Below are 230,686 nucleotides of genomic sequence, written 5' to 3'. Positions count from 1 at the left end.
CACCGTCACGGCCCGCATCATGGTCGAGCCCGAAGGCGTGGAGGACCCGATCGTCGATGAGTTGCGCGACTCGCCCGTACCCGGTCCCGAGTGGCTGCCCGGTCCGGCGCTCGGTTCCTTCCTGGCCGCCGCGACCGTGCTGCGCGCCGACGCCTTCCGGGCCGCGGGCGGCTTCCACCCCCGGCTGTGGCTGGGCGGCGAGGAGGAGCTGCTCGCCGTCGACATGGCCGCCCAGGGGTGGTGGCTGACGTACGCCGATCACCTGACGATCCACCATCAGCCGTCCCGGATGAGGGACGCGACGCTGCGCCGGGCGCACGGCATCCGCAACACACTGTGGTTCACCTGGCTGCGCCGCCCGGCCGGTCCCGCGTTGCGCCGCACTGTGCACCTGGCCCGTACGGTGCCCCGCGACACCGTGTCGCTGCGTGCCTTCGCACAGGCTGCGGCCGCGTGGCCGTGGGTACTGCGCGAGCGGCGGGTGCTGCCGGCGCAGGTCGAGACACGGATGCGGGTGCTGGAAAAGGCGCAGCGGCGCTCGTCCGCCCGCCGCTACGTGGGCTGACGTCCGAGGAGCACGGACACCCCGACGGGGTCGGACCCCCAGAAGCCCGGCAGCGTGCCGATGGAACGCACCGGGTGGAGTCGACGGTGTCCCGGCCAGCGGTCACAACGCTCGTGATCCATGCAGCTAGAGGCTGGTCAGAAGATCTGCGGGCCAAGGTTCTTGATCATGGTGTTGGTCCAGCGCGTCTACCGGAAGGTCTGCGGGCGGCAGTACCCGGCAAGGGTGAGAAGCCAGTCGTCCCGGGTGGCTCGGGCGGCCTGGGCGAGCATCTCCCAGTACAGCGAGTTCTCGGTGGCTCAGGGTGTCGTCCGCCATGTCCGCCCGCTCGAAGAAGTCGCCCGCCCCGCGCGTCACCATGGCTCGCAGCAACAGTTTGGTCAGGCCAGCCGCACTGTCGCGCCCACGTTGAGATCGATGACCTACTGGTCCTCGGCCAGGTCGGTGTCCGTCAAGGCTCCGCCCCACACCCGCGTTGAGGGCCGCCGCGTCGACCGTCAGACCGTCGAGCGCGTCCAGCAGCCGAAACCGTCCCTCGCCGGTCCGCAAGCCGGCGCACACGGCGAGCATCTCATGTCAGGACACCGTCACTCTGCCGGTCGGCGGTTCCGAGAGGGGCCGGCACCCGCGGGCGAGTCTCACGGCGCCGGGCAGTGTGGCTGCCACACGCAGGTATTTGGCAGACACCGGTTGCGCGGAAGACTCTGCGGGCCAGCGATCGACGCGCCACAACACACAGCACGGCTCCACGGCTGTGGGCGAATCGCCGGGTACGCAGCAGGACACTGACAGCCGTGGCGGTGACCAAGGGCGTTTGCACATCGATGATCACGGTGCGGGCGGCCGACCGCGAGATCTCCCCGCAGAGGTGCCCGTGGGCGACGTCCTCCGTGTTGAAATCGATGGCGTCGTCGATCTGAATCACGATCTGGTCTTCGGTGAGGCGGTGGCACGGAAACAGCAACACGGACTCCTCGAATGCATGCCTGGCTAGCGGGCTGCCGCTTCCTGACGCCGTATCCGTCGTACCCCTGCCCCAGCGGCTGATGCCAAAGATCGGCGTGGTCTTGCCCACCCGACCCCGCAGACTGGACGCGGGCACGGATTGCGGATCCGACGTACCCCTGCCCTGCCGGTGGGGAACGGCCCGACAGCGCGCGGGAGGAAGCGAGAGAGCCTTATTCGCGCATTGCCGTGCGTCCCGGGGGCAGTCCTCTGCCTGTGGGATCCGTGGGGCTGTCCGGTGGCACCTTCGTACTGGCGGGCTGCAACTCGGCTGGATTTCGGCAGATCAGTCGCCTGCGGTCACGCTGGTGCTGCTGGCCTTCGTCTTCCCGGTGCAGGCGCTGGCGAGCGTGCTGGGGTTCCTGTGCCGTGGCGCCGTCGCGGCACCAGGCAGGGGTGTACTGGGTGGCGGTGGATGCGATCATGGCGAGCGGTCCGCCGGGGGCGACCAACGATGCCGCCGGGTTGCTGCTCCTGCTGGCCGGGCTCGCGCTGGGCAGCTTACGGATGTCGCTGGACTCTGCGCCGCGTTCCGCGGGCGGCCCTTTCCGCCGGGCCGCCCCGCAGCGGACGGCTTGCGCGGCGCGGTGCCGATCGACTTCGGTCGGCCTGCTGAAGGGTACGTCCGTCGTGGTGAGGCGGCAGGTCGGACCGCGCGAGCCGGGTGCGATCGGAAGGGGTGGGGTACTCGGCGTCCCGACCGTCCCACCGGGTGGCACCCGCTCCCCGCGGACACCCGCCCCGCGTCTGTCTGGAGCCATGATGTCCCAGCCCCGCCAGCAGCAGATCCCGCCCGGCCGAACCAGTCAGATGGCACCCCGGCCCGACCACGGCGAGGACAGTTACCGAGGGTCCGGGCGGCTCGCCGGCAAGGTCGCCCTGATCACCGGCGCAGACAGCGGGATCGGGCGGGCGGTGGCCATCGCCTACGCCCGGGAAGGCGCGGACCTGCTGCTCTCCTACCTGGACGAGCACGACGACGCCGAGGAGACGGCCCGATGGGTACGGAGCGCCGGCCGCTCGTGTCTGCTGCTCCCCGGGGACCTGGCCGAGCCCGCCCACTGCCGGACGGTCATCGACACCGCCGTACGGGAGTTCGGCCGGGTCGACGTGCTGGTCAGCAATGCCGCCCACCAGATGACGCACGACTCGATCACGGACATCCCCGATGAGGAGTGGGACCGCACGCTGGCGATCAACCTCAGTGCCTTCTTCCACCTGACCAAGGCGGCTGTCCCCCACATGCGGCCTGGGTCGGCGATCATCGCGAGCACCTCGGTCAACTCCGACAGCCCGCCGCCGCAACTGCTGGCCTACGACGTCACCAAGGCCGGTATCGCCAATATGGTCGGTGCCCTGGCCCAGATGCTGGCCGCCAAGGGGATCCGGGCCAACAGCGTCGCCCCGGGACCCATCTGGACACCGCTCATCCCCGCGACCATGCCACCGGAACAGGTCGAGAGCTTCGGCTCCCAGGTACCGCTCGGCCGACCGGGCCAGCCGGCCGAACTGGCACCGGTGTACGTCATGCTCGCCTCCGACGAGGCGAGCTACGTCTCCGGGGCCCGGGTCGCCGTCACCGGCGGACAGCCGATCCTGTGAACGCCACAGAGACATCTTTGTATCCGCTGCGGTTGACCGTCACGGCGAAACCCCTGGTCTTCGGCGGCCATGCGATCGCCCGGCGGCTGGGCAAGACCGGCCTGCCCGACTGGGGCGTCGCGGAGACCTGGGAATGCAGCGACGTCACGGGCCACCGCAGTGTGGTGATCAACGGCCCGCTGGCCGGCGGGACGCTGCACCAGGTGCTCGGCGACCATCCCCAAGCGCTCATGGGCGCCGGATGGTCCGGCGCGTCCTTCCCCCTGCTGACAAAGTTCATCGACGCCACCGGCACCCTGCCCGTGCACCTGCACGCCGACGACGAGGCGGCCCGACGCCTGGAGGGAGAGCCCAACGGCAAGACCGAAGCCTGGCACATCCTGGACGCCGCGCCCGGAGCGACCGCCCTGTGCGGGGCCAAGGAAGGGGTGACGGCCGACCGGCTGCGGGCCGCTCTGGAAGCGCAGGAGTTCGAGGCGGTGCTGCGCCGCCTGCCGGTGCGCGCGGGACAGACCCTGTACGTGCCCGGCGGCACCCTGCATAGCTTCGGACCGGACACCCTCGTGTACGAGATCGAGCAGACGTCCGACATCCAACAGCACGCGATGCGCTGGAAGATGGAGGACGGCTCCCCAGTGGGCGACGAGGAGTTTCGATCCAACCTTGACATGCTGATGCTCGAGGCCGACCTGGAGATCCGTCCGGACTTCACTTCCGGGCTGAGCGTCGCCGTCGGGGACGCGGTGGAGCGGGTGTTCCTGTGCGCGGGTCCGTACTTCGCGCTCGAACGCTGGCGTGCCGGGACCGCGGAGCCGATGCGGCACTCCTTCGCCACCGCGCAGATCCTGACGAACGTCGGTGCTCCGGTGCGGGTACAAGCGGGTGGGTGGAACGAGGTGCTCGGCCGGGCGGAGACACTTGTGCTGCCCGCGGCGTGCGGTGAGGTGGAGGTCACCGGCCCTGCCGACGTACTCCTCGGCTATCTGCCCGACCTTGACCGTGACGTACGCGGGCCCTTGCTCGCCGCAGGCTACCCGCCGCCGCTGCTCCGACGCTTCATCGCGTCGTGAGCCTGACACTCCCTGGCCGACTGCGTGATGCCGGTCGGCGTCTGCGGGCATCGCAAATCGGCTCCCAGGTGTTCCGGGGCTGTCCCGGGGCCGTCCCGTCACAGTCGCGTGCGGCGCAAAGTCACCGACACGAGCTTTCGATCCAGAGGCCGGTCCTGTTCGGCGTTCGCGACGCGGATCAGAAGTCGGCGGGCAGGGTGTCGGGGAGTATGCGGGCGAGGTCGTACGCGACGGGGTTCAGGTCGGCGGCGATCAGTAACAGGCGCAGGGGTTGAGACCGCAGGCCCGTCACGGTCCTGCGGCGGGGCAGCGAGGCGTCTACGGAGTGGTCGAAGAGGACGCGGAGACCGGCGGCGCTCATGAAGGGGGTGTCGCGCAGGTCGAACAGGACGTCACCGACGTCCGGCGCGAGCGCGGTCAGGGCTGCCTGTAGCGAGGGCAGGGTGTCGGCGTCGATCTCACCATGCGGGGTGATCCGGGCGTAGGTGCCGTCGGTGACGGTGGTGATGTCCATGCTGGGCACGCTCCTTTCCGGCGGTTGATGAGCCCGACGGCGCGGCGCCCCGGCGGGGGGAACGGGAGACGAAGACCGGGGGCCGAATACCCGAAGTGGCCAACGCCCGGCTTCCCGGAGAACGGGCCGCGCGCAGGGGCGATCTGGCCCAGTCTCATGTCCGTCCACCGTCCCATACTCCGGGCCGGGTCCGCGATCCTTGATGGCAACTTCCGGGCAAAGGCTCGGCGCGGCACGATGCCCTTCCGACGCACCTCTCGCGCGGACCAGGGGACCAACGGCTCAGCTTGGGTACCCGAGGGTTCCGTGCAAGGCGCACGGTCGCAGGGACGTGGAGGTGCTCACTGTGCGAACAGGTTCGTTGAGGCTGCTGGGCGCGGCGAGGTGCGCCTACGGGCTGGTGACGGCCCGCCGCCCGGGGCTGCTGGCCCGCCCTTCGAAACTGGCGGATCCGCACGGCGACGTCGGACCGCACACCGGACGGGGCGACGAACTCGGCCAAGCCATCGGCGGCGTCTCGCCACGCAAGGGGGCACGACCATGACGCGGTCCGGCACTGGCCACGGCGACCGCCGTACGCATCGCCTCGGACGTGGGCCGATGCCGTTCTCCTCGGCACCACGCTGCCCGGTCGGCCGCCCGGGAAGGGACGAAGCCTTGAGGGTAGTCCGGAGAGGCGCACGGCCTCCCCGCTGGGCGGCGTCCTGCTGGGCTTCCCCCCTGTCACTCGGCTTCGTTCTGCTTCGAACGCTCACCTTCCGGTCCCCGACCGCGCTCGGTCCGCGGCCCCCGGCTCTGCCAGTCGGGGTTGCTCTGCAGGTTCTCGTTGGCGGCTTCGTTGGCGTCCTGGTCGCTGACTCCGGAGCCTTCCGCGTCCTTGCGCAACCTCGCACGCCGCGTGTCGTACTTCTTGCTTCCGGGCTCGGGCATGGCCATCACCTCCTGGCCTGGACGAGTCCCACGGCTGCCCCGACGGCAAACACCTCCGGCACCGGCCGAAAGGGCGACTGCCCGTTGCGCCATCTGGTCGTCCCAGGTCGCTGACGGCTCCGTACCGGCCTGGAATGTGAACGAAAACCCCCTTCACGATTGCGAGCCACTGGTGATCGTCAAAAGGTTGCACGAGTCCGGGATCCGCGCGGAGCACGCCTACGCCGCCGGCTTTGCCTCCATCGGTCTGTCGGTCCTGTCCTGGTGCGCCTCGCACAGTGTGGAGAAGAAGGGTGAGGAACGGGCCGACCGTTGGGGCATCTTCGTCGGCGAGTGGGCACCCACCTTCTTCGGTCTGGGCCTCGCCCTGGCCACGTACGAGAAGTAGGCGTACGCGGGCGGCCGCCCGTCGTCCGGGCTGAACCCGGCAGAAGTCAGGCCAGAACTTCTCGCGGTCACCGTCCGGTGGGGCCGTGAGCTGCCACGCCGAGCGCCACCTCGGCCCAACCCGCTTCCTTCACACCGTCGAAGATCCGGCAGGCGCCGACCGCGCGTCCTCGGTATCGTCTCAGCGAGCGATCAGCGGAGCGGGGTCGAGAAGTCCTTCGACGACCAGCGAGAGCAACTCGGGCTGCGCTCAGGGGCAGCTTCGTCACGTTCGTGGCCGAACTGGGCGGCCTGCTCCCGCAGCGCCTCGGCAGCCGTCCGGCAGCGGCACCAACCCGACGTGGGCGTAGGGGACGCGGGCGTACTCGGCCCGCAACCCGTCCACTGCTCCGAACGACACCGTGCCCACCCGCGCTCCGCCGGGAGTGGCGTTGTCGCACAGGACTGATTGCGCTGCGGATGCCGAGGGAGGCGAGAGCCGGGCCCACCGGCACCGCTCGGCTCCCCGTCACGAAGTCGCACGGCCGGTCCCTGTCAGCGAGACGGCAGGCTGGGCCCCTTCCACCCGCAGCAGCAGCTCCGGATGGCGCCGCTTCAGCAGCGTCATCAACGGCAGTGACCGTGCGAAGGACAGCGGTCCGGTTGGAGAGAGCGGGTACTCACGCACGGTCACCAACGTCCCGCCGCCCCACGGTTCGAGCTCCAGGTCCACGCCCAGAGTCCCGAGCAGCCCGGCCCGCACCTCAAGGTGCAGGACGTCAGGGGCCACCGCGGTCCGGACGATGGTCAGCGCCGCTTGCCGGAGAGACCCGGCGCACACCTCGTGCCGGGCGACACTGCCGGGCCGGGGCCAGCCCCCGCTCAGACGTACCGGTGCGGCCCCCATCACGGTCGTGAGGTAGCCGTGGGCATCCTCAAGCGCGGCCCAGATCGTCTCCGGGGTGCTGTCGACCTTGTAGTGCTGAGTGCAGCTGGTCACGTCGCATCTCCTGTCATGGTCGGCCGCGTCGTCGGACCCCCGCCCCCGGGCACGACACCGTGGTCGGCACGCACGGGCTTCGGGGTTTCCTCCTCCTGCGCTTCGAAACCGCGTCATGGAGACGGTGACGTCATCCTGACCCGAACAACTCATCCAACGACGCGGCGACCCTTCGGCGCCACGAATTGCCCGTGACACGGTGAAGCGACGGCGGCCGTGCCCCCTGGGGCCGCTCCGGATCGGCCCAGTCCGGCGGTGTGTCCCCGTCGACCATGAACTCCAGCAGCGTCGGTCCCGATCCGCCGAGCGCCCTGTCCCAGGCGGCGGCCACCTCGCCCGGCCGTCGGCAGCGGACGGCGGGCAGGCCGACCAGCTCGGCGAACCCGGTGAACGACACCGCGGGGACCTCACCGGTCGCCGGTATGCGCGGGTCCCGTTCCCCGCTCCGACGCTCCCAGGTCAGGCGGCTGGAGTCCTCGTTGTTGAGGACGCACAGCACGGTGGGCGGCGAGCCGGCCAGGCGCTCAAGGTGCCGGCGGATCGTGATCAGCTCGTTCATACCGCCCGCTTGCAGGGCTCCGTCGCCGACGAGGGCGATCACCGGGCGGTCGGGGAAGGCCAGGCGCGCGGCGAGCGCGTAGGGCACGGCGGCGCCGGGTGTCCGGAGCCCGGCCGACAGGGTGCTGCACATGCCCTCGCGCAGTTCCAGGTGCCGGGTCCACCAGTCCAGTGCGGTGCCGCAGTCGCTGATGACAACGGCGCGTTCGGGGAGGCGTGCGGAGAGTTCGGCGACGACGGAACGGGGGTTCACGGCCATCCCGTAGAAGCGGTGCGCCTTGGCCCGGCCCGTTTCCCGCCAGTTGCCGACTGCCTGTTCGACGTCGGTGCGCCAGGCGCGGTCCTCGGTGTCGCGCAGGAGGGGATCGAGATCGTCCAGGATGCGGGGCACGTCGCCCGCGAGGCCCGCGGTGAGGGAAGGCAGGCCGTCGACGGGGCAGGCGTCCACGTTCCGGTCAACGCTCACCACGCACGGGGGTTCGTGCGGGCGGATCAGGCCCGTCTCGAGATCGTGAGCCCCGACCAGCAGGAGGGTGTCGCAGCCGTCGAGCAGGGCGTGTGCGGGCTCGCCCCCGAAGGGGGCCGCCACCCCGGCGACTCCCGGCACGTCGTCCGGAACGATGTCCCGGCCCAGCGGCGTTCTGGCGATCCCGGCGCCGAGCCGGTCGGCCAGCCGTACGATCTGCCGGGCGGCTCCGGAACCGTCCGGCCCGACGACGACCGCGACCCGTCGGCCCGCGTTCAGTACCTCGGCCGCGCGCTCGACCTCGGCCCGCTCGGGCGACCGTACGAACGGGCTGAAGTGCACCGGTGTTTTCGCCGTCCGCCCGGTGTCGCGCGCGCCGGCCGGCGCCGCCGCCTCCAGGACGGCCCGGGTCAGGACGAGCGCCGCCGCTCCCCGGCCGGTGAGGGCGGCACGCACGGCACGGTCGAGGGCGTCGGCGACCAACGCGGGGTCGGAGACGGACTCGGTGTACTCACAGACCTGGGCGATCGTGTCGGACGGAGATACGGCCCGTCGCCGCCCGGGCGCGGGGCCCGTCGTCTCACCGATGAGGGCGAGCACCGGCTGCCGGTCGAGCGCGGCGTCGTAGAGACCGCTCACGAGCCGCAGGACACCGGAGCCCGACGAGGCGACGCAGCAGCCGACTCGGCCGGTGAGTTTGGCATCGGCACAGGCCATGAGTGCGGCCGACTCCTCGTGCCGGGCCTGGACGAACTCCGGGGCGTGCGCGCCACCGCTCAACGCTCCCACCAGCGGGTCCACGCCGTGGCCGGGAAGCCCGTAGACGCGGTCCACTCCCCACGCCCGGAGGGTGGCCGCCACGTACTCCGAGACACTGCTCACCCGCGCCTCCCGCGCCCTGGACCGACCGTCGCGGCCTCGGGTAGCCCGGCGCCGGGCCACGCAAACGCCGGGTGCCGCGCGGCGTCCCTCCGTCGCCGTTTGGCCGCGCGGTGGCCGGGCACTCGTGCCAGGCTTTCGGAGAGCGTGGGGTTCGGGCGGGAACGGCGGGCAGTCGGCAGGGTCTGGCGGCAGGAGGGCTACACACCGTGGCGGTGTCTCAGGAGGACGGGTCGCCGGCGCGCGGCGAGCGGCTGGTGACCGTGCTCGACAAGCGCCTCCCGGTCGCCACCGCGGGCAAGGAGTTCCTGCGCAAGGCGTTCCCGGACCACTGGTCGTTCCTGCTGGGCGAGATCGCCCTGTACTGCCTGGTGGTGCTCGTCCTCACCGGCGTCTTCCTGACCTTCTTCTTCCATCCCGGTATGACCGAGCAGCCGTACACCGGTTCGTACGTGCCGTTGCAGGGTGTGCAGACGTCCGAGGCGTACGCCTCCGTGCTGCACATCAGCTTCGACGTGCGCGGCGGTCTGCTGCTGCGTCAGGTCCACCACTGGGCGGCGCTGGTGTTCGTCGCCGCGATCGGCGTCCATCTGCTGCGGATCTTCTTCACGGGGGCGTTCCGGCGTCCTCGTGAGGTGAACTGGACGATCGGTGTGACGCTGTTCCTGCTGGCCCTGCTGGAGGGCTTCGCCGGGTACTCGCTCCCCGACGACCTGCTGTCGGGCACCGGGCTGCGCACGGCCCAGGGCATCATGATGTCCATCCCGGTGGTCGGAACGTATCTGGCGTTCTTCGTGTTCGGCGGCGAGTTCCCGGGGCACGACATCATCGAGCGCCTGTACGTCGCCCACATCCTGCTGCTGCCCGGCCTGCTGCTGGCCCTGGTGGTGGTGCACCTGGCGTTCGTGATCTACCACAAGCACACCCAGTGGGCCGGCCCCGGGCGGACCAACCGCAATGTGGTCGGCAAGCCTTTCTTCCCGCAGTACACCGCCAAGTCCGTCGGCCTGTTCTTCACCGTGGCCGGCGTCCTCACCCTGATGGCGGCCCTGATGCAGATCAACCCTGTGTGGGAGTTCGGGCCCTACCGGGCCGACCAGGTCTCCATCGACGCCCAGCCCGACTGGTACGTCGGTTTCCTGGAGGGCGCGTTGCGCCTGATGCCCGGCGTGGAGACGGACATCGCCGGACACACCGTCGTCTGGGACGTGTTCCTGCCGGCCGTGGTGCTGCCCACGGCACTCTTCGTCGTCCTGTACGGCTACCCGTGGTTCGAGCGGTGGATCACCGGCCCGGGACCCGAGCAGCACCTGTGCGACCGGCCGCGCGACCAGCCCACCCGCACCGCGCTGGGCGTCGCCGCCGTGTCCGCCTACGCGGTGCTGCTCATGGCGGGCGGTCAGGACGTGCTCACCCACGTGTTCAAGGTGCCGCTGGAAGTCCTGACCTACGGTTTCCGCACCGCCTTGTTCGTGGTGCCGTTCGTGGCCTATCACGCCACCAGGCGGGCCTGTCTGGGCCTGCAGGCGGCCGACCGGCGCCGCCTGCTGGAAGGGCGCGCGGCAGCGGAGGTCCGCCGGTCCGCGGACGGCGGCTACCGGCAGGCACGGACGCTGCTGCCCGCGGCGGACATGTACCGCATCGTCGTGCGGGATGAGCCGCGGCCCCGGGCGCACGGCACCGAGGCGTGGCGCTGGTTCCGCAAGCACCGCCTGCGCAACGCGCTGAGCCGCTGGTACTTCGGCGACCGGGTCGAGTTGCCCGTGACCGAGGGACAGCGGCGGCACATCGACGTCGTGCGGGCCGCGCCGGGTGAGACCGGCGGGTCCGACGACACCTGAACGAGAGGGCCCGAACATGACGGACGACACCGAGCCCCCGGCCACCGGACCGGACGCACATCTGCTGTCCGGCCCGCAACCGCAGGTGGCGGGGGCCGCCGGTCATCCCGATGCCCCGCCCCGGATGGGCTTCTTCACCGACACCTCGGTGTGCATCGGCTGCAAGGCGTGCGAGGTGGCGTGCAAGGAGTGGAACGCGATCCCGGAGGACGGCCTGGAACTGACCGGCATGTCCTACGACAACACCCAGGGGCTCGGCGCGGACACCTGGCGGCACGTGGCCTTCATCGAACAGCGCAAGCCACTGGGCGGGCAGGAACCCGGCCTCGGCCACGAGGCTGTCGACGTGTTCGCCGCCGCCGGCGCCCTGGGCACCTCGTCGTCCTCCCCCGGCCCGGGGGCGACTGCTCCGGCTCCCGGTGACGGCCCACCCGCCGGAGCGCCCGCCGGGGAGATCTCCCCCCTGGCCCCGGAAGGGCGCACGGAACTGCGCTGGCTGATGTCCTCCGACGTGTGCAAGCACTGCACGCACGCCGCCTGTCTGGACGTCTGTCCGACGGGATCACTGTTCCGCACCGAGTTCGGCACGGTCGTCGTCCAGGAGGACATCTGCAACGGCTGCGGCTACTGCGTGCCGGCCTGCCCGTACGGCGTCATCGACCAGCGGCCCGACGACGGCCGGGTGTGGAAGTGCACCCTGTGCTACGACCGGCTCGGCGTCGGCATGGAGCCCGCCTGCGCCAAAGCCTGCCCGACCGACTCCATCCAGTTCGGCCCACTGGACGAACTGCGCGAGCGGGCCCAGGGACGAGTCGCGCAACTCCACGCCGCCGGGATCACCGACGCCCGCCTCTACGGCGAGGACCCGGACGACGGCGTCGGCGGCGACGGCGCCTTCTTCCTGCTGCTGGACGAACCGGAGGTGTACGGCCTGCCACCGGACCCCGTCGTCACCACCCGTGACCTGCCCGCCATGTGGCGGCACGCGGCGGCGGCCGCCGTCTCGCTCGCCGCGCTCGTCGCCGTCAGCTTCGCCAGGAGGCCCCGATGAGCGAGTCCGACGTCACCCAGGACGGCGTACGAGGCGCCCGCCCGGGACGCGAGGCCCTCACCGGTGCCCGTGCCGGGCGCCGTCGGCGCCGGCGCGGCGGACGGGGCGAGCGGGCGATGGTGCCCGACGCCGAGTTCTCGTCGTACTACGGCAAACCGATCCTGAACAAGCCGACGTGGAAGGCCCTGGACATCGCGGGCTACCTCTACCTCGGCGGACTCGCGGGCGCCTCCTCGCTGCTGGCCGCCGGCGCGCACGCCACCGCCAGGCCCGCGCTCGCCCGGACGGCCAAGCTCGGCGCGGCGGGCGCCGTCTCCCTCTCGCTGGCCGCCCTGGTGCACGACCTCGGCCGGCCCGCCCGCTTCCTGCACATGCTCCGCGTCTTCAAGCCGACCTCCCCGATGAGCGTGGGTTCCTGGCTGCTGGCCGGTTACGCGCCGCTCACCCTGGCCGCTGCCGCCGCCGACGTGGCCGGCCGGTACCGCCTGGTGGGCGCCGCCGCCACGGCGTCCGCCGCCGTGCTCGGCCCGGCGGTCGCCACCTACACCGCCGTACTGATCGCCGACACGGCCGTGCCGTCCTGGCACGAGGGGCACCGCGAGCTGCCGTACGTCTTCGCGGGGTCCGGGGCCACCGCCGCCGCCGGCCTGGCCCTGGTCTGCGCCCCGATCCGGCAGACGGGTCCCGCGCGCCGCACGGCCGCTCTCGGGGCGGCACTCGAACTGGGTTGTTTCCAGCTGATGAAGCGCCGCATGGGGCTGGCCGCCGAGCCGTTCGAGCAGGGCCGGGCCCGCGCACTGCTTCGGACGGCCGAGACGCTCACCTCCGTGGGCGCCGCGCTGGGCGCGTGTCTGGGCGGGCGCAACCGGGCGGTGGCCGCGCTGGCGGGCTCGGCTCTGCTCGCCGGTTCCGCCGCCCTGCGGTTCGGTGTCTTCCACGGCGGGGTCGCCTCTGCCGAGGACCCCAAGTACACGGTGCTGCCACAGCGGGAACGGCTGCGGGATGCCGACGACACTCCTCCAGCGTCCCCCTGACTCAGCCCGCGCCCAACTGCCGGGCCAGCTCGGCCACTGAGTCGGCGCACAGGTCGGCGGGGCGCCGTGCCGAGGGGTACGGCACGGGGATGCGCCGCAGCCACGCCGTGCGCAGGCCGGTCCGTGCCGCCCCGTCGATGTCCCAGGGGTGGACGGCCACCAGCATGGCCGCGTCGGCCCGGACCCCGGCCGTGCGCAGGGCGTACGCGTAGGCGGCCGGTGCCGGCTTCCAGCGCCCGCCGGCCCCTTCGACGTCGAGGTGCGTCTCGAAGCACTCCGCCAGTCCGGCCCGCCGCAAAACGGCACGGCTGGTCTCCGCAGACCCGTTCGTGAGCGTGACCAGGCGGTACCCGGCCGCGTGCAGAGCCCGTACGCCGTCGGGCACGTCCGGGTGGACGGGGAGTTCCGGCAGGGCGTCCAGGACGTAGGCCGCCGCTGCCTCGTGGTCGCCCGAGCCGGCCTTCTCCTGGGCGAGGTGAATGAGCAAGACATCCCGCGCCACGGTGGCAAAGTCGGCCCGGCCGCCCGCCAGGGTCAGCGCGATGCCGTCCCGCAGGACACCGGCGAACCACTCGGGCAGCAGCCGGCCGGGCAGGCCGACGTCCGTGAAGCGAGCCGCGAGCGGGGACATGTCGGTGAGGGTCTCGTTGACGTCGAAGACCAGGACCTCCGGACGGACACCGTCAGACACGGCCCTCACCTCCCGGGACCCCGGGCGTCGACGCCAGCCGTTCCTCCCGGTTCACCCACGTCCAGGTCAGCACCGCCGCCGCGAGGCTCAGCGGCAGCATGCCGACGATCATGGCGATGCCCTCCGCCGAGTGGCCGGCGGCGATCACGCCGAGGGCGGGCAAGTCGAGCAACGGAGCGGCGAGGAACAGGTACAGGCAGCGCCCGGTGTCCCCCAGCCGGTGCCGGGTGCGGGCGACCACCGGCACCCAGAACAACACCCCCGCCACGAGCAGCACGGCCTCCGCCAGGAACGGGGACACGGCGGGTGTCAGCCCGGTCGTCTCCCCCAGCATCACCCAGGCGTGCAGCAGGACCAGCAGCGGCAGGGCGAGCCCCGGAGGCAGACTCATCCGCTCCCACACCGGGGAGTCACGGGTCACTCCCACCACCCCCGGCACCAGCGCCGTCAGGGTGAAGCCCGACCAGGCCATCGCGGCCACGGACAGCAGGTGCGTGCCGTGTCCCGAGTGGTCCATGTCCTTGTCACTCCTCCCGGGCAGACGTCCCGCGCACCGCCAGGGCCACCGCGACGGCCAGCAGCGGCACCGCCAGGGCCAGCAGCCACAGCCCGTAGACGAAGGCCAGGGCGATCAGCACGCAGCCCAGCGCGGCGGGCAGCGCGGCACCGGCCCCGCGGTCGGGCACCCGGTAGCGGACGTGCTGGTCGGGGCCTAGCCGGGAGGACAGCAGCACCAGCAGGGCGGCCAGTTCGAGTCCGGCTACGGAGCCGCCCCACAGCCAGTACGTCATCGAGCTTTCGCCATAGATGACCAGCACGGCCAGCAGTACGGCGTTCAGGCCGCCCCAGCCGGCCACGACCCAGAACGGCAGGTGCCGCTTCACGGTCGGCTCCCCTGCCCGGCGGCTTCCTTTTCGCGCCGCTGCCGCAGGTCGAGAAGCGGGGCGAAGCTCGCAATGGGCGGCACCGGGTGCTCGGGCGTGAAGTTGTTGCGGGGCGGCGGGGACGAGGTTGCCCATTCCAGGGTGTGCGCCTGCCACGGGTCGTCGGGGGCCGGTTCGGCGCGGCGGTGCGCGCGTTGCCGCAGGGTCCACAGGAGGTTGACGAGGAAGACGGTCATGGCGGCGGCGAGGAAGGCCGCGCCGATGCTGGACACCAGGTTGAGCAGGCCGAACCCCTCGAAACCCGCGTAGGTCCACACGCGGCGCGGCATCCCCTCGTAGCCGAGGCCGAACATCGGCAGGAAGGTCAGGTTGGTGCCGATGACGAGCAGCCAGAAGTGCAGTCGGCCGCCGCGCTCGCTCAGCATCACGCCGGTCACCTTCGGGAACCAGAAGTAGACCGCGGCGAACAGGCCGAACGCGCTGCCGGCGAACAGCACATAGTGCAGGTGGGCGACGATGAAGTAGCTGTCGGTGACGTGGTAGTCGATGACGGGGGTGCCGACCATGATGCCGGTGAGCCCGCCGATCAGGAACTGCGGGATGAAGGCGAGCGCGAACAGCATCGGTGTGGTGAAGCGCAGCCGGCCGCCGACGAGGGTGCCGAGCATGCCGAAGTACTCGATCCCGGCGGGCACGAGCAGCAGGATGGAGGTCAGCGAGTAGTAGTCGTTGGCGGCCTGGCCGGTGGCGAACATGTGGTGGCCCCACACGCTCATCGACAGCGCGGCGAAGACCAGCAGCGACAGCACGGTGCCCCGGTAGCCGAAGAAGCGGCGCCCGGAGAAGACCGCCAGCACCTCGGCCACGGCGGCCAGGAACGGGAAGAACATCACGTACACCACGGGGTGGCCGTAGAACCAGAACAGGTGCTGGTAGCCGATGTTCCAGACGTTGGAGTCGAACAGGGCCGGGTCGGCGCGGCCCACGGCGAGCAGGGCCAGCGCGGCGAGCAGGGCGGGGAACGCGCCGATCACCATCAGGCAGGTGACGATCATCGACCAGGAGAACACCGGCAGCCGCAGCATCGTCATCCCGTGCGTGCGCTTGCGCAGCACCGTCCAGAGCACGGTCCAGCCCATGATGATGACGCCGGTGGTGGCTACGAAGACCCCCGCGATCCACAGGTCCGATCCGATGCTGGGCGAGTGGACGCTGTCGGCCATCGGCGGGTAGGAGAACCAGCCGTCGGCGTGGGCGCCGTTGGGGGTGGCGAAGCCGGCCAGCATGACGATGGCGCCGAAGACGTAGAGCCAGTACCCGAGCAGGGTGAGGCGGGGCATGGTGATGCCGGGGGCGCCGATCTGCAGCGGCACCAGGTACACCCCCATGCCGATCGCGAAGGGGGTCATCACCATGTAGATCATGCCGGAGCCGTGCATGGTGAACAGCTGGTTGTAGGTGTCCACGCCCACCAGCTCCTGTTCGGGCCGGGCGAGCTGGGCGCGCATGATCAGCGCCAGGATGCCGACGAGGACGAACAGGACCAGGGAGGTGCCGATGGTGAGCAGCCCGATCCGCTTGTGGTCGGTGCTCGACACCCAGCCCAGCCAGCCACCGGGTGCCACCGGCCGTCCGGTGCCGGTCTCCTCGGTGGCGGGCGGCGCCTGCGTCATGCCGCCACCCCTTGACTGCCGCCGCTGTCGAGCCACCGGTCGTACTCCTCGGGTGACACCGCCTTGATCCAGAAGTGCATCGTGTAATGCAGGTGCCCGCAGAATTCGGCGCACTTGCCCATCCAGCGGCCCTCACGGTCCATGGTGAGGGTGAAGGTGTTCACGTGGTCGGGGAAGGCGTCCATCTTGTAGCGCAGTTCGGGGACCCACAGCGAGTGGATGACGTCCTTGGAGGTCAGCCGGAGCTGCACGGGCCGGCCGGTGGGCACCACCAGGGTCGGCAGGTCGCCGCGCCGGCAGGTGCCGGTGACGCTGCGCCGCTCGGGCGCCTGCGGGTAGGCGAACGTCCAGCACCACTGGAAGCCGGTGACGTCCACCCGGACCGGGGGCCGGTCGGCCGGCTGGTGCTCGCGGTGGTTCTGCCAGGCGGTCCAGGCCACCAGGAACACGGCGAACGCGCCCAGCACGCCGACGTAGTACGCCTCGAACCGCGGGTGCTCCGAGCGCCCGGAGGCATCCACCCGCCGGCCCGCCCGGCGCCGGATCAGCGCCCATCCGAAGACGGCGCACACGACGAGGAAGACCACTCCCGCGACGATCGACTCCAGTCCGAAGACTTCGCCGAACACCTGCCGCTGTGTCACCGCACCGCCCCTCCCGCTTCGTCATCTCCCGTCCGGACCGAGCCAGGCGGACATTACGGACCCGCCGGACGGTCCGCGAGCGGACACACCGCAGGGCGGCGTGTGCCCCGACAGCGGCTTCTGACACCCAGGTTTGAGGAGCGTTCCTTGGCGTACCCCGTCCGGCAGGCCGGTCGAGCGTGCCACAGGAGAGGCAGGCGACCATGACGCACTGGTTCGGCGGAAGCCCCGCCCGGGCCCGGACCGCATCCGTCCTGCCCGCCGCTCTGGTGTGCGGCACGCTCCTCGCCACCGCGTCGGCGTGTGCCGGGCCGCCGCCGGAGCGCCGGCCGGAGGTGCTGCCCGAAGTCGAGGTCCCCTATGACCGGGCCGTGAGGACAGCGCTTGCCGAGGTGCCCGGCAGCGAAGTGGTCTCCGTGCAGCTGCGGCGGGCGCCGGATCAGGGGCCGCAGTGGCTGGTCCGGGTCGCCGCCGAGGACGGGTCGGTGCGGTTGCTCCGGGTCGCGGCCACGGACGGAAGGGTTCTGACCCGTTCCATCCCGGCGGAACAGTCCACTGACGGGCAGGCGCGGACGGCCGCCCTGGTCGCCGCCGCGCGCGTACTGCCGGAAGAGGCGGTCGGCAAGGTGAAACGGCCGGAGTTCGGCAAGGTGAGCGCCATAGCGCTGGAAGACGGTCCGGACGACTCGCCCGTATGGTCGGTCACCCTGGATGTCATCGCGCCGGTCCGCACCCGCTGGTACAAGATCGACGCCGTGACGTCCGACGTACTGGACGCCCGTACCGGTGCCCCGGGCGGTCACCGCTGACCGACCCGGCGAGAGCCACCCGAACGCCGTATGGAGGGTCTTGTGTGGGAGCGCGGAGACCGGTCGCGGGCTGTGGCCCCCTCCCCACTCGAACTCTGTGACCTGTGCGGGAGCACCTTCCCGGCCGAGGAGACCGCACGCTGCTGGGTACCGGACTCCTCCGCCGTGCGTGCCGGCCGGGAGTGGTTCGACGGGCTGCGCCTGCTCACCGCTTGCGGTGCGGATCACCTCGCCGAACTGCGGGACCGCTATCGCAGGCGTCCGTTCGTCCAGGAGGAACTCTGGGCGGCCAAGATCGACCAGGTTCTGTCGACCGGCGCTGCGACGACGACGCTGGAACAGCTCGCCTGCCGCACCGGCCTGCACCTGCCGGAGATCCGTCGTGCCGTCGCCTGGCGCAACAACCGTCATCGGCACGTGGCGGAGGACTCGTGACGACCCGGCGGCGTTCACCGGTACGAGTGTCTTCGCCCCGGTGACGGCACGGGGTCGGCAGCTCTGGGCGACCTGACTGGTTGAGTGACCGGCGACAACCGGCCGCCCGCTCACCGCCCCGCCGAGGACCGCCATGACACAGACCGCCGAAGCCCCACCCACCGATTCCTCTCCGGAGCGCTTCGACGCCGTGGTGCGCGACGTGGTCGAACCCCTCGCCGACGAGGTGGACCGCACCGGCGCCTTCCCCCGGGCCAGTGTGCGTGCCCTCGGCGACGCCGGGCTGCTGGGCCTGCTCAGCTCCCCCGCGTACGGCGGGGCGGGCGGGGACGTGCGCCGCGCCGCCGCGGTCGTCGGCTCCCTGGCGGGAGTCTGCGGCTCCACGGCCATGGTGCTGCTGATGCACTACGCGGCCGTCACCGTCATCGAGGCCCATGGCGACGAAGAGGTCAGGCACGCTGTCGCGGAAGGCCACCACCTGAGCACGCTGGCCTTTTCCGAACGCGGCTCGCGCAGCCACTTCTGGGCCCCGGTCGGTACCGCCGTGCCGGACGGCCCGGCGACGGTCCGGCTGGACGCCCGCAAGTCGTGGGTCACCTCGGCGGACGAGGCGGACAGTTACGTCTGGTCCAGTGGGCCGCTGCGCGCGGGCGCCGGCCCGATGACGCTGTGGCTGGTGCCCGGCGACGCCCCGGGCCTGACGGCGGGCGGTAGCTATGACGGCTTCGGGCTGCGGGGCAACGCGTCGAGCCCGGTCTCGGGCGACGGCGTCCGCGTCCCCCGCCGGGCCATGCTCGGCACGGACGGCCAGGGCCTGGCCACCGCCCTGGACCGGGTACTGCCCTGTTTCCTGGTGCTCAGTGCCGCGTTCTCCCTGGGCGTGGCCGACACCCTGCTGGACCTGGCCGCGCGTCACCTGCGGGAGACTCGGCTGGAGCACTTGGGTGAATCGCTCGCCCAGCAGCCGGTGCCGCGCGGTGAGTACGCCGCGCTGCGGCTGCGGGCCGACGCGGCCCGGGCCCACCTGGACGACACGCTCGGCGCGCTGGAGTCCGGGCGGCCGGACGCCACCTTGCGGGTGCTCCAGGTCAAGGCGCTGGCCGCGGAGACGGCGGCCGGGACGGCGGACGGGGTGATGCGGCTGTGCGGCGGGTCGGCGTTCCGCCGGGAGCTGGGGGTGGAGCGCAGGTTCCGGGACGCACTGGCGGCCCGGGTGATGGCACCGACCACCGGGGCCCTGTACGACTTCTGCGGTCGGGCGGAGCTGGGCCTGCCCATGTTCGAGGAGACGGAGTGACCGAGATCGTGCTGGGGGCCGTCGCCTACGACCCGAAGGTCGTGACCATCTGGTCCGGCTTCCGCAGCTGGCTGCGCGCGCGGGGCGTGCCGTTCGACTTCGTGCTCTACGCCCACTACGAGCGGCAGGCCGAGGACCTGGTCGGCGGACGGATCGACGTGGCCTGGCACTCGCCGCTCGCGTGGCTGCGCACCCGCAGGCTGGCCGCCGCCACCGGCCGCGAGGTGCGACCACTCGTCATGCGCGACACCGACCGCGACTTGGCCTCGGTCATCGCCGTCCGGGCCGACGGGCCGGTGCGCACCGTGACCGACCTGAAGGGCGAGGCGGTCGCCGTCGGAGCCGTCGACTCCCCGCAGGCGACGCTGCTCCCCCTCCAGCACCTGCGGGACCAAGGGTTCGTCGCGGGCGTGGACTTCGAGGTGCGGCGGCACGACACCGGGGTGGGGCTGCACGGCGACCACATCGGCGGCGAACGCGACGCGGCCCGCGCCCTCGTGGCGGGGGAGGTGGCGGCGGCCTGCATGACCGACGCCAACCATCTGCTGTTCTGCCAGGAGGGCACCCTGCCCGCGGGCGGCACCCGGCTGCTGACCCGGACCGAGCCCTATGACCACTGCGTCCTGGCCGCCGGCCCCTCGCTCGACCAGGAGCGGGCCGACGGCCTCACCCGGTTGTTGCTGTCGATGTCCTACGCGGACCCGGCAGTGCGCCATCTACTCGAACTGGAGGGCCTCACCCGGTGGGTGCCGGGACGGGACACCGGGTTCCGGCAGCTCAACGCCGCCGTCGACGCCACGGGCTTCTACGACGCGCGAGGGCAGGTCACGGCCGCCGAGTACCGGCCGTGACCGGCGGCCCGCCCGTGCTCGACCTGGGGCGGCTCGGTTTCGAGCAGGGTGCCCACCTCCTGCTCGGCCGGGCCCTCGACGGGGTGCCGCCCGGCGGCGAGGTGGCCGTGGCGGGCAGCGATCCCGCCCTCGTCACCCACCTGGCCGCCTGGTGTCGCCGGGAGGGTCACGAGACGTCCGTCGCGGCACCCGGTGATCTGCCGGTGCGTGCCGTGGTCCGGCGGGGCGGTGCCGGGCGGACACGGTGGGCGGGGGCGTGCCGCGCCGGCGAACCGCCCTGGAGGGGAGCGGTCGCGCACGCCCCGCCGCACTGGGGACTGGCCGCCCGGGGCGCCCTGGTCGAGGAGGGCGGCCCCGAGGTGCCGTTCGCGGTAACCGGGCGCGACCTGGTCTGGACCGACCTGGCGCCGCGGCTGTACCGCCAGGCGGCCGCCGCGCAGTGGGACCCGGAACGGGCCGTGCCCTGGGACACGCCGTTCACCCTGCCGGACGAGGTCGAAGCGGCCGTCGTACAGGTGATGACGTACTTGGTCGAGAACGAGCAGGCCGCCCTGGTGGTGCCCGCCCGGCTGCTCGTCCAGGTCCATCCGCACTTCCGGGAGGTCCTCCAACTGCTTGCCGTACAAGCCGCCGACGAGGCCCGGCACGTGGAGGTCTTCACGCGGCGGGCCCTGCTGCGCGGGCACCCCATGGGCACGTCGTCAGCGGGCGGCCGGGCCTCCCTGACGACGCTGCTCACCGAGCCCGACTTCTCGATCGCCTCCTTCCTGCTGTCAGTGCTCGGTGAGGGAAGTTTCCTCAATCTGCTGTCGTTCCTGGAACGGCACGCGCCCGACCCGGTCACACGCCGGATCAGCCGGCTGGTCCGGCAGGACGAGGCCCGGCACGTGGCCTTCGGCGTCGGCCACCTGGAGCATCGCGCGTCGGTGGACCCACGGCTGCGGGGGCGGCTGCGCGCCGCCGTGGAGCGCCGGTACGACGTCCTCGCCGACACCGCGGGCCTGAACCAGGACGTCTTCGACTCCCTGGTGCTGCTGGCGGCCGGCTCCTGGGCCCCCGAGGCGATCGCGCACGGCTGGCGGTCGGTACGGCGGCTCCAGGAGGACATGGACGAGGGCCGCCGCCGGCGGCTGGCCCGCCTGGGCTTCCCCGATGACGAGGCGGTGGCGCTCTCCGCGTTGCACACCCGGAACTTCATGTGAGGTGATTGACCGGAGCCGAACGGGGCACCCCTGACGGCACACCGGCACGTCAGGAAGGGCAGGGGCGATGGGCGTACGTACGTGGATCGGCTCCTGGCCGGTCTACCGCCAGCTCGCGGGCACCGACCCCCTGGGCCGCGGGGCCGCCGCCAAGAGCGCGGCCAGCGCGCGTCTCACCCCGCGCGTCGCCTCCGCCGACCGGGTCGTCAAGTCGATCTGCCCGTACTGCGCCGTGGGCTGCGGACAGAACGTGTACGTCGAGGACGACCGCGTCACCCAGATCGAGGGCGACCCCGACTCCCCCGTCTCCCGCGGCCGCCTCTGCCCCAAGGGCTCGGCCAGTCTCCAGCTGACCACGGGCGGCGCCCGCGAACACCACGTCCTGTACCGCCGCCCGCACGGCACCGACTGGGAGCGCCTGGACCTGGACACGGCGATGGACATGATCGCCGACCGGGTGATCGCAGCCCGGCGCTCCGGCTGGCAGTGGGAGGTCGACGAGACCCGCACCCGGCGCACCCTCGGCATCGCCAGCCTCGGCGGGGCCACGCTGGACAACGAGGAGAACTACCTGATCAAGAAGCTGTTCACCGCGATGGGCGCGGTGCAGATCGAGAATCAGGCGCGGGTTTGACACTCCTCCACCGTTCCCAGTCTGGGAACCTCGTTCGGCCGCGGCGGCGCGACCACCTTCCAGCAGGACCTGCAGCACTCCGACTGCATCGTCATCCAGGGCTCCAACATGGCCGAGTGCCACCCGGTCGGGTTCCAGTGGGTGATGGAGGCCAAGGCGCGCGGTGCGAAGGTGATCCACGTCGACCCGCGGTTCACCCGCACCAGCGCCCTGGCCGACGTCCATGTGCCGCTGCGCGCGGGCTCGGACATCGCCTTCCTCGGCGGGATCATCAACCACGTGCTGCGCACGGAGAGCTACTTCCGTGACTACGTGGTCGCCTACACCAACGGGCCGGTGATCCTGCGGGAGGACTTCCGCGACACCGAGGACCTCGACGGCGTCTTCTCCGGTCTCGACCCCGACACCCGCAGTTACGACAACGGCAGCTGGCAGTACGAGGGCACGGACGTACAGGCGGCTTCGGGCGAGCGCGACCAGGAGTACGACAAGCGGACCAAGGGCGGTTCCACCGTCACGGAGGCGGCCCGCGGCGAGGCGCACGGCTCCGGCGGCGCCGACATCGGCGAGGGCGAGCCCGAACGGGACGAGACCCTGACCCACCCGCGCTGCGTCTTCCAGGTCCTCAAACGGCACTACGCCCGTTACACTCCGGAAGTGGTCGAGCAGATCTGCGGCGTGCCGCAGGACCTGTTCCGCCAGGTGTGCGAGCTGGTGACGCGGAACTCGGGGCGCGACCGCACGACGGCGTTCGCCTACGCGGTGGGCTGGACCCAGCACACGGTGGGCGTGCAGTACATCCGCGCCGCCTCCGTCCTGCAGAGCCTGCTCGGCAACATCGGCCGGCCCGGCGGCGGCATCCTCGCGCTGCGCGGCCACGCCTCCATCCAGGGCTCCACGGACATCCCAACGCTGTTCAACCTGCTGCCGGGCTACATCCCGATGCCGCACGCCCACCAGCAGCAGGACCTCGACACCTTCGTCGAGGCGGAGGCGGCCCGCAAGGGCTACTGGGGCAACATGCGCTCCTATCTGGTCAGTCTCCTCAAGGCGTACTGGGGTGAGGCAGCCACCGAGAACAACGACTTCTGCTTCGACTACCTGCCGCGGCTGACCGGCTCGCACTCCACCTACGAGACGGTCATGGCCCAGCTGGAGGGCGTCTGCAAGGGCTACTTCCTGATGGGCGAGAACCCCGCGGTCGGTTCCGCCAACGCCAAGATGCAGCGCCTGGGCATGGCCGAACTGGACTGGCTGGTCGTGCGGGACTTCTCCCTCATCGAGTCGGCCACCTGGTGGAAGGACGGTCCGGAGATCGAGACAGGCGAGCTGCGCACCGAGGACATCGGCACGGAGGTGTTCTTCCTGCCGGCCGCCGCGCACACCGAGAAGGACGGCAGCTTCACCAACACCCAGCGCCTGCTGCAGTGGCACCACCAGGCCGTCGAACCCCCCGGCGAGGCCCGCAGCGACCTCTGGTTCACCTTCCACCTCGGCCGGATCATCCGGGAGAAACTCGCCGCCTCCACCGACGAGGCGGACCGCCCCCTGCTGGACCTCACCTGGGACTACCCCACCAAGGGCGAGCACGCCGATCCCGACGCCGAGGCCGTCCTCGCCGAGATCAACGGCCACGACGCCGACGGCAACCCGTTGTCCTCGTACGAGCAGCTCAGCGACGACGGTTCGACTTCCTGCGGCTGCTGGATCTACTGCGGGGTCAACGCGGACGGCGTCAACCAGGCGGCCCGCCGAAAGCCCGGCGAGCAGCAGAACTGGGTCGCGAACGAATGGGGCTGGGCCTGGCCCGCCAACCGCCGCATCCTGTACAACCGCGCCTCGGCCGACCCCGACGGCAAGCCGTGGAGCGAGCGCAAGGCGCTGGTGTGGTGGGACGCGGACGAGGGCTCCTGGACCGGCCACGACATCCCGGACTTCAAGGCCGACAAGGCCCCCGACCACCAGCCGCCGCCGGACGCGACCGGCCCCGAGGCGCTCACCGGCACGGACCCGTTCATCATGCAGGCGGACGGCAAGGCGTGGCTGTACGTGCCGTCCGGCATCACCGACGGCCCGCTGCCCACCCATTACGAACCGCAGGACTCGCCCTTTCCGAACCTGCTCTACCGCCAGCAACGCAACCCCGTACGCCAGTTGATGCCACCGCACCGGGACAACCGCTACCAGCCCAGCGGCACCGAACCCGGCTCGGGCGTCTTCCCGTACGTGGCCACCACCTACCGGCTCACCGAGCACCACACCGCCGGCGGCATGTCCCGCTGGCAGCCCTACCTGGCCGAGCTCCAGCCGGAGTTCTTCTGCGAGGTCTCCCCAGAGCTGGCCGCCGAACGCGGCCTCGCGCACACCGGCTGGGCGACGATCGTCAGCGCCCGCGGTGTGGTCGAGGCCCGGGTGCTGGTCACCGACCGCATGGCGCCCCTGACCGTACAGGGCCGGCGGCTGCACCAGGTCGGCCTGCCCTACCACTGGGGTCCCAACGGCTACACCACCGGCGACGCCGCCAACGAGCTGCTGCACATGTCCCTGGACCCCAACACCCACATCCAGGAGACCAAGGCGTTCGCCGTCGACATCCGGCCGGGCCGCCGCCCCCGCGGACCCGCCGCGCCCGCCCTGGTGCGCGCCTACCGGATCAGGGCCGGCATCGACGAGGACACCGGCACCGAGCCATGATTCTTACGCTCACCTGAGGACGACGGAGTGCGCGCCCTTCGGCACCAGTTCCCCGATCACCGGGGCTCCCGGCACCTCACCGGCCACCAGCAGTCCGCCGGAGGTCTGCGCGTCGGCCAGCAGCAGCCGGGTGTCGGCACCGGTCTGGCCGAAGTCGGTGAACGGGGCCACCCACTCCAGGTTGCGCCGGGTGCCGCCGCTGACGTACCCGTCCCGTACGGACTCCCGGGCCCCGTCGAGGTAGGGCACGGCAGCGGTGTCGACGACGGCGGTGACCCCGGAGGCCCGGGCGAGCTTGTGCAGGTGGCCGAGGAGGCCGAAGCCGGTGATGTCGGTGGCGCAACGGGCCCCGGCGTCCAGGGCGGCCGCCGACGCGTCCCGGTTCAGCGCCGTCATGGTGGCCACGGCCTGCTCGAACCGCTCGCCGGTCGCCTTGTGCCGGTTGTTGAGGACGCCCAGACCGAGGGGTTTGGTCAGGGACAGCGGCAGGCCGGCGCGGCCGGTGTCGTTGCGCAGCAGCCGCTCCGGGTCCGCGACGCCAGTGACGGCCATGCCGTACTTGGGTTCCGGGTCGTCGACGCTGTGGCCGCCGCCCACGTGGCAGCCGGCCTCGGTGGCGATGTCCAGGCCGCCGCGCAGCACCTCGCGGGCGAGGTCGAACGGCAGCACGTCGCGGGGCCAGGCCAGCAGATTGACGGCGACGAGCGGTGTGCCGCCCATCGCGTAGACGTCCGACAGGGCGTTGGCCGCGGCGATGCGACCCCAGTCGTAGGGGTCGTCGACGACGGGAGTGAAGAAGTCGGCCGTGCAGACCAGGGCCTGGGTCCGGGTGCCACCGGGCGCGGGCAGGGTGACCACGGCGGCGTCGTCACCTGTGGCCAGCCCGACGAGGAGGGGACTGTCGGCCGCGACGGCCCCGGGCCGGGTGAGGCCGCCGAGTACCTCCTCCAGTTCGCCCGGCGGGATCTTGCAGGCGCAGCCGCCGCCATGCGCGAACTGGGTGAGCCGTAGGGGGGCCTCGTGGGTGGCCCGGGTGGAGTGGGTGGTCGTCATGCCTGGCCTTCCGATGGCGCATCGATCCTTGTCAGCGTGTGTGCTCTCGGCTCTGCGGTAGCCTGAGCGGGCGGTGGAGGCGTGTGGGTGCCTGGTGGCCCTCCCGGTCTTCAAAACCGAGGTGCCCGAGGATCTCGGGCAGGCGGGTTCGATTCCCGTCCGCCTCCGCTCCCCGCGGCCTCCCGGCAGCGTCGGCGCTGGTCGTCCACGCGCTCGGTGTGTCCCCGCCGGTCCAGCAGTTCCAGCAGGGGCACGGCCACCCGCCGGGTGGTGTCGAGGGCTCGACGCGCCTCACTCAGCGCGAACGGCTGCGGCAGGGACCGCAGAACGGCGGCGGCACGGGTGTCCGCGTCCGGCAGCAGCACGACGCCCTCGGCCACCCGGAGTAACGCGCCGGCCGCGACGGTGGCCGCCAACGCCTGGCGGGTCAGCCCCAGTTCGGCCAGTCGGCCCGCCTCGGGAGCACGAAACGGCGACCGGCGCAGGTCCTCCGTGAGGGCCTCGACGGCTCGCTGGACCGGCGGCGGCAACGAAGGCCGCGCCTCGTCGGGGCCGTACAGGCGCCCTTGCCGGTGGTGCAGTACGACCGGGCCGGGCGTGTCGACGAGGGCTTGAACCAGGGCCCGGTCCGGCAGGCCGAGCAAGCGCCGGGCTGCCTCGGTGGGCAGCCCGGGATCCAGGGGGTGCCGCTCCGCGTGCCGCGCCACCTCCCCCGTCAGGCGGTCGCGCAGTGCGGCCCAGTGCTCCGGGTCGGCCAGCCAGTCGCCGGCGACGGGCGGGCCAGGCGCGGCGATTCCCATGGCCTCCAGGTCGGCCCGGCGGACGAGCCGCCGCCGTCGCAGCTCCGCAGCACCGTCCGGCCGGCCGGTCATACCCGTCAGCTCAACCGCCCTGGCGCGGGCCGCGCCGCGCCGGGTCAGGCGTGGCGGTGCCACGTCCAGCACGGTCGCACCGCACGCCACGCGCCGTCCGCCCGGTTCCCGCAGGACGGCCCGATCGCCGACCCGCAGCGGGAGCCCGCGGGTCAGGGTCAGCCGGGCGGTGTCCTCGCCCAGCGGCCGGACGGTCACCGGCACCGCGGCGGTCCCCAGGTGCAGGGTGACCGACCGCGGCAGCTCGGCCACCGGCGTTCCGTGCACCCGGACGTCCGTCACAGTGGCCGGCCGCCAGCGTCCGGGGGTGAGCAACACCGTGCCCCGGCCGAGTACGGCGTCGCCGTGGACGTTGACGGCCACCCGGGCCACGCCGCTGACCGACCGCCGTTCCTCGTGCAGGCACTGCAGTCCGCGTACCCGCAGCACGCTCTCGCCGTCACCGGTGACGAGCCGGTCGCCGACGCACAGGGTGCCCGCGGCCAGGGTGCCGGTGACGACCGTGCCGTGACCGCGCACGGTGAAGGCGCGGTCCAGCCACAGCCGTACGTCGGCGTCGGCCGGCGGATCAGGCAGCACGGCGGCGAGCCGGGCCAGTTCGCCGCGCAGTCCGGCCAGGCCGGCACCCGTCACCGAACTGACCGCGACGGACGGCACCGTGCCGATGGAGGTCGCGCGCAGCCGCTCGGCGGCGTCCGCCCGCACCGGTTCGGGGTCGGCGAGATCGCTGCGGGTCACGGCGAGCACGGCATGCCGGACACCGAGCGCGTCCAGGATCTCCAGGTGCTCCTGGGACTGCTGCTGCCAGCCCTGGTCGGCAGCGACCACGAACAGCACACCGGGCACCGGTCCGACACCCGCCAGCATGGTGGCGACGAACCGCTCATGGCCCGGCACATCCACGAAGGCGAGGTGCTCGCCGCCGCCACCGGGCGAGGAGTCCGGCTCCAACCGGGTCCAGACGAACCCGAGGTCGAGCGTCAGGCCGCGACGCTGCTCCTCCTCGTAACGGTCGGGCTCCATGCCCGTCAGCGCCCGAACCAGAGCGGACTTGCCGTGGTCGACGTGCCCCGCGGTGGCCAGTACCCGCATCTCCCTCATCCCGTCTGTGCCGTCTGCGCCGTGGCGGCGCGCACGGCCCCGGCCAGCCGCTGGTCGTCCTCGGCGGGCACCGCCGCCAGGTCCAGCAGGCACCGCCCGCCCTCCAGCCGTCCGGCCACCGGGACGTCTCCGCCACGCAGCACGGCGGCGTACGGCTCGGGCAGGGACAGCGAGGCGCTCACAAGCGTCACACCAGGCGCGCCGCCACCACCCACGGTGGCCTGGCTCTCGGCCACCTGGGCGTCGACGCCGTCCGCCCGCAGCGTAGTCGCTAGCCGTTCCGCACGGGCGGACAACTCCCCGGCATCGGTGTCCAGGGCCCGCGCGGTCGGCGTCGGCGGACCGGTCAGCGTGGCCTCCAGCGCGGCCAGGGTCAGCTTGTCGACCCGCAGCGCACGGGCGAGCGGATGCCGGGCCAGGGAGCGGACCAGGTCATCCCGGCCAAGGAGGAGTCCGCACTGAGGGCCGCCCAGCAGCTTGTCGCCGCTGGCGGTGACGAGCGCCGCCCCGGCCTCCAGCTGGGTGCGGGCGTCCGGTTCCTCGGGCAGCCGGGGGTGCGGGGCGAGGAGACCTGACCCGATGTCGGCGATCACCGGGACACCGAGCGGCGCCAGCTCGGCGACCTCGGCGGCGCGGGTGAACCCGGTGATGCGGAAGTTGGAGGGGTGCACCTTTAAGATAAACGCCGTCTCGGGGCCGACGGCGCGGGCGTAGTCGTCCGCGGTGGTGCGGTTGGTGGTGCCGACCTCGCGCAGCCGGGCCCCGGTGGACACCAGCAGGTCCGGCAGCCGGAAGCCGTCCCCGATCTCCACCATCTCCCCGCGGCTGACCAGAATCTCCTTGCCCGCGGCCAGTGCGGTCGCGGCGAGGACCAGCGCGGCGGCTCCGTTGTTGACGACGTGCACCGCGCCGGCGGACGGCACCCGGGCGTGCAGCGCGGCCAGCGCGGTACGGCCGCGGCGGGCCCGCAGGCCGGTCGTCAGGTCGAGTTCGACGTCGGTGGGTCCAGCGGCGTCCTGTACCGCCCGCCGGGCGGCGTCGGACAGCGGCGCCCGGCCGAGATTGGTGTGGAGCAGCACCCCGGTCGCGTTGATCACCGGCCGCAGACCGCTCACCGTGCGCGGCAGCAGGGCGACCGCCGCGTCGGCCACCTTTTCCGGCTCCACGGCACCCTCCCGCGCCCGCTGTTGCGCCCGGCGGACCGCCGACTTGACCCATTCCGGCCCGAGCCGGTCCGCCGCGTCCCGCAGCCGGGGGTCACGCAACAGCGCGTCGGTGCGTGGAATCCGTCGGCGTGCGTCCGGCCCGGCACTCGTCTCTTCACCTGCCGCGCCCACACTGCCGGGGCCCCCTGCACCGCTCCCGGCCGTTCGCTCGGCCATACCCCGGTCTCCCACTCGTTTCCCTCCGCTCCGCCCGGCTGCTCGCTGTCCGGGAACACGCATCGTTCCTCCACTGCCCCCGACGGCTTCCGGGACACGCCGGGTGGCGGCAAGGGGGCGTACGAGACTTCTCCGGCAGCGCGAGGAAACCGGTGTCCTGTGTCGTCACACGTACAAAGTGATGTATGCGCGGCTGCGAGACACGCAGGTACGTATGCCAGGCGGATGGTCAGGTCCTGAACCGTTGACTCGCACAGCCCGGTCACCAAGTGGGAACTTGCCCGGAGCCTGGACGACTTACGGCCCTCGCCACGGCGTCAGCGCCGTGGATACCGCGGCTGCCCCAGTCAAACGGGCGGTCTCGACCAGCAATACGCCCGGCCCGCGAGACAACTGCCCGGTCACCGCACTTAGCACCGACATGGCCACGCCCCCCGGTGGCGACGGTATGGAACTGGGCGCCGCGTGCCTCGCAGATTCGCTGGTGTGGGTCACCCGTCTCATGATGGGCGGCCGCCCCTGCCTACGCGTGTGCGAAAGCTACCTACGTGCACAGGGCCGACCCGGCGGTGTCGCCGTCGCGCTCGCCCGGAGCCGGTTCCCAGCCGCCCCTGTAACGCGGGGCGCGGAAAACCGGTCTGACCAGGTCGAACACCGCGCGGGCTGCGTATCGTTCGAGGCACCGGCTGCTCTCTTCGGGTCTTGCCCACCTGGGTGCGGCGTTCGTAGTACGCCTGGGTGCGCGGGCCGTGGCGCAGCCGGGTGAAGACGATGCGGTGCAAGGCCGCGTTTGCTTGGCAGTCGCCGCCGTAGTCGAGCCGACGCGTGTGCCGCCGACCGAAGGAGTACTTGATGGGGCTAACTGCGCAAAGGGCAGCAAAGGACGCCTCGGTGTTCAGGTGCTCGGAATTGTCTCCCATGGTGATCAGGAGAGGGACAGCTCTGTCCGGACCGATACCCACTGGTTCGAGCAGCTGCGGGGCATGATGCTCGACGAGCCGGGCCAGGCGTTGGTTGAGCTCATTGATCTGCGCCGTGAGCTGTTCGATGCGTTCGGCGAGCATGCGCAGCGTCATGTGGGTGGCCTGGGTAACCGCGTCCGCGTCGTTCCCGCCGTCGTTCGGGGCGAGGCGCACGCAGGTGCGGGCGGACGAAGACGACTCCGACGCCGAGCGCGGAGTCGGAGCCGTAAACGACGCGGGCCCCGTTGTGGGGCGAGCGGAACCCCGCGCGTGCTGCCCAGCGCACCAGGCTTCTGGCCATTACACCGCCGAACGAGCGAAGCATCACAGCACCGTCCCCCGCCTCATGTGTGTCAGCCGCCAACAGCAGACGCCGAGTTGCGCTGCGCCCCCGGGCCCGCGTTGATCAGTGGGTGGCTGGCCCTGCCCCGCCGTACGGCAATAAGCAGCTGTCGTACGGGAGTCGATGCGCCCAGCAGAGAGACTCAGCGTGGTGCGGTTCGGCGCAAAGACGGAGACGTTGTCCGGGCTGATGTCGAGATTGCGCAAGGCCCAGGTGCTGTCGCTGGTGTACTTCACCGTCGACGAGTGGAAGCGGGATTCCGCAGCTGTACGCGGAAGAGTCAGCAGGTGGCCCTGGGCTGGCGCGTCATTGGTAGTGCGGAGCAGTTCCCTGAGCGAAGACGCTGAAGGCATTTCGAACCGGTTCGCACCGGTCGGCAGGCGGACTTGGGCCCCGTGCCGCGCGACCAAGCCCGGCAGAATAGCGCCACCCGAGGTTACTGGCGGTCGTGTCGCGTCGGCGATGGCCTCAGGGGTGCGGGGGTTTCTCCGGAGGTTCGTCTCGGTCGAGTGGGCCCCAGCGCCCGGGCTGTTCGGTAATGATGCGGGAGGCTTCCACGATCACCTGGTCGGCGATCCAGCCGAGGGGTTCGATCTCCGTCACCAGTGGCTCGTTGTCCGGTCCGCGTGCCGCCTCCGTGCCGTGCAGGACCCAGGGGCGGGTGCGGGCGTCTTTCACGCGCGGCAGGTGGCAGTAGTCGTACAGTCGGCGGGCGACCCAGATGCGTACGGGGCGCTCGCCCCACCAGTCCTCAAGGTCCAGCGGGCTGGCCGACAGGCCCGGCAGTTCGATGCCCGTCAGATCGTCCGTACTGCTCGCCTCCGGCAGGTCGCGCTCCGGCCCGCGGGACCAGCGCACGTAGAGGCCGCGACGGTGGGTGATGAGCCGGGTGAGCTCATCGAGGCTGCTGAACGTCGGCAGGTCGACGGTCTTGGTCATGATCCTGGTGGGACGATGCCGGGGGCAGTCACGTAGCCAGAAGGGAGTCGTCTTCGGCACGTGCTCCGGGCAGCTGGTGGCGGGCGGCAACGAGGGCGGTGTCGACATCGCGGGTCCCGGTCGACACGCACAGCGTGTAAGCGACGTCTTCCATACGCCGGCGCGCCTCCTCGGTGCCGTCTTCGGCATGCAGGGCACGCAGCGTCTCGTACCGCTCGATGAGGTTCTTCAGCACGACGGGGTGTGCCAAGAGCATCGGGAGCCTCCCTTGTCACCTTCGCTCACGTGGGTCATACACCGATCCGTGTGCCCCGCCCCCCGGCCGCCATTCCGGTGCGTTCCCGCACCGGCGGCCAGAGGTCAGTAGGGGCCAGTGTCCTGCTCAGTCGGTGGACAGGGCCTGGAGCAGGTCGCCGACCTTGGGGTCGGGCAGGGAGCGGGCGACGTCGGCCTGGGCAACCATGCCGACCAGGCCGTGACCGTCGATCACCGGCAGGCGGCGCACCTTGTGTTCCGTCATGGTGCGCAGGATCTCCTCCACGTCGTCGTCGGCGCCGATGGTCACGGCCTCGCCCTGGGCCAGGTCGCCGGCCGGGCAGGTCGCGGGGTCCTTGCCCGCGCCCAGCACCTTCACGACGACGTCCCGGTCGGTCAGCATGCCCTTGAGCTTGTTGTCCGTGCCGCAGATGGGCGGGGCGCCGACGCCGAGGTCCTTCATCTTGCGGGCCGCGTCCAGCACCGTCTCCTCGGCACCGATGCACTCGGCCCCGCCCGTCATGATGTCCCGTGCCTTCGTCATTACATTCACTCCCTGTGTCGTCGGCCGTCCCTGAGCACCGTGTCAGCGGACGGTTGCGTTGGGTGGCTGCGGGCGGGGTTCCCCGCGGTCGCCCGCCGTAACGCTTGCCTTGGCGCTGACCTCACCGCCGCTGAAACGGCACGCCGACCCGGCGTGAGCGGTCAGCCGCCTCCCGGCACCGGGATGTGTGATCACCGGTTGTGACATGCTCCGGTCGGCTGGATGCTGGTACGAAACCGGGGCAGGCGTAAGAAATCATCTGCCCGCTGCACACACCGGTGAGCGCCATGACCTCTTCCACGCATCCCAGTCCACAGTCGCTGCCGACAACGACCGATGAGCTGGTGCAGGAGCTGCAGCGGGTGCGGGCGGAGAACAGACAGCTCAAGCAGGCCCTCGCCTCCCACGCCCTGGTCGACCGAGCCATCGGCGTCCTGACCGTCCTGGGCCAGATCAGCCCCAGTGGCGGGTTCACGGTCCTACGGGAAATCTCCCAGCACACCAACGTCAGACTCTCCGTCGTGGCTGAGTACCTCCTCAAGCACGCGCAGGGTGCGGCTCTGCCTGCCGTTCTGCTCGGAGAGCTGCACGCGGCCCTGGCCCGCCACGCCGGCCCACGCCCCGGTCCCTGATGCAGGTGGCCGGCTGCGACCCGTACGAGGGGCGATGTCAGGCGGCAGCGCTTCCGAGGCCGGGTGCGTCCAGGAGGGCTACGCCGACGATGATGCGTTTGCCGACCGGCTCGCGCCGCGCCTCGAAACTCTGGGCGACGGTCATGACGATCTCCAGACCGTGCTGTCCCACCCGGCCGGCATCCGCGGCGCGGGCCACCGGCAGTACCGGGTCGGAGTCCCACACCGAGACCTCCACCGTTTCCCCCGTGATGCGCAGGGTCATCAGTATCGGGCCCGGTGCGTACTTGCGGGCATTGGTGACCAGTTCGCTGACCACCAACTGCGTGAGGTCCGTGACCCGCTGCGACACCGGCAGATCGTGCTCGGCCTGTGCCTCGATGAGGAAGGCCGCGGCCTTGTGACGGGCTTGGGCGATGCACGGTCCGTCGCCGGCCAGTGCCACGGCGAAATGGGCCGATCGACCGTCCAGCGCGGTCTCGTCTTCCTGCAGCGAATGTGGTCCAGCCACGACTGCCCTCATTTGCTCCCCCGTTCACACTTCTCGCCCCATACCCGGTTTGCCGCAAGCCATGCCACACGAGTCCTGTCGCCTACGCCACACCTCGAAGCGGCTTCGGTCGCGCCGGGTGACGCCTTGGCAGGGTTTGGGTGGGCCAGGGTCACTGGCATGGCGGAGGGGAAGAAGACGGGTACTGAAGTCGCCCATAAGACTGGCCGGTTGTCGGTCGTGGCCACGGCCACCGACGGCATCCACGTGGTGTCAATCACCCGCCGCTAATCTACGGTCAGGCGTCGTCCAAACAGTAGTCGAAGCCCTGGAGGACAGCGTCAAGCTCAGCAGCGGCGCCACACAGCGAACACAGCCGCAGCAGCGCGGGCTGTTCGGCTGTTCGGCTGCGGCCAGAGTACGGTCCAGCGCCAGCACCGACGCCGCGGCCGGTGCCTCTGTGTACTCCACGGCGTGCATGACACCGCCGCGGCCGCTGGCCTTCGCCAGCACTCAACCGCTGAGCCGCCGTGGCCGCAGGAGTCGTTGTCTTGGGCCATGCGCTCGCGCTCCCACAGCACTCAGTAGTGCCCATGCAGTGGCCTGGTTGGCGCTGACGACGGGTTTGCCGAGCCGTTCTTCGAGGTGAGGGAGGGCCTCGTAGGTGGGCAGAGCGGTGCAGCTGATGAACAAAGCATCGGCTTCACGGTGGTCTCCGGTGACGACGGCGTCCACTACCTCCTGTTCGTTCACGGTGTAGACGTCCTCGATCGCGTCGCAACCCAACGGTGTGAGAGCCACAACGGCGAAGCCGGATTCCTCGAGGTACGCGACCAGCAGGCGGTCGACCGGCTTTTGGTAGGGGTGCACGACGGCGAGACGACGAGCGCCGACGGCACGGAGAGCGCCCATGACCGCGCCGCTGGTCGTCAGCGCCTGCCGCGCCCCGTGTTTCCTCATCGCTTCGCGCAACGCCCGCTCACCGACCATGCCGCCGGCGAAACTGCAAGCGGTACACAGATACGCCACGGCCTCCGCTCCGCGTTCAACGAGCTCATTGACCGGCTCTGCCAGCAGGCCCGGCCTCCCAAGGCGGGAGACGAGCTCCAGATTGTCCCGGTAGGGAACCTCTTCCGTGAAGGTCAGCGTGAACGCCACGCTCGGCGGGATCCAGCGGCGCAGCTCCGCCTGGCGTAAGAAGTCGTAAGAGGCGACCACACCGACATGCCGCCTCGTCGCAGCAGCGACATTTCGGGGACCCATACCACCGAGACTAACGCGACGGCTTCGCCCGGTTATGCCGCCCGACCCGAGGCACAGTGACGAGCAGCTTGCTCATTCAGTGACAGCTCACGTGCTGCGTTGCTGTAGAACAGCAGCGCAAGCGTCACCGATGGTGACAATCACCGTGCCACGGGACAGCACTAAGCCGTCAGGGGCGAGACGCGTTCGCGTTTCTGCTGGGACTGGTGAAGGAAGAGTCAGAGCCTTGTTGTGCTCCGCCACAGCACTGGCCCACGCGCATCCTCATTGTCCGGGACCGAGACAGGGCAGTGAAGGCGCGTGCGACAGTGTTTCCGCCTTGCCTGGCGCTTCAGTAACGAGAACTGCGGACGAACCGGCGATCAGTTCGCAGCTGAGCTACGCGCACCCGCCGCCCGGCGGGTCCGCTCCCAGTCCGCCTACTGTGCCTGGGCGCGCGGCCATCGACGGTCTTGACAGGCAGCCATCACTTCAAGCGGTGGTGTGTGGATCACGGTGTGCGACGCTTGGGCGTGCGGCCTCGACCCACCGTGAGGGCGCTGGAGGAGGACAGCATGGACTGGCGTGGATTCGCGCAGCAGATGGCATCGCTGGCGAGGGACCTGCTGGCGCAGGAGACCGTTGAGGCCACGCTGGAGCGGATCACCGCATCAGCTGTCGAACTGGTGGAGGGCTGTGACGAGTCCGGGATCCTCGTGCTGAGCGGAGAGAAGGTGCATTCCCTCGCTCCGACGGGCCGGCTGGTCGTCGACAGCGACCGGCTGCAGGAACTCCTGGGAGAGGGGCCGTGCTTCGACGCCGCCCGGACCAAGACAGGCGAGCGGGTCTACCGCATCACGGACTTCACCCGCGAGCAGCCCCGCTGGCCCTCTTTCGCCGCCCGGGCCCGTGATTTGGGCGTGGGGAGCATGATGGGGTTCCTGCTCTACGCCGAGGACGAAGAACTCGGCGCCCTGGACCTGTGCTTCCGCGCGCCTGGCGCCTTCGCCGAGAACAGCGAGACCGCAGGCTGACTGCTCGCCTCCCACGCCGCGGTTGCCCTGGCCGGCGCCCGCACCCATGCCCAGATGGACCAGGCGATCGCCACCCGCCACACCGTCGGCGAAGCCATGGGCATCGTCATGGGCAGTCGCCACCTCACGGAGGAGCAGGCTTTCGACGTGCTGCGCCGCTACTCCCAGGAGCACATCAAACTGCGCGAAGTCGCCCGCCGAGTCTGCGAGAAGGGCAGCGTGTGACGAAGCCGCGGAGGCGGCTTGCCCGGCCCGTGACTGGACCGCGGGAGTCTGAGCGGGGCCGGCTCCCCAGGGGACGCCGCCGCCCCCGCCTGCGGAAGGCCGTCCCCTGTACGCCGACGTCAATGCCCGTGATCAGCAGCCGCACTGCTGTGACACGCGATCAGCGGACGGCACTCAGCCAACGGACGCTGACAGACCGGTCGGTTCCGTCGCAGTCTGCGTGCGCGTCGAGGAGGTGTACTGCCGAAAGGGAAAATCCTCCTCGAGGGCGGTCAGCAGGACGCCCTCACGCAGAGCCCAGGGACAGAGCACCACCTGATCGATCTCCAGGCAGCGCATGGTGGTGTGGGCGACGATCGCTCCGGCCAGGGACTGGCGTGCACGTGCGGCTGAAATTCCTGGCAGGGCTGCCCGCTCACGTGCGGGCAGCCGGGCCAGTGTGCCAAGGGCGGCTTTCAGGTCCCGGCGCACCAGCCGACCAGGCTTCTTGGGGGCCTTGCGGCCGTTCTGGGCCGCGCACAGGCGTCCAAGTTGGTGGAACGTGCGGGACGTGGCCACGGCGGTCCGTGGGTTCTCCCACTGGATACGGGCGGCGGCATCCCGCAGTTCGTGTCGGATACGCCGCCGCACCTGCCGCAAAGCCGTGGCGTCGGGAACATCGTCTTCGGCCAGGTGCTCCCGGGTGAGCCGACCGGCCCCGAGCGGCAGCGAGACCGCGAAATCGGGCGTGGTGCCGCGGCCGGAAGCGATCTCGAGCGACCCCCCGCCGATGTCGAAGAGCACCATCGCGCCCGCCTGCCAGCCCATCCACTGCCGGGCAGCCAGGAAGGAAAGCTCTGCCTCCATCTGCCCGGACATGACGAACAGGTCCATACCCGTACGGGCCTGCACCTCTGCCAGGACCTCTTCCCGGTTGGGTGCCGCCCGGACGGCGGAGGTGGCGAACACGAAGGGGTCACTCACGCCCCAGTCTGCCGCCTCCTTCCCGACCTGGCCGACGGCCTCGACCAGACGATCGATGGCGCCACGGCCGAGTCGGCCGTCGGCTGCGGCCCGCTCTGCCAGCCGCAACCGCCGCTTGCTGGTGTACACGGGGAGCGGCAACTCACCGTCCCGTTCCGCGATGACCAGCCGCACCGTGTTCGAACCCACGTCCACAACCCCGAGTCGCATGGACGAGGAGTACCCAACAGCCGGGTGCCACGCCTACGAGTCGACGCTTCCCCCGGGTCGTTCTCACACCGAGCGCGAACGGCAGCGGCGTCCTGGGAGCCAGGGTCACGTGAATGCGTGCAGATAAGGGGCGCGCAGTGGCACCGGGCGGCCGCTCACACCGCGGCTCCCTGGCTCCCGGGGCCATGCCATGCGCAGCACAGGACGGTGGCGTCGTCGTCCAGCACGCCGTCGTGGTAGTCGAGGACCGAGTGGACCAGCCGGCGCAGGGTTTCGGGGAGCGAGACCTCGTCCGCGTGGTGACGTACTAGGAAGTCGACGAAGCGGTCGAGTCCGAACATCCGTCCAGTGGCGTCGCGGGCTTCGGTGATGCCGTCGGTGTGGAGCAGCAGCCGGTCACCGGGTTCCAACTGCTCCCGGCAGACGGTAGGGGTCAAGCCGAGATCGGTTCCCAGAGGATGCGTGGGCGAGCACTTCAGGATGGTGGTCCAGCGGCCGCCCCGGATCAGCACCGGTGGCGGATGACCGTAGTTCACCCAGCTCAGATGTCCGGTGCCGAGATGGAGGTCGGCGATGACACCGGTGGCGTAGCGGTCGCGGTGGAACTGCTCCATGAGCGCCGTTTCGATGGCGGTGCCGGTCTCGGCGAGGCCGGCGCCCCGACGGCGGTGGCTGCGGCAAGTGGCGACGGCCAGGTTCGCCGTCAGACCGGCGGTGGTGTCGTGTCCCATGGCGTCGAACAGAGTCAAATGTACGGTTTGTCCGGCCAGTGCGTAGTCGAAGGCGTCGCCGGCCGTCTCGTAGGCCGGTTCCATGGCCGCGGCGATCGTCGCCCTTCCGTTCGAGAACACCTGGGGCGGCATCAGGGTCCACTGCATCTCGGCCGAGGGGCTCATGGGGCGGGTGCGGGTCAGCCGGGCGTACGAGTCGCTGTAAGCACGCTTGGACACCAGCAGCAGGCCCAGTAGGGAGGCCAGATCCTCCCTCGCTTTCCCGTCCGCTCCCCCGGCCGGCACGGCATCCACCCGCAGGACGCCCAGACGCTCGGTGCCGTCCAGCACTGGCACCCAGTGCCTGCCTCGGCCGTCGGACACGGCACCGCCCAGACCCTGCTGGAACGCCCTGCCCGCGAGGGTGGCGTCGATCCGCAGTTCCTCGCCCCCGTACCCGGCGTCGACGCCCCGGCCGGTCAGTTCACGCAGCACCCCTTGCTGCAGGTCGGCCAGGAAGATGGCGACCCGTCCCAGGCCCGCCCGGGCAGCGTGGGCGGCCACGAGGGTGGGCAGGTCCTCCAACGCCGACAGGTGGCTGGCCCGGGTGAGGGCGGTCAGTACGCGGGGTGGGTCCTCGTACGCTGCCACGGTGGTTTCCCCTCGCGAGGGGACTGCCCGCGTCCGTCCGTCCCTCGCCGGGAGGGGCCTGGCCTGCTGGTGGCCGATGAAGACGGGAAGCCCGGAACACACTGTCGCCGTCAGCCTACTGCAGCCGGCAGCACGTACCTGGCGAGGACAGGTGACACCCGTTCCCGAGGTCGGCCTCGAAAACTGGGTCCGCCGCCATGGGCGCCTTCGCCTCCGGGCGGGTTTCCCCACCACCGTTCGGTGTTACGCGTCAAGGGCCGGGCCCATTCGCGCTCCCACTGCCACCGCACTCACTGGAGACTCCCATGAACACTGCTGTCCGGGACATGCTCGCCGCTCACCCCGCCGACCTGGGCGGTGTGGACCGTGACAAGCTCGCCCACTGCATCGAGGAGTGCGTCGCCTGCGCTCAGGCGTGCACGGCCTGCGCGGACGCCTGCCTGTCGGAAGAGATGGTCGCCGAACTGACCAAGTGCATCAGGACCGACGCCGACTGCGCCGACATCTGCGCCGCCACGGCAGCCGTCCTCTCCCGCCACACCGGTTACGACGCCAACGTCACCCGGGCCGTCCTCACGGCGTGCGCCACCGTCTGCAAAGCCTGCGGTGACGAGTGCGCGAGCCACGCCGAGCAGCACGAGCACTGCCGCGTCTGCGCCGAGGCGTGCCGCCGCTGCGAGGAAGCGTGCAACGACCTGCTCGCCTCCCTCGGCTGACGCCCGCGCACCCGAGGCGGGCCCCACGAGGGCAACGTTTCCCGCGTAGCCAGACGGTTACCCATGGGCTGTGTCGTGCCCGCGGGCGTCCAGACGCCGGGGACCGCCGTTCACTATCGGGATCGGAAACGGAGTTTTCATGGCCAGCACGAAGGTCTCCGATTACATTCTCCAGCGACTGCGCGAGTGGGACGTCGACCACGTCTTCTCATATGCGGGCGACGGCATCAACGGGCTGCTGGCCGCCTGGGGACGCGCGGACAACAAACCCAAGTTCGTCCAGGCCCGGCACGAGGAGATGGCTGCCTTTCAGGCCGTCGGTTACGCGAAGTTCTCCGGCAAGGTCGGCGTATGCGCGGCGACGTCCGGTCCCGGCGCGATCCACCTGCTGAACGGGCTCTATGACGCCAAGCTCGATCATGTTCCCGTCGTGGCGCTGGTCGGGCAGACCAACCGCAGTGCGATGGGCGGCTCCTACCAGCAGGAGGTGGATCTGGCCAGCCTGTACAAGGACGTCGCCTCGGACTTCTGCGAGACGGCCATGGTCCCCGAGCAGTTGCCGAACCTGATCGACCGGGCCTTCCGTACCGCGTACGCCAAGCGCACCGTCACAGCGATCATCCTTCCCGGCGACGTGCAAGAGCTGGACTACAGCCCGCCCACGCACTCCTTCAAGATGGTGCCCTCCAGCCTCGGAATGGGACGGTACGCGCCGGTCCCCGCCGAAGAGGACCTCCAGCGGGCCGCCGACGTGCTCAACTCCGGCGAGAAGGTCGCCGTCCTGATCGGGCAGGGCGCCCGTGGCGCCCGCGCCGAGGTGGAACGGCTGGCCGACGTGTTGGGCGCCGGCGTGGCCAAGGCACTGCTCGGCAAGGACGCCCTGCCCGACGACCTGCCCTACGTCACCGGCTCCATCGGCCTGCTGGGCACCCGCCCCTCCTACGAGCTGATGCAGGAGTGCGACACCCTGCTGATGATCGGCTCCAGCTTCCCGTACACGCAATTCATGCCGGAGCTGGACCAGGCCCGGGCCGTGCAGATCGACATCGACCCGCACATGATCGGCCTGCGCTACCCGAACGAGGTCAACCTCGTCGGCGACGCCCGCGAGACCCTCCAACGGCTACTGCCCCGCCTGCACCGCAAGGAAGACCGCTCCTGGCGGGAGAAGATCGAGAAGAACGTCGCCCGTTGGTGGGAGGTCATGCAGCGCCGCGCCGCCGTCAGCGCCGACCCGGTCAACCCCGAGTACGTCGTCCACGCCCTGGACGGCAAGCTACCCGATGACGCGATCCTGTCCGCCGACTCCGGCTCGGCCGCCAACTGGTACGCCCGTCACCTGCGGCTGCGCGGCCGGATGCGCGGCTCCCTGTCCGGCACCCTGGCCACCATGGGCCCCGGCGTGCCCTACGCCATCGGCGCCAAGTTCGCCCACCCCGACCGGCCCGCCATCGCCCTGGTCGGCGACGGCGCGATGCAGATGAACGGCATGATGGAGATGGTCACCGCCGCGAAGTACTACCGCGAGTGGTCGGATCCGCGGCTGATCGTGGCCGTGCTGAACAACGGCGACCTCAACCAGGTCACCTGGGAAATGCGCGCCATGTCCGGCGCCCCGCAGTTCGAGGAGTCCCAGCACATTCCCGACCTGCCGTACGCGGACATCGCACGGTCGTTCGGTCTGGACGGGGTCCGGGTGGAGAAACCCAAGCACGTCGAGTCCGCCTGGGATCAGGCCCTCGCCGCGGACCGGCCCTTCGTCATCGACTTCCGCACCGACCCGGCCGTCCCGCCGATCCCGCCGCACGCCGAGCTGGACCAGATCGAGGCCGCAGCCGCAGCGATCCTCAAGGGTGACAGCGACCGCGGCTCCATGGTGAAGCAGGGACTCAAGGCCAAGGTCCAAGAGATGCTGCCCGGCAGCCGCCACCGCGACGACCGCCCCGGCGCCGGACCGCACGACAGCACCGAAGAGAACAAGTGACCCAGGCGGCATCACCAGGCCAGGTTCTCCGCGGCAGCCCGGCCGTGGACGACCTGGCCGTCTCCGTCTACCGGATCCCCACGGATCTGCCGGGCGGTGACGCAACGCTGACCTGGGAGGCCACCACCCTGGTGCTGGTCGAGGCCCTCGCGGCGGGCGTGACGGGCCTGGGCTTCACCTACGGATCGCCCGCCACCGCACCCGTCATCGAGCACGAACTGGCGGACCTCGTCGTCGGGCACGACGCCTTCGACGCCCCCGCCGCCAACGACCGGATGGGCCGGGCCCTGCGCAACGCCGGCAGGCCCGGCATCGCCGCCGGCGCCGTCTCCGCCGTCGACACGGCGCTGTGGGACCTCAAGGCCCGCCTCCTGGACCTGCCGCTCCTGCGTCTGCTGGGCGCTGCCCGCACCGAGGTAGCGGTGTACGGCAGCGGCGGCCTCACCACGTACAACGACGACCAGCTCGTCGAGCAACTGCGCGGCTGGACCGATCAGGGCATCGACCGGGTGAAGATCAAGGTCGCCGAGTCCTGGGGCCGCCAGGAGGCCCGCGACCTGCACCGCACCGCGCTTGCCCGCCGTACCGTGGGCAAGACCGCCGAACTGTACGTCGACGCGAACGGCGGCTACACCCGCAAGCAGGCCATACGTATGGCAGCGGCCATGTCCGGCCTCGGCGTCACCTGGCTGGAGGAGCCCGTCTCCTCCGACGACCTGACCGGCCTGCGCGAGGTACGCGACGCCGTCACCGCTGACGTCGCCGCGGGTGAATACGGCTACGACCTCCCGTACTTCGCCCGAATGGCGGCCTCGGGCGCCGTCGACTGCCTCCAGGCCGACGTCACCCGCTGCGGCGGCATCACCATCTGGCTACGCGCTGCCGCCGTGGCCGAAGGGCTCGGGCTGCACATCTCGGGTCACTGCGCCCCGCACCTGCACGCCCACGTCGCCGCAGCCGTGCCCAACACCCGTCACCTGGAGTGGTTCCACGATCATGTCCGCATCGAGAACATGCTGTTCCACGGCACGCTCGACCCGCGAGGCGGCACCGTTGCCCCCGGCGCCTCCGGCGAACCGGGTCACGGGCTTGCATTGAACCGGAAGACCGCCGACCGCTACCGCACCGCATGATCCGGCCCGCCACGACCGACCACGCGTCCACGGCCTCAGCCGACAGCCCGTGGACTCTGCGCGACTACGCCCTGATCGCCGACGGAGAGCGCGGGGCGCTCAACCGCTTCCGGCACAGGGACAAGCCGCTGGGCCACGCGGAGGGTGGGTTCCTGCTGTGCGGCTTCACGATGGCGCTGGCCGCCCACGCGCAGGGCCTGCACCCCGAAGCGGCGAGGTGGTCCGAGCACACCCGCTCGGCCTGCGGGCACACCGGGCTGTTCGCCGAGGAGTACGACGTGGCACAGCGCCAGCTACGGGGCAATCTGCCGCAAGGGTTCGTCCATGCGCTGCTGTTGGCGTGCTCGGCACGGTTCGGCGACGCTACGGAGGCGGTGCCGTCGGCCGATTGGTGACGGTTCGCACAGCGCGACTCGGCGCGGACTGCTGCGTGCCCGTACCCGAGGGGGCTGTCCACCACTGCGGGGGTCGAGAACCGTGTTGCTGTCTCATTCACTCGAGCACGGAGTGCTCGTCATCACGGTGCACCAGGCTCCTGTCATCGCCGACCGTGCCGAGCTTGTGGGCCGACTCGAAGGTCTCGTTCACGCTCGCCAACCCGCGCCCGTCCTGATCGTCCTGGAAGAGTGCGCCGCGGACGGCCCCACGACCAGCGTCGTCCTCCGCGTCCACCGAACATGCCGGGACCTGGGCATACTGCTGTCCGTGGCCAGCACCAGCGCGCCCGTCCGGCGGCTGCTCGAGGCCCATGCTGACACGGCTGGCACTCATCTTGTCATTCACGCCCGCGCCGATACCGCTGTTACCGCAGCCGCCCGGTGTGGATAACTCTCGGCATCGCAGCCGCCGATCTGACGTTGTTCGCCGTCACGATCTGGTCCTCACGCAAGGTGGCCGTCGTCGGCCTCCCCACGCGGTCTGCCTGGGACCTCGGAGGCGCCGGGCCCTGGGAGCGACGTACGCGCGAGTCGGCGCCGTCGGCGATGGGGGCGGTACGCAAGGCCGTCCGGCGGTCGACCCGGCAAGTCTCCGGACGCGCCCCTGTCGAACCAACCGCGCCGAGACCGGGCGCTTGCTGCCTGTACCGTACGACCGCTTGTAGCAGCATCAGCAGTGCCATGCACACGCACCGCGTCCCCGGCAGGGTCGCACGCGGGACGGGCGACTGACCGGCGAACCACGCGGGTACCCAGGTGTCCGATCACGTCGCCGATGGGACCGAACGGACCAAGAACATGGAAGAGCACGCGCACCCGACTGGTTGGATCGAGGCGCTGGGCTGGTTCAGCCTGAGCGTGGCCTTCGCCTGTGCGCTGGTCATCCTGGCGGACCTCTTCCTCTTGGGCCGCCGTCAGCACATGTGGATCATGAATCTGGTGTATCCCGTGACGGCCCTCTACTGGGGGCCGGTCGCCTTGTGGTTCTACTTCGTCCACGGTCGCCGCACCTCCGAGCGAGCGGTCGAGGAACACGGCGTGCCCGACTCCGGCAAGCTGCCGGACTGGAACGTCCAGTCCAAGGCGATCAGCCATTGCGGAGCCGGCTGCACCCTGGGCGACATCGGCGCCGAGTGGCTGGTCTTCGCGGCCTCTCTCACCCTGGCCGGCAAGGCCCTGTACGCGGACTTCGCTCTGGACTTCGCCTTCGCCTGGATACTGGGCGTCCTCTTCCAGTACTTCACCATCGTGCCCATGCGGGGCATCGGCAGGCTCAAGGGCATCTGGGCCGCCGTGAAGGCCGACACCCTCTCCATCATCGCTTTTCAGGTCGGCCTCTTCCTCGGCATGTGGCTCTACCAGGAAGTTCTCTTCTCCCCCGGCCTCCCCAAGACCACAGCCGCCTACTGGATGATGATGCAGCTCTCCATGATCCTCGGCTTCTTCACGGCCTGGCCCGTCAACGCCTGGCTGGTCCGGGTCGGCTGGAAAGAGAGAATGTGATCAGGCCGAAGGGAGCGCCACTCGGTGCAGTGCTCCGTCACCTCGCCGACTGCGTCCACGCTGTCGGGCTGCCACTGGGCGTCGGCACCCGGGGCGGACGGGAGTTGAGGCGGTTCCGGGCGGTTCTTCGGCGGGTCATGAGGTGCGGCGGCGTGGGCGAGCGCGGCGCAGGGTGTCACGTCGGGTGGGTGGTGAACAGCCGTGCACATGTCTCGTCGTCGTCTCCCGTCAGCAGCAGGATCTCGTCGTCCCTGCGCAACCGCGTGGAGCCGCTCACGGCAAGCAGGCGCCCCTCGCGGACGACGAGGCTGATCCAGGTGTCCTCGCCGAGGTCGAGTTCCTCGATGGCGGCGCCGTCTGCCGGGGAGCCCTCCGCGACCACGTGGCGGACCACCCCCTCGGGGCGGTCACGCAAGCGCACTCCCAAAGCCCACGGCTCCAGTTCCACCGACCGCATCGGCACCCGGCACCACCTCGCCACGGTGGGCACCAGCGATCCCTGGACCACGACGGAGAAGACGACCACGACGAAGACGATGTCGTACAGGCGATCGGCGTCCGCGACCTGTGAGCTGACGACGTAGCTGCCGAGCAGCACCGGAACGGCGCCCTTGAGCCCGGTGAAGGCGAGAAACGCCCTCTCCCCCAGGCTCATCCGCATGCGCCACAGCAGAACGGCCATGACGACCGGACGCACGACCAGGGCGAGCAGCACCGCCAGGATCAGTCCGTCCTGCCACGCGCCTTCGGCGGTGAACGTCCACAGCGGTACGGTCAGCCCCAGCACGGCGAAGGCGACGACCTCGCCCAGACTGCCCAGCGCGGTGTGGAAGCGTTCGATCTCTCTCTTGTAGGGAGCCCGGACGTCGCCGAGCAGGATTCCGGCGACGAAGACGGCCAGGAACCCGGAGCCGTGGGCCACCGTCGCCAGTCCGTAGACCGCGAACGCCCCCGCGAGCGTGCGCAGCGGGTAGAGGCCCTCGGCCGGCAGGGCTACCCTGCGCATCAGCCACTTGAGCGCCCATCCGCCGGCGGCGCCGAGCACCGCGCCGACCACCATCTCCTGGACGAAGAGCACGGCCGTGTGTCCGGCCGTGCCGAGGGCACCGCCCGAGCTGCCCAGCAGACCCGCCATGAGCGCGATGCCCACCGGGTCGTTGGCGCCGGACTCGCCGGGCAGCAGCACTCCGGCGCGGCCCGTGATGCGGCGGCGTCCGAGCACCGAGAAGACGACGGCCGGGTCCGTGGGCGCGAGAGCCGTGCCCAGCAGGAGGGCGGGACGCCAGTCCAGGCCGAGCAGTGTGTGCGCCGCGACAGCCAGCAGGCCGGCGGTGGCGAAGGTGCCCAGTACACCGATCACGAGGATGGCTCGGGCCTCCGGCCGGAAGCGCCGCCAGCCGAGGTCCATTCCGCCCTGGAAGAGCAGCACCACCAGGGCGACGGTGACCACATCCTGCACCGTGGCGGTCGACAGCTCCCGCAGCCCGGGGAAGACGTCCACGGCGACGGCGGCCACCACCAGGAAGAACGCGGGAGCGGGAACACGGGTCCGCTCACTCAACCGGTTCGACGCGACCGCTGCCGTGCCGGCCAGTGCCACCACGAGAATCGCCAGTCCGAACGACCAGGTTCCCTCCACCTAGCGCACACCCTTCTTGGAACTGGTACGGGACACCCGGACACGTCGGGCGCCGACGGCGGCCGCGAGCAGGGCGGCGCCCGCCCCGGCCAGCGGCAGCAGTGCCCGTCGCCCTGGAGGTGCGGGCCGGTCCGCCACGGCTTCCCTCCCGCGCAGGCCAGCCGCGAGGATTTCAGCGATGTGCAGCGGGGTGCGTCCGGTGCCGGCCTGGTCGACCTGAGTACGGCAGCTGAAGCCGTCGGCGAGCACCAGGGTGGAGTCGTCGGCCTGCCGTACCGCGGGCAGCAACCCGGCCTCGGCGCAGGCCATGGACACGTCGTAATGGCCCTTCTCGAACCCGAAGTTGCCGGCCAGTCCGCAGCATCCGGCGTCGAGGACGTCGGCGTCGACCCCGGCCCGCTCGAGGATCTCGCGGTCGGCGTCGAAGCCCATGACGGCGTACTGGTGGCAGTGACGCTGGACGACCGCCCGGGCGTCGACCCGGGGCGGCCGCCAGTCGTCGGCACGCTCCACCAGGAGTTCGGCGAGCGTCCTGGTCTGGGCGCGCAGCCGCTCCACGTCCGGGTCCTTCGGCAGCAGTTCCACGGCGTCGGCGCGAAAGACGGCGGTGCAGCTCGGTTCCAGACCGACGACGGGGGTGCCCCGGCGCAGATCCTCGCGGAGCACATCGAGGGTGTGTCCCAGAACGCGCTGGGCAACGCCCAACTGTCCCGTAGAGATCCAGGTCAGCCCGCAGCAGACCGCGTGCTCGGGCACCTTGACCCGGAAGCCTGCCGCTTCCAGTACCTCGACGGCGGCGCGGCCGACGGCGGGGTGGAAGTGGTCGGTGAAGGTGTCGGGCCAGACCACGGCCTCTCCCCGCTGTCCGTCACCACGCGGCCCACCCCGCTCACGCCACCAGTCGGTGAAGCGCTGTTCGGCGAAGACCGGCACATCCCGCTCCGGCGCCACTCCGCCCAGCGCCTTCGCCGCACGTGCCAGCCAGGGAACGGATGCCAGGGCGTTGACGGTGCGGGGGGCGAGCGAGACGGCTCGTGCGACGGCGGGTAGCCAACCCATCGAGTAGTGGGCGAGCGGCCGCAACCGGCCCTTGTAGTGGTGGTGCAGGAACTCGGCCTTGTAGGTGGCCATGTCGACGTTGACCGGGCAGTCCGTCTTGCATCCCTTGCAGGCCAGGCAGAGATCGAGTGCGTCGTGCACCTCGTCGGAGCGCCAGCCGTCCGTCACCGGGGAGTCGTCGTCGTTGTTGACCATCTCGAACAGCAGGCGGGCACGGCCACGGGTGGAGTGCTCCTCCTCGCGGGTGGCCCGGTAGCTGGGGCACATCACCCCGCCTTCCGAAGATCGGCACTTACCCACTCCGACGCAGCGGGCGGCGGCCCGGCTGAACTTGCCGTCGTCGTGCGGGAAGGAGAAGGCGGTTTCCGGTTCCCAGGGCAGGTAGCCGGCTCCCAGCCGCAGGTTCTGGTCGAGGCGGTAGGGAACGACGATCTTGCCCGGGTTCATGCGGTTCTCCGGGTCGAACAGGCCCTTGAGCCGCTCGAAGCCCTCGATCAGCTCCGGCCCGAACATCTTCGTCAGCAGTTCGCCCCGGGACTGGCCGTCCCCGTGCTCGCCGGACAGCGATCCACCGTAGGAGACGACGAGATCGGCGGCGCGTTCCACGAACGCCCGCATCCGGGCGATCCCCTGCTCCGATTCCAGGTCGAAGGGGATGCGGGTGTGGACGCAGCCATGACCGAAGTGGCCGTAGACCGAGGGGTGCCCGTAGTCGAACTCCTCGTAGAGGCGTTTGAGATCACGCAGGTAGTCACCGAGGCGGTGCACGGGGACGGCCGAGTCCTCCCAGCCCTCCCAGGTGTCCGGCTTGCCGGGGACGTGCGCGGTCGCACCGAGCCCGGACTCGCGCACCTTCCACAGCTGTCCGATGTGCCGCGGGTCGTCGTACCAGGTGTGGTCGACGTCGTCGGGCTTGGCGTCGATGAGCGCCTTGGCCCGCTTCTCCACCTCCTCGCGGGTGTCGCCGTTGAGCTGCACCATCAAGTAGGCCCGTCCGTCGGGCAGTTCCTTCAGAGCGTCGGGGTTGAGGTGCTTCTCCTGCTGGAAGTGGATCAACTGGTGGTCCACGCCCTCCAGCGCCGCCGGCTCGTGCCGGAGGACTGCCGGTACGTGGTCGGCGGCCTGGCAGATGTCCTCGTAACCGAGCACGACCAGCGCGCTGTGCTTCGGTACCGGAACGAGCTCGAGTTCCGCGTGCAGGACGGTGACGAGAGTGGACTCGGAGCCGGTGAGCAGTCCGGCGACGTCGAAACCGTGCTCGGGCAGGAGCGAGTCCAGGTTGTAGCCAGAGACCCGGCGCGGGATATCGGGGTATCGATCGCGGACGAGGCCGGCGTACCGGTCGCGCAGGGCGGCCATCCCGCGGTACAGCTCGGCCGTGCGCCCGCCGGACTCCGTGAGCCGTCGCAGTTCGCCGTCGTCCGTCCGGCCCACCCACATGCGTACGCCGTCGTAAGTGAGGACTTCGAGGCGGTACAGGTTGTCGACGACCTTGCCGTACGCCTGGGCCGTCGACCCGCACGAGTTGTTGCCGATCATTCCGCCGATCGTGCAGTTGGGATGGGTGGCGGGCTTGGGGCCGTACATCAGGCCGTAGTCGGCCAGCTGTCGGTTCAGGTCGTCCAGCACGATGCCCGGCTCGACGACGCAGCGACGGTTCTGCACGTCGACGGACAGCAGCCGGTTGCAGTACTTGGTCCAGTCCAGGACCACGGCGGTGTTGCAGCACTCGCCAGCGAGGCTCGTGCCGCCGCCCCGCGACAGCAGCGGCGCGCCGTGCTCACGGCATACCTGCACCGCCTCCCGGGCCGCCTCGACCGTCCGGGGGACGACCACGCCGATGGGTACCTGCCGGTAGTTGGAGGCGTCGGTCGAGTACGTCGCCCGCGTGCCCGCGTCGAAACGCACCTCCCCGTCGACGCGGGACCGCAGGTCCCGCTCCAGGGCACCCGCATCGGGTTGCTCCTGCGGACGTAGGACGACAGGAAGAGGCAGATCAACCGGGTCCATGAACAACCTCCACTGGTGACGAGGGGTGCGTCGGTATCAACCGGCCGACGCCGGGAGCAGTCGGCCCGTCCACCGGGGGACGGGATCGCGCGGTCTCGGTCCCTGCCGCGTCCCACCCTGCCCGAGCCGGGTGCCGGCAGTGTGTCGGCCGGTGGTATGCGCACCTCGGCGTCGACGCATCCGTCGTGGCCCACGAGGGCGTCCCTCTCCTTCGCCGACCGCGTGCCCGACCGTGTATTCAGGGCCTCGCGCACACAAACCGGGAGGCCCGTTCGGCGGCACGGCACGCGTCGCCGTCAGCGCCCCGACAGGGCGTCCCTGATCCGGTCGACCATGCCCGTGCCGGGGGCCAGCAGCTTGTTGGCCGGCGGCTTGTCCGGGGCGGACGGGTGCGGTCGGGTCGGAGCGGTCTTCTTGGCCTGTCGGACCTTCTCGCCCAGCTTCACCAGCTCGTCCTCGGTGGCCGCCGACCGCAGGCGGGGAAAGAGGTTGTCCTCCTCGTCCCGGACGTGCGACCGGATCTCCGCCATCAGTTCGCCGATGAGCCGGTCGAACTCCGCGTCACCCGCGTCGACTCCTTCGAGGGCCTTCATCGTCCGCTCGGCCTCGGCGTGGTCCTCGATCTCCTTGTCCGCGATCGTGTCGCCGTCCGGCAGGAACTCGCGCACGGCCGGATAGAGGTACGCCTCTTCGGCGACCGAGTGCCGCACCAGCTCGATCACGGCTTGGTCGGCGTACTTTTTCCTCTGCCCGTCCCCCGGAGGCAGGTCCTCGATCTTGCCGAACAGTTCTTCGACCTCCCGGTGGTCGGTGGTCAGTTCCGCGGTGACATCCCCGCCGTGTCCCATGGGCGTTCCCTTCCTTCGCAATACCGTCCGCAATGCCTCGCCCGTGTATCCCAGTCCCCGCGCGCGCAAACCGGTGAAGCGTCCGGCGCACCGGGCCCGTCACGCGGGCTGTGCGAACTGCACTGCGATCGAACGGCGCCCCCGGGGTACGCCTGTTCCCCGACCGGGTCCGCGAAGCGTCGAGGGGTGTTGTGTGTGCTGCTGTCCCGAAGCAGAGCACGGCTGAGGCAGAGGATCGCACGCACGGGCAGCCGGATACTCGACGCTGTATCTCGACCGGCGCCTGCCTCTGGTGGACCCCGCCCGCGCGACGCTGCGCAAGGCGTTTCCCGACCACTCCTCGGCGAACTGGCATTTCACATGGCTCGGCGGCGCAGGAGCGCGTACCCCGCACCGGCCAGTCCCGCGGCGGCCACCGCCTTGCCCATGTGATGACGGCTCGCCCACACCTGCGGGTCGAAGGTGTGGGCCTGGTCGTCGAACACGCCGTGGGCTCCGTAGTCCGTATTCTCGTCCGCCGGTGCGAAGAGGTTGCCGTCCCCTGAGGCTGCGGGTGGGCGTCGGTCTGCTGGGAGTCGAAACCCGTCGCGCCAGGTAGTGGTCGAGCAGTCCGGGTACGACGGCGTTGGCCAGCAGCGTCAGCGCCGTGGACGTCCCGACCCAGTACTCGCGTCGCCGGGGGTGGTCCGCGGCGCGCAGCACGGCGCGTGCGGCCAGCTCCGGCTGGTAGATGGGCGGCACCGGCTGGCGTGGCGCGGCAGGTGCGTGCGTAACCAGGTGAACTGCGGGGTGTTGACGGCCGGCATCTGCACCATGGTGACGCGTACCGCCGACCTGTCGTGCAGCAGTTCGCAGCGCACCGACTCGGTGAAGCCCTGGATTGTGCTTGGCACCGCAGTACGCGCTCCGCAACAGAATGCCGCGGTAGGCGAGCGCGGAGCCGACCTGCACCGGCGGCCGTACACTCGGGCCCCTTGACACCGAGGCTCCCGTTCACGACCTGTTGCCGAGTTCGTTCCTCCGGGTCTCGAACTCCTTGTGCTCGGTGGGGCAGGACGGGATCTTGTCTCCCTGTGTCACATGCCTTTTCGCTGCGGTGCGCGCAGTAGAAGTCCCCTGTCTTCTACGCCTTCTCGCCGGCGTCGGCGGTCATGACCGGTCACCTCGGCTGCCCTGGTCCGTCGCCCTGGGCCCCTGCGTACCTGCCGTGGTGGCGGCTCCGGTACCGGCCGCTTCGCCCAAGCCCGGAACGACCGAGCCGTCGCCCGCCACGCCGAGGGTCACCTTGGTCCAGCCCGCCTCCCTCCGGTCGAAGGTGCGGTAGGCGTCGATCGCGTCCTCGGTGCCGACCCAGCGGGTGATCAGCGGAGTGGGGTCGAGCCGGCCGGCGGCGACCATGGACACCAGCTCGGGCACGTATCGGCGGTGGTTGCAGTTGCCCATCTTCAGGGTGAGGTTCTTCATGAACGCCTCGCCGTACGGATAGTGCTGCACCTGCGGCGGGTAGACGCCGACGGTGCCGATCGTGCCGGCCTTCGCCGACATCTGCACGGCCCAGCGGGCGGCCAGGGTCGGGGCGTCACCGGGCACCCACGCGCTGCCGTCCGGATTCTGTTCGGGAGCCGCCTCCTGGCGTTCGTGCGCGAACTGCTCGCCCTGCTCGCGCAGCGCTTCGGCCGCCGGACCGTGGGCGGGCCGCTGGGCATCCACGCCCACGGCCTCGATCACACGGTCCACGCCGATGCCGCCGGTCAGCTCCAAGACGGCCTCGACCGGATCCTCGGTGTTGAAGTCGACCGTTTCGGCATGCTGGTCGCGCGCCAGGTCCAGCCGATCCGCCAGGCCGTCGACGACGATGATGCGCCCGGCTCCCTGGAGGCGGGCACAGGCGATGGCCGCCTGACCGACCGGCCCGGCACCCACGATCGCCACGGTGTCGCCGTCTCCGACCTCCGCCAGCCTCGCCCCGAACCACGCCGTGGGGTAGATGTCGGAGACCAGGATGGCCTGCGCGTCATCCACGGTGTCCGGCAGCGGGACCAGCCCGACGTGCGCGAACGGGATACGGGCATACTCAGCCTGGAGACCGTCCAGTCCCCCGGCGGCTTCCGGGCCACCGAAGAACACCGTGCCCGCCCTCCGGCCACCCGGGTTGGCGTTGTCACATTGCGCGTAGTAGCCGGCCCGGCAGTAGCTGCACGTCCCGCACGCCACGGTGGACGGCACCACGACACGGTCACCGGGACGGAGGTTGCGCACCCCGGAACCGACCTCCTCCACGACGCCGACGGCCTCGTGGCCGAGGATGCGCCCCTCCTGCATCCCGGGCATCGTGCCACGGATGAAGTGCAGGTCGGTGCCGCAGATGGCGGACGTCGTGATCCGCACGATCGCGTCGTACGGGTCCTTGATCTTCGGTTCCGGCACGTCATCGAGGCGTATGTCCCCCAGCGCGTGCCACACGACAGCCTTCATGTGTCTCCTCCGTCGATTTCGTATCACCGTCACCAGGCGACGCGACAGGCGTGCTCCTTATGACCGTTTTTGGGTGTCCTGTCAGAGGTTCTTGAAACCGCGGCGCCCCGCCGATGACGGCGAGACCTGCTGACGTACAGCCGTACCGATTCGACTCGTCGAAGCCGGTGACGGGGGAGCTGGACGTCGTCCTGACAGCCGAGGAATGGCAGGCGAGTTCACGACGAAAGACGAGGGTACCGACCGGGTGGTATGCAAGGGGCCTGTCATCGCTTAGCCTCGTACCACCCGTCCCGGGCGGGCGGGAAGCATCCCACGACGACCGACAGGGGCAGCCCGTGGCTGTCGATCCCGACAAGGCGGTTCTCAACGCCTTCGCTACGCACGGCCCGGATGGGCCGTTCGTGATGCTGAACCTTCTGCGGTTCACGCCGGACGGCCGGCGGTCCTACGAGGAATACTCACGCCGAGCGGCCGTCTTCCTGAGTAGATACGGAGGGGAACTGCTCTACGCAGGCGACGGTGATACGCCCCTCATGGCCGGGGAAGGCCAGACCTGGGACGCGGTGCTTCTGGTCCGTTATCCCAGCCGGGAGGCGTTCAGCAGCATGGTCACCGACCCCGATTACCAGCAGATCACCGCGCTACGGACTCGCGCGCTGTCCGAGGCCGTACTCCAACCGACCGCACCCTGGGCATCTCGGCTCGGCCCGCGACCGTCCTGAAGCGGGCCGAGCGGGTCCGCTCGAACCACCACACCGCCCCCACCATGTAGGGGCGTCTGTTCGCGCCCAGGACGTGGCTCGTGAGGGTGCCGATGTGCCAGCAGGACGGGGCCTTGCGGACGCAGGAGCAGCTGCGCGCCATTCGCGCCGCAGGTGCGGACGTGGCGGCCACGCTGAAACCACCGCTGTACCGAACCGTTGACGAGCAAGGGACGAGAAGGCTCTACACAGCCCGCTACCGGCCCGCCGAAGGCCATGTGACGTACTACTGGCCCGGTGAGTCCTGGCAACAGCCCTTCGGCGACTTCGCCCCCGGATCCCGCACCGCGGCCCTGAGCCGGGCCGACTGAGAGGCTTTCCGGACTGCCCCTTGTGCACCCCTGTACGTGGGCACTTCCCTGCGACACACGATCGCCGAGGCAACACCGGGTCCGTGGGCGCCAGTAGGACCTACCGTCAGCGACATCGCGATCTCGCGCGGTTCACAGACCGCCAGTTCATCCACCGGCGACAAACTGATCGATCCGACCGTTCCCGCTCCCGCACTCACACGACCCGGTCACGCTGAGAGGGACACACGCCCGATGAACGGGTGCGATGGCAAATCAAGCACCCGAGGGTGTTCCAGCACACGGACCGCACGAGGCAGCGACCGCACCATGCGCACCAGCGCGTGCGGTCTCACGGCGGAGCCGCACCGGAGTGCTCCGGTGCGGCTTCGCCGTCTGACGGAACCGTGCAGAGATTCCGTCAGGACGGGCCTCGGTGGCGCCTCGCCTTATCACCCTCGTATCACACAGCGATCACCAACTAGCCAGACTCTTCCAGATTAGGAGTCTCTGACCTGCGGTTTCGTGCTCGCGCCGGACTGGCGTAGACATCCCTGGACGGTCTCTACAACCTGTGCCATGTGGTGCCACTGCAACCCGGCCCGGAAGCAATCCTGGCAGGCTTCGTTGTTGTCTCAGGCCGCGTCCCACAGGCCGGCGTCCAAAACCCGCGCCGCCTTGGTGACGCTGCCCGGCATCAAGTGCCGGTAGGTGCGGTACGTCTCCTCGATCGACTTGTGCCCCATCCACTCCGCCACGTCGGTGATCGGGATGCCACTACCCAACGCGTTGGAGGCGAAGTAGTGCCGGAAGCCATACATCCCCATCCCGTCCATCACGGGCAGCCTCTCGAAGAGTGCGCGGACGCGCCGACGTTCCATCGGCTCCGTGTAATACCCGCTCGGCCCCCGCAGCAGATACCCCTCCTTCGTCGCGCCGTGTTTCGCCTCATGGCGTTCGATCGCCTCCCGTACCGAGCGGGGCAGCGGCACCTCCCGGAACTCCCCCGCCTTGCGATGCTTCAGCTTCGCCGGCCGGTGCGTATTGGAATGGATCTGCTCGTGCACCCGGTACACGTCGTGCGCGACCACGTTGTTGATGTTCACGGCCCGGGCTTCGCCGTTTCGTAGTCCGCAGCCCGCCATCATCACGATCTCCAGAGCAAGGCCGTCACCCGCGACAGCCAGAGCCTGCTTCAGATAGGCCAGGTCCGGGATGACCACCCTCTCGCGGACGTACTCCGGTTCCTGCACTCCCTTGACCGGGTCATCCGCCATCGCGCCCTTGTCGTAGGCGTCCCGCAGAATCGCCTTGAGCGTGCGCAGGATGTTGACCTGATTACCCCGGCCGACGCCGTCGGCCTCCAACTCGTCCAGGAAACGCTCCACCACGATGGGAGTTACGGATATCAGCTTCCGTGACCCCAGGCGCGGAACGATATGGACGTTGATGGAGCTGCTGACGTGCTCGCCCGTGGAGTATGCGGTCATTCGGCGCTGGCGGGGCAGCCACTGCTTCGCGTATTCCGCGACCGTCTTCTGCCCCAGCTCCCGGCGCGCTTCCGCGACAGACGGCGCCGTGCGCTTCTTCTCCGCATAGATCTGCGTGAGGCGCTCGATCGCGTCGTCCTGCGTGCCGAACCCGCCCTCCTCGACCTGCTTCCCCAGACCGTTGCGGAAACGGATCGTGTACGGGTGCGGGCACCTGGTCGGCCTGGCACAGCCGCAGTCCTTGAAGAACGACCCCATACCGCGGGCAAGTTGACGAGCCACGTGACGCACCTTCCGAGCGGGAGCCGGGCATCTGCGCCCAGGCACCGCGCCGTGGCGGTCACCAGGTCAGCAAGCCAGGACGCCCTCGCACCCGATGCTGACCATTTGCTGACCTGAGCGGCCCCGCTACGCTTCTGACCTGCGCAAACGCCCAGATGCTAGATCTTGGACTTGAACAGAGTACGCAGCACTTTGGACTCCTCTGAGACGGCTCCCTGCCCGCTTCTTGCAGGTCAAGGGCGGTCTCGACTGTACACCGGCACGCGCCGAACGATGTTTGTGAGGAACATCGCCCTGTCAGGCGACACCGTCCCTCACCTGGGCTTTCGTGCCGTCACGGACGCCTGTTCAGGCAATCCTCCCGGAATGCCCGGCAACTCATGCTGACCAAACGCTGACTTACCTGATGGACCATCAGGCATGCGGAGCCCCCTCCGCAGCCGCCTCGCTGCCTGCCCGAGGCCCCTCGGCAATGTCGAACTCGCGAGCCGGAGGCGCGGTACGAACCGACCCGGCCGGCGACGCACGGAACGCTTTGGCCCTGAGAGCGGAAGCGGGTACGGACCGGGCTGCCGACGTTGCTGCAAGCGCCGGCCGAAGCAGCAGGACTGAGCGCTCGGGACGCGAACGTCTATTCAATGATCCGCAGAACCCATCATCAAGCGGCCAGTGCGTGAAGCGCTGACGCAGAGCAGAGGATCTCCCTCGGGGGGCACCATGGAACCGGACGACAGCTGACACCCGCACAAGCTGGCTCTCGAGGAAAACCACAAGCCAGGGATCGTTTGTCGCGCTGAAGCGCGAGAATCGTCGCCTGGTTCGCTTGTTCTTCCGCAACCCTGTTTCCGACCGCGAGAATGCAGGGCGCCTGGGCAGTCAAGCGGCCGAGGCTTAGAACTCCTATCGCAATGACTTCGGGCGTCGCCAGCAGATGAGTGCGCATCCGAGGGTGATGAAGGCTTCGTGGATGTCGTCGCGGATCTCCCAACGGATCCGCAGACGGCGGAACCAGCGCAGGTGAGCGAATGCGCGTTCTACCCAGCGTTGGGCACCGAGTCCGGAGTCGCGCTCGGTACCGCCACGGGGCGATCAGCGGCTTCACACCGAGGCCCCAGACCAGACGGCGGCACTTGTCATGGCCATAGCCACGGTCGGCCAGCACCATGTCCAGGCGGCGCCGCGGCTAGCCACGCTTGCCCCGCACCGGAGGAGGATGGATCAGCTGGGTGACGTCGTTGCGGTTGCCGCCGATCAAGGTCGCGGCGAGCGGATGCCAGTGGCTTCGGTGATCAGATGATGCTTGCTGCCCGTCCTACCCCGATCGACGGGGCTTCGTCCTGCCACAAATCCCCTCTTAATGCCCGAATATGGGAGCCGTCGGCCGCCGCTTGGGAGAAGTCCAGGGCGTTCCTGCCGCGGGGTTCGGCGAGCAGGACCTCGTGCAGCCGGGGCCACACAACCGACCTCGGTCCACTCGGCGCCGGCAGGTCATGCCCGAGCGGAAGCCGAGTTCCTGCGGCAGGTGTTCCCAGGCGATCCCCGTATGCAGAACGAACAGGATGCCCTGGAACACCAGCCGGTCGGGATACCGCTTGCGTCCTGGACGTCGGGCCCGACGCTCGACCTTCGGCAGCTGCGGCTCGATCACCACCCACAGTTCGTCATCGACATCCCACGTCTTCCGCCGAGAACCCCGCACCCAGATCAACGGCCCCGGATGTTCTCCTCCGCCTCGGGCTCCCCGTCGAGCCAGACGGCGAGAGCGTCCACCTCGCTGACCGCTGCGCCGAGCGGCAGGATGGGGCTGTCCGTGGGTGGAGCCCACCGGCAGTTCACACAGAGCCGCCCGGCGCCTCTGACCGAAATCACGTGCATACGGTTGGGTCCATCGATCTAGCCAGCCTTACTGATCGTTTCAGAATGTCGTCCTGCGGAGACACTGGCGGTCCATGGAACAATCCCTTCAGCCACGGGCTCAGGGGGGTGACGCCGTATGGAACGGGTTGGGGCTGCGCGAGAACTCGTGCTCGGTTACGTCCGTGCTCTGAACGCGATTGACGAGGCCATGAGGGTGGCGATCCCCTCGCTTGAGCGACTGGCAGATGTCCTTGGCCTGGCCCGTTCGCGCCGGATCAGCCGGAGTGAGCACATCGGTACCTACTCCTACACGGTTCATGGGGCGGGATGTCGATTCGTCAGTGGCAACGGCACTGAGGTCGATGTGGACTTCGAAGCCGACGGGAGCGAAGTCTTCGATCTCTGGCGGCTGCGCTGGTACGGGCTGAGCCTGCCAGATCCTCTTGACGTCACGGATGAGGACCTGCGGTCCGCAGTGCGGTCGCTGCAACCGCTTCTGGCCGAGGTGCGGCCGGGGTGGTTCAGCGTAGCTGGCTGATCGCTTCAGGATGAGGTCCGAAGGCGGCGGAGGCATATGAGGCTGCAGGCCAGTTCGAGCAGGCTTTGATGGAGATCGGCGCGGCGTTCGTAGCGGGTGCGGAGCCGTTTGAACTGGTGCAGCCAGGCGAAGGCGCGCTCGACGACCCAGCGCACCTTGCCCAGTCCGGAACCGTGGGCGACGCCGCGTCGGGCGATCAACGGCTTGATGCCCCGCTTCCACAGCAGGCGGCGGTACTTGTCGAAGTCGTAGCCCCGATCCGCATGCAGACGTCGGGGCTTGCGGCGGGGGCGTCCCCGGGCTCCCCGAATCGGCGGGACCGCGTCGAGCAGGGGCAGGAGCTGGGTGATGTCGTGCCGGTTGCCGCCGGTGAGCGTGACGGCGAGTGGGGTTCCGTGCCGGTCGACGATCAGGTGGTGCTTGGAGCCGGGGCGGGCGCGGTCGACGGGTGAGGGGCCGACGTGGTCCCCCCTAATCCAGTGAGTAAGCAGACGGCCCGGGACCATGCAACAACCCGGACAGCTGCTCGCACTGGACAGCGAATGCCTGGATCCCCCCTGGTCGTCAAGGCCTCCTCAAAGAGCGGCATCGCTGTCCGTTGCGGGGCTCGCGGTGACGACGCGGGCGCCGGGCTGATGCCTCCGTTTCCCCCGGCCCTTGAGGCCTCTGTCAAGAGCGGCGCAGCCCGGCGCCTCCGTGGTCACCGCGAAACTCCCGGGGGCTGCTCGGACGTTGATCGTCACGGCGCGAGCCCGCTCCAGGGTCGACCTCTTGTTCATCCGCGAGCCCGCGAGCTCTGCAGAAAGATCGAGTCCCTGGGGTGCGCTGGTGTCGCGAACGGCTACTGAGATGGCGGACCGACGAGTCCTTGGATTAGGGCGCCGCGTGACCCGCATGTGCTCGTGACCTGCATAAACGGACGGATCTGGGAGGATCACTTGACTGTGTTCTGCGGTAATCGACTGGGCGGAGCGCCACCACGATATTGCCCTCGTCGACGAAGCCGGCACTCTGCTCGCCAAAGCCCGTATCACCGACGACGCGGCCGGCTACCACAAACTTCTGGCCCTCCTGGCCGAGCACGGTGACAGCCCAGAAGATCCGATACCGGTGGCCATCGAAACCAGCCACGGCCTCCTGGTCGCGAGCCTGCGCACCGGCAGCCGTCGGGTGTTCGCGATCAACCCGCTCGCCGCCGCCCGCTACCGCGACCGCCACGGCGTCAGCCGCAAAAAATCCGACCCGGGCGACGCCCTGGTCCTAGCGAACATCCTGCGCACCGACATGCACGCCCACCGGCGCCTGCCGGCCGACTCCGAACTCGCCCAAGCCATCACGGTCCTGGCCCGAGCACAGCAGGACGCCGTCTGGACCCGGCAGCAGGTCGCCAACCAGGTTCGCTCGCTCCTGCGCGAGTACTACCCTGCCGCCCTGCTGGCCTTCCAGGGCAAGCAAGGCGGCCTGACCAGGGCTGACGCCCGTGTCGTCCTCACCTTGGCCCCGACCCCGGCCAAGGCCGCGAAACTCACCCTCGCTCAGTTGCGGGCCGCCCTCAAACGCAGTGGCCGCCTCCGCGGCTGCGACACAGAAGCCGAGCGGCTGCGGGACATCTTCCGCGCCGAGTACGCCCACCAGCTGCCCGGTGTCGAGGCCGCCTTCGGCCACCCCAGCTCTTGGCCCTGCTCAAGCAGCTGGACGCCACCTGCGAGGCCGCGGACGATCTCGCGGAGGCGGCCACAGCCGCCTTTCACCAGCACGCCGACAGCGAGATCCTCCTCAGCTTCCCCGGCCTGGGACCGATGCTCGGCGCCCGCGTGTTCGCCGAGCTGGGCGATGACCGGGGACGATTCACCGACGCCCGGGCTCTGAAGTCGTACGCCGGATCCGCGCCTATCACCCGGGCCTCCGGGAAGAAGCGCTTCGTCGGCCGCCGCTTCGTCAAGAACAACCGCCTCATCAACGCCGGCTTCCTCTGGGCCTTCGCCGCCCTTACCGCCTCGCCAGGAGCGAACGCGCACTACCGGCGCCGACGCGAGCGCGGAGACTGGCATGCTGCCGCACAAAGGCACTTGCTGAACCGTCTTCTCGGTCAGCTCCACCACTGTCTCCAAGCCCGGCAGCCCTTCGACGAACGGCGCGCCTTCGCGCCACTCCTTCCAGCTCAACTGGAGGGTATGACAGAGGTTCGCAAGCCGAGCCACTGATCGGCGTCCCAGGCCCGGAACCGTTCCGCTTCGGTGAACCCCAGCTTCGCCGCGAGACGCATCGAACGGACGTTGGCGGTCTGGGTGGCGAGTACCACCGGCTCACCAGGAAGGACGTCTTCGAGCCAGCCCAGAGCCGCAGCGCACGCTTCGGCCGCATACCCAAATCCCCACGCCTGCGGCAGGAACAGGTAACCGAGATCGACCTTCCCCACGGCAGAGGGGCAAACATGCTCCGTTACTCTCCTGAGCAGGACCTGGCCAATCATCGCCCCGTCGAGATCGACGACGAAACTCCCGGGCCACCGCTCGGGCACCTCGGGCATCTCGCCCTCAAGCTCGTCACGCGACCGGGGGCCGCCGAGGTATGTGTGCACCTCCGGCGAGGCGTGCAGCTCGACGAACGCCGCACGGTCCCTGGCCTCGGGCTCACGCAGCACGAGCCTCTCGGTCTTGATCGGTGCAGGCGGCCACGCAACGGGTCCGAGATCATTCATGTCGGCCAGCCAATCAGCGGCCTCGATAGCGATCAAGACCCGCGGTCCCTCTTGACTTCCTATCCCCCTGAGATGTCTTTGAGGGCCCGGACGTGCGATCCGTCCACAGAACAGTCGTCCAGGTCCAGCAGTTCGGCGCGGCGCAGCTCGGTCAGCAGGGCGGCGTGCAGGCGGGGCCAGACGCCGGCCTCGGTCCAGTCCCGCAGCCGGCGCCAGGCCGTCACGCCGGAACAGCCCACGGTCTCCGCCGGGACGTCCCGCCAGGCGACACCGGTCCGCAGCACGAACAGGACGCCGGCGAGTGCTGTTCGGTCAGGAACACGCAACCGCCCCGGATGCCGGTGGCGCCGCTCGGGAGCGGGCGGCAGCAACGGGGCCACCCGCTCCCACAGGTCGTCAGGAACAAGATCAGCACGCACCTCGGACACCCTGCCGACCAAGATTGCCGAGCACAAGACCCGCAGCTCAACTCATTCTGAAACGATCAGTTAGACGCCGACACTGGGTAGACCGTCTGGCGGCGGAGATAGAGTCGACGCTCCGGGTGAAACAGATCGAGGAGTGACCTGTGGACGAGAACTCGTCAGCACGCTCGGACGCGGGTGGCAGCGCCGGAGCTGGCGGCTTTGACTTCCAGGACCGCGTCGCTGCATGGTTCGCCGTCGCCATCCTCGCCAGCGAAGCTGCAGCACCGGTGCAGGGCCTGTGGACTGGCGCGGTTGAGCAGGTCGCGTGCGAGACCGGCGAGCCTGTCGACGACTGCAGGGTACACACCACCGATGGCATCACCCTGGCCCTCCAAGCCAAACGATCAATCACCTTGGGCACCACGAAGACCAGCGAACTAGCTAAGACTGTAAGACAGTTCGTGGCGCAGTACCTGCTACCTGAGCACGATGATGACCGCCTTGTCCTCGCGACAACTTCAGAGGCTTCCGGGGCAGTCAGGAACGACCTTGAACAGGCTCTCCAGCGGCTGAGGAACAGCGCGGTCGGCTCCGACATCGCCGCTCTCCGGCTCAACGCAAAACAGGTGTCCGCGTACAAGGCGTTCACTGCTCATGCGGCAAGGGAGTGGGAACAGCAGCGCGACACAGCGCCTTCTGCTTCTGAGCTGGAAGGCTTCCTGAGGCAGTGCTACGTATGGATTCTCGATGTGGAGGTGGGCGGCGCAGCTGAAGTAGGAGCTCTCGACCGGCTTCGCAGATCTGTGATCGCCGAGGCCGGGCAGGCAACCGCTGCATGGAATGTCCTACTCAGCACCTGCAGGCAGTTGGCCATCAACCACGGGGCGGCGGGATTGGAGCAGCTGCAGGAGTCACTCATCGTGAGTGGGGTAGCTCTCGCAACACTGCTGAACTTCAGGGCGGACGTGGTCCGGCTGACGCACATCACCGACGAGAGCATTGAGCAGCTAAGCAGCGGGCTTACCACGGTCCCCGCACCACAAGGAGCCGTATCAATCAACCGCAGTTCGGCCTCGGGGCTGGCCGAACGGTCCTTGGCGGAGTCCTTCCTCGTTGTGGGAGGCCCCGGCACGGGCAAGACTGTCATCCTCCACGAGATTGCGTCGACGGCGCGTGATGCTCAGCACCCCGTGCTCTTCCTCCAGGTGGGCAGCCTTGCAGCGACCAGCGCTGGAAACCTGCAGTACGAGTTGGGACTCCGACACCCGCTCCTGGATGTCCTGGCCCAGTGGTCCCCAGGTGAGGTTGGGCTGCTTGTCATCGACGCTCTAGACGCGGCGCGGACCGATGCATCCTCCGGGCTCTGGAGGTCGATCATCAAGGACGTGGGCCGTCGGCTGCCGCACTGGCGGGTCGTTGCTTCGATCCGCACCTGGGACTTGTCCCACTCTCCTCAGCTGCGCACGGTGTTCCCTGTAGATCCAGCTGAAGTTGATGATTTGGACGACGAGGAAGTCGCACAGGTCAGCAGCATCTTTCCTGAACTCGGAGACTTGATCGACAACTCCGATGACCACCAGCGGCACCTTCTTCGGAACCCGTTCAATCTACGGCTGGCCGCCGAGCTGCTCCAGGACTGTGTATCTCCTGCCGGGCTCGCTGGCGTTGGCAGCCGACTCGATCTCTTGAGCCGCTACTGGCAGAGCCGAATCAGCGAGGGCCAGGATGGGAGCGCCCGTGAGGCCCTGCTCGCAAAGCTGTGCGCAAACGCGGTGCGCGAACGCCGCTTGGCTGTGCCCGCCCAACAGATCCTGTCCGGAGACGCATCTGCAGCCACCGTCCTCCAATCGCTGCTGTCTCGGTCAGTCCTCACCTCTGCGCCCAGCATCGCGGGCGGACCCGGTCGGGGACCCTTGCAGTTCGCGCACCATGTGCTCTTCGACTACGCGGTCGCGCTGGTGCACTTCGAAGCATTCAGTGGAGGCCTGCCCGAGTGCCTACAGGAAGACCCAGATCTCCTCCTGTTCGCCCGTCCCAGCATCGACATGTACCTGGACATGGCCTGGAACCAGGGGCCGACAGTTTTCTGTGAGCTGGTCCTGAAGCTCGCCGATCCGAGAATGAGCCCAATGGCCATGACCGCCGCCGCCGAGGTCATGGCCCGCAATACGCGAAGTACTGCGGACCTCGAGCCCCTGCTCAAAGCCACGTCGAATGCCATCCCCGCGGCGCAGCGCCTCCTGCAGGCAGCGGCCATCGCCGTCTCCATCAGAATCGCCGACCCGTCGCTTCCTGGCGCAGGGGTATGGGCGGCCATCTCCGAACGACTCTCGCACCATCCCGCGGCGACCCTGCAGGCTCTGGGAGACCTGGTCCGAAAACTTGCTCCGCAGTACCAAGCCCTGGTGCCCAAGCATCAGCGGGCATGCGGCCTCGCCACACGCCGGCTGATGGAGTACCTGTGGAGCCAGCCACCCGTATCCGGGGCACGACTGGCGATCACCGCTGTCATCCAGACCGCAGCAAGCGACCCCACAGCATCGGAGGCTCTGCTTCGCCGGGCCATCGACCCGAAGCAACTCTCCGAACGCGGCTACCACGACCTATTCGCCCTGACGGACAGCATCGAGCGACTGATCGATCAGGTGCCCGGAATTGTCGAGGACCTGTACGTGGCGGTGCTGAACCACAAGGAGACGTCATCCGAAGCCACGCGTATGGGCTCTGGAGCTGTCCTCACCCTGCAATCCACCCGACAACAGGACTTCGACTCGTCCAAGTACAGCCTGGTCCAAAGCTTCCCGGACGTATTGCGGTGGAACATCACGGTCGCCCTGTCGATCCTCAGCAGGCTCAGCCTCACGGATCGCCCAAACGCCCCGACCGTGACGGTTCGACTCGCCTGCAACCCTGTCGAGATCATCGTCGATGACTCACGGCGGTGGGACTTCCCGTTCAGTCCCGCAGGACGGGATCTTCCGGAACTACTCGATACTTTTCAGAGGTACGCTTCCGGGGCGAACGAGGATCACTCTCAAGCCATCGTCGGAGCCGCAGCGTCCGCGCCGCACGCTGCCAGTGTGTGGCGGCGCATCCTGCTGGCAGCAGCCGACAACGCCGATCTACGGAGGGCGCTTTTCGAGCAGCCCACCACCATGGCAACGCACCTGACCGTCCCTGACCTCTTCGGCGCCGCGGCGACTCTCATCCGAGGAATCCATCCAGACCTCGATCCGGAGCAGTCAGCCGCTCTCATGGACGCCGTCCAAGCCCTGAAGCCCACGGACGTCGACTCAGATGACCCCGAAGCGGCCACAGCGGCCCGGCGCTACCACGCGTTCGTTGACTCCCTGTCCACGAACCATTCTGGTACAGCGGCTGACCGGTCACTCGAGCAGGGTGACTGTGGTGGCTGGGTTGCCACAGACCCAAGCCCATGGGAGCCGATTTCCTCGGGGTCCAGTGCAGACGAGGCCCCCTCAACCGTGGCTGCCCTGGGCCTCATCACGGTGCTACGCGAGTTCACCGACCGCCATCTCAACGGCGTCCCTGAGGTATCAGAGATCACGTCCAGTCTCCCCGAAGTCACCGAGCTGTGGGGCATGCTTGGTGATCTCCCAGACACTGTCCGCGACGAATCGGAAGACCTCCTGGCGCGAGCCGCGGAAATCTGGACACGCAACACACACACCCCGGGCGACATGCTGAGGCAGGCCCAGGACATGCTGCTGGCCTTCGCTGTAAATCGACGACCCGAACCCACCACGGAAAACGCCCACTTCGACACCCTCATCCCCCAAGGCCCCCGCAGCGACTCCGCACGCGGCCTGCTCCAGCTCAGCCGCCTGCCAGAGCAGTACGGCCCCCCGCTCACATCAGCCCTTCAGGAACTTGCCGCAGATCCCGTTGGTTGGATCAGACTCACCGTCGCCCGGGCGGCCAGCTATCTCCACCACACTGACCCAACCCTCGCCTGGGAGCTCCTAAACCGCTTGGCCGACCAGGACGACGACGAGGCCGTACTCGGCGCGACAGTCGATGCGGCTTGCCGCTCCATGGGCAACTGGAGCCGCGGAATGGAGTTGCTCACCCGCGTAACGGCACGCATCGCCCCAACGGCCAATCGGAATTCTGCGGCAGCCACGTGTGCAACAACCGCCGGGCTCCTGTGGGTCCACCACGCCATCCCCGAGGCCGGCAGAGCTGTCACGCACATGGCAGAACAGTGGCCGGGCGCAGAACCATGGCTGACGTGCGTCCATAACCTGCGCGGGGCGCTCATCGACAGCGATCCCGCAGTCAGGACAAGGGCACTGGACCTGTATCTTCAGCTGGCTGAGCCAGCCATGACCAGGATCACATCTCTCCTCGAGCGAACCCAAGCACTGACGGACGCCGAGCAGCAAGACCTGCGGGCACAGCTCCTCCTGGCCGACACCATCGCGCTCCAGATCTACGCGGCCACCAAGCCAGGTGACTCCGGTGATGACCAGCCCACAGAGGAGCAGGTCAGACTCCTCGACGAAGCCACGCCACTGATGCACCTGCTCATGGCGGTCCCTACCGCAAAGGTCACCCACCATCTCGTCCAGGTCTACGAGCACGTCCTGGATCAACGCCCACAGCAGGGCCTCACCGGCGTGCGGGACATCCTCACCCCGACAGGAACCCAAAGCGGCTACACGGCAGACAGCCTCGCTGTCAGCACGTGCGTCAAGCTTGCGGAACGCATCCTCGCCGACCACCGAGACATTCTGAGGACCCCTCAAAACCTGACTGCCCTACGCGAAATCTGCGACATCTTCATCGAGGCTGGCTGGCCCCAAGCCCACCGACTCGTCTTCGGCATCGAACAAGCGTTCCGCTGATTCAGTCGCCATAGCTGCACTCACCGCCATACCGAGACGGCCGCTACTTGGGCTTGGTCCGGCCGCAGTTTGGGTTGCATTCACACCCATCCGGATCCGTTCAAAGCCCGGCTGGCGAGCTGCTCCCTCGCAGGTCAGGACGAGTAGCAGGACGCAGAGGGACTCCCACAGACGGCGACCCGACTGGGTTTGCCATCGAACGCCTCGCTTGGGCGACGAGGGACAACTGGGGTGGCGGGCCCTAAAGGGAAAGGGGTGGCCACCAAGGGGCCCCGGGATGAATACTGGTCTGTTTCCCATCTTGAGGAGAACCACTTGCAGATCCAGACGCTTGAGGAGTTGCGCGCCGCAGACGATCTGTCGTTGGCGTTCAACCCCTACGGGCTCGGCGGCCGAATGAGACCGGAGGACGCCGCAGAGTTTCAGCAGCAGCAGATCGCCGACTGCGACCTTGCAGAAGGTGTCGCGGCGGAGACTCGCGACTCCTTCGAGCGGCTGCGCACCGTCTTCGCCTACGGCGTGCTGTGCTACGACGTGTACACCGTGGTCGGCGACCAGGCGCTCCTCATCTACGAGCAGGCGTTGCGCGACCGCTTCATGGAGTGGTCCGCCGGCACCGTGACCTTCCGTCTTACTCCGGCCCCCGACGTCTCCTACACCGTCACGTCGTACGACGACGTCAAGAAGCGGGCGGACAGGATGACGCGGCAACGCGCGAGGCTGGTCGTCGCCGACCAGGCCATCGAGTTCAACGGGATGCTGCACGGGCTCCGGCTGTGGGCGCGTACGGCGGGTCTGCTCCGGGGGCGGCGCAGCCGTGCGGTCGAAGACGCGCTGGCCAAGCTGCGCAACTACGTTGCCCACCCGTCCGGCCACCATGTCGACACCCCTGGCGGGGCGGCCCGGACGGTGCGTGACCTGGCGGAGCTGATCAATCAGCTGTGGGGGCAGGCCACTCCCGATGGGCGCCTGTACCCGGCGCCTCTGCGTCGGGAGATCGTCGTGCTGAGCTGGAACGGTTCGGGGCGAACACGGATGGAGCCCGCCAGCGCCCTCACTGTCCCCGACCCCGTGGAAGATCAGGAGAGCGACGACGAGTACCAGCACGTCGTCGTGCGAGCCATCCCGTTCATCCCAGGCAGTCGCTGGAACGATGCTTACTGGGCGGAGTTCGACTCCCGCTACGAGACCACGCGTTTCCCCACGGAGTACCTGTGGGGGCCAGGCACGCGCGAGGAGGCCCGAGCCTGGCTGGAGCAGGAGCGCCCCGACGGGGACAGCGTCGACTTCACCGACCGGGTATTTCTCGTCCAGGACCACGGGCGCCTTCTGCCGCCGATGCGGCCGGCGGTAGCGGCCGGGCTGCCCGACGACGAGCGCGCCGGGGTCTGGCATGCCGTGCGCGCTGACTTTCCCGATGACGCCTTCGCGCACGTACGAGGCTCCGGAGATCGCAGCGCCGGTCACACCCGCCGCCCCGGAGACTGCCCTGCCTGCTCCGCTGAGTTCCTAGGCTCCGGCACCTACGACGAGGCCCACCGAGCTGCTGCAGTCGCTCTCGGACCGATCCGGGCAGTACACCTGCCCTCTGTACGACTCCCCTCGTCGACCTTCCGGCCCAACCGACCGTGAGCGGCACACCACGAGGAGAAGGGTGGCCGCCAACAACACCAGTCCACCGGACGTGGTCGGGACTGCGTCACGACCACAGAAGGCGTGCCTGGCACAATTGGTGCAAGGCATGACGATGTGCCAATCGTCGGCGCTCCTTCACGCCGTGTGGCCGTGTTTCTCCGCGTCGTCATTCTTGGAGAGTCGAAGTCTGACGAGGAGGCAACTCGGCTGGCCCTGAGCACCTGGGGACGGGTCGAAAGCGCTTCGTACCGCCCACGAAAGGAACCATTGCCTCCCACGAATCCCTCACCGTACGAGTCGAGTTCGACAAAGCACGCCACCGTACCGAAACCTCGTCTGGACCATCGCATTTACGACGGCTTCGGAGAGCACCTCTGGCACCACCCTCACCATCAACACCCCCGTGCCCCTCACCCGGGCGAGGTCCAGCACCTCGACGCCCCGCCCCTCACCACCGTGAGCCACCCGAACGACGTCCTACACGACGCTACCCGGGACGTGGTCACCGCCCCGCCCGCACCACCTGGGCAGCATCAGACCGGACCATCGTCTTCGAGTCCACCCCGCACACCGCAGCCGACTGAGGGACGTTGTACGGCGGAGAAGACCTCGACCGAGCGCCCTGGACAATCGGCCCCTTCGCCAGCGCGGACGGAGACCTCGTCTCCGAACTCACCTCCACCGCCACAACCCTCGTCGCCGCACCCACACCCGCCTCCGCAGCACGCACCGCTCGCCATACCGCGACCGCGACCGCCGCGACGGTGACCTGGGGCACTCCTGCGCACCGGTTGGACACTGCCCGCCACACTTGATGCCCCAGCCAACGACAGTCAGCCATGACGGTTGGCGCACCGATCGGTCAGACTGTCCTGGCCATCGTTCAAGTCAGATGACTCAGTTGGATGCTCTCGGGATCGCCACCCAGGTTCCATGCGACGACGTCCAAGACGCGCAGCACGCTCACGCCGTCCGGAGCACATCCCATCAGCGTCTTCCACGTATCCGGCTGCTCGTCTAGGTCGCGCGCCATGGCATCGCCGAGAAGTCGGAGGAACTGTGCCCAGGTGCGCTGGGGAGACTTCTTGATCGGGTACCGAGCACCGGGCCCGCAGTAGCAGGCATAGACCTGGGTGTCGTAGAGCGGCAAGAGCAGTGGACGCTTGCGGTGCATGATCTTCATCAGAATCGTACCGCCCGCCCCACGGAGCTGGGCTGGACCGTCGAGCAGGCCGCCGATGCGGTGCAACGGCTCCGTGTGCGCGCCGGAGGCGACCGCATCTTGCAGCGTGAGCTTTGGTGGGATCGCCGCGAGCACTGCCTCCAGGTCTGGGCGCACAGCTTGGAGGTTCAGGACGGCATGTAGCTTCGGCGTGACGTTCAGCAACACCGGTGCCAGCAGGTCCCCGTCGTTGAGTTCGTTTGGCCCGCTTCCGGTGTCCATCCGATCGTAGACGGGGAACGCATACGGTCTGCCCTTCACCGCGACAGCAGCCGCCCGGTTCGCCTCAGCGTCGAAGTACTGCCATATCCACTGCGTGGCTTGGTCCAGCGCCACGCTTCGGCCGCCGACACGCACGGTCTGCCCGCTCATGTCCCCCCTCCCCGTGCTGAGCATACGGCAGAGTGCGGCAGCGACTTGTGCAAGGAAAATGGTCGCCGCGATACTCCGCTACTGGGCGTTGCCGTACCAGTCCTCGCCGAACCCGTATCGAATGTTCTCGTGGCCGCACGAAGGACACCTGATGTACGCGTGCGAATTGCTGCCGTTTTCGTAGGGAAGATACGACGTGCCGCTCGACAACGACGACTGACACACCTCGCAGCTGCTGCCACCATGCTCACGGTTGCCCCCATAACCGTTGAGGTTGCCGCCTTCGATGCGGTACACGACGCCGTCAGTGCACGTCGGGCACTCGTAGCCTTGACCGTACGTGCCACCGCTCTTCAACGTGCTGCCGCACGATGGACAACGACGGATCCGAGCTACCGCCAATGCCGCTCAACAACTTGTCAAAGATCGCCATCATTACCCAACCCTCTCCCCGCGGAGAATACGCACAGAAATGTGGCGATGCCATGAGCCACGCGGTGAAGCGCCAGGTCGGTGGAACGGCTTTGGGTTTGGGTGTGGTCCTGCGTGGGTTCAGCTCCGCCCGCCAGGACGGGGCGGACGAACTGGAGCGGACGATCAACGCCCTGACAGACCAGGTCGCCGCCAGCGACCCGGAGCAGTTGCGGGACGAGATCCGCCAACTTGCGGGACAGCGCAAGGAGGTACGTGAACGGATTACCACGCTCACCGAGGAGGTGATCTCACTGCGGGAGGCAGAGGTGTACCGGCACCCGGAGATCGCCCCCGGGTACGGCGGTGTCCTCGCCGCCATCGTGCAGCGCGTCCGCAACAACGCCGAGCACCACTCCTGGATCGGCCTGTCCCGGAGGGCGGACCGACACCCTCCTCCCCTCCGCTGTCACCCGCTCAGGTGGCCGAACTGCTGAGCCTGCTTGCGCGAGGGCGCCGCGGAACCCCGGGCCGGAGGCACTCCGAACGACGGGGGCACGGAAAACGTGCGTGCAAGCGGGTGGAGTTCCGCTGGTGGGCACGCTGCTTACGCGCCTCCGGACGGTAAAAGACTAGAGCGCTGGCTGGTTCCCCCGGTGCTGTCGGGAGTCCGGATCTGGCTTCCACAGCTTACTCACACGAAACCGTCGAGTGCGATGGAAAGCGACGGGAACGCCCTCGACCGACTGGAGTCCGAAGCGGGTTGTGCCCCTCCCCTGCAGCTACGTCACGCCATGGCGGTCGCGCTCTCTGGCAGACAGGTACTCACGGATGAGCCGACCGAGCACGTCCCCCTCATGGACGCGCTCGTTGAACACAGCTCGCTTGAAGGCAGCACGCTCCTCAGGTTCCAGGAAAGCCACCAAATGCTTTGCCTTGGGATGCTAGTAACCGCAGCAGATCAGGCGCGTACAGACGGTCCGCGAAGTCCTCATTTTCGGCGTCCGCCAAGGATAGTGAGGATAGCCTCGCAGCTCGGCCTTGCAGCGATCGAGGATCTCGAACAGCTCGGCCTTGTTCCGGTGCTTCTCACGGCCGTAGTGCAGCTGGAACCACTCGCGCCGGTCCATGTCGGCTATCTCTCGCTGCACACGCTCCACACGTCTTGTGATGCCGGCGTACACCCTGGGAGGCATACCTCGAGTTCCGAAGCCTGCCTCCGGATACCTGTGATGGAGATCCATGTCGGCCACCCATCGCCGTGCGGTACGGCCCTTCTTCCAGCGATTGCAGTCTTCGCAGGCTGGAACGAAGTCCCACCAGACGTCTGCTCCGATATCAATGATGGGCTTCTCGTGGTCAATCGTGGTGGCCGCAGAACGACCGCAGTAGACACACAAGCTCCGATGCGCCGTCAGGACCATGAGCCACTGCCAGGTCTTCTGCTTGCCTCGCTCGCCGCGACGGATCTCGTCCATCACACCCCCTCCGTTGCTGCAGGCTGATCAGCGGCGATCGTAGGAGGCGGCACTGACAATCGGAGGGGCGAGCCGGACGTCGCGGTGGACGTCCCCGCTCCCCCGGCCTCGAGGCGGCAGCGGGCAACTTTTCAGATCCAACCTCGGCACCGCCCCGACTCGATACCGTGTCGCTCCAGTCGGCTGGAGGGGGCTCAGATGAAGTACGGAGATGCGGACTACATGGCTGCCCGGGACGCCATGGTAGTGATACTGAAGGGGTGGGCCCGAGAGGGCCGGACCGACACCTACAAGGCGCTGAGCGAGGCCGTGGCACCGGAGCACCGGGTGCACTACCACGGCCGGATGATGTCGCTTCTGCTGGCAGACGTCTGCCGCCGGGACAGCACCGGTCCCGAGCCGATGCTGTCAGCGCTGGTAGTCAATGGATCCAGCCGGAAGCCTTCCGACCAATTCTTCGAGCTGGCCGTTACCGAGTTCCACCGTCGGGACCCGGACTGGACCTGGGAGTGGGAGCGGGATGCAGTGTTTAACCGTTACCGCAGCCCGGTTTCGCCGTGAGTCCACTGCGGGGTATCGCTCGGCCGCCATGCACATCCGTCGTGCAGGGCAGCCACCCACCGTGGACGACTCCCGGTTGGAACCTGCTGGCTACACCGCATCCTCTGGTTGCAACGGCGGTAGAGGGGATGGACACGATGACCACCTCTCAGGCGTTCTCGTCATGGATCCGTGCGCCCAGGTCCTCCGCCCACTCCAGCGCCCACGCCTTGAGTTCTTCGATCTGCCGGGGGGTGAGCCCGTACGCGGTGTAGTCCTCGTCCTCGTACCAGTCAGCGCCGATGAGCCGGTCCCGGAGGTCTTCGAGGCTGAACTCGTCGTGGGCGCGACGGCGGCCCAGGGATTCGAGGTCGGCGGTGGAGCGGTGGCGGGAGGCAGCCTGGACGTCAATGAGGTCGCGGACGGTGCCGCGGTCGGCGAGGGCACGGACCTTGGTGCCGATCACGTCGTCGAGGGAAAGAACGGGGCCGTAGGGGGTCTGGGCGGGCGGGGCCCAGAACGCCTCCTTGAGGACGTCGACCTCGCACTCCTCGCCGGTGTCCGGATCGGTGACGAGGAACCGGCCGCTGAGCGGATCGGTCTGGACGTGAGTGGTCCGCCATCCGCGCGCGCTGAGGCCTGCTGTGAGTGAGGCGACGATCTCCTGCATCGGAGCGGGGTTCTCGGTGGCGACGTCGAGGTCACGGCTGAAGCGTTCGACCAGGCCGTGGGCCTGCACGGCGTATCCGCCGGTGAGGACCAGAGGGTAGGGGGAGCCGAGGTCGAGAATGTCGGCGAGGAGACGCTCGTGGAGCGGAGTGAGCTTCACGCGACGGTCGTGTCGGCCGGAGCGGTGCGGAACAGCTCGGGGAAGGCGTCCTCCCAGGCCTCGCGGATGTAGGGACTGATCAAGCGCCGCAGCACGGGCCACTGCTCGGCGAGCAGCCGGTGGTGCAGGAGGGCCACCAGGTCCCCACTCTGTCCTTCGGCGAGGACGGTCCGGTAGAGCGTCATGCGGGACTTCGGACGGTCCAGGCTGTAGCTCGTCCGCCCGGACCAGACGATGTGGAGCGGCAGGTCCACGTCGCCCTCGACGGGGCCTGCCAGCTCCTGCAAGCGCTCGGGCAGTCGGCTGCGGTAGCGGTCCCGCAGCACCTCGGCGCGGGGGGCGGTGATCGTCGCGTCCATGCATCCAGTATCGCTGCTGAGAGGCGGCGGCATGGCGGATACGGGGGTCCCCCGTCGTACGTACGGGTCGGGCGGCCGCCCGCCCTTCACGCGGACATCCGACCCAGTGGGCGCTCAGCGCAACATCGCCTACCCGCGCCGGCCCCCAGGTGGCGCGGCAACCGGCGGCCCTGCAGACCCGGAACCAGCCCCGATCGTGGGCGCGGGCGATCATGACGCAGCAGGTCACGCGGAGGGCCGCCGCGGTGGGACCGGCTGCGGCCTGGTGGGAGCCAGAGACCTGTCGAGGTCACCCGTCAGCGAGCTGGGACGCTCCCGCGCCCGATGCTGACCGTTTGCTGACCTGAGCGGGGCAATCAAGCCTCTGACCTGCGAAAACACCCAAACGCTAGATCTTGGACTTGAACAGAGTACGCAGCACCTTGGACTCCTAGAAGACGGCTCCCCGCCAGCTTTCCGCAGGTCAGGGGCGTAGGTCACTGTACACCAACACTCCAAACGCTCGAAGATGCCGAGAGGAACATCGATCTCTCTTGGGCAAGAAGGTTCCCCACCTGCGGTTCCGCGTAGAATCCGGCTGTTGCGCCTTCGCCGTCCAAGGACCCGCTCGAGCACCTGCCTCGCAGTATGCGAGGACATCATGCTTGAGCACGGAGCCATCCTCTGCATCGACCTGGAAGTCGTTCAACGAACCCGGCAGCCTGAGGCTTCATCCGGCCCCAAAGCATTAGGCGGTCGTGTGGGCCCGCCACGGGCTGCCCCACCGTCGCCTGTGGAGCGCTGGATCCGGGCAGCCTCGTGGTTCAAACCAAACCAGGCTCCCGACTGTGACCGATCGACCGCGGTCGCTACCACCTGGTGGGCAGTTGCGTTCCGGCCGCCTGCCCAGACTGCTGCTCCAAGCCGCAAGGCAACGACAAGGAGAAGGCAGTGGAAGAACCCGAGCCGCAGAACGTCCCGCTGCACGTTTCGACAACAACCGGCGCACCTGCGAGTGATGACAGGGTGTTCGTCGGGGTGCAGCGCGCGGATACGAAAGCAACAGCACTGAGTGGAGTAACCGGTGCCCTGCTTTCAGGATCCATGCACCGGATCGTAGAAGGGCGCCCGGCCACAGCGCGCAAGAACCGGCGAGCTGGCGAGGTTCAGGCCGTGTTCGGCGGGTCTGCGGGTCAGCCAAGGGCGTCCCGTCGCGCCGTGCCCCACTCCCACATGCTGCGCACCACTGGTTCCAGCGCCCGGCCCTGGTTGGTCAGAATGTAGCGGACGCGGGGAGGCCAGCCCGGGATGCGGTGACGCTCGATGACGCCCGCACCGGTCAACTGGGCCAGCCGGTCCGAGAGGACCTTGTCCGAGAGAGTGGGCAGGGCGGCGGACAGTTCGGAGTATGTGGCCTGACCGCGGCGTAGGAACTCGCGCACTACCAGCGGCGTCCACCGACCACTCAACGCGGCGAGGGTGATGTCAACAGGGCATCGCGGTTCGTGTCCCGGCGGAACCAGGGCGCTGTCAGGACAGTCCGCCAGCGGGCCGTCCTGATCACCTGCCGGTGCGTGTCCAACGGTTTGGTGAGTCACGGAGTCCCCTCCTAATGTCCGTCGAGAACACCCCGCCAGCTTGCCTCCAGGGGGCCTTGTGCGCATCCACCACCTCAACTGCGGTTCTCTTCGCAAGATTCCACCACTCGGCGAAGAACTTCCAGCCGGCGCTGTGAACCGCGAACGGGCCGTTGCCTGCCACTGCCTGCTCATCGAGACGGACTCGGACGGGCTGGTCCTGGTCGACACCGGCCTCGGCACCGCCGACCTACGGCACCCTGACCGGTCGCTGGGTGCGGACTGGGTCGCCTACGCCCAGCCCGAGCTGAATCCCGAGGAGAGCGCCCTGCGCCAAGTCGTCCGCCTCGGGTATGCGCCCCAGGACGTGCGGCACATCGTGCTCACCCACCTGCATCGCGACCACACGGGAGGACTGCCGGACTTCCCGCACGCACAGGTGCATGTCCACCCCGACGAATACCGGGCCGTCACCGACCCCACGGCAGCGCACCACCGGCACAGCCTCGAGCGCTTCGTGCCGGCGCACCGGGCGCACAATCCGCTGCTGACACCCGCAACCATGGCGGACCGCACAGAGTGGTTCGGCTTCCCCGGCGTGATGCGACCGCAAGGGCTGGCATGCGAGTTGCTGCTGGTGCCGCTGCCTGGCCACTCGGCGGGACACTCGGGTGTCGCCGTGCGCGACGGCCACGGACGGTGGCTGCTGCATGCGGGCGACGCGTACATGTATCACGGCGAGCTCGAGCACACGCCGCCCCTCTCTCATCCCGTCCTTGACCCGGTCCAGCAGGGAGCACAGACCGACATCACAGCTCGCGACGCGACCCGCGACCGACTGCGCTCCCTCCGACGCAACCACGCGGATGAGATCACGGTCTTCAGCGCACACGACCCATGGGAGCTGGCCTACTTCACCGCCTCCAGTAGTTAGCCGCCGTTGCGTCATCGCGTTCGTCTTCGAGTCGACCGTGCTGACGGACGGTCTACTCCGCAGACTGTCGCTCACGACCAGCGTGAGCGTCCCGGAACACTGTCACATCAGCCCTTTGACCTGAGCTTTCAAGTTGGCGGCGGCTCATTGGACTGCAGGACCCACGAGACCGGCCCGGTGCGTTCAAGGACACCGGCGAGGGGGCCATCTTCGTCATGCCGGCCAAGGACATCGCACGGCTGGTCGACCCGCTGCTGAAACACCTGCACACAGCACTCGTCCGGTACGACCATGAACGGATCGCCAGCGCACCGGCGATCCGAGTGCGTGCCGCTGTGCACGTCGGACCGCTCTCGCGATCTGGAGGTGACGGCCGGTGAGCACAGCGCCAGACTGACCCTGGCCTGGGCTGACGTGGCACGGCATCGGCTAGTGGTCCAAGATCTAGCATCTAGGCGTTTGTGCAGGTCAGAGGCGTAGTGGTGCCGCTCGGGTCAGCAAATGGTCAGCATCGGGTGCTTCAGGCGTGCCGCACTCTCACCTCATGTTCGATGCCCTGGTGAACATGGCACGAAACGCGGAGGATCTCCCCATTTGCCTGCTCCCTGCCTGCTTCTGCAGGTCAAGGGCGCTGTCCGGAGAGTACATCGATTGGCGAGTCTGGTCAGCTGCCGCCAGCTGTTGAAGGACTCACACCGTGCCCTGGGGAAGGGTGACCGCGACGTGGGTTTGGCTTCGGACCGGATGAGCGGGAAGGGGGGCGGGGCTGGGAGTGGGTCTCGTAGCCGGGCGCGAGGCGGCGGTGGTGCATCAGCCGGCCGAAGGCAGCCCACGGGCGAGCGTCCTCCCGCGTCGCACGCCGTCGAGTGGTTGACGTTGCCCGGGGTAACGACAACGGTGAGAGGTCACGTCGGGCCACACCCGCCGGGGCCGGACGCGTGCGGCCGGATTTCGTCGTGAACAGATGTCCCGTCGCCGGTATCCGGGGTGAAGCGAGGACGGGGTGGGGACTGTTCAGGGTGATGGCCAGTTCACCGAGGACGCCTACGCCCCACCGTCGATGTCCCGCCAACGCCGACGTGCTCCGCATACGGACAGGCAGCGTCTCATGACGTTCACCGGTACCCCGTACGAGGTGCGCGACGCCGTCTCCTATTGGGAACCTGTCTGGCAGCGGGGCCGGCGCTACCGCGGCATCGACGCCGCCGAGGCCGAGGCGATGCACCGGCACCTCGGCGCCGGCCGCGACCGGCCCGCGCTCGACATCGGGTGCGGTGAGGGCGCGCTCACCGCGCATCTGACCCGCCTCGGTTACCGCGCCACCGGCATCGACTGCGCGCCGACCGCTGTGGCCGTCGCCCGCGCGCGGTATCCGGGACTCGACCTGCGTGTTCTGGACTTCGACAGCGCCGACTCCAGTCGGCTGCCCTCTTCCGCCTTCGCCGTCGTCGCGTGCCGCCTCGTCTACCGCTGGGCCGCCGACAAACCCGACTTTCTGTCCCGGGTACGCCGTCTCCTCGTGCCCGGCGGCGTCTTCTGGGTGGTCACCTCCGTACACAGCGCGGGGCAGGGGCCACCCCGGCCCTGGGAGGCCATCGCCGCCGACGTGGAACTGCTCACCGCCCAGTGGTCCAGGGTCCGCGTCTGCGAGCTCGACCCCTCCTTTCGCTGCTACGCCCTGCACCCCTGATCGCGCCCATGTGCTCACCACCGCAAGAGGAGGAGCCTGTGACGACCGACCCCAGGTACGACCAGTGCTGGACCGTCTACGGCCAACGCCAGTTGGACCGCGGGTACTCGCCGCCCGTGCCCAGCCGCATCGACTGGGGGTTCTGGCCTGGCATCGGCCCCGGGGCGGAGGTACTCGGGGACCTCCGGGGCAAGCGGGTCCTGGACGTGGGGTCCGGGCCCGGTCATCACGCCGTTCATCTGGCCCGCACGTACGGCGCAGTCGTGGACGGCGTCGACCTGTCCCCCACCCAGCACCGCCGCGCGATGAACGATCACGGCACGGAGCCCGGAGTCCGTTTCCTGTGCGCGGACGTTGCCGACCATCTGCGGCGTGCGGAACCGTACGACGCCGCCTACGGGCTGCGTACGTTCGCGTGCGTCGATCCCCGCCGTCTGCTGCCGGCGCTGCGGTACGGGCTCGTCGAGGGCGCGCCCCTCGTCTTCTCGGCCCTCCACACCGACGGCGACGCGCAGGGCCCCTCCGACGAGGTGACGGCACGCCCGGGATTCGTCCGGCTGCGCGACGAGGAGCCGATTCCGACGCGGATGTGGGCCCTGACGCCCGGGCTGTGGGAGACCCTGCTGACCGAGCACGGCTTCACCGTGGAGGGGTACGAACTCCTCACCGCACCGGACGGCGACAATCCTGCGGTGCTCCAGTTGGTCCGGGCCCGGCGCACGGTCCGGCTCGACACCTGACCCGGGCCCCGGCGCCGCCGCACGGCCGGCGTCCTACGACTGTGGGGTTTCGCGGTACGGACGGCTGCTGGAGGAGAAGCCGCCCGTCGGGCTGGGCCACCGTCCCGATCTGCGGGCGCGACGCCTGCGGCGAGGACAGGCGAAGGTCATGCGCTGTCTCCTCGATGCCGTTCGCGGTGGCGAGCGAGCCCTCGCGGCTCGGGTGATGGCTCCGTCGATTCCACGGAGTACGGCACGAATCCGGCTGCACGGGCGTTACCAGCACGAGGGCCTGGTGGGCGAGAGGGCGCTCTCGGCGGCGGCCGCCGCGACCTCCTTGTAGAGCGAAGGCGTGAGAACCGGCGCGACGGGGCAGGTCGATCAGGATCCGCGGCGGTGGTGTTCGGGCCGGGCAGGAGCCGGTGCGCGAGTCTCTGGTGTCCGCGGGGCGGTGTTGGTGGCGATGCGCGAGTGCGCGCCGGTCGTGGACCTCAGAACGGCGCGTCGGAGAGAGAGGGTTGACACTCATGCTGCCCATGACGGTGTTCCGCACCGCGGACCTGCCACGCGGCGAACGGTTCGACGCCTGGCGGGACTGCATGGACCGCACCATCGCACCGATGGAGATCGTCTGCGACCGGCCCGCCGACTTCACGGCCAGTCAGCACCTGCTGCGGCTCGGCCCGCTGGTCGCGTGGCAAACCGCGTTCCGGCCGTGCCACAACCGGCGAAGAGCCGTGGACATCCGCAGGTCGGATCCGGAGCTGTACCACCTCACGCTGGTCCTGCCCGGCAGCGTTCCCCTCAGCACCGAGCAGGCCGGCAACAGCGGCAAGCACCATGCCCACGATCTCTACGTGATCGACACCTCCCTACCGTGCGAGGTCGGGTCGCCGTTCGGCGACTCCCCGTTGGTGGCCATCGGACTGGAGATACCCAAGGCACTGATTCCCCTGTCCCCCGCCCTCCGCCGCCCCATCGACCGGCTGCTCGGGCGCCGCCTGTCCGGCCGGCGCGGCTTCGGGCTGCTGGTCGCGCAGACGCTGACCCAGCTCTTCGGTGAGGAGGGCGGCTACCGCCCGTCGGACAGCCGTCGGCTCGCCACGCTGCTCGTCGACCTGGTGACCGGGATGCTGGCGCACGAGTCCGAAAGCTCGGCCGGGCTTGCGGACGAGAGTCGCGGGCGTGCCCTGGTGCTGCACGTCCGCGAGCACATCCGGCGGAATCTGCACGACCCCGGGCTCTCCCCGGCCACCGTCGCCGCCGCCCACCACCTCTCCACCCGCCAGCTCCACCGGCTCTTCGAGACCGAGGAGGAGACGGTGGCGGGTCTGATCCGCGCAGGCCGCCTCGACGCCGCCCGACGGGACCTCACCGACCCCGCACACCGCGCGGTTCCCGCCGGCCGCGTCGCCCTGCGCTGGGGCTTCACGTCAGCGGCCCACTTCAGCAGGGCCTTCCGCGACGCCCACGGCGTCCCGCCGGGCGAGTACCGGCGGCGCGCTCTCGAGGTGGCGGAATGAGCTCGCCCGGCTCGGCGGGCCCGGGCGAGCTCATCCGTCAGCGGTCGGGCGTCAGGCCCGTCCCTGGCTGGACTGGATCAGGTCCGTGCCGTTGCCGTCGAACAACTTGACGGAGACGTAGGTGTTTTCGGGGATGTCCAGGTCGACGGTGCGGACATCGATCGTCTTCGCGGTGCCGGGCGCCTTGTACACCGCCGACCCTCCGCCCGACCACGTCACCTGGGCGTAGAGAGCGTCACCGTCGTTCTTCGTGTCGTAGATCCACAGCTTCTCGTCCAGGGGGTGGAACTCGGCCTTGCCCACGATGTTGGAGGCGGTCCCCACCGTCGCCAGTATCTTGACGCCCACACCATTGGCGTCCTTCTGGAAGTAGGTCCCGTCGATCAGATCGCCGTGCGTGCACGGGCAGTTGTCCGTCGCCTGCCGGGTGACATAGGTCCTCGGATCGGGGTCGTACGCCTGCGCGGGGGCCGCGGCGACGCTGGTGAGCAACGCTCCGGCCGCGAGCGTCGCTCCGGATGTGAGCGCTGTGACCCTGCTTCGAATGCGCATGCTGGTGCACTCCTGGTGTCGGTGTCATCGGCGTGTCGGTGACGTCGGTGCGCTCGGCACGATCCGTGGCGTGCGCGAAAGACGCCCGTGATCGGATGCCGAGCCCCGACAGCTCGACGATGGCACGGCAGCGAGCCGCCCGGCGCGGGAGCGGGCTCCCTGGCGCGGACGATCAACAGACGCCCGGCTTCCTGGCACTGATCGTCAACGGAGGGCAACGGGAACGTGTCGTCCATGAGTAGGGCGGCGAACACGTTCCCGCGTTCACGATCCGCGGGCGACGTGAAACCCGGTCCAACCGGTGGCGGCAACCACCTCCCGCGCGATGTCGACTACGAGCCGCCCGTCCGTCGCCACTCGTACGGTGTCCGCGAGGGACCGCTGGTCGAGGAGCCGTGCCTTGCGGACGCTTCCGGCCAGCTCCTGCTCCAGTTCTGAGCCGAGCTCTCGTCCCACCAGCCGCTCGCGGGCGGTGGCATCGGAGGCGGTGAGCAGGACTCGTGTGATCCCCACCCCTGCCCCCATGGCACGCTCGAACATGCCCGTCGCCTCCGGCAGCACGCTCATGGTGTTCGTATAGATCAGGCGTCGGTAGCCGCGCTGGGCGAAGTTCGCCCACACTGCGGTCAGATTGCTCTCGGTGATCTCCGTGCGGTGAGGGTCTCCCTCCGGAGCCGGATGCACCTGGCCCATGAAGTCGCCATCGATGATCGCGTGAGCGACCGCAGCGGAGCGCAGCAGCGCCGAAACCTCCCAGCCCACCGTCGTCTTGCCGACACCGGCTCGTCCTCCGACGAGCAGTACTTCCGCGTGATCCATGGGGGCAGCGTGCCAGCGGCGGCCATCTCACGCGATCCGATATCGATGCGCGGTCATCGGGTCGGCGAGCCCGCCCCGCCGACCCGTCCGTCAGTCCTTGCCGATGACGATCACCTCGTCCTCGTGCGCCCACCGGCGTCGCTCGTCCTTGGGTGGATTGATCCGCACGCCGCCGGAGCTCGTCCGAGAAAGGTCGTGGCTTCGGTAACCGATGGCGCATTCGTCCCGACGACGTGCCGCGGCCACCACCGTGGCGAAGGACGTCTCGCCTTCCGGCAGCACGTAGTCAGTGGCCGGCCGCAGGCGGACCCCCGTGCCGTCGGCGGAGAACAGTTCCTCGAACACCGCTGCCAGATGCCGGTTCTGGGAGATCTGGGTCATGAGGAGGCCGATGAGCTTGCCGCTGATGATCACGTCGGCTCCGGGGCTGATGGGGGCCAGCGCCCGGTTCCGGTCGTCGATCAGTTCGGTGACCACCGGCAGTTCACGCCCGGTGGATTCCTCCAGTTGACGCAGGAGCAGGAGGGTGACAAGCGTGCGGTTGTCGGGTTCGTCCGGCGGCTGACCCGGGACGGGGTCACGGCCGAGCACGATCACGCTGTCGTAGGAGTGAACGTCCAGGCGTCGCAGGGTCTCGGGACGGGTGACGTCCCCGTGCCGCAGTGTCAGGCTCAGGCCGGCCCCGCCGCACTCGTCGGCCTCGCCCACCTGCCGGATCGTCGCCTCCCCGTGTTCCGCCACCACGTCGACGACTGATCCGGGCCGAGCTCGGCGGCGCAGCTGGTCCACCATGAGCGGTGCTCGGCGATTCCAGCCCAGCAGGAGGACCCGCTCCGCTCGCGCGGGCGTCGCGGGGCCGGATGTCATCGCCGTCTCCTCGGCCAACTCCTCGCAGCCGTCCAGCCAGACCGTGTCGTCGTCACGGGAGATGACGACGAGCAGGTCGTCCGGAGCGATGGGCGTCCGCGGCGGCGGATTCAGCATGGGGGTGCCTCCTCGCACCAGTCCGACGACGCTCGACGTCGAGTAGGACAGCAGCGCGTCGCCGAACGGGCGGCCGGTCAGGGCCGGCTCGGAGATCAGGTAGAACTCGTCGCCGGCGAAGTCGAGCAGTTCCTGGTGGACGAGGGAGATCCCGGGGCGGCGGGCAGCCTGGACGATCAGCCGGGCGGTGACGGTGTCGCTCTCCAGGACGACGCCGCCCGGTCCGGCGGCGAGCCGTGCGGCCAGGCGGTACCGGTCGTCGCGGAGGGCGGCGACGACGGGCGGACGGGTTCCCTCCCCGGCCAGGGCTGCCCTGAGTGCCAGCAGTGTCTTGACCACCTCGGCGTCGGCGTCCGGCTCGTCGTGGGGCAGGATCAGCACGACACCGGCGGTGGCCGGGCTGGTCAGAGGGAGCACGGCCGGGTCGGTGGTGGGGCCGCTGCGGCAGATCAGCCGCGTACGGCCGAAAGAGCCCACCTTCGTGCTCAGTGCCTCTTCCATGACGGTCTTGTCCCGGTCGGCCAGCACCACCACCGCCGCACGCCGCTGGTTGGCGTTGGCGGCCACCAGCTCGCTCACCACTGTGAAGACCTGTTCCGACCATCCCAGGATCACGGCGTGCCCCTGTTCGAGCACGGTGGAACGGCCCCGCCGCAGCGCGGTGAGCCGCTCCGTGAGCGCCGTCGTGATCAGGCCGACGAGCGTCGAGACGTACAGCAGGGTGACCAGTGCGAGCAACACCGACGTCATCGCCCGCAGCGGCGTGCCCGTCGCACCGCCCAGCCGCATCGTCTCCCCGGTGAGGTGCCATACCTGCGCCAACCGGTCCCGCAGGGACGCCGGCGCGTCGGGGTCGGTCCACACCATCACCGCACTGGCCGGCACGACGACGGCCAGGCACAGTACTGCCATCCAGCCGACGAGAGCCGCGGCGCCGCGGGCCAGCGTGCTGTCGAACCAGTAACGGGCTCTGTCTCCGAACAGCGTGTGCCGCTGCGCCACCCTTCCCCCTCCATCGCCTCGCACTCTCGCGAGGGCGCGTCGGCGCCGCGTACGCGATGCGCCGCGCAGGCCCGCCGGGGAGCGCGGATGTGGATACGCAAGTCGCAGTCTGGAGGACCGATCACAGCGGCAGACGGAGATCCCCGCGCGTTCATCCCTTCGGGTTCATCGAGCCGTTCCTCTCCTGTCCGACGGCGTGACGTGGGGACGGCGGGCGGCCGCTGTAGGCCCGGGCCACCCAGCTCTGCAGGTGCGGGGCCTGCGCCAGGAGGTTCCGGTAGACGCGGACGGCGTGGTGGTGCAGCGCCTCGGCCACCGCCGGCTCGACGGCCTCCTGGCGCCAGACGAGCAGGTGGCGCTGCCAGAGGGGGTCCCCGGCCAGCGGTTTGACCAGAACGCCGTCGACGGGGCGGATGGTCGGCTGCACGACGGCCACCCCGAGACCCATGGCGATCATCGTCTGCAGTTGTTCGAGGATGTGGAACTCGTGCGTGCTCGCGGGGGTGAAGCCCGCGGCGTCGCACGCGTCGAAGAAGGCGGCGGGCCAACCCACTCCGTCGTCGGAGGAGACGAACCAGGTGTCCTCGGACAGTTCCTCCAGCGGGACCTCCACGCGGTGTGCCAGGGGATGGCCGGAGTGCACGGCCACGAAGACCGGAACGGTGTTGATGGCGCGGTGCGCCAAGGCGTCGGAGTGCCGCAGGGGCAGGCCGGGATAGTCCATGCCGAGTGCCGCGTCGAGTTCACCGGCCTCCAGGAGCCTGAGGAGCTCGCCGGTGGCGTACACGCTGCAGATGGAGACCGTGAGGTCCGGGCACCCTTCGCGCAGGTTGCCCAGCAGGTCGGGCAGTACGGGGGTGTTGGTGACTCCCAGCCGGAGGGTGCGGCCTCCGGCTCCCGGCGAGCCGTTGCCGTGCCGTCGGCCGAGCGCCTCGGCACGGGACAGCACGTCCCGGGCCTGGCTGACGACCTCGACGCCGTACGCGGTCAGTTCGACGCCCGTGTTGCTGCGCACGAACAGCCCTTCGCCGAGCAGTCGCTCGATGCGGCGCAGCTGGGTACTCAGCGCGGGCTGTGTGAAGCCGAGTACGGCAGCGGCCCGTCCGACACTGCCGGAGTCCGCGATCGCGCACAGGACCCTCAGATGACGCAGCTCAAGTTCCACAGCACACCTCGACGCTCGGGAAGCCGGACCATTATGCGACGTAAGGACGGATGGACGGACGGATGCGGCTGCCTCGCCTCCGGGTCCGTGCGCTGCGGGCCGGTGTCCGAGGGGCTGTGGGGCGGGCGGGTCGGCGGGGCGGCGTTATGCCTCGTCCGACCGTTCTCTTATGGCCGGGCCCGTTGTCCCGGCGGATCCGGTCGTGGAAATCTCCACCTTGCGCGCTCACTCCCCCGGGGCGCGGACCTCGTCACCGGTCACCGCCCGCCGCGCCCGCCGACGGCGGTTCGGGGACATCATCTTCCGAGGAGACGCACCATGCCCTCCCCTCAGCTCCGCTTCACCCTCGAGGCAACCGCGGCCGCGGTTCGCGGCGCCCGCCACCGCGTCTCGGCGGCCGTGGTCTCGCTGGGGGTGCCCGTGGACGAGGACCTGCTCTTCCGTGTGGAAGTGGTGGCCTCGGAACTGCTCACCAACGGACTGCGGCACGCCGGCGGCCCCTTGACCGTCGAGGTGTCGTGGGAGGGGGGTCTGCTCGTCGTCGCGGTGCTCGACGGCAGCCCGGTCCTGCCGGGCCGCCGCGAGGCGGACGGCGACTGTGAAGGGGGCCGTGGTCTCGCCCTCGTCGACGGGCTCTGCCTGCTGCACGGCGTCGAGCGCACCGCCGACGGCAAGCGCTGCTGGGCCGTCGTACCGGTTCCGGCGGCGGTCGGACGGGGTCCCGAGGTGATGTTCGAGGGCGGTCGCGACGGCGGTGATCCGGAGCTCTCCGGGCTCTGGTCGATCACTCCCGGCGGAGTCGAACTGCTGATGAGGCTGCTTCCGGCGACGTACGCGCTGGAGCCGTGACGCGCCTCGCCCGGACGGTGCCCCGGCGCCGTCGGCATTCACGTACACACACATCGAGGTGATTCAGCGATGGAACAGCACAACGGCTCGCCCGGGCCGGGCGGTCGCGACGGTGGGGCTCACTCCCCGGCACTCGATCCCTTCCTCGGCGGATGGGCGGACACGGACACTGACACGGACATGAGACCGCCGCCGCTGTCGGGGGCGGCGTGGGCGGCCAAGCGGCGCTCGGCCGTGTCCGAGCGGTTCCCCGGCGAGCGGATCGTCGTGCCGTCGGGCGGGCTGAAGGTCCGCAGCAACGACTTCGACTACGCCTTTCGCCCCCACTCGGCGTTCATCCATCTCACCGGTGAGCAGGGCACGCAGGCGGTCCCGGACAGCGTGCTCGTCTTCGAGCCGACCGGCAGCGGGCACGCGGTCACACTGTTCACGCGGCCGCGATCGCCACGTGACGGCGGGCCCCACGGCGCGGAGTTCCACAGCGACCGGCGGTACGGCGAGTTCTGGGTGGGACGGCGCCGGACGCTGGCCGGGACGGCGGACGCCCTCGGTGTCGAGGTCGCCGCCCGCGAGGGCCTGGAGCGGGCCCTCGCGCACCGTGTCCCGACCCGGGTGGTGCGCGGGCAGGACGCGCTGGTCGACACACTGGTGCCGCGCAGCGGCCCGGCGGAGGCGGAACTGGCAGGTTTCCTGGCCGAATTGCGGCTGGTCAAGGACGAGTGGGAGATCGGGCAGCTCCGTGCCGCCGTGGGCAGTACGGTCGCCGGGTTCCACGACGTCGTGAGTGATCTGCCGTACGCCACCCGTCTGGCGCGGGGTGAGCGCTGGATCGAGGGCACCTTCAACCGGCGCGCCCGGCTGGCCGGTCACGGCCTGGGTTTCGAGACCATCGCGGCGGCCGGGGCGCACGCCTGCGTTCTGCACTGGATGCGCAACGACGGTCCGGTGCGGGACGGCGATCTGCTGCTGCTCGACGCCGGGGTCGAGGCCGACTCCTTCCACACGGGCGACGTCACCCGGACGCTGCCGGTCGGCGGCCGCTTCACCGATGCCCAACGTCGCGTGTACGACCTCGTGTTCGCGGCCCAGTCGGCCGGCATCGCCACGCTGCGGCCCGGCGCCCGGTACGGAGACTTCCACGAGGCCGCGATGCGCGTCATCGCCGAAGGGCTCGACGGCTGGGGTCTGCGACCGCCCGGCGGTACGGCGTCGACCCCGGTGTCCGAGCGGTACCGCCGGTACACGGTGTGCGGCACGGGCCATATGCTCGGCCTGGACTGCCACGACTGCGCCGGCGCCCGCGACGAGACGTACCGGGGCGGGACGTTGGAGGCCGGTCACGTTCTCACCGTCGAACCCGGTCTGTACTTCCAGCCCGACGATCTGACGGTGCCCGAGGAGTTGCGCGGTATCGGCGTGCGGATCGAGGACGACTTCGCCGTCACGGCCGACGGGGTGGTGTGTCTGTCGTCGGGTCTGCCGCGCGGCGCCGACGAGGTGGAGGGGTGGGTGGCGTCGTCCCGGTGAGCGCGGGAGCAGGCAGGTGGTCTCGGGGTCCGAGCCCAGGGCCGAGTCCGAACAACGTGACATTGTATGGTGGGAGGTGATCGGACCGAGGGCTCGGAGGAGCGCAGATGCCTCATCTCACATCACAGACGATCTCGGTCCAGACACACCTTCGCGACCAGGTGGCCGACGCGCTCCGGGCCGCGCTCATCGCCGGTGAACTGCGCCCCGGTGTCGTCTACTCCGCCCCCGCCCTGGCGGCCGAGCTGGGTGTCTCCGCCACTCCGGTCCGGGAGGCCATGCTCGATCTGGCCCGGGAGGGTCTGGTCGAGGCGGTCCGCAACAAGGGGTTCCGCATCACCGAGATGACGGACCAGGACCTCGACGAGTTCACGGAGATCCGTACGCTCATCGAGGTTCCCATCGTGGGCCGGGTCGCCGGGACGGCGTCCGCGGAGCAGTTGGAGGCGCTGCGCCCGCTCGCGCGCGAGATCGTGACGGCGGCTCGGAAGCAGGACATCCTCAAGTACCTGGAAGCCGATCACCGGTTCCACCTCGAACTGCTGTCACTCGCCGGGAACCAGCATCTCGTCGAGGTGGTGGCCGACCTGCGCAAGCGGTCACGGCTGTACGGGCTCGGCCACCTCAACGAGTCCGGGCACCTGGTGGCCTCCGCGCAGGAGCACGTCGAGCTCCTCGACCTGATGGTGGCCGGCCGGGTGCGGGAGGCCGAGGACTGCATGCGCCGCCACCTCGCGCACATCCGCACTCTGTGGGCGGGCGGATCGGCGGACGGATCGGCCACCGGATCGGCGGACGGATCGACCGGCGCCGAGCGCGGCGGCCGGTCGCCCGGGACCGGCGAGCGATAGGCCGCGCACCTCCCCGGGCGACGAACGGGCGGCCGCCCGTCCATGCCGGTCGCACGGCACCAACCCGACCGTCACCGGCTACCGGTGACGGTCCCGTCGTATCCGACAGGGCAGCGGCGATGTCGCGGCAACTGCCGACGTAGTAAGGCCAGTTCGCGCCGAGCGCCCTGACCTGGCAGCTCGCCCTTCGCCAGGTTCTCCGTTGCCCGCTCGTCCACCACGCGGCAACCGCTCGTTCGGTCGAACGGCTTCCCTGAGTCATGTCACCTGTGCAATGGTACATGTCACAGGTCAGTCGTGGGCATGCCAAGCGAGCACTTTGCCGGCGTTCCGTTCAGCCGAAGGCACGGCCCTCTCCCCCGACTCGAGACCAGTCAGTTCATCCCATCGATCACGCCATCGTGTGACCCGATCCCCTCATGGGAGGCAACAGTGAGAACATCCCTCGTCCGGCGAGGTCTGGGTGCGGTACTGCCCCTGACCCTCGCCTGGGCACTGGGTGCGAGTCTGCTCGCCCACCCGGCCGACGCCCGAGCCGGCACCTCCGCGCCTACCGCGTATGCCCCGTCCCCGGGCGAGCGGCGCTCCGATCCCGCGCCCGCGGCGCAGACCGCCACCGCTGACGGCGCGCACGTCGGCGAGGGGCGCCTGAAGGCGTCCCACATACCCCCGTTGGCGGCGAGCAAGGAGGCGCTCAAGCAGCCCTACGGCAGGGCGGCGACGCCACCGCCCCGGCCCTCCGCGTCGAAGGACGCCGCCACCGACCGCGGCCGGAGCGCGACGAAGTCCGCCGCCTGCGACACGTCCGACTTCACCAGCCGTACCGGCGGCGAACTGGTGCGGCAGATCAAGGCGTCCACGACCGACTGCGTCAACGCCCTGTTCAACCTGACCGGCGACGACGCCCACGGCGCTTTCCGCGAGGCCCAGATGGTCTCCGTCGCGAGCGCGGTGCGCGACGGTTCGGCGTCCTACCCCGGTGACGCCGGCACCGGCATGCCCCAGCTCGTGCTGTACCTGCGGGCCGGTTACTACGTCCAGTACTACGACCCGGACGCCGTCGGCGCCTACGGCGACACCCTGCGGACCGCGATCCGCTCAGGTCTGGACGCGTTCTTCGCCAGCGCCCACTCGCACGACGTCACGGACGCCAACGGCGAGACCCTCGCCGAAGCCGTCACCCTCATCGACAGCGCCGAGGAGAACGCCCGCTACATCCCCGTGCTGAAGCGGCTGCTGGCGGACTACGACTCGTCGTGGAACGCCTCCTGGTGGATGCTCAACGCGGTCAACAACGTGTACACCGTCACGTTCCGCGGTCATCAGGTACCCGCGTTCGTCGCCGCGGTGGAGTCCGACCCCGGCCTGATCGACGCGCTGTACGGCTTCGCCTCCCGCCACCTCGCGCTGCTCGGGACCGACCAGTCCTACCTCACGTCGAACGCCGGACGTGAACTCGGCCGGTTCCTCCAGCACCCGGCCCTGCTCTCCAAGGTGCGCCCGCTCGCGGCCGGTCTGCTGAACTCGTCTTCGATCAAGGGCACCACCGCCCCGCTCTGGGTCGGCGTCGCCGAGATGACCGACTACTACGACCGGGCCAACTGCGCCGACTACGGCACCTGCGACCTGCGGGGCCAACTGGCCAGAGCCGTACTGCCGGTGACGTACGCCTGCGGTTCCGGCATCACCATCAAGGCGCAGCAGATGACGTCGGCCGAGCTGTCGTCCAGCTGTGGCAGCATGCGCGAGCAGGACGCCTACTTCCACAGCGTCGCCAGGGACAGCGGCCCGGTCGCGGACGACCGCAACGACACCATCGAGGTCGTCGTCTTCGACTCCAGCACCGACTACCAGACCTACGCCGGCGCTCTGTACGGCATCGACACCAACAACGGCGGGATGTACCTCGAAGGCGACCCGGCGGCCGCCGGCAACCAGCCCCGCTTCATCGCCTACGAGGCCGAGTGGGTGCGTCCGGAGTTCCAGATCTGGAACCTGAACCACGAGTACACCCACTACCTCGACGGCCGGTTCGACATGTACGGCGACTTCGACACCAACGTCAGCACCCCGACCATCTGGTGGATCGAAGGCTTCGCCGAGTACGTCTCCTACTCCTACCGCGGTGTCGCCTACGACGAGGCGATGGCCGAGGCGGGCCGCGGCACCTACGCCCTGAGCACCCTGTTCGACACCACCTACAGTCACGACACGGCCCGTGTGTACCGCTGGGGCTACCTCGCCGTCCGGTACATGCTGGAGAAGCACCCCGCCGACATGCGGACGGTGCTCGGCCACTACCGCACCGGCGACTGGAACGCCGCGCGCACCTACCTGACCCGCACCATCGGAAGCCGCTACGACGCCGACTGGTCGGCGTGGCTGGCCGACTGCGCGGCAGGTGACTGCGGCGGGGGCACCAACCCGCCCGGCAACAAGGCCCCGACCGCGGCGTTCGACGCGACGGTGCGGGGCATGACGGCCACGTTCGCCGACCGTTCCACCGACTCCGACGGCACCGTCGTCTCCCGGTCGTGGGACTTCGGCGACGGCACCACCTCCACCGCCACCAGCCCCGCCAAGACGTACGGGACGGCGGGAACGTACAGCGTCCGGCTCACCGTCACCGACGACAAGGGCGCGACCGGCGCGGTCACCAAGTCCGTCACGGTGGGCTCCGACGGCGGCGCCGTGACCGAGTGCACCGATCAGGACGCCAGGGTCCTGGACCGCGACTGCCGGCGGAGCGACCGGTCCGCCGGCGCCGGTGACAACGACTACCTGTACCTCTATCTGCCGTCCGGCGTGGACCGGTTGACGATCACCACGTCCGGCGGCACCGGTGACGCCGACCTGTACTACGACGGCACCGGCTGGGCCACGAGCACGAGCCACACGGCCCGCGCGACCGGCAGCGGCAACACCCACACGCTGACCGTCACCGATCCGCCGGCCGGCTACAACTACATCACCCTGTACGGGGCGCGGGACTTCTCCGGGGTCACCGTGACCACCCGGTACTGACCGATCCGCTCCCGTGCGCCGCAGGACGGCGCACGGGAGTGCGCGGGAGTGCACCGGAACGCCGGGGAGCACGCGGAAACACGCGGAAACACGCGGGAGCGCTCAGAGAGTGAAACCGGCCTGGTACGGGTCCGACGGGTCGAGCAGGTACTGCGCGGTGCCGGTGATCCAGGCGCGTCCGGTGACGGACGGCAGGACGGCCGGCCGGTCCCCGACCGTCGTCTCGCCGAGAAGGCGGCCGGTGAACCGGGAGCCGATGAACGACTCGTTGACGAAGTCCCGGCCGACCGGCAGCCGGCCGCGGGCGTGCAGTTGCGCCATCCGGGCGCTGGTGCCCGTGCCGCACGGCGACCGGTCGAACCATCCCGGATGGATCGCCATGGCGTGCCGCGAGTGCTCCGCGGTCGATCCGGGGGCTTCCAGATAGACATGGTGGCAGACGTCGATGGCGGGATTCTCGGGGTGGGTGACCGGGTTCCGCGCGTTGATCGCGTCCATGACGGCCAGGCTGGCGTCGAGCATCCGCGGCTTCTGCGCCCGTTCGAAGGGGATCCCGAGATCCTCCAGCCGGACGAAGGCGTAGAAGTTGCCGCCGTAGGCGATGTCGTAACGCACCGGGCCGTAGCCCTCGACGTCGACGACCTGGTCGAGCGCGTGGCAGTACGACGCCACGTTCTCCAGGGTCACCGATTCGGCGTGGCCGTCGCGCACCCGGACATGGGCCGTGACCAGCCCCGCGGGGGTGTCGAGACGGACCAGGGTTTCCGGCTCGACGGCCTCGACCATGCCCGTCTCGACGAGGACCGTCGCGACGCCGATGGTGCCGTGTCCGCACATCGGCAGGCAGCCGGACACCTCGATGAACAGGACCCCGTAGTCCGCGTCCGGACGGGTCGGTGGCTGCAGGATCGCCCCGGACATCGACGCGTGTCCACGCGGTTCGCACATGAGCAGGGTGCGCAGGTGGTCGCGTTCGGCGATGAAACGCTGTCGCCGTTCGAACATGGTCGCGCCGGGGAGGACACCGACGCCGCCGGTGATCACCCGGGTGGGCATGCCCTCGGTGTGGGAGTCGACGGCGTGGTAGCAGACGGCCGAGCGCATCGTCAGTCGGTCCCGGCGTCGATGAGGGCCTGGGTGGCGGCGCGCACGACGGCCTCGGTCTCAGGGCTGAGCGGCTGCCGGGGTGGGCGGCAGCCACCGCCACGCCGGCCGGTCATGTCCTGGCCGAGCTTGATGGCCTGGACGAACTCGGTCTTGCTGTCCCAGCGCAGGATGGGATGCAGTCGGCGGTAGAGCGGCAGGGCCGTCCCCAGGTCGCCGGCGACCGCCGCCTCGTACAGGGCGAGGCAGGCTCGGGGGAAGACCTGCGGATAGCCGGCGACCCAGCCCTTGGCGCCGGCGACGGCGACCTCCAGCACGGTGTCGTCGGTGCCGATCAGGAGGTCGAGGCCGGGCGCCAGCTCGGCGATCTCGTAGCAGCGCCGGACGTCCCCGGAGAACTCCTTGACTCCGACGATGAACCCTTCGGCGTGCAGTTTGGCCAGCAGCTCCGGGCGCAGGTCGACCTTGGTGTCGATGGGGTTGTTGTACGCGGTGACGGGGAGGCCGGCCGAGGCCACCAGCTCGTAATGCTCCAGGACGGCGCGGTCGTCGGCACGGTAGGCGTTGGGCGGCAGGCACATGACGGCCTGGCAGCCGGCGTCCCTGGCGAACTCGGCGTGCCGCCTGGCCTCGACGCCGCCGTACGCGCCGACGCCCGGCATGACGGTGAAGCCCTCGGGGGCGCTCGCCACGGCCGTCTCGACGACGCGGTCGCGCTCCTCGTACGTCAGCGTCTGGTACTCCCCCAGCGACCCGTTCGGCGCGACGCCGTGCAGCCCCTGCTCGGCGAGGTGGGCGACGCTGTCCGCGTAGGCGCCGTAGTCGACCTGGAGACCGGTGGTGAACGGCAGACTCGTCGCGACGACGACACCGTGCCAGGGCTTGCGGTTACCACTCATGGGCTGCTCCTTCTTGGTTCTCACTGGTCTTTCCGTTGTGTTCTCGCTGGTCTTTCCGTTGTGTTCTCGCTGGTCTTTCCGTGGTTTCGCTTGGTCCTTGTGCGTTCTCGCTGGTCCTTGTGCGTTCTCATTGGCGTGCGTCCAGGTCCGCGAGCGCGCCGAGGGTGACCGGTGTCGCGATGAGCCGTTCCGCGGGTGCGTAGGCTCGGTCCGTTGCCGCGAGGCAGTGCACGGCGGGCCCGCAGATCCTGCCCTGGCACCACCCCATGCCGGCCCGGGTCAGCTGTTTGACCTGCCGGTGGTCGTGGGCCCCGCCCTCGGCGCAGGCGGCGCGGACCGCGCCCGCGGTCACCTCCTCGCACCGGCACACGACGGTTTCGTCGGTCAGCCACGCGGGCCATGCCGCCGGAAGGGGGTGGGCGAGGGCCATCGCCCGGGCGAAGGCGCGGTGCCTGGCCACCGTGGCGCGCACCGCGGCCAGGCGCCTGCCGCGCGGTACGGCAGCTGCCGCGCCGTCGGCGAGGACCGACGCGGCGGCGAGGCGGCCCTCGGCGAGGGCGAGGGGTGCTCCGCCGACGCCGCAGACCTCGCCCGCCGCGTAGAGGCCGGGGACGGTGGTGCGCTGCCCGTCGTCCACGGTGACGACCGCGTTGCCGTCGGCGGCGTCGGTGAGGGCGCAGCCGAGGGGGGTCAGCAGGTCGAGTTGGGGTGCGAAGCCCCAGCCGACGCCCACGGCGTCGACGTCGACGCGTCGCCGCGTGCCGGGACGCGGGGCGCCGTCGGGGGTGAGCGAGGCGATGCGGACCGAGGTCACCCGGTCGGTTCCCTCGGCGCCGACGATGGCCGTGCGCGGGCGGATCCGGATGCCGTGGCGGGCGAGGGCGGCACCGTAGCGCGCTCCTTCGGCCCACTTGGCGGGGTTGCGCAGCAGCGGGCCGGGGTGCCGCAGCCACGCCAGTGGGTGGGCGGCCTCGCACACGGCGACGACCTCGACTCCGCGGGCGGCGAGGCCGGCGGCGACCGGCAGCAGGAACGGACCGGTGCCGCCGAGCGCCACGCGGCGGCCCGCCGTGACCCCACCGCCCTTGAGCAGGGCCTGGAGGCCGCCGATGGTGAGCACACCGGGCAGATCCCAGCCGGGGAAGGGCAGTTGACGGTCGTAGGCCCCCGTCGCCACGAGCAGCCGGGGTGCGCGCAGGGTGACGGCGGACTCCTCGGGGGCCTGGCGCCGGTCGACGGCGTGCACCGTGAAGGCGTCGTCGTCCCGGGTCACGGACCAGACGTGGTGTGCCGGACGGAGTTCGAGCCGGCCCCGGTCCCGCCCCGTCGACAGCGCCTCGGTCAGGCTGCGGTAGGTGCGCAGCCCGTGGTGGAGGTCGTCGGTCGGGATGGCCGCCCGGGTGTGCTCCGGCGGGTGCCGCCAGTACTGGCCGCCGGCGCTGGTGCCCGAGTCGACGAGCACGACGCGCAGTCCACCGGCCAGAGCGGTGGCCGTCGCGGCCATGCCGGCCGGTCCGGCGCCCACGACGAGAAGGTCCGCCGGTCCAGTCATCGCTCTCCTCCCGCGTCCGCCGGTCCAGTCGTCGCTGCTCCCGGGTCCGCCGGTCGAGTCATCGCCGGCCTCCGCGTCGTCCGGTCCGGTCATCGCCGTCCTCCCGGGTCATGACGGTCATGTCCGCGCGTGCCGGTACCAGGCAGGCGCGCTGTCCCGCGGTGCCGTCGATGGTCACGAGGCAGTCGAAGCAGACGCCGATCCCGCAGAAGACACCGCGTGGGCGGCCTTCGACGCGGGTGGTGCGCCAGGCGACGCGGCCCGCGGCCACGAGGGCGGCGGCGACGGTCTGTCCTTCGACGAACGGCAGTGGTTCGCCGTCGACGGTGATCCGGCTCACTGGAGGTCACCTCCGGTGGTGAGGAAACGATCGGGCAGGAGTCCGGTGTGCGCCGCCGGATCGGCTCCGCGCCAGGGACGGCCGAGCAGGTGGGCCGTCACGAGGGCGCCGGTGCCGGGGGCGAGGCCGATACCCGCGCCCTCGTGTCCGCAGGCGTGGACGACTCCCGGGGCCCTCGGGTCCGGTCCGACGACCGGCAGGTGGTCCGGGCAGTACGGGCGGAAGCCGCGGTAGGCGCGGATCAGGTGAGTGTCCCGCAGGAAGGGGAAGAGGGCGCACGCCTGTGCGGCGAGCCGGGCGATCACGGCGGGGTTCATGGCCGTGTCGAAACCGACGCGTTCCCGGCTGGCGCCGATGAGGATCGTGCCGCCGCGGGTGCCCTCGACAACGCAGGAGGTCTCCAGTCCGGCGTCACCGGAGGCGACGTTGGCCACATAGTCGGCCGAGTAGACCTTGTGCCGGACCATGGGTGGCAGCGGTTCGGTCACGAGGACGAAGCCGCGCCGCGGGAGCACCTCGACGGGCGCGCCGAGCCGGCGGCCGACCTCGCCGCCCCAGGTGCCGGCGGCGTTGACGACGGCTTCGGCGCTCAGCGTGTCGCCGGTGGCCGTCCGGACGCCGGCGATCTCGCCGTTTCGGCCGGTGACGGCGCCGACGACCTCTCCCGTGCGGAAGCGGGCTCCGCGTTCCTCGGCGGCGCGCAGCAGGGCGGCGGCTGCCAGGACGGGCTGCACCTGGGCGTCCTGGGGGTAGTGGACGCCGCCGGGGATCGCGGGGGCGAGGTGGGGTTCGAGGTCGTGGACGCGGTCGACCGGTTCGACGCGGACGCCGGCTACGGCCTGCCGGGCGGCGAACTCGCCGAGCGTCGCGAGGGCTTCGGGGGTGCTCGCCACCACCAGGCCGCCCTTGGTCTCCAGTTCGAAGGTGTCCGGTCCGAGTTCCTCGCCCGCCTCGTCCCACAGCGTGCGGCTCAGGCGGGCCAGCTCGAGTTCGGGTCCCGGTTCCTTGTCGGACAGGAGGACGTTGCCCTCCCCCCTGCTCGTCGTGCCGGCGCCGACGGGTCCGCGGTCGACGACCGTGACGTCCAGGCCCGCCGAGGCGGCGTGGAAGGCACACGCGGCGCCGACGACGCCCGCGCCCACGACGACGACCTTCGAAGTCATCGATCTCGCCCCCTCAGTGCAATGTCACATGACATCGCTCAGGTTATACATCTGTTCGGCCGCACACAATGACGCCCTCGATCGGACTGGTCGCCGGACGCGAGAGGGCCGGCGCTCCGGATGTTCCGGTACCGTCGGTGTCATGTCTGCAGCTTCGTGCGCGGCTTGTGCCGCGGTGACGAGGGCGCTCCGCTAGCGGCGGGGCGTTCGTCTCACTCTCGTTGAACGTGTCGTCGCTTCGTGGTCGAACCGGAGCGGCACGTTCGTGCTGCTCGGAACCTCTTCTGAGCAACGGAGCATTTTCGGTGTCTTCAGGCATCCTCTTCGCGCGCCGGGACGCGTCTTCCCCGGTGCGTGCGTGGCTGGCGCTGTGCTGCATGGCCATGCTGCAGTTCTTCATCGCGGTCGACGTCACCGTCGTCAATGTCGCCCTGCCCTCGATCGGCGCCGACTTCGGCGTCGACGGTCACGCGCTGACCTGGGTCGTGGTCGGGTACACGATCACCGGCGGCGGGCTGCTGATGCTCGGTGGCCGGCTGGGTGACGTACTCGGCAGGCGCCGCGTCCTGCTGCTCGGCACAGCTCTCTTCGGTGCCGCTTCTCTGCTGGCCGGGCTCGCACCCTCCTTCGCCCTGCTGGTGACGGCGAGGCTGCTGCAGGGCGTCGGTGAGGCGATCGCGCTTCCCGCCGCGATGGCGGTGATCGTGCTCATGTTCCCCGACGGGCCGAGCAGGTCGCGGGCGTTGAGCGTGTGGGCGGCCGTCGCGAGCTGTGGCCTCGTTCTCGGGTTCGTGGTCTCCGGGTTCATCACCGAGTTGCTCGGCTGGCGGTGGATCTTCCTGGTGTCCGTGCCCTTCATCCTGGTGGTGCTCGTGGCAGCGGTCTTCCTCGTGCCGGGCGAACGGCCTTCCGGGTCGTCGGCGTTGGATCTTCCCGGTTCGTTCCTGCTGGTCGCGGCTCCGCTGCTGTTCGCCCTCGGGGTCGTCGAGGCGGGCGAGGGGGACAGCACGGCGCCGTGGCTGCCTCCGGTGGCGCTGGTGGGCGCGGTAGTGGCCGGGGCCCTGTTCGTCGGAGTCGAGCGGCGTGCACGTGATCCGCTGGTGCCGCTGCGGTTCTTCCGCAACCGTCCACGTGTCCTGGCCAACCTGGCCACCGCTCTGGTGAGCGCGGCACTGTCGACCTCGTTCCTGCTGTTCACCTACTACCTTCAGGACCGGTTGGGTGCCGGTCCGCTCCGGGCCGGGCTGACCATGCTGCCTCTGGCCGTGTCCCTGATCGGGGCCTCCGTGCTGGTCCCGCGGTTGCTCGGACGGTGGGGCGCCCGGGCCTGCGTCCTTGGGGGAATCGGTTTCACCGGGCTGGCGATGGCCGCCATCGCCCTGGTCTCCCGCTTCGACGCCGCCGGTCCGGCGATGATCCCGGCCATGGTGTTCATCGCGGCCGGGATGGGGCTCGGGATCGTCGGGCTTCAGTACGTCGCGGTGACCGGGGTGACCGAGGACGATGCCGGCATCGCCTCCGGCGTGCAGCGCGCCGCCGACCAACTGGGCGGGGCCACCGGGGTCACGGTCTACGTCGGCCTCGGGTTCGCTCCGGCCATGGGAGGCGTCGACCCCTACCTCGCCAGTAGCGTCCTGGCCGTCGTCGGGCTCGCCGTGGCCGGTCTCGTCACCTGGCGGATCTCCATGCCCGCCGCGCCGGCGGAGGAAGCGCTCGGCTGACCTCGGACAGGGCCGCGCCACGGCCTTGCGAGCGGGTCGGCGCTCGAAAGGCCGTGGCGCGAGGTGGGCCGGCCCCGCCGCAGGAGGCGGGGACGGCCACGGGACGACGCTGAGGCGGGGTCAGTCGCGCCAGGTGTCGTTCAGAGTGATCTTGGTGGACGTGGTGGTCGCGGTACGGTTGGCGCCGCTCTCCCAGGTCACGTTCCCTGACTGGTCCTTGCGGATGTACTTGTACTCGAAGGACGTGCCTTCGGGGAGTTCCACGTCCAGTTTCCACACCGGGTAGGCGGCCGGGTCGAGCTTGAGGGCGCTGCCCGGGTTCCAGTTGCCCAGTTCGGGCCTGTTGCCGGTCACGTAGATGTTCTGGCCCAGGTTGGTGGTGGCGTCGACGGCGAAGGACACGCCGGAGGTCACCGGGTCGGGATCGGGGTCGGATCCGCCGTCGCAGGTGCGGGCACCGACATGCAGGGCCAGGGCCGTGTTGGCACCGAGGGTGGCGGTGAACCGGCCGGATCCGTCGACGGTGACGCCCTTGCCGGACTGGACGTCGCAGTAGTCGCCGGCGGGCAGCGACGTCTGGAACGTACGGCTCAGCGAGGAGCCCTCGTGGTTGATGGCGACGTACGCCTTGCTGCCGCGGCCGAAGGCGATCTGGTCGCCCCCGTTGTCCCACCAGTCGGTCACCGACTGGCCGCGGGCGGAGTTGCGGAAGCCGACCATGGAGGAGATCTCGCGCCAGGCGTGCTGGCACTTCCAGCCGTCGCTGTAGCAGGCGTTCACCTGGCCGCCGCTCGGCGGGCCCGCGTCGCGGTCGGAGAACTCGTAACCGGAGTGCACGTCGGGGTTGCCGTACGGCCAGGCCAGCATGAAGACGTGGGCCAGTGTGTAGTTGGCGCCGTCCTTGTAGCTGAGGGTCTCGCCGTTGCGCTCGGTGTCGTGGTTGGCGACGAAGACGTTGGACTTGTCCGAGGCCATGTAGCCCCAGCCCTCGCCGAAGTTCTTCAGGTACGCGAGGTTCTCGCCGTTGAAGACGCGCTTGAGGTCGCGTCCGTAGCGGAACTCCTGGACGTCGCCGCTGCCGAGGTACTCGGTCGGGGAGACCGCCTCGCCGGCGCCGTAGATGGCCTCGTGCTTCCAGTACACGTTCGGGTCGCTGAGCCGGGACTTGATGTCGGCCAGGTCGCCGGCGGCCATGTGTTTGGCCGCGTCGATCCGGAAGCCGTCGACGCCCAGGGACAGCAGGTCGTTGAGGTAGCCGGCGATCCTGCCCCGTACGTAGTCCTCACCGGTGTCCAGGTCCGCGAGCCCGACCAGCTCGCAGTCCTGGACGTTGGAGCGGTTGCGGTAGTCGTTGATCTCCGAGGTGCAGCTGTCGAAGTCGGGCGCCGAGTAGATGCCCGGGTAGTTGTACTTCGTGTACGACGAGCCGCCGGTTCCGGTGCCGTTGCCGGCCGACATGTGGTTGATGACCGAGTCGGCGATGACCTTCACACCCGCCGCGTGACACGTGTCGACCATGCTCTTGAACTGTCCGCGGTCCCCGAGGCGGCCCGCGATCTTGTAGCTGACCGGCTGGTAGGAGGTCCACCACTGTCCGCCCTGGATGTGCTCCTGCGGCGGGGAGACCTGGACGAAGCCGTAGCCGGCCGGGCCGAGGGTGTCGGTGCACGCCTTGGCGACGGAGTTGAACTTCCACTCGAACATCACCGCGGTGACGTCCTTGTCGCCGGGCGGGGAAGCCTGCGCCGGCGCCGCGGTCGTGAGGAGGCCGCCGGCCACGCCGGCGGTGAGGGCGAGCGCTGCCGCGGTGCTTCTTCGCGCTCTGCTGGTGCTCCCGTACATGGAGTCTCCCGGGTGAGGATGCGGGGTCGCGTCGGGTGCCGACCGACGACTGACTGGGGAGTCGGCACATCCTTGCAATACGTTGCTGCAAGATGACTGCAAGGTGTTGCGGTCGTGACCGTAAGGGCGCCGTTCAACTACCGTCAACCCCTTGGACACACCCGATCGAGCACCTGATGAATCGCCAGTCCGTCTGCGACATAGGCCCGTTGAGTGACGGTCCGGCGAGGAAAGTCGCAGTACAACCTCTTCACGACACCGCCGTGCGAGGACAACTCCTCCCTGCGGTAAGAGTTTTCTGCAATTTTCCGGAGGCACCCCCGTACGACCGCGGCTCGACCGTGCCGCGGTCCGAGGGACTCACGCCGGATCGGGCAGGTCCGACAAGGCGAGTTCGGCCGGGTCGATCACGACCGTGATCTCGGTGATCCGGCCGTTGACGACGGTGAACGCGAGGAGAGAGAGCGGGGTGCCGTCCTCACACCAGGAAAGGATCCCGGGGAGGCCGTTGACCAGCACCGTCCGACCCCGCGCGGCGGTACTGGCGGACAGCCGCGCGCCGGCCGCTACCTTGGTGGCGCCGAGGGTGACGACTACGCCGGACGGGGTGTCGACGGTCAGCTTCACCTCGGGGTCGAGTACCCGCAGCAACTCCTCGAAGTCGCCGCGGCGAGCCGCCGCCTGGAAGGCATGGACCACCTCTCGCTGCTCCCGTACGGGACCGGTCGGCCGCTCGATCGCCCGCACCTTCCTGCGGGCGCGGCTGGCGAGCATCTTGGCGGCGGCGGTGGACTTGCCGAGGATGTGGCCGATCTCGTCGAACGGCACCGCGAACAGGTCGTGCAGCACGAACGCCAGCCGCTCGCTCGGCCCGAGCGACTCCAGGACGACGAGCAGCGCGAGCCCGACCGAGTCACCGAGCACCGCGTCGTCCTCGGGAACGGCACCGTCATCGATCGTCACCACCAGCTCGGACAGGTGGTCGCCATAGGACGCCTCCGGGCGGGCCTGACGCGAACGCAGGACATCCAGGCTGATCCGGCCGACCACCGTGGTCAGCCAGCCGGCGAGGTTGTGGATGGTCGCCACGTCCTGGCGGGAGAGGCGCAGCCAGGCCTCCTGGACCACCTCCTCGGCGTCGGCGTGCGACCCGAGCACGCGGTGGGCGACCGCGCGCAGCCGGTCGCGCTGGGCCTCGAACGCCTCGGCCATCAGGTTCGCCGGGCTGGTGTCGGACATGGGGTCACCTTTCCCGGTTCCGCTCCGTCATGGGTGATGACGGGCCCGAAGGGGCGCGGGTAACCGATGAAGGAGCCACACCGATGGAAGCACGCGTGAACGGCCCGGCGAATCCGGACATGATCACAGCGATCCAGTACCTCTACAAGGCGATTCACGCCGGCGGCGCCGACCGGCGCCTGCTGTCGCTGATCCACCTGCGTACCAGCCAGATCAACGGGTGCAGCCCGTGCGTCTTCGCCTCGACCGAGTCGGCGCGGAAGGCCGGGGAGACGGACGAGCGGCTGCACAACGTGGTCGCGTGGCGCGACACACCCTTCTACACCGAGGCAGAGCGGGCGGCCCTCGCCCTGACCGAGGCCGCCACCCGGCTCCAGGACGGCGCACCGGGCGTGACCGACGAGATCTGGGACACCGCCGCCGGCCACTTCAGCGAGGAACAACTGGGCGCGATCACCTTGGAGATCGCACTGACCAACTTCTTCAACCGGATCAATCGCACGATCCGCGAACAGGCCGGCAAGACCTGGTGAGCGGGGCGGCGCGGCCTCCCCGGAAGGCCAGGCAGCCCCGACCCACAGGTTTTTGACTACGCCTCGATCAGGCGGCGGGCCCGGAGCGGAGCCTTGATCGACGGGCAGTACGGTGTCGCTGGTGAAGTTCAGCCATCCGTTCCGTACTCCTCGCGGCGGGCACCCGTCCTCGCCGTGGTCCCGGGGGCGGGCCGTCGCCGTCGCCGCGGTGCTGACGTCCGCCCTGATGGTGTTCCACGGTGTGGTTCCCAACGGGTTGGGCGGGCTGGGCAGTCTGCTGGAGTCGTTCCTGCCGTGGCTCGGCGTGGTGGTCGTGGTGCTGCTCGTCCTGGCGCTGGTGCGCCGTTCGGCGCTCGCGCTGGTGGCTCTGCTTCTGCCGGTCGCGGCCTGGACGTACCTCTTCGGCGGTCTGCTCCTGCCCGCGCCGGAGCCCGGCGCCGACGACCTGGTCGTGGTGCAGCACAACGTCAGCGACGAGAACAGCGACCCCGCGGGCACGGCCCGCGCCCTGGCGGATGCCGGGCCCGACCTCATCGCCCTCCAGGAGCTGGTGTCCCCGGCGCTCGCGGTGTACGAGGAGGCTCTCGCACCGGACTACCCGTACCGGACGGTGCGGGGCACCGTCGGACTCTGGTCGAAGCATCCGCTGACCGACGCCGGGCCGCTCGACATCAAGCCCCGGGGCATAGAGGAGGGGTGGAACCGCGGGCTGCGGGCCGTGGCGCACACTCCGCACGGTGCGGCCGCCGTCTACGTCGCGCACCTGCCCTCGGTCCGTGTCCGGGCGAGCGGCCTCGCGTCGTCCTGGCGTGACGAGAGCGCCGGCCTGCTGGGCGACGCCGTCGCGGCCGAGGAGCTGAACAGGGTGATCCTGTTGGGTGACCTCAACGGCACGGTCGACGACCGCGCGCTGGATCCGCTGACCGATCGCCTGGAAGTGGCCGAGCGGGGCGTCGCCCTCAGCTTCCCCACCGCCTTTCCGCTGGCCCGGATCGACCAGGTCATGGCCCGCGACGCGCGCGTCCGCCACATCCGCACCCTGCCCGCCACCGGCAGCGATCACCTGCCGGTGGCCGCCCGGATCGCGCTGGACTGAGGGGGCGCATGCCTCACAGCCGGACGCAACGGTCTCCACAGGACCGGCCAGCAAGCCGCTTGCGGGGTTTGCGTTAGCCTTTCGTGTGTGACACGACGACTTGCTCAGGTGGCGAAGAAGGTCGGGGTCAGCGAGGCCACGGTCAGCCGGGTCCTCAATGGCAAGCCCGGTGTTTCCGAGGCGACCCGGCAGTCCGTGCTGAGCGCGTTGGACGTCCTGGGGTACGAGCGGCCGACGCAGCTGCGGGGTGAGCGCGCGCGGTTGGTGGGGCTGGTGCTGCCGGAGTTGCAGAACCCGATCTTTCCGGCGTTCGCCGAGGTCATCGGTGGTGCGCTGGCCCAGCAGGGGCTGACGCCGGTGCTGTGCACGCAGACCAAGGGCGGCGTCTCCGAGGCCGACTACGTCGAGTTGCTGCTGCAGCAGCAGGTGTCGGGCGTGGTCTTCGCCGGCGGTGGCCTGTTCGCCCAGGCCGACGCCCCGCACGATCACTACCGGCTGCTCGCGGAACGCAACATCCCCGTGGTGCTCATCAACGCCTCCATCGCGGACCTCGACTTTCCCTGCATCGCGTGCGACGACGCGGTGGCCGTGGAGCAGTCCTGGCGGCACCTGGTCTCCCTCGGGCACGAGCGCATCGGCCTGGTGCTCGGCCCCAGCGATCACATCCCCTCCCGCAGGAAACTGGCCGCCGCCCGGCAAGCGGCCGAGGCCATGAACGCGGAGCTTCCCGAGGAGTTCGTCGAGCGGGCCATGTTCTCCCTCGAAGGCGGCCAGGCTGCCGCCTCCCGCCTCCTGGAACGCGGAGTCACCGGCATCATCTGCGCCAGCGACCCCCTCGCCCTCGGCGCCGTCCGCGCCGCCCGCCGACGCGGACTCCACGTCCCCCACGACATCTCCGTCGTCGGCTACGACGACTCCGCCTTCATGACCTGCACCGAACCCCCGCTCACCACCGTCCGCCAACCCATCGAAGCCATGGGACGCGCCGCCGTCGACCTCCTCTGCGCCCAGATCCAGGGCACCGAAGTACCCCACGGAGAGCTGCTCTTCGAACCCGAACTCGTCGTCCGCGGCTCCACGGCACAGGCATCCGCCAAGTAGGCGGACAGGCTGAACAGCAGGACTCTTCCCCGGCTCCGATCCGCAAGCCTCTTGCGGGAAATGGCAGTGGCTTGCGGCTACCCGACGTAGCCCGTGAAAGCCCCTGATCCGGGTCTCACCCGAGGCTTCCCCGGGCTTCACTGAGAGCACTCCACCCCGCTCGGTGCCGATATCGCGCTGCCTTCTCTGTGGACGACTCGACAGTTCTCTGCAACTCTCTGAGCGCTCAACGTAAATGGCGGAGAAATTCGAGTGTCCGTCTGATGAGCGCATCCGACTGAGCCGTGCCTCGTGTCCATGCGGAGCGAGGCGGAGATCGGGGACAGAACAGATGAGAATCCGGAACCGGAGATCACGTGCTCTGTGCACCGTGGTCGCGACCAGTCTCCTGGCGCTGGGAGGACCGTTGCTGTCGGCCTCGGCAGCCGGTGGGCCCAACATCGCCGTGGGGGACGCCACGGCGGCGAGCAGCTCGCACGGCGAGTACGGCGCCGCCAACATCACCGACGGCGACCAGGGTTCGTACTGGCAGAGCGGCGGCGGCAGCCTGCCCCAGTGGGTACAGACCGACCTCGGTGCCATCGAGCGGATCGACGAGGTCGTCCTGAGACTGCCCGCCGGCTGGGAGAGACGCGACCAGACGCTCTCGGTCCAGGGCAGCGCCGACGGCACGAGCTTCAGCACGCTGAAGAGTTCCGCCACCTATGCCTTCAGCCCGGGGTCGGGCAACACGGTCACCGTGAGCTTCCCCGCCACTCGGACGCGGTTCGTCCGGATCGATGTCACGGCGAACACCGGGTGGCAGGCGGCCCAGCTCTCCGAGCTCGAAGTACACGCGGCCGGGGAGACGTCCACGAACCTCGCCGCCGGCCGCCGGCTGACGGCAAGCAGTTCCACGGGCGCCTACACACCGGGGAACGGAAACGACGGCAACAAGGCCACCTACTGGGAGAGTTCCAGCAACGACCTGCCGCAGTGGCTCCAGGCCGACCTCGGCACCTCCCGTCGGATCGACCGCATCGTGCTGCGCCTGCCGGACGGCTGGCCGGCCCGCAGCCAGACCCTGAAGATACAGAGCAGCGACAACGGCTCGGACTTCACCGACCTGACCGCTGCAAAGGCGCACACCTTCGACGCGGCGGGCGGCCAGTCGGCCACGATCGCCTTCGACGCGACCACCACGCGGTACGTGCGCGTCCTGGTGACGGCCAACACCGGTCAGCCGGCCGCCCAGGTCTCCGAGCTGGAGGTCTACGGCCCGGCGACCGGCGACACACAGGCCCCGACCGCGCCCGCGGACCTCGCCCTCACCGAACCGGCGACCGGTCAGGTCAGACTGACCTGGAACAGGGCCACGGACGACACGGCCGTCACCGGCTACGACGTCTACGCCAACGGCGACCTGCTGACCACGGTCGCGGGGGACGTCACCACCTACACCGACACCCGCCCGGCCGACGCGACGGTCACCTACCACGTGCGTGCCAAGGACGCGGCCGGCAACCAGTCGGGCAACAGCAACTCGGTCACCCGCCGCGCCGACACCGGTGACACGCAGGCGCCCACCGCGCCCGCGAACCTCGCCCTCACCGAACCGGCCGCCGGTCGGATCAAGCTGACCTGGGACGCCTCGACGGACGACAGGGGCGTCAGCGGCTACGACGTCTACGCCGACAACAAGCTCCGCGAGAGCGTCGCCGGTGACGTGACCACCTACACCGACACCCAGCCGGTGTCCGCGAACGTGACCTACCACGTGCGGGCGAAGGACGCGGCCGGCAACCAGTCCGGCAACAGCAACTCGGTCACCCGCACCGGCAGCGGCGGAGGGTCGAACCTGGCCGTCGGCAAGCCGATCAGCGCCTCGTCCACCATCCACACCTACGTCGCCCGGAACGCCAACGACAACAGCACGTCGACCTACTGGGAGGGGGCGGCGGGCAGCTACCCGAACACGCTCACCCTCGAGCTGGGCGCCGACGCGGACGTCGACAGCGTCGTCCTCAAGCTCAACCCGGACAACAGCTGGTCCAAGCGCACCCAGAACATCCAGGTGCTCGGACGGGAGCAGGACGCGTCCGGCTTCACCGGCCTGGTGGCCGCGAAGGACTACGTCTTCGACCCGGCCGGCGGCGACAACAGCGTGACCATCCCCGTCGACGACCGGATCGCCGACGTCCAGCTCAGGTTCACGTCCAACACCGGGGCGACGGCCGGGCAGATCGCCGAGTTCCAGGTCATCGGCGCTCCCGCGCCCAACCCGGACCTGGAGGTGACCGAGCTGACCACCTCGCCCGCCTCGCCCGTCGAGTCGGACGACATCACGGTCTCCGCCACCGTCCGCAACAGCGGCCCGGCAAACGCCCCGGCCGGCACGGTCGCCCTGCGGCTGGGCGACACCGAGGTCGCCACCGCCGAGGTCGGCGCCCTGGAGACAGGCGCGCAGAGCACGGTCAGCGCGTCCATCGGGGCACGCGAGGCCGGCTCCTACGAACTGAGCGCGGTCGCCGACGAGGCGAACGAGATCACCGAGCAGAACGAGACCAACAACACCTACACGCGGCCCGAACCGCTGGTGGTCAAACCGGTCCAGAGCTCCGACCTGGTCGCCGCGACGGTCACCACCTCGCCCTCCAGCCCGGCCGCCGGTGACGACGTGGCCTTCAAGGTCGCGCTGAGGAACCAGGGCACCCAGGACTCGGCGGGCGGCAGCCACGCGGTGACGCTCGCCCTGGTCGACTCCAAGGGCACCACGGTCAAGACGCTGACCGGTACGCACTCCGGTGTCATCGCCGCCGGCGCCACGGCCCCCGCCGTGAGCCTCGGCACCTGGAAGGCGGCCAACGGCTCGTACACCCTGAAGGTCACGGTCGCCGACGACGCGAACGAGCTGCCGGTCAAGCGGGAGAACAACACCTCCACGCAGCCGCTGTTCGTCGGGCGCGGCGCCGACATGCCGTACGACATGTACGAGGCGGAGGACGGCACGGTCGGCGGCGGCGCCAAGGTCGTCGGGCCCAACCGGACCATCGGCGACATCGCGGGCGAGGCGTCCGGCCGCAAGGCCGTGCACCTCGACGCGACCGGTGAGTACGTGGAGTTCACCACGAAGGCGGAGACCAACACCCTGGTGACCCGCTTCTCGATCCCGGACGCGCCGGGTGGCGGCGGCATCAACTCGACGATCAACGTGTACGTCGACGGCGTCATGAAGAAGGCGCTCCCGCTCACCTCGAAGTACGCCTGGCTGTACGGCAACGAGGCCGGGCCCGGCAACTCCCCCGGCGCGGGCTCGCCCCGTCACATCTACGACGAGGCGCACATCATGCTGGGCGAGACCGTACCGGCGGGCAGCAGGATCCGGCTCCAGAAGGACGCCGCGAACAGCACCGACTACGCGATCGACTTCGTCAACCTGGAGCAGGTCGCCCCGGTGGCCAACCCGGATCCGGCGGCGTACGCGGTGCCCACCGGGTTCACGCACCAGGATGTACAGAACGCGCTCGACCGGGTGCGCATGGACGCCTCCGGCAGGCTCGTCGGTGTGTACCTGCCGCCCGGGGACTACCAGACGTCGAGCAAGTTCCAGGTGTACGGCAAGGCGGTCGAGGTGGTGGGAGCCGGTCCGTGGTTCACCCGGTTCCACGCGCCCACGACGCAGGACAACACCGACGTCGGCTTCCGGGCCGATGCCACGGCGAAGGGCTCGTCGTTCGCGAACTTCGCCTACTTCGGCAACTACACCAGCCGCATCGACGGGCCGGGCAAGGTGTTCGACTTCTCCAACGTGTCGGACATCGTGATCGACAACATCTGGAACGAGCACATGGTGTGCCTCTACTGGGGCGCCAACACGGACCGGGTCACGATCAAGAACTCCCGGATCCGCAACATGTTCGCCGACGGCGTCAACATGACCAACGGCTCGACCGACAACCTCGTGTCCAACAACGACGCCCGGGCGACCGGTGACGACAGCTTCGCGCTGTTCTCGGCGATCGACGCGGGCGGCGCGGACATGAAGAACAACCTGTACGAGAACCTCACGACGACGCTGACCTGGCGCGCCGCGGGTCTCGCCGTCTACGGCGGCTACAACAACACCTTCCGCAACATCCATATCGCGGACACGCTGGTCTACTCGGGCATCACCATCAGCTCGCTGGACTTCGGTTACCCGATGAACGGCTTCGGGACGGATCCGACGACTTTCGAGAACATCTCGATCGTCCGGGCCGGCGGCCACTTCTGGGGCGGGCAGACCTTCCCGGGCATCTGGGTGTTCTCGGCGTCCAAGGTGTTCCAGGGCATCCGGGTCGACAACGTCGACATCGTCGACCCGACGTACAGCGGCATCATGTTCCAGACGAACTACGTGGGTGGGCAGCCGCAGTTCCCGATCAAGGACACCGTCTTCACCGATGTCACCATCTCGGGTGCGCGCAAGAGCGGTGACGCGTTCGACGCCAAGTCCGGCTTCGGCCTCTGGGCCAATGAGATGCCTGAGGCGGGGCAGGGGCCGGCGGTCGGTGAGGTCGTCTTCAACGGGCTGAAGCTCAGCGACAACGCCGTGGACATACGCAACACGACGTCCACCTTCAAGATCATCAGGAACCCGTAGGCCGACGTCGGCACGGCGACTGACCTGTCGGGCAGAGCGAAGACTGGCGCAAGCCTCTTGCGAAGGCTTGCGCTAGTCTTGCGCATGTGACGCGACGACTTGCTCAGGTAGCGAAGAAGGTTGGGGTCAGCGAGGCCACGGTCAGCCGGGTGCTCAATGACAAACCGGGGGTCTCGGAGGCGACCCGGCAGTCGGTGCTGAGCGCCTTGGACGTTCTCGGCTACGAGCGGCCGACGCAGCTGCGGGGTGAGCGCGCGCGGTTGGTGGGGCTGGTGCTGCCGGAGTTGCAGAACCCGATCTTTCCGGCGTTCGCCGAGGTCATCGGTGGTGCGCTGGCCCAGCAGGGGCTGACGCCGGTGCTGTGCACGCAGACCAAGGGCGGCGTCTCCGAGGCCGACTACGTCGAGTTGCTGCTGCAGCAGCAGGTGTCGGGCGTGGTCTTCGCCGGCGGTGGCCTGTTCGCCCAGGCCGACGCCCCGCACGATCACTACCGGCTGCTCGCGGAACGCAACATCCCCGTGGTGCTCATCAACGCCTCCATCGCGGACCTCGACTTTCCCTGCATCGCGTGCGACGACGCGGTGGCCGTGGAGCAGTCCTGGCGGCACCTGGTCTCCCTCGGGCACGAGCGCATCGGCCTGGTGCTCGGCCCCAGCGATCACATCCCCTCCCGCAGGAAACTGGCCGCCGCCCGGCAAGCGGCCGAGGCCATGAACGCGGAGCTTCCCGAGGAGTTCGTCGAGCGGGCCATGTTCTCCCTCGAAGGCGGCCAGGCTGCCGCCTCCCGCCTCCTGGAACGCGGAGTCACCGGCATCATCTGCGCCAGCGACCCCCTCGCCCTCGGCGCCGTCCGCGCCGCCCGCCGACGCGGACTCCACGTCCCCCACGACATCTCCGTCGTCGGCTACGACGACTCCGCCTTCATGACCTGCACCGAACCCCCGCTCACCACCGTCCGCCAACCCATCGAAGCCATGGGACGCGCCGCCGTCGACCTCCTCTGCGCCCAGATCCAGGGCACCGAAGTACCCCACCGGGAGCTGCTCTTCGAACCCGAACTCGTCGTCCGCGGCTCCACGGCACAGGCATCCGCCGAGTAATCGCGCCTCAACGCCTTCGGCGATCTGTCCAACAATTACAAAATCAGCGCGAGATATTGCGCGCTCTTGTTCACGGTGGTTGAGTGAGCGGCGCCCCACAACGCATCGGCGGTGGGGCGCCTTCCACGTTCATGCCCGAAGGGGACCACCCATGAGAAGTGCTCGGCTCCGCCGTACCCGTCGTGCCGGCGCCATCACGCTCGTCTCCGCTCTCACCCTGACCGCTCTGGCCGCCTGCGGCACGAGCAGCAGTGACGACGGCGGCGGTTCCGAAGGCAGCAGCGGGTCCTCCGACCCGGCTGCTCCGCTGGACCCGAAGACGAAGGTGACCATCACCATCGACTGCATGCCCGCGGCCGCCAAGGCGGCGGAGCTGAAGGAGTGGAAGGAGGACGTCAAGGAGTTCAACAAGACGTACCCCAACGTCACCATCGAGGGCCGCTCCACCCCGGGCCAGTGCCTGGAGCCGCCGCGGTTCACCGCGATGCTCAAGGCCAAGTCGCAGCCCGACGTCTTCTACACGTACTTCACCGACCTGCCCCAGGTACTGGACAACGACGGCGCCGAGGACATCACCGCGTATGTCAACGACAAGACCGTGCCGCTCCTGAAGGACATCGACCCGAACGTCCTCGGCTCGCTCAAGCACGAGAACAAGCTCTACGGCCTGCCCACGAGCAACTACACGATGGGCCTGCTGATCAACCGCAAGCTCTTCGAGAAGGCAGGACTCGACCCGGACACCCCGCCGCGCACCTGGGACGAGGTCCGCACCGCCGCCAAGAAGATCGCCGACCTGGGCGACGGCATCGCCGGCTTCGGCGAGTACAGCGCGGGCAACACCGGCGGCTGGCACTTCACCGCCCAGATGTTCAGCCTCGGCGGGGAGGTCGTCGACGCGAGCGGCAAGAAGGCGGCGTTCAACGACGAGCTGGGCAAGCAGGTCGCCGAGAACCTCCACGCCATGCGCTGGGAGGACGAGAGCATGGGCAAGACCCAGCTGCTCAAGTGGGGCGACCTGCAGAAGCAGATCGCCACCGACAAGCTCGGCATGTTCCTCGCCGCGCCCGACGACATCACGTACATGGTGCAGCAACTCGGAGCCGACTACGAGAACTTCGGCATGGGGCCGATCCCGGACGCGAAGAACACCCTGGCCGGCGGCAACAACTACATGATCAAGAAGGGGATCTCCCCCGACAAGATCAAGGCCGGCGTCGCCTGGCTGAACTTCCAGAACCTCACCGTCGGCGAGGGACAGTTCAACTGGGCCCGCAAGAAGAAGGACGACCTGCCGGTCGGTCTCCCGCAGCCCAACTTCTGGCTGAACGAGTCGAAGAAGAAGGACGACGCGGCCCGGGTCGAGCACGCCACCATGCCGGTCGAGAACTTCAAGACGTATCTGGACAACCCGGTCCCGGGCAAGGCCGAGCCGCCGAAGGCGCAGGAGGTCTACAAGGTCCTGGACAACGTGATGTCCGGCATCCTCACCAACGAGGACGCCGACATCGACAAGCTGCTCTCCACCGCGGAGCAGCAGGTCAACCAGGTTCTGGCCACGCAGTGACCGGCTCCCTCGGGGGGCGGGCCGTACCGCTCCCCGGGGCCCACGAGATCAGTACCGAGGAGCGACGATGTCGGCCCCCAGCCTGACCCCGAGCAAGGCGGCGAGATCCCGCCACTCCCAGCCGCCGCCGGCCGGCCCGCCCTCGCCCGGCGGGTCCTTCGGCAGGAACCTCAGACGCAATCTCACCGCGCACGGCTTCCTGATCGGGGCGGTCCTCTGCTTCGCCTTCTTCTCCTGGTACCCCATGGTCCGGGAGTTCTTCCTCGCCTTCCAGAAGACGGACCAGGGCGAGGTCTCCTGGGTCGGCCTGGACAACCTGCGCACGGTCTTCAACGACCCGGCCTTCTGGCAGGCGTGGCGCAACACCCTGCTGTTCACCGTGCTGGCCCTGGTCTTCGGCTTCGCCGTGCCGTTCGTCGTCGCGATCGTCATCAACGAACTCCGGCACGGCAAGGGGTACTTGCGGCTGCTGGTCTATCTGCCGGTGATGCTGCCCCCGGTCGCCGCCGTGCTGCTCTTCAAGTACCTGTACGACCCCGGCTACGGCCTGCTCAACGAACTGTTCACCTCCGTCGGGCTGCCCGAGCAGCAGTGGCTGCAGGATCCCGACCTCTCCATGCTCTCCGTGGTCCTCGCGTCGACCTGGATGAACATGGGCGGCGCGGCGCTGATCTACCTCGCCGCGCTCCAGGGCATACCCGGTGAGCTGTACGAGGCGGCGGAGCTCGACGGTGCCGGGCTGCTGCGGAAGATCTGGCACGTGACGATTCCGCAGACCCGTCTCATCCTCTCCCTGATGCTGCTCATGCAGATCATCGCCACGATGCAGGTCTTCGTCGAACCCTTCCTGCTCACCGGCGGCGCCGGCCCCGAGGGCTCCACCACCACCGTCGTCTACCTCATCTACCAGTACGCCTTCAACTTCAACGACTACGGCGCCGCGGCGGCCCTCGGCCTGCTGCTCCTCGTGCTCCTCGCCGGATTCTCGGCGGCGTACGTGAAGCTCAGCCGCGCCGAGGACGAGTAGAGAGCCCGGGGGAAACCACAGATGTCCACACGCACGCTCATCTCACCGGCGCAACTCGCCAGGCCCCGCGGCAAGGTCCTCTACTGGGTGACGTTCGGCGGTGTCGTCGCTCTCTTCACCGTGGTCTTCCTCGGCCCGATGTACTGGATGATCTCCAGTGGCTTCAAGGACACCCAGGAAGTCGTACGGACACCTCCGACACTGGTGCCCGAGTCCTTCGAACCCGACAACTACTCGCAGGCCTGGAACGTCATGGACCTGGCCGGCCTGCTGGGGAACACGCTGTTCTACGCGTTCGGCGCGCTGGCCTTCCAACTGGTCCTCGACGTGGCCGCGGCGTACTCCCTGTCCAAACTCCGCCCCGTCTTCGGCAAGGCCATCCTGGGCATGATGCTGGCGACGCTGATGATCCCGGCGACGGTGCTGGTCGTGCCGCAGTACCTGACGGTGCTCGACGTGCCGCTCTTCGAACGCAACCTGCTCAACACACCGTGGGCGATCTGGCTGCCCTCGGTGACCAACGCCTTCAACATCTTCCTGCTGAAGCGGTTCTTCGACTCGATCCCGAGGGAGCTGCTCGACGCCGCGTCCATGGACGGCGCCTCGCCGATGCGCACCCTGTGGTCGATCGTGCTGCCCATCTCGCGGCCGATCCTCGGTGTGGTGTCCATCTTCGCGATCGTGGGCGTCTGGAAGGACTTCCTCTGGCCCATGCTGACACTGCCCGACCCGGCCAAGCAGACACTGAACGTCGGCATCTACTCCCTGTCCAACGGAGTGCCCGTCAACGTGCTGATCGCCGCGCTCACCATGGCCTCGCTGCCGACCCTGATCATCTTCCTGATCTTCCAGCGCAACATCATGGGCGGACTCACCGCCGGCGGACTCAAGGGCTGAGGCACTCCGCCCGTCTCCCTCCCCGCCCGACCGGCTCGTCCCCGTCAGCCTTCGCCGCCGGCCCGTCCGACGCCCCGCCCTGTCCGGGCCGGCGGCGAAGATCCAACCTGCCCGAAAGGACCGTCACGTGGCAGACCCCACCGCGCACCGCACCGAGAACTGGTGGCGCGACGCCGTCATCTACCAGGTGTACCCCCGCAGTTTCGCCGACGGCGACGGCGACGGCACCGGTGACCTCGCGGGCGTCCGGGCGAGACTGCCGTACCTCGCCGAACTCGGTGTCGACGCCGTCTGGTTCACCCCCTGGTACGTCTCACCGCTCGTCGACGGCGGCTACGACGTGGCCGACTACCGCACGATCGACCCGGCCTTCGGCACCCTCGGCGAGGCCGAGAAGCTGATCGCCGAGGCGCGGGAGCTGGGCATCCGCACCATCGTCGACATCGTCCCCAACCACGTATCGGACCAGCACGCCTGGTTCCGGGCGGCGCTGGCCGCCGGCCCGGGCAGCGCGGAGCGGGAGCGCTTCCACTTCCGTACCGGGCGCGGGGAGAACGGCGAACTGCCGCCCAACAACTGGCCCTCCCAGTTCTCCGGCCGCACCTGGACCCGCGTCCCGGACGGCGAGTGGTACCTCCACCTCTTCACGCCGGAACAGCCCGACCTCAACTGGGCCCACCCCGAGGTGCGCCAGGAACACGAGGACGTACTGCGCTTCTGGTTCGAACGAGGTGTCGCGGGCGTACGCATCGACTCCGCCGCCCTGCTCGCGAAGGACCCCGCGCTCGCGGACTTCGAGGAGGGCGTCGACCCGCACCCCTACATCGACCAGGACGAACTGCACGACATCTACCGCTCCTGGCGGGCCGTCGCCGACGAGTACGGGGGCGTCTTCGTGGGTGAGGTGTGGCTGCCCGACGCGGAGCGCTTCGCCCGCTACCTGCGGCCCGACGAGCTGCACACCGCTTTCAACTTCAACTTCCTGTCCTGCCCCTGGGACGCGGACCGGCTGCGCCGCGCCATCGACGACACCCTGGCCGAGCACGCCCCGGTCGGCGCCCCCGCCACCTGGGTGCTCTGCAACCACGACGTGACCCGCACCGTGACCCGGTACGGCCGTGCGGACACCGGCTTCGACTTCGCGAAGAAGACCTTCGGCACCCCGACCGACCTCGCCCTCGGGGCCCGGCGCGCCCGCGCCGCCGCACTGCTGACGCTGGCCCTGCCCGGGTCGGTCTACCTGTACCAGGGGGAGGAACTCGGTCTGCCCGAGGCGGACGTACCGCTCGACCGGATCCAGGATCCGATGCACTTCCGTTCCGGGGGCACCGATCCGGGCCGGGACGGCTGCCGCGTACCGCTGCCGTGGTCGGCCGACGCCCCGTACTGCGGCTTCGGCTCCGAGGCGGAGCCCTGGCTGCCGCAGCCGGCCGGCTGGTCGGCGTACGCGGCGGACCGCCAGAGCACCGACCCGGAGTCGATGCTCGCGCTCTACCGCCGGGCACTGCGCCTGCGGCGCTCCGCCGACGGTTTCGGCGACGGCCCGCTCGGCTGGCTGCCGGCTCCGGACGGCGTCCTCGCGTTCCAGCGCGGGGGCGGCCTGATCTGTGTCGTCAACCTGTCTCCCGGACCGGTCGGGCTGCCCGCACACAGCACGCTTCTGCTCCGCAGCGGGCCGCTCGACGCCGACGGCCGGCTCCCGGGGGACACGGCGGTGTGGCTGCGCGCCTGACGCGCCCCCGGCGGTGCCCCGGCCGGGGCCCGCCGGGGACCCGCCGCCGGGGACCGCCGGGGGTCCATCGCCGGGGCACCGGCGTCGCCGGTCGCCCCGAGGCAGGGCAGAATCGGGGCAGGAGGCTGTGGGAGGAGGCGACGCGTGCGGGAACGACCGTGGCTGCGCGGGCTCCGCCGGCCTCCCGAGACCGTCGTGGGCGGCCACCGGGCGCTGAAAGCGGCCCTGCGGCCGGTGACCGAGGCGGTGCGCGCCCGGCGTCGGCTGGCATGGCTGAACGAGGCCGGTATGCGCATCGGGACCACCCTGGACCTGCGGCGCACGGCCGAGGAGCTGGCCGGCTTCGCCGTGCCCGAACTGGCCGACGGGTGCGCGGTGGACCTGCTGGAGTCGGTGCTCCGGTTCCAGCAGGGCGATCACTTCGAGGGGGCGGCGGGCACCCCCGAGCTCCGGGCCATGGCGGTCTCTGAGGTCCCGGGGCTGAACCTCGCGCCGGACCCGGTGGGCGAGGTGTCGGTGTACACCGCCGACCGGCTGGTGCGCACGTGCCTGACCACCCGGAAGCCGGTGCTGGTCACCCGTATGGAGCCGTCCGACTTCCACGCCGTCGCGCCCACTCCCGAGGCCGCCGATCTCATGCGGCGCGCGGGTGTGCACTCCTACCTCGCGGTACCGCTGATCGCCCGCGGGGTGCTGCTGGGCCTGGCCGACCTCGTCCGGGCCGGCAGCCGGACACCGTTCACGCGTGCCGACGTGGCGCTGGTCATGGAGCTGGCGTCCAGGGCCGCCGTGTACATCGACAACGCCCGGCTCTACGGGCGGGAGCGCGAGCACGTGGTCACGCTTCAGCGGGCCCTGCTTCCCCGGTCCAGCCCGAGCACACCCGGGCTCGAGGTGTCCTCGTGCTACGACCCGGCCGGTGATCCGGCCGCCGTGGGCGGCGACTGGTTCGACGTGGTCGCGCTGCCCAGCGGCCGTACCGCGCTGATGGTGGGCGACGTGATGGGGCGCGGCCTGGCCGCCGCCGCGACCATGGGCCGGCTGCGCACGGTGGCCCGGACGCTGATGGCCCTCGACATCGCGCCCGAGCGGCTGCTGGCCCGGCTGGACCTGGCCGCCCGCGACCTGGAGGAGGACCAGGTCGCCACCTGTCTGTGCGCGGTCTACGACCCGTGCGGCAGCACCTTCCGCATCGCCAGCGCCGGTCACCCGCCACCGCTGCTGACCGGGCCCGACGGCACCGCGTCGTTCCTGGACGTGCCCGCCGGGGCGCCGCTGGGGACCGGGGTGATCCCGTACGACCCGGTCGACTGCCCGATGCCCGAGCGGGGGCGGCTGACGCTGTACACGGACGGCCTGATCAGGTCGCGCACCGCCGGCCTCGCTTCCCAGATGGAGCGGCTGCGCGAGGCAGTCGGCGCGGGTGTGCCCGACGACGGCACGGTGTGCCGGGCGGTCACCGAGCGGGTCGGCGGCGACCGGTCCGACGACGCGATCGTCCTGATCGCCGCCGCCCGTCCGCTCGCTCCGGAGGGTGATGTGTACGTGCGGACCCTGCCGCCGGACGGCAAGGCCGCCGGGCAGGCCCGTACGGCGGTGCGCGAGCAACTGGTGCGGTGGGGCCTGGAGGATCTCGTCGACTCGACGGAGCTGGTGGTCAGCGAGCTGGTCGGCAATGCCCTGCGGTACGGGAACGCCCCTGGTGAGCTGAGGCTGCTGCGGCACGAGCGGCGGTTGTCGGTGGAGGTCTCCGACTCCGGGCCGGATCTGCCGCAGATCCAGCGCGCGGACGTGAGCGACGAGAGCGGGCGCGGTCTCCAGCTGATCAACATGATGTGCCGGAGCTGGGGCTCGTGCCGCACGCCCGAGGGGAAGGTCGTGTGGGCCGAGCAGGATCTGCCCGCGCGGGGCGGGCCGGCCGGCCCGAGGTAGCGCCCGCGCCGTCCCGCCCCGCACCGTCCCCCTCCCTCTCTCCCCGCACCCCTACGCCGCCGTCTCGGCCTTCTCCAGCGTCCCCGCCGTCTCCGTCTTCTCCGCCCTTTCCGGTGTCCGCCGCCCGAACTGGGTGCGGTGCAGTTGGGCGTAGCGGCCGCCGGCCGTCAGGAGTTCGTCGTGGGTGCCGCGTTCCACGATGCGGCCCGCCTCGACCACCAGGATCTGGTCGGCCGCCCGGACCGTGGACAGCCGGTGCGCGATCACGACGGCCGTCCTGCCCTCCAGGGCCTCGGTGAGAGCCTCCTGGACGGCCGCCTCGGAGGTGTTGTCGAGGTGGGCGGTGGCCTCGTCGAGGATGACGACGCGCTGGCGGGCCAGCAGCAGCCGGGCGATGGTCATGCGCTGGCGTTCCCCGCCCGAGAGCCGGTAGCCGCGCTCGCCGACCACGGTGTCGAGACCGTCGGGCAGGGAGCGTACGAGGTCGGTCAGGCGGGCGCGGCGCAGCGCGTCCCGCAGCTCGGTGTCGGTGGCTTCGGGGCGGGCCAGCAGCAGGTTGGCCCGGACGGTGTCGTGGAAGAGGTGGCCGTCCTGCGTGACCATGCCGACGGTGTCGCGCAGTGAACGGGCGCCCAGGTCGCGGACGTCGACGCCGCCGACGCGCACGGTGCCGCCGTCGGCGTCGTACAGGCGCGGCAGCAGCCCCGCGATGGTCGACTTGCCGGCGCCGGAGGAGCCGACGAGGGCGATCGTCTGGCCGGGTTCGGCGCGGAAGGAGAGGCCGTGCAGGACCTCCTCGCCGCCCCGGGTGTCCAGGGAGGCGACCTCTTCGAGGGAGGCCAGGGAGACCTTGTCGGCGGACGGGTAGCCGAAGCGGACGTCGTCGAACTCGACGGCGACCGGGCCGTCGGGGACCGGGCGGGCGTCGGGCTTCTCTTCGATGAGCGGGGTGAGATCCAGTACCTCGAAGACCCGCTCGAAGCTGACCAGGGCGCTCATGACCTCCACGCGGGCCCCGGCGAGCGCGGTGAGCGGCGCGTACAGCCGGGTCAGGAGCAGCGCGAGCGCCACGACGGCGCCCGGGTCAAGGGTGCCGCGCAGGGCGAACCAGCCGCCGAGGCCGTAGACGAGGGCCAGGGCGAGGGCGGAGACCAGGGTGAGGGCGGTGATGAACGCGGCCTGGGCGGTGGCGGTGCGCACCCCGATGTCCGCGACGCGGCGGGCGCGGTCGGCGAACTCGGCCGACTCGTCCTCCGGGCGGCCGAACAGCTTGATCAGCGTGGCGCCGGGGGCCGAGAAGCGCTCGGTCATACGGGTGCCCATGGCGGCGTTGAGGGTGGCGGCCTCGCGCTGCATGAGGGCCATGCGGCGGCCCATCCGCCGGGCGGGGAGCACGAACACCGGGAGCAGCGCCAGTGCGAGGAGGGTGATCTGCCAGGAGAGGGTGAGCATGACGGCGAGGGTGAGCAGCAGCGTGACCAGATTGCTGACCACGCCGGACAGGGTGTTGCTGAAGGCGCGCTGGGCGCCGATGACGTCGTTGTTGAGACGGGAGACCAGCGCTCCCGTACGAGTACGTGTGAAGAACGCGACCGGCATGCGCTGCACATGATCGAACACAGCCGTGCGCAGATCGAGGATGAGTCCCTCGCCGAGCCTCGCCGAGAGTCTGCGGGAGAGGATGCCGAGCACCGCCTCGGCGACCGCGATGAGTGCGATGAGGAGGGCGAGGCGTACGACGGTGCCCTCGTCGTCGCCGGACACGATCACGTCCACGACGCGGCCGGCCAGTACGGGTGTGGCGACGGCGAGCAGTGCCGTCGCCACCCCGAGCAGGACGAACCGGGTGATGCTGCGGCGGTGCGGGCGGGCGAAGGCGCCGATGCGGCTCAGCGTGGCGCGGGCGAGGGGTCGGCGCTCCCGCTCGGCGTTCATGACGCTGTGCAGCTGGGTCCAGGCTGTGGTCTCCATGCTCATGCGAGTGACGGTAGAACCTCGATCAAACTTGAGGTCAAGGACCGGTCGTCCGCCATCCGTAAGCACTCGTCCGCGCGTCGGCCATCCGTAGTTGGCGCCGCAGGGGGAATCTCTTGTGGTGTGACAGCGGTAGAACTCCCCGAGCCGACCGTCTCCGGCCGCGGCCCCGGCCGCCTCCCCGTCCGCCGCGACGGCCGTGTCCGGCTGCTCCGGCGGGTCTTCTGCGTGCTTCCGCCGTTGTTGGTCACGGTGGTCGCGGTGCGGCACCGGTCCGTGCTCGCCGAGGGCTTCGGCCATCTCGCCACGGCCCGGTGGCCCTGGTTGCTGGCCGCGGCCTGCGCGACCTGTCTGACCTGGGTCGCCGCGGCCTGCACCCGGCAGGGCGCCGTGGTGGAACGGCTGCCCCGGCGGCGGCTGCTCGCCGCCCAGTTCGCGGCGGGCGCGGCCAACCACCTGCTGCCGACGGGGCTGGGCGCGAGCGCGGTCAACCTGCGGTTCATGGCGGTGTGCGGGCTGCCGCTCGCCCGCTCCTCGGCCGCCCTCGCCCTGTATCTGCTGGCGGAGAGCGTCGGACGCGTCGCCCTGCTGGGTGTCCTGCTGATCGTGTTCCCGGGCGCGTTGCGGCTCGGCACGCTGCTGCCCGAGGGGGCCGCGGGGCCGCTGCTGATCGTCGTGGGCGCGGTGCCGGTGGTGGCGGCGGGCGTGCTCGCGCTGGTGCCGCGGCTGCGTGCGGCGGTGGTCTCCTTCCTGCGGACGGCGCTCGGCGAGGCGCGTTCGGTGCACACCCGCCCGGCGCGGGCGCTGGCACTGTGGGGCGGCGCGTTCACCTTCCCCGCGCTCCAGGCGGCGGCGCTGGTCCTGGTGGGGCGGTCGCTGGGGTTGCCGGTGCCGGCCGCGCACATGGCGGTGGCGTATCTGGCGGCGACGGTCGCGGTGGCGCTGGTGCCCACGCCGGGCGGTATCGGTTCGGTGGAGGCGGCGCTGGTCGTGGCGCTGGTGGCGGCGGGCGGCCCGGCCGCCGTGGCCACGGCGGTGGTGCTCGCGTTCCGGCTGATGACCGTGTGGCTGCCGCTGCTGCCGGGGGCTCTGACGCTGGCCGCGCTGGTACGGATGAGGGTGATCTGAGGCCGAAACGCCTCGCCTCGCTCCTCCGCGCTCCTGTGCGCGGTACCGACCACTGCCCGGGATACGGCAGGATGAACGGTCGCGCCGGTCGAACTGCCTTGCGGGCCGGGGCGATCGCGCATTCCCAGTCCAGCAGGTATCGAGCAGGTGACGACGTGACGAGACTTCACATCCGGCCGTCGGCGAGGGACTTCGCCGCGGCCGTGCCCCCTGGAGGTGGCCGGTGACGGACGACCCGACCATGGACCACCTGGTTCCCGCCGGTATCGCGCTGGCGGCGGGCCTCCTGGGGGCGTTCCTGCTGCGCATGCTGCTGCGCTGGCTGGCGGGGCACGCCGGGCGCACCCGCTGGAGCGGCGACGACGTCATCGTGGCAGCGCTGCGCACCGTGGCGCCCTGGGCGGCGGTCGCGGGCGGCGTGGCGGGTGCGGCGGCGGCGCTGCCGCTGACGCGGGCGGTGCAGCACGGCGTCAACCAGGTGCTGACGATGCTGCTGATCTTCGTGGTGACGGTGTCGGCGGCCCGGGTGGTCGCCGGCCTGGTGCGCACGGTGACACTGTCCCGCTCCGGGGTCGCCGGGTCGGCCACCATCTTCGTCAACATCACCCGCATCCTGGTGCTGTCCATCGGCTTCCTGGTGATGCTGCAGTCGGTGGGCGTCTCCATAGCGCCGCTGCTCACCGCCCTGGGCGTCGGCGGTCTGGCGGTCGCGCTGGCCCTGCAGGACACACTGGCCAACCTCTTCGCGGGCGTCCACATCCTGGCCTCGAAGACCGTGCAGCCGGGTGACTACATCCAGCTCAGCAGCGGCGAGGACGGCTACGTCGAGGACATCAACTGGCGGCAGACCACCGTCCGCGACCTGTCCAACAACCTGGTCGTGATCCCGAACGGCCAGCTCGCGAAGTCGAACATGACCAACTTCATGCGGCCCGAGCAGCAGCTGACCATCATGGTCCAGGTCGGCGTGTCCTACGACAGTGACCTGGAGCACGTGGAGCGGGTGACGACCGAGGTGGTCGCCGAGGTGATGACCGAGATCACCGGCGCGGTGCCGGAACACGAGCCCGCGGTGCGTTTCCACACGTTCGGCGACTCGCGGATCGGCTTCACGGTGATCCTGGGCGTCGGAGAGTTCAGCGACCAGTACCGGATCAAGCACGAGTTCATCAAGCGCCTCCACCGGCGCTACCGCGAGGAGGACATCCGTATTCCGGCGCCCGCCCGGACGGTCGCGCTGCAGCAGGGGGCCGTGGTGTTCCCGCAGCAGCGGGCGGGCGAGGACGTCGTCCCGCTCGCCTGATCCCCACCGACCCGCCCGTCTTTTCACCCGGCCGTTCGCCTCTCCCGGCTCGGCCCATCCCTCCATTCGCTCGCTTGTTCGACATGGGTCGTGCGGCCGGTTGTCCGGAATCTCCGCACGGCCCCTGTCGAGCCCGGGGCGATCACGAGATATCTTGATGTCGAGCAATGTTGCAGACGTGGAGCGGAGCACCCGGTGACTGACTCGACCATCATCTATACACACACTGACGAGGCCCCGGCCCTGGCGACGTATTCGTTCCTGCCGGTGGTCCGGGCATACGCCTCGCAGGCGGGTGTCGCGGTCGAGACCCGCGACATCTCGCTGGCCGGCCGCATCATCGCCCTGTTCCCGGAGTACCTGACCGAGGACCAGCGCATCCCGGACGCCCTCGCTGAGCTCGGCGAGCTGGCCAAGACCCCCGCGGCCAACATCATCAAGCTGCCGAACATCTCGGCGTCCATCCCCCAGCTCAAGGCCGCGATCGCCGAGCTCCAGGGCCAGGGCTACGCGCTGCCGGCCTACCCGGACGACCCGAAGACCGACGAGGAGCGCGACATCCGCGCCCGCTACGACAAGGTCAAGGGCTCCGCGGTCAACCCGGTCCTGCGCGAGGGCAACTCCGACCGCCGCGCCCCGGCCTCGGTGAAGAACTACGCCAAGAACCACCCCCACCGCATGGGCGCCTGGACCGCCGAGTCCAAGACCAACGTCGCGACCATGGGCGAGAACGACTTCCGCTCCACCGAGAAGTCCGCGGTGATCGCCGAGGACGGCACGCTGCGGATCGAGCTGGTCGGCGACGACGGCACCACCACGGTGCTGCGCGAGTCCGTCCCCGTGAAGAAGGACGAGGTCCTCGACGCCTCCGTGCTGCGCGTCGCCGCGCTGCGCGAGTTCCTCACGACCCAGATCGCCCGCGCCAAGTCCGAGGGCATCCTGTACTCCGTGCACCTGAAGGCCACGATGATGAAGGTCTCCGACCCGATCATCTTCGGCCACGTGGTCCGCGCCTTCTTCCCGAAGACCTTCGCCCAGTACGGCGAGGCGCTCGCCAAGGCCGGCCTCACCCCGAACGACGGCCTGGGCGGCATCTACAAGGGCCTGGAGTCCCTGCCCGAGGGCGCCGAGATCAAGGCCTCCTTCGACGCCGAGCTCGCCGAGGGCCCTCAGCTGGCGATGGTCGACTCCGACAAGGGCATCAGCAACCTGCACGTGCCCTCCGACGTCATCATCGACGCCTCCATGCCGGCCATGATCCGCACCTCCGGCCACATGTGGGGCCCGGACGGCGGCGAGCACGACGCCCTCGCCGTGATCCCGGACTCCTCCTACGCCGGCGTGTACCAGGCCGTCATCGAGGACTGCCGCGCCAACGGCGCCTACGACCCGTCCACGATGGGCTCGGTCCCGAACGTCGGCCTCATGGCGCAGAAGGCCGAGGAGTACGGCAGCCACGACAAGACCTTCGAGATCCCGAGCACGGGTACGGTCCGCCTGGTCGACCAGAACGGCACCGCCGTCCTGGAGCAGACGGTCTCGGCCGGTGACATCTTCCGCGCCTGCCAGACCAAGGACGCCCCGATCCGCGACTGGGTGAAGCTGGCCGTCACCCGCGCCCGCGCCACCGGCGACCCGGCCGTCTTCTGGCTGGACGAGGGCCGCGCCCACGACGCCAACCTGATCGCCAAGGTCAAGGCGTACCTGCCGGAGCACGACATCGAGGGCCTGGACATCCGGATCCTCGACCCGGTGGAGGCGACCAAGCTGTCGGTGGAGCGCATCCGCCGCGGTGAGAACACCATCTCCGTCACCGGCAACGTGCTGCGCGACTACCTGACCGACCTCTTCCCGATCCTGGAGCTGGGCACCAGCGCCAAGATGCTGTCGGTCGTCCCGCTGATGGCGGGCGGCGGCCTCTTCGAGACCGGCGCCGGCGGTTCCGCGCCCAAGCACGTGCAGCAGCTGGTCAAGGAGGACTACCTGCGCTGGGACTCCCTCGGCGAGTTCTTCGCCCTGGTGCCGTCCCTGGAGCAGTACGCCGAGGTCACCGGCAACACCCGCGCCAAGGTCCTCGCCGACGCCCTGGACCGCGCCACGGCGACCTTCCTCAACGAGGACAAGTCCCCGACCCGGCGCGTCGGCGGCATCGACAACCGCGGCAGCCACTTCTACCTGTCCCTGTACTGGGCGCAGGAGCTGGCCAAGCAGACCGACGACGCCGACCTGGCGAAGGTTTTCGCCCCGTTCGCCGAGTCGCTGTCCGCGAGCGAGCAGCGCATCGTCGACGAGCTGAACGCCGTCCAGGGCAAGCCGGCCGAGATCGGCGGCTACTACCAGCCCGACCCGGCCAAGGCCGCCGAGGTCATGCGCCCGTCGGCCACGTGGAACGAGGCTCTGGCGTCCCTCGCCTGATCCTCGCCCCACCTCAGGGCCCGCGGCACCCCGTCTCCGTTCCCCAGGAGGCGGGGTGCCGTCCGTCTCGTCCCTTCGTCTTCGTGGAGCAAGCCCCGTGTCCGACGCCCCCGCGTCCTTCGAGTTCGTCCCCGGCGACCCCGCGTCGCCCGTGATCCTCCACGTGCCGCACTCCTCACGGCGGATACCGGCCGACGTCCGCCCCGGCATCGTCCTGGACGACGCGGCGCTGGAACGGGAGCTGGACCACATCACCGACTCGCACACGGCCCGGATCGCCGAGGCGGCGGCCGGGCTGGCGGGCCTCACGCCCTGGCGCTTCGTCAACCGGACGTCGCGGCTGGTCGTCGACCCGGAGCGGTTCCCGGACGAGCGGGAGGAGATGACGGCCGTCGGAATGGGCGCCGTGTACACGCGCACGTCGCACCGCGAGGTCCTGCGGCCCGACGGCACCGACCCTCAGCCGCTGATCGAGCGGTACTTCCGGCCGTACGCGCGGGCGATGACCGAGGCGGTCGCCGGCCGGCTCGCCGCCACCGGACGCGCCGTGATCATCGACGTGCACTCCTACCCCACCGAACCGCTCCCCTACGAGCTGCACGGCGAGGGCCCACGCCCGCCGGTCTGCCTGGGCACCGACGAGTTCCACACGCCGCCCGAGCTGCTCGCCGCCGCCGGGGAGGCGTTCGCCCCGTGCGGGGAGACGGGTCTGGACAGCCCGTTCAGCGGGACGTACGTGCCGCTGGACTTCTACGGGAAGCGGCGTGAGGTCGGTGCGCTGATGGTGGAGATCCGCCGGGACACCTACATGACCGAGCCGGGCGGTCCGGCCGGACCCGGCCTGTCGCGCCTCGCCGGGTCACTGGCGGCGCTCGTCGACGCCGTGTCGGGCTGACTTCCGGTCCGCCCGGCTGGAGCATTCCCGCGCGACAGCCGCCCCGGGGCGCGGTGAGGGTGGGGGCATGACGCAGGAGACCACCACGCTGACCGGCCAGTCCCCGCCCCCGGTACGGGACTGGCCCGCCCTCGATCTGGACGGTCCTCGGTTCGATCCGGTCCTCGCCGATCTGATGCGCGAGGGACCCCTGACCCGCGTCCGGCTGCCGCACGGCGAGGGCTGGGCGTGGCTGGCCACCCGGTACGACGACGTGAAGGCGATCACCAACGATCCGCGGTTCGGGCGGGCGGAGGTGACGAAGCGGCAGATCACGCGGCTCGCCCCGCACTTCAAGCCACGCCCCGGCTCGCTCGCCTTCGCCGACCAGCCCGACCACAACCGGCTGCGGCGCGCGGTCGCGGGGGCCTTCACCGTGGGCGCCGCGAAGAAGCTGCGGCCCCGGGCGCGGGAGATCCTCGACGGCCTGGTGGACGAGGTCGTCCGGGACGGGCCACCGGCGGATCTGGTCGAGCGGGTCCTGGAGCCGTTCCCGATCGCCGTCGTCAGCGAGGTGATGGGGGTGCCGGCCGCCGACCGGGAGCGTGTACACGCGTGGACGCGGCAGATCATCTCCACCTCGGGCGGCGCCGAGGCCGCCGAGCGGGCGAAGCAGGGCCTGTACGGGTGGATCACGGAGACCGTCCGGGCCCGCGCCGGCGGCACCGGCGACGACGTGTACTCGATGCTCGGCGCCGCCGTGGGCCGCGGCGAGGTGGACGAGACGGAGGCCGTGGGCCTGGCCGGGCCGCTGCAGATCGGCGGCGAGGCCGTCACCCACAACGTGGGGCAGATGCTGTACCTGCTGCTGACCCGCCCCGAGCTGATGGCCCGGATGCGGGAGCGTCCCGAGGCGCGGGGCAGGGCCCTGGACGAGCTGCTGCGCTGGATCTCGCACCGCACCTCGGTGGGTCTCGCCCGCATCGCCCTGGAGGACGTCGACGTGCACGGGGTGCGCGTCAGTGCCGGCGACCCCGTGTACGTGTCCTACCTCGCCGCCAACCGGGACCCGGACGTCTTCCCCGACCCCGACCGGATCGACTTCGACCGCGATCCCAACCCGCACCTGGCCTTCGGCAACGGGCACCACTTCTGCACGGGTGCCGTCCTCGCCCGGACGCAGACCGAGCTGCTCGTCGACACGCTGCTGGAGCGGCTGCCGGGGCTGCGGCTCGCGGTCCCCGCCGACCAGGTGCCCTGGCGCCGCAAGACCATGATCCGCGGACCGCGCACCCTGCCCTGCGTCTGGTCCGGGTCCGGGGCCTGACAGGCGGCGGGCTCAGGCGCGCAGCCACTCCGTCACGACCACCTCCCGGCCGGTCCGCAGCCGCAGCGCGAACGGGCCGGTGGGCGGGGCCTCGCCGGTGAACCGGCCCAGGTCGTCCGCCGCCAGCCGGGCATGGGCCAGCGGCCCGCTCAGCACCTCGATCCGGGCCGGGCCCGGCGGCAGCACCTGACCGATCAGGCCGTCGGAGGTCACCTCGACGTCGACGGTCACGTCGTCCGCGCGGAAGGTCAGCATCCGCGGCGGGTCCGTCTCTCCTCTGACCGGGATGGCGTCGACCAGCGAGTCGAAGGTCAGCTCGGCGACGCGGGCGTCCAGGTCGTGCAGCGCGAAGGCGTCGACGGCGACCTGCCGCAGCCCCGTCGGGACCGGGTCGAGGATCGCCGCGGCCTGCCGGAGCTCCTCCTCCAGGAGGCCGGTGGCGAGTTCGTCGTCCGTGAAGGCCTGATCGGACCGTTCGTCCCCGAAGTCGTCGTGCGTGTCGCTCATATCGTCCCCCGTGCCTCTAGACGGGCGCGCAGCCGGCGCAGACAGCGCTGGCGCATCGGCCCGATGCTGCCCACCGCGATTCCCAGCGCGGCGGACACCTCCTGGTAACTGGGCGGCGGCGAGGAGATCAGTACCCGCAGCAACTGGCGGCACCGCTCGCCCATCTGCTCGAACTCCTGCCACAGCCGGCGCACGCGCTCGGTCTGCGCGGCGGCTTCCTCGGAGTCGAGCACCGACTCCTCGGGCGTACGCTCCTCGCTCGGCCGGTCGAGGAGCTGCGGGTCGTCGGTCGGTGTCCACCGTTTCGACGCCTTGAGCAGCTTCAGACACTCGTGCCGTGCCGTGCTCGCCAGCCAGGAGCCGGTCTTCTCCGGTTCGCGGATCCGCCCCAGGTGCTGGGCGAACCGGAACCAGGCGGTCTGGTACACCTCGTGCGCGTCGGCGTCGGACAGCCCGTGGGCCCGTACGACGGACCACACCAGCGGGCCCAGCCCGTCCACCAGTGACTTCCAGGCGGCCGCGTCCCCGTCGGCGGCCAACTGGACGAGCACCCCGACATCTGCACGGTCCACGGTCCCACCCCTCGTGTACGACACGCCATCGTACGCCGTGGACTGGGTGGTTCCGCCCGCCATCGGGCCGCTCACGCCCCACCGGACGGGGGGTCGAGGGTGACGGGGCGCCAGGTGGGCGGCAGCAGCGCGGGCACGTGCGCCCCGCGCACTTCCGCGTACTCGGTGTTGGCCGCGAGCAGTTGCTTGCGGGCCGCGCGCGGGTCGCGCTCCTTGTGCTCCGTCATGTGGGAGGCGACCAGGCCCGCGACCACGGGGGTGGCGAAGGAGGTGCCGCTCCACTGCGCGTGCCCCTCGAACATCACCTGGTCCGGCTTGGCGGGGGCCTCGCCGGGCTCGCTGAGCACCCCGTTGTGCCGGGGGTACTGGCAGGTGCAGGCGTAGGCGAAGCCGTATCGGCAGGCGTCGTAGGTGGAGTGCTGGTAGACGTACGGCACGGGTGCTCCGAAGCCGGTGAGGGCGCTGGTGAGGCGCTCGCCGGGGGCGTAGGCCTTGACCCAGCCGCCGTGGTTGCTGAAGCAGGCGCCGAACTCGCCGTCGCCGCGCAGCGCGCCGACCGACAGGACCGATTTCTCCCAGCCGGGCAGATCCGCGTAGGCGGCGGGCCAGAAGGGCGTGGCGCTGGCGTTGTTGCCGGCGGCGGCGACCAGCAGGGTGCGCTGTTCGCGCAGTTCCTCCATGAAGGCGTGGACGCCGAGCAGGCCGTCGGTGCGGCCGTTGGAGGTGCCGGCGGAGAGGCTGAGGACCTCGGGCCAGCCGCCCCGGTCGACGGCCTCGAAGAGCTTCTCGCCCAGCTCGGACTCCAGGATGGCGCCCGCGTCGTTGAGGGTGCCCAGGACGGTGACGTCGGTGTTGGGGGCGACGGCGGCGACGAGTCCGGCGATGAAGGTGCCGTGGCCGACGTACTGCTGGAGGACGCCGTCGTCGTCGCACTCCCTGGTCTGGGCGTCGCCGTCGGTGTGGGCCAGCAGGGGGTAGGACCGGTAGTCGTGCATGAGGCCGGTGTCGACGACGAGGACGCCGACGGCGGTCCCGGCGTCGTACGGCGTCCCGGCGGCGGCCGGGTTCGGCGGTTCGCTGATCGGTACGGGGACGGGTTCGTCGCCGGGGCAGGCGTTGACCGCGATGGAGACCACGTGGTTGCGGCTGATCAGGCGGCGGCCGGCGCGTCCCTCCATCGTCCTGAGGGAGCGCATGGCGTGGGCGACGGTGGGGTCGCCGCCGCGGTCGCCCTCGCCGGGGTCGGCGACCTGGATGCGGGTGATGCCGGTGCGGTTGGACTCGGGGCTCGCCCGGCGTACGTGGTCCGGGGTGAGGTCGGCCATCGCGGTGAAGTGGTCGCGCACGGTGTCCTCCACGAGGCGGGCCTCCTCGCCGTCGCGGGCGAGGACGATGCCCTTCTCGTAGAAGAACTCGGCCGAGTCGTCCGGTCCCATCGCCAGCGGGACGCCCGGCATCGAGCGCTGGATCTGGTCGAACTGCTCGCGGAATCTCTGTGGTGCCATGGCATTTCCTCCACTGGGGCGGCGATGGTGGCGACGGTCGCGCCGACAGTCTCGGCCACGGTCGTCAATCAGAGTCCGGGGGTGGCCGATTGATACAGACTCGAACCTGTGTGGCGCGGTTGCGGAGCACTACCATCCGTGGGGTGACAGCGGGAAACGATTCGGTTCTCCAACTGCTGCCGATGGTGTTCGCCGCCCCGGGCGAGGCGCTGGCGCGGGCGGAGGAGCTGCTCAGGGCCGACCCCTCACCGCTGCACGCCTCGATCGCCCATCAGGTCATCGGCATCTGGCAGCGGGACTTCGGCGACACCCGGCGGGCCCTGGCCCATCTGCGGCGGGCCCGCGACCTCGCGGCCCGCGCGGACTCCGCCGAGCGGGAGGCGGACGTACTGGCCACGCTCGGGGTGGCGCTGGTGCACTCCGGCCGCACCCGGGAGGGCCTCGCGGCGTTCGAGCGGGGGGTGGCGCGCGGCACCGGGCACACCCGGGCGCGGGTGCTGTACCGGCGGGCGTACGTGTGGTGGGTGCTGGGCCGGCACGGCGAGGCGCTGGAGGACGTACGGCGGGCGATCCAGGTGCTGCGGCAGGTGGACGACGTGATCTGGACGGCGCGGGCGCTGACCCTGCGGGCCACCGTGCATCTGGCGCTGGGCGCGGTGGAGCGGGCGGACGCCGACTTCACCGCGGCGGAGGCGCTGTGGGACACCACGGGCCAGGAGCACGACAAGGCCGACGCGGTGGAGAGCCGGGGGCTCGCGGCGTTCCGGTCCGGTGACGTGCCCGCGGCGCTGCGGCTGCTGGACGAGGCGGAGGAGCGGTACGCCGAGCTGGGCACGCCGACGTTCATGCTCACCATCCGGCGCTGCGAGGTGCTGATGGCGGCGGGGCTCGCTCCGGAGGCGCTGACCGAGGCGGACGCGGCGATCGCCGCGCTGGACGGGATCGGCGGGCAGTCCACCCGCAAGGCGGAGCTGCTGCTGGTCGCGGCGCGGGCGGCGCGGCTGGCGGGCGATCCGCAGACCGCGCTCGCGCGCGCGGCGGTCGCGGTACGGCTGTTCGCCGGGCAGCGGCGCACCTGGTACGAGACGCACGCCCGGCTGGTGCTGATCGAGGCGCGGGTCGCGACGGGGCGCGGGTCGGGTCGGCTGGTCGCGGACGCGGCCGCGGTGGCGGAGCGGCTGGCGGCCTTCGGCGCACCGGCCGCGCCGGAGGCGTCGCTGCTCGCGGGCCGGATCGCGCTGGGGCTCGGCTGGACGGCGGACGCGGAACGGCATCTGGCGGTCGCCGCGCGCAGTCGGCACGGCGGGCCGCCGCTCGCGCGGATGACGGGCTGGGCGGCGCAGGCGCTGCGCGCGCGGGCGGCCGGTTCGGCGCGGGGCGTGCTGGAGGCCTGCCGGCGGGGTCTGGACGTCCTCGACGACCACCGGATGACGCTGGGGGCCTCGGAGCTGCGGGCACGGGCGACCGCGCAGGGCGCGGAGCTGGCGGCGCTGGCGCAGCGGGCGAGTCTGGTCTCGGGCGGGCCGCGACGGCTGCTGGTGTGGAGCGAGCGCTGGCGGGCGACCGTGCTGTCCGCGCCGCCGACCCGGCCGCCGGCCGACCCCGCGCTGCTGAGCGGCATGACGGCGTTCCGCGAGATCGCCGCGCGCGCGGAGGCGGCCCGGACGGACGGTGGCCGGCCCGTCCCCGCGCTGGAGCGCGAACAGCGGCGCCTGGAGCGGGAGATCCGCTCCCGCACCCTGCACATGCGGGGCGAGGCGCCCGGCGACGGCGACCGGTTCGACGTCGGACATCTGCTGCGGCGGCTGGGCGACGACGTGCGGCTGGTGGAGCTGGCCGTGCTCGACGGACGTGTGCACGTACTGCTGTGCGGGCAGGGCCGGGTACGGCGGTTCGAGGCGGGGCTGCTGGCCGAGGCGGAACGGGAGGCCGAGCACGTGCAGGCCGGGCTGCGGCGGCTGGCGCACCCCGGCGCGGAGGCCCGGCTGCCCCTGGTGGAGGCGGCGGGCGCGCGCCTCCAGGAACTTCTGCTGGGTCCCGCCGCGGAACACCTCGGCGCCGGCCCGGTCGTCGTGGTCCCGCCGGGCCGACTCCACCGGGTGCCGTGGGCTCTGCTGCCCGCCCTGCGTGAACGGGTCCTGAGCGTGTCGCCGTCTGCGAGCAGCTGGCTGCGCGCCAAGGAGACCACTCCCCCGCCCGGCGGCCGCCAGGTCCTGGTACGGGGGCCGGGGCTGGCCAGCGGCGGGGCCGAGGTGCCGGAACTCGCCGACCGGTACGGGGTGGCGTCGCGGACGCCGGGCGCCGAGGACGGTGCCGAGGAGGCGTGGGTGCCGTCGCCCCGGGACGGGCGCGAGGCCCCGACCGCGCCGGAAGGCCCCGGGGACGGCATGCCACCGGCCGATGACCGGTACGCGGATCCGTCGCAGTCGGCCGATGACCGGCACGCGGGCCCGACGTCGTCGGCCGATGACCGGCACGCGGACCCGACGCAGTCGGCGGCCGGCGGGGCGCCCGGTCCGCGTGCCGTCGGCCGTCGGCCGTCGCGGGACGACGCGGCGGCGGCGCTTTCACCCACCGGCCGGAGCGGCGCCACGGCCCACCCGGCGGGCGGTGACACGCGGGCACCGGCACCGCGGCGGCCCGACGACTCGACCGGGGCCTGTGCCGGGGAGGGCGCCGCGGCGACGCCGGACACGGCACGCGGGTCACGGTCCGCCCACCCGGAGGGAGGCGCCGGGGTGCGCGGCGGCGCCACCGTGCTGGAGGGTGACGCCGCGCGGGTGCCGCGGGTGTTGCGGGAGCTGGACGGGGCCGCGTTGGCGCACATCGCCGCGCACGGGACGTTCCGCGCGGACAGCCCCTTGTTCTCGTCGCTGCGGATGGCGGACGGGCCGCTCATCGTGCACGACTTCGAGCGCCTGGACCGCAGCCCGTACCGGATCATCCTGTCCTGCTGCGACACCGCCCGGTTCGCGTCGGTCGGCGCGGACGAGCTGCTCGGGCTGGTCACCGCGCTGCTGCCGCTGGGCACGGCCGGGGTGGTGGCGTGCAGCGCGCCGGTCAACGACGCGGCGGTGGTGCCGCTGATGCTGGCGCTGCACAAGGGTCTGGACGCGGGGCTGTCCCTGGCGGAGGCGCTGCGCGACGCGCGGGCCGCGCTGCCGGACGACGCCGTGCACCAGGCCACGGGGTGGGCGTTCTCCGCGTTCGGGGCGGCCTGAGGACCGCCCGGGCGCCTCGGCGTCAGGCGGGTTGCGGCTCGGGCAGCTCCATCAGCCAGGGCAGGGCGCCCCGGTCTCCGGCGCCGAGGCGGGTGTAGGCGCCGTAGAGGTGGTTGCCGACCGTGCGGACGGAGAGGGTGAGTCTCTCCGCGATCTGCCGGTTGCTCAGGCCGGCGGCGGCGAGCGTGACGATCTGCCGCTGGCGGGCGGTGAGTTCGCCGAGCGCCAGGCCGGACAGCGCGGGGGTGCGGGCGCCCTGGCAGCGTCGGGCGAGGGCGACGGCCCGGGTGCGGGCGGTGCGGGCCGCGCCCGGGTCGCGGTGGGCGCGTACGGCCTGGGCGTGCGCCTCGGCCGCGAAGAGCAGGAACCCGCGGCGCTCCAGTTCCCCGGCCACCCGGTCCAGCGCCGGCCCGTCGCCCCGCGCGAGGGCGTCGGCGTGCGCGGCGAAGACGCCGGTGAGCAGGCCGGCCGCCCACTCGGGGGCGCCGAGCCGGACGGCGTCGTACGGGTCCCCGGCGCCGGCGGCCGCACGGACCGCCTCGTCGAGGTCGCCGCGCGCGGCGGCCGCCCAGGCCGCGGCCGCCCCGCGGCTCTCCGCCGTCGCGTCGCCCGTCTGGGCCGCGGCCAGGGCGAGTTCCTCATGGCAGGACGCGTCGTCCGGGCCGGCGCGCAGGCCCTCGCGGGCCCAGGCAGCGGCCTCGTACAGCCGGCCGCGCAGGCGTGCGAACCGGGCGCGCAGCGCCGCGTAGCCCGCCGGCAGCGGCGCGCCCTCGGCCGCCAGCCACTCCCCCACGGGCGTGTCCAACGCCCGTACGTCGGCCCGCTCGACGCGCCGGGCCAGTGCCTCCTCCTCCGCGGCCAGGGCGGGGCCGCACTGGTCCGGGGTGCGGGCCAGGCGCCGGGCCCGCAGCCGGCCGGCGGCGGCGCGCAGCACCGGGCCGTGCAGCGGATGGGCGAGACGGGTGGCGCCGTGGTCGTCGACGGTGACCAGGCCCTCGGCCTCCAGTCGCTCCAGGGTCCATACGTCGAAGGTGTCCAGGTCGAGGGGGAGCGGCTCGGCGAAGGCGAGGCGTTCGAGCGTCTCGCGCTCCTCGATGCGGGGGCGGTCCAGGACATGGGCGGTCCGCTCCCGTACGGTCGCGGTGATCGGCACCGGCCCTCGCCACGCCCGCCGGCCCGTGTCCGGGACCGGTACGAGCAGCCCTCGCTCGCTCACGGCGGTCAACAGCTCGCGCAGCAGCCGCAGATCGCCTTGGCACAGGCGGTGCAGCCGGTCGACGGTGAGGGGCTCCAGGGCGGTGTCCGCACCGGCCATGAGCAGCTCGGCGGTCTCCTCGCGGGGCAGCGGCTCCAGGGCGAGGCGCGGCAGCAGCTCGCCGGACCACAGCCGGGCCACCGCGCCCGGCGCGGGGACGCCCTCCGCGGCGACGACCAGGAGCCGGGTGCGGCCGTGCACGGCGAGCTGGTGCACGAGGGCGGCGGAGGCGTCGTCGAGCAGGTGCGCGTCGTCGACCAGCAACAGCCGTACGCCGGACAGGAGGTGCACCGCCCGGTGGAGGGTGACGCTCTCGGGCAGCAGGTGGGCGAAGGCGGCGAAGGGGATCTGCCGGGTCTCCGGCGTCCCGGCCGCCCTGGCGCAGTCGGTGCCGCGGACGGCCTCCGTCACGAGCCTGGTCTTGCCGCAGCCGGCCGGGCCCGTCACCACGATGCCGCCGCGTCCGGCGGTCACGGACCGGCGCACCAGCTCCAGTTCGTCGCCCCGCCCGGTGAACGGCCAGGGTGTCCGAAGTGTCCTCACGTCCCGCAGAGAAGTCGTCACGGGAACAGGAGTCGGCATACTCATCCCTGATACAGGTCGACTTGAGTACCCCCCGACTCAGGCGCCCGGACCGGGCCGGACGGCAGTCTGGGGCCATGACCGCACGCTACTGCTCGCTCGCGCAGCAGCCTCCCCCCGCGTTCGCGCCGGGGCTGGCCGCCGAGCGCCTCGCCGCGCTCGTCGGCGGGCAGCGGATGTGGGTCAACGGCACCGTGCTGCACTACTGCTTCCTGGGCGGCGACACCGACTCCTCCGTCGTTCCCATGCCGGGCACGGGCCGGCCGCGACGGGTGTCGTGGGTGGGTACCGAAGAGCAGCGGGACGTGGTGCGCGACTGCTTCCGGGAATGGCAGGACCTCGGGATCGGGCTGGTCCTCACCGAGGTCGGCGACCGCTCGGAGGCGGAGCTGCGCATCGGCTTCCAGCCCGGCGACGGGTCCTGGTCGGCGGTGGGCAAGGACGCGCTCCGGGTCGGTCTGAACGACCGTACGATGAACTTCGGCTGGGACCTGACCGCGGCCGGGGAGCGCGCGACGGCCCTGCACCAGATCGGGCACGCGCTCGGCATGCTGCACGAGCACCAGAGCCCGTTCGCGGGCATCCTCTGGGACGACGAGGCCGTCTACGCCGAACTGGCGGGCCCCCCGAACCACTGGAGCCGGGAGCGGACCTTCCACAACATCCTGCGCAAGCTCGACACCGACGAGGTCAACGGCCCGGTCTGGGACCCACAGTCGATCATGGAATACGCCTTCCCGTCGGGGCTGATACTGGAGCCCGAGCACTACCGCTCGGGCCTGCGTCCGCCCGGCACCCTGTCCGCCGCCGACAAGGAGTTCGCGCTGCGCTGGTACCCGCCCGTCGGCCGGCCGGGGCCGCTGGTGCCGTTCCGCTCGGTGCCGCTCGGGCTCGGACCGGGCGAGCAGGCCGACTTCCGGGTGGACCCGCCGGAGACCCGGGAGTACTCCGTGGGCACTTTCGGTGACAGCGACGCCGTCGTCGTGATCTTCGAGGAGCGGGACGGTGTGCCCCGCTACCTCGCCGGTCTGGACGACGGGGGAACACCCCGCAACGCCACGATCAGGGCCCGTTTCGTCAAGGGCCGCCGCTATGTCGTCCGGGTGCGTCTGCACTCCTCCTGGGGTGTGGGCGAGACGGCGGTCATGTGCTGGTGACCGCCGGCTGAACGCACCGACGACCGGCCACAGTCCGGCGCCGGGGGTAGACGGCCGGGGACGCCACCTTTTGGGGGAAGGGTGTCGTCTCCGGCCACGCGGCGCCCGCCGCACGGGGGTCGACGGGCGCCGCCGCCGACCGGCGTACGCGCGAAGGCGGCTCCGTTTCGCGGAGCCGCCTTCGTGTGCGTGGGGCCGCCTTCGTGTGCGTGGGGCCGCCTTCGTGAGCGTGGGGCCGCCTTCGTGGGCGTGCGTTGGGCCGGTGGTTCGGCTCGCGTCGGCCCGCTCCCCCGGTGCCGAACGGGTCGCGGGCAGGGCGCGCCACGGGAGGCGGGCGGTCATGACGCGGGCGTGAGCCGGGTGTTAGCCGGGGCTGGGAGCGTGGCGGGCCGGGGAGAGACCCGGCGTCGGCCGGGGAAGCCCAGCCAGTCCCAGCGAAAGGGGAGTCGTATGACCGTAGTGACCGCGTCGGCCGGGTCGGATGCCGCGGAGGCGGTGCGAGCCGCGCTCACGTTCGAACGGACCGTGCCGCGCAGCCTCGTCCACCGGCACGCCCTGTCCGAGGTGTTCCTCACGGACAGCGCGCGCGTGGATGACCATCGCTTCGTCGCGGCCGCCCAACTTCCGCCGTCCCACGCGTACTACACCGACCACACGACGCCGCTGCCGCTCGACCCGCTGCTGTTGCTGGAGTGCTGCCGACAGGCGGAGACCCACGCGGTGCACACCCACTTCGGCGCTCCGCCCGGTACGAAGTTCGTCCTGCGGGAGTGGTCGATGACGCTGTCGGACGACGCCTCGGCCCCGCCGGCGGGCGGCCCGGTGCCGGTGACCATCGACGCCACGACGCAGGACGCCCAGTGGGTCGCCGGGACCCTGCGCGGACTCGCGTACCGCATGCGGGTGTCGGCATCGGGGCGCCCCCTGTGCGAACTGACCATGCGGGTGAAGTACGTGGCCGACACGGTCTACGCGAAGCTGCGCGGCCGCGCGACAGGGACGACGCCGACCTCGGAGGCGTACCGCGACGTGGAGACCGCGAGGCTGGTGGAACCGGGCCGCGTGGGACGCGCGCGCCCCGAGAACGTGGTGCTGCTCGACCCGGTACCCGCCGAGGACTCGGTGGCGGCCCGGTTGCGTGTCGCCGGTGGCCACCCGAGCCTGTTCGACCACCCGCAGGACCATGTGCCGGGCATGGTGCTGATGGAGGCGGGGCGGCAGGCGGCCCTGCTGTCGGCCGGGACGTTCACCGGCGAGGGCCCCGGGAAGTGGGCCCCCTCGGGGTTGCGCGCCTCGTTCGGTGCCTACGCGGAACTCGACGCGCCGCTGACCGTGCGGGCCCGGCGGCCGGCGTGGCGGGCGGCGGACGGATGCGCGTCCGTCCTGGTCGGTTTCGAGCAGGACGGCCGGAACGTGGCGGAGGCGGCCTTCTCGCTGAAGCGGGCCGGGGCCGACGGCGGGAAGTGACGGCGGCCCCGTCGGACGGACGGCGCCGCGATACGGCTTCGCACACCCGGGCGGGGGCTGGCGGGCCGCCGGTCCCCGCCCGGTGCCGGTCCAGCGGTGGCCGCCCCGCCCGCCGCGGGGGCGACCGAGTGACGATCACCGTGCCGGTCCGGGCCGGCACGGTGATCGTCACACCAGGCCGGTCTCCAGCGTCGGCGGCACGAGCGTGCACACGGTGACCGCCCGCTCCGCGGGTGCGGGCGCGGGCGGCACGGTCTCGGGCTGGGAGCGGCGGCCTGCAGGCCGCCGCCGGGGAGGACGGTGGTCATCCCTTGCCGGTGGCCGTCGGATCCAGGTCCTGGTCGCGGACCAGGGTGAAGATGGCGACCGCGCCGGCGAAGGCCACGCAGGCGAGGACGACGTACACCACGCTCCAGCCGTGCTCCAGGCCCTGCGCGGCCCGGTCCACCAGGTCCTCACCGCCGCTGTCGCGCACCGAGGACAGCCGTCCCTGCACCACGTCGTCGGCCATCGCGCCGCTGTCCTCGGCACCGGCGGTGGACAGCCGCTGCCGGGTGGCGGTGAGCAGCAGGCCCCCCACGCAGGCCACGCCGATCGTCTCGCCCGCGACACGGAGTGTGTTGAACATCCCGGACGCCATGCCTGCGCGTTCCGGCGCCACGACACTGACCGCCGCGTTGTCCATGACGCCGAAGGCGAGGCCGATGCCGATGCCCGCGAGGAGCAGCGCCGCGTACAGGCCGGTGCGTGAGGAGACCGGGTCGGTGAGGGTCATCAGCAGCAGCGCCACGGCGAGCACGGCGGGGCCGACGGCAAGCAGCGTGCGCACCGACAGCCACTTCACCAGCGCGCCGGAGAACAGCGGCAGCACGAACACCGGCAGGGTCAGCGGCAGCAGCATCGCGCCGGACGTCATGGAACCGGCGCCGCCCGCACCCTGGAAGTACGGCGGCAGGTAGACCAGCAGCGCGGCGAAGGCGAAGACGATGCTGACGGGCTGCCAGATGATGGCGACGAAGGTGGGACGGCGCAGCAGGCTCAGATCGAACATGGGCTCGGTGCTGCGCAGTTCGACGGCGACGAACGCGGCGAGGAAGAGCGCGGCTCCCGCGAAGGCGCCGAGTGTCTCGGGTCCGGTCCAGCCGCGCGAGGGCCCTTGTACGAAGGCGAGGGCGAGCAGCAGCAGGGCGAGGGTGAAGGTGACCACGCCCGGCTTGTCGATGCGCCGGGCGGCGGGGTTGCGGGACTCGGGCAGGGGCCGGGCCAGGACGAGGACCACCGCGCCGAGGACCACGTTGACGAGGAAGACGGCGTGCCAGGAGGCCACGCCGACGAGCAGGCCGGACACGAAGGGGCCCATCGCCAGGCCGAATCCGATCGAGGCGCCGAAGATTCCGAACGCCTTGGCCCGCGCGGCCCCGCTGAAGGTGTGCGCGAGCAGTGTCGAGCCGCTGGTGAGGACCGCCGCCGCGCCCATGCCCTGGACGAACCGGGCGGCGTCGACGAGCAGGATGGTGGGCGCCGTGCCGGCCACCAGGGACGCCAGCGCGAAGACGGTGGTGCCGGTCAGGAACATGCGGCGCCGCCCGTACAGGTCGGCGGCCGACCCGGCGGCCAGCATGAACGCGGTGAAGGCGACGTTGTACGCGTTGAGGACCCACTGGGTGGAGGCGGCCGAGGCGTCCAGTGCGCCGGACATGTCGGCGAGTGCGACCCCGGGGCCGGTCACGGAGATGGGCAGCATGACGGCCGCCAGTGCGATGGCCACCAGAATCCGGGTGGGACTCATCTCGGGCCGGTGGCCGCCCGTGGCGGTGACCGGCCCGGCTCGGGTGGCGGCCCGTTCGGCGGCCGCCTCTGCTTCGGCAGGTGTGTGGGACATCGGAAGGCTTCCTGTCTGGTGCCTGTGAGCGGGGGGCGGGCGGGCGCCGTCAGGCCGGCAGCGCCGCCCGGTCGGACCTCAGGACATCGCCGAGCTGGGCGAAGGAGGTCACCTGCGCGTCGATGTGGGAGCCGAACGGCGCCACGTCGTCGTCCGTGAAGACGTCCCCCCGCATCAGTACGGTGCGCAGCCCGGCGATCTTGGCGGCGCGCAGGGCCAGCGGGGAGTCGTCCACGAGGAGCCAGCGCCGGGGGTCCGTCTCGGCCTCGGCGGCGAGCAGCGAGGTGTAGGTGTCGGGATCGGCCTTGGAGGCGTGGTCGAGGGCGACGAAGTCCCGCGCTCCGAAGAGCCCGTCGAGCAGGGCGCGGCGCGCGGTCGCGTGGTCCATCGTGGAGAAGACCCGCAGCCGCACCCCGTGGGCGCGCTGTTCTGCGCAGAACTCCTCGACGCCGTCACCGAGGGTGAGCCGGGTGCCGCCGACGGCGGTGAGCGAGCGCAGCGCCGCGATCTCGGCCGCCAGATGCTGTTCGATGCCGAGTCCGGCGAACAGCACGCGCAGGCTGTCCCGCTGCGGGAAGGTGCTGATGGCCTTGAACTGGGCGGCGGTGGCGCCGTAGGGGAAGTCGGTGTGGCGGTTGATGCCTTCGTGCAGTGCCCGTAGCAGCAGGCTGGAGGCGTTGAGGCTCAGCACTCCGTCGAAGTCCAGCAGCACGGTCTGCGCGCGGGTGTCGCGGTCCACGGTGTGGCTCCTTGGGGAGGAAGGGGAAGGGGTACCGGCCCGACGCGGGGGAGGGCCGGGCCGGTAGCTCGGGGGCGCGGGCTCAGTCGCGCCAGACCGTGTGCGCGGCGGCCTCGGTGTCGAGTGTGCGCAGCAGGTCCTCGTCGATGGCGTGCAGCGAGTCGACGATGTGGCGGGTACCGGCCTCGCGCATCAGCTGCGGCTGGAAGCTGTGCTCGAAGGAGCTGGGGTGCCCGATGAAGGGGACGTCGAGCGCCCGGGCGACCTCGGCCACCCGGGCCACGTCGTCGATGAAGAGCACCTGGTCGTGCTCCAGGCCGAAGACGTCGGTGGTGATCTCGCGCAGCCCGGGGCGGAAGTCGTTGGTGCAGACGTAGCGGGGCTCGTCGAAGAGGCCGGCGTGCTCGCCCAGGTAGCGGTCGAAGTGGGTGGAGTCCAGGCCGCCGTAGCTCACCGTCTTCAGGCCCAGGGCGCGCAGCCGCCGCAGCAGTTCGACGGCGCCGTCGAGGAGCTGGACGGGGTGGTCCCGGACGTACTCCTCGCGCTCCTTGAAGTAGACGTCGATGGCCTCCTGCGCGGTCCACGGCATCCGGGCCGCGTTGGCCATGCCCTGGCCGCCGACCAGCTGGGGCTGGGAGAAGATGCTGCGCTCGACCTCGGCGGTGTACTCGCCACCGCGGCTGACGATGAAGTTGTGAATGACGGGGCTGAAGGTGTCGTTGAGCAGGACGCCGTCGATGTTGACGGCGGCGAGCTTGAGCTGCCGGAGCTTGTCTGCCACGGGAGGGTGTCCGTTTCTCAAGTGTCGTCAGGGGGTGGTGGGTTCGGGGTGCGGCGGTCGTCAGTGGCCCACGGTGGCCATGCCCGCCGGGTCGTAGCGCTCGCCGGACACGGCGTCGGGCTGTACGGCGGCCGACACCGCGGCCAGTTGGTCGTCGGTGAGTACGACGTCCGCGGCGGCGAGGTTCTCGCGCAGGTAGGTCTCGCGGCGGGTGCCGGGGATCGGCACGATGTCGTCGCCGCGGGACAGCAGCCAGGCCAGCGCGAGCTGGACGGGCGTGCAGTCCGCGTCGCAGGCGATCTCGCGCAGCCGTTCGACCATGCGGACGTTGCGTTCCAGGTGTTCCTGCTGGAACCGCGGGTGCGAGTGCCGGAAGTCGGAGGGGTCGAGGTCCTCGGGCCGGGTGATGGCGCCCGTCAGGAAGCCCCGGCCGATCGGTGAGTAGGCGACGAGGGCGGCCCCGAGTTCCCGCGCGGCGGGCAGGACGTCGTGCTCGACCTCGCGGGTCCACAGCGAGTACTCGGTCTGCACGGCCGCGATCGGGTGGACGGCGTGCGCCCTGCGCAGGGTTTCCGCGCTGACCTCGGACAGCCCCAGATGCCGGACCTTGCCGGCCTCGACCAGTTCCGCCATGGCGCCGACGGTCTCCTCGATGGGGATGTCGGGGCTGCGGCGGTGGAGGTAGTAGAGGTCGACGTGGTCGACACCGAGCCGCTGGAGCGAGGCGTCGATGGCCTGCCGGCAGTACTCGGGGCCGGAGTCGACCTGGCGGCCCTGCCGCGGGTCGCCGCCGTCGCGCCGGATTCCGAACTTGGTGGCGAGGACCACCTGGTCCCGGCGGCCGGCCACGGCCCGTCCGACGAGCCGCTCGTTGTGGCCCTTGCCGTACATGTCGGCGGTGTCGAGGAGGGTGACCCCCAGGTCCAGGGCCGCCTCGAGCGTCCGCAGGCTCTGCGCCTCGTCCGTCGGTCCGTAGAACTCGGACATGCCCATGCAGCCCAGCCCGATGGCCGGGACCGAGGGGCCCTCCGTTCCGATCCTGCGTTGCCGCACTGGTTTCGTCTCCTCGTTCAGGTCGTACACGTCGCACGTCTCGTACACGTCGTACTCGTTCGGGAATCAGGCGGCCGACGCGTGCCGTACGCGCACCGCACTCCTCGGGTGCCGGCGGTCCGCCGTCCGGGGCCGGGCGCCTCCACCATGCTGGCAACCCCTTCTCCCGCACGGCTCACATGCCGCTCACGTCGGACGTGAGCGGCGTATGGGCCCGTGGTGAGCCGGAGCGGAGCCGCTGTTGCCACAGTGAACTCGCCGGCCCATCCCGGGACTTCGGGACGGCGGGCCGGCGGACCGCACGGCAGCGAGAAGGAGTGCGCAGTGAGCGCAGTGATGGCTATGGCAGGCGACGGCACCGGGGCGGCCGGTGATGCCCGGCTCCGGCCGGGACGCGGTGACGGAGGGGCCGGATGAGCGGGACCGGCCGCGCGGCGGTGGTGGCCGGGCTGGGTGCCTGGGTGCCTCCGACCGTGGTCGGCAACGACGCGCTCGCCCGGGAGCTGGACACTTCGGACGAGTGGATCCGCAGTCGTACCGGGATCGCGCGCCGGCATGTGGTCGACCCCGGTACGGCCACCGGTGATCTCGCCGTCGAGGCGGGCCGGCGGGCGCTGAAGTCCGCCGGGACGGACGTCGCCGACGCGGTGGTGCTCGCCACCAGCACCCCCGACCGGCCCTGTCCGGCGACCGCCCCCGAGGTGGCGAGCCGGCTGGGACTGACCGGCGTGTGCGCCTTCGACATCGCCGCGGTGTGCACCGGCTTCGTCTACGCCCTCGGCGTGTCCGCCGGGCTGGTGGCGTCCGGGGTCGCGCGCAGTGTGCTGGTCATCGGCGCGGACACGTTCTCCACCATCCTCAACCCGGCCGACCGCACCACGCGGGCCATCTTCGGCGACGGCGCCGGCGCCGTGCTGCTGCGCGCCGGCGACCCGGACGAGCCGGGCGCGCTGCGGGGGCTGCGCCTGGGCAGCGACGGCAGCCGCAGCGACCTCATCCAGGTCGCCGCGGGCGGCTCCCGGCAACGGTCCACCGGCCTGCCCGCCGAGGAGGCGGCCACCTACTTCACCATGGAGGGCCGTCCCGTCTTCGCCGAGGCCGTACGGCACATGGCGGCGTCGGTGGAGGCGACGGCCGCGGCACTGGGCGGGACGCCCGCCGACGTCGACCGGATCGTCCTGCACCAGGCCAACGCCCGGATCCTCGCGGCGGTCGCGGAGCGCACCGGGGTGCCGCTCGAACGTTTCCCGTCCAACATCGAGCGGGTCGGCAACACCGTCGCCGCGTCCGTCCCACTCGTCCTCGCCGACGCGGTCGCCGACGGCGACCTGCGTGCCGGCCGGCGGGTGGTGCTGGGCGGTTTCGGCGGCGGGCTGACCTGGGGATCGGTGGGCCTCGTCTGGCCGGATATCGCCCCGGCCTGACGCCGTCGCCCCGTGCGGCGGCTCGTCTGCCGCCTCCCCTCCCCCGCTCCTCTCGCCCTCGCCCTCGCCCCCGTTCCGGGGACGACGACGTTCCGGCTCCACCCATGACACGTTCCGGCTCCACCCATGACGCGTTCCGGCTCAACCCATGACACGGCGCGACTCCACCCATGGCACGGCCCGGTTCTGCCCACGACACGGCGATCCGTCCCACGCGGCCGGACGCCCTCCCACCCTCAGGAGCACACACCATGCAGGACATCCAGGAACACACCACCGCGCAGCCCGCCGCCGAGCGCGTCTCCGCGCTCCTGTCCGGTCACTTCAAGGTCAAGCCCGAGGCGATCACCCCGGGTGTGACCCTGGGCGCACTGTCCTTCGACTCACTCGTCCTGATCGAGCTGGGACTCGTCCTGGACAAGGAGTTCGACGTCCGGATCGAGGACGGCGAACTCACCGAGGAGCACACGATCGACGACGTCGTCGACCTGCTCACCGCCAAGGGAGGGTCCCTCTGATGGCGGGCGGCACCGACGCCATAGCCGTCACCGGCCTGGGCCTGGTGACCCCGGCCGGGATCGGCGTCGAGGAGAACTGGGAGCGGGTGCTCACCGGCCGCTCCTGTGCCACCCGGGACGACACGCTCGGCGGTCTGTCGGCCGACTTCTCCTGCCGGGTGCCCGGCTTCGACGCGCAGGAGTCGCTGGGCGGCTTCGCCTCCTGGCAGTTGGAACGGTTCGTGCAGCTGGCGCTCGTCGCCTCCCGCATGGCCGTGCGGGACGCCGGCCTGGACCCGGAGCGCTGGGACGGCACCCGTGTCGGCGTGGTGCTCGGCAACTCGCTGGGCGGTGCGGCCACCTTGGAGGAGCAGTACCGCACGCTGTCCGAGGACGGTCCGGCACGGGTCTCTCCGCTGCTGGTGACCAAGTACATGCCGAACATGCTCGCCGGGTACGTGGCGATCGACTGCGGAGCCCGCGGTCCCAGCCTGGTCACCGCCACCGCCTGCGCGTCCGGTGCCACGGCCGTCGGCACGGCCCGGGACCTGCTGCGCTCGGGGTCCTGCGACATCGTGCTGGCCGGTGCCGCCGAATCGGCGCTGACCCCGACGGTGATGGCCGGGCTGTGCCGGATGGGTGCCCTGTCCAAGTCCGGGGAAGCACCCGAACACGCGGGCAAGCCGTTCGACGCGGAACGCGACGGGTTCGTGGCCGCCGAGGCGGCGGGCGTCCTCGTACTGGAGCGGGCCGCCGACGCGCGGGCCCGCGGCGCCCGGATCCGCTCGCTGGTCAGCGGGTACGCGGCGTCCTCGGACGCACACCACGCGACGGCCCCCGCGCCCGACGGCGAGGGCATCGAACGGGCCCTGCGGGCGGCGCTCGCGGACGCCGGGGCGGCCCCCTCCGAGGTGCGGCACGTCAACGCGCACGGCACCGCCACGCCGATGAACGACCTCGTCGAGGGCACCATGCTCGGGCGGGTCGTGGGCCGCGCGGCGGCGGTGACCTCCACCAAGGGCGTCACCGGTCACGCCCTGGCCGCGGCCGGCGCGATCGAGGCCGCGTACACGGTGCTGGCGGTGCAGCACGGCGTGGTCCCGCCCACGGCCAACCTCAAGAACCCCGACCCCGCCCTCGAGCTCGACCTGGTCGCCGGCGAGCCCCGCAGGGCCCGGGTGGACGTGGCGGTGAGCACGTCGCTCGGCTTCGGCGGTCACAACGCCGCGCTGGTCTTCACCGCGGCGTGAACCCCTGCCGGGTGGCCGCTCCGCCCCGTCACGTAGGCGGGTCGGGGCGGGGCGGCCACCCGGGCTGGCGCACGACCTCACAGATACCCCTCTTCCCAGCTGACTTATTTCCGACAACCCGACAAACCGACAAGGAGTACGACGATGAACCGCTCGGTATTCGTCACCGGCGGCAACCGCGGCATCGGTCACGCCGTCGCCCGGGCCTTCGCCGACGACGGTGACAGGGTCGCCGTCAGCCACCGGACGGGCAACCCGCCGGACGGCGTGCTCGGCGTCAAGGCCGATGTCACCGAACCGGGCGCGCTGGACCGCGCGTTGCGGGAGGCGGAGGAGGCGCACGGCCCCGTGGAGGTGCTGGTGGCCAACGCCGGTATCACCCGGGACCGGCCGATGCTGCGGATGTCGGACGAGGATTTCGACGAGGTGCTGCGCACCAACCTCACCGGGGCGTTCGCCGCGGTACGGGCCGCGGTGCGCGGCATGCTGCCCGCCCGGCGCGGGCGGATCGTCCTCGTCTCCTCGGTCCTGGGCTTCCTCGGTGCCCCCGGGCAGACCAACTACGCCGCCTCCAAGGCGGCCCTGCCGGGCCTCGCGCGCTCTCTGGCGTGGGAGCTCGGGGACCGCGGGATCACGGTGAACGTGGTCGCGCCGGGCATCATCGCCACCGACATGACCGCGGCCCTGTCGGACCGGCGGATGAGCGACGTGATGCGGATGACCCCGTTCGGCCGGCCCGGCACGGTGGACGACGTGGTCGCCGCGGTCCGCTTCCTGGCCGGCGAGGAGGCCGGATACATCACCGGCGCGGTCCTCCCCGTCAGTGGAGGCCTGGGCATGGGCCTGTGACCCGTACGACGCGCACCACCCGCCCGCACCCGCGGACCACCGCGCCCTCCGACGCCGCCTCAAAGGCCTCGGAGACCTTTGAGGCCTCCGAGGCCTCGGACGGAACGGCCCCCGGCACGCCGGCCCACGACCCGCGGCGCTGGACGGAGGTGCTGCGTCCCGCGGCGCGGCCCGGCCCGCGCGTCGTCGTCTTCCCGCACGCGGGAGGCGGTGCCCGCCGTTACCGGGAGGTGCTGGCACCGCTCCCGGCGGAGGTCGAGGTCGTCGGCGTGACCCTGCCCGGGCGGGAGCGGCGCGCGGGTCTGGCGCCGCACACGACACCGGCCCGGGCCGTCGCGGGGATCGGGGCGGAACTGCGGACACCGGCCGCGGGACGCACCGTCTTCTACGGCCACAGCCTGGGCGCGCTGCTGGCCCTGCTCACCGCGCACCGGGCCGGGGTGCGCTGCGACGCGTTGGTGGTGTCCTGCTCACTGCCCGGCAGCCGCGCCTTCCCGCGGCCCGGCCTGCTGGGCACCGGCGCGGGCCTGACGGCCGTACTGACGCGGCACGGGCTGGCCGCCGACGCCCTGGAGGACGCCTCCCTGCCCCCGGCGCGCCAGGCCCTCGCCCATGATCTGGCACTGGCCCGGGAGGCCCTGCTCGCGGTGGACGGTGTCCGTGTCGACGTACCGCTGACCGCGCTGGCGGGCGACCAGGATCCGCTCGTCCCGCTCGCCGCGCTGCCGCTGTGGGCCCGTCTGACCACGGGTCCGTTCCGGTCACGGCGGGCCGAGGGCGGTCACTTCCTGCCGTTCACGGCCTGTGGCCGGATGGTCCTGCTGGAGGAACTCGTCGCGTCCCTCCAGCCGTCCGGTCACGGCGCGGATCTCTCCCTCACGCTCTGACCGGCTCCGGGACGAGGCTGGCCCACCCCGGCCGGGCGGCCGGGGCCTCGTCGCTGGCCAGGATCCGCTTCTGCAGGCCCCGCAGCCGGTGCGAGGGCTCCAGGCCCACGCCGTCGGCGAGCGCGACACGGGCCTGCTGATAGGCCGTCAGCGCGTCGTTGCGGCGGCCCGAGAGGTACAGCGCGAGCATCAAGTACTCGTGCAGCACCTCGTCGTAGGGATCGAGGGCGACCAGCGCGTGGAGTTCGCCGACGACCTCGGCGTACCGGTGCAGCCGCAGGTCCAGACCGAGGCGCTGGGCCAGCACCGCCTTGCGGTCCTCCTCCAGGCGCCGCACATGGGCCCGCAGCACCGGGCCCGCCGGTACGTCGGCGAGCGGGGCGTCGCGCCACAGGTTCAGCGCGGCGTTCAGCAGGGCGGAGGCCTCGGTCAGGTCCCCGCGCGCCTCCGCGGCACCGGCCTCGGCGACGAGCCGCTGGTGGCAGACCACGTCGAACTGCTCGCCCGGCACCTCCAGCCGGTAGCCGGTGGGCTCGGTGATCAGGGTCTGTCTGGCGACCCGGCCCGCGTCGCCCTGCTGGGCGCATCCGATGCCCTTGCGGATCCACATGACGCAGTTCTGGATCCCGGTGGAGGCGCTCCGCGGCGCGTCGAGGTCCCACAGCTCGCGCTCGATGGTGGCGCGCTGCACGACCCGCCCGCTGTTGAGGACGAGCATCGCCATCAGCTTCTTGGCCTTCACCGCGGTCGGGACCACCGAGGTGCCGTTCACCGTCACCCGGAGCGGTCCGAGCACTCTGGCGATCATGGTCATTCCTCCTTCACCGGTGACCGGACGTCACAGCCATTCATGTGTACCAGTTCATTCCTGTACTAGAGACCACCTTTGTCGCAACACTAGCGTGAACTTTGAGGCACGACATGCCCACAGCGAGCCACACCGCTCCGAAAATGGCCGGATTGTCCACCCTCTACCCATGCGGTCACACATCCGTGGCCGTGCCGACTTCTTCTCGACATCGGGGGGTGAGGGTCATTGTTAGTCTCCGGTATATCTTTGGACGCCGTGACAACAACAACGACGCCGTGACAACAACAAACAAGGGGGGCTATCCGCATGAGCGGTGCAGCACAGGTGGCGGTCATCGGGACGGGATGCCGGTTCCCGGGAGCGAACGGGGTGGAGGAGTTCTGGCGGCTCCTGGTGGACAACACCGACGCCGTCGGGCCCGTCCCCGGGGACCGGTTCGACATCGGAGCGCACTACGCGCCCCAGCCCGGCGTACCGGGCCGCACGGTCTCCCGGCACGGCGGATTCCTCGACGACCTGTACGGCTTCGACGCCGCGTTCTTCGGCATCGCCCCCCGCGAGGCGCTCGCCATGGACCCGCAACAGCGGCTCCTGCTGCACGTCGTGTGGGAAGCGCTCGAAGAGGCGGGCGTACGGCCGTCGTCCCTGGCCGGCACCGCCACCGGGGTGTTCGTGGGGCAGGCGACCGCCGACTACGGCGACCAGGCCGGCGACCGGCCCATGGACGTGCACGGCATGGCGGGCGCCCGGCTGCGCGCGGTCACCGCGGGACGGGTGTCGTTCGCCCTGGACCTGCGCGGCCCCAGCCTGGTGGTGGACACCGCCTGCTCGTCGTCGCTGGTGGCGGTGCATCTGGCCCGGCAGAGCCTGCTCTCGGGCGAGAGCGATCTGGCCGTCGCCGCCGGGGTGAACGCGATCCTGTCGCCCGCCGACGCCGTCACCTACTCCCAGGGCGGCATGCTCGCCCCCGACGGCCGCTGCAAGTTCGCCGACGCCTCCGGTGACGGGTTCGTCCGCAGCGAGGGCGTCGGCGCCGTGCTGCTCAAGCGGCTGGACGACGCCCTGCGGGACGGCGACCCGGTGCTGGCCGTGCTGCGCGGCAGTTCGGTCACCAACGACGGCGCCGGCAGCGGACTGCTGCTCCAGCCCGCCGTGGCGGGCCAGACCCACATGATCCGCGCGGCCTGCCGCAGCGCCGGCATCACCCCCGGCCAGGTCGACTACCTGGAGGCCCACGGCACCGGCACCCGGGTCGGCGACGAGGTGGAACTGCGCACTCTGGCCGACGTGCTGCGCGAGGACCCGACGGCCGACCGCGCGCTGCGCGTCGGCTCGGTGAAGACCAACATCGGCCACGCCGAGGCCGCCGCCGGCATCGCGGGCCTGATCAAGACCGTGCTGATCGCCCGGCACGGCCTGATCCCGGCCTCCCTGCACCAGCGTTCCCCCCATCCGGTGCTCACCGAGCCGGACGTACGGCTGGAAGCCGTCACCCGCAACACCCCACTGGAGCCGGCCGGCCCGGCCGCCGTCCTCGGTGTCTCCTCCTTCGGCCTGTCGGGCACCAACGCCCAGGTCATCGTCGGAAGTCACCCGCAAGCGGTGTCCGCACCGACGCCCTCCGCGGATCATCCGGAGGGCGAACAGGTCGCTGAAGCACCGGAGTTGCTGGTGCTCAGCGCACGCTCCGCCGCCTCCCTGCGCCGCCTGGCTCAGCGGTACGCCGCCCATCTGGAACGGGGCGGACGGGGGCGGGCCCACCGGCTCTCCGTACTCTGCCGGGCCGCCGCGACCCGGCGCGACAGCCATCCCCACCGCCTGTGGGCCGTCGCCACCACCCACGACGCGATGGCCGGCGCGCTGCGCGCCCTGGCCCGCGGCGAGGAGACCGCGGACGGCGGTCTCGGCGAGGCCCCCTTCCACGGAGGCCGCCGGATCGCCTTCGTGTTCCCCGGCCAGGGCGCGCAGTGGCGCGGCATGGGCCGCCGGCTGCTCGAACACGACGCGGACTTCCGTCGCGCCATGACGGAGTGCGACGCCGCCGTCCGCGCCGAACTGGGCTGGTCGGTGATCGAGACCCTGACCGGCGAAGACGCCGCGCGGGAGGCGGAGCCGTGGGAGGAGGTGGCCGTGGCGCAGCCGCTGCTGTGGGCCGTCCAGGTCTCCCTGGCCGCGGCGCTGCGCGCCAGGGGTGCCGAGCCCGGCCTGTGCCTCGGGCACAGCATGGGCGAGGTGGCCGCCGCCCGTACGGCGGGCGCGCTCTCGGTGCGGGACGCGGCGGCGGTGATCTGCCGGCGCAGCCGCCTGATGACCCGGCTGGCCGGCCGCGGGGCGATGCTCGTCGTCGAACTCGGCCCGGACGCGGCCGCCGCTGCCGCCGCCGCGGCCTCCCACGCCGGTGCCGTCTGCGTCGCCGCGCGCAACGCGCCCCGCTCCACCGTGCTCGCCGGCGACACCGAGGCGTTGCGGAGCATCGCCGCCCGGCTGGAGGAGGACGGTGTCTTCTGCCGCCTGGTGAAGGTCGACGTGGCGTCCCACTCTCCGGTGATGGACGAGCTGCGGGAGGACCTGCTCACCGCCCTCGCCGGCATCACCCCGCGCCACGGCGAGGTGGACATGCTGTCCACCGTCCGGTGCGCACCCGTCGACGGCGCCGAGCTGGACGCCGCCTACTGGGCGGACAACCTGCGCGAACCGGTCCGTTTCATGGACGCCGTGCGCGGGGCCGCCGAGGCGGAGGAGACCGTCTTCGTCGAGATCAGCCCCCATCCCCTGCTCACCCAGGCCGTGGCCGCCACCCTGGAGGAACGGGGCGAGGCGCCGTCCGCCGTGGTGACGCTCAAGCGACGGCAGCCCGAGCCGGAGAACCTGCTGCGCGCGCTGGGCCGGATCTTCGCCTGCGGAGGCCGGGTCGACTGGGACCGCTGCTTCCGGACCGGCGACCAGGGCCCGGAGCCCTTCGTGCCGCTGCCGACGTACGCCTGGGACCTGGAAGAGTTCCGCCGTGAGGCGGCCACCGCGCCGGCGGACCGCCACAGCCAGGAGTTCGCGCTGCGCGACCTGGGGCTGCCCGCCCTGGGCGGTGGCGTACGCGGCCGGGGCCCGGCCGCGGTGCCCCCCGTGGTGTATCTGGAGGCGGTGCGCCGGGCCGCCCTGGATGTCACCGGCGGCCGGGGCGAGGTACTGAGCGACATCGAGTTCGGCAGCCGGCCCCTGGAGCTCGGGCGGGCGGGGGACGCCACCGTGCGCGTCGACCTGACCGCCCTGCCCGGCCAGGACGCGTTCGCCTTCACCGTCACCGCCGGGCTGACCGACGGCGGGGACGACGGGGACGACGGGGCCAGGGAGGGCGACGTCCTGCTGAGCGGACGGCTGCGGACCGCGCGGACCGCGCCGGACGGTGAACCGGAGCGGGACCGGCGCCCTGGGTCCGGGCTCCTCGACGACGCGCTGACCCGGTGCGGGGAGTACGTACCGGCCGACGAGTTCTACCGCCGTACCCGGGCGCGCGGCCTGGAGGTCGACGATCCGCTCCGCACGGCCGCCCAGGCGTGGCTCGGTGACGGCGAGTGCGTCGCCCGGATGCGGGGTGCGTCCGGCACCGCCCCCGCCGCGGCCCTGGAGGCGGCGCTGGTGACGATGGCGGCCACCTGGCCCCGGCCGGCGGCCGGCGGTCCGCCCGGCGCCTTCCTGCCGGTGTCGTTCGGCCGGGTGCACGTCGCCGATCCCGGCGCCCTGGCCACGGACCACTGGTCCCTGGCCCGCTGGGTCCCCGGCCCAGAAGCCGGTGAGGCCCGCTGCGACGTCCGGCTGGTCGCGCCGGACGGGCACCTGATAGCGGAGTTCCTCGGCACCGGACTCCGCCCTCTTCCGTCGTACGGCACGGTGGCGACCTCGTCCGGGACCGGCGGTGCCGTCCCGGGCGTCACCGCGCACGCCGCCTCGCCCCGACCCGCGGCCACCGGCACCGTGCGGCCGTACCGGGGCGTACGACCGCACGAGCCGGCCCGTCCGCTCCGCGCCCGGCACGGCCAGACCGGCACGACGGCTCCGGCACCCTCGCAGGCGCCGGAGCGGGCGGTACGGGAGGCCGACGTGCTGCGGCACACCGCGACCGTCCTCGGCATCTCGGTCTCGCGGCTGGATCCGCGCCGTCCGCTGCGCAGTCTGGGGCTGGACTCCCTGCTGGCCACCGAGCTGAGGGTGCGGCTGAACCGTTCGCTCGGCGTGGACGTCACCGCGCAGCGCCTGCTCGGCCCCGAGCCGGTCGGCGAGATCACCGCGTCACTGGCCGACTCCCACGCCGAGACCGCCGATACGGCTGGGGCCGCCGAGACCGCCGCGAGCGCGGCGCTCGTCGGGGCCCCGGGCCGCTGAGCGTGCGGGGAGCCGGGGCGGCCCGCGGGCCATGAAACAGGCCTGCGATGCATTCATGTACTGTGGTATAAATTTCGAGGCCGGGGGATCTCACAGAGGCGTGAGAAGCGAGGATCACATGAGCGCTGAGCCGGCACCCCTCGGGCGTCGCGAACGCAGCAAGCTGCGGATAAAGGATCGTATCTACACCTCCGCACTGACCCTGTTCGCCGAACAGGGCTACGACCGCACCACCGTCGACCAGATCGCGGAGCGCGCGGACGTCGCGCGCGGGACCTTCTTCAACTACTTCCAGCGGAAGGAAGACCTGGTCACGGCCTGGGCACAAGCGCGCCAGCGCCGTCTGGAGGCGTGCATTGAGGAGTCCATGGTCACCCGTGAGGACGGCGTCACGGTGCACCTCGAGCGCTGCATGCTGGCACTCGCCGAGTTCAACGAGACGGAGCGGGAGGTCACGTCCGCCATGCTCCAGGCCTGGGTGAAGGCGGGGCGCCCGCTGATCGAGGAACCCTACGCCGGGCGCGTGTTCGCCACCATCATCGAGGCGGGCCGCGAACGGGGGGAGATCGCCGTCGACATCGACCCCCTGCGGGTCGGCAACATCCTGCGCGACTCCTACCTGGGCCTGCTCTACCGCTGGTCGCAGAGCCCGGAGCCGCGGGTACCGCTCCACATCGAACTGCGCGAGGTCCTGCGCATCGTGCTCAACGGGATCCTGTCCTACGCCCGGCCGGTCACGTACGCCCCGGGGATGGACCTCAAGGCCTGACCCGGCCTGCCCCGCCTCCTGCCGGACCGGCGCCGTCTCCCCACGAAGGAGCCGGCGCCGTCGCCGTTGCGCGCTCGGCCACACCAGGCCCGCAGGGACGATCAAGGGCCGGTTCCGGATGTCTCCGCATCCGGCCCTGATCTTCGACTCTCACGAGTCGGGACGACAGGAGGTGAACCTGCGACACCTTGACCCCCGGGAGCAGGGGTCACGGGCACTTTTCCGAGAGCCGGCAGTTGCCCGCTATACGTCATGGGTCCGGCCCATGGACCAGTACCCGCCCCACTAAGTTCACCGTATGAAACCCGAGATCCTCGACATGATGAACCGGTTCCGCGAGAAGGCGCTCGCGGGCGGCGTCCCGTCCGCCGAGGTGGAGAGGTGGCTCGAGGCCGCCCGCCCCTGCGCCACCCTGGCGTCCACCGTGGACGGGCCGGTGGTGGGCCACTTCGGCGGGCCCAACCTGCTCCCCGCCGACGCTCCGCAACTCCCGGCAGGGATGAAGCTGATCGCGATACTGGACCTCGCCGCGCTGCCCGACGACGCGACGACTCTCGTACTGCCCCCCGACGGCCGGCTCCTCTTCTTCGCCCAGCTTCATCCCGATGACCTCGACGCCTCCGGCCGAGCGATGTACGTCCCCGCCGGTACGCCCCTCGAAGAACGCCCTGGGGACGACGGCTATGACCGCGCGGAGCTACGGCTGAGGTACGACCTCTCCCTGCCGGACAACGAGGTGCTCATCGACCCCGTCGAGCACCCGCACGCCAAGGATCTGCGCCAGGCCTGGGCAGACGTGCTGTACGAGGACAGGCACCGTCGCGACGAGACTCACCTGCAGATCGACGGGTACTCCAGGGACTCCTACGGCGAGGACGACCCCATCACCGCGTCCGCCGCCATGGCGGCACAGAGGGCGGGGAAGCCGGAGGGCAGGCGGGCTAGCCCATGGGCAGGGCCTCGTCCCGACGACTGGGCGCTTCTCGCTCAATGGTACGGCGGCGTCTTGGACTTCGGTGATCTCCACATCGGCGGTGACGTCTTCTGGACGATCGCGAGGAAGGACGTGAAGGCGGGGCGCTTCGACCAGGTGACCGTCCTGGGGTGCTTCGCGGGCCCGTGAGTTGATGTCCGCTTCCGACTGACGCTTGTGGCAAGCGTCCGTCCCCAAGCGGTCCCCAAGAATGATCAAGGGGCCATTTCAGATCTCCTCCGAAATGACCCCTGACCTGCGACTTCGTAAAGTCGGGACGACAGGATTTGAACCTGCGACCCCTTGACCCCCAGTCAAGTGCGCTACCAAGCTGCGCCACGTCCCGGTGCGCGTCCCACGTCTTGTGCGTCTCGTGTGATCGCGCAGGTCGACCTTACCTCATCCGCGGAGTGGGTCGGAGCCGCCGGCCCTCTCCTCCCGCGACGACCGGCGACGTACGGGAGGCGTGCTCCACAGCGCCGGTCCGTCCCGGTGATCACATCGCGAGACGGCTTTGCGTCTCCCCGCGCACCAGGCGTTTCCTCGCACGGTGCGAACCGAACGACCCGAACACCTCGGCAACGACAACAACGTCGGCGACGACGCCACCGGCGCCACCGGCGACCGCTCCGCGCGGCGCGCCGTCACCGTCTTCCCGCTCCTCGTCCTCGCGGCCGGCGCCCTCGGCCTGCTGCTCCCCGGGAGTTTCACCGGGTGGAGCGAGTCGGTGCCGTACCTCCTGGGTGTCGTGATGTTCTGCATGGGCATCACCATGACCCCGGAGGACTTCCGCGGGGTCGCCAAGCGTCCCTGGGCGGTGGCCCTCGGCCTGGTCGCGCACTACGTCATCATGCCGGGACTCGGCTGGGCCGTCGCCCACCTGCTCGACCTGCCGCCGCAGCTCGCCGCCGGTGTGATCCTCGTCGGCTGCGCGCCCAGCGGTACGGCGTCCAACGTGGTGACGTACCTGGCCCGGGGCGACGTGGCCCTGTCGGTTTCCGTCGCGACCGTCTCGACCCTCGTCGCCCCGCTGGTCACCCCGCCCCTGACACTGCTGCTGGCCGGCGAGTACCTCCCGGTGGACGCCGGGTCCATGGTCACCGACATCCTCAAGACGGTGCTGTTGCCGGTCTTCGCGGGCCTGGCCGTACGGCTGCTGGCGGGACGGTACGTGGAGCGGGCGCTGCCGGCGCTGCCCTGGCTGTCCGCGGTGACGATCTCGGTGATCGTGGCGGTGGTGGTGGCGGGCAGCGCCGACGCCATCAAGTCGGCCGCGGGGCTGGTGTTCGTCGCCGTGGTGCTGCACAACGGCCTCGGACTGGCGCTCGGTTACGGCGCTGGACGCCTCGGCCGGCTCGGTGAACCGGCGAGCCGTGCCATGGCCTTCGAGGTCGGCATGCAGAACTCCGGCCTCGCCGCCTCCCTGGCCACCGCCCACTTCAGCCCGCTGGCGGCCCTGCCGGCGGCGGTCTTCTCCGTCTGGCACAACGTCTCCGGTGCCGTGGCCGCGGCGTGGCTGTCGCGCCGGGAACGGTGACCCGAGGTCGGCCGAACGGCCTCTGCGCCGCGGGCCCTGCCTGGGCGCGCCTGACACCTGTCAGGTCCGGACCGGCTCACGCACCATGAACACGTCCACGGAGTCCTCGGTCTCGACGGTGAAGCCGTACCGCTCGTAAAGCCGTCGGGCCGCACTGCCCCGCAGCACGTTCAGGCGGACCAGGTCACCGCTGCGGTCGCAGCGCCCGAGCAACGTGCGGAGCACGGCCGAACCGATGCCCGCGCCCTGGAGACGCGGGGCGAGGTAGAAGTGCTCCAGCCACCGGACGTCCCCGGCCGGTCGCAGCGCCACGCAGCCGGCGAACGCGCCCTCCACCTCGATCACCCAGGTGTGCGTCCGGTCGAAGCCGTCCCGCAGCCGCTGCCGCACCCGCCGCTCGTCGTACCGGCCGAGCCGCTCCAGGTCCGCCCGCAGCACCACCGCCCGCAACTCGGCGACGGCTTCCACGTCCGACGTCGACGCCGGTCGAAGTCCCCACTCCACCATGATCGCCACACTACCGGCCGGGGCCCCGCCGGTGCCGGGCGGATACCGGTCGGCAGCAGGCCGCGCCTCCACCAGCCGCTGCGCCGGTGCCGTCTCGCCGCGCAGGATCGCCTGCCGCAGCTGCCCGAGCGCAAGCTGCTCGGCCTGCTCCCCGGTGTCCGGACGGGCTCGGTTCGGCATGGTCGCCCTCCCTGAGCGAGTGCCTGTTGCTTCGCCGACGGCCCTCTCCCTCCGGCATTTGTCCTGTCAAAAGGTTGACATGATGCGGGCGCTCCGCCCAGGGTGGGCGGGACAGAGCAGAGACCGGTCCGGAGAGGGGCTCTCATGGTGGACGCGCTGGGTGTCGCCGTCGTCGGTTTCGGCTGGATGGGCCGGGTGCACACCCAGGCGTACGCCCGGGTCCGGCACCACTACCCGCGGCTGCCCCTGCGCCCGGAGCTCGTGACGGTCGCCGAGGAGGTGCCGGGGCGGGCCGAGGAGGCCGCCGCTCAGTTCGGGTTCGCGTCGACGACCCGGGACTGGCGCGACGTGGCCGCCGACCCTCGGGTGGGGGCGGTCAGCATCACCGCCCCCAACTTCCTGCACCGTGAGATCGCCGTCGCGATGGCCGAGGCCGGCAAGCACATCTGGATCGAGAAGCCGGTCGGTCTGAGCGCCGAGGACGCCCGGACGGTCGCGGACGCCGTCGCCAAGGCCGGTGTCCAGGGCGCGGTCGGCTTCAACTACCGCAACGCGCCCGCCGTCGAGGCCGCCCGCGAGCTGATCGCGTCCGGCGGGATCGGCACCGTCACACATGTCCGCATCCGTCTCTTCAGCGACTACGCCGCCCATCCCGAGTCCGCGCTGACCTGGCGCTACGAGCGGGAGCGCGGCGGCAGCGGGGTGCTCGGCGACCTGGCCTCGCACGGCGCCGACCTGGCCCGCTTCCTGCTCGGCGACATCGCGTCGCTGACCGCCGACACGGCGGTCTTCCTGCCCGAGCGGGCCCGCCCGGCCGCCGCCACGGCCGGTCACTCCCGGGCCGCGGGCGGCGAGCCGGGCCAGGTCGAGAACGAGGACTACGTCAGCTGCCTGCTGCGCTTCGCCTCGGGCGCCCGCGGAGTCATGGAGGCCTGCCGGGTCTCGGTCGGCGAACAGAACAACTACGGCTTCGAGGTGCACGGCACCAGAGGCGCGGTCTTCTGGGACTTCCGCCGCATGAACGAACTGGGCGTCAGCCGCGGCACGGAGTACCAGGACCAGCCGGTCAGCACCGTCTACGTCGGCCCCGGGCACGGCGAGTTCGCCGCCTTCCAGCCGGGTGCCGCGAACGCCATGGGCTACGACGACCTCAAGGTGGTGGAGGCCCACCGCTTCCTGCTCTCGATCGCGGAGGGCACCCCGCACGGCGCCACCCTGCCGGACGCGGTGCACAGCGCGGCCGTACTGGACGCGATGGCACGCTCGGCCGAGCGCGGCGCGTGGGTCGAGGTCCGACCCGAGGGGTGAGGGCGGACCGTCGGGCGGAACATCCGGCGGGCCACCACCCGCACGTCGGCGGAGCACCACCGCACCATCACCCACCCCGGTCGGCGCGCTCGCGGCGCGACCCCCGTCCTCCGCCACCCCGCCCCGGTCAGCAGTCGCGGCAACCACGCACAAGGAGCGAAGAGAACCATGCGTATCGGAATCCTCGGCCTCGGCCGCATCGGCGCCTTCCACGCCGAGACCCTCTCCGGACTCGACGCCGTCGACTCGCTCGTCGTCGCCGACCCGTTGGCGGACGCCGCGAGGGCCGCCGCCGAGCGGTTCGGCGCCGAGGTGGCGGACTCGCCCGAGGCGGTACTCGCCGCCGGGGTGGACGGGGTTGTCGTCGCGGCGGCGACCGACGCCCACCCGGACCTGATCCTGGCCGCCGTCGAGGCCGGGATCCCCGTCTTCTGCGAGAAGCCCGTCGCGCGCACCATGGCGGAGGGCGTCGAGGTGCTCAAGGCGGTCGCGGGCCATGACGTGCCGGTCCAGATCGGCTACAACCGCCGCTTCGACACCGGGTTCGTCGCCGCGCGGGCGGCCGTGCAGCGGGGCGAGTTGGGCATGCTGCACACCGTGCGGTCGACCACCCTGGACCCGGCGCCGCCGCCGGCCGCGTACGTCGCCGCCTCCGGAGGCATCTTCCGCGACTGCTCGGTGCACGACTTCGACATCATCCGCTGGGTGACCGGCCGCGAGGTGACCGAGGTGTACGCCGTCGGCGGCAACCGAGGCGCCGACTTCATCAAGGACGCGGGCGACGCGGACACCACCGGCGCGGTCCTCACGCTGGACGACGGCACGATCGCGGTGGTCTCCAACAGCCGTCACAACGCGCGTGGTTACGACGTCCGCATGGAGATCCACGGTTTCGCCGACTCCATCGCCGTGGGCCTGGAGGACAAGCTGCCGCTGCGCTCGGTCGAGCCCGGCGTGACCTTCCCGGCCGGCACTCCGCACGATTTCTTCATGGACCGTTTCGCCGCCGCCTACCGCGCCGAACTCACCGCGTTCACCGAGGTCGTCGCCGGCACCCGCCCCTCCCCCTGCACGATCGAGGACGCGCTGGAGGCGGGCTGGACCGCCGAGGCGTGCACGCTGTCGCTGCGCGAGCACCGGCCTGTGACGCTCGCGGAGGTACGGCGCGGCTGAGCCGGGCGCGCGGGCCGGGGGACGTGCGGGCCGGGGGTCGGCGGGAGCCGGTCAGCTCGCCGGCTCGCTGATGTCCACCATCCAGGAGACGCCGAACCGGTCCGTGCACATGCCGAAGACGTCACCCCACATCTGCTTCTCCAGCGGCACGGCGACGGAGCCGCCGTCGGACAGCTTCTCCCAGTAGCCGCGCAGCTCGGTCTCGTCGTCGCCGCTGAGGCTCACCGAGAAGGTGTTCCCCGGACTGTGGGTCATCCCGGGCGGGGTGTCGGCGCCCATCAGGGTGAAGCCGTCAGGTGTCTCCAGCATGCCGTGCATGATCTTGTCGGCATGAGGGCTGTCGGAGTCTCCGAAGGCTCCGAAGGTGCTCAGCTCCAGGGTGCCGCCGAACACCTGCTCGTAGAACTCCATGGCCTGCCGGGCATCGCCGTCGAAGCTGAGGTAGGGATTGAGACGTGAGGTCATGACTGCCTCCCGTAACGGGACGAAGTGCCAGTGCTGTGCACGCTAGCGCGCACCGCCGACAACGGCCCGCCGAGCGGCGCGCCGGCGGGACCCGCCCCCCGGCGCGGTCGGTCTCAGGCGCCGCAGGAGCGCAGGAACCCGCGGGTGCGGACGGCGATGGGCAGGGGCTTGTCGGGCTCGCAGGGGTACATGTCCTGCTCGACGATGGCGAACAGGTCCACGCCCAGCTTCTGGGCCGCCGTGAGCACCGGGCCCAGCTCGGGTACGCCGGTGGGCGGTTCGCACATCACCCCGCGCCGCACGGCCGGCCCGAACGGCACCCCGCCCGCGCGTACCTCGGCGAGGATCTCCGGGTCGACCTGCTTGAGGTGCAGGTAGCCGATGCGCTCGCCGTACGTCTCGATCAGCTTGACGCTGTCGCCGCCGCAGTAGGCGTAGTGGCCGGTGTCCAGGCAGAGGCTGACCAGGTCGGAGTCGGTGGAGTCGAGGAAGCGCTCGACGTGCTCCTCGGTGTCGATGTGGGTGTCGGCGTGCGGGTGGACGACGATGTCGAGGCCGTAGGTCTCCCGTACCTCGTGGCCGAGGCGTTCCATGCCCTTGGTCAGGTGCGCCCACTGCTCGCCGGTCAGCTCCGGCGGCTCCAGGATCTCGGCGGTCTTGTCGTCGCGCCAGAAGGACGGGATGACGACGAGGTGCTTCGCGTCCATGGCCCGGGTCAGGGCGGCGACCCGGCTGACCTGCTCCCAGGTGGCGTCCCATTCCGAGGGGCCGCGGTGCAGGCCGCAGAAGATGGTGCCCGCGGAGACCTTGAGGCCGCGCCGGGCCACCTCGTCGGTGAGCCGGGCCGGGTCGGTGGGGAGGTAGCCGTAGGGGCCCAGCTCGATCCACTCGTAGCCGGCCTCGGTGACCTCGTCCAGGAAGCGTTCCCAGGGCACCTGCCGGGGGTCGTCGGGGAACCAGACGCCCCAGGAGTCGGGAGCCGAGCCGACGCGGATGCGGTCCAGGGCAGAGGGCATGTCAGGCCTTCCCTTCGACGGTGCCGGAAGCAGCGGTGTCGGACACGGAGGTGTCCGGCGCGGCCATGTCGGGCGCGGCCGTGTCCGGCGTGGCGGTGTCGGGCAGCGCGGCGTCGGGCTCGGCGGTGTCGGGCGCGGGGGCCTCCGGTCCCGGCTCCGGCTGCGGTTCCGGCTCCGGGAGCGCCTCCACGTCGACCCCGCCGACCTGCGCCAGTTCGTGCTTGAGGGCGGCGAGTTCGGCGCCGCCCGCCATGTGGTTGGTGAGTTCCTCGAGGGTGATGCCGGCACGGGCGGCGCTGAGTTCGAGGGTACCCAGGCGCAGCACGCTGAAGTGGTCGCCGACCAGGTAGGCGTGGTGGGGGTTGTGGGTGATGAAGATGACGCCGAGGCCGCGTTCGCGGGCCGCGGCGATGTACTTGAGGACCACGCCGGACTGTTTGACGCCGAGGGCGGCGGTGGGCTCGTCGAGGATGAGGACGCGGGCGCCGAAGTAGACGGCGCGGGCGATGGCGACACACTGGCGCTGGCCGCCGGAAAGGGTGCCGATGGGCTGTTCGAGGTCGTCCAGGACGATGCCCATGTTGCGCAGTTCCTCGTCGGCGGTCCGCTTCATGCGGGCGATGTCGAGGCGGCGGACGGGCCAGGGGCCCTTGGTCATCTCGGAGCCGAGGAAGAAGTTGCGCCACACCGGCATCAGCGGGATCGTGGCGAGATCCTGGTAGACGGTGGCGATGCCCCGGGCGAGGGCATCGCGCGGGGTGGTGAAACGCACGGCCTCGCCGTCGACGAGGAAGTCGCCCTCGGTGTGCTGGTGCAGCCCGGAGATGATCTTGATGAGGGTGGACTTGCCGGCGCCGTTGTCGCCGAGCACGCAGGTCACCTTGCCGGGCTGGACGGCGAGGTCGACGCCGTGCAGGGCGCGGATGTTGCCGTAGGCCTTGCCCGCGCCGCGCAGTTCGACGATCGGCCGGTCGGTCCGGGGCGCGGTGTCCGCGAGGACGGCCCCGTGGGTGGCGGGGGCGCCGGGGGTCTTGCTGGTCATTTCCGATCACCTCCGGGTCGCCGCGCGGCGGACCCACAGATTGATGAGGACGGCGCCGAGGAGCATCACGCCGAGGAAGGCCTTGAACCAGTCGGGGTTCCAGCCGGCGAAGACGATGCCCTGGTTCACCATGCCGAACATGAAGGCGCCGAAGACCGGGCCGATGGCGGAGCCGTAGCCGCCGGTGAGCAGACAGCCGCCGATCACCGCCGCGGCGATGTAGATCAGCTCCTGTCCTACGCCCTCGCCGGACTGCACGGTGTTGAAGGAGAAGAGCTGGTGCATGCCGACGAACCAGGCCCCGAAGCCGACCAGCATGAACAGCGTGATCTTGGTGAAGGTGACGGGGACGCCGACCGCGCGGGCGGACTCCCGGCTGCCGCCGACCGCGAAGACCCAGTTGCCGTACTTGGTGCGCAGCAGCACCCAGGTGGCCAGGGCGGCGAAGACGAGCCACCACACCACGGTGATCTTCACCTGGACGCCGCCGACGTCGAAGGACGAGGCGAAGAGCGCCTTGGCCTGCTCGAAGCCGTCCATGTCACTGATGTCGTCGGTGGCGACGTTGCCGGTGACGAGTTTGGTGACGGCGAGGTTGACGCCCTGGAGGATCAGGAAGGTGCCGAGCGTCACGAGGAAGCTCGGCAGGCCGGTCTTCATCAGCACCCAGCCGTTGAACGCGCCGACGGCGAGGGAGACGACGAGGGCGACGACCACTCCCATCCAGACGTTCATGGTCAGCTGGTAGCTGACCATGGCGGCGGTGAGCGCGGAGGTGACCACGGCGACACCGGCCGACAGGTCGAACTCGCCGCCGATCATCAGCAGGGCCACCGGCAGCGCCATGATGCCGATGGTGGACGACTGGTACAGGACCGTCGCCATGGAGCCGCCGTCGCGGACCGTGGGGGCTGCGATCAGGAAGAAGACGAACACGGCGACGGCGCCGAGGAAGACTCCGACCTCGGGCCGGGCGAGCAGCCGCAGCGCCATGGAGCGCTGCCGGGTCCGTCCGTCGGTCCGCCCCGGGCCGGGGGCCGGCGGTGTGGTCACCGCCGGCTCGGCCTGTCGGATCGTGCTCATCACCGGGTGCCCTTCGAGGCGAACTCGGCGACGGCCTTCACGTTGGACTTGTCGACGAAGGCCGGGCCGGTCAGCACCGGCTGCTCACCGCCGCCGCTGTAGTTGCCGTTGTTCTCGTAGAGCCACAGGCCGTCGACCGCGAGGTAGCCCTGGAGGTAGGGCTGCTGGTCGACGGCGAACTCGATGTCGCCCTTCTCGATGGCGCCGGTCAGTTCCTTGTTGAGGTCGAAGGTGGCGACCTTGGCCTTGCTGCCGCCCTCGGCCACCGACTGCACGGCCGTCATGGCGAACGGGGCGCCGAGGGTGACGAGATGGTCGATGTCGCCGTCCTGCTTGAGCTTGGCGGTGATGGTCGACTTCACCGAGGGCATGTCGGTGCCGTTGACGTAGAGGTTCTCGATCGAGCCCTCGAAGGTCTTCTTCACGCCGTCGCAGCGCTGGGTGAGGCCGACGTTGCCCTGTTCGTGGATCACACAGACGGCGTTCTTGGCGCCGTCCTCGTTCAGCCGCTTGCCGAGCGCCTCGCCGGCCACGGTCTCGTCCTGGCCGAAGAACTCCATCAGGCCGAGCTTCTTCCAGTCCGCGAGGCCGGAGTTGAGCCCGACCACGGGTATGCCGGCCTTCTCGGCCTTGCCGAGGACGCTTCTGAGGGCGTCCGGCTTGGCGAGGGTGACGGCGATGCCGTCGACCTTCTGGTCGATCGCGTTCTGCACCAGGTTGGCCTGGTTGCCCGCGTTCGGGTCGGCGGAGTAGACGAGCTTGATGTTGTCCTTGGCGGCGGCGGCCTCCGCTCCCTTGCGGACGATGTCCCAGAAGGTGTCGCCGGCCGCCTGGTGGGTGACCAGGGCGACGGTCATGCGAGGGGTGTTCGCCTTGCCCGCGGAGGCGCCCGAGTCACCCTTCTCGTCGGCCTCCTTCCCGCCCGAGCTGCTCGAGCAGCCGGCGAGGGTCAGGGCCGCGGCGGCGGCGGCCAAAGCCACGGCGGGGGCGAATCCGCGGGAGCGGGCGTGCGAAGAGCGGTCCATCTTTTCCTGCACCTCACTGTGCGACTGTGCGACGGGAAGCCGTGTGCCAGACCGGAGAAGAACGGCTGTTGCTGCGCTGGGTCCGGATACAAGTCCTTGAGACGCCCGCTGTCAATACTTTGTCAAGACATCATTTCACTCACAGGTCCGAATGTAAGTACAAAGTATTGACACGGTCGCCTCGGAGTCATACACCTGGGAGGCGGCAGGCCCCCCGCCCAGCCCGAGGAGCGTCGCACATGGCCGAGTCAGTCCCGCGTTTCGATCTGATCACGATGGGCCGCATCGGAGTCGATCTCTATCCCTTGCAGACGGGCGTACCCCTGGCGGAGGTTGAGACCTTCGGCAAGTTCCTCGGCGGTTCGGCCGCCAACGTGGCGGTGGCCGCCGCCCGTCTCGGCCGTGCCACGGCCGTCGTCACCCGCACGGGCGACGACCCGTTCGGCGGCTATCTGCACCGGGCTTTGAAAGAGTTCGGCGTCGACGACCGCTGGGTCACCCCGGTCGCCGCCTACCCGACCCCCGTGACGTTCTGCGAGATCTTCCCGCCGGACGACTTCCCGCTGTACTTCTACCGCCGTCCCAAGGCCCCCGACCTGGAGATCCACCTGGAGGAGCTGGACCTCGACGCGATCCGCGCGGCCACCGTCTTCTGGATCACCGGCACCGGACTGAGTGAGGAGCCGAGCCGTACGGCGACCCTGGCCGCTCTGGCACACCGCGCCAAGGCCGGCACCACGGTCTTCGACCTGGACTGGCGCCCGATGTTCTGGACCGACCCCGACCAGGCCCGCCCCTACTACGCCGAGGCGCTCCGGCACGCGACCGTCGCGGTCGGCAACCTCGACGAGTGTGAGATCGCCACGGGCGTACGCGAGCCGCGTGCCTGCGCCGAGGCACTGCTGGCGGCCGGTGTCGAACTGGCCGTCGTCAAGCAGGGCCCGAAGGGCGTCCTCGCCGTGCACCGCGACGGCCGGAGCGCCGAGGTTCCGCCGGTGGCGGTCGAGGTGGTCAACGGCCTCGGCGCGGGCGACGCGTTCGGCGGCTCGCTCTGCCACGGTCTGCTCTCCGGCTGGGACCTGGAGCGGACCATGCGGTACGCCAACGCCGCCGGCGCCCTCGTCGCCTCCCGTCTCGCCTGCTCCTCCGCGATGCCCACCGAGGCCGAGGTCGACGACCTCCTCGCGCGAGCCACTCCCTGAACGGAGCAACGCCTTGTCCCTCAGCATCCCCGACCTCACCACGGTCAGAGCCCGGCACCCGGAGGCCATCGCCGAGGCGGCGGCCCGCCGGGTACGCCGCCCGCTGGTCGGCGGCTCCGGCCGCCTGATGATCGTGGCCGCCGACCATCCGGCGCGCGGCGCCCTCGGCGTCGGCGACCGCGGGCTCGCCATGGCCAACCGGGCCGACCTGCTGGAACGCCTGTGCACCGCGCTGTCCCGGCCCGGCGTCGACGGAGTACTCGCCACCGCCGACGTGCTGGAGGACCTGCTGCTGCTCGGAGTGCTGGAGAACAAGGTCGTCATGGGCTCGATGAACCGCGGCGGCCTCGCGGGCGCCTCCTTCGAGATGGACGACCGCTTCACCGGCCACCGCGCCGAGGACATCGCCCGCCTGCGCTTCGACGCGGGCAAGCTGCTGCTGCGCATCGACTACGACGACCCCGGTTCGCTGGCCACGCTGGAGGCGAGCGCCCGTGCGGTCGACGCCATGGCCGCACACGAACTGCCGCTGTTCGTCGAGCCGTTCATATCCCGCCGGATCGCGGGCCGGGTCCGCAACGATCTGTCCGCCGAGGCCGTCACCCGCTCCGTCGCCATCGCCTCGGGCCTGGGCGGCACCTCCGCCTACACCTGGCTGAAACTGCCCGTCACGCACGACCCGGACGACATGGGCGAGGTCCTGGAGACCTCCACGCTGCCGGCCGTCCTGCTCGGCGGTGACATAGGCGGCTCACCGGCGGACCAGGCCGCCGCGTACGAGCGCTGGCGCAAGGCGCTCAGGCTGCCCACCGTGCAGGGCATGGTCGTCGGCCGCTCGCTGCTCTACCCGGCCGAGGGCAGCGTGGAACAGGCGGTGGACACGGCGGTCGGACTGCTGTGACCCACGAGGAGGCCCACGAAGAGACTCACCAGGACAGGGACGAGGAGAGGGACGAGGAGATGACGTATCACCTTCCGGCGGGCAAGGCCGCGAACGGCGCCCTGGCCGTCGACGTGACACCCGAGAAGGCCGGCTGGGGCCACTCCAGCCTGCGTGTGCTCCACCTGCCCCCCGGCGGCGGCCACACCTTCGACAGCGGCGACAGCGAGTGGATCGTCCTCCCGCTCAGCGGCGGCTGCACCGTCGCCACCGCGGACGACTTCGGTCAGAACACCTTCGAACTCGACGGCCGCGACAGCGTGTTCAGCGGCGTCAGCGACTTCGCGTACGTACCGCGCGACTCCCGTACGACGGTGACCTCGGCCGGCGGCGGCCGGTTCGCCCTCACCGGCGCCCGCTGCACCCGCCGCCTGCCCGCCCGCTACGGCCCGGCGTCCTCGGTGCCGGTGGAGCTGCGGGGCACCGGGAACTGCTCACGGCAGGTCAACAACTTCGGGGCGGCGGCCCCCGCCGGAGGCGGTGATGGACAGGGCTTCGAGTGCGACAAGCTCATCGCGGTCGAGGTGATCACCCCGGGTGGGAACTGGTCCTCCTTCCCGCCGCACAAACACGACGAGCACCGCCCCGGAAAGGAGTCGGTGCTGGAGGAGATCTACTACTTCGAGTTCGCCGGCCACGAAGGCGTCCCCGGCCTCGGCTACCAGCGGGTCTCCCCCTCCGGGCAGGGGCGGGGCACGGACGTACTGGCCGAGGTGCGCGACGGGGACGTCGTGTTGATCCCCGACGGCTGGCACGGACCGTCGATGGCCGTCCCCGGCCACCACATGTACTACCTCAACGTCATGGCCGGCCCGGGAACCGAACGCGCCTGGCTGATCCGCGACCACCCCGACCACGCCTGGATCCGCGACACCTGGCCGGACCGGCCCGTCGACCCCCGGCTCCCCCTCTACACCGCACCGGAGAGGTCCGCATGAGCGCCGTCACCCGCCGACTGACCACCGCCCAGGCCCTGGTGCGCTTCCTGGCCGCCCAGTACACCGAACGCGACGGCGTACGGCGCCGGCTGATCGCCGGCACCTGGGGCATCTTCGGCCACGGCAACGTGGCCGGCCTCGGCCAGGCACTCGTCGAGTACGCCACCGTGCCCAGTGGAGGGGCATCCCCCGCTCCCCCCGTCATGCCGTACCACCAGGGCCGCAGCGAACAGGCCATGGTGCACGCGGCCGTGGGTCACGCCCGCCAGCTGAACCGCCTGTCCGCGCAGGCGGTGACGACGTCCATCGGCCCCGGCGCCACCAATCTGGTCACCGGCGCCGCACTCGCCACCGTCAACCGCCTGCCGGTCCTTCTCCTGCCCGGCGACTACTTCGCCTCGCACGCCGCCGACCCCCTGCTCCAGCAGCTGGAACACCCGGTCGAGGCCGACGTCTCCGTCAACGACACCCTGCGCCCCGTGTCCCGGTACTTCGACCGCGTCACCCGCCCCGAGGCCCTCGTCGCCTCCGCGCTCCAGGCGATGCGCGTGCTGACCGACCCGGCCGAGACCGGCGCGGTCACCCTCGCGCTCCCCCAGGACGTGCAGGCGGAGGCGTACGACTGGCCGCGGGAATTCTTCGCCGACCGCGTCTGGCGGGTGCGCCGTCCGGCCCCCGACCCGGAGGAGCTCGCCGAGGCGGTGCGGGCGATCCGCGCCGCCGATCGCCCCCTGATCGTCGCGGGCGGCGGCGTCCACCACAGCGAGGCCGAGGACGCGCTGAAGGCGCTGGTGGACGCCACCGGCATCCCCGTCGCCTCCACCCAGGCCGGCAAGGGCGCCCTGCGCCACGACCACCCGGCCGACCTGGGCGGCATCGGCCACACCGGCACAGCCGTCAGCGACGACCTCGCCCGCACCGCCGACCTGGTGATCGGGGTCGGCACCCGCTACACGGACTTCACCACCGCCTCCGGAACCCTCTTCCAGCGCCCGGAGGTCCGCTTCCTCAACCTCAACATCACCGCCTTCGACGCCCACAAGCTCGCCGCCCGCACCCTGGTCTGCGACGCGCGGGCGGGTCTCACGGCACTGGCGGAGGCGCTTTCCGGTCATCGGGTGGACACGTCGTACGAGACCGAGTACGGCGCCGGCAAGGCCCGGTGGGACGAGACGGTGCGGGCGGCGTTCCGCGCCGACGACGACGGTGCCGTGCCGACCCAGACGCAGGTGCTGGGCGCGCTGGACGCGGTCGTCGGCGACGAGGACGTGGTGATCAACGCGGCCGGCTCGCTCCCCGGCGACCTGCACAAGCTGTGGCGCGCCCGCTCCCCGCGCCAGTACCACCTGGAGTACGGCTACTCCTGCATGGGCTACGAGATCCCGGCCGCGCTCGGCGTCCAGCAGGCCGCGCCCGGCACCCCGGTGTGGGCCCTGGTCGGCGACGGCACCTACCTGATGAACCCGACGGAGATCGTCACCGCCGTCCAGGAGAACCTGCCGGTCAAACTGGTCCTGGTGCAGAACCACGGCTACGCCTCCATCGGCGGCCTGTCCGAGTCGGTGGGCGCCGAGCGCTTCGGCACGGCGTACCGCCACCGGGCCGCCGACGGCACCTTCACGGGTGCCCCGCTCCCCCTCGACCTCGCCGCCAACGCGGCCAGCCTCGGCATGGACGTACTGCGCGCCAAGACGGTGCGCGAGCTGCGCGAAGCCCTGCGGGCGGCCCGCTCGTCGGACCGTCCGACGTGCGTCTACGTGGAGACCGACCCGACGCCGACCGCTCCCCCCGCCGAGGCCTGGTGGGACGTGCCGGTGGCCGAGGTGTCCGACCGCGAGCCCGCCACCCACGCCCGCGCGGAGTACGAGCGGGCGGTCGCCGATCGCCGCCGCCATCTCTGAGGTGCCGTCACCTACGCGAGGGAGGTACGTCCATGGCGAGAACCGGCGACCCGGCACGTGCGGTGACGGTCCCCGCGCTCAGCACCCTGGACTTCGCCCTGGACCGGGGCAGTCCGGTGCCGCTGTACTACCAGCTCGCCCGGCAGTTGGAGGCGGCGATAGAAGGAGGTGTCCTCGCCCCGGGAAACCTGCTGGGCAACGAGGTGGACCTCTCCGTCCGCCTCGGCCTGTCCCGCCCGACCGTCCGCCAGGCCATCCAGTCCCTGGTCGACAAGGGGCTGCTGGTCCGGCGGCGCGGAGTCGGCACGCAGGTCGTGCACAGCCAGGTCAGGCGCCCCCTGGAGCTGAGCAGCCTCTACGACGACCTGGAGGCGGCCGGACAGGGACCCAGCACGCGGGTGGTGCGCAACGAGGGCGTCCCCGCCCCCGCCGACGTGGCGGAGGCCCTCGGCGTCGTGGAGGGGGGCGAGGTCACCGTCCTGGAGCGGCTGCGGCTCACCCACGGCCAGCCGGTCGCGCTGCTGTGCAACTACCTGCCGGCGGCCCTGCTGGACCTCGACGACGCCCGGCTGGAGTCGACCGGCCTGTACCGCGTGATGCGCGCGTCCGGCATCACCCTGCACAGCGCCCGCCAGACCGTGGGCGCCCGCACGGCCACCCGCGAGGAGGCGGGCCGCCTGGACGAGGAGGAGGGCGCCGCACTGCTGACCATGCGGCGCACGGCGTACGACGACACCGGGCGGCCGGTCGAGTACGGGACGCACCTGTACCGCGCGTCCCGGTACGCGTTCGACTTCCAGCTGCTGGTCAGGTCGTGACGCCGTCAGTGGACCCCGTCCAGCCGGGCCCGCTGCTCCGGCGTGAGGTCCAGGTCCACGGCGGCCAGGTTCTCCTCCAGCTGCGCCACCGACGAAGCGCCGGCCAGCGGGACGATCGGGAGCTCGCCGCCGATCTGCCAGGCGAGGACGACCTGGCCCACGGTCGCGCCGGTCTCCCGGGCGACGTCGCGGAGCACGGCGAGCCGGGCCGGGGTGCCCGGGTGGTCGTAGTCCGGGGGCAGCGGCTTGTCCTCACGGACGTAGGCGCCGGCGAGGAGGGGTGAGTAGGCGACCAGGGTCAGGGCGGGCTCCGCCCGCAGGTAGCCGAGCAGTTCCGGGCCGGCGTGCCCGAGGCTGCCGTCCGGGGAGAATTCGCTGGGTACGTCGAACCGGGGCCGCAGGTGGCTGTGCTGGTACTGGAGCACCTCGTAGCCGGGCAGCCCGGCCGCGGCGGCCAGCGCGCGGGCCCGTTCGACCCGCCACATCGCCTGGTTGCTGACGCCCAGCAGTCCGACCGTGCCCTCGGTGACCAACTCCCCGAAGCCTTCGACGGTCTCGCGCTGCGGCACGGTGTGGTCGTCGATGTGCGCGTACAGCAGGTCGAGCCTGTCGACGCCGAGCCGGTCCCGGCTGCGCTCGGCGGCCTCGCGGATCACCTTGGCCGACAGCCCCTCGGGGTTGTCGGTGTAGCTGGTGCCCGGGGCCAGCGGGCGTGCGCCGAGCTTGGTGGCGATGACGATCTCGCTGCCGATGCCGCGGCTGCGCCGCCAGCGGCCAAGGAGTTCCTCACTCTGGCCGCCCTGGCCGCCGTCCGTCCAGAAGGCGTAGTTGTCGGACGTGTCGATGAAGTTCCCGCCGGCCTCCACGTAGCGGTCGAGGACGGCGAAGGAGGTCTTCTCGTCGGTGAGCGAACCGAACAGCATCGCGCCGAGCGCGAGCACGCTCACCTCGCGGCGGTGGGCCGGATCGGTGCCGATGGTGCGGTACTTCATGATGTTCCTCCCCTTCGTGCCCGGTCGTCCGGGCCACGAAGGGAGTCTTCAGTTTGAAGTGCGCTTCAAGTCAAGCGCCTCGGGTGCTCCCCCGGACGTCTTCCCCGCGGGGGCGGGCGAAGGGGCCCTCCAACGCCGCCCACTGGAGCAGCATGATGGTCTTCGCGTCCGCGATCCCGCCGGTGCGGACCATCTCCAGCGCGCGACGGAAGGGCAGTTCGAGGGTCTCGATGTCCTCGCCCTCCTCGTCCAGGCCGCCGCCCTCGTGGGTGCGGGTGGCGGGGCCGTAGGCGGCGGCGTAGAAGCTGACGCGTTCGGTGACCGAGCCGGGGCTCATGTACACGTCGAAGACGTGCTGGACCTCGCCGACGGTGTGCCCGGTCTCCTCGACGACCTCGCGCCGCACGGCGACCTCGGGGTGCTCGTCCTCGTCGTCGAGCAGCCCGCCGGGCGTCTCGACCAGCATGCCGTCGGGGTGGCCGTTGACGTAGACGGGGAGGCGGAACTGTCGGGTGAGCAGTACGGTTTCGCGCTCCGCGTCGTAGAGCAGCACGGTGGCGCCGTTGCCGCGGTCGTGGGTCTCGCGCTCCTGGGTGCTCCAGGTGCCGTCGGCGCGCTGGATGTCGAAGGTCGTGGTGCGTTCGACGTACCAGTGGCTGGAGAGGAGCCGTACGTCCCGGACCTTGACCCGGGGGTTACCGGTCAGGTCCCGGCCCGTCCGGTCGAGTCCGGTGCGGCCCCGGCGGTCCGGGGTGTCGATGCCGGCGGTCATCGGGAAGCGCCCGGGCGAGGGCCCCTCGGGGGCGCGGGGTGGGGCAAGTTGGTCATGCCCGCTTCTATCACTCCGTCCGGCTCCGGGCGAAGTCGAGGGGGCCTTCGCCCGGGCGGCCGTCGCCCCGGGGGCGCGCGACGCCGACTGAGGGTTGCCCGGCGGCGGTGACCCCGGGCTCCCCGATGCGGCTCATCCGCGCACTACGGCGCCCTCTTCCGCGACGTCCGGCTCGACGGCGTCCGCCTCCGGGACGTCCGGCTCCACGGCGTCCGGCTCCGCGGCGTCCGCTTCGGCCGCGTCCAGCTCGGCCGTGCGGGCGAGGAGTTCGTCGCGCCCGAGGGCGTCGGCGCGCGTCGACGGCACCGTGCAGGCATGGGCGCCGGCGATGGTCCCGTACCGCGCGCAGCGCAGCGGGTCCGCGCCCTCCAGCCAGCCGAGCAGGAAGCCGGCGGCGAACGCGTCGCCCGCACCGTTGGAGTCCACTACGGGAGCGGGAGGAGTCACAGCGGGTACGTGACTGAGGTGGCCGTCGACGAGCAGGTACGCGCCCTCGGCTCCGGCGGTGGCCACGACGATCCGGGCCCGGCCGCGCGCGGCGATGTCCCGCATGGTGTGCTCCGGGTCGGCCAGGGCGGTGGTGGACAGGAAGACCAGGTCCGCGGCGAGCGCGAACGGCTCGTGGTACGGGTTGGCGCCGTCCCAGTCGTGCAGGTCCGTCGAGACGGTGACCCCCGAATCGCGCAGCACCGGCAGGGCGTGGGCGCACGGGTGGGTGATCACCACGTGGGCGTGCCGGCTCGCGGCGGCGAGGGCGCGCACGGTGTCCTCGGGCAGCCGGTCGCTCTCCTGGCTGCGGGTGTCGTCGTACAGGGACAGGCGCCGCCCGTCCGGACCGACCAGGTTGACCGCGCGTTTGGTGCCCGCCGCGGAGTGCACCTCGGTGAACGGGATGCCCCGGTCCCGGTACAGGGCGCGCACGAGGTCGCCCTCCGGGTCGGTGCCGAGGACGTCGATGTGGTGGGTGCGCAGCCCCAGGGCGCTCACGCCGAGCGCGACGAAGTCCCCGCTCTGGCCGGCGCGGGTCACGATGCCGGGCTGGATCATGTAGCTGTCGGCGTAGGGGAGCGGCAGTTCGGGGACGTGGACGATGGTGTCCACGCCCGCGCCGCCCAGGACGAGGACGTCGGTCTCGGTGGTCATGGGGGTCGGCTCGTTCCTCTCGCTCGGAGGTGCCGAGTCAAGCAGCTGCCCTCGACGCCTGCAATGACTTGCGAAGATTTCCGCAAGGTATTGCAGACCTCGAACCGACCCCAGAAATGGAAAAGAGGCTGTATCGACCTTTCGATACAGCCTCTGACCTGCTACTCAGCAAGTCGGGACGACAGGATTTGAACCTGCGACCCCTTGACCCCCAGTCAAGTGCGCTACCAAGCTGCGCCACGTCCCGTTGTGCTCGCACGCGGCGAACCGCGCGATCACGCGAGAAGTACTTTACCCCACCCCTCGGACCGCGCCCAAGCAGGTACGGGCGAGGGACAATCGGACCATGGACAGCCCTGCCGACAGCCCCAAGGACAGCACCGCCTCGAACCGGCCCGTGGACGCGCGGGACCGCGACGACGAGGGGCGGGCCCGTAACGCCCGGCCGCGGGACGGGCTCGGCCGCCCGCTGCCGTACGGCGCGGCCGGCGTCCCCCGCCAGCCCGAGGGCGTCGTACGGGCCCCCGAGGAGACGGTCGCCGAGGCGCAACGGCTGCTGGACGCGGGGCAGCCCTTCCACGCGCACGAGGTGTTCGAGGACGCCTGGAAGTCGGGTCCCGAGGAGGAGCGGGAGCTGTGGCGGGGGCTGGCCCAACTGGCCGTGGGGCTCACGCATGCCGCCCGCGGCAACGCCACCGGCGGGGCGAGGCTGCTGCGGCGCGGGGCCGGGGCGGTGGCGGAATGGACGGCTCCGGCGTCCGGGCGGGGGCGGCCGTACGGGATGGATCTGAGCGGGGTCGCCGGATGGGCCCGGGAGCTGGCGCAGGACGTGGAGGGCGGCGCGCCCGTGGACGCGGCCGTGCGGGCGCCCCGGCTGCGGGGCTGAGGGGCGACCGGCCGCGAGGCTGAGACGCGCCCGGTCACGGGGCTGAGACCCGGCGGCCGCGGGCTGGGGAGAGCCCGGCCGGTGCGTTGTCAGTGGCGTACGGCAGACTCGTGGCGTGCGGAAGATTCATGTGATCGGTATCGGCGCGGGCGACCCCGACCAGCTCACCCTGCAGGCGGTGCGGGCGCTGCGGAGCACGGACGTGTTCTTCGTCCTGGACAAGGGCGAGGTGAAGGCCGACCTGGTGCGGCTGCGCCGGGACATGCTGGAGGCGCACATACCGGAGGGGACGTACCGGATCGTCGAGGCGCGCGACCCCGAGCGGGACCGGAGCGCGGGCCGCACGGCGTACTCCCCCGCCGTCGGGGACTGGCGCAGTGCCCGTGCCGGCATCTACGAGCGGATGATCGCCGAGGAGCTGGGCGAGGACGAGAGCGGTGCCTTCCTGGTGTGGGGCGACCCCGCCCTGTACGACAGCACGCTGGGCATCCTGGAGGAGATCCTGGAGCGCGGCGCGGTGGCGTTCGCGTACGACGTCGTGCCCGGCATCAGCAGCGTCTCCTCCCTGGTCGCCCGGCACCGGACCGGGCTGAACCGGGTGGCGCGGCCGGTGCAGATCACCACCGGGCGGCGGCTCGCGGAGGGCTTCCCCCAGGGCGTGGACGACGTCGTGGTGATGCTCGACGCCCACCAGGTCTTCCGGCAGTACGCGGACCAGGACATCGACATCTACTGGGGCGCCTACATAGGCACCCCGGACGAGATCCTCGCCTCCGGCCCGATCGCCGAGGCCGCGCCCCGCATCGAGCGGCTGCGCGCCGAGGCGCGCGAGCGCAAGGGCTGGATCATGGACACGTATCTGCTGCGGCGCAACCCCGGCGACGGCTAGGGCCTGTCCGGCTGCCCACCCGGGCGGACCGCCCCGCATGCGTGGCCGGTGCACCGGTGTGATCGTGACCGTGTGACAGTCGCCGAGGAAACGCCACGGAACGCCGCCGACCAGCCCCCCGTGCTGGACAGGCGCCGGCGCAACGTCGTCTTCGTCACGATCATGCTCGGCATGCTGCTGGCGGCCCTGGACCAGACGATCGTCGGCACCGCGCTGCCCACGATCGTGTCGGACCTGGGTGGCGGCGAGCACATGTCGTGGGTGGTGACCTCGTACCTGCTCGCGGAGACCGTCGCGACGGTGCTGGTCGGCAAGTTCGGCGACATGTTCGGCCGCAAGGTGGTCTTCCAGGTCTCGGCGATCATCTTCATCACGGGCTCGTTCCTGTGCGGGCTGGCCACGACCATGCCGCTGCTGATCATCTGGCGGGCGATGCAGGGCATCGGCGCGGGCGGTCTGATGGTCACGTCGATGGCGCTGATCGCGGACGTCATCCCGCTGCGGGAGCGCGGCAAGTACCAGGGCGCCATCGGCGCGGTGTTCGGGGTGGCGACGGTCGTCGGGCCGCTGCTGGGCGGGCTGTTCACCGACCACCTGTCCTGGCGCTGGGCCTTTTACGTCAACGTGCCCATCGCGATCGTCGTCGTCATCGCCGCCGCCCGCACCATCCCGGTGGTGAAGTCGGCCGCCCGGCCCGTCATCGACTACCTGGGCATCACGCTGGTCGCGGTCGGCGCGAGCGCGCTGATCCTGGCGACGAGCTGGGGCGGCAACCAGTACGCGTGGGGCTCGGCCGTGATCATCGGCCTGTTCGCGGGCGGGCTGATCGCGCTCGGGCTGTTCTGCTGGGCGGAGACCCGGGCGGCCGAACCGATGCTGCCCATGCGGCTGTTCTCCAACCCGGTGTTCACGGTCTGCTCGGTCCTCAGCTTCATCGTCGGTTTCGCGATGCTCGGCGCGCTGACGTATCTGCCGACCTATCTGCAGTACGTCGACGGCGACTCGGCCACCGTCTCGGGCGTCCGTACGCTGCCGATGGTGGCCGGGCTGCTGATCGCCTCGGTCTTCAGCGGAAGCGTGGTCAGCAGGACGGGGCGGTACCGGCTGTTCCCGATCGCGGGCACCCTGGTCATGGGCGTCGGCCTGTACCTGATGTCGCTCATGGACGCCTCCACGGGCGCCTGGCTGGAGTCGCTGTACATGTTCGTGCTGGGCTCGGGCATCGGCCTGTCCATGCAGGTGCTGATCATCGCCGTGCAGAACACCGTCGACTACGCCGACCTCGGTACCGCGACCTCCGGTGTCACCTTCTTCCGCACGCTGGGCAGCTCCTTCGGCACCGCCGTCTTCGGCACCATCTACGCCAACGCGCTCGGCCCCAACCTGCGGGACGGCGTCTCGGCCGCCGCGGGAACCGGCACCGCCGATCCGGCCGTGATCAGCGGGGCGGCGACCAGTCCGGAGGGCGTGCACCGGCTGCCACCGGACGCGTCGGCGCCGATCGTCGGCGCGTACGCGGACACCATCCAGACCGTGTTCCTGTGGACGGTGCCGGTCGCCGTGCTCGGCTTCCTCGTCGCCCTGTTCCTCAAGCAGGTCCAACTGCGCGACAGCGCCCGCGCGGGCTCCACCGACATGGGCGAGGGCTTCGCCTCACCGAAGGACGCCGACAGCAGACGGGCGCTGGAGGCCACCGTTGGCAAGATCATCGGTAGTACGGAGCTGGACACCGCGCGCCGGATCATCGTGGACAGCGACACCCGGCTCGATGTCGCCGGTGCCTGGGCCGTCATGCAGGTCGAGCTGTTCACGCGATTGGTCGGGCACGCCGGCCTCGGCCTGATCGCCGCCCGCCGCAGGGTGCCGCCGGAGGTGCTGCTGCCGGTCTTCGACCGCATGGTCGAGGAGGGTTTCCTGACGCGCGACGGCTCCCTGCTCTCCCACACGGAGGCGGGCGCCCGCGAGGCGCTGGTCATCGGCCGGGCCTGGGCCGCATGGCTGGAGGACCGGGTGGAGCGGGACATCGGCCGCCCCTCGGACACGGACTTGCGCGCCGCGGTCGACTCGATCGCCAAACGCCTGCTGGTCGAGGACCTGAGCAGCGGCCTGCCGGACCGCGTGCGGCAGCCGGTCACGGCCCGCTGAGGCCGAGCCGCTCCAGTCGGCCCAGCCGCTCCAGCACCGCCGGCACGCCGGACACCACGTCCGCGCCCCGCGGCGGCGGGGGCCGGCGGACGACCACCACCGGCAGGGCGAGCTCCCGGGCCGCGGTGAGTTTGGCCGCGGTGGCCGCTCCCCCGCTGTCCTTGGTCACCAGTACGTCGATGCTGTGGTCGCGCAGGAGGGCCGTCTCGTCGGCCACCGTGAACGGGCCTCGGGCCAGCAGGACACGGGTGTCCGGCGGGAGAGGCGGCTCGGGAGGCTCCACCGAGCGGGCGACGAAGTGGTGGCCGGACAGGTGCGCGAAGGCCGCCAGACCCAGGCGGCCGGTGGTCAGGAACACGCGGCGGCCGAGGCCCGGGAGCCGGTCGGCCGCCTCGCTGAGGGAGCCGGCCGGATGCCAGTGGTCGCCGGGGCCGGCCTGCCAGCCGGGGCGGCGCAGGATCACCGCGGGGGTGCCGGTGGCCGCAGCGGCGTCGACCGCGTTCGCCGTGATCGTCTCGGCGAAGGGGTGGGTCGCGTCGACGAGGGCGTCCACGTGCCGCTCGCGCAGCCAGGCGGCCAGCCCTTCCGGTCCACCGAAGCCACCGGTCCGCACCTCCCCGGCGAGGGAGCCCGGCCGGGTGACGCGTCCCGCGAGGGAGGTGGTGACCCGGACGCCGGGACGCGCCGCCAGGTCGGCGGCCAGCAGGCGGGCCTCGGTGGTACCGCCGAGGATCAGCACGTGCGGGGACGGACGGGACGGAGACGGACGGGACGGGGACGGAGGGAACCGGGTCGGGCGGGACATGCCGTCGAGGCTACGCACCGTCAGGGCAGGAGGAGCTGGAGGCCCCCGATCACCGTCGCCGCGATCACCAACCGCTCGAACAGGCGTTGGTTGATCCGGTCAACAGCCCATTTGCCGATGAACGCACCGGGCACGACGAAGACCACGAGTGCGGCGTCAAGGAGCAGCGAGCGGCCGTCGATCAGGCCCAGGCCCGCGCTGAAGGGCAGCTTGGAGACGTTGACGATCAGGAAGAAGAAGGCCGACGTGCCCAGGAAGCCGAGCTTCTTGAAGCCCGCGGAGAGCAGGTACATCGACATCACCGGGCCGCCCGCGTTGGCGACCATCGTGGTGAAGCCGCCGAGGACCCCGTACGAGCGGGCCTTCACGCGGCCGCGCCGCGAGGTGATCCCGTCCGGCTGCCCGTTCCGCCGCTCGGCCGGCCGCCCCTCCCGCCGTCCGGTCACCGCGTCGGCCTGCCGTCGGCGCCACACCGTCACCCCGGCCATGAGCAGCAGGATCGCGCCGATCGAGGTCCGTACGACCGCGTCGTTCGCCCACACCAGGAAGACCGTGCCCGCGACCACGCCGACCCCCACCGCCGGGAACAGCCGCCACAGCGTGGGCCAGTGCGCGTGGCGCCGGTAGGTGAGGACGGCCAGGATGTCACCGGCGATCAGTACCGGCAGCAGGATGCCGGTGGAGGCGCGGGCGGGCAGGACCGCCGCGAAGATCGCGAGGCTGACCGTGTTGGCCCCGCTCACGGCGGTCTTGGAGAAGCCGACGAGGAAGGCGGCGAAGGCGAGCGCGGCGAATTCCCAGCCGGTGAGGTGCCAGAGCGTCATGGTGTCCATTGCGGCCACCGATGCTATGCGCAGCCGACCGGCGCCGTAAGCACCGTCTCGCCAAGTGGCCCCTTAGCCCGGCCCGCCTCAGCCCGCCTCAGCCCGCCTCAGCCCGCCTCAGCCCGCCTCAGCCCGCCTCAGCCCGCCGCGTACCGTACCCGCAGCTCCCGCTTCAGCACCTTCATGCTCGGGCCCAGCGGCAGCGCGTCCGCGAACTCCACGCGGCGCGGGTACTTGTACTTGCCCAGGTGCTGCTTGGACCACTCGGTGACCTCGGCGGCGCCCGGCGTCGAGTCCGGAGCGGGGACGACGACGGCGCACACCTCCTCGCCGTGCAGTTCGTCCGGGAGGCCGATCACGGCGACCTGCGCGATGCCGGGGTGGCGCATCAGCACCTCCTCGACCTCCCGCGGATAGACGTTGTAGCCGCCGCGGATGATGATGTCCTTCTTCCGGTCGACGATGCTGAGGAACCCCTCGTCGTCCTTGGTGCCGAGGTCCCCGGTGCGGAACCAGCCGTCGACGAGCGCCTCGGCGGTGGCCTCGGGGCGGCCGAGGTAGCCGGAGAAGACGTTGTGGCCGCGCACGACGACCTCGCCCAGCTCCCCGGGCGGCAGCAGTTCGATGCCGTCCTCGACCTCCGCGCGGGCGATCTCCACGTCCACGCCCCACAGGGGGTGGCCGATCGTGCCGGGCTTCGCGCCGAACACCGGCTGGTTCACGGCCGCCGCCGGGGAGGTCTCGGAGAGCCCGTATCCCTCGTAGACCGTCGCGCCGAAGGCCTCCTCGAAGCGCTCCAGCACGGCGACGGGCAGCGAGGCCCCACCGGAGACGCACACCCGCAGGCCGGGCAGGGCGCCGGCGCCGGCCGCCGCGGCGGCGAGGGCGACGAACATGGTGGGCACCCCGTGGAAGGTGTTGACCTTCTCCTTCACCATCAGCTCGATCGCGCTCGCCGCGTCGAAGCGCGGCAGCAGGACGAGGGTCGCGCCGGCGCGCCAGGTGGAGTTCAGGGAGACGGTCTGGCCGAAGGCGTGGAACAGCGGCAGGGCGCCGAGCGCGACGTCGTCGGGACGGATGTCGTTGGCGTCGAAGGCGTTGACGGTCGCGTTCATCACCAGGTTGAAGTGGCTGAGCACGGCGCCCTTCGGCACGCCGGTGGTGCCGCTGGTGTAGAAGACGACGGCCGGATCGTCCGCGTCGCGGGTGACGTACGAGGGCAGCGGCTCGGCGTCGGCGGCCAGCTTGTCGAGCTCGTCGCCGAGGGTGATGACCCGTACGCCCGTCTCCCGCGCGGCGGCCGCCCCGGTCTCCGCCTGGGCCGGGTGGCACAGCAGCAGGGTGGCGCCGCTGTCGCGCAGGACGTGCTCGACCTCCGCCGGTGACAGCAGCAGGTGGACCGGTACGACGACGCCACCGGTCGCGGCGATCGCGTAGTAGGCCATGGGGAAGTCGGCGGTGTTCGGCGCCATCAGCGCGACCCGGTCCCCCGGCCGGACGCCCAGGCCGGTGAGGGCGCCGGCCTGGGCCCTGGCCCGCTGCCACACCTCGGCGAAGGTCAGCCGCAGGTCGCCCTCGACCAGTGCCTCCTTGTCCGGGCGGCGCCGGGCGTTCTCGGCGAGGATGGCGGCGACGGAGAGGGTTGCCATGGGTGTTGCTCCGTTTCCTTGCTGCGGCTTGGCAAAGGGGTGGGGTGGCGTGCGGTCAGTGCCGTTCGACGAGCACCGCGCTGCCCTGCCCCACACCGACGCACATCGTGGCGAGCCCGCGGGCCGCGCCCGTGCGGCGCATGCGGTGGAGCAGGGTGGTGAGGATGCGGGCGCCGGAGCAGCCGAGCGGGTGGCCCAGCGCGATGGCGCCGCCGCTGGGGTTGACCAGGTCGGGGTCGATGCCCAGCTGGTCCACACAGGCGAGGGCCTGGGCGGCGAACGCCTCGTTGAACTCGGCCTCCGCGAGGTCGTCGACGCTCCATCCGGCGCGGGCGAGGACCTTGCGGGTGGCGGGGACCGGGCCGATGCCCATCACGTCCGGGTGGACGCCGGCCGAGCCGCCGGCGACGTAGCGGCCGAGGGACTCCAGGCCCAGGTCGTTCAGGGCCTCCTCGCTGACCAGGAGGAGTCCGGCGGCGCCGTCGTTCATCGGGGAGGCGTTGCCCGCGGTGACCGTGCCGCCGGGGCGGAAGACCGGCTTGAGACGGCCCAGCTTCTCGACCGAGGTGTCCTCGCGGACACACTCGTCGGTGTCGACGACCACACCGTCGGGGCGTTCGACGGGGAGCAGCTCGTCGTCGAAGTGGCCGCTTCTGCGGGCCTCGGCGGCGAGGCGGTGGCTGCGCAGGGCGAACTCGTCCTGGCGTTCGCGCGGTACGCCGTACCGCTCGGCGACTTCCTCCGCCGTCTCGCCCATGGCGAGCAGGCCGTGCAGGTCCTTCATCGCCGGGTTGACCAGGCGCCAGCCGAGCCGGGTGTCGGCGGTCTCGATGCGGTGCGGCAGGGCCTCGTCGGGGCGGGGCAGCACGAAGGGGGCGCGGCTCATCGACTCCGAGCCGCCCGCGAGCACGATGTCGGCCTCGCCGGCGGCGATGGTGCGGGCGGCGGTGGTGACGGCCTCCAGGCCGGAGGCGCACAGCCGGTTCACCGTGGCGCCGGGTACGGACTCGGGCAGGCCGGCGAGCAGGGCGGCCATGCGGGCGACGTTGCGGTTGTCCTCGCCGGCCTGGTTGGCGGCGCCCCAGTACACGTCGTCGACGCGGGCGGGGTCGAGCGCGGGCACGTCGGCGATCAGGCCCCGGATCACGGCGGCGGCGAGGTCGTCGGGCCGCACGGTGGACAGGGCGCCGCGCAGCTTGCCGATCGGGGTGCGGCGGGCGGCCGCGAAGTGGACGGGACGCACGAGGGGACTCCTGACCGTCACTCGGTCGCCGGACGGCGAGCGAACGCTTAATTAGCACTGCTAGTTTTGGACTATAGACCTCCGGGCGGCTCCCTGGGAAGATCCTCCGGTGACCTTCGCCGACGCAGCTGGAGGAGACATGACCGAGGCCCGCGAACACGTCCTGGCCGGAACCCGGGGACGGCTCACCGCCCGCGAGTGGCCCGCCGAGAAGCCCGCCGGGCGGCCCGCGTACGTCGCACTGCTGGTACACGGCTACGGCGAGCACATAGGCCGTTACGAAGAGGTGGCCGGCGTCCTGGTGGAGCACGGCGCGGCCGTCTACGGCGTCGACCACGCCGGGCACGGGCGGTCGGACGGCGAACGGGTGCTGATCGAGGACTTCGAGGACGTGGTCACCGACGTGCACACCGTGGCCGAGCTGGCCCGGACCGCCCACCCGGGCCTGCCCGTCGTCATGATCGGGCACTCCATGGGCGGCCTGATCGCCTCCCGCTACGCCCAGCGCCACCCCGGCGAACTGACCGCGCTGGTGCTGTCCGGGCCGGTCATCGGCGACTGGGAGCTGCCGCGCACACTGCTCGCCCTCCAGGAGATCCCCGACACCCCGATCAGCCCGTCCTCGCTCTCCCGGGACCCGGCGGTCGGTGCGGCGTACGCGGCGGACCCGCTGGTGTGGCACGGTCCGATGAAGCGGCCGACGGCCCAGGCGTTCGTACGGACCCTGGACACCGTGGCCGAGGAAGGCGACGTCGGCCGGCTCCCCCTGCTGTGGGCGCACGGCGACGACGACCGGCTGGTACCGCTGTCCGGCAGCCGTCCCGGCGTCGACCGGCTCAGCGGCGGCGACCTGACCGAGCGGATCTACCCGGGCGCCCGGCACGAGATCTTCAACGAGACCAACCGGGCGGAGGTGTTCGCCGACGTCACACGCTTCCTGGACGGAGTGCTCGCGCGCTGAGCGGCCGAGGTCCCTGACCCCAGGGTGTACTCGCGTTCGCCGGGCCCCCAGGCCGGCGTTTGCCCCGACGCTCCCTTGGGCACCCGCGCCTCCATGGAGTGGTTGCGCCGCGCCGCCTGCGTGGATGAGGACCCCGAGCTGTTCTTCCCGGTGGGCACGGCCGGGCCGGCCCTTCGGGACACCGAGGCCGCAAGACGCGTCTGCGCCCGGTGCCCGGTGCGTGCCCCGGGCCTGGCGTTCGCCCTTGACCTGGGGCAGACGTCGGGCGTGTGGGGAGGCACCTGCGAGGAGGAGCGCGTCGCCCTGCTCCGTACGACCGCGCAGTACGCACATACGCACGACGAAAAGAGGGGCACCTCATGGCCGACGCCCTCGAACTCGACGCGCTGTGGGAGGACTTCCACCGCGTCGTGAACATGACCTCCGCGGAACTCGCGGACTGGCTGCGGGTACGCGACTCCGGTGAGCTGACCGAGCCGCTGCCGGACGACGCCGGCTCGCCGCTCGGTCAGCACGTCCTGGCGATCCTGCAGAAGCGGCGCACCGACCTGACGGAGGACGACCTCCGGGCGATGCGCAAGGTGGTGGACACCGTGACGTCGCAGACCGACCTGGAGAACGAGCCCCAGTCCGACGACACCCGGCTCAGGCACCGGCTCATGACGGTCGGTCACGACCCGCTGAAGCCATAGCCGTGAGCCGTGACCAGCGGCGCGTCGTACGAGAACTCGTCGGCGCGCACGGGCGGACGTACGCCGAGGAAGCGGGCATCCGGCTGAAGGACACCCCGCAGCCGCTGTACCGACTGCTCGTCCTCGCCCATCTGCTCAGCGCCCGCATCCGCGGCTCGGTCGCCGTGGCCACCGCCCGTGCCCTGTACGAGGCCGGGCTGCGCGACCCGCGCCGCATGGCCGACGCCGACTGGCAGGAACGGGTGGACGCGCTGGGCCGGGGCGGCTACCGGCGCTACGACGAGCGCACCGCCACCCAGCTCGGTGACGCCGCCGAACTGCTGACCGGGCGGTGGGGCGGGGACCTGCGCCGGCTGCGGAAGGAGGCGGACGGCGAGGTGCCCGAAGTGCGGCGGCTGCTCCAGGAGTTCCCCGGCGTGGGTCCGACCGGCGCGGACATCTTCCTGCGCGAGGCCCAGTGCGTCTGGCCCGAGGCAGCCCCCTACCTGGACCGCAAGGCCCTCCAGGGCGCGGAGCGGCTCGGCCTGCCGGGCGCCCCGGACCGGCTCCTCGACCTCGCCGGGTCGACGGAACCGGCCGTCCTCGCGGCGGCGCTGGTGCGGGCGTCGGTGGACAAGGAGGTCGCGCGGGACACCCTCGACCGCGCCGGGTGAGCCTTCCCGGCGCCGGCTGCCGGTCACCCGAACAGCCATGAGCGCTGGTGCGTCCGCGGGGGCGGTGATGCGCTGAGGACACCGTGTCACGTCCCAGGAGGCATCCGCGATGAGCCGTCGTCCGTCCCACCCCGCCCGTCTGTTGGCCTCCGCCCTGGCGGCGGGCGCGCTGCTGACCACAGCGGCCTGCTCGGACGGGGGCGGCGGGTCGGGGGCGGCCTCGGACACCGCCGCACAGGCCCGGGCCGCCGAGGAGGGCGCGGCGAAGAAGGCACCCACGGGCTCCCCCACGGGCTCCCCCACCGGCTCCTCCACGGGTTCTCCCACCGGCTCGCCCAGCGCCTCCGCCTCCGCCCTCACCGAGTCCGGCGCGAAGGCCGCCCTGCTCACCGAGGCAGACCTGGAGGACGGCTGGAACCAGGTCCGGGACGCGGACAAGTGGCGCGACCGGCTGCTCGTCGGCGAGGTCGACGTGTCCGACTTCCTCACCGCGAAGACCGACGCCGCCGACTGCCAGAAACTGCTGGACTCGCTCTACCGCGACGACCTGCTGGGCGAGCCATCGGGCCCGTCGGCGCTCACCGGTTTCGAGCAGGGAGACTCCCGCCTGCTGGAGCAGGTCGCCGGCTACGACCGCGCCGGGCTGGACGACCGCCTGAAGTGGCTGGACTCCCTGCCGCAGAAGTGCGACGAGTTCACCGCCACCGACGACAACGGCGAGAAGCGCACGGTCCAGGTGACCGAGTCCTCGGTACCCGACGTGGGCGACGCCCGTGAGGGCCTGCACGTGACCGTGCGGGGCACCGCCGCCGACAACCCGGCCACGCTCACCCTGGACATCGCCGCCGTACGCGTCGGCACGTCCGCCCTCACCGTCACCGGCGGCGGCCTGGACGGCGACGAGATCTCGTCCGTGGAACAGGGTGCGCGACAGGGAACCGAGCGGCTGAAGACCGTCCTGAACGGCGGCACCCCCTCTCCGCAGCCCACCAACCTGGACTGACCTTCCGCCGGGAGGGCCCCGGCAGCACGCCCCGTGGCGCGTCACCCGGCGCGGCGCGGGGCATCGTCGTGGACGCACCTCGGGCGAAACCCGGACACCGTGATCACCGGACGGCACAATGGTGCGCGACGGACATCGCTCGGTCCGCCGGCTGTTCGCCTGCCCGGCGGACTGGTGCGCGAAGGCCGAGCGGCGTGGGACCGGTCACACTCCCGGAGCGCCGCCCGGGGAGCAGGAACGGCTGAAAGTATGATCAAGCGATGTCTGACATGACCGAAACCACGCCCGGCTGGCTGTCGACCGACGACCTCGAGATGGCACGCGCCCGCATGCCGATCCTGTACGTCGAGGCCGTGCCCGTGCGCGTCGACGACAGTGGCGAAGTCACCAGCGTCGGCCTGCTCCTGCGCATCGGGCCCGACGGAACGGTCAGCCGGACGCTGGTCTCCGGCCGGGTGCTGCACCACGAGCGGGTCCGGGACGCCCTGCTGCGTCATCTGGAGAAGGACCTCGGCCCGGTGGCGCTGCCCCGGGTGCCGACCTCGCTCCAGCCGTTCACGGTGGCCGAGTACTTCCCGACGCACGGCGTCACGCCGTACCACGATCCCCGTCAGCACGCGGTCTCCCTCGCCTACGTCGTCCCGGTGGCCGGCGACTGCCGGCCACGGCAGGACGCGCTCGACCTGGTCTGGTTCAGCCCCCAGGAGGCGCTGTCCGAGGCGGTCCGCAGCGAGATGCCGGGCGGGCACGGGGTGTTGCTGAAGCAGGCGCTGGCACATGTGGGCTGCGTGCTCTGAACGCTCCCCGGAGCTACTCCCCCTGCCGCTCCCCGTCGCTCAACTGCGGGTCCAGGTCGTCCCGGAGCAGGCCCCGGGACCCCGTCTGGCCGGTGCGGTAGGCGGAGCGTGCCACCAGGTGGGAGGCGACCGGGCTGGTGAGGAACTGGAAGAAGACGATGAGCGCCAGCGTGCCCAGGTCGATGCCGTGGCGCAGCCGCAGCGCCACCCCGACGAGGACGAGAAGGATCCCGAGGGTCTGCGGTTTGGTCGCGGCGTGACTCCGGGAGAGCACGTCGGGCAGGCGCAGCATCCCGATCACACCGAGCAGGCACTGCAGGCAGCCGAGGAAGAGCAGGACCGTCCCGGTCAGGTCGGCGGCCTCGACCCAGACACTCATCTGTGGTCCTCCTTGCCGCCCGCCCGCACCGGGGGCCGGTCGCGTACGGCGATGAACCGGGCGATGCCCACCGAGCCGGAGAAGCCGAGGAAGGCGAGCACCAGCATCACGGGGAAGTAGAAGGAGTCGCCGTCGTGGGCGGCCTTGACCGCGATGCCGGCGATGATGAGCGCCGCCGCCACGTCCAGGGCGACAGCGCGGTCCAGCATCGAGGGGCCGTACCAGACGCGGTACAGCAGCAGGGCGCCGGCGACGAGGATCATCACGAGCGAGGCGACCAGCATGGCCTCTTCGACGGCGTGCAGGGTGGTCACGGTGAGGCGTCCCCTTCCGGTACGGGCCGGGCGACGTGGGCGATGTCCTCGGCGGTGCCGAAGGCGCGGGCGACGAGTTCCTCCATGCGCCACACCGACCGCTGGGCGCTCTCGATCTCCCCGGGGTCGTCGGCGTCGAGGACGTGCAGGAACACGGTGGCCGTCGACCGGCGCACCTCGATCACCGAGCCGCCGGGAACGTTGGAGACGGCGACGGCGGTGGCCGTGAGCATGAGATCGCTGCGCACCCGCAGCGGTACGGCGACGACCGCGGCGTGGTACGGGCCCTTGGCGAAGATCTGCCGGGTGACCTCGACACTGGAGGAGTACATGTCGTACAGCAGATGGGCCGCGAGCCGCAGGATGCCCAGCGGGCGCAGCCGCAGACCGAGGTCGACGGCGGGCAGCGGGAAGGCGAGACACAGACCCACCGCGACGATGACGCCGTTGACGAGGTTGGCCCAGGACGGGGTGCCCCACAGCAGCATCCAGATGACCGTGAGCCAGGCGATGAGCGGCAGGTCGAGGATGCGTCGGCCCCCGCCGACGCGGAAGGACCAACTGTAGGGGGAACGGTCGCGGAAGAGGTTGCTCATCGGCCGAGCACCGCCTCGATGTAGGGGGTACGGGCGAGGAGTTCGGCGGCGGCGGCCTCGGTGAAGGTGGTGAGGGGGCCGCCGAGCACGGTGTAGAGCAGGCCGAGGGAGACGGCGGCGCCGGTCGCCACCAGCATCGGCCAGGGCAGTCGTCTGGTGGTGGTGATGGCCTGCCCCAGGAAGCCGGCGGAGACCACGGCCCCCGCGGGTACCGGCAGGCCGCCCCCGGAGCCGGTCGCCTTCTCGTCCTCGTCGTCCTCGTCGTCGCCCGGCTCGTCCTCGGCGGACTCCAGCACCCTGCCCTCGTCCTCGGCCCCGGGCGGGGCGTCGCGCCAGAACGCGAGGTTCCAGACCTTCGCCATGACGTAGAGGGTGAGCAGGCTGGTGGCGGCGGACCCGGCGACCAGCGCCCAGGCCCAGCCGCCGCCGTTGTCGACGCCCGCCCGCATCAGTCCGAGCTTGCCGATGAACCCGGAGAGCGGCGGGATGCCGGCGAGGTTCATGGCGGGTACGAAGAACAGCACGGCGAGCAGCGGCGCGGCCTTCGCCAGGCCGCCGAGGCGGGTGAGTTCCGTGGTGCCGTCGCGCCGCTCGATGAGCCCGGCGACGAGGAAGAGGGTGGTCTGCACGGTGATGTGGTGGGCCACGTACACGATCGCCCCGCTGATCGAGCCGCGTCCGGCGAGCGCGATACCGAAGACCATGTAGCCGATGTGGCTGATGAGGGTGAAGGAGAGCACCCTCTTGAGGTCGGTCTGGGCGACGGCGCCGAGGATGCCGACGACCATGGAGGCGAGCGCGGCGAGCATCAGCAGGTCGCCGAGGCGGTGGCCGGGGAAGAGCAGGGTCTGGGTGCGCAGCATCGAGTAGATGCCGACCTTGGTCAGCAGGCCGGCGAAGACCGCGGTGACCGGCGCGGGCGCGGTCGGGTAGGAGTCGGGCAGCCAGGCCGCGAGCGGGAACACCGCCGCCTTGATCGCGAAGACCGTCAGCAGCATGGCCTCCAGCAGGGTGCGCGCCCCGAGCGGGATCTCCTGCAGCCGCCCCGCGAGCTGGGCGAAGTTGACGGTCCCCGCCACCGAGTAGGTCATGGCGATGGCGACGAGGAAGAGCACCGAGGAGAACAGCGAGATGATCACGTACGTCGAACCGGCCCGGATGCGGGTCGCGGTGCCGCCGATGGTGAGCAGGACGAAGCTGGCGACGAGCATGATCTCGAAGCCGACGTAGAGGTTGACGAGGTCTCCGGCCAGGAAGGTGCAGGAGACGCCCGCCACGAGGATGAGGTAGGCGGGGTGGAAGACGCCGACCGGCGCCTGGTCGTCGCGGTCGGCCATGCCCTGGCCCAGCGAGTACAGGTGGACGAGCAGGGTGACGGCGCTGGACACGGTGAGCATCAGGCCCGCGAGCCGGTCGGCGACGAGGGTGATGCCGATCGGCGGCGCGAAGTCGCCGAGGTGCACGCTGAGCGGGCCGTGGCGGTCGGCGGCCACCATGAGGAGCACGGAGAGCACGAGGACCGCGCCGAGCACGGCGAGGCTGATGAAGCGCTGGAACCGCTGGAGCCGGGGGCCGATGGCCAGCTTCAGACCCGTGACGCACAGGGGCAGCAGGACGGGGAGCGGGACGAGCGCGTTCACCGGAAACCTCCAAGGAGGCCCCGGTCTTCAGTCCCGGGTGGAATCGGCGATGTGCCTGCAGGGCGGACCTCCGGCCTCGGGACCGGGTAAGCTGCGAGTCGTGCGTTGCGAGAACCAAGCGCGTACACCGTGCTGATCGAGAACCAAGACAGCACACGCACCTCCAACTTCGTGGTTCCAAACCGGGCTGGTTTCAACCCGGCTGGTGTTGATCGTGGAAGACCTGCCTGGTCGCTGACCCGGGAGGCAGCGTGAGCCAGGAATCTCCCTGCGTCAGTTGGGAGAGGATTCAACTGGTTCCTTCCGTGCCGGCGCCCTCGGGGTCGTCGGGCTGGTCGGGCGGCGGGTGGCCAGAGTCCTCGCCGGGGTGGGAGTCGGGCTCGCGGCCGGTCTCCTCGGGGTCGTTGGACGGCCCGGCCACGCGGGCCGGTGCCGGGCCGGGCCGGCCGGCCGCGTCGGTGGAGCCCAGCTCCCGTCCCTCCCGGTAGTCCTCGGGGTCGGCGCCGAGGATGTCGTTCCAGATGTTCCCGGAGACGTCGTTGGCGCGGGCCTGGTAGGCGCGTTCCTCGCGGACCCGGCGGCGCAGCCGTTTGCGTGCGGCGCGGTAGCGGGCGCGCTGCTCGGGGGTGGTGCCCTGATCGGCGCGCAGCTCCCGGTAGTGGTCCCGTAGTTCGCCGCGCCGGTCGAGGAACTCGGCGCGCAGGGCCACCAGCCGGTCCTCGGTGTCGTCGCTGATCTCGTCGGAGCCGGTGACCTGGTGGCTGCGGTAGGCCATGGCGAGCAGGAACGCGGTGGTGGCGAGGGTGATGACGATCGCGGTGAGGGCGATGGCCTGGGGCAGCGGGTCGGTGACCCGGTTGCGGATGACGTGCGGGTAGAGCAGCGGCGCGGCGCCCGCGCTGCCCGTCGAGGCGAGGACCAGCAGGTTGACGCCGTTGCCGAGGACGACCGCGCCGAGCAGGATCCGGGTCAGGGACCGGGTCAGCAGCAGGGTGGCTCCGACGGCGGTGAGGACGGCGGCGGCGACCAGGAGGGCGAGGCTCACGGTCATGCGGGGCCCGCCTGAGAGCGTGCGGCGCCCTGGGCGGCGGCCCGTTCGATCTGCCGGTCGATGCGGGCACCGAGGGCCCGCACGATGTCCAGGACCACGCCGAGCACGAGCAGGTAGACCCCGCAGTCGAAGAGGACGGCGGTGGACAGGTGGGCGTCGCCCCAGATCGGCAGGTGGCCGTGCCAGGTCCAGCCGTGCAGCACGGTGCCCTCGGCGAGGCCTCCGAGCGCGACCCCGGTGGACAGGAACAGGCCGAGGCCGGTGAACAGGCCCGGCTTCGCGGGCACGGCGTCGGCGAGTTCGTGCCGCCCGCCCGCGAGATAGCGGGCGATGAAGGCGACGCCGGCGGTCAGGCCCGCGACGAAGCCGCCGCCCGGCAGGTTCTCCGCGCACATCAGCAGGTAGACGGAGAGGACGAGGATGGGGTGGAAGATGAGGCTCGCCACCACTTCCAGGACGAGGGAGCGGCGCTCGGGGGCGAGGGTCGAGCTGGCCGCGAGCCAGGTCCGCTCCGGCGCCCCCTCGTCGCCGCTGGGCAGGCCCGCCGATTCGTACGGGCTCGCCCGCCAGGCGGTGCGCAGGCCCGCCTGCGGATGGTCCCCGGGCAGCGGCAGTACGGGCTGTTCGGCGGCGTCGGTGCGGCGGTGCAGGTAGATGAGGCTGGTGACGCCGATCGCGGCGGCGGCGAGCACCGCGGACTCCCCCATCGTGTCCCAGGCCCGCAGGTCGACGAGGATCGTCGCGACCACATCCTTCAGACCGTGGTGCGCGGTCTCCTCCACCATCGCCGACCCGGCGCTGTCGGCCCGGCGGTGTCCCGCCATGATCCAGACGACGACGGCGACCGCGGCGCCGCCCGCGAGCGCCACCGGCATCCGCAGGACGCGTCGCCGGCGGCTGTAGTTCTCCTCGAAGTACACCGGCATCCGGCGCAGCACGAGCACGAAGACGATCATCGAGACGGTCTCCACGCAGAACTGGGTCAGGGCGAGGTCGGGGGCGCCCTGCGCGACGAAGAGCAGCGCGGTGCCGTACCCGGTGAGGCCGGCGAGGACGACGGCCTTCATCCGGCGCCGCACCCCCAGGCACAGCAGGGCGGCGGCGCAGGTCAGCAGCGCGACACCGGCCTGGGCCGGGTGGTCCCACAGCCGCGGGGCGGGTACCGAGACCCAGGGTTCGTCCGCGAGCAGGACGGCGATCTGACCGGCCAGGACCACGCTCATGGTCGTCACGAGATACACCGACAGCGAGCCGCGCTGCACGAATCCGGTGCACTGCAGGGCGGTGCGCTCCAGGGCGAGCAGCAACCGCCCGAAGACCCGGTCGGCGGAGCGCCAGGCGAGGGTGTGTCCGGCCCGCGAGACGGGGCCCGCGGCGAGGAACAGCAGGACCCCGCCCGCCCAGGCCGCGCAGGACAGTCCGAGGGCGAGGCCCGCCCCGTGCCACAGCGCCAGGTGGTACGGGTGGGCGGGTACGGGGAACTGCCCGGCGTAGGTGCCCAGAAGCCCCTGGAGCCAGGACACGCCGGGTCCGAGCACCAGGCAGGCCAGGGCCAGCACGGCGGGCGGCGCGAGGAAGGCCGGCGGGACGGCGTGCGCGTCGGTGTCGGGGACGCCGGACTTGCGGGCGAAGGCGCCCCACAGGTAGCGCAGCGTGTAGGCGGTGGTCAGGGCCGAGCCGACGACGGTCGCGGCGAGCGCCCAGCGGTCGGCGGTGTCGCCGTCCAGGAGGGCCTGGAAGGCGGCCTCCTTGGCGGTGAAGCCGAGCAGCGGCGGTACGGCTGCCATGGACAGTCCGGCGATCACGGCGACCGCGCACACGGCGGGCAGTCGGCGCCCTAGCCCGGAGAGTCTGCGCAGGTCACGGGTGCCGGTGGCGTGGTCGATGATCCCGGTGACCAGGAAGAGCGGGGCCTTGAAGAGGGCGTGACCGAGGATCATGGCGGTGGCGGCGAGGCCGGTGTCGTGACGGCCCGCGCCGGTGAGGACGGTGAGGAAGCCGAGCTGGCTGATGGTGCCGTGGGCGAGGACGAGTTTGAGGTCGTGCAGGCGCAGCGCCCGCCAGCCGCCCAGCAGCATCGTCGCGGAGCCCAGGACGAGCAGGAGCGGTCGCCAGGGGGTGACCTCCGCGAAGGCGGGGGCGAGCCGGGCGATGAGGTAGACGCCGGCCTTGACCATCGCGGCGGCGTGCAGATAGGCGCTGACCGGTGTGGGGGCGGCCATGGCGTTGGGCAGCCACAGGCTGAACGGCCAGATCGCTGACTTGGAGAGGGCGCCGACGAGGATCAGCACGATCGCCGTGGACAGCGCCGCCGACGCGGGCGGCGGGTCGGCGAGGATCGCCGAGATCCGGTAGGTGCCCGCCTGGTGACCCAGAATCAGGAAGCCGACGAGCATGGTCAGTCCGCCGAGCGTGGTGACCGTCAGGGCCTGCAGGGCGCTGCGCCGGTTCCGTTTGTGGTCGCTGGTCTGGCCGATCAGCAGGTAGGAGAAGACGGTCGTCAGTTCCCAGAAGATGTAGAGCAGGATCAGGTCGTCGGCGAGGACCAGGCCGAGCATCGCCCCGGCGAAGGCCAGGAGGCTCCCGGCGAATCTGCCCAGCTGCCTCGACCGGTCGTCGAAGTACGAGGCGCAGTAGACCAGGACGAGGGTGCCCACTCCCGCGGCGAGCAGCACCATGAGTTCGGCGAGGGCGTCCAGCCGCAGCGCCCAGTCCACGTGGTAGGCGGGCAGCCAGGCCCACTCGAAGGTGTCGGCGCCGCCCGCTGCCGTCGTGCTCCACCGGGTGGCCGCCCATGCGGTCGCCGCCGCGGGCGGCAGGGCCAGTACGAGGAAGGCACGGGTGCCCCACCACCTCACCAACGGCGCGGCGAACAGCGCGAGCGCGAAGTGACCGAGGATGAGTGCGGTCATGCGGGTCCGCGCGAGGGCACGGGGACGGGAGGAGGACAGGGCACCCGACAGTGATATATCGGGCATACCGCCTGAGCAGCCAGGCACGCCGCAGCGTCCGCGACGCCACCGGACCGGCCCCGGGTCCACCCGGCTTCCGTGGCCCACTGGTCGAGGGGGCGGTCCCGGACCGCTCCGGAACCGCCCTCGGTCCGCGGCTGTCCTCGGTCGGGACAGTCGGGACAGTCCGGGCAGTCGGGACGGCAGGCTTCGCACCCGCGAGATCCCGGTCGGCGTCCGGGACGCCGGCAGGGATCACCGCGTCGCCGCTCCCGCCGTCGAGTCAAGGTGCACGCCGAGTCGCAGAAACGCCTGGACGAGCGGGACGACCGGCACGGCGGGAGAGACCACCTGGGAGCCGAAGTGGACGACGACCAGGTCGAGCCCGGGTGACACGAACAACCGCTGACCGTGGATGCCGCTGGCCATGTAGGAGCCGTGGGCGTCGTTGGGGATCCACCACAGGTCGTGGTACGACAACGTGGCCGAAGAGGTCGGGGGTGCGGCCGGAAGGCGCACGCGGCGCGGGTAGCCGTCGGGGACGCCGCCGACGATATCCGTGACCACCTCCTCGGGCACCACCTGCCGGTCCCCGACCGCGCCCCGGCAGCGCAGCATCTCCCCGAGGCGGGCGACATCGCGCGCCGTGGCGCTGAAGCCGCCGCTCGCCGCCTCGACACCGTCGCCGTCGAGTACGTAGTAGGCGTCCTCCTCGGCTCCGATCCTGGACCACAGCAGCTCCCCGAGGAGAGCCGATGTGCTCACGCCGGTGATCCGGCGCAGGACTTCGGCGAGGGCCTCGACGTTTCCGTTCTCGTAAACGAACCCACTCCCGGGCGCGCCGACGGCGCGGGCGGTCAGGAGGTGCTCCCGGATGGTGGTGGGGCCGCTGTAGCCGAAGGGGCGCAGTCTCGGGGCGATCACGGCGAAGTACCGCTGCGCCTCGATGGACTTGTCGAAGGGCCGGCCCGCGTAGGAGACCTGGGTGCCCATGTGCAGCAGGTCGTCGATCCGCGCGTCGCCGAAGGCCGTCCCCGCGAGCTCGGGCACGTAGAACGACGTCCGGGCGGCCCGGTCCAGAAGTCCCTGGTGCGCCAGTACGGCCGCCATGAGGCCGATGTAGGACTTCGCCGCCGAGGCGTTGAAGTGCGGGGTGTGCCGTTCGGCGCCGTGCGGGTACCGCTCGTACACCAGGGAACCACGATGCAGCACGAGGAGGGCGTCCGTCTGCGCGGCGGCGAACAGGTCCGGCAGGGTGGCCGTGGCGCCGCCGTCCAGCTCCAGGGGGAGGGCATCGAGCTCGGACGTGCCGGCTTCGGGGTTCTCGACGCCCCCGAGGACGGCGGCACCACCCGGTAGGTCCCGGTGGCGGTCGGGGCCCCGCCAGACACGGCGGCTCGGTGAGAGCTCTCGGCCGGAGGACGTGAAGCGGCGGATCCAGGCCGGGTCCGTGTAGCCGCGCGTCCACGTCAGGTCGCCCAGCTGGGTTGCCTCGGTCATGCGTCGCTCCGCTCTTCTCTGCCTTATCGAACAGTATCGCCGTTACCGTACAGAGTGTTCATCTACGGGGACAGGGGTCGCTCTCCGCTCGCAGCATTCGTTGACGCGCGGGCAACGGCGGGCTAGTTTACAAATACTTCGATTGTTAACAGACAGCCTGTATGGCAATCCTTTGTACGGCTGCCACGCATCGGGGCGCGGGCGACGTGTGCCCAGGGCGCACACTCCCCCCGCCGCTTGCGCACCCTTTCCTCCCGAGCCGCAGGAGTGTGCCCCCATGGCCGAACCGTCCTCGTCCGCCCCGCCGCTCGGTGCCGTGGGCGGTTCCCCCGGCACCGAGGACGAGGGATCGCCGCCGCGACCGGCGTTCGACCGGCGACACGCGTGGCTGATCGCCGCGATGATCGTGACGTTCATGCTCATCAACTACGCGGACAAGTCGGTGCTGGGGCTCGCGGCCGTCCCGATCATGGACGAGCTCGGGATCAGCAACAGCACCTACGGGATGATCTCCAGCTCGTTCTCGCTGCTGTTCAGCCTCTCGGGGCTGGCTGTCGGCTTCGTCTCGGCCCGCGTCTCCAGCCGGGTTCTGCTCTTCACCATGGCCGCCCTGTGGGCGGTGGCCCAACTGCCGGTGCTGCTCGTGGCATCGGTGCCCGCGCTGGTGGCCGGGCGGGTACTGCTCGGGGCGGCCGAGGGACCGGCGGCGTCGATGTCGATGCACGCACTGTACAAATGGTTCCCCGCGGACCGGCGGGGCCTGCCGTCGGCGCTGCAGATCAGCGGTGCCGCCCTCGGCATGCTGATCGCCGCGCCGGTCGTCACCTGGCTCATCACCAGCTTCGGCTGGCGCTCGGCGTTCGTGGTCCTCGCGGTCACGAGCGCGGTGTGGAGCCTTCTGTGGTGGTGGGTGGGTCATGACGGCCCGTACGGCGGGGAGTCCACGGGCCGGGCGGGCAGGCACCGGCCCGCCGGCGACCCCTCCCCCGGCGTCACGCCCGCGTCCGCGCCGCCGCAGCGGCTGCCGTACCGGCGCCTGTTGCTCAACGGCACGGTGCTCGGGTCCATCACCGCCGCCTTCGGCGCCTCCTGGGCACTGGCGCTCAGCCATGCCTGGCTGCCCGCCTATCTGCGCACCCAGCTCGACATGTCACCGGGCGGGGCCGCCACGGTCATCAGCGCGATATCGGCTTTCAGCCTCGTACTGCTGCTGTCGGTGCCCGTGCTGGTGGACACCCTCCGGCGGCGGGGCCGATCGAGCCGGTGGTCGACGGGCGCCCCGCAGGGTGCCGCGGTCGCCGTCGCCGCACTGGCCATGGCGACCTTCCCGTTCGTCGACGGGAGGGGCGCCCATCTCGTCCTGCTCGCCGTGGCGTTCGGCGGTCACGCCATCGTCTTCCCGCTGCACTACATGACCGCGTCGGCCGTGGTGCCCACGATCCAGCGCGGTGCCGTGTTCGGCGTCGTCGCCGCCGCCGGGACCCTGCCGGGGCTGGTCTCCCCGTACCTGACCGGACACCTGCTGGACTCCGCCGCCACGCGGAGCGCCGGCTACACGCACGCCTATCTGCTGTCCGCCGCCGTCATGCTGGTCTGCGCCGTCGTCGCCCTGGTCACCATCCGGCCGGAACGGGACGCCCGGCGGCTGGGGCTGGGCTGACCCGCTCCGCGGGAGCGTCCGCCGCCGGTGCCCGAGCCCGTCCCCGGGGCCCGGTCACCGGGGCGCGGCGCGGAGCCGTCCGCCTCAGGCCGACGCCTCGAAGCCGCTGGCCCAGTACCTGCCCCGCAGGGCCAGGTCGAGGAGCATCCGCACGACCTCCTCGGCGGGCAGCGACGGTGTCTCCTGCTCCACCCACCAGCGCAGCACGGCGATCTGCTCGCCCACCCACACACGAGCCAGCAGCTCGGGGTCGATGCGCGGCTGCACCGCGTTGCGTTCCGCCCGGGCGCGGAACTCCTCGGCCGTGGCCCGCGCGACGGCGTCCATGAACATCCGCAGTGGCTTGCCGTCGCCCTCGCCCCGCAGGACGATCCGGTACAGGTCGCGTTCCTCGCGGGCGTGCCGCAGCATCTCCAGGACCGGCTTGCCGGTGAAACCGACCGCGCTGTCGGCGACGGTGGGCTCCAACCGCTCGGCGAGACCGGCCAGCAGGTCGGCCGTCACACGGGCGAACAGAGCCTCCTTGTCGCGGAAGTGGGCGTAGAACGTGGCGCGGGCCACGTCCGCCCGTTCGGTGATGTCCTCGACGGTCAGCGCCGTGAAGCCGCGCTCCAGCACCAGCTCCACCAGAGCCGCCCCCAGGGAGCGGCGTGACCGCCTCGTCCGTCTGTCCTCGGCCACGAAGCCACCTCTCCTCGGGTCATCACGCGTCGGCGCGTCCAGTGTAGGAGACCCTTGACACCTCACAACTTACTGAACAAGCTGTTCGCAAATGAATTGATCGTCCAACTACTGCTTTCTGGAGTAGGGCTTCATGAACCTCGGCACCTATCTGTCGCGCAGCGCCCGCTACTGGCCCCAGGCTCCGGCGCTGGTGTGCGGTGACCGGTCCTGGACCTTCGCCGAGCTGGAGAACTCGGCGAACCGTCTCGCCTCCGCCCTGGCCGCCCGGGGTCTGCGCCCCGGCGACGCGGTGGCCTCCGTGGCCTGGAACCGCGGGGAACTGGTGGAGATCGAATTCGCCCTGTACAAGGCCGGGTTGACGCGCGCCCCGATCAACGCCCGTCTGGGGCGGGGCGAGATCGAGCACCTCCTGCGCTATGCCCCCGTGCGCGCCCTGGTCTTCGACGCGGCGCACCGCGAGGACGCCCTCGCCGCGATCGCCGCGGCCGGCACCGGCTGCCTGCCCGTCCCGCTCGACGACACCCCGGCTGGGACCGAGTCGCCCGATGCGTCCGCCGTCACCTACGCGACCCTGCTGACCGAGGGCGACGCCGCTCCCTTCCTCGTCGAGCAGAGCGAGAACGATCCCTGTGTCCTGAACTTCACCTCCGGCTCCACCGGAGCGCTGAAAGCAGCGGTGCAGACCGTCGGGAATCGCCTCGCCAACATGCGCAAGCAGCTGATGTCCGACGAGTCGCGCCCTCGCCCCGGCACCCGCTACCTCGCCTGTGGCCCCATCACCCACGCGACCGGCATGGGCCTGCTGGCCGGCGTGTTCGGCGGCTCCACGACGTACGTCCTGCCCACCTGGAGCCCGCGGAGCTTCCTGGAGACGGTCGAGAGGGAACGCGTCACGGCCACCTTCCTCGTCCCGGCCATGGTGAACATGGTGCTCGCCCATCCGGACGCGGCGCGCCACGACCTCTCCTCGCTGACCAGCGTACGGATCGGCGGCGCGCCCATCTCGCCACAGCGTCTGCGCGAGGCGGTGGACTTCTTCGGGCCCGTCGTCGCCCAGGGGTACGGGCTCGGCGAGACCACCAGCGTGGTCGCGGGCCTGAGTGCCGAGGAGGTCGCCCGCGCCGTGAAGGAGGACCCGGAGCTGCTCCAGTCGTGCGGGCGCGCCGCCTACGACACCGAGGTGCGCGTGGTCGACGAGAAAGGCCGTGAACCCGGCCCGCGCGAGGTGGGCGAGGTCATCGTGCGGGGCCCGGACTGCGTGCGCGAGTACTGGCGGGAGCCCGAACTGTCGGCGGAGACCTTCCGCGACGGGTGGGTGCACACCGGCGACCTCGCCTGGATGCGGGAGGACGGCTACCTGTTCCTCGTCGACCGCAAGAAGGACATGATCATCTCCGGCGGCTTCAACATCTACTGCACCGAGGTCGAGGCCGCCCTCTACGAGCACCCCGCCGTCCAGGAGGCCTGTGTGGTGGGGGTGCCCGACGAGACGTGGGGCGAGGCGGTCAGGGCCGTAGTCGTACCGGGTCCCGGGGACACCGGCGTCACCGCCGACGAGCTGATCGCCTTCTGCGCCGAGCGCCTGGACCGCTTCAAGAAGCCCCGCGCCGTCGACTTCGTGACCGCACTGCCCCACAACCGCAACGGCAAGCTCGACCGCAAAGCCGTGCGCGAGCCGTACTGGGCGCACGCCGCCCGTCGCGTCAACTGACTCCGCCTCGCCCGTTCCCTCAGGAGCATCCGTGACCTTCTCACTGCGTCCCGTCCACGACGACCCGCGCACGGCGGAACTCGTCGACCGCCTGCGCGCCTACCTCGACGGCGAGCTCGCCGACTACGAACGCGAGCGCGGCATCACGCACACGGGGCGTCTCACCCGCGCCGATCTCGAACCGGTCTGGCGCCGCAGCCGCGAACTCGGCTTCTACGGCGTCCACCTGCCGAAGGAGTACGGCGGACAGGACCTCACCTACACCCAGCTCGCCGCGCTGAAGGAGGAGCTCGGAGCCAGTGGCCGCGTCCTGTCCCACTGCGTCCTGGGCGACATGGGCGGCCCGCTGCGCGCGGGCGACATCCTCCAGCACGCCACCCGGCACCAGTTGGACACCTACCTGCTGCCGCTGATCCGCGGTGAGCGCGCGTGCTGCTTCTCCCTCACCGAGACCGACGCGGGCTCCGACGTGCGCTCCATGCGCACCGTCGCCGTACGCGACGGCGACGGCTACCGGCTGACCGGGCACAAGGTCTTCTCCTCCGCCGGCCCGTTCGCCGATTTCGCGATCGTCGTCGCCCGCATGGCCGGCACGGGCGAGCAGACCGGCGACAAGCCCCGCTTCTCCGCCTTCCTCGTGGACCTCGACAGCCCCGGCTGCCGCGTCGAGGACGGCGCGACCCCGATGTCCGGTGAGCACATCGAGAGCGACATCGTGCTGGACGACTGCCGGGTACCGGCCGCGAACCTGCTCGGGGAGGAGGGCACGGGGATGCGCATCGCACTCGGCCGGGTCACCACGAACCGGCTGCTGCACTGCCCCACCGTGCTCGGCGCCACCCGCCGCGCACTGGACCTGACGCTGAACAGGGCCCGCACCCGCCTGGTCGCGCAAGGTCAGCCGTTGCTCACGCTCCAGGCCATCCAGCACAAGGTCGCCGACATGGCGACCGGCCTGTACGCCGCGCGTTCCATGACGTACGCGGCCCTCGCCGCCCTCGACGAGGGCCGTGAGGTCCACACCGAGGCGTTCATGTGCAAGCTCTTCGTCGCCGAGTCGGCTTTCCGCATCCTCGACGAGGCGGTGCAGATCCACGGCAAGGAAGGGCTCACACAGGGCAACGAGATCGAGTTCCTCTTCCGCAAGATCCGCATGTTCCGTGTGCTGACCGGCACTTCGGAGATCCAGCGCAACGGCATCGCCAAGATGCTGGCCCTGCACCACTGACGGGCACCGCGCCGGGCGGCGGACATCCGCCCCGCGCCGTCGGCCCGGCCCGGCCGGTACGGGTGGGCGCGCCCAGGTGCGCGCGGGTGGCAGGATGGCCGACCGTGAGCGGACGCGGCGCGGGTCAGGACGGCGGGACGGCGGGACGGGAGCCTCGACGGCGGCGCGATCCGCAATGGACGCGCGCGGTCCTCCTCGACGCGCTCCTCGAACTGATCACCGAGGGCGCGGGTGAGCCGACCCGGAAGGCCGTCGCCGAGCGGGCCGGGGTGTCGGAACGGTCGGCGTTCGTGCACTTCGCCGACCGTGAGGCGCTCTACGTGGCCGCGGCCGAAAGGCAGGCGGAACGGTGGCGGGCGCTCGCCGAACCCGTCGCGCCCGAGTGGGCCACCGCGGACAAGGTCGACGCGCTCCTCGCCCAGCGCGCCCGGATGTACGAGGTCATGACGCCGATCCGCAGGGTCGGGCTGGCCCTGGAGCCGGAGTCACCGGGACTGCGGCAGGTGATGGCGCGGGGCGACGCGTTCTTCCGTGACGATCTGGCCGCGATGTTCGCCCCGGAGTTGCGACAGGACCCGGAAGCGCTGCGGCCGGGCGGCCTGCTGGACGCCGTGGAGGCCGCTGCCTCCTGGGCTGTGTGGGACCACCTGCGCACCCGGCGCGGCCTGGCCGAGGAAGCCGCCCGCTCCGCGATGCGTCTCGCGCTCCGGGCCCTGCTGAGCGGTCCGACACGCTGAGTGGAGCCTGTCCGGAGCCGGCCCGACGGGCCGCGCGAAGCCGGTCCCCGTCCCGCCCGACCGACCCCGTGAGGGACGAACCCTTGACCACTATTGCAGTCATACTGCAATAGTGGTCGACGTCGGTCGCGGCCGACGGCGGGCACCCCGTCCGCACTCGCGTGCCGTGACGTCCGACCGGCCCAGAAAGGTCACCCTCCGCATGACGCCGATGAACAGGCGCGGCTTCGTCGCCGCCACGGCGGGCGCGGCCGCCGCAGCCGTCTCGCTCAACCCGCAGACCGCACAGGCGGCTTCCGGCCCCCACCGGCCCGGGACCCCGACACCGACGCGCACCGACGACCTCCCCTACGACGACACCGGCGACTTCGCCGACGCGCACCGGGGTTTCGTCGCCGCCTTCACGGGCGGCCCGATCACCACGGAGAACGGCAGGACCGCCTGGGACCCCGACGCCTACCGATTCCTCGACGAGGCCGAGGGGCCGGCGCCCGACACCGTGGACCCCAGCCTGTGGCGCCAGGCCCGGCTCCTCTCGCGTCAGGGCCTGTACCGGGTCACCGACCGCGTCTACCAGGTCAGGGGCCTGGACCTGTCCAACATGACGATCGTCGAAGGCGACACCGGCGTCATCGTCATCGACCCGCTCATCTCCGCCGAGACGGCCGCCGCGGCCCTGCGCCTCTACCGCGACCACCGGGGCGAACGCCCCGTGCGCGCGATGATCTACACCCACCCGCACGTCGACCACTTCGGCGGCTGCAGGGGCGTGCTGCCGGACGGCGCCGGGGACGTGCCCGTCCTGGCGCCCAGCGGCTTCATGGAGCACGCCGTGAGCGAGAACGTCTACGCCGGCCCTGCCATGTCCCGCCGCGCCTCCTACATGTACGGCTCGAGACTCCCCACCGGCGTCACGGGCCAGGTCGGGTGCGGACTCGGCCTGACCGTCTCACTGGGCACGGTCGGTCTCATCCCTCCCACCCGCTCCATCGAGGCCACGGGCGAGGAGGTGACCCTCGACGGAGTCCGGATCCGTTTCCAGATGACTCCCGGAACCGAGTGCCAGGAGGAGATGAACTTCCTCTTCCCCGACCTGCGCGCCGTCTGCATGGCGGAGAACGCCACCCACACCATGCACAACATCGTGACCCTGCGCGGCGCGCAGGTACGCGACGCCCACGCCTGGGCCGGTTACCTCACCGAGTCGATCGGCCTCTACACCGGGAGCGCCGACGTCGCCTTCGCCTCGCACCACTGGCCCACCTGGGGAAACGACCGCATCGTCGAACTGCTCACCCACCAGCGGGACCTCTACGGCTACCTCCACGACCAGACCGTCCGGCAGATCAACCAGGGCCTGACCGGCACCGAGATAGCGGAGAACTTCCGGCTGCCGCCCCAACTCGAATCGGTGTGGGCCAACCGCGGCTACTACGGCTCCCTCAGCCACAACGTCAAGGCGGTCTACCAGCGCTACATGGGCTGGTTCGACGGCAACCCCGCCCATCTGTGGGAACACCCCCCGGTCGAGGAGGCCCGCCGCTGGGTCGAGACTCTCGGCGGCCAGTCCGCCGTCCGTGCCCGCGCCCGGCACTACGCGGACCGGGGAGACCTCCGCTTCGCCGTCACCCTGCTCAACCACGCCGTCTTCAACGATCCGGACGACAGGCGGGCCCGCCGCGACCTGGCCGCGCTCTACACCCGCCTGGGCCAGGCCATGGAGAACGCCGTCTGGCGGAACTTCTATCTCACGGGCGCGCGGGAACTCACCCACGGCGTAACCCCCGGCGCCGGGTCGACACTCGGCCCCGACATGCACCAGGCCCTGACCGTGGGACAGCTCATCGACGGTCTCGCCGTCCGAGTCAACGGTCCGAAGGCGTGGGCGATCGACCTCACGATCGACTGGCACGTCGACGACGGTCACTGGCGACTCCGCCTCGCCAACGGGCTCCTCACCTGGACCGCCGACCCGCGGCAGGCCGCCGGCGCGGGCCTCACCATGACGATGACCAAGACCCGGCTCCTGAGCCTGCTCGCCGGCCGGGGCACCGACGGCATCACCATGGACGGCGACCGGTCCCTGCTCACCCGGCTCATGTCGGTCCTGGACGAGCCGGATCGCACCTTCCCCATCGTGACTCCCTGAACAGCTCCCCAGCGGACACGAACCCGACTCCCACACGGCCGGCGCCTTCTCTGCCCGTGCAGTGATCCGTACGGCCCTCGACGGTGCGGGAGCGCGGGGCGCGTCTACGGCAGCGGGGTTTGCATGTGCCGTAGCGGCATGTGGTCCAGTGGGCGGCGAGCACGACATTGAGAGGTTTCCGCGCATGCCCCTTCCTGCGATTCCCCGCCGGGTCAAGATCGGCGATGCCGCCGCGTTCGCCGGGACCACACCCCGCGCCATCCGCCACTACCACGCCATCGGGCTCCTCCCCGAACCGGAACGCGGCAGCGACGACCGCCGCCGCTACGCATACGACGACATGATCCGCCTGCTGTGGATCCGCAGGATGGCTGACGCGGGTGTCTCCCTGGACGACATCCGGGCCGGCTTCGAGGGCGCCACCGGCATCGAGGAGTCCCTGGCCCGGCTGGAGGAGTCCCTCGTCTCCAAGGCGGCCGCCATCGAGGCCCAGCGGGCCGCCGTCCACCGCCTCCGCGAGGTGGGCAGCCCTCTGGGCCTGCTCTCACCGCTGGTCAGTGGCCGCCTGCGTGATCTGCCGCCCGGGTCCCTGCGCCCGGCCGATCTCGATACCCTGCTGGTCACGGAGCGTGTCTTCGGCTCTCTGGGCGCCGCCGTCCAGGCCAACCGGTTCATCGTCCTGGCCACCCACCCCGGGCTGCGGGCCGAGGAAGACCGTCTGGCCGAGGCCGAGACGGCCCTGGACGACACCATGTCACCCGACGACCCCCGCGTCGAAGACCTGGCCGCCCAGCGGTGTGCTCATGAGACCGCCTTGGGAGCCATCATCGACAGGTCCGGCCTGGACGAGGCCCTCGAAATCCTCCTCGACCAGGAGGACGAGCACGCCGGCGAGGAGGAGGGCGAGGCGAGGATGAGCCCGATGGAGGCCATCGGCAAGATGCCGTACGACTTCTCCCCGGCGCGCGTCCGGTACGAGGAACGTGTCATCGAACTGCTTCACTCGGCCGATCAGGACGGCGACACCCCACGGACCTGCTGACTGGAATCAGCGCCCGGAGCGAGCCCGACAAGAGCAGCCCGGAACGAGTGCAGACGCGGCGCGGGGAGGCCCTGGCCACCAAGGAGATCCACGCGGCGGCAGGCATCGCCCCGTTACCGCGCCGACTGGCTAGCTGGTCCGGTCTTCGCCGAGTAGCCGTGTGTGGGTGTCCAGTACATGGGAGAGGCGTGGGGCGGCGAGGCCGGGTTCGCGCTGACAGACGCCGCGCCAGAGGGTGAGAGCCTCCGCCACGGTCTCGCGGGCCTCGTCGTGGTGGACGTCCGCCAGGAGCCGGGCCTCGGCATGCGCGCAGAGCGCGTCGGCGAGGCGGACGTGGTGGGCGGTGGGGTCCGCGGCGGCCAGGCGGCGGCTGAGGTCGACGGCCTGGGTGGTGATACGAAGAGCCTCGGCATACCGTCCCGCTACGGCCGAGCGAAGGCCGTGGACGGCCAGTGCGTCGGCGAGAAGGGGTTCGTGCGCGGTGGCGTCCGCCCGCACCAGGCTGTCACAGATCTCCACCGCCTCCGAGGTCGCCCCGAGCGCCACACGAGGGCCCTCCTCGGCCCGTGGGGCGTAGCGGCCGAGACTCCAAAGGGCGGACGCGAGGGCGGCTTTCTGGGCGGGATTCTCAGGGGTGGACCGAGCGACCGCGACCGCCTGCGTAAGGAGAGACACGGCCTCGACGGTCTGCCCTTGTTCCCCGGCCCAGGTGCCCAGACCCAGAAGGGCTCGGGTGAGGACGGGGCCTTGGACGTCCGGGGCGAGGGATTGTGCCATGTCGACGGCCTGCTGGAGGGTATGGCGTGCCTCCGCGTGTCCCACGCAGTGCCTGAGTACACCGAGGAGAAGCAGCGCGTCGGCGAACACCGGCCGTTGCGCCGGATCGTCCTGTTGGAGGTCGCGCAACAGCGTGACCGCTTCTTCGGCCGTCGGCAGCGCTTCCCGGCGCCGTCCCGCCTGGGTCATGACGGCGGCGAGAACGGCCATGGACGCGGCCAGTTGGGAGCGGTGCTGGGCCGGGTCGGGGTACGCGAGCTTGCGGCAGGTGGCCACGGCTTGCCTCAGAGCAGCCACCGCGGCGTCGTGACGGCCTGACGCGGAGCGAAGGGTGCCCACCATGAGTAGTCCGTTGACGTAGTGGGGCCCATGGGCCGCGCTGTCGCGCGCCGCCAGGGTCTTTTGGACCTTGACCAGCGCCTCCCAGCTGTCCAGCGCCTTGGCTCTGTGCCCGGCGACGGTGAGCAGGGACGCGAGGAGGGACAAGGCGGTGGCGAGCTGCGGCTTGCGGGTGTCCGGGTCGCTCCGCGAAAGGTGCCGGCGGAACAGCTTCACCGCTTCCGTCGCCGGCTGGACCGCTGCTTCCGTCTGCCCCAGGGCGGCGAGGCAACTGGCCTTGTTCACCAGGGCCATGGCCAGCGCTGTGTGGGCCGGGCCCGTCCGGCCGGCCGCGATGAGGCGACGTTGGACGCCGATCGCCTCGTCGATGAGCATGAGGGCCTTGTCGAACCTGCCCATGGCCTTCCAACGGAGGGAGAGGTTGCCAAGACTCGTCCCCAGGCCCGGGAGGAAGGCGTCGGATCGCCACTCGTCCAGCCTACGGTGGAGGGCAACCGCCTTCCGGGCGCTTGCGAGGGCTTCCTCGTGCTGCCCGGTGGCGTCCTGCTGGCTGGACAGCGTGGTCAGGCTCATGGCGAGATCCGCCGTGAAGACACCCGGTTCCCGCCGGGCCAGGGACCGGTAGTGGTCGACCGCCTTTCCGGCGGCTTCGCAGGCTTCCCGGGCCCTTCCCGCGGTGTTGAGCTGGTTGGCGTATGTGTTCAGGCTCCCCGCGAGCTCAGGGGTGTACACCGACGGTTCCCTGCCCGCCAGTCGCTGGTACAGGTCCACGGTCTCGGCTGCCGCCGCAAGAGCGTCGTCGTGTTGTCCCTCGTCGTCCAGGTTGATCGCCAGGGAGTTGAGGCTGAGCGCGAGATCGGCGAGGTGGGCGTCGGGGTTCTCGTCGGCCAGACGGCGGCGGATGCGTACCGCTTCCTCGTTCGCCGCGAGGGCCTCGGTGTACCGGCCGGTGGCCGAGAGGCAGTTGGCGTGTGTTCCCAGTGTCATGGCGAGCCTGGGGCGGAAGGCGTCCGGGCGCTCTTCGGCCGGCCCCCTGTACAGCGCCACGGCCTCTCGGCTCCTGCGCACGGCCTTCTCGGGGCGTCCCGCGTCCTTCAACCAGATGGCCTGGTTGTTCAGCGCGTCGGCGAGGGCGGGCTTGTAGGTCTCGCCGTGCTGCTCCAGCAGGTCGCGGCGGAGACCGACGGCCTTGTCGATGTTCTCGAGTGCTTCGTGGAAGTGCCCCAGTTCCCCTTCGGCGGTGGAGACGGCGCTGAGTGCGTGGGACAGTTCGCTCATGTGGACGGCGGACGGGGCCGCGTCCGTTCCCTCGGTGAGCCGCTCGTACGCGCGCACCGCTTCGCGGGCGCGGCTGAGTGCTTCCTCCCGCTTCCCGAGGCGGCTGAGCATGACCGACACGTTGATGAGGCCGGCCGCGTACTGGGGAAGGTGGGTACGGCCGTCCCTGTCGGCGAGTCGCGCGGCCAGTTCGCTGCTCTCCTCCGCAGCCGCCAGGGCTTCTCCGCGCCGTCCCAGGTCACCGAGGCGGCCGGTGAGCCGCCGCATCGACGTGGCGAGGTCCTCCAGGCGGGCCGGGTCCGCCTCGGCCTGTTCGCGGTGGATGGCCGCGAGCCGTCGCGTCACCCGGACGGCCAGCGGCCCCAGGCTGTGGGTGGGTCGCGGCAGGCGGTCGGCGAGGTCCGTGAGGTCCTGAGGAGTCGCGTCCGCGCGCTCGGCCAGCTCCGTCAGGGCGCGCACGAGCGGTTCCGGGCGCTCCACCCGCGTGGCGACGTCCACGGCCACCGGGAGCAGGACGTCCTTGCGGCGTACGCACAACGCGGTGAGCTCGGCGTCGAGCAGTCCGCGGTGGGCGGGGTGAGCGGCGGCGCGGGCGTAGACGGTGAGCAGACGAGTGGTCTGCTTCACGGTCAGTCCGCTGTCGGCGAGCAGATCGTCCACGAAGCCCGGATCGTTGAGCACCTGCTGACCGACGAAGTACTCGGCCAACCGGTCCGGCCGGAGCTCTGCCCACGCTCCGCCGCCCTGGGGCGGGTAGAGAGCGCTGATCCAGTCCCTGACCGCGTAACGGTGCCTGGTGCCGAGGTCGGACAGCACCGGTGTCCCACGCAGCAGGGAGTCCGCCTGCCGGCGGTCGTCCGCACCGCACAGGAACGCCGCGGCCAGCGGCTGCGGGAGGTCCTCCCGTCTCAGCCCCGTCCCGGAGCGATCGGCGGCGCTCTCCCAGTAGGCGATTTCGTGATCCAGCAGCCGCTCGTCCAGCACTGGGCCGGGGGCGCCGACGTCATGGGCCGGATCCGGCCTCGCGGCATCCAGCAGATCGACGAGCGCCGTCATATGCAGGGTGAGCGCCCCCCGCAGGTCCTCGGCAGAACGGAGGCGCTCCCGGCAGGACTTCTTCAGATCTCTGGCGATGGTGGACCAGTCGTCGTCCTGGCGGCCGTCCACTCCGTGCAGGGCGCGGGAGAGGCTGTCCACCGCCTGGCAGTATGCCTTCCGGATGTCGATGTCGTGCGGCTGCAGCGGGGGCAGGGCGGTCACGGGCGCCGCGTCGACCACGTTCTGGACCGGCGGATGCGCGCGACGGGCGGCGTTCCACCAGTCTCCGCGCGTACGGGCGAGCAGGAGCATTTTGAACGGTGTGCTTCCTCGGTGTGCGGCGAGGGCCCGCAGCAGATCGGTGAGCCGGCCGAGGCGGGTCTCGGCGTGGTCCAGGATCACCAGGAGAGGCACGGCCGCGTCCGCCAGCTCCCGCACGGCGGCGTCGTCGGCATGGTCGGTGGGCCACACGACAGTCCAGCGTTCCGCTTCCAGCCGATCGGCCAACTCCAGAGCCAGTCGCGTCTTGCCCTGACCTCCGGGCGCGTGTACCAGGCGCACCCCGAGACCGGGTTGATCGCACCAGCTGCCCAGTTCGCGCAGCAGACGGGCCCGGCCGCGGAAGGGCACCACCGCCCTGTGGGCGTCCAGCAGTGCTGCGGGGGAGGTGAGCAGACCGCCGGGGAGCGGCGGCGCCGGCGGGTCGTACAGCCGCTGCCACTCCGCCGGCTCCATCCGTGTCGGCAGCTGGTCCTCGGCCAGAACATCCTGGAACGCCGGGTCATTCAGCAGGACGTAAGCGGGTGAGACCTCCAGACGGGTGTGCCCGAATCCGGCGAAGTCGACGGCCACGACACCGACGAGTACGTCATCGCAGAAGACCGCGGCTCCGGACAGGCCGCCCCAGGGGGAGCGCGTACGGTCCGGAGTGCCGCCACCGTCGATGCGCAACAGGTGGCGGTTGTTGACGGAGCGGTCCGTGCGGTTCACCGTGCCTGTCACGCGGTACAGGTCGGCCGCCTGCCGCTCGCGCTGGACGACGTTCGGCAGTCCCACGGTCTGGCACTCGACGAGTCGGTGCGTGACCAGCCCGCCCCAGCGGACCGGTTTCCAGGACAGCGCGGCCCCGCCCGGTCCTCGGTAGGCGTTCTCGGCCCGGAGCAGAGCCGCGTCGTCCCTGCCCTTCGGTGTGCCGCGCCAGACGACCGTGGCGGTGTACCGCTCCTCCTCCCCGGGGTGGAAGAAGGTCACCTCCCCGCCCACTTCCGGCACGACGTGGGCCGAGGTCAGCACAAGGCTGCGGCTGATCACGAAGCCCGACCCAGGGCCTCGCGGCCCGCCCACCCCCACCACACGTCCGTCGTCCACGTCCTGCCCCCGAATCCCCCGTGTCCGTCCGTCCGGGCAGTGCTGTCAGTTCCGGACGCGCCCGGACACGTCCCCCGGCCCTTCGGGCCGGTCGCGGTCGCCATGGATCAAGAGGTCCTCACCGTCCGCCCGGCGCGGGGTGAGCGTCACCGAGATCCGATGCGTGCGAGTCCGCCCGGCACTGGCCTCCCCGTCGGCGGTGACCACCCATGCCTTGAAGCCGCCCTTGGCCTTGGCGTCGTGCCGCAGCTCAACCGCGAACTCCATCTCGATCGCCCCCACCTGGAACGCGACATCAGCCCCGGCCCCGCGTGCGGAAGCCGTCATGAGTTCATCGCGCAAGGCCGCGACCGCGTCCGCCAGTTCGATCTTCACGGACTCCACCGGTGACCACCCTCCCCCCACCGCGCCACAGTGCGCGTATGTTCATCGCACAGTACAGATGGCCGACACGGCGTGGTGGTGGATTCGTCGAGTACCGCCCGCATCGCACCTGCGCCGCCACGGCCTCGGGCACACGGGACAAAATGATCAAGGGCCGGTTTCGGATTTCTCCGAAACCGGCCCTCATCTGCGACTTCGTAAAGTCGGGACGACAGGATTTGAACCTGCGACCCCTTGACCCCCAGTCAAGTGCGCTACCAAGCTGCGCCACGTCCCGTTGCCCGCCTGACCTGGGGTTTCCCCTGGTCGAACGCGCAGGAAAACCATACCGCACTCGGGCCCGTGGTCGCGCACCGCTTTCCGGGGGGCGCGGTGCGCCGGTCAGCGCTTCTGCGCGCGGGACCGGTCGGGCCGGCCCACGGTGCGGTCGGGCCGGCCCACGGTGCGGTCGGGCCGGCCCACGGTGCGGTCGGGGCCGGCCGCTGCCGCGTCGACCCGCACCAGTCCGCGTACCGCGGGTATCAGGAGCAGGGCGGCGCAGACGGCGCAGCTCGTCGCGCCGGCGACGAGCAGCACGTGGTCGGCGCCGACGGCCGAGGCGGCCGGGCCGGCGAGGGCCTGGCCGACCGGCATCATCGCGAGCGAGCCCGCCACGTCGTAGGCGTGGATGCGGTTGAGGACGTCCGGCGGGACCTGGGTCTGCACGCTGGTCGCCCACATCACGCCCCAGAAGGACAGCCCGGCCCCGGCGACGGCGGCGCCGGTCGCCATGGCCGGCAGGCCGAGCCCGGCTCCGACGCTCGCGGGGAAGGCGGCGAAGCCGACGAGGGCGATCGCACCCGCGCGCAGCATCCGGCGAGGGCGCAGCCGCAGCGCGAGGAGCCCGCCGACGACGGTGCCGGCGCCCAGGGCGGAGTTGACCAGGCCGTAGGCGCGCGGGCCGTGCTCCCGCACCACCTCGGTGGCGACCAGCGGGACGGTCGGGCCCCAGACCGCGATCATGTAGACGCACCAGACGGCGATCACGCCCCACAGCCACTGACGGGACCGGAACTCCCGCCACCCCTCGACCAGGTCGGCGCGGAAGGCCTTCGTGCCACGGCCGGCCACCGCCCGGCTCCCCGGCGCGAGCGGGGGCAGCCGGAGCAGCAGCAGGCACAGGGCGCTGGCCGCGTACGTGGTGGCGTGGGCGGCGAAGACTCCGCCGGGTGAGGCGAAGCCGACCAGGAGCCCGGCCGCGGCGGGGCCCGCGAGCTGGGCGGCGGACTCGGCGACGCGTATCGCGCCGTTGGCGCCCTGGATGTCGGAGGCGAGCCGGGGCACGGTGCTGGCGACGCCGGGCTGGAAGACGGCGCCCGCGATGCCGTTGACGAACCCGATCGCGCAGATCTGCCACAGCACGACGTGGCCGGAGAAGAAGAGCGCGGCGGCCAGCGCCTGGGTGCCGAGGCGCACCAGGTCGGCGCCGATCATCAGCTTGCGGGTGCTGAAGCGGTCGGCGAGGACGCCGCCGAAGATCACCAGACCGGCGAACGCGGCTGCCGTGGCGGCCATGGCGAGACCGACCGCGCCCACCCCGTACCCGTGCTGGAGCAGACCGGCGGCGAGTGCGACGGGCAGCATGGTGTCGCCCAGCCGGGCTATGGCCCGCGCGGCGAAGAACAGCGCGAAGTCCCGTGACCAGACGGCTCGTGCCGCCCGTGCGCCCGCCACTCCCTCGCCCTCCCCCGTGGGCTGCGACGACATCCCGGTCATCCCGCGCTCCCCTCCCCTGCCGCTCCCGCCGACCACGGCCGTGCGAACCCCGGCCCGACGGAGCCGTGCGTCCGCTGCCCGTGCTCGCGTGTCCGCTGCCCGTGCTCGCGTGTCGTGGTTCTTGGCAGCCGGAGCCCCCCTCCGGCCCCGGCTGCCACGCACGACTCCGGATCATGCCACGGGGCACTGACAACGCTCGAAGGATTTTCAGCCCCCGGCCGGCAGCCCCAGCCGGGGGTGGGCCTCCAGCAGCCGGGGCGGTGCCGCCTGACGCCAGGAGTCGGCGAGGATGTCACGCAGCTCGTCCTCGCCGTCGAGGGCATCGAGGCGGGCCCGCACCCACGCGAACTGGGCCTCGTGGCCGGCGATCCAGAACTTCTCCGGCTCGGCCAGCGCCAGTTCGTCGCGCTCCTCCTTGGGGCAGCGCACCGCGATGGAGGTCTCGTCCTCGGGCAGCGTGGCGAACATCTTTCCCGCGACCCTGAACGTGGGCATGTTCCAGGCGGTCTTCTCCGTCGTGTCCGGCAGGGACAGGGCGATACGGCGTACGTCTTCTGCGTCCGGCATGTCAGGCACCGTAACCGCCGCCACTGACAATCACCCGGCTACGGTCGGGGCGCCGACCTGCTTGAAGTAGAGCGTCGTCGGCCGCAGTTCCCCGCCCGGGTCCGCCGCGTAGTCGGGGATCGTCCCGGCCCGGGCCCAGCCGGCGGAGCGGTAGAGGTGTTCGGCGGGGCTGCCGGTCTCGGTGTCCAGGTGGAGCAGGGTGATGCCGGCCGCCACGGCCGCCTCCTCGGCGGTGGTCAGGAGCACGCGGCCCAGGCCGCGGCCGCGGGCCGTGCGGGACACCATGAGTTTGACCAGTTCGGCGCGGTGGCGGCTGTTGGGCTTGTCCGGCAGGGCGAGGCTCACGGTCCCGGTCACCCGCTCCCCCTCGCACGCCACCCACACGGCGAGCCGCCCGGCCGCCACGGCGGCGGCCCGCCCCCGCCACCAGGCGACGGCCTCCGCTCGGCCGAGCGGCGCGAGGAAGCCGACCGACGCGCCGCCCTCGACGGTGTCGGTCAGCAGGTCGGCCAACTCCTCCAGCAGTGCCGTCAGCCGGCACTCGTCGACGCGGCTCACGATCACGGCAGCACCACCGCCAGCGCGTAACGCGCGTCCTCGGGCCCGGCGCAGCGAAACCTCGTGGGCCCCCACACCCGCATCCGCAGGCAGTCCCCGGTGCCGAGACGGTGCGCGACGTCCTGTGCCGTCACCTCCAGGGCCCCTTCCAGGACCCAGATGTGCTGCTCCAGGCCGGGTACGGGAGGCCGGTCGTAGGCGATGTCGGCGCCGGCGGTGAGCCGTCCCTCGACGAGTTCGCCGCGCAGTCCGGCGTGCGGCGGGGACACCGAGCGGCGTACGAACCCGGCGGACCGGTCCTCCCACAACCGCTGCTCGGCGGCGCGTACCAGCAGCGCCGGTTCCGCCTCGACCTCGCTGAGCAGCCGGGACATGGTCCTCCCGTAGACCGCGCACAGGCGGTTCAGGAGGGAGGCGGTGGGGCTGGTCTCCGCCCGCTCGGCGCGGGACAGCGTGGAGCGGCTCACCCCGGTGCGTTCCGCCAGCTCCCCCAGCGACCAGCCGTGTTCCGCCCGCAGTTCGGTCAGCCGGGCGGCGAGCCGGGCGTCCACGGGATCGGGAGCGTCATCCGTGTCTCTCATATCCGGGACGCTATCCCGGATATGAGACAGCCGGGTTACGGAAGTCTCACGCCCGGGCCGCGTCGGCGAGCGCGTCCAGCACCGGGCGGATCAGCGGGTGCTCCTCGGTGCCCCGGCGTACGGCCGCGAAGACGCGGCGGGTGGGCGCGACCCCGTCGACCGGACGGACGACCACGCCCGTGAGGTCCGTGCCGAGCAGCGCCGAACGCGGGACGAGCGCCACGCCGGTGTCCGCCGCGGCGAGGGACACCACCGCGCGGAAGTCGTCCGAGGAATGTTCCAGGCGGGGCTGGAAGCCGGCGTGCTCGCAGGCCAGGACCACCACGTCGTGGCACGGGTTGCCCGGGTAGGGGCCGATCCACGGGTCCTTGGCCAGCTCCGCGAGGGGCACCTCGTCGGCGTCGGCGAGGCGGTGGGAGACCGGGACGACCGCGTCGAAGGGCTCGGCGTACAGCGGGACGTGGGTCAGACGCGGGTCGTCGGCGGGCGGCGCCCCCCGGTACTCGACGGCGACGGCCACGTCGACCTGCCGGTCCAGCACCATCGGCAGGCTGGCGTCGCCCTCGGCGTCCTGGACGCGGATGCGGATGCCGGGCGCCGACTCGGCGAGGCGGGCCAGCGCGGGCGCGACGACCAGGGCGATACCGGTCGCGAAGGAGGCGACCGTGACGGTGCCGGCCGCGCCCGAGCTGTACGCGGCGAGTTCCGCCTCCGCGCGCTCCAGCTGGGCGAGGACGACATTGGTGTGGCTGAGCAGGATCTCGCCGGCCGGGGTCAGCCGTACGCCCTTCGCGCCACGCTCGACCAGGCGGTGGCCGGTCTCCTGCTCCAGGGCGGCCAGCTGCTGGGAGACCGCCGACGGAGTGAGGTACAGCGCGGCGGCAGCCGCCGTCACGGTGCGGTGGTCCGCCACCGCTCGGAGGATGTGCAGCCGCCGCGCTTCGATCACGGCATCGATTCTCTCACCCGCCGCCGTGGCCGCAGGTCAGGCCCGTGTCAGGCGTCCAGCTCCGCGCGCGCCGCCACGAACGCGTCCACTGCGCGGTTCACGTCCTCGGTCGAGTGTGCGGCGGACAACTGGACGCGGATGCGGGCCTGGCCCTGCGGCACGACCGGGTAGGAGAAGCCGATCACGTACACCCCGCGCTCCAGCAGCAGCTCGGCCAGACGGCCCGCCCTCGACGCGTCGCCGATCATCACCGGCGCGATGGCGTGGTCGCCGGGGAGGATGTCGAAGCCCTCCTCGGTCATCCGGCGGCGGAACAGGGCGGTGTTCTCGGCGAGCCTCACACGCAGGTCGTCGGCCGACTCCAGCAGGTCGAGGACCTTGAGGGAGGCGGCGGCGATCACCGGGGCGAGGGTGTTGGAGAAAAGGTACGGCCTCGAGCGCTGGCGCAGCAGGGTGACGATCTCGGCGCGGGCGGCGACGTAGCCGCCGGAGGCGCCGCCCAGCGCCTTGCCGAGGGTGCCGGTGATGATGTCGACGCGGTCCATGACACCGTGCAGCTCGGGGGTGCCGCGTCCGCCGGGGCCGACGAAGCCGACGGCGTGCGAGTCGTCGACCATGACCATGGCGTCGTAGCGGTCGGCGAGGTCGCAGATCTCGGCGAGCGGGGCCACGTAGCCGTCCATGGAGAAGACGCCGTCGGTGACGATCAGCTTGCGGCGGGCGTCGCCGGCGGCCTTGAGCTGTGCCTCCAGGTCTGCCAGGTCGCGGTTGGCGTAGCGGAAGCGCCGGGCCTTGCTGAGCCGGATGCCGTCGATGATCGAGGCGTGGTTGAGGGCGTCGGAGATCACCGCGTCCTCGGGGCCGAGGAGGGTCTCGAAGACGCCGCCGTTGGCGTCGAAGCAGGAGGAGTAGAGGATCGTGTCCTCCTGGCCGAGGAACGCGGAGAGCCGGGCCTCCAGTTCCTTGTGGACCTCCTGGGTGCCGCAGATGAAGCGGACGGAGGCCATGCCGTAGCCCCAGCGGTCCAGCGCCTCGTGGGCGGCGGCGACGACCTCGGGGTGGTCGGCGAGGCCGAGGTAGTTGTTGGCGCAGAAGTTGAGGACCTCGCCGGGGCGGCCGCCGGCGGTGACGCTCACGGTCGCGGACTGCGGGGTGCCGATCACGCGCTCGGGCTTGTGCAGGCCGGCGGCGCGGATCTCGTCGAGGGTGGCGCGCAGGTCGTCGCGCACGGAGTCGAACATGTCAGAAGCTCCTGGAAGAGACGGATGACTTACGCGGTCCAGTCGAGGATGACCTTGCCGCCCTTGCCGCTCGCGGCGTCGGCGAAGGCGGCTTCGAAGTCGTGGTGGGAGTAGCGGCCGGTGATCACGGGGGCGAGGTCGAGGCCGCCTTCCAGCAGCACCGACATGGCGTACCAGGTCTCGAACATCTCGCGGCCGTAGATGCCCTTCACCGTGATCATCGAGGTGACGATCCGGGCCCAGTCGACCGGGAACTCCTCGGCGGGCAGGCCGAGCATCGCGATCCGGCCGCCGTGCGTCATGTTGGCGATCATGTCGCGCATGGCCTCGGGGCGGCCGGACATCTCCAGCCCGATGTCGAAGCCCTCGCGCAGGCCCAGCTCGCGCTGCCCGTCGGCGATGGTCGACTTCGACACGTTGAGGGCGAGGCTCACGCCGACCTTGAGCGCCAGGTCCAGACGCTCCTCGCTCACGTCGGTGATCACGACGTTGCGCGCACCGGCGTGCCGGGCCACGGCGGCGGCCATCAGGCCGATCGGTCCGGCGCCGGTGATGAGGACGTCCTCGCCGACCAGCGGGAAGGACAGAGCGGTGTGCACGGCGTTGCCGAACGGGTCGAAGATCGCGGCGACGTCGAGGTCGACGGGGACGCGGTGCACCCAGACGTTGGCGGCGGGCAGGGCGACGTACTCGGCGAACGCGCCGTCCCGGCCGACGCCGAGGCCGACCGTGGCGCGGCACAGGTGGCGCCGTCCGGCCTGGCAGTTGCGGCACTTGCCGCAGACCAGGTGTCCTTCACCGCTGACCCGGTCGCCGGCCTTGATGTCGGTGACGTCCCGCCCGGTGTCGACGACCTCGCCGACGAACTCGTGCCCGACGACGAGCGGGGTGCGGATGGCCTGCTGGGCCCAGCCGTCCCAGGCGCGGATGTGCAGGTCGGTGCCGCAGATGCCGGTGCGCAGCACCTTGATGAGGACGTCACCGGGTCCGATGACGGGCTCGGGGACGTCCGCGAGCCACAGCCCGGGCTCCGCCTTCTCCTTGACCAGCGCCTTCAACGCTACGGCTCCTGACGGTGAGGGGTCCCGGCACCGGGCATGCCGAAGCAGCCCGCTTCCGGGAAGGGGAGGGGAATCGCACTGCAATCTGCCGTACGACACCGTCCCCGGTCCATCGAGCCTTTCTTAAGCCCGGCCGCAGCTTTCCTTCACGCCGCTCGGAAAGCCGCCGCGGAGGCCGGCCCGCGGCTCACAGGGGCAGGCCGTCCTCCGCGCTGCGTTCGATGCGCCGTACGAGGTCGGCGGCGGCCGACTTGATCGTCGTCAGGCCCGCCGTCCCCCAGGTCCGGGGCCGTACGTCGGCCGCGGACACCGTGCCCAGGACCGTCCCCGTACTGTCGATGAGCGGGGCGCCGAGGTAGGAGCGGATGCCGAACTCGTCGACGACGGGGTTGCCGGCGAAGCGCGGATAGTCGCGCACGTCCTCCAGGACCAGCGCCTTGCGCCGGACCACCACGTGCGGGCAGAAGCCGTGGTCCCGGGGCTGGACGCGGCCGAACTCCGGGCAGGTGCCGTCCCCGCGCGTCACCGGCGGGATCTCGGGCACCCACAGGCCCGCGAAGAACTGCCCGCCCTCGACCAGAAAGTTGACCATCGCGTACGACGACTCGGCGAGCCGGGCGAGATGGCCCGCGAAGGCGTCGAGGGCCGGGTCCGGGCGTTGCGCCAGACCGAGCCGGCGCAGCCGTCGCACCCGGGCGGGGGCCTCCCGGTCCTCGGGGGTGAGCAGCAGACGTCCGACCGGGCGCGGCGGGTCGTAGCTCATGGGCGGGCTCCGTCGCTGTGGGCGTACGTCATGTGCGGCTCCGTGGCGGTGTGGGCGGGGATCACCTGGGCATGCCCTGGCATCACCGGTGGGCGCCGTACCCCGTCGTGGGGGCCGGTGTGTGGGCGATGAGGTGGCGTACGAGGGTGAGCAGGGTCTGTACGCCGGAACTGGAGATACGGGCGTCGCAGCGCACGATGGGGACCTCGGGATGGAGGTCCATGGCGGCACGCACCTCCTCGGGGTCGTAGCGGTACGAGCCGTCGAACTCGTTGATCGCGACGACGAAGCCGAGTCCGCGCTCCTCGAAGAAGTCGACGGCGGCGAAGGACTCCTCGAGGCGGCGGGTGTCGGCGATGATCACGGCGCCGAGCGCGCCCTCGCACAGCTCGTCCCACATGAACCAGAACCGTTCCTGGCCGGGCGTTCCGAACAGATAGAGCACATGCTGCGGGTCGAGGGTGAGGCGGCCGAAGTCCATGGCCACGGTTGTCTCGAGTTTGTTCTCGATTCCGTCGAGGTTGTCGGTCGCCGCGCTGACGGTGGTGAGCAGTTCCTCCGTGCTCAGCGGTGCGATCTCGCTGACCGCGCCGACGAAGGTCGTCTTGCCCACTCCGAACCCGCCCGCCACGAGGATCTTGAGCGCGGTGGGGAAGGGGTCGGTGGTGGTGTCGTGGCCGGGTCCCGGGACGGGGCCGTGGCCGTAGTCAGAGCTGTCGTCGTAGTCCATCGAGCACTGCCTCCAGAAGGGCCCGGTCCGTGGGGTCGTGGTGGAACGAGGCGGGGGGTTTGGTGGTCAGCGCGCCGCAGTCCACGAGGTCCGACAGCAGCACCTTGGTGACTGCCACCGGGAGCCTCAGACGTCCGGCGAGCTCGGCGACCGGGAGGGGCGCCCGGCACAGGTCGAGTGCCTGCGCGTGCTCGGGACCGAGGTAGCCGAGGGGGGTCGCCCCCGTGGCCATCACCTGGGACATCAGGTCGAGCGCGACGGTGGGCCGGGTACGGCCGTTGCTCACGGTGAAAGGGCGCACCAGCCGTCCGGCCGCGTCGTCGAGCCAGGGCCCGTCGCCGGCCGCGGCCACCCTCAAGGCCTCATCGCCGGGGGTTCGACGGCGTGCTGCCGGGGCGCGGTGACCAGGTAGGGGCGGACGCTCTTGACCAGCATCGCCATCTCGTAGCCGAGCACGGCCGCGTCGGCCTCGCGGCCGGCCAGCACGGCGAGGCAGGTGCCGGATCCGGCGGTGGTGACGAACAGCAGGGTCGAGTCGAGCTCGACGACGACCTGCCGTACGTCGCCGCCGTCGCCGAAACGGACACCGGCGCTGCGGCCGAGCGAGTAGAGGCCGGAGGCCAGGGCCGCCATGTGGTCGGCGCTGTCGGCGTCGAGGCCGTGGACGGACTTCACCAGTCCGTCGCAGGACAGGAGCACCGCGCTGGACGTGTGCGGCACGCGCTGCACGAGGCCGCTCATCAGCCAGTCGAGGTCGGATACATGGCCGGTCGGCGCGTCGCTCGCCATGGTGGATCGACTCCTTGGGGTACGAAGATCTGCGGGAGCGCTGGTCGTGGTGGTGGGGGTGGAGAAGGCGAGGGTGGGAGTGGTCGCGGGGGTGGTCATCCGGACGGATCCCTGGGGGGCGGTTCCATGTGCGGTTCCCCCATACGGGCCGGCGCCATGTGGGCCGGCTCGGTGTCGACCGGCGCTGTGTTGGCCGGTGCTGTGTTGGCCTGGCTGACATGGGTCGGTTCCACATGGGTCGGCTCCACATGGGTTGACTCCCTGTGCTGCTGGGCCTCCGCGAGGCCGATGCCGCGTTGGAAGGCCGCCATCAGCCCTGGGTCGTGGCCGGCGTACTGCTCGGGCTCCTGGCGCGGCGCGGGGCCGCCGCGCAGCTGGGGGACGATGTGCTCCTGGGCGCGGCGGCGGGGCAGTTGGGGCTTGCCCATGGTGCCGCGCACCGCGCTGTGGCGCGGGACGGGCGGGGCGGTCGCGTGCTCGGCGAGAACGCCCCGGTCCTCGGGCCGCACGCCGGGCACGGCGGCGGCCGGGGTGGGCCGGTCCCGGTGGGTGCCGCGCACGGGCAGCGGCGCGGGTACGCCGCTGTCGGCCCTGCGGACCACGACCGGCGCGGGCGCCGCGGAGGCGGGAGGCACGGAGGCGGGAGTCACGGAGGCGGGACTTACGGAGGCGGGAGGCACGGAGGCGGGACTTACGGAGGCAGGAGCCGGCGCGGGAGTCGGCACCACGGGAACCTGCGCGGCGGGGGCCGTCGGCACCGCCGTGGCCGTGGGCCTCGGCTGCTGTCCGGACGGCGGTACGGGCACCGGCTCGGTCGCGGTGACCTCCGCCGCCCCCGTCACGCCTTCGGGGAGTGCACCCGGCTCCGCACCCAACAGGGCCTGCGGGACGACCAGTACGGCCTGGACACCGCCGTAGATGTTGGTCTGCAGGCGGACGGTGATGCCGTGTCGCTTGGCGAGCTGGGAGACGACGTACAGCCCGATGCGGCCGTCCGCCAGCAGACGGGCGACGTTGACCTGGTCGGGGTCGGCGAGCAGGGCGTTCATCCGGCTCTGCTCGCCGACGGGCATGCCGAGTCCGCGGTCCTCGACCTCTACGGCGAGGCCCGCGGTGACGAGGTTGGCGCGCATCAGCACCTGGGTCTGCGGGGCGGAGAACAAGGTGGCGTTCTCGACGAGTTCGGCCAGCAGGTGGATGACGTCCGCTACGGCGTGGCCGCGCAGGGTGCCGTCGATCGGCGGTACCAGGCGGACCCGCGAGTACTGCTCGACCTCGGCGATGGCCGAGCGGAGCACCTCGGTCATGTCGACGGGGTTGCTCCACTGGCGGCGGGAGACGGCGCCGCCGAGCACCGCGAGGTTCTCCGCGTGGCGGCGGATGCGGGTGGCGAGGTGGTCGACGTGGAAGAGGCCCTTGAGGAGGTCGGGGTCCTCGATCTCGTTCTCCAGCTCGTCCAGGATGGAGATCTCCCGGTGCACCAGCGACTGCAGGCGCCGGGCGAGGTTGACGAAGACCTCCAGTTTCTGTTCGCTGCCCGCCTGGCTGGAGAGCTGGGCGGCCCGGACGACGGCGGTGACGGCACCGTCGTGGGCGCGGGACAGGTCGGCGGCGAGCAGTTCGAAGTCGTCGGCGTCGTCCGGCGGTCCGCCGCGCGGCTTGCGCGGAGCCGGGTTCTCGCCGCGGCGCAAGGCCTCGACCACGGCACGCAGATCGCCCTCTCCACGCGCGGTGCTGCGCCGCAGTGCGCCGACGCGGTCGTGCACGGAGCGCGCGGCGCGGTCGGCGGCGACGGCGGCGATGACGACCGCCGCGACGGTGACGGAGACCGCGCCGGCGAGTACGGCCCACAGGACGAGGCCGGGCCGCGCGCCGGTGGAGCGGACGGTGAACAGGACGACCGCGCAGGCGCTGAGGGCGACCGCGACGGGCGGCAGCACGGCGAGACGCAGGAGTTGGGGCCGTATGTGGGTCTCGGGCAGCGCGGGGGCGGTCCGGGAGGCCGGCCGGCCGTGCCGCCCGCCCTCGCGGCGGTCTGCTCGCGCGGCCGGGGCGCGGAGGTGAGACATCGGGGTCCTCGTACTGGTCCGTTGGTCCGTCGGGCCCGGATCGGGCCCTGGTGCTCGCGCGTGGTGGCGGATGCCACGCGGACGCGTGACGCCACGCGGGCACGCGTCATCGCGGTGTCGGCCGAACGGCCCGGCGTTTCTGAACCGGTCCCGCGTCGCCCAACGGACACTGACAGTAGTCGTCTACGCATCCTGCGCGATGGGCAGTTGCCAAAGTCCCTCGGACAACGTCCCGCTCTGGTATGAGCCTTCGTACGACAGCCCGATAACACGGTGAAGCTTCCGCTCCAGAAGCAGCAAGGCCCGGTCGGACCCGATCAGAATCGGTCACCGTGTGTGACGGCGGTCGTGGCGTACCCCCGGGCGGACGCGAAGAGCCGCCGCGGCGCACGACCCCTTCCCTCGCGGCCGGAGCGCGACCGGAGCGCGACCGGAGTCTTGACGCACCCATGAAACAAGTAAATAGTTTTTGTATCTTCGACTCGCAGGGGACCCGATGACCGACACCGCCCCGGACGCCGCACCGCGTACCGCGACGTTCACCACCCGTTCCCCGGCGACCGGCGAGCCACTCGCCGAGCACCCGGTGGACGGTCCCGAGCAGATCGCCCGTGCCGTGGCCCGTAGCCGGACGGTCCAGGCTCAGTGGGCCGCGTTGCCCGCGGGCCGGCGCCGTGACCATCTGCTGCGCTGGAAGCGGGCCCTCGCCGCCGATCTGCACACCGTCGCCCGGACCATCTCCGAGGAGACCGGCAAGCCGGCCGGAGACGCCGCGCTGGAGGTCGTCCTCACGCTGGTGCACCTGGCCTGGGCCGCGCGCAACGCCGACCGCGTGCTGCGCCGACGGCGGGTGCGCACCGGGCTGTTCACCGTCCACCAGCGGGCCTCGCTGGTGCACCGGCCGCTGGGTGTGGTGGGCGTGATCGGCCCGTGGAACTACCCCTGCTACACCCCGATGGGGTCCGTCGGATACGCCCTGGCGGCCGGGAACGCCGTGATCCTCAAGCCGTCCGAGCTGACCCCGGGCACCGGCGTCCTGCTCGCCGAGCTGTTCGACGCGGCCGTGCCCGCACACGCGGGGCTGCTCACCACCGTCACCGGCGCCGCGGCCACCGGGGACGCGCTGGCCCGCTCCGGGGTCGACAAGCTGGCGTTCACCGGATCGCCCGGGACGGCGCGCAAGGTGATGGCGGTGTGCGCCGAGACGCTGACGCCGTTCCTCGCCGAGTGCGGTGGGAAGGACGCCGTGATCGTCACCGCGGACGCGGACCTGGACGCCGCCGCCGACGCGATCGTATGGGGCGCGCTGAGCAACGCCGGACAGACCTGTGCGGGTGTGGAACGCGTCTACGCCGTGCGCGAGGTCCACGCGGCGCTGTGCGAACGGGTGGTGAGGCGCGCCGGTGAGCTGCGCCCGGGCGCCGGGAGCGACGCGGCCTACGGTCCGATGACCCTGCCGGGCCAGATCGGGACCGTCGAGCGGCATGTGGCCGCGGCGGTGTCGTCGGGCGCGCGGGCCCTGCTGGGCGGGCCGGAGTCCGTCCGGGCGCCGTACGTCGCGCCCGTCGTCCTCACCGATGTCCCGGAGGACTCGGCGGCCATGACGGAGGAGACGTTCGGGCCGGTGGTCGCGATCAACGCGGTGGCCGACGTGGACGAGGCGGTGGCCCGCGCCAACGACTCCCGGTACGCCCTGGGGGCCGCGGTCTTCTGCCGGAACCGGCGTGCCGGGGCCGCGATCGCGGCGCGGCTGCGCGCGGGGGCGGTGTCGGTGAACTCGGTGCTGGGCTTCGCGGCCGTGCCGGCACTGCCGTTCGGCGGTTCGCAGGACTCCGGCTTCGGGCGGATACACGGCGAGGAGGGACTGCGGGCCTTCACCTCCGTACAGTCGACGACCGTGCAGCGGTTCACCCCGCCGATCGCGCTGACCTCCTTCGAGGTACCGGCCGCCGCCCGGGAACGCGCGGTACGGCTGGCCCGGACACTGCACCTGAGGCACTGAACCGCCGTGCGGGCCCGCCGGCCGGTCAGGCGTCCACCGGCCGGTCAGGCGTTCAGCAGGGGGGCCAGGTAGCGGCGGGCGAAGGCCCGGGCCTGGTCCTCGTCCTCCATCTCGATGCAGCTGGCCGGGTTGAGCAGGAAGGAGACGGCCACCCGCACCATGAGCTCGGCGACCGGCCGCGGATCCTCGTCGCGGCGGCCCTCGTCCTGCTGCGCACGGCGCAGATGACCCGTCAGGTACTCGACGGTGGCGGAGAGCGAGGAGCCTCCGTGCACGGTCAGGTAGGGCAGCACCACCTCGGGTTCCAGGCGCAGCAGGCCGCCGAAGAGCGGATGTGCGCGGGTGTGGCGCAACGCGACCACGAACCCCTCGACGACCCGTTCCTCCATGGTCGGCAGCGACGCCACCGCCGAGTCCAGCCGCTGGAAGAACCGGCTGTTCTCCCGCAGCAGGGTCTGCTCGACCAGCTTGTCCTTGTTCTGGAAGCGCCGGTAGACGGTGACCCGGGAGACACCGGCCCGTTTGGCGACGTCGTCCACGGAGGAACGGCGCAGGCCGAAGACGGTGAACTGCTCCAGCGCGGCGTCGAGGATGCGCCGCGCCGTCGGGTCGTCCGTCTCGGTCTTCAGGACCGTGCTCACGAATCCGGTACCCCGTCCCGAGAAGACAAGAAACAACTACCAATACTTTGTAACACGACCTCTGGAGGACCAGATGGGCAGTCGCCTCACCGCAGAGCAGTCCGCGTTCGTCGCGGCCGTCAGAGATTTCGCCAAGCGCGAGTGCGGCACCCGGGAGCAGCGGGACGCGCTGACCGCGGGCGGTCGCGAGGCGCACCATCCCGGGCTGTACGGCAGGCTCGCCGATCTGGGCTGGCTCGGGGTGTGCCTGCCCGAGGAGTACGGGGGCGCCGGCGGCGGGCTGGCCGACGCCTGCCTGTTCCTGGAGGAGACCTCCTACGGAATGGTCCCGGCAGGCGGGTTCATCACCACCGTCATCGCCGCGAAGGCGTACGAGCGGTTCGGCTCCGAACGGCAGCGGCACGAGGTGCTGCCGGGCGCCGTGGGCGGCGACGTCCTGTCGATCGCCATGTCGGAGCCGGAGGCCGGTTCGGACGTCGGCGCGCTGCGCTGCCGTGCCACGCGGGCGGCGGACGGCGGCTGGGTGATCGAGGGGCAGAAGACGTGGATCTCCAACGCGCACTGCGCGAAGAGCATTCTGCTGGTGGCCCGCACCGGCGAGGACAAGCACGGCGGGCTGACCATGTTCCACCTGCCCGCGGACGCCCCGGGCGTGGAGGTGCGGGGCATCGAGACCATGGGCGGCCGGGAGGTGAACGACGTGTTCCTCACCGGCGTCCGGCTGCCCGCCGACGCGGTGGTGGGCCAAGTGAACGACGGCTGGCGGCAGTTGATGGCCGGACTGAACTACGAGCGGCTCTTCCTGGCCTCGAACATGCTGGGTCTGGCGCGCCGGGTCTTCGACGACGTCCTGGCCTACGTCCGCGAACGTGAGCAGTTCGGGCGGCCCGTCGGCTCCTTCCAGGCACTGCGGCACCGGGTGGCCGACCTCGCCACCGAGATCGAGTGCACCCGGCTGCTGGTGCGCGAGGTCGCTCTGGACTGCGACGCGCAGCCGGACAAGCTGTTCCCGCGGGAGGCGTCCATGGCCAAGCTGAAGGCCACCGAGATCGCCAAGCGGGCCGCCCTGGAGGGCATGCAGATGATGGGCGGCTACGGCTACACCACCGAGTTCGACATGGAGCGCCACCTGCGGGCCGCGGTCGTCTCCACGGTCTACGGCGGGACCAGCGAGATCCAGCGTGACGTCATCGGCAAGACCTACGGCCTCTGAGCCGGCCCACGCGAGTCGGCCGCCCCTCCCGTACAGGGGGGCGGCCGCTTCCCCGCGTGCGTAGCGCGGGCCCGGCTCAGTCCCGGTAGAGCCCGGCCAGCGCGTCGGCGTACTTGTCCCCGATGACCCGGCGCCGCATCTTCAGCGAGGGCGTCAGTTCGCCGGTCGCCGGGCCCCACTCCTCGGACAGCAGTTCGTACCGCTTCACCTGCTCGGTGTGGTTGAGCCGGGAGTTGGCGGCGGCCACCGCGCGCTCCACCTCGGCCCGGACGGCCGGGTGCCGCACCAGCCCGGCGACCGTGCCGTCCGCCTCGACGCCCTGGGCCGCGGCCCAGGCGGGGGCGGCCTCCGCGTCGAGCACCAGCAGGGCGACGAGGTAGGAGCGCCGGTCGCCGTGCACCAGTGCCTGGCCGATCAGCGGATGCTGTTTGAGCGCGTTCTCCACCAGGGCCGGCGAGACGTTCTTGCCGGTCGAGGTGATGATCATCTCCTTCTTCCGGTCGGTGAGCCAGAGATAGCCGTCCTCGTCCGTCCGGCCGATGTCGCCGGTGGCCAGCCAGCCGTCGGCGTCCAGGGCCGACCGCACCGATCCGTCCGGCTGGAGGTAGCCGGAGAAGACCGACTCGCCGCGCACCTCGATCTCGCCGTCCGTGGCGAGCCGGACCTCCACGGACTCCACGGGGCGCCCCACCGAGCCGATCCGGAAGCCGGCTCGCGGGCTGTTGGTGGTGGCCACACCGGTGGTCTCGGTCAGCCCCCAGGCATCCATGATCACGATGCCGAACCCGGCCCAGAAGTCCACCACGTCGACCGGCATCGGCGCCGACGCGCTGGCCGCCCAGGTCACCCGGTCCAGTCCGCCCGCGGCCAGCAGCGGCAGCAGGACCTCCTCGCGGGCACGGGCGTAGCGCTCCTCCAGTTCGGCGGGCGGTGTCTCCCCCCGCTCGCGGTAGCCGACGTGCTCGCGGGCCACCGCGGACGCCGCGTCGATGACCTCCCGCTGCTCGGCCGGCATCAGGGAGAGGACGGCCCGCACGGCGGCGCACAGCTTCTCCCAGATCCGCGGCACGCCGAAGAACTGCGCGGGACGCACCTTGCGCACGACCGTGCCCACGCCGGTGGGGTCGGCGCAGAGGTAGACGTGCGAGGCGCGGTGGCAGGGCAGGTAGATGCCCAGCATCCGTTCGGCGATGTGGGCGAACGGCAGGTAGCAGATGTGCTCGACGTGCGGCGGCAGTTCCACCACGGCGTCCAGCGCAAGGGCGTTGGCCATTACCTGGCGGTGGGTGAGAACGACGCCTTTGGGTTCCCCGGTGGTGCCGGAGGTGTAGACGACGGTCAGCGGGTCCTCGGGGCTCGCGGCGTCCAGTTCCTTGGCGAACCGCTCAGGCGCCGGCTCCCGGAGCAGGGCGGCGTACGGGAGGTGGTCGCGCTCGGCGCCCGCCTCGGCCACCACCAGCCGGGCCAGCGGAGTGTCGGCGTCGGCCAGGAGCGGCTCCCACACCTCCACCTGCGCCGTCCCCTCCACCACGGCGACCCGGGCTCGGCAGTTGCGGGCGATGTGGGTGATCTGCTCGGGGGCCGCGGTGCCGTAGACGCTGACCGGGACGGCGCCGAGGCGGACGAGGGCCAGGTCGGACAGCCAGTGTTCGGGCCGGTTGGCCATCATCATCAGCACATGGTCGCCGCGGCCGACGCCGAGCGCCGCGAATCCGGCGGCCAGGCGCTCGGTGTGCTCGTGGATCTCCGCCCAGGTGAGTGTCGTCCAGTCGCCGTCCCCGTCCGCCGGCTGCCAGGAGAGGCCGGGGAGTCCGGGGTACTCATGGGCGTTGCGGGCCAGCAGCCGCGGCAGCGTGCGGTCGGCCGGAGCGTCGGGCAGTTGCCCGGTGGTGCGGGGCGCTGATGTCATCGGGGCCTCCTTGCGGGTCGGATGGGAACGTCCGGGGAGACCGGGGCGGTGGGGGCGCCCCGGCAGGCGTGCCGGGAGGTGCGCGGTGGAAGTGCGCGACGGATCTGCGGAGGACCGCCGGGGGGAACAGGAGAGGGATCAGTCGTCCGTGAAGGTCTGGCCCCGCTCGGCCTTGCGCAGCAGCAGCACGGGCGGGGTGAAGCGCTCGCCGTAGCGGTCGGCGAGCTCACGCGCGCGGGCCACGAAACCGGGCAGGCCTCCCTCGTAGCCGTTGATGTACTGGAGGACGCCGCCGGTCCAGCCGGGGAAACCGATACCGAGGATCGAGCCGATGTTGGCGTCGGCGACGGAGGTCAGCACACCCTCCTCCAGGCAGCGCACCGCGTCCAGTGCCTCCACGAAGAGCATCCGCTCCGCCAACTCGGTCAGCTCGGCGGGCTGCTTCGCGGGGTCGGTGAAGTGCTCGCGCAGTCCCGGCCACAGCCCCGCCCGCTTGCCGTCCTCCCCGTACTCGTAGAACCCGGCGCCGCCCGAGCGCCCCGCACGCCCGAACTCGTCGACCATCCGGTCCACGACGGCATCCGCCGGATGCGCGGCCCAGGTACCACCCGCCTCCTGAACCGCCCGCCTGGTCTCCTCACGGATCCTCCGGGGCAACGTGAGCGTCAGCTCGTCCATCAGGGACAGCACCTTGGCCGGATAGCCCGCCTGGGCCGCGGCCTGCTCCACGGAGGCCGGCTCGATGCCCTCACCCACCATCGCCACACCCTCGTTGATGAAGTGGCCGATGACCCGGGAGGTGAAGAAACCGCGCGAGTCGTTGACCACGATCGGCGTCTTCCTGATCTGCCGGACCAGGTCGAAGGCGCGGGCCAGCGCCTCGTCGCCGGTCCGCTCGCCCTTGATGATCTCGACCAGCGGCATCCTGTCGACGGGCGAGAAGAAGTGGAGCCCGATGAAGTCGCCCTGGCGCTCGACGCCCTCGGCCAGCGCCGTGATGGGCAGCGTCGAGGTGTTGGAGCACAGCAGCGCGTCGGGGGCGACGACGTCCTGGACCTCCTGGAACACCTTGTGCTTGAGCGCAGTGTCCTCGAAGACCGCCTCGATGACCGCGTCACAGTCCGCGAGGTCGCCCACCTCGGCGGTCGGCGTGATGCGGGCCAGCAACGCGTCCGCCTTCTCCCGCGTCGTACGGCCCTTGGCCACCGCCTTGGCACACAACCTCTCGGAGTAGGCCTTGCCCTTGACAGCCGACTCCAGGGCCACGTCCTTCAGCACCACCTCGATACCCGCGCGGGCACACGAGTAGGCGATACCCGCGCCCATCATCCCGGCACCGAGGACGGCGACCTTGCGGACCTGGCGGGCCTCGATGCCCTCGGGGCGGTTCGCACCGGAGTTGACCGCCTGGAGGTCGAAGAAGAACGCCTGGATCATGTTCTTGGTGATCTGCCCGGTGACGAGTTCCGTCAGGTACCGGGCTTCCACGACGAAGGCCGTGTCCACGTCGACCTGGGCGCTCTCCACGGCCGCCGCGAGGATGTTGCGCGGCGCCGGGCAGGGGGCGCCGCCCGTCTGCTTCTTCAGCAACGCGGGGAACGCCGGGAGCTGGGCGGCGAGCTTCGGGTGCGAGGGCGTGCCTCCGGGGACGCGGTAGCCGGGGGCGTCCCACCGTTGGGCCGACACCGGGTTGGCGTCCACGAACGCCCGTGCCTTGGCGAGCAGCTCTCCCTCATCGGCGGCGATATCGTCGACCAGGCCGGCTTCCAGGGCGCGGGCCGGTCCGTACAGGGTGCCCTCCAGGAGAACCTTCCGCAGGGCGTCCGCGACCCCGAACATCCGCACCGTGCGGGTCACTCCCCCGCCTCCGGGCAGCAGGCCCAGGGTGACTTCGGGAAGCCCGACGCGGGCGGCCGGGGTGTCCAGTACCACGCGGTGGTGGCAGGCCAGGGCGATCTCGTAACCGCCGCCCAGGGCCGCGCCGTTGATCGCGGCGACGACCGGTTTGCCCAGAGTCTCCAGGACGCGCAGCGAGCGTTTGACCCGCATGCCGGCCTCGAAGGACTCCTGCGCGGTTTCGGGGGTGACGGAGATCAGGTCGCGCAGGTCGCCGCCGGCGAAGAAGGTCTTCTTGGCGGAGGCGACGATGACGCCCCGGATGTCGTCACGGCGTCGCGCGAGCCGTGCCGCGACGGCGTCCAGCGAGTCGATGAACGCGGCGTTCATGGTGTTGACGGACTGGCTCGGATCGTCCAGCAGGAGGGTGACGACGTGGTCGTCGGACTCTTCCCAGCGGATCGTCGAAGGTCGTGCGGTGGTGTCCATGACTGAGGTCTCCCGTGGCGGCGGCCGGCTGCTGAGGTGGAGGCGGGATCAGAGGCGTTCGACGACGGTGGCGATGCCCATACCGCCGCCGACACACAGGGTCGCCAGCCCGTACCGCAGGTCACGGCGCTCCAGTTCGTCCACGAGGGTGCCCAGGATCATGGCGCCGGTGGCCCCCAGCGGATGGCCCATGGCGATGGCACCGCCGTTGACGTTGACCTTGTCCAAGGAGAGCCCCATGTCCTTGACGTACCGCAGGACGACCGCGGCGAACGCCTCGTTGATCTCGACCAGGTCGAGGTCGTCGACGGTCAGCCCGGCCTTGGCGAGCGCCTTGCGGGAGGCGGGGGCCGGACCGGTCAGCATGATGGTGGGCTCCGCGCCCGAGACGGCGGCGGAGACGATCCTGGCACGCGGGGTCAGGCCGTGGCGCTCACCGGCCGCCCCGCTGCCGATGGCGACCAGTGCGGCGCCGTCGACGATGCCGGAGGAGTTTCCCGCGTGGTGGACGTGGTCGATCTTCTCCACCCAGTGGTACTTCTGCAGCGCGACCGCGTCGAAGCCGGCCAGCTCGCCGGGCTGCGCGAAGGAGGGCCCCAGGGCGGCCAGGCTCTCGGCCGTGGTGCCGGGCCGCATGTGCTCGTCGCGGTCGAGGACGAGCAGCCCGTTACGGTCCAGGACGGGGACGACGGACCTGTCGAAACGGCCGTCCTTCCAGGCCGCGGCGGCCCGTTCCTGGGAGAGAGCCGCGTAGGAGTCCACGTCGTGGCGGGCGAAGCCCTCCAGGGTGGCGATCAGGTCGGCGCCGATGCCCTGCGGGACGAAGCCGGTGTCGTGGTTGGTGCGCGGGTCCAGAGCCCAGGCTCCGCCGTCGCTGCCCATCGGGACGCGGGACATGGACTCCACGCCGCCCGCCAGTACCAGGTCCTCCCATCCCGAACGGACCTTCATGGCAGCCATGTTGACGGCTTCCAGCCCCGAGGCGCAGAAGCGGTTCTCCTGGACGCCGGCCACGGTGTCCGGCAGCCCGGCGGCGATGGCCGCGGTGCGGGCCATGTCGGCTCCCTGGTCACCGAGGGGGCCGACGACGCCCAGCACGACGTCGTCGATCGCCGCCGGGTCGAGGTCCGGGAAGCGCTGGAGGGTCTCGTGGATCAGACCGACGACCAGGTCGATCGGCTTGGTGCCGTGCAGGGCTCCGGTCGGCTTGCCGCGTCCGCGCGGGGTGCGGATCGCGTCGTACACGTACGCTTCGGTGCTCACCTTGGGTGCCTTCCGTGGGTTCACGAGAAGCCGCGCATGCGGCACGGGGTTCGATGCGGCCGGCGCGGACTCAGCCGAGCAGGGAACGGCCGATGATGTCCTTCATGATTTCGGTGGTGCCTCCGTAGATGGTCTGGATACGTCCGTCGAGGAACGCCCGCGCCACCCGGTACTCGCTCATGTAGCCGTAGCCGCCGTGGAGTTGGAGGCAGCGGTCGACGACCCGCTTCTGCAGTTCGGTGGCCCACCACTTGGCCATCGAGGCGTGCGTGGCGTCGAGTCGGCCCTGGCTGTGATCGGTGACACAGCGGTCCAGGAAGGTCCGGGTGACCGCTGTCTCGGTGGCCATCTCGGCGATCTCGAAACGGATGTGCTGGAGCTTCGCCAGCGGCCGTCCGAACGCCTCGCGCTCCTTCACGTACCGCGTGGTGACGTCGAGGATCTCCTCGGCCGCGGCGGCGGCGCCGACCGCGATGGCCAGCCGCTCCTGGGCGAGGTTGCCCATCAGGTAGGTGAAGGCGCGGTTCTCCTCCCCCAGCAGGTTCTCCTTGGGGACCCGTACGTCGTCGAAGAACAACTCGGCGGTGTCCTGGGCCTTCTGGCCGATCTTGTCGAGGTTCCGGCCGCGTTCGAAGCCGTCCGCGCCGCGCTCGACGACGAGCAGGCTCTGCCCCGAGCTGCCGCCCTCGGGCGTGGTGCGGGCCACCACCACGACGAGGTCGGCGAGGATGCCGTTGGAGATGAAGGTCTTCGAGCCGTTGAGCAGGTAGTGGTCGCCCTGGTCGGTGGCGGTGGTGCGGATGCCCTGGAGGTCGGAACCGGCGCCGGGTTCCGTCATGGCGATGGCGGTGACGAGGTCGCCGGAGACGAAACCCGGCAGCCAGCGCCGCTTCTGCTCCTCGGTGGCGAGCCGGGTCAGGTAGGGGCCGACGATGTCGTTGTGCAGGCTCAGGGCCAGTCCGGAGGCGCCGGCGCGGGCGAACTCCTCGATGAGCACGGTGCTGTAGCGGAAGTCCTCGGTCCCACCGCCGCCGTACTCCTCGCCGACGGCCAGTCCCAGCAGGCCCTGGCGGCCCGCCGAGCACCACACCTCGCGGTCGACGACCCCGTTCCGTTCCCACCGTTCGTGGTGCGGGGCCACCTCCTTGGCGAGGAAGGTCCGCACGGTCTCGCGGAAGGCCTCGTGGTCGGGGCCGTACAGGTCTCGTTCCAAGGTCACAGCCAACTCCTCACGCGCTCGATCAGCCGGGCGGGATCGGGTCCCACGGGTGTCACGTTGAGCATCGTCACGCCCGCCTCACGGAAGGCCTCGACGCGGTCGCGGACGTGGCCCTCCGGGCCGGCCAGGCAGATCCGTTCCAGCAGTTCGGCGGGGACGGCGGCCTCCGCGTCCTTCTTGCGGCCCGCGAGGTAGTGCTCCTGGATGGCGGCGGCGGCCGATTCGTAGCCGTAGGCGCAGACCAGGTCGTGGTAGAAGTTGCGGCCCGGGGCTCCCATGCCGCCGACGTACAGGGCGACGGTGGGGCGCATCCGGTCGCGGGCCGCTTCGGCGCCGTCGCCGATGGCGAGCAGGCCTCCGGCCACGACCGACAGCGGTCCGAGCGCGGGGTCCCGCCCGGCCGCGCCCTCGGCGAGGGACGGACCCCACACCTTGGCGGCGTGTTCCGGCGCGTAGAGGAACGGCAGCCAGCCGTCGGCCAGTTGGGCGGCCATCCGGACGTTGGCCGGTCCGAGCGCCGCGACGTACACGGGAATGGTGTCGCGGACCGGGTGGGTGAGCAGCTTCAGGGGCTTACCGAGGGTGCCGCCCTTCTCGGGTGGCAGGGGCAGGTCGGTGATGCCGCGGTGCTCGATCACCTCACGTCGCCAGATCCGCCGCGACAGCTCGATCACCTCGCGGGTGCGGCCCAGCGGGCGGTCGTAGCGGCGGCCGTGCCAGCCCTCGACGACCTGCGGCCCGGAGGCGCCGACACCGAGGAGGGCTCGGCCGCCGGTGAGGGCGTCGAGTCCGGCCGCGGTCTGGGCGATGAGTGCGGGGGTGCGCGAGTAGACGTTCAGGATGGCCGAGCCGATCCGCATCCGCTCGGTCTTCGCGGCCAGGTAACCCATGATCGTCGGGGAGTCGAAGCCGTACGCCTCGGCCACCCAGACGGCGTCGAGTCCCGCGGACTCCAGGGCGGCGGCCCGGTCGGCGGCGTCCCGCGGGTCGCCCGTGTACGTCAGAGGTGAGGAGAGATCCATCAGCGGCGGTCCTTCAGCAGTTCGGGCATGTCCCAGTCGCGGGCCACGTCGGCGGTGTGCGCGCCGGGGACGGCGGGAGGCAGCCGAAGGGTGCCGGGGGTGGCGGAGAAGCGGGGCGCGGGAGCGGGCTGGGTCACGCCGTGCGCCTCGGTGTAGGTGCCGCGCCCGGTCAGGTGCGGATGGCCGGCCGCCTCGCGCAGCGAGAGGACGGGGGCGACACAGGCGTCGGTGCCCTCGAAGACGGCCGTCCACTCCTTGCGGGTCGCCGTCTTGAACCGTGCGGTGAACCGGGCCCGCAGCTCCGGCCAGCCGCGCGGATCGGCCCGGTCCGGCAGGTCGTCGCCGTCCAGGCCCAGCAGGGAGACGAAGGCCGTGTAGAACTGCGGCTCCAGGGCGCCGACCGCCATCCAGCCGCCGTCGGCGGTCTCGTAGACGCCGTAGTACGGGCAGCCGCCGTCGAGCAGGTTGTGTCCGCGGGCGTCCCGCCAGGTGCCCTGGGCGAGCATGCCCCAGAAGAGCGAGGTGAGGTGGGCCGTGCCGTCGACGATCGCCGCGTCCACCACCTGGCCGCGGCCGGTGGCGCGGGCGGTGAGCAGCGCGGCCAGGACGCCGGTGGCCAGGTAGAGCGAGCCGCCGGCGTAGTCACCGAGCAGGTTGGCGGGGACGGCGGGCGGCCCGTCCGGCGCGCCGATCATGGAGAGGGCGCCGGCCGTGGCGATGTAGCCGATGTCGTGACCGGCCAGGGACGCGAGCGGCCCCTGCTGGCCCCAGCCGGTCATCCGGCCGTACACCAGGGCGGGGTTGACGGCCATGCACTCCTCGGGGCCGACCCCGAGCCGCTCCGCGACACCCGGGCGGTACCCCTCCACCAGGATCTCGGCGCGAGCCGCCAGGGCCCGTACGGTCTCGGGCCCTTCGGGCGACTTGAGGTCGACCAGGACCGAGCGCTTGTTGCGGTTGGTCACGTCGTGGGCGGGGTCGCCGCCGAGCGGCGCGGGACCGGGGCGGTCGACGCGCACCACGTCGGCGCCCAGGTCCCCGAGCAGCATCGCGGCGAACGGGCCGGGACCGATGCCCGCCAGCTCGACCACGCGTACGCCGTCCAGCGGCCCGGCGCTGCCGCGGTCCTGGGGGTCAGGGGGCTGGTGGCTCATGGGTTCCTCTCTCGGGGCACGGCGGGCTCGCCGCCGCACGACCGGGACCTTACTGAGCGTTCGCTAAGAACGTAGAAGCGCACACTCGATCGGTCAACGCTTCAACACCAAGAGTTTTGGCGATACTTGTCGGGGAAGGGAGACAGAGCGCCGGACACCGGTCACCGCGTTAACTGATCGATCGCTAAGCACCGAAGAGGGAGCGATCCGGACTCACGGCCGTACGATGTCGCCCGTCGACGCATGTCCCGAGGAGAGTCGTTGAGCACCGAGCCGAGCCAGGACACCATGGCACCAGCGCAGCACTGGCGCGCCTACGGGCCGCTGGACCTGCACCCCATCCTGGTGCACGCCATGGAGGCCTTCAACGAGCAGGGCTACCACGGCACTTCGGTCCGCAACATCGCCGGCCGGGTCGGCGTCACCGTGCCCGCGCTGTACTACCACTACGAGAACAAGCAGGCGCTGCTCGCCACCCTGCTGGAGACGTCCATCAAGGACGTCCTGGACCGCTGCCGGGCGGCGGCCGCGGAGGCCGGACCCGCTCCACTGGCGAGGTTCTGCGGCATGGTGGAGTCGATCGTGCTCTACATGGCCCACCGCAGGTCCCTGGCGTTCCTGGACACCGAGATCCGCAGTCTGGAGCCCGGGAACCGGGTCCGCTACGTGGCCCTGCGCGACTATCTCCAGCACATGCTGCTGGACACGGTCGAAGCGGGCCGCGCCGAGGGGGTGTTCACCACGCCGATACCGGCCGACGCGGTCCGCTCGGTCCTCATCATGTGCCAGGGCGTCGCCAACTGGTTCCGCCCCGACGGCCCGCTCACCGCGGAAGAGGTCGCCGAACGCCACGTCCTGCTGAGCCTCGGCACCGTGGGACACCCCGGCGCCGTCACCGGCGAAGCGACGCTCCCGTTCCCGCGACGGGTTCCCCCGCGGCACCCGTCACCCGCGCGGTCCACCACCCGGGGCTCGGCCCCGCGCCCCTCCCGGTGACGCGGGCGGGCAAGGGGTTCACGCTCCCTGAGGACGCCACGCCCGCGCACCGCCTCCATCGCTTTCAGAGCATCGACGAGAGGACACCGTATGCATCCGCTCGAGGCCCGCACCCGTTTCCAGGCGCTCCGGGACACGAAGGGCCCGGTCGAGGCCGCCGAACTGGACGACGTGTGGGAGCAGTTGGACACCGTGCGGCCCGAGGAGATCCTCGGCGAGTGGAAGGGCGGCGAGTTCGACACCGGTCACCCCCTCAACGGCGAGCTGGCGAAGGCCGGCTGGTACGGCAAGACGTTCACCTCCGTGCACGACGCCAAGCCGCTGATCTGCCGGGACCCGGAGGGCGAGCTCTACTCCAACACCGAGCTCGGCAAGGGCGAAGCCAGCCTGTGGACCGTCGAGTTCCGCGGCGAGTCGACGGCCACGATGGTCTACGACGGCCGGCCCGTCCTCGACCACTTCAAGCGGGTGGACGACACCACCCTCATGGGCATCATGAACGCCAAGGGCGTCCCCGCCGACGGCCCCTTCTACTACTTCTTCCTGGAGCGCGCCGGGGCCGCCCCCGGGGGCCAGCGGTCCGGAGAAGGCGCGTGAGGCGCGTCCGCGCCGCGGTCACCCGGGAGCCGGGCGCGCCGTTCGCCCTGCGGGACGTGGAGCTGGAGGACCCACGGCCGCGTGAGGTACTGGTCAGGATGACGGCGGTCGGGGTGTGCCACACGGACCTGGGTATCCAGGCCACGTGGCCCCGGCAGCTCACCCCCATGGTCTTCGGCCACGAGGGCGCCGGCCGGGTCGAGGCGGTGGGCGCGGAGGTGACCGGCCTCGCGCCGGGAGACCCCGTCTGCCTCACCTTCGCCAGCTGCGGTGCGTGCCCGCAGTGCGTGGCGGGCCATCCGGCGTACTGCGACTCGGCACGGGACCTGAACCTCTCCGGCGGACGCGGCGACGGCACCACCACGCTCCGCCTCGACGGCGCCCCTCTGCACGGAGGCTTCTTCGGTCAGTCGAGCTTCGCCACCTATGCCGTCGTCCACGAACGCGGCGTGGTCAAGGTCCCTGCCGGCCTGCCGGACACGGTCACCGCGCCACTGGGCTGCGGCGGGCAGACGGGCGCGGGGACCGTACTCAACCGGCTGCGCCCCGAGCCGGGGACCTCACTCGTGGTCCTCGGGGCCGGCGGGGTCGGGCTGAGCGCGCTGATGGCGGCGGTGGCCGTGGGCTGCGACCCGGTGGTGGCCGTCGACCCGGTCGCCTCCCGGCGGGCCCTGGCCGTCGGACTCGGGGCCCGGACGGCCCTGCCACCGGATGACGAGCTGGTGGAGACGCTGCGCGACCTCACCGGTGGCGGGGCTCACCATGTCGTGGACACCACGGGCCGGCCGGAGATGCTCCACCGTGCCGTCGCGGCGCTGCGCCCGCGTGGCGAACTGGCCTTCCTCGGCCTCGGCGGCGAGGTGACGTTCGACATGATGCGCCTGATGTCCAAGGGGGTCCGCGTGCACGGGGTGATGGAGGGCGACTCCGACCCCGGCCGCTTCATCCCGGAGCTGATCGACCTGCACCGGCGCGGCCTCTTCCCGGTGGACCGGCTGATCACCACGTTCCCCTTCGAGGAGATCGACGCCGCCGTGGCCGCCATGCGCGACAAGAGCGCGGTCAAGCCGGTCCTCACCTTCACCTGAACCGCCCACGCGCCGGGCCGGGCCGGGCTGTACGCGTTGGTCGCAACGTACGCACCGGTCCCAGCGGCCGCACCGGTCGCGGTGGTAAGTGATGCGGGATTCACGTCCCGTGCGGTCCCCGCCGGGAAAGCCCGGGCCCTGTCGGCCACGTGTGATTGACTGATCGGCATGGTCCCGCCTCCGCATCCGCCCGTCCGGCCGTGACCGCCGATCCGACCACTGCCACTCGGCCGCGCAACCGCAGGCAGCTCATCGTCGAGGCGGCAGGCCGGGTCTTCAGCGAGCGCGGCTACCACAGGGCGTCCATGGAGGAGATCGCCGCCGGCGTGGGT

187 protein-coding genes, 4 tRNA genes and 7 pseudogenes (2 of these 198 only partly in view) are annotated in these 230,686 nt (G+C 71.2%); 93 read left to right on the top strand and 105 right to left on the bottom strand.

The annotated features are described in order from the left end of the window. Window positions 1–565: the 3' portion of a glycosyltransferase family 2 protein gene (locus QC283_RS08335; RefSeq protein ID WP_279560724.1), read on the top strand. Its footprint begins 332 nt before the window's first position; only the last 565 of its 897 coding nucleotides appear in the window; its start codon lies beyond the left edge, outside the window; it ends in the stop codon at window positions 563–565. A 571-nt stretch (window positions 566–1,136) separates the two neighbouring features. On the opposite strand, the gene QC283_RS08325 is transcribed toward QC283_RS08335, so the two are convergent. Next, on the bottom strand, window positions 1,137–1,532 hold the full coding sequence (locus QC283_RS08325) for an STAS domain-containing protein (RefSeq protein WP_279560723.1): 396 nt from the start codon (window positions 1,530–1,532) through the stop codon (window positions 1,137–1,139). A gap of 800 nt (window positions 1,533–2,332) precedes the next feature. Here QC283_RS08325 and QC283_RS08320 point away from each other — a divergent pair. Further along, a complete protein-coding gene (locus tag QC283_RS08320) occupies window positions 2,333–3,172 on the top strand; it encodes an SDR family oxidoreductase (protein WP_279560805.1) in 840 nt (279 codons plus the stop codon). Next, window positions 3,169–4,242, top strand: coding sequence for a class I mannose-6-phosphate isomerase (locus tag QC283_RS08315; protein ID WP_279560722.1), 1,074 nt, complete (start codon window positions 3,169–3,171; stop codon window positions 4,240–4,242). The genes QC283_RS08320 and QC283_RS08315 overlap by 4 nt, the downstream gene beginning before the upstream one ends. Before the next feature lie 178 nt (window positions 4,243–4,420). On the opposite strand, the gene QC283_RS08310 is transcribed toward QC283_RS08315, so the two are convergent. Then, the gene (locus tag QC283_RS08310) at window positions 4,421–4,756 is read right to left on the bottom strand and encodes an STAS domain-containing protein (protein WP_279560721.1); all 336 of its coding nucleotides are present in this window, start codon (window positions 4,754–4,756) and stop codon (window positions 4,421–4,423) included. Window positions 4,757–5,479: 723 nt separating this feature from the next. After that, window positions 5,480–5,686, bottom strand: a complete 207-nt coding sequence (locus QC283_RS08305) for a hypothetical protein (RefSeq protein ID WP_279560720.1) — start codon at window positions 5,684–5,686, stop codon at window positions 5,480–5,482. Window positions 5,687–5,858: 172 nt separating this feature from the next. Here QC283_RS08305 and QC283_RS08300 point away from each other — a divergent pair, with 172 nt between their 5' ends. Next, a complete protein-coding gene (locus QC283_RS08300) occupies window positions 5,859–6,074 on the top strand; it encodes a hypothetical protein (RefSeq protein WP_279560719.1) in 216 nt (71 codons plus the stop codon). 507 nt (window positions 6,075–6,581) lie between these two features. Here the strand turns inward: QC283_RS08300 and QC283_RS08295 are convergent. Both QC283_RS08295 and QC283_RS08290 read right to left on the bottom strand, forming a co-directional pair. Then, window positions 6,582–7,052 (bottom strand): SRPBCC family protein, encoded by a 471-nt coding sequence (locus tag QC283_RS08295; protein WP_279560718.1) that lies wholly within the window; start codon window positions 7,050–7,052, stop codon window positions 6,582–6,584. 130 nt (window positions 7,053–7,182) lie between these two features. Further along, a complete protein-coding gene (locus QC283_RS08290; protein ID WP_279560717.1) occupies window positions 7,183–8,958 on the bottom strand; it encodes a thiamine pyrophosphate-binding protein in 1,776 nt (591 codons plus the stop codon). A gap of 206 nt (window positions 8,959–9,164) precedes the next feature. On the opposite strand from QC283_RS08290, the gene qcrB reads away from it, so the two are divergent. From qcrB to nrfD, 3 genes are read left to right on the top strand one after another with little or no spacing between them, the layout of a single operon-like run. Beyond that, window positions 9,165–10,796 (top strand): cytochrome bc1 complex cytochrome b subunit, encoded by a 1,632-nt coding sequence (gene qcrB / locus QC283_RS08285; RefSeq protein ID WP_279560716.1) that lies wholly within the window; start codon window positions 9,165–9,167, stop codon window positions 10,794–10,796. A 16-nt stretch (window positions 10,797–10,812) separates the two neighbouring features. Continuing rightward, window positions 10,813–11,847, top strand: coding sequence for a 4Fe-4S dicluster domain-containing protein (locus tag QC283_RS08280; RefSeq protein WP_279560715.1), 1,035 nt, complete (start codon window positions 10,813–10,815; stop codon window positions 11,845–11,847). After that, complete coding sequence (gene nrfD / locus QC283_RS08275; RefSeq protein ID WP_279560714.1) at window positions 11,844–12,881, top strand: NrfD/PsrC family molybdoenzyme membrane anchor subunit; 1,038 nt, start codon at window positions 11,844–11,846, stop codon at window positions 12,879–12,881. The genes QC283_RS08280 and nrfD overlap by 4 nt, the downstream gene beginning before the upstream one ends. Before the next feature lies 1 nt (window position 12,882). Here the strand turns inward: nrfD and QC283_RS08270 are convergent, their stop codons facing one another. The 5 genes from QC283_RS08270 to coxB are packed head-to-tail and all read right to left on the bottom strand — an operon-like array spanning window position 12,883 to window position 16,773. Next, entirely contained in the window at window positions 12,883–13,572 is a 690-nt protein-coding gene (locus tag QC283_RS08270) for a haloacid dehalogenase type II (protein ID WP_279560713.1), read from the bottom strand. Further along, window positions 13,565–14,089, bottom strand: coding sequence for a hypothetical protein (locus QC283_RS08265; RefSeq protein WP_279560712.1), 525 nt, complete (start codon window positions 14,087–14,089; stop codon window positions 13,565–13,567). Before QC283_RS08265 ends, QC283_RS08270 begins: the two co-directional genes overlap by 8 nt. Before the next feature lie 7 nt (window positions 14,090–14,096). Further along, entirely contained in the window at window positions 14,097–14,456 is a 360-nt protein-coding gene (locus QC283_RS08260; RefSeq protein ID WP_279560711.1) for a hypothetical protein, read from the bottom strand. Then, entirely contained in the window at window positions 14,453–16,129 is a 1,677-nt protein-coding gene (locus QC283_RS08255; protein WP_279560710.1) for a cytochrome c oxidase subunit I, read from the bottom strand. Before QC283_RS08255 ends, QC283_RS08260 begins: the two co-directional genes overlap by 4 nt. Beyond that, window positions 16,126–16,773, bottom strand: a complete 648-nt coding sequence (gene coxB, locus QC283_RS08250) for a cytochrome c oxidase subunit II (RefSeq protein ID WP_279560709.1) — start codon at window positions 16,771–16,773, stop codon at window positions 16,126–16,128. The genes QC283_RS08255 and coxB overlap by 4 nt, the downstream gene beginning before the upstream one ends. Before the next feature lie 203 nt (window positions 16,774–16,976). Between coxB and QC283_RS08245 the strand changes: the two genes are divergently transcribed. From QC283_RS08245 to fdh, 6 genes are all read left to right on the top strand, one after another. Further along, window positions 16,977–17,582 carry a PepSY domain-containing protein gene (locus QC283_RS08245; RefSeq protein WP_279560708.1) on the top strand — a complete coding sequence of 202 codons (606 nt, stop codon included), beginning with the start codon at window positions 16,977–16,979 and terminating at the stop codon, window positions 17,580–17,582. Between the two features lie 72 nt (window positions 17,583–17,654). Further along, on the top strand, window positions 17,655–18,017 hold the full coding sequence (locus tag QC283_RS08240) for a hypothetical protein (protein WP_336620631.1): 363 nt from the start codon (window positions 17,655–17,657) through the stop codon (window positions 18,015–18,017). A 133-nt stretch (window positions 18,018–18,150) separates the two neighbouring features. Further along, window positions 18,151–19,314: an acyl-CoA dehydrogenase family protein gene (locus QC283_RS08235; RefSeq protein WP_279560706.1), complete on the top strand. Its 1,164-nt coding sequence runs from the start codon at window positions 18,151–18,153 to the stop codon at window positions 19,312–19,314. Continuing rightward, on the top strand, window positions 19,311–20,165 hold the full coding sequence (locus QC283_RS08230; RefSeq protein WP_279560705.1) for a phosphate/phosphite/phosphonate ABC transporter substrate-binding protein: 855 nt from the start codon (window positions 19,311–19,313) through the stop codon (window positions 20,163–20,165). Before QC283_RS08235 ends, QC283_RS08230 begins: the two co-directional genes overlap by 4 nt. Continuing rightward, complete coding sequence (locus tag QC283_RS08225) at window positions 20,162–21,367, top strand: ferritin-like domain-containing protein (protein WP_279560704.1); 1,206 nt, start codon at window positions 20,162–20,164, stop codon at window positions 21,365–21,367. Before QC283_RS08230 ends, QC283_RS08225 begins: the two co-directional genes overlap by 4 nt. A 67-nt stretch (window positions 21,368–21,434) precedes the next feature. Continuing rightward, window positions 21,435–24,695 carry a formate dehydrogenase gene (fdh, locus tag QC283_RS08220; protein WP_279560703.1) on the top strand — a complete coding sequence of 1,087 codons (3,261 nt, stop codon included), beginning with the start codon at window positions 21,435–21,437 and terminating at the stop codon, window positions 24,693–24,695. 9 nt (window positions 24,696–24,704) lie between these two features. Here fdh and selD read toward each other — a convergent pair whose 3' ends face one another. Then, window positions 24,705–25,748 (bottom strand): selenide, water dikinase SelD, encoded by a 1,044-nt coding sequence (gene selD / locus QC283_RS08215; protein WP_279560702.1) that lies wholly within the window; start codon window positions 25,746–25,748, stop codon window positions 24,705–24,707. A gap of 75 nt (window positions 25,749–25,823) precedes the next feature. Between selD and QC283_RS08210 the strand changes: the two genes are divergently transcribed. Next, window positions 25,824–25,916: transfer RNA gene (locus QC283_RS08210), tRNA-Sec, on the top strand. A gap of 83 nt (window positions 25,917–25,999) precedes the next feature. On the opposite strand, the pseudogene QC283_RS08205 reads toward QC283_RS08210, so the two are convergent. The 6 genes and pseudogenes from QC283_RS08205 to QC283_RS08180 form a co-directional block, all read right to left on the bottom strand. After that, a pseudogene (locus QC283_RS08205) lies at window positions 26,000–27,712 on the bottom strand (GTP-binding protein); the annotation flags it as partial. 5 nt (window positions 27,713–27,717) lie between these two features. Continuing rightward, window positions 27,718–29,103 carry an L-seryl-tRNA(Sec) selenium transferase gene (gene selA / locus QC283_RS08200; RefSeq protein ID WP_437075701.1) on the bottom strand — a complete coding sequence of 462 codons (1,386 nt, stop codon included), beginning with the start codon at window positions 29,101–29,103 and terminating at the stop codon, window positions 27,718–27,720. 500 nt (window positions 29,104–29,603) lie between these two features. Next, on the bottom strand, window positions 29,604–30,179 hold the full coding sequence (locus QC283_RS08195) for a transposase (RefSeq protein WP_279560701.1): 576 nt from the start codon (window positions 30,177–30,179) through the stop codon (window positions 29,604–29,606). A gap of 697 nt (window positions 30,180–30,876) precedes the next feature. Then, window positions 30,877–31,347: a DUF6098 family protein gene (locus QC283_RS08190; RefSeq protein ID WP_279560700.1), complete on the bottom strand. Its 471-nt coding sequence runs from the start codon at window positions 31,345–31,347 to the stop codon at window positions 30,877–30,879. 28 nt (window positions 31,348–31,375) lie between these two features. Further along, a complete protein-coding gene (locus QC283_RS08185) occupies window positions 31,376–31,603 on the bottom strand; it encodes a DUF5133 domain-containing protein (protein WP_279560699.1) in 228 nt (75 codons plus the stop codon). Window positions 31,604–31,729: 126 nt separating this feature from the next. Then, window positions 31,730–32,146 carry a CBS domain-containing protein gene (locus QC283_RS08180; RefSeq protein ID WP_279560698.1) on the bottom strand — a complete coding sequence of 139 codons (417 nt, stop codon included), beginning with the start codon at window positions 32,144–32,146 and terminating at the stop codon, window positions 31,730–31,732. A 287-nt stretch (window positions 32,147–32,433) separates the two neighbouring features. On the opposite strand from QC283_RS08180, the gene QC283_RS08175 reads away from it, so the two are divergent. Next, window positions 32,434–32,778: an ANTAR domain-containing protein gene (locus QC283_RS08175; protein ID WP_279560697.1), complete on the top strand. Its 345-nt coding sequence runs from the start codon at window positions 32,434–32,436 to the stop codon at window positions 32,776–32,778. Between the two features lie 37 nt (window positions 32,779–32,815). On the opposite strand, the gene QC283_RS08170 is transcribed toward QC283_RS08175, so the two are convergent. After that, window positions 32,816–33,301: an ATP-binding protein gene (locus QC283_RS08170; RefSeq protein ID WP_443032567.1), complete on the bottom strand. Its 486-nt coding sequence runs from the start codon at window positions 33,299–33,301 to the stop codon at window positions 32,816–32,818. 480 nt (window positions 33,302–33,781) lie between these two features. Continuing rightward, complete coding sequence (locus QC283_RS08165) at window positions 33,782–34,486, bottom strand: maleate cis-trans isomerase family protein (protein ID WP_279560696.1); 705 nt, start codon at window positions 34,484–34,486, stop codon at window positions 33,782–33,784. A 599-nt stretch (window positions 34,487–35,085) separates the two neighbouring features. Between QC283_RS08165 and QC283_RS08160 the strand changes: the two are divergent. Continuing rightward, window positions 35,086–35,769 (top strand): annotated as a pseudogene (locus QC283_RS08160) (GAF and ANTAR domain-containing protein). 174 nt (window positions 35,770–35,943) lie between these two features. Here the strand turns inward: QC283_RS08160 and QC283_RS08155 are convergent. Continuing rightward, window positions 35,944–36,921, bottom strand: a complete 978-nt coding sequence (locus QC283_RS08155) for a Ppx/GppA phosphatase family protein (protein WP_279560695.1) — start codon at window positions 36,919–36,921, stop codon at window positions 35,944–35,946. Between the two features lie 176 nt (window positions 36,922–37,097). Then, window positions 37,098–38,303, bottom strand: coding sequence for a PP2C family protein-serine/threonine phosphatase (locus QC283_RS08150; RefSeq protein WP_279560694.1), 1,206 nt, complete (start codon window positions 38,301–38,303; stop codon window positions 37,098–37,100). Window positions 38,304–38,608: 305 nt separating this feature from the next. Between QC283_RS08150 and QC283_RS08145 the strand changes: the two genes are divergently transcribed. The 4 genes and pseudogenes from QC283_RS08145 to QC283_RS08130 all read left to right on the top strand — a co-directional run. Continuing rightward, window positions 38,609–39,019, top strand: coding sequence for a four-helix bundle copper-binding protein (locus tag QC283_RS08145; protein WP_279560693.1), 411 nt, complete (start codon window positions 38,609–38,611; stop codon window positions 39,017–39,019). Window positions 39,020–39,158: 139 nt separating this feature from the next. Beyond that, window positions 39,159–41,003, top strand: coding sequence for a thiamine pyrophosphate-requiring protein (locus tag QC283_RS08140; protein WP_279560692.1), 1,845 nt, complete (start codon window positions 39,159–39,161; stop codon window positions 41,001–41,003). Beyond that, window positions 41,000–42,136, top strand: coding sequence for an enolase C-terminal domain-like protein (locus QC283_RS08135; RefSeq protein ID WP_279560691.1), 1,137 nt, complete (start codon window positions 41,000–41,002; stop codon window positions 42,134–42,136). Before QC283_RS08140 ends, QC283_RS08135 begins: the two co-directional genes overlap by 4 nt. Before the next feature lie 92 nt (window positions 42,137–42,228). Further along, window positions 42,229–42,531: pseudogene (locus tag QC283_RS08130) on the top strand (glycoside hydrolase family 15 protein); the annotation flags it as partial. A 97-nt stretch (window positions 42,532–42,628) separates the two neighbouring features. On the opposite strand, the gene QC283_RS08125 reads toward QC283_RS08130, so the two are convergent. Beyond that, on the bottom strand, window positions 42,629–42,919 hold the full coding sequence (locus QC283_RS08125; protein WP_279560690.1) for a hypothetical protein: 291 nt from the start codon (window positions 42,917–42,919) through the stop codon (window positions 42,629–42,631). 452 nt (window positions 42,920–43,371) lie between these two features. Here QC283_RS08125 and QC283_RS08120 point away from each other — a divergent pair, with 452 nt between their 5' ends. Beyond that, window positions 43,372–44,076, top strand: coding sequence for a DUF4396 domain-containing protein (locus tag QC283_RS08120; RefSeq protein WP_279560689.1), 705 nt, complete (start codon window positions 43,372–43,374; stop codon window positions 44,074–44,076). 175 nt (window positions 44,077–44,251) lie between these two features. On the opposite strand, the gene QC283_RS08115 is transcribed toward QC283_RS08120, so the two are convergent. The 5 genes from QC283_RS08115 to QC283_RS08095 all read right to left on the bottom strand — a co-directional run bounded on the left by QC283_RS08115 (window position 44,252) and on the right by QC283_RS08095 (window position 52,107). Beyond that, a complete protein-coding gene (locus QC283_RS08115; protein WP_279560688.1) occupies window positions 44,252–45,715 on the bottom strand; it encodes a cation:proton antiporter domain-containing protein in 1,464 nt (487 codons plus the stop codon). Then, a complete protein-coding gene (locus QC283_RS08110; protein WP_279560687.1) occupies window positions 45,716–48,784 on the bottom strand; it encodes an FAD-binding and (Fe-S)-binding domain-containing protein in 3,069 nt (1,022 codons plus the stop codon). It lies immediately after the preceding gene. Window positions 48,785–49,080: 296 nt separating this feature from the next. Further along, window positions 49,081–49,632: a hemerythrin domain-containing protein gene (locus tag QC283_RS08105; RefSeq protein ID WP_279560686.1), complete on the bottom strand. Its 552-nt coding sequence runs from the start codon at window positions 49,630–49,632 to the stop codon at window positions 49,081–49,083. A gap of 356 nt (window positions 49,633–49,988) precedes the next feature. Then, on the bottom strand, window positions 49,989–50,117 hold the full coding sequence (locus tag QC283_RS39440; RefSeq protein WP_336620630.1) for a hypothetical protein: 129 nt from the start codon (window positions 50,115–50,117) through the stop codon (window positions 49,989–49,991). Window positions 50,118–50,781: 664 nt separating this feature from the next. After that, window positions 50,782–52,107, bottom strand: a complete 1,326-nt coding sequence (locus QC283_RS08095; protein WP_279560685.1) for a zinc-dependent alcohol dehydrogenase — start codon at window positions 52,105–52,107, stop codon at window positions 50,782–50,784. 338 nt (window positions 52,108–52,445) lie between these two features. Between QC283_RS08095 and QC283_RS08090 the strand changes: the two genes are divergently transcribed. After that, window positions 52,446–52,832, top strand: coding sequence for a DUF1330 domain-containing protein (locus tag QC283_RS08090; RefSeq protein WP_279560684.1), 387 nt, complete (start codon window positions 52,446–52,448; stop codon window positions 52,830–52,832). Between the two features lie 113 nt (window positions 52,833–52,945). After that, window positions 52,946–53,182 carry a hypothetical protein gene (locus QC283_RS08085; protein ID WP_279560683.1) on the top strand — a complete coding sequence of 79 codons (237 nt, stop codon included), beginning with the start codon at window positions 52,946–52,948 and terminating at the stop codon, window positions 53,180–53,182. Between the two features lie 614 nt (window positions 53,183–53,796). On the opposite strand, the gene QC283_RS08080 is transcribed toward QC283_RS08085, so the two are convergent. The 3 genes and pseudogenes from QC283_RS08080 to QC283_RS08070 all read right to left on the bottom strand — a co-directional run bounded on the left by QC283_RS08080 (window position 53,797) and on the right by QC283_RS08070 (window position 56,802). Then, window positions 53,797–54,933 carry a tyrosine-type recombinase/integrase gene (locus tag QC283_RS08080; protein WP_279560682.1) on the bottom strand — a complete coding sequence of 379 codons (1,137 nt, stop codon included), beginning with the start codon at window positions 54,931–54,933 and terminating at the stop codon, window positions 53,797–53,799. Between the two features lie 900 nt (window positions 54,934–55,833). Next, a pseudogene (locus QC283_RS08075) lies at window positions 55,834–56,632 on the bottom strand (IS5 family transposase). A 5-nt stretch (window positions 56,633–56,637) separates the two neighbouring features. Further along, the gene (locus QC283_RS08070) at window positions 56,638–56,802 is read right to left on the bottom strand and encodes a hypothetical protein (protein WP_279560681.1); all 165 of its coding nucleotides are present in this window, start codon (window positions 56,800–56,802) and stop codon (window positions 56,638–56,640) included. A gap of 124 nt (window positions 56,803–56,926) precedes the next feature. Between QC283_RS08070 and QC283_RS08065 the strand changes: the two genes are divergently transcribed. Then, entirely contained in the window at window positions 56,927–57,328 is a 402-nt protein-coding gene (locus QC283_RS08065; RefSeq protein WP_279560680.1) for a DUF6896 domain-containing protein, read from the top strand. A gap of 5 nt (window positions 57,329–57,333) precedes the next feature. On the opposite strand, the pseudogene QC283_RS08060 reads toward QC283_RS08065, so the two are convergent. Further along, window positions 57,334–57,798 (bottom strand): annotated as a pseudogene (locus QC283_RS08060) (IS5 family transposase); the annotation flags it as partial. A gap of 453 nt (window positions 57,799–58,251) precedes the next feature. Between QC283_RS08060 and QC283_RS08055 the strand changes: the two are divergent. Next, window positions 58,252–59,532 (top strand): annotated as a pseudogene (locus tag QC283_RS08055) (IS110 family transposase). On the opposite strand, the gene QC283_RS08050 reads toward QC283_RS08055, so the two are convergent. Beyond that, a complete protein-coding gene (locus tag QC283_RS08050) occupies window positions 59,490–60,029 on the bottom strand; it encodes a GNAT family N-acetyltransferase (RefSeq protein WP_279560802.1) in 540 nt (179 codons plus the stop codon). The pseudogene QC283_RS08055 and the gene QC283_RS08050 overlap by 43 nt on opposite strands. Window positions 60,030–60,106: 77 nt before the next feature. Next, a pseudogene (locus QC283_RS08045) lies at window positions 60,107–60,448 on the bottom strand (transposase); the annotation flags it as partial. 149 nt (window positions 60,449–60,597) lie between these two features. Here QC283_RS08045 and QC283_RS08040 point away from each other — a divergent pair. Next, window positions 60,598–65,304 (top strand): ATP-binding protein, encoded by a 4,707-nt coding sequence (locus tag QC283_RS08040; RefSeq protein ID WP_279560679.1) that lies wholly within the window; start codon window positions 60,598–60,600, stop codon window positions 65,302–65,304. A 255-nt stretch (window positions 65,305–65,559) separates the two neighbouring features. Then, window positions 65,560–66,936, top strand: a complete 1,377-nt coding sequence (locus QC283_RS08035) for a hypothetical protein (RefSeq protein ID WP_279560678.1) — start codon at window positions 65,560–65,562, stop codon at window positions 66,934–66,936. Window positions 66,937–67,822: 886 nt separating this feature from the next. Here the strand turns inward: QC283_RS08035 and QC283_RS08030 are convergent. Both QC283_RS08030 and QC283_RS08025 read right to left on the bottom strand, forming a co-directional pair. Further along, complete coding sequence (locus QC283_RS08030; protein ID WP_279560677.1) at window positions 67,823–68,533, bottom strand: DUF6308 family protein; 711 nt, start codon at window positions 68,531–68,533, stop codon at window positions 67,823–67,825. A gap of 78 nt (window positions 68,534–68,611) precedes the next feature. Next, window positions 68,612–68,830, bottom strand: a complete 219-nt coding sequence (locus tag QC283_RS08025; protein ID WP_279560676.1) for a hypothetical protein — start codon at window positions 68,828–68,830, stop codon at window positions 68,612–68,614. A 188-nt stretch (window positions 68,831–69,018) separates the two neighbouring features. On the opposite strand from QC283_RS08025, the gene QC283_RS08020 reads away from it, so the two are divergent. Further along, a complete protein-coding gene (locus QC283_RS08020) occupies window positions 69,019–69,441 on the top strand; it encodes a hypothetical protein (protein ID WP_279560675.1) in 423 nt (140 codons plus the stop codon). 447 nt (window positions 69,442–69,888) lie between these two features. Here QC283_RS08020 and QC283_RS08015 read toward each other — a convergent pair whose 3' ends face one another. After that, complete coding sequence (locus tag QC283_RS08015) at window positions 69,889–70,422, bottom strand: HNH endonuclease (RefSeq protein ID WP_279560674.1); 534 nt, start codon at window positions 70,420–70,422, stop codon at window positions 69,889–69,891. A 198-nt stretch (window positions 70,423–70,620) separates the two neighbouring features. On the opposite strand from QC283_RS08015, the gene QC283_RS08010 reads away from it, so the two are divergent. Continuing rightward, window positions 70,621–70,983, top strand: a complete 363-nt coding sequence (locus QC283_RS08010; protein WP_279560673.1) for a hypothetical protein — start codon at window positions 70,621–70,623, stop codon at window positions 70,981–70,983. 148 nt (window positions 70,984–71,131) lie between these two features. Here QC283_RS08010 and QC283_RS08005 read toward each other — a convergent pair whose 3' ends face one another. The 3 genes from QC283_RS08005 to QC283_RS07995 form a co-directional block, all read right to left on the bottom strand. Beyond that, complete coding sequence (locus QC283_RS08005) at window positions 71,132–71,791, bottom strand: nucleotidyl transferase AbiEii/AbiGii toxin family protein (protein WP_031022377.1); 660 nt, start codon at window positions 71,789–71,791, stop codon at window positions 71,132–71,134. Next, window positions 71,788–72,150, bottom strand: coding sequence for a hypothetical protein (locus tag QC283_RS08000; protein ID WP_279560672.1), 363 nt, complete (start codon window positions 72,148–72,150; stop codon window positions 71,788–71,790). Before QC283_RS08000 ends, QC283_RS08005 begins: the two co-directional genes overlap by 4 nt. A 1,172-nt stretch (window positions 72,151–73,322) precedes the next feature. Beyond that, window positions 73,323–73,598, bottom strand: coding sequence for a winged helix-turn-helix transcriptional regulator (locus tag QC283_RS07995; RefSeq protein WP_279560671.1), 276 nt, complete (start codon window positions 73,596–73,598; stop codon window positions 73,323–73,325). Between the two features lie 262 nt (window positions 73,599–73,860). On the opposite strand from QC283_RS07995, the gene QC283_RS07990 reads away from it, so the two are divergent. The 4 genes from QC283_RS07990 (at window position 73,861) to QC283_RS07975 (ending at window position 78,572) form a co-directional block, all read left to right on the top strand. Next, complete coding sequence (locus QC283_RS07990; RefSeq protein ID WP_279560670.1) at window positions 73,861–74,640, top strand: MBL fold metallo-hydrolase; 780 nt, start codon at window positions 73,861–73,863, stop codon at window positions 74,638–74,640. Between the two features lie 1,108 nt (window positions 74,641–75,748). Continuing rightward, window positions 75,749–76,330, top strand: a complete 582-nt coding sequence (locus QC283_RS07985) for a class I SAM-dependent methyltransferase (RefSeq protein ID WP_279560669.1) — start codon at window positions 75,749–75,751, stop codon at window positions 76,328–76,330. A gap of 38 nt (window positions 76,331–76,368) precedes the next feature. Next, window positions 76,369–77,070 (top strand): SAM-dependent methyltransferase, encoded by a 702-nt coding sequence (locus QC283_RS07980; RefSeq protein ID WP_279560668.1) that lies wholly within the window; start codon window positions 76,369–76,371, stop codon window positions 77,068–77,070. Window positions 77,071–77,576: 506 nt separating this feature from the next. Continuing rightward, entirely contained in the window at window positions 77,577–78,572 is a 996-nt protein-coding gene (locus tag QC283_RS07975; RefSeq protein ID WP_279560667.1) for a helix-turn-helix domain-containing protein, read from the top strand. 51 nt (window positions 78,573–78,623) lie between these two features. On the opposite strand, the gene QC283_RS07970 is transcribed toward QC283_RS07975, so the two are convergent. The 4 genes from QC283_RS07970 to QC283_RS07955 all read right to left on the bottom strand — a co-directional run bounded on the left by QC283_RS07970 (window position 78,624) and on the right by QC283_RS07955 (window position 83,094). After that, window positions 78,624–79,124, bottom strand: a complete 501-nt coding sequence (locus QC283_RS07970) for a hypothetical protein (RefSeq protein ID WP_279560666.1) — start codon at window positions 79,122–79,124, stop codon at window positions 78,624–78,626. 264 nt (window positions 79,125–79,388) lie between these two features. After that, window positions 79,389–79,943 carry an AAA family ATPase gene (locus tag QC283_RS07965; RefSeq protein WP_279560665.1) on the bottom strand — a complete coding sequence of 185 codons (555 nt, stop codon included), beginning with the start codon at window positions 79,941–79,943 and terminating at the stop codon, window positions 79,389–79,391. A gap of 90 nt (window positions 79,944–80,033) precedes the next feature. After that, the gene (locus QC283_RS07960) at window positions 80,034–81,929 is read right to left on the bottom strand and encodes a CASTOR/POLLUX-related putative ion channel (protein WP_279560664.1); all 1,896 of its coding nucleotides are present in this window, start codon (window positions 81,927–81,929) and stop codon (window positions 80,034–80,036) included. A gap of 151 nt (window positions 81,930–82,080) precedes the next feature. Beyond that, window positions 82,081–83,094, bottom strand: coding sequence for a LysR family transcriptional regulator (locus QC283_RS07955; protein ID WP_279560663.1), 1,014 nt, complete (start codon window positions 83,092–83,094; stop codon window positions 82,081–82,083). A 318-nt stretch (window positions 83,095–83,412) separates the two neighbouring features. Here QC283_RS07955 and QC283_RS07950 point away from each other — a divergent pair, with 318 nt between their 5' ends. The 4 genes from QC283_RS07950 (at window position 83,413) to QC283_RS07935 (ending at window position 89,345) form a co-directional block, all read left to right on the top strand. Beyond that, complete coding sequence (locus QC283_RS07950; RefSeq protein WP_279560662.1) at window positions 83,413–83,943, top strand: ATP-binding protein; 531 nt, start codon at window positions 83,413–83,415, stop codon at window positions 83,941–83,943. Between the two features lie 69 nt (window positions 83,944–84,012). Then, entirely contained in the window at window positions 84,013–85,470 is a 1,458-nt protein-coding gene (locus tag QC283_RS07945; RefSeq protein WP_279560661.1) for a Xaa-Pro aminopeptidase, read from the top strand. A 107-nt stretch (window positions 85,471–85,577) separates the two neighbouring features. Continuing rightward, window positions 85,578–86,321, top strand: coding sequence for a GntR family transcriptional regulator (locus QC283_RS07940; RefSeq protein ID WP_279560660.1), 744 nt, complete (start codon window positions 85,578–85,580; stop codon window positions 86,319–86,321). A 432-nt stretch (window positions 86,322–86,753) separates the two neighbouring features. After that, window positions 86,754–89,345 carry a collagenase gene (locus QC283_RS07935; protein WP_279560659.1) on the top strand — a complete coding sequence of 864 codons (2,592 nt, stop codon included), beginning with the start codon at window positions 86,754–86,756 and terminating at the stop codon, window positions 89,343–89,345. Window positions 89,346–89,447: 102 nt separating this feature from the next. Here QC283_RS07935 and QC283_RS07930 read toward each other — a convergent pair whose 3' ends face one another. The 5 genes from QC283_RS07930 to QC283_RS07910 all read right to left on the bottom strand — a co-directional run bounded on the left by QC283_RS07930 (window position 89,448) and on the right by QC283_RS07910 (window position 94,403). Further along, window positions 89,448–90,449, bottom strand: a complete 1,002-nt coding sequence (locus tag QC283_RS07930) for a proline racemase family protein (protein ID WP_279560658.1) — start codon at window positions 90,447–90,449, stop codon at window positions 89,448–89,450. A gap of 2 nt (window positions 90,450–90,451) precedes the next feature. Further along, window positions 90,452–91,348, bottom strand: a complete 897-nt coding sequence (locus tag QC283_RS07925; protein ID WP_279560657.1) for a dihydrodipicolinate synthase family protein — start codon at window positions 91,346–91,348, stop codon at window positions 90,452–90,454. 127 nt (window positions 91,349–91,475) lie between these two features. Beyond that, window positions 91,476–92,900: an NAD(P)/FAD-dependent oxidoreductase gene (locus QC283_RS07920; protein WP_279560656.1), complete on the bottom strand. Its 1,425-nt coding sequence runs from the start codon at window positions 92,898–92,900 to the stop codon at window positions 91,476–91,478. A gap of 58 nt (window positions 92,901–92,958) precedes the next feature. Beyond that, window positions 92,959–93,240, bottom strand: coding sequence for a (2Fe-2S)-binding protein (locus QC283_RS07915; RefSeq protein WP_279560655.1), 282 nt, complete (start codon window positions 93,238–93,240; stop codon window positions 92,959–92,961). Next, complete coding sequence (locus QC283_RS07910) at window positions 93,237–94,403, bottom strand: NAD(P)/FAD-dependent oxidoreductase (RefSeq protein ID WP_279560654.1); 1,167 nt, start codon at window positions 94,401–94,403, stop codon at window positions 93,237–93,239. Before QC283_RS07910 ends, QC283_RS07915 begins: the two co-directional genes overlap by 4 nt. Before the next feature lie 377 nt (window positions 94,404–94,780). Here QC283_RS07910 and QC283_RS07905 point away from each other — a divergent pair, with 377 nt between their 5' ends. Then, entirely contained in the window at window positions 94,781–96,124 is a 1,344-nt protein-coding gene (locus QC283_RS07905; protein WP_279560801.1) for an MFS transporter, read from the top strand. A 120-nt stretch (window positions 96,125–96,244) separates the two neighbouring features. Here QC283_RS07905 and QC283_RS07900 read toward each other — a convergent pair whose 3' ends face one another. Together QC283_RS07900 and QC283_RS07895 are read right to left on the bottom strand one after the other, a co-directional pair. After that, window positions 96,245–97,966, bottom strand: coding sequence for a carbohydrate-binding module family 20 domain-containing protein (locus tag QC283_RS07900; protein ID WP_279560653.1), 1,722 nt, complete (start codon window positions 97,964–97,966; stop codon window positions 96,245–96,247). Window positions 97,967–98,326: 360 nt separating this feature from the next. After that, window positions 98,327–99,205: a sigma-70 family RNA polymerase sigma factor gene (locus tag QC283_RS07895; RefSeq protein WP_279560652.1), complete on the bottom strand. Its 879-nt coding sequence runs from the start codon at window positions 99,203–99,205 to the stop codon at window positions 98,327–98,329. An 83-nt stretch (window positions 99,206–99,288) separates the two neighbouring features. Here QC283_RS07895 and QC283_RS07890 point away from each other — a divergent pair, with 83 nt between their 5' ends. The 10 genes from QC283_RS07890 to QC283_RS07845 all read left to right on the top strand — a co-directional run bounded on the left by QC283_RS07890 (window position 99,289) and on the right by QC283_RS07845 (window position 114,811). Then, window positions 99,289–99,738, top strand: a complete 450-nt coding sequence (locus QC283_RS07890; protein ID WP_279560651.1) for a carboxymuconolactone decarboxylase family protein — start codon at window positions 99,289–99,291, stop codon at window positions 99,736–99,738. Between the two features lie 226 nt (window positions 99,739–99,964). After that, entirely contained in the window at window positions 99,965–100,834 is an 870-nt protein-coding gene (locus QC283_RS07885) for an endonuclease/exonuclease/phosphatase family protein (RefSeq protein ID WP_279560800.1), read from the top strand. Between the two features lie 87 nt (window positions 100,835–100,921). Further along, on the top strand, window positions 100,922–101,935 hold the full coding sequence (locus QC283_RS07880; protein WP_279560650.1) for a LacI family DNA-binding transcriptional regulator: 1,014 nt from the start codon (window positions 100,922–100,924) through the stop codon (window positions 101,933–101,935). A 331-nt stretch (window positions 101,936–102,266) separates the two neighbouring features. Beyond that, window positions 102,267–106,556, top strand: coding sequence for a discoidin domain-containing protein (locus tag QC283_RS07875; RefSeq protein ID WP_279560649.1), 4,290 nt, complete (start codon window positions 102,267–102,269; stop codon window positions 106,554–106,556). A gap of 86 nt (window positions 106,557–106,642) precedes the next feature. Beyond that, the gene (locus tag QC283_RS07870) at window positions 106,643–107,656 is read left to right on the top strand and encodes a LacI family DNA-binding transcriptional regulator (RefSeq protein ID WP_279560648.1); all 1,014 of its coding nucleotides are present in this window, start codon (window positions 106,643–106,645) and stop codon (window positions 107,654–107,656) included. Window positions 107,657–107,807: 151 nt separating this feature from the next. After that, complete coding sequence (locus tag QC283_RS07865) at window positions 107,808–109,223, top strand: extracellular solute-binding protein (protein WP_279560647.1); 1,416 nt, start codon at window positions 107,808–107,810, stop codon at window positions 109,221–109,223. A gap of 67 nt (window positions 109,224–109,290) precedes the next feature. Next, window positions 109,291–110,250 (top strand): carbohydrate ABC transporter permease, encoded by a 960-nt coding sequence (locus QC283_RS07860; RefSeq protein WP_279560646.1) that lies wholly within the window; start codon window positions 109,291–109,293, stop codon window positions 110,248–110,250. A gap of 21 nt (window positions 110,251–110,271) precedes the next feature. Then, window positions 110,272–111,147, top strand: a complete 876-nt coding sequence (locus QC283_RS07855; RefSeq protein ID WP_279560645.1) for a carbohydrate ABC transporter permease — start codon at window positions 110,272–110,274, stop codon at window positions 111,145–111,147. 127 nt (window positions 111,148–111,274) lie between these two features. Continuing rightward, complete coding sequence (locus QC283_RS07850; RefSeq protein ID WP_279560644.1) at window positions 111,275–112,879, top strand: glycoside hydrolase family 13 protein; 1,605 nt, start codon at window positions 111,275–111,277, stop codon at window positions 112,877–112,879. A gap of 144 nt (window positions 112,880–113,023) precedes the next feature. Then, the gene (locus tag QC283_RS07845) at window positions 113,024–114,811 is read left to right on the top strand and encodes an ATP-binding SpoIIE family protein phosphatase (RefSeq protein WP_279560643.1); all 1,788 of its coding nucleotides are present in this window, start codon (window positions 113,024–113,026) and stop codon (window positions 114,809–114,811) included. 51 nt (window positions 114,812–114,862) lie between these two features. Here the strand turns inward: QC283_RS07845 and QC283_RS07840 are convergent, their stop codons facing one another. Continuing rightward, on the bottom strand, window positions 114,863–116,782 hold the full coding sequence (locus QC283_RS07840) for an ABC transporter ATP-binding protein (RefSeq protein ID WP_279560799.1): 1,920 nt from the start codon (window positions 116,780–116,782) through the stop codon (window positions 114,863–114,865). Between the two features lie 231 nt (window positions 116,783–117,013). Here QC283_RS07840 and QC283_RS07835 point away from each other — a divergent pair, with 231 nt between their 5' ends. From QC283_RS07835 to QC283_RS07815, 5 genes are all read left to right on the top strand, one after another. Further along, window positions 117,014–117,913 (top strand): lysylphosphatidylglycerol synthase transmembrane domain-containing protein, encoded by a 900-nt coding sequence (locus QC283_RS07835; RefSeq protein WP_279560798.1) that lies wholly within the window; start codon window positions 117,014–117,016, stop codon window positions 117,911–117,913. 241 nt (window positions 117,914–118,154) lie between these two features. Beyond that, window positions 118,155–119,216, top strand: a complete 1,062-nt coding sequence (locus QC283_RS07830; RefSeq protein ID WP_383531332.1) for a mechanosensitive ion channel family protein — start codon at window positions 118,155–118,157, stop codon at window positions 119,214–119,216. Window positions 119,217–119,411: 195 nt separating this feature from the next. Continuing rightward, complete coding sequence (locus QC283_RS07825) at window positions 119,412–121,631, top strand: NADP-dependent isocitrate dehydrogenase (RefSeq protein WP_279560641.1); 2,220 nt, start codon at window positions 119,412–119,414, stop codon at window positions 121,629–121,631. A 97-nt stretch (window positions 121,632–121,728) separates the two neighbouring features. After that, entirely contained in the window at window positions 121,729–122,526 is a 798-nt protein-coding gene (locus QC283_RS07820) for an N-formylglutamate amidohydrolase (protein WP_279560640.1), read from the top strand. Window positions 122,527–122,593: 67 nt separating this feature from the next. Next, window positions 122,594–123,832, top strand: a complete 1,239-nt coding sequence (locus QC283_RS07815) for a cytochrome P450 (protein ID WP_279560639.1) — start codon at window positions 122,594–122,596, stop codon at window positions 123,830–123,832. Between the two features lie 12 nt (window positions 123,833–123,844). On the opposite strand, the gene QC283_RS07810 is transcribed toward QC283_RS07815, so the two are convergent. The 3 genes from QC283_RS07810 to QC283_RS07800 are packed head-to-tail and all read right to left on the bottom strand — an operon-like array spanning window position 123,845 to window position 126,416. Further along, entirely contained in the window at window positions 123,845–124,339 is a 495-nt protein-coding gene (locus tag QC283_RS07810) for a hypothetical protein (RefSeq protein WP_279560638.1), read from the bottom strand. Continuing rightward, complete coding sequence (locus QC283_RS07805) at window positions 124,336–124,974, bottom strand: RNA polymerase sigma factor (RefSeq protein WP_279560637.1); 639 nt, start codon at window positions 124,972–124,974, stop codon at window positions 124,336–124,338. Before QC283_RS07805 ends, QC283_RS07810 begins: the two co-directional genes overlap by 4 nt. An 8-nt stretch (window positions 124,975–124,982) precedes the next feature. Further along, window positions 124,983–126,416: a S8/S53 family peptidase gene (locus tag QC283_RS07800; RefSeq protein WP_279560636.1), complete on the bottom strand. Its 1,434-nt coding sequence runs from the start codon at window positions 126,414–126,416 to the stop codon at window positions 124,983–124,985. A 182-nt stretch (window positions 126,417–126,598) separates the two neighbouring features. Here QC283_RS07800 and QC283_RS07795 point away from each other — a divergent pair, with 182 nt between their 5' ends. Further along, a complete protein-coding gene (locus QC283_RS07795) occupies window positions 126,599–129,637 on the top strand; it encodes a CHAT domain-containing protein (protein WP_443032574.1) in 3,039 nt (1,012 codons plus the stop codon). Between the two features lie 22 nt (window positions 129,638–129,659). On the opposite strand, the gene QC283_RS07790 is transcribed toward QC283_RS07795, so the two are convergent. Continuing rightward, window positions 129,660–131,480: a LuxR family transcriptional regulator AbsR2 gene (locus tag QC283_RS07790; RefSeq protein ID WP_279560634.1), complete on the bottom strand. Its 1,821-nt coding sequence runs from the start codon at window positions 131,478–131,480 to the stop codon at window positions 129,660–129,662. A gap of 71 nt (window positions 131,481–131,551) precedes the next feature. Between QC283_RS07790 and absR1 the strand changes: the two genes are divergently transcribed. Further along, window positions 131,552–132,631, top strand: a complete 1,080-nt coding sequence (absR1, locus tag QC283_RS07785; RefSeq protein WP_279560633.1) for a beta-glucuronidase AbsR1 — start codon at window positions 131,552–131,554, stop codon at window positions 132,629–132,631. Between the two features lie 450 nt (window positions 132,632–133,081). Beyond that, window positions 133,082–134,098 carry a ScbA/BarX family gamma-butyrolactone biosynthesis protein gene (locus QC283_RS07780; protein WP_279560632.1) on the top strand — a complete coding sequence of 339 codons (1,017 nt, stop codon included), beginning with the start codon at window positions 133,082–133,084 and terminating at the stop codon, window positions 134,096–134,098. Window positions 134,099–134,402: 304 nt separating this feature from the next. Here QC283_RS07780 and QC283_RS07775 read toward each other — a convergent pair whose 3' ends face one another. From QC283_RS07775 to QC283_RS07760, 4 genes are all read right to left on the bottom strand, one after another. Further along, on the bottom strand, window positions 134,403–135,980 hold the full coding sequence (locus tag QC283_RS07775; protein WP_279560631.1) for an MFS transporter: 1,578 nt from the start codon (window positions 135,978–135,980) through the stop codon (window positions 134,403–134,405). A 49-nt stretch (window positions 135,981–136,029) separates the two neighbouring features. Continuing rightward, window positions 136,030–136,719 (bottom strand): HAD family hydrolase, encoded by a 690-nt coding sequence (locus QC283_RS07770; protein ID WP_279560630.1) that lies wholly within the window; start codon window positions 136,717–136,719, stop codon window positions 136,030–136,032. An 82-nt stretch (window positions 136,720–136,801) separates the two neighbouring features. Further along, on the bottom strand, window positions 136,802–137,500 hold the full coding sequence (locus tag QC283_RS07765) for an HAD family phosphatase (protein ID WP_279560629.1): 699 nt from the start codon (window positions 137,498–137,500) through the stop codon (window positions 136,802–136,804). Window positions 137,501–137,560: 60 nt separating this feature from the next. After that, window positions 137,561–138,553: an aldo/keto reductase gene (locus QC283_RS07760; RefSeq protein WP_279560797.1), complete on the bottom strand. Its 993-nt coding sequence runs from the start codon at window positions 138,551–138,553 to the stop codon at window positions 137,561–137,563. A gap of 413 nt (window positions 138,554–138,966) precedes the next feature. On the opposite strand from QC283_RS07760, the gene QC283_RS07755 reads away from it, so the two are divergent. The 5 genes from QC283_RS07755 to QC283_RS07735 all read left to right on the top strand — a co-directional run bounded on the left by QC283_RS07755 (window position 138,967) and on the right by QC283_RS07735 (window position 143,460). After that, window positions 138,967–139,977 carry a beta-ketoacyl-ACP synthase III gene (locus QC283_RS07755; RefSeq protein WP_279560628.1) on the top strand — a complete coding sequence of 337 codons (1,011 nt, stop codon included), beginning with the start codon at window positions 138,967–138,969 and terminating at the stop codon, window positions 139,975–139,977. Between the two features lie 251 nt (window positions 139,978–140,228). After that, window positions 140,229–140,495, top strand: coding sequence for an acyl carrier protein (locus QC283_RS07750; protein ID WP_279560627.1), 267 nt, complete (start codon window positions 140,229–140,231; stop codon window positions 140,493–140,495). After that, window positions 140,495–141,724: a beta-ketoacyl-[acyl-carrier-protein] synthase family protein gene (locus QC283_RS07745; protein WP_279560626.1), complete on the top strand. Its 1,230-nt coding sequence runs from the start codon at window positions 140,495–140,497 to the stop codon at window positions 141,722–141,724. Before QC283_RS07750 ends, QC283_RS07745 begins: the two co-directional genes overlap by 1 nt. Before the next feature lie 144 nt (window positions 141,725–141,868). After that, entirely contained in the window at window positions 141,869–142,573 is a 705-nt protein-coding gene (gene fabG / locus QC283_RS07740) for a 3-oxoacyl-ACP reductase FabG (protein WP_279560625.1), read from the top strand. Continuing rightward, complete coding sequence (locus tag QC283_RS07735; protein WP_279560624.1) at window positions 142,570–143,460, top strand: thioesterase II family protein; 891 nt, start codon at window positions 142,570–142,572, stop codon at window positions 143,458–143,460. The genes fabG and QC283_RS07735 overlap by 4 nt, the downstream gene beginning before the upstream one ends. Here QC283_RS07735 and QC283_RS07730 read toward each other — a convergent pair. Continuing rightward, window positions 143,450–144,268 carry an AfsR/SARP family transcriptional regulator gene (locus QC283_RS07730; protein ID WP_279560623.1) on the bottom strand — a complete coding sequence of 273 codons (819 nt, stop codon included), beginning with the start codon at window positions 144,266–144,268 and terminating at the stop codon, window positions 143,450–143,452. The genes QC283_RS07735 and QC283_RS07730 overlap by 11 nt on opposite strands. A gap of 309 nt (window positions 144,269–144,577) precedes the next feature. Here QC283_RS07730 and QC283_RS07725 point away from each other — a divergent pair, with 309 nt between their 5' ends. The 3 genes from QC283_RS07725 to QC283_RS07715 all read left to right on the top strand — a co-directional run bounded on the left by QC283_RS07725 (window position 144,578) and on the right by QC283_RS07715 (window position 150,540). After that, window positions 144,578–148,648, top strand: coding sequence for a type I polyketide synthase (locus QC283_RS07725; protein WP_279560622.1), 4,071 nt, complete (start codon window positions 144,578–144,580; stop codon window positions 148,646–148,648). A gap of 118 nt (window positions 148,649–148,766) precedes the next feature. Continuing rightward, window positions 148,767–149,417: a TetR/AcrR family transcriptional regulator gene (locus QC283_RS07720; protein ID WP_279560621.1), complete on the top strand. Its 651-nt coding sequence runs from the start codon at window positions 148,767–148,769 to the stop codon at window positions 149,415–149,417. Window positions 149,418–149,715: 298 nt separating this feature from the next. After that, entirely contained in the window at window positions 149,716–150,540 is an 825-nt protein-coding gene (locus QC283_RS07715; RefSeq protein WP_279560620.1) for a DUF1963 domain-containing protein, read from the top strand. A gap of 122 nt (window positions 150,541–150,662) precedes the next feature. On the opposite strand, the gene QC283_RS07710 is transcribed toward QC283_RS07715, so the two are convergent. Beyond that, window positions 150,663–150,736 (bottom strand) — tRNA-Pro (locus tag QC283_RS07710). Window positions 150,737–150,940: 204 nt separating this feature from the next. On the opposite strand from QC283_RS07710, the gene QC283_RS07705 reads away from it, so the two are divergent. Beyond that, window positions 150,941–151,927, top strand: coding sequence for a bile acid:sodium symporter family protein (locus tag QC283_RS07705; RefSeq protein ID WP_279560619.1), 987 nt, complete (start codon window positions 150,941–150,943; stop codon window positions 151,925–151,927). Between the two features lie 60 nt (window positions 151,928–151,987). Here QC283_RS07705 and QC283_RS07700 read toward each other — a convergent pair whose 3' ends face one another. Further along, on the bottom strand, window positions 151,988–152,434 hold the full coding sequence (locus tag QC283_RS07700; RefSeq protein ID WP_279560796.1) for a GNAT family N-acetyltransferase: 447 nt from the start codon (window positions 152,432–152,434) through the stop codon (window positions 151,988–151,990). Between the two features lie 324 nt (window positions 152,435–152,758). On the opposite strand from QC283_RS07700, the gene QC283_RS07695 reads away from it, so the two are divergent. Then, window positions 152,759–153,922 (top strand): Gfo/Idh/MocA family protein, encoded by a 1,164-nt coding sequence (locus QC283_RS07695; protein ID WP_279560618.1) that lies wholly within the window; start codon window positions 152,759–152,761, stop codon window positions 153,920–153,922. A 168-nt stretch (window positions 153,923–154,090) separates the two neighbouring features. Continuing rightward, complete coding sequence (locus QC283_RS07690; RefSeq protein ID WP_279560617.1) at window positions 154,091–155,095, top strand: Gfo/Idh/MocA family protein; 1,005 nt, start codon at window positions 154,091–154,093, stop codon at window positions 155,093–155,095. A gap of 51 nt (window positions 155,096–155,146) precedes the next feature. On the opposite strand, the gene QC283_RS07685 is transcribed toward QC283_RS07690, so the two are convergent. The 5 genes from QC283_RS07685 to QC283_RS07665 form a co-directional block, all read right to left on the bottom strand. Further along, complete coding sequence (locus tag QC283_RS07685) at window positions 155,147–155,560, bottom strand: VOC family protein (RefSeq protein ID WP_279560616.1); 414 nt, start codon at window positions 155,558–155,560, stop codon at window positions 155,147–155,149. Between the two features lie 113 nt (window positions 155,561–155,673). Beyond that, on the bottom strand, window positions 155,674–156,576 hold the full coding sequence (locus QC283_RS07680; RefSeq protein WP_279560615.1) for a sugar phosphate isomerase/epimerase family protein: 903 nt from the start codon (window positions 156,574–156,576) through the stop codon (window positions 155,674–155,676). A gap of 1 nt (window position 156,577) precedes the next feature. Then, window positions 156,578–157,618 carry an ATP-binding cassette domain-containing protein gene (locus QC283_RS07675; RefSeq protein WP_279560614.1) on the bottom strand — a complete coding sequence of 347 codons (1,041 nt, stop codon included), beginning with the start codon at window positions 157,616–157,618 and terminating at the stop codon, window positions 156,578–156,580. Between the two features lie 6 nt (window positions 157,619–157,624). Next, window positions 157,625–158,701: an ABC transporter permease gene (locus tag QC283_RS07670; RefSeq protein WP_279560613.1), complete on the bottom strand. Its 1,077-nt coding sequence runs from the start codon at window positions 158,699–158,701 to the stop codon at window positions 157,625–157,627. Continuing rightward, complete coding sequence (locus QC283_RS07665) at window positions 158,701–159,726, bottom strand: sugar ABC transporter substrate-binding protein (protein ID WP_279560612.1); 1,026 nt, start codon at window positions 159,724–159,726, stop codon at window positions 158,701–158,703. Before QC283_RS07665 ends, QC283_RS07670 begins: the two co-directional genes overlap by 1 nt. A gap of 239 nt (window positions 159,727–159,965) precedes the next feature. Here QC283_RS07665 and iolC point away from each other — a divergent pair, with 239 nt between their 5' ends. Genes iolC through QC283_RS07640 form a run of 5 tightly spaced genes read left to right on the top strand, consistent with a single transcriptional unit; the run spans window position 159,966 to window position 165,525 of the window. After that, the gene (gene iolC, locus QC283_RS07660; RefSeq protein WP_279560611.1) at window positions 159,966–160,928 is read left to right on the top strand and encodes a 5-dehydro-2-deoxygluconokinase; all 963 of its coding nucleotides are present in this window, start codon (window positions 159,966–159,968) and stop codon (window positions 160,926–160,928) included. Window positions 160,929–160,941: 13 nt separating this feature from the next. Further along, on the top strand, window positions 160,942–161,829 hold the full coding sequence (locus QC283_RS07655) for a Cgl0159 family (beta/alpha)8-fold protein (RefSeq protein ID WP_279560610.1): 888 nt from the start codon (window positions 160,942–160,944) through the stop codon (window positions 161,827–161,829). A 59-nt stretch (window positions 161,830–161,888) separates the two neighbouring features. After that, window positions 161,889–162,806, top strand: coding sequence for a 5-deoxy-glucuronate isomerase (gene iolB / locus QC283_RS07650; protein WP_279560609.1), 918 nt, complete (start codon window positions 161,889–161,891; stop codon window positions 162,804–162,806). Continuing rightward, window positions 162,803–164,707, top strand: a complete 1,905-nt coding sequence (gene iolD / locus QC283_RS07645) for a 3D-(3,5/4)-trihydroxycyclohexane-1,2-dione acylhydrolase (decyclizing) (protein ID WP_279560608.1) — start codon at window positions 162,803–162,805, stop codon at window positions 164,705–164,707. The genes iolB and iolD overlap by 4 nt, the downstream gene beginning before the upstream one ends. Window positions 164,708–164,739: 32 nt before the next feature. Then, window positions 164,740–165,525 carry a GntR family transcriptional regulator gene (locus QC283_RS07640; protein ID WP_279560607.1) on the top strand — a complete coding sequence of 262 codons (786 nt, stop codon included), beginning with the start codon at window positions 164,740–164,742 and terminating at the stop codon, window positions 165,523–165,525. 5 nt (window positions 165,526–165,530) lie between these two features. Here QC283_RS07640 and QC283_RS07635 read toward each other — a convergent pair whose 3' ends face one another. The 4 genes from QC283_RS07635 to QC283_RS07620 form a co-directional block, all read right to left on the bottom strand. Beyond that, entirely contained in the window at window positions 165,531–166,517 is a 987-nt protein-coding gene (locus QC283_RS07635) for an aldo/keto reductase (protein WP_279560606.1), read from the bottom strand. 70 nt (window positions 166,518–166,587) lie between these two features. Continuing rightward, on the bottom strand, window positions 166,588–167,289 hold the full coding sequence (locus tag QC283_RS07630; protein ID WP_279560605.1) for an NUDIX domain-containing protein: 702 nt from the start codon (window positions 167,287–167,289) through the stop codon (window positions 166,588–166,590). A gap of 189 nt (window positions 167,290–167,478) precedes the next feature. After that, on the bottom strand, window positions 167,479–168,489 hold the full coding sequence (locus tag QC283_RS07625) for an adenosine kinase (protein WP_279560604.1): 1,011 nt from the start codon (window positions 168,487–168,489) through the stop codon (window positions 167,479–167,481). Between the two features lie 173 nt (window positions 168,490–168,662). Then, window positions 168,663–168,736 (bottom strand) — tRNA-Pro (locus QC283_RS07620). A 99-nt stretch (window positions 168,737–168,835) separates the two neighbouring features. On the opposite strand from QC283_RS07620, the gene QC283_RS07615 reads away from it, so the two are divergent. From QC283_RS07615 to QC283_RS07605, 3 genes are all read left to right on the top strand, one after another. After that, window positions 168,836–169,375: a DUF309 domain-containing protein gene (locus QC283_RS07615; RefSeq protein WP_279560603.1), complete on the top strand. Its 540-nt coding sequence runs from the start codon at window positions 168,836–168,838 to the stop codon at window positions 169,373–169,375. A gap of 115 nt (window positions 169,376–169,490) precedes the next feature. Continuing rightward, window positions 169,491–170,264, top strand: a complete 774-nt coding sequence (gene cobF / locus QC283_RS07610) for a precorrin-6A synthase (deacetylating) (protein ID WP_279560602.1) — start codon at window positions 169,491–169,493, stop codon at window positions 170,262–170,264. Window positions 170,265–170,336: 72 nt separating this feature from the next. After that, window positions 170,337–172,409 (top strand): MDR family MFS transporter, encoded by a 2,073-nt coding sequence (locus QC283_RS07605; RefSeq protein WP_279560601.1) that lies wholly within the window; start codon window positions 170,337–170,339, stop codon window positions 172,407–172,409. Here QC283_RS07605 and QC283_RS07600 read toward each other — a convergent pair. The 4 genes from QC283_RS07600 to QC283_RS07585 all read right to left on the bottom strand — a co-directional run bounded on the left by QC283_RS07600 (window position 172,396) and on the right by QC283_RS07585 (window position 176,930). Beyond that, window positions 172,396–173,214, bottom strand: coding sequence for a cobalt-precorrin-6A reductase (locus QC283_RS07600; RefSeq protein WP_279560600.1), 819 nt, complete (start codon window positions 173,212–173,214; stop codon window positions 172,396–172,398). The two genes, QC283_RS07605 and QC283_RS07600, sit on opposite strands and share 14 nt — an antisense overlap. Before the next feature lie 20 nt (window positions 173,215–173,234). Continuing rightward, on the bottom strand, window positions 173,235–174,047 hold the full coding sequence (locus QC283_RS07595) for a sulfite exporter TauE/SafE family protein (protein WP_279560599.1): 813 nt from the start codon (window positions 174,045–174,047) through the stop codon (window positions 173,235–173,237). 128 nt (window positions 174,048–174,175) lie between these two features. Next, window positions 174,176–175,687, bottom strand: coding sequence for a long-chain-fatty-acid--CoA ligase (locus tag QC283_RS07590; protein ID WP_279560598.1), 1,512 nt, complete (start codon window positions 175,685–175,687; stop codon window positions 174,176–174,178). 55 nt (window positions 175,688–175,742) lie between these two features. Next, a complete protein-coding gene (locus tag QC283_RS07585; protein ID WP_279560597.1) occupies window positions 175,743–176,930 on the bottom strand; it encodes a thiolase family protein in 1,188 nt (395 codons plus the stop codon). Window positions 176,931–177,069: 139 nt separating this feature from the next. On the opposite strand from QC283_RS07585, the gene QC283_RS07580 reads away from it, so the two are divergent. From QC283_RS07580 to QC283_RS07555, 6 genes are all read left to right on the top strand, one after another. Next, window positions 177,070–177,891 (top strand): alpha/beta hydrolase, encoded by an 822-nt coding sequence (locus QC283_RS07580; protein ID WP_279560596.1) that lies wholly within the window; start codon window positions 177,070–177,072, stop codon window positions 177,889–177,891. A gap of 93 nt (window positions 177,892–177,984) precedes the next feature. Beyond that, entirely contained in the window at window positions 177,985–178,305 is a 321-nt protein-coding gene (locus QC283_RS07575; protein ID WP_279560595.1) for a WhiB family transcriptional regulator, read from the top strand. After that, on the top strand, window positions 178,251–178,583 hold the full coding sequence (locus QC283_RS07570; RefSeq protein ID WP_279560594.1) for a DUF3140 domain-containing protein: 333 nt from the start codon (window positions 178,251–178,253) through the stop codon (window positions 178,581–178,583). Before QC283_RS07575 ends, QC283_RS07570 begins: the two co-directional genes overlap by 55 nt. A gap of 2 nt (window positions 178,584–178,585) precedes the next feature. Continuing rightward, on the top strand, window positions 178,586–179,236 hold the full coding sequence (locus QC283_RS07565; RefSeq protein WP_279560593.1) for an endonuclease: 651 nt from the start codon (window positions 178,586–178,588) through the stop codon (window positions 179,234–179,236). Window positions 179,237–179,345: 109 nt separating this feature from the next. Beyond that, a complete protein-coding gene (locus tag QC283_RS07560) occupies window positions 179,346–180,239 on the top strand; it encodes a hypothetical protein (RefSeq protein WP_279560592.1) in 894 nt (297 codons plus the stop codon). A gap of 269 nt (window positions 180,240–180,508) precedes the next feature. After that, complete coding sequence (locus QC283_RS07555) at window positions 180,509–181,036, top strand: NUDIX hydrolase family protein (RefSeq protein ID WP_279560795.1); 528 nt, start codon at window positions 180,509–180,511, stop codon at window positions 181,034–181,036. A 13-nt stretch (window positions 181,037–181,049) separates the two neighbouring features. On the opposite strand, the gene mnhG is transcribed toward QC283_RS07555, so the two are convergent. From mnhG to QC283_RS07520, 7 genes are all read right to left on the bottom strand, one after another. After that, complete coding sequence (gene mnhG, locus QC283_RS07550; protein WP_279560591.1) at window positions 181,050–181,415, bottom strand: monovalent cation/H(+) antiporter subunit G; 366 nt, start codon at window positions 181,413–181,415, stop codon at window positions 181,050–181,052. After that, on the bottom strand, window positions 181,412–181,699 hold the full coding sequence (locus QC283_RS07545; protein ID WP_383524972.1) for a monovalent cation/H+ antiporter complex subunit F: 288 nt from the start codon (window positions 181,697–181,699) through the stop codon (window positions 181,412–181,414). Before QC283_RS07545 ends, mnhG begins: the two co-directional genes overlap by 4 nt. Before the next feature lie 26 nt (window positions 181,700–181,725). After that, entirely contained in the window at window positions 181,726–182,325 is a 600-nt protein-coding gene (locus QC283_RS07540; protein ID WP_279560589.1) for a Na+/H+ antiporter subunit E, read from the bottom strand. Beyond that, window positions 182,322–183,965, bottom strand: a complete 1,644-nt coding sequence (locus QC283_RS07535) for a Na+/H+ antiporter subunit D (protein WP_279560588.1) — start codon at window positions 183,963–183,965, stop codon at window positions 182,322–182,324. Before QC283_RS07535 ends, QC283_RS07540 begins: the two co-directional genes overlap by 4 nt. Window positions 183,966–184,254: 289 nt before the next feature. Beyond that, window positions 184,255–185,016 carry a Na(+)/H(+) antiporter subunit C gene (locus tag QC283_RS07530; RefSeq protein WP_279560587.1) on the bottom strand — a complete coding sequence of 254 codons (762 nt, stop codon included), beginning with the start codon at window positions 185,014–185,016 and terminating at the stop codon, window positions 184,255–184,257. After that, on the bottom strand, window positions 185,013–187,928 hold the full coding sequence (locus QC283_RS07525) for a Na+/H+ antiporter subunit A (protein ID WP_279560586.1): 2,916 nt from the start codon (window positions 187,926–187,928) through the stop codon (window positions 185,013–185,015). Before QC283_RS07525 ends, QC283_RS07530 begins: the two co-directional genes overlap by 4 nt. A gap of 294 nt (window positions 187,929–188,222) precedes the next feature. Further along, complete coding sequence (locus QC283_RS07520; protein ID WP_279560585.1) at window positions 188,223–189,467, bottom strand: serine hydrolase domain-containing protein; 1,245 nt, start codon at window positions 189,465–189,467, stop codon at window positions 188,223–188,225. A 277-nt stretch (window positions 189,468–189,744) separates the two neighbouring features. Between QC283_RS07520 and QC283_RS07515 the strand changes: the two genes are divergently transcribed. Then, window positions 189,745–191,127: an MFS transporter gene (locus tag QC283_RS07515; protein ID WP_279560584.1), complete on the top strand. Its 1,383-nt coding sequence runs from the start codon at window positions 189,745–189,747 to the stop codon at window positions 191,125–191,127. Between the two features lie 84 nt (window positions 191,128–191,211). Here the strand turns inward: QC283_RS07515 and QC283_RS07510 are convergent, their stop codons facing one another. Continuing rightward, window positions 191,212–191,808: a TetR/AcrR family transcriptional regulator gene (locus QC283_RS07510; RefSeq protein ID WP_279560583.1), complete on the bottom strand. Its 597-nt coding sequence runs from the start codon at window positions 191,806–191,808 to the stop codon at window positions 191,212–191,214. Window positions 191,809–191,941: 133 nt separating this feature from the next. On the opposite strand from QC283_RS07510, the gene QC283_RS07505 reads away from it, so the two are divergent. The 5 genes from QC283_RS07505 (at window position 191,942) to QC283_RS07485 (ending at window position 198,678) form a co-directional block, all read left to right on the top strand. After that, window positions 191,942–193,522, top strand: coding sequence for an AMP-binding protein (locus QC283_RS07505; RefSeq protein WP_279560582.1), 1,581 nt, complete (start codon window positions 191,942–191,944; stop codon window positions 193,520–193,522). Between the two features lie 31 nt (window positions 193,523–193,553). Next, window positions 193,554–194,750 (top strand): acyl-CoA dehydrogenase family protein, encoded by a 1,197-nt coding sequence (locus QC283_RS07500; RefSeq protein ID WP_279560581.1) that lies wholly within the window; start codon window positions 193,554–193,556, stop codon window positions 194,748–194,750. A 104-nt stretch (window positions 194,751–194,854) separates the two neighbouring features. After that, the gene (locus QC283_RS07495) at window positions 194,855–195,487 is read left to right on the top strand and encodes a TetR/AcrR family transcriptional regulator (protein WP_279560580.1); all 633 of its coding nucleotides are present in this window, start codon (window positions 194,855–194,857) and stop codon (window positions 195,485–195,487) included. A 202-nt stretch (window positions 195,488–195,689) separates the two neighbouring features. Further along, window positions 195,690–197,636 (top strand): alkyl/aryl-sulfatase, encoded by a 1,947-nt coding sequence (locus QC283_RS07490; RefSeq protein WP_279560579.1) that lies wholly within the window; start codon window positions 195,690–195,692, stop codon window positions 197,634–197,636. 184 nt (window positions 197,637–197,820) lie between these two features. Then, the gene (locus QC283_RS07485) at window positions 197,821–198,678 is read left to right on the top strand and encodes a MerR family transcriptional regulator (protein ID WP_279560578.1); all 858 of its coding nucleotides are present in this window, start codon (window positions 197,821–197,823) and stop codon (window positions 198,676–198,678) included. A 129-nt stretch (window positions 198,679–198,807) separates the two neighbouring features. Here QC283_RS07485 and QC283_RS07480 read toward each other — a convergent pair whose 3' ends face one another. From QC283_RS07480 to QC283_RS07410, 15 genes are all read right to left on the bottom strand, one after another. Further along, a complete protein-coding gene (locus QC283_RS07480) occupies window positions 198,808–203,421 on the bottom strand; it encodes a tetratricopeptide repeat protein (protein ID WP_279560577.1) in 4,614 nt (1,537 codons plus the stop codon). A gap of 102 nt (window positions 203,422–203,523) precedes the next feature. Next, window positions 203,524–203,853, bottom strand: a complete 330-nt coding sequence (locus tag QC283_RS07475) for a trypco2 family protein (RefSeq protein ID WP_279560576.1) — start codon at window positions 203,851–203,853, stop codon at window positions 203,524–203,526. Window positions 203,854–204,065: 212 nt separating this feature from the next. Beyond that, window positions 204,066–204,139 (bottom strand) — tRNA-Pro (locus tag QC283_RS07470). A gap of 104 nt (window positions 204,140–204,243) precedes the next feature. Further along, entirely contained in the window at window positions 204,244–205,617 is a 1,374-nt protein-coding gene (locus QC283_RS07465) for an MFS transporter (protein ID WP_443032566.1), read from the bottom strand. 207 nt (window positions 205,618–205,824) lie between these two features. Then, window positions 205,825–206,184: an MmcQ/YjbR family DNA-binding protein gene (locus tag QC283_RS07460; protein ID WP_279560575.1), complete on the bottom strand. Its 360-nt coding sequence runs from the start codon at window positions 206,182–206,184 to the stop codon at window positions 205,825–205,827. Window positions 206,185–206,214: 30 nt separating this feature from the next. Then, entirely contained in the window at window positions 206,215–206,748 is a 534-nt protein-coding gene (locus QC283_RS07455; protein WP_279560574.1) for a GNAT family N-acetyltransferase, read from the bottom strand. Beyond that, window positions 206,745–207,323, bottom strand: a complete 579-nt coding sequence (locus QC283_RS07450; RefSeq protein WP_279560573.1) for a helix-turn-helix domain-containing protein — start codon at window positions 207,321–207,323, stop codon at window positions 206,745–206,747. The genes QC283_RS07455 and QC283_RS07450 overlap by 4 nt, the downstream gene beginning before the upstream one ends. Window positions 207,324–207,369: 46 nt before the next feature. Continuing rightward, complete coding sequence (locus tag QC283_RS07445) at window positions 207,370–208,272, bottom strand: LysR family transcriptional regulator (protein WP_279560572.1); 903 nt, start codon at window positions 208,270–208,272, stop codon at window positions 207,370–207,372. Between the two features lie 47 nt (window positions 208,273–208,319). Next, on the bottom strand, window positions 208,320–209,513 hold the full coding sequence (locus tag QC283_RS07440; RefSeq protein WP_279560571.1) for a glycine C-acetyltransferase: 1,194 nt from the start codon (window positions 209,511–209,513) through the stop codon (window positions 208,320–208,322). Between the two features lie 29 nt (window positions 209,514–209,542). Beyond that, window positions 209,543–210,571 (bottom strand): L-threonine 3-dehydrogenase, encoded by a 1,029-nt coding sequence (tdh, locus tag QC283_RS07435; protein WP_279560570.1) that lies wholly within the window; start codon window positions 210,569–210,571, stop codon window positions 209,543–209,545. Between the two features lie 190 nt (window positions 210,572–210,761). Then, window positions 210,762–211,337 carry a GAF domain-containing protein gene (locus QC283_RS07430; protein ID WP_279560569.1) on the bottom strand — a complete coding sequence of 192 codons (576 nt, stop codon included), beginning with the start codon at window positions 211,335–211,337 and terminating at the stop codon, window positions 210,762–210,764. A gap of 82 nt (window positions 211,338–211,419) precedes the next feature. Continuing rightward, entirely contained in the window at window positions 211,420–212,067 is a 648-nt protein-coding gene (locus QC283_RS07425) for a GTP-binding protein (RefSeq protein ID WP_279560568.1), read from the bottom strand. Continuing rightward, complete coding sequence (locus QC283_RS07420; protein ID WP_279560567.1) at window positions 212,045–212,419, bottom strand: DUF742 domain-containing protein; 375 nt, start codon at window positions 212,417–212,419, stop codon at window positions 212,045–212,047. Before QC283_RS07420 ends, QC283_RS07425 begins: the two co-directional genes overlap by 23 nt. A gap of 2 nt (window positions 212,420–212,421) precedes the next feature. Then, entirely contained in the window at window positions 212,422–212,856 is a 435-nt protein-coding gene (locus QC283_RS07415; protein WP_279560566.1) for a roadblock/LC7 domain-containing protein, read from the bottom strand. A 95-nt stretch (window positions 212,857–212,951) separates the two neighbouring features. Next, window positions 212,952–214,925, bottom strand: a complete 1,974-nt coding sequence (locus QC283_RS07410) for a sensor histidine kinase (RefSeq protein ID WP_279560565.1) — start codon at window positions 214,923–214,925, stop codon at window positions 212,952–212,954. 496 nt (window positions 214,926–215,421) lie between these two features. Here QC283_RS07410 and QC283_RS07405 point away from each other — a divergent pair, with 496 nt between their 5' ends. Then, window positions 215,422–216,927, top strand: coding sequence for an aldehyde dehydrogenase family protein (locus tag QC283_RS07405; protein WP_279560564.1), 1,506 nt, complete (start codon window positions 215,422–215,424; stop codon window positions 216,925–216,927). Window positions 216,928–216,971: 44 nt separating this feature from the next. Here QC283_RS07405 and QC283_RS07400 read toward each other — a convergent pair whose 3' ends face one another. Beyond that, complete coding sequence (locus QC283_RS07400) at window positions 216,972–217,568, bottom strand: TetR/AcrR family transcriptional regulator (RefSeq protein WP_279560563.1); 597 nt, start codon at window positions 217,566–217,568, stop codon at window positions 216,972–216,974. 73 nt (window positions 217,569–217,641) lie between these two features. Here QC283_RS07400 and QC283_RS07395 point away from each other — a divergent pair, with 73 nt between their 5' ends. Then, on the top strand, window positions 217,642–218,781 hold the full coding sequence (locus QC283_RS07395) for an acyl-CoA dehydrogenase family protein (protein ID WP_279560562.1): 1,140 nt from the start codon (window positions 217,642–217,644) through the stop codon (window positions 218,779–218,781). Window positions 218,782–218,857: 76 nt separating this feature from the next. On the opposite strand, the gene QC283_RS07390 is transcribed toward QC283_RS07395, so the two are convergent. The 6 genes from QC283_RS07390 to QC283_RS07365 all read right to left on the bottom strand — a co-directional run bounded on the left by QC283_RS07390 (window position 218,858) and on the right by QC283_RS07365 (window position 227,673). Next, on the bottom strand, window positions 218,858–220,690 hold the full coding sequence (locus QC283_RS07390) for an AMP-dependent synthetase/ligase (RefSeq protein ID WP_279560561.1): 1,833 nt from the start codon (window positions 220,688–220,690) through the stop codon (window positions 218,858–218,860). A gap of 138 nt (window positions 220,691–220,828) precedes the next feature. Further along, entirely contained in the window at window positions 220,829–223,015 is a 2,187-nt protein-coding gene (locus QC283_RS07385; protein WP_279560560.1) for a 3-hydroxyacyl-CoA dehydrogenase NAD-binding domain-containing protein, read from the bottom strand. Window positions 223,016–223,063: 48 nt separating this feature from the next. After that, complete coding sequence (locus QC283_RS07380) at window positions 223,064–224,278, bottom strand: acetyl-CoA C-acetyltransferase (protein ID WP_279560559.1); 1,215 nt, start codon at window positions 224,276–224,278, stop codon at window positions 223,064–223,066. A gap of 70 nt (window positions 224,279–224,348) precedes the next feature. Beyond that, complete coding sequence (locus tag QC283_RS07375) at window positions 224,349–225,497, bottom strand: acyl-CoA dehydrogenase family protein (RefSeq protein WP_443032565.1); 1,149 nt, start codon at window positions 225,495–225,497, stop codon at window positions 224,349–224,351. Continuing rightward, window positions 225,494–226,519: an LLM class F420-dependent oxidoreductase gene (locus QC283_RS07370; protein ID WP_279560558.1), complete on the bottom strand. Its 1,026-nt coding sequence runs from the start codon at window positions 226,517–226,519 to the stop codon at window positions 225,494–225,496. The genes QC283_RS07375 and QC283_RS07370 overlap by 4 nt, the downstream gene beginning before the upstream one ends. Beyond that, a complete protein-coding gene (locus tag QC283_RS07365) occupies window positions 226,519–227,673 on the bottom strand; it encodes a CaiB/BaiF CoA transferase family protein (RefSeq protein ID WP_279560557.1) in 1,155 nt (384 codons plus the stop codon). The genes QC283_RS07370 and QC283_RS07365 overlap by 1 nt, the downstream gene beginning before the upstream one ends. A gap of 261 nt (window positions 227,674–227,934) precedes the next feature. On the opposite strand from QC283_RS07365, the gene QC283_RS07360 reads away from it, so the two are divergent. From QC283_RS07360 to QC283_RS07345, 4 genes are all read left to right on the top strand, one after another. Next, window positions 227,935–228,669, top strand: a complete 735-nt coding sequence (locus tag QC283_RS07360; protein ID WP_279560556.1) for a TetR/AcrR family transcriptional regulator — start codon at window positions 227,935–227,937, stop codon at window positions 228,667–228,669. A gap of 90 nt (window positions 228,670–228,759) precedes the next feature. Then, window positions 228,760–229,266 carry a DUF4334 domain-containing protein gene (locus QC283_RS07355; RefSeq protein WP_279560555.1) on the top strand — a complete coding sequence of 169 codons (507 nt, stop codon included), beginning with the start codon at window positions 228,760–228,762 and terminating at the stop codon, window positions 229,264–229,266. After that, a complete protein-coding gene (locus QC283_RS07350; RefSeq protein ID WP_279560554.1) occupies window positions 229,263–230,354 on the top strand; it encodes an NAD(P)-dependent alcohol dehydrogenase in 1,092 nt (363 codons plus the stop codon). The genes QC283_RS07355 and QC283_RS07350 overlap by 4 nt, the downstream gene beginning before the upstream one ends. A 200-nt stretch (window positions 230,355–230,554) precedes the next feature. Beyond that, a protein-coding gene (locus QC283_RS07345) for a TetR/AcrR family transcriptional regulator (protein ID WP_279560553.1) crosses the window boundary here: on the top strand, window positions 230,555–230,686 show its 5' portion. The gene runs 1,032 nt beyond the window's last position; the window shows 132 of its 1,164 coding nt (coding positions 1–132); it begins with the start codon at window positions 230,555–230,557; its stop codon lies beyond the right edge, outside the window.

It is taken from the genome of Streptomyces sp. DH41 (genome assembly GCF_029813785.1).
In the GTDB taxonomy this organism is placed as follows: domain Bacteria; phylum Actinomycetota; class Actinomycetes; order Streptomycetales; family Streptomycetaceae; genus Streptomyces.
Note: the sequence above shows the minus strand (reverse complement) of the source record. Positions and strands in the feature narration are given on the sequence as shown.

Coding starts and splice junctions, on each gene's coding strand:
- QC283_RS08320 (WP_279560805.1), top strand. CDS start 2,333: ATGTCCCAGCCCCGCCAGCAGCAGATCCCGCCCGGCCGAACCAGTCAG.
- QC283_RS08310 (WP_279560721.1), bottom strand. CDS start 4,756: ATGGACATCACCACCGTCACCGACGGCACCTACGCCCGGATCACCCCG.
- QC283_RS08305 (WP_279560720.1), bottom strand. CDS start 5,686: ATGCCCGAGCCCGGAAGCAAGAAGTACGACACGCGGCGTGCGAGGTTG.
- QC283_RS08280 (WP_279560715.1), top strand. CDS start 10,813: ATGACGGACGACACCGAGCCCCCGGCCACCGGACCGGACGCACATCTG.
- nrfD (WP_279560714.1), top strand. CDS start 11,844: ATGAGCGAGTCCGACGTCACCCAGGACGGCGTACGAGGCGCCCGCCCG.
- QC283_RS08265 (WP_279560712.1), bottom strand. CDS start 14,089: ATGGACCACTCGGGACACGGCACGCACCTGCTGTCCGTGGCCGCGATG.
- QC283_RS08255 (WP_279560710.1), bottom strand. CDS start 16,129: ATGACGCAGGCGCCGCCCGCCACCGAGGAGACCGGCACCGGACGGCCG.
- QC283_RS08245 (WP_279560708.1), top strand. CDS start 16,977: ATGACGCACTGGTTCGGCGGAAGCCCCGCCCGGGCCCGGACCGCATCC.
- QC283_RS08235 (WP_279560706.1), top strand. CDS start 18,151: ATGACACAGACCGCCGAAGCCCCACCCACCGATTCCTCTCCGGAGCGC.
- selD (WP_279560702.1), bottom strand. CDS start 25,748: ATGACGACCACCCACTCCACCCGGGCCACCCACGAGGCCCCCCTACGG.
- selA (WP_437075701.1), bottom strand. CDS start 29,103: ATGGCCGAGCGAACGGCCGGGAGCGGTGCAGGGGGCCCCGGCAGTGTG.
- QC283_RS08195 (WP_279560701.1), bottom strand. CDS start 30,179: ATGACGCTGCGCATGCTCGCCGAACGCATCGAACAGCTCACGGCGCAG.
- QC283_RS08190 (WP_279560700.1), bottom strand. CDS start 31,347: ATGACCAAGACCGTCGACCTGCCGACGTTCAGCAGCCTCGATGAGCTC.
- QC283_RS08185 (WP_279560699.1), bottom strand. CDS start 31,603: ATGCTCTTGGCACACCCCGTCGTGCTGAAGAACCTCATCGAGCGGTAC.
- QC283_RS08180 (WP_279560698.1), bottom strand. CDS start 32,146: ATGACGAAGGCACGGGACATCATGACGGGCGGGGCCGAGTGCATCGGT.
- QC283_RS08175 (WP_279560697.1), top strand. CDS start 32,434: ATGACCTCTTCCACGCATCCCAGTCCACAGTCGCTGCCGACAACGACC.
- QC283_RS08170 (WP_443032567.1), bottom strand. CDS start 33,301: ATGAGGGCAGTCGTGGCTGGACCACATTCGCTGCAGGAAGACGAGACC.
- QC283_RS08145 (WP_279560693.1), top strand. CDS start 38,609: ATGAACACTGCTGTCCGGGACATGCTCGCCGCTCACCCCGCCGACCTG.
- QC283_RS08140 (WP_279560692.1), top strand. CDS start 39,159: ATGGCCAGCACGAAGGTCTCCGATTACATTCTCCAGCGACTGCGCGAG.
- QC283_RS08120 (WP_279560689.1), top strand. CDS start 43,372: ATGGAAGAGCACGCGCACCCGACTGGTTGGATCGAGGCGCTGGGCTGG.
- QC283_RS08110 (WP_279560687.1), bottom strand. CDS start 48,784: ATGGACCCGGTTGATCTGCCTCTTCCTGTCGTCCTACGTCCGCAGGAG.
- QC283_RS08105 (WP_279560686.1), bottom strand. CDS start 49,632: ATGGGACACGGCGGGGATGTCACCGCGGAACTGACCACCGACCACCGG.
- QC283_RS08095 (WP_279560685.1), bottom strand. CDS start 52,107: ATGAAGGCTGTCGTGTGGCACGCGCTGGGGGACATACGCCTCGATGAC.
- QC283_RS08065 (WP_279560680.1), top strand. CDS start 56,927: ATGGAACGGGTTGGGGCTGCGCGAGAACTCGTGCTCGGTTACGTCCGT.
- QC283_RS08050 (WP_279560802.1), bottom strand. CDS start 60,029: ATGAATGATCTCGGACCCGTTGCGTGGCCGCCTGCACCGATCAAGACC.
- QC283_RS08030 (WP_279560677.1), bottom strand. CDS start 68,533: ATGAGCGGGCAGACCGTGCGTGTCGGCGGCCGAAGCGTGGCGCTGGAC.
- QC283_RS08020 (WP_279560675.1), top strand. CDS start 69,019: ATGAGCCACGCGGTGAAGCGCCAGGTCGGTGGAACGGCTTTGGGTTTG.
- QC283_RS08015 (WP_279560674.1), bottom strand. CDS start 70,422: ATGGACGAGATCCGTCGCGGCGAGCGAGGCAAGCAGAAGACCTGGCAG.
- QC283_RS08010 (WP_279560673.1), top strand. CDS start 70,621: ATGAAGTACGGAGATGCGGACTACATGGCTGCCCGGGACGCCATGGTA.
- QC283_RS08000 (WP_279560672.1), bottom strand. CDS start 72,150: ATGGACGCGACGATCACCGCCCCCCGCGCCGAGGTGCTGCGGGACCGC.
- QC283_RS07985 (WP_279560669.1), top strand. CDS start 75,749: ATGACGTTCACCGGTACCCCGTACGAGGTGCGCGACGCCGTCTCCTAT.
- QC283_RS07975 (WP_279560667.1), top strand. CDS start 77,577: ATGCTGCCCATGACGGTGTTCCGCACCGCGGACCTGCCACGCGGCGAA.
- QC283_RS07970 (WP_279560666.1), bottom strand. CDS start 79,124: ATGCGCATTCGAAGCAGGGTCACAGCGCTCACATCCGGAGCGACGCTC.
- QC283_RS07965 (WP_279560665.1), bottom strand. CDS start 79,943: ATGGATCACGCGGAAGTACTGCTCGTCGGAGGACGAGCCGGTGTCGGC.
- QC283_RS07950 (WP_279560662.1), top strand. CDS start 83,413: ATGCCCTCCCCTCAGCTCCGCTTCACCCTCGAGGCAACCGCGGCCGCG.
- QC283_RS07945 (WP_279560661.1), top strand. CDS start 84,013: ATGGAACAGCACAACGGCTCGCCCGGGCCGGGCGGTCGCGACGGTGGG.
- QC283_RS07940 (WP_279560660.1), top strand. CDS start 85,578: ATGCCTCATCTCACATCACAGACGATCTCGGTCCAGACACACCTTCGC.
- QC283_RS07930 (WP_279560658.1), bottom strand. CDS start 90,449: ATGCGCTCGGCCGTCTGCTACCACGCCGTCGACTCCCACACCGAGGGC.
- QC283_RS07925 (WP_279560657.1), bottom strand. CDS start 91,348: ATGAGTGGTAACCGCAAGCCCTGGCACGGTGTCGTCGTCGCGACGAGT.
- QC283_RS07920 (WP_279560656.1), bottom strand. CDS start 92,900: ATGACTGGACCGGCGGACCTTCTCGTCGTGGGCGCCGGACCGGCCGGC.
- QC283_RS07910 (WP_279560654.1), bottom strand. CDS start 94,403: ATGACTTCGAAGGTCGTCGTCGTGGGCGCGGGCGTCGTCGGCGCCGCG.
- QC283_RS07905 (WP_279560801.1), top strand. CDS start 94,781: ATGGCCATGCTGCAGTTCTTCATCGCGGTCGACGTCACCGTCGTCAAT.
- QC283_RS07900 (WP_279560653.1), bottom strand. CDS start 97,966: ATGTACGGGAGCACCAGCAGAGCGCGAAGAAGCACCGCGGCAGCGCTC.
- QC283_RS07895 (WP_279560652.1), bottom strand. CDS start 99,205: ATGTCCGACACCAGCCCGGCGAACCTGATGGCCGAGGCGTTCGAGGCC.
- QC283_RS07890 (WP_279560651.1), top strand. CDS start 99,289: ATGGAAGCACGCGTGAACGGCCCGGCGAATCCGGACATGATCACAGCG.
- QC283_RS07885 (WP_279560800.1), top strand. CDS start 99,965: ATGGTGTTCCACGGTGTGGTTCCCAACGGGTTGGGCGGGCTGGGCAGT.
- QC283_RS07875 (WP_279560649.1), top strand. CDS start 102,267: ATGAGAATCCGGAACCGGAGATCACGTGCTCTGTGCACCGTGGTCGCG.
- QC283_RS07865 (WP_279560647.1), top strand. CDS start 107,808: ATGAGAAGTGCTCGGCTCCGCCGTACCCGTCGTGCCGGCGCCATCACG.
- QC283_RS07860 (WP_279560646.1), top strand. CDS start 109,291: ATGTCGGCCCCCAGCCTGACCCCGAGCAAGGCGGCGAGATCCCGCCAC.
- QC283_RS07855 (WP_279560645.1), top strand. CDS start 110,272: ATGTCCACACGCACGCTCATCTCACCGGCGCAACTCGCCAGGCCCCGC.
- QC283_RS07840 (WP_279560799.1), bottom strand. CDS start 116,782: ATGGAGACCACAGCCTGGACCCAGCTGCACAGCGTCATGAACGCCGAG.
- QC283_RS07830 (WP_383531332.1), top strand. CDS start 118,155: ATGGACCACCTGGTTCCCGCCGGTATCGCGCTGGCGGCGGGCCTCCTG.
- QC283_RS07815 (WP_279560639.1), top strand. CDS start 122,594: ATGACGCAGGAGACCACCACGCTGACCGGCCAGTCCCCGCCCCCGGTA.
- QC283_RS07810 (WP_279560638.1), bottom strand. CDS start 124,339: ATGAGCGACACGCACGACGACTTCGGGGACGAACGGTCCGATCAGGCC.
- QC283_RS07805 (WP_279560637.1), bottom strand. CDS start 124,974: ATGGCGGGCGGAACCACCCAGTCCACGGCGTACGATGGCGTGTCGTAC.
- QC283_RS07800 (WP_279560636.1), bottom strand. CDS start 126,416: ATGGCACCACAGAGATTCCGCGAGCAGTTCGACCAGATCCAGCGCTCG.
- QC283_RS07795 (WP_443032574.1), top strand. CDS start 126,599: ATGGTGTTCGCCGCCCCGGGCGAGGCGCTGGCGCGGGCGGAGGAGCTG.
- QC283_RS07790 (WP_279560634.1), bottom strand. CDS start 131,480: ATGAGTATGCCGACTCCTGTTCCCGTGACGACTTCTCTGCGGGACGTG.
- absR1 (WP_279560633.1), top strand. CDS start 131,552: ATGACCGCACGCTACTGCTCGCTCGCGCAGCAGCCTCCCCCCGCGTTC.
- QC283_RS07780 (WP_279560632.1), top strand. CDS start 133,082: ATGACCGTAGTGACCGCGTCGGCCGGGTCGGATGCCGCGGAGGCGGTG.
- QC283_RS07775 (WP_279560631.1), bottom strand. CDS start 135,980: ATGTCCCACACACCTGCCGAAGCAGAGGCGGCCGCCGAACGGGCCGCC.
- QC283_RS07755 (WP_279560628.1), top strand. CDS start 138,967: ATGAGCGGGACCGGCCGCGCGGCGGTGGTGGCCGGGCTGGGTGCCTGG.
- QC283_RS07750 (WP_279560627.1), top strand. CDS start 140,229: ATGCAGGACATCCAGGAACACACCACCGCGCAGCCCGCCGCCGAGCGC.
- QC283_RS07745 (WP_279560626.1), top strand. CDS start 140,495: ATGGCGGGCGGCACCGACGCCATAGCCGTCACCGGCCTGGGCCTGGTG.
- fabG (WP_279560625.1), top strand. CDS start 141,869: ATGAACCGCTCGGTATTCGTCACCGGCGGCAACCGCGGCATCGGTCAC.
- QC283_RS07730 (WP_279560623.1), bottom strand. CDS start 144,268: ATGATCGCCAGAGTGCTCGGACCGCTCCGGGTGACGGTGAACGGCACC.
- QC283_RS07725 (WP_279560622.1), top strand. CDS start 144,578: ATGAGCGGTGCAGCACAGGTGGCGGTCATCGGGACGGGATGCCGGTTC.
- QC283_RS07720 (WP_279560621.1), top strand. CDS start 148,767: ATGAGCGCTGAGCCGGCACCCCTCGGGCGTCGCGAACGCAGCAAGCTG.
- QC283_RS07715 (WP_279560620.1), top strand. CDS start 149,716: ATGAAACCCGAGATCCTCGACATGATGAACCGGTTCCGCGAGAAGGCG.
- QC283_RS07700 (WP_279560796.1), bottom strand. CDS start 152,434: ATGGTGGAGTGGGGACTTCGACCGGCGTCGACGTCGGACGTGGAAGCC.
- QC283_RS07695 (WP_279560618.1), top strand. CDS start 152,759: ATGGTGGACGCGCTGGGTGTCGCCGTCGTCGGTTTCGGCTGGATGGGC.
- QC283_RS07690 (WP_279560617.1), top strand. CDS start 154,091: ATGCGTATCGGAATCCTCGGCCTCGGCCGCATCGGCGCCTTCCACGCC.
- QC283_RS07685 (WP_279560616.1), bottom strand. CDS start 155,560: ATGACCTCACGTCTCAATCCCTACCTCAGCTTCGACGGCGATGCCCGG.
- QC283_RS07680 (WP_279560615.1), bottom strand. CDS start 156,576: ATGCCCTCTGCCCTGGACCGCATCCGCGTCGGCTCGGCTCCCGACTCC.
- QC283_RS07675 (WP_279560614.1), bottom strand. CDS start 157,618: ATGACCAGCAAGACCCCCGGCGCCCCCGCCACCCACGGGGCCGTCCTC.
- QC283_RS07670 (WP_279560613.1), bottom strand. CDS start 158,701: ATGAGCACGATCCGACAGGCCGAGCCGGCGGTGACCACACCGCCGGCC.
- QC283_RS07665 (WP_279560612.1), bottom strand. CDS start 159,726: ATGGACCGCTCTTCGCACGCCCGCTCCCGCGGATTCGCCCCCGCCGTG.
- iolC (WP_279560611.1), top strand. CDS start 159,966: ATGGCCGAGTCAGTCCCGCGTTTCGATCTGATCACGATGGGCCGCATC.
- iolB (WP_279560609.1), top strand. CDS start 161,889: ATGACGTATCACCTTCCGGCGGGCAAGGCCGCGAACGGCGCCCTGGCC.
- iolD (WP_279560608.1), top strand. CDS start 162,803: ATGAGCGCCGTCACCCGCCGACTGACCACCGCCCAGGCCCTGGTGCGC.
- QC283_RS07640 (WP_279560607.1), top strand. CDS start 164,740: ATGGCGAGAACCGGCGACCCGGCACGTGCGGTGACGGTCCCCGCGCTC.
- QC283_RS07635 (WP_279560606.1), bottom strand. CDS start 166,517: ATGAAGTACCGCACCATCGGCACCGATCCGGCCCACCGCCGCGAGGTG.
- QC283_RS07630 (WP_279560605.1), bottom strand. CDS start 167,289: ATGACCGCCGGCATCGACACCCCGGACCGCCGGGGCCGCACCGGACTC.
- QC283_RS07625 (WP_279560604.1), bottom strand. CDS start 168,489: ATGACCACCGAGACCGACGTCCTCGTCCTGGGCGGCGCGGGCGTGGAC.
- QC283_RS07615 (WP_279560603.1), top strand. CDS start 168,836: ATGGACAGCCCTGCCGACAGCCCCAAGGACAGCACCGCCTCGAACCGG.
- QC283_RS07600 (WP_279560600.1), bottom strand. CDS start 173,214: ATGTCCCGCCCGACCCGGTTCCCTCCGTCCCCGTCCCGTCCGTCTCCG.
- QC283_RS07595 (WP_279560599.1), bottom strand. CDS start 174,047: ATGGACACCATGACGCTCTGGCACCTCACCGGCTGGGAATTCGCCGCG.
- QC283_RS07590 (WP_279560598.1), bottom strand. CDS start 175,687: ATGGCAACCCTCTCCGTCGCCGCCATCCTCGCCGAGAACGCCCGGCGC.
- QC283_RS07580 (WP_279560596.1), top strand. CDS start 177,070: ATGACCGAGGCCCGCGAACACGTCCTGGCCGGAACCCGGGGACGGCTC.
- QC283_RS07575 (WP_279560595.1), top strand. CDS start 177,985: ATGGAGTGGTTGCGCCGCGCCGCCTGCGTGGATGAGGACCCCGAGCTG.
- QC283_RS07570 (WP_279560594.1), top strand. CDS start 178,251: ATGGCCGACGCCCTCGAACTCGACGCGCTGTGGGAGGACTTCCACCGC.
- QC283_RS07560 (WP_279560592.1), top strand. CDS start 179,346: ATGAGCCGTCGTCCGTCCCACCCCGCCCGTCTGTTGGCCTCCGCCCTG.
- QC283_RS07555 (WP_279560795.1), top strand. CDS start 180,509: ATGACCGAAACCACGCCCGGCTGGCTGTCGACCGACGACCTCGAGATG.
- mnhG (WP_279560591.1), bottom strand. CDS start 181,415: ATGAGTGTCTGGGTCGAGGCCGCCGACCTGACCGGGACGGTCCTGCTC.
- QC283_RS07545 (WP_383524972.1), bottom strand. CDS start 181,699: ATGCTGGTCGCCTCGCTCGTGATGATCCTCGTCGCCGGCGCCCTGCTG.
- QC283_RS07540 (WP_279560589.1), bottom strand. CDS start 182,325: ATGAGCAACCTCTTCCGCGACCGTTCCCCCTACAGTTGGTCCTTCCGC.
- QC283_RS07530 (WP_279560587.1), bottom strand. CDS start 185,016: ATGACCGTGAGCCTCGCCCTCCTGGTCGCCGCCGCCGTCCTCACCGCC.
- QC283_RS07525 (WP_279560586.1), bottom strand. CDS start 187,928: ATGACCGCACTCATCCTCGGTCACTTCGCGCTCGCGCTGTTCGCCGCG.
- QC283_RS07520 (WP_279560585.1), bottom strand. CDS start 189,467: ATGACCGAGGCAACCCAGCTGGGCGACCTGACGTGGACGCGCGGCTAC.
- QC283_RS07515 (WP_279560584.1), top strand. CDS start 189,745: ATGGCCGAACCGTCCTCGTCCGCCCCGCCGCTCGGTGCCGTGGGCGGT.
- QC283_RS07505 (WP_279560582.1), top strand. CDS start 191,942: ATGAACCTCGGCACCTATCTGTCGCGCAGCGCCCGCTACTGGCCCCAG.
- QC283_RS07490 (WP_279560579.1), top strand. CDS start 195,690: ATGACGCCGATGAACAGGCGCGGCTTCGTCGCCGCCACGGCGGGCGCG.
- QC283_RS07485 (WP_279560578.1), top strand. CDS start 197,821: ATGCCCCTTCCTGCGATTCCCCGCCGGGTCAAGATCGGCGATGCCGCC.
- QC283_RS07465 (WP_443032566.1), bottom strand. CDS start 205,617: ATGACCGGGATGTCGTCGCAGCCCACGGGGGAGGGCGAGGGAGTGGCG.
- QC283_RS07460 (WP_279560575.1), bottom strand. CDS start 206,184: ATGCCGGACGCAGAAGACGTACGCCGTATCGCCCTGTCCCTGCCGGAC.
- QC283_RS07450 (WP_279560573.1), bottom strand. CDS start 207,323: ATGAGAGACACGGATGACGCTCCCGATCCCGTGGACGCCCGGCTCGCC.
- QC283_RS07440 (WP_279560571.1), bottom strand. CDS start 209,513: ATGTTCGACTCCGTGCGCGACGACCTGCGCGCCACCCTCGACGAGATC.
- QC283_RS07430 (WP_279560569.1), bottom strand. CDS start 211,337: ATGAGCTACGACCCGCCGCGCCCGGTCGGACGTCTGCTGCTCACCCCC.
- QC283_RS07425 (WP_279560568.1), bottom strand. CDS start 212,067: ATGGACTACGACGACAGCTCTGACTACGGCCACGGCCCCGTCCCGGGA.
- QC283_RS07415 (WP_279560566.1), bottom strand. CDS start 212,856: ATGGCGAGCGACGCGCCGACCGGCCATGTATCCGACCTCGACTGGCTG.
- QC283_RS07410 (WP_279560565.1), bottom strand. CDS start 214,925: ATGTCTCACCTCCGCGCCCCGGCCGCGCGAGCAGACCGCCGCGAGGGC.
- QC283_RS07405 (WP_279560564.1), top strand. CDS start 215,422: ATGACCGACACCGCCCCGGACGCCGCACCGCGTACCGCGACGTTCACC.
- QC283_RS07395 (WP_279560562.1), top strand. CDS start 217,642: ATGGGCAGTCGCCTCACCGCAGAGCAGTCCGCGTTCGTCGCGGCCGTC.
- QC283_RS07390 (WP_279560561.1), bottom strand. CDS start 220,690: ATGACATCAGCGCCCCGCACCACCGGGCAACTGCCCGACGCTCCGGCC.
- QC283_RS07385 (WP_279560560.1), bottom strand. CDS start 223,015: ATGGACACCACCGCACGACCTTCGACGATCCGCTGGGAAGAGTCCGAC.
- QC283_RS07370 (WP_279560558.1), bottom strand. CDS start 226,519: ATGGATCTCTCCTCACCTCTGACGTACACGGGCGACCCGCGGGACGCC.
- QC283_RS07365 (WP_279560557.1), bottom strand. CDS start 227,673: ATGAGCCACCAGCCCCCTGACCCCCAGGACCGCGGCAGCGCCGGGCCG.
- QC283_RS07355 (WP_279560555.1), top strand. CDS start 228,760: ATGCATCCGCTCGAGGCCCGCACCCGTTTCCAGGCGCTCCGGGACACG.